Genomic DNA, 230,686 nt, shown 5'->3' with positions numbered 1-230,686 from the left:
AGCGCTGAAGGCAGAAACACTGCGCGAGCAACTGCAAGCCCGTCTGCCGGATTACATGGTGCCGGCGCAAATTGTCCTGCTGGAGCAATTGCCGCTGACCGCCAACGGAAAACTGGACAAGCGCGCCTTGCCGGTGCCGGGCGTGGTGACGCAGCGCTTCGTCGCGCCGGTGGGCGAGATCGAGGAAAAACTCGCGGCGATCTGGGCCGATGTGCTCAAGCTCGAGCGTGTGGGCAGCACCGACAACTTCTTCGAACTGGGCGGGGACTCGATCCTCAGCCTGCAAATCATTGCCCGGGCCAAACGTCAGGGCATCAAGCTGAGCCCCAAGCAATTGTTCGAGAAGCAGACCGTCGGCCAGTTGGCGGCGGTGGCCAAACTGATCGAAGCCAAACCCGTGGCGGCCGCGCCGCAGAAGGTCGGCGGGCAACTGGCACTGCTGCCGATTCAGGCGCGCTTTTTCGAAACGCCGATTGCCCGGCGTCAGCACTGGAACCAGTCAGTGATGCTGCAGCCGCAGGCGCCGCTTGATGCCGGTCATCTGCAAGCCGCGCTGGCGGCACTGATCGAACAGCATGATGCGCTGGCCTTGAACTTCCAGGCGTCGGGCGATGTGTGGCAGGCAACCTTCCAAAAGCAACGCGACCCGGAGCTGCTGTGGGTACGCGATCTGGACAACCTGGATCAACTGACGGCGCTGGCGGATCTGGCTCAGCGCAGTCTGGATCTGCAACAAGGGCGACTGCTGCGGGCGGTGCTGGCGAATCTGCCGGGCGGTGAACAGCGCCTGTTGCTGGTGATCCATCACCTGGTGGTCGATGGCGTGTCCTGGCGCGTCCTGCTGGAAGACTTGCAGCTCGGTTACACCGCACTGGCCTCGGGCAAGCCGCTGGTGTTGCCGGGCAAGAGCAGCACGCTGCAGAGTTGGGCCGAGCACCTGCACCGTTATGCCCAGAGCGAAACACTGAGCCGCGAGCGCGAGTATTGGCTGACGACCCTGAGCGCGGGTGACGTGGAGTTGCCACGGGACTTTGCCCAGGACGTGCAGACTCAGGAACAGGCACTACGCGTCAGTTCACGCCTGAGCCAGGCACTGACCCACAAGTTGCTCAAGGTCGCCCCGGCCGCGTATCGCACCCAGATCAACGATCTGCTGCTCACGGCGCTGGCGCGGGTGTTGTGTGACTGGAGCCGACAGCCGTCGGTGCTGATCCAGCTTGAAGGCCATGGTCGCGAAGACCTGTTCGACGAGCTCGACCTGAGCCGTACGGTGGGCTGGTTCAGCAGCCTGTTCCCGGTGCGTCTGACACCGCAGGCAGTGCCGGGCGAATCGTTGTGCGCGATCAAGGAGCAACTGCGCGCCGTGCCAGGCAAAGGCATCGGCTATGGCGTGCTGCGCTACCTGACCGGCGCCGCCGAGCTGCGGTCACTGGCCTCACCACGGGTGACCTTCAACTATCTGGGCCAGTTCGATGGCGACTTCGGTGCCGCCGACGGCGCACTGTTCGTGCCGTCCGGCGAAAGCACCGGGGCCAATCAGGACCCTGCGGCACCGTTGGGCAACTGGCTGAGCATCGACGGTCAGGTGTATGGCGGCGAGCTGGAACTGACCTGGACATTCGGTTCGGGCATGTACCGCGCCGAAACGGTGCAGGCACTGGCCGAGGCTTATCGCCTGGAGCTGGAACGGCTGATCGAGCACTGCTGCGACAGCGGCGAGGCCGGCGTGACGCCGTCGGATTTCGATCTGGTGACCCTGACGCAGGCGCAACTTTCGGCCCTGCCGATTCCGGCCCGGGAGATCACCGATCTGTACCCGCTGTCGCCGATGCAGCAAGGCATTCTGTTCCATAGCCTCAACGATCCCGACAGCCCGGCGTACACCAACCAGCTGCGGGTCGACGTGCAACATCTGGAGGTCGAGCGTTTCCGTCAGGCCTGGCAGCAGACCCTCGACGCCCACGACATTCTGCGTACCGCGTTTGTCTGGCCGAGCGACGCCGCAGCAGCGGTACAAGTGGTTCGCCAGAGCGTGCAAATGCCGTGGAGCGTGCAGGACTGGCGGGGTCGAACCGACCTCGACACTGCGCTGGAACAACTGGCCGGCGATGATCTGGCCAACGGTTTCGAGCTGACGGGTGCGCCGCTGTTGCGGGTTTCGCTGGTGCGTACCGATGATTCGACGCATCACCTGATCTACACCTGCCACCACATCCTGATGGATGGCTGGAGTACCTCGCAGTTGTTCGGCGAAGTGCTGCAGCGTTATGCGGGCCTGACCCCGACTGCTGCCCAGGGACGTTATCGCGACTACATCGAATGGCTGGGTCAGCGCGATCAGCCAGCCAGTCGGGCGTTCTGGAAGCAGGCGCTGGCCGAACTCGAAGAGCCGACGCGGCTGGCCAGTGCCGTGCCGACGCAGCCGTCCGGCGTCAGCGGTTATGCCGATCACCAGCATCTGTTCAGCGAACAACTGACGGCGGACCTGAACCGTTTCGCCCGGGAGCAGAAAGTCACTCTCAACACCCTGGTGCAAGCGGCGTGGCTGGTGCTGTTGCAGCGTTACACCGGTCAGGACAGCGTAGCCTTCGGCGCTACGGTGGCCGGACGCCCGACCGATCTGCCCGGCGTCGAGCAGCAGATCGGCCTGTTCATCAACACCTTGCCGGTCGTGGCGGCGCCGTCCGCCGAGATGCCGGTCGAGCGCTGGTTGCAACACGTGCAGGGCCTCAACCTGGCGCTGCGCGAGCACGAGCACACGCCGCTCTACGAGATTCAGCGCTGGGCCGGACTCGGTGCGGGAGCGCTGTTCGACAGCATTCTGGTGTTCGAGAACTACCCGATGGCCGAAGCCCTGCAACAGGGGCCGGATACCGGACTGGTGTTCTCGGCGATCCGCCGTCAGGAGCAGACCAACTACCCGCTGACGCTGGTGGCGGTTACCGGTCGCGAGCTGAGCCTGGGCGTCAGTTACGATCAGGCCCTGTTCGATGCTGCGACGATCGTCGGCCTGAGTCGTCAGCTCGAAAGCCTGTTGAGCCAGTTCCTCGGTAACGCCACGCAACCGTTGGGCACCTTGCAATTGCTCGACGAGCCGCAGCGCAAGCAAGCGATCGACTGGGGCAAGGCCGGTGTCACGGCCACCGATTCGCGCACGGTGCTCGAGTTCATCGAGGCCCGTGTTGCACAGCGACCGGATGCAGCAGCGGTAATCTACGCCGAACAGCAGATCGACTATCGCCACCTCGACCGGCGGGCCAATCGGCTGGCGCACAAGCTGCAAGCGCTGGGCGTGGGGCCGGAGGTGCGCGTCGGTGTGTGCATGCGCCGTACCCCGGACATGCTGGTCGCGCTGTTGGCAATTCTCAAGGCCGGTGGCGCCTATGTGCCGCTGGACCCGGACTACCCGCAGGAACGCCTGCTGCACATGCTCGACGACAGTCGTGCGGCGGTATTGCTGACCGAGCCGGCGGCGCAGGCGATGCTGCCTGACACGTTGAGCGCCCAAGTGGTGCTGGTCGAGGAAAGTGAGCAATCGTTGGCCGAGTATCCGTCCACCGCGCCAATGGCCGGGATCACCGGGCAAAACCTGGCTTACGTCATTTACACCTCGGGTTCCACCGGCAAACCCAAGGGTGTGGCCATCAGTCACGCCAACCTCACTGCGCTGATCCAGTGGTCGCAAGGGGTGTACCGCGAGGAGCTGTTACGCGGTGTGCTGGCGTCGACTTCGATCTGCTTCGACCTGTCGGTCTGGGAGGTCTTTGTCACCCTGGCCAGCGGTGGCTGCATGGTGCTGGCGGACAACGCGCTGGCCCTGGCGGAGTTGCCGGCCCGCGAGCGGGTCACGCTGATCAACACGGTGCCGTCGGCGATTGCCGCGCTGCAACGGGCCGGGCAGATTCCGGCGTCGGTCGCGACCATCAATCTGGCCGGCGAGCCGCTGAAGCAGAGCCTGGTGGACACGCTGTACGCGAGCACGTCAGTCAAGCAGGTCTACGACCTGTACGGTCCGTCGGAAGACACCACGTATTCGACATTCACCCTGCGCACCGCGCACGGTCAGGCCAACATCGGCCGGCCGCTGGACAACACCGTGGCGTACCTGCTCGACACGCAGCTCAATGGCTTGCCGGCCGGTGTGGCGGCCGAGTTGTACCTGGGCGGCGCCGGCGTGACCCGGGGCTATCTGATGCGCCCGGGGCTGACCGCCGAACGCTTCGTGCCCAACCCGTATGCCGGCAACGGCGAGCGGCTTTACCGCACCGGCGACCTGGTGCGCCAGGGCGCGGACGACAACATCGAGTACCTGGGACGCGCCGACCATCAGGTGAAGATCCGTGGCTTCCGTATCGAGCTGAGCGAGGTCGAAGCGCGCCTGCTGGAGCAGGACGAGGTGCGCGAAGCGGTGGTGCTGGCGCAGGACGGCGCGGCGGGCAAGCACCTGCATGGCTACGTCGTGGCGGCGCAACCGGTCACCGATCCGGCGGCGCTGACCGAGCGTCTGCGCGCAGCGTTGGCCAGTCGTTTGCCGGCGCACATGGTGCCGGGGCACCTGCATGTGATCGAGGCGGTGCCGCTGACCCCGAACGGCAAGCTCGACCGCAAGGCGCTGATGGCATTGGGCGACAGCCCGACGCAGCAGCAGTACGAAGCGCCGCAGACCGACTTGCAATGGGAGGTGGCGACGGTCTGGCAGGAAGTGCTGGAAGTCGAGCGCGTGGGCCTGGCGGACAACTTCTTCCAGCTCGGTGGCCATTCGTTGCTGGCGACGCTGGTGGTGACCCGGATCAAGGAGCGTCTGGGCGACAAGGTGCCGCTCAAGGAGCTGTTCGAAGCCGATACGCTGAAAGCGTTCTGCAACCGGATCGAGGCGCTGCGTGTCGAAATGTCGCCCGTTCAGGATGAATTGGCTAAATCCCTGGAGGCCCTCAAACGTCTATCCCTCGATGATCTGGAAAAACTGATTTCTTGAGAGGGAAAAACGCGTGCAAGAGTTAATCGAGTCGGTAGGACAACTTTCGGCTAAGCAAAGAAAGGCTCTGGCGGTTCTGCTCAAGCAGAAAGGCGTCAACCTCTTTGACATTGCCCCGGTTTTCAAGCGCACGGCCGAAGAGCCGCTGCTGCTGTCCTACGCCCAGCAGCGCCAGTGGTTTCTCTGGCAGTGGGCGCCGCACAGCGCGGCCTACAACATTCCGACGGCCTTGCGCTTGCAGGGTCCGCTGGATGAGTCGGCGCTGGAGCGCAGCCTTCAGGCGCTGATCGAACGACACGAAACCTTGCGCACGGTGTTCTCCCAGGAAACCGAACAACCGCTGCAAACGATCCTGCCGCCAGGACCGTTTGCACTGGAGACTTACCCGTTGAGCCCTGAGCTGGCGAGCGACCCGGAGGTCTCGATCCAGGCGTTCGTCCAGACCCAGAGCCAGAAGACTTTCGATCTGCAGCAAGGCCCGCTGTTGCGCGCGGCCCTGTTGCAGATCAACCCGAACGACCATGTGCTGGTGCTGACCTTGCACCACATCGTCTCTGACGGCTGGTCGCTGCAAGTGATGATCGAAGAACTGGTGCAGCTCTACGCCGGTTTCAGCCTTGGTCACGATGCCGGTCTGCCGGCCCTGCCGATTCAATACGCCGACTACGCCTTGTGGCAGCGCCAGTGGATGGAAGCCGGCGAGCAGGCGCGGCAACTGGCCTATTGGCAGGAAAAACTTGGCGGCGAACAACCGGTGCTGGAACTGCCGCTCGATCGCGCGCGCAGTGTCGATCAGAGCTTTGCCGGGGCCAGCCACAACCTGATTCTCGATGCGCAGCTGAGCCAAGGCCTGAAAGCCTTTGCGCGGCAGGAAAACGTCACGCTGTTCGTCTTGCTGCTGGCATCTTTCCAGGCGCTGTTGCACCGCTACAGCGGGCAGTCGGACATCCGTGTCGGCGTGCCGGTGGCCAACCGTGGCCGGGTGGAAATCGAGCGTCTGATCGGTTTTTTCGTCAACACGCAGGTGCTCAAGGCCGACGTTGACAGCCAGACCCCGTTTGTCGATTTGCTGCGTCAGGTCAAACAGACCGCACAGGAAGCCCAGGCCCATCAGGACTTGCCCTTCGAGCAACTGGTGGAAGCCCTGGAACCGGGTCGCAGCCTGAGCCACAGCCCGCTGTTCCAGGTCATGTTCAACCATCAGGCCGAACGCCGCAGCAGTGTCGAGACGCGCCTCAATGGCCTGAGCATCGAGCCGCTGGAATGGCAGAGCCAGACCGCCCAGTTCGACCTGACCCTGAACACCACCGAACAGGCCCGCGGCATCGAAGCGGTGCTCAAGTACGCCACCGATCTGTTCGACGCGGCGACCATCGAGCGTCTGGCGCAGCACTGGACCGCGCTGTTGCAGGCGATCGTCGCCGACCCGTCGCGCAGCATCGGGCAGTTGCCGATGCTTGATGACACCCGTCAGCAACAACTGTTGAGCCAATGGAATCCGACGCGGGTCGAGCACCCGGTCGAGCAGTGCATCCATCAGGTAATCGAGGCTCAGGCTGAGCGCCATCCCGATGCAGTCGCCGTGACCTTTGCCGGGCAACGCCTGACCTACGCCGAACTCAATCGCCGGGCCAACCAGTGGGCGCACCGGTTGATCGCGAACGGCGTCGGCCCGGATGTGCGGGTCGGTGTGGCGGTCGAGCGTTCGCTAGACATGATCGTCGCCATCGTCGCCGTGCTGAAGGCCGGCGGTGCCTACGTGCCGCTGGATCCGGGCTACCCGCAAGACCGCCTGAGCTACATGATCGAGGACAGTGGCATCGGTCTGCTGCTGACCCAAGGCCATTTGCAGGCACAGTTGCCGATTCCGCCGGGGCTCACCTGCCTGGACCTGAGCCAGGCACTGGAGCCGGGCAACAGCGAAAACCCGGCGTGCCTGGCCACGCCGGACAACCTGGCGTACGTCATCTACACCTCCGGTTCGACCGGCAAGCCCAAAGGCGCATTACTGCCGCACAGCAACGTCATCCGCCTGTTCAGCGCCACCGACCACTGGTTCGGTTTCGGCCCGGACGACAGCTGGACCCTGTTCCATTCCTACGCGTTCGACTTCTCGGTCTGGGAAATTTTCGGCGCGCTGCTGTACGGCGGAAAACTGGTGGTCGTACCCCACGACGTCACCCGTTCCCCGGAAGATTTCTACACCCTGCTGTGCGATGAACACGTCACGGTGCTGAACCAGACGCCATCGGCGTTCAAGCCGCTGATGCAACTGGCCAGTGAATCCTCGCGCGACCATTCGCTGCGTTACGTGGTGTTCGGTGGCGAAGCCCTGGAAGTGCAGAACCTGCGGCCATGGTTCGAGCGTTTCGGCGACCGTGCACCGATGCTGGTGAACATGTATGGCATCACTGAAACCACCGTGCACGTGACGTATCGTCCGTTGTCGATGGCCGACCTTGAGCAAAGCCACAGCAGCCCGATCGGCGAGCCGATCGTCGACCTGTCGTGGTACCTGCTCGACAGCGCGCTGAACCTGGTGCCGCAAGGTTGCATCGGCGAGCTGTACATCGCCGGTGCCGGTCTGGCCCGGGGTTACCTGAATCAGCCGGGCATGAGCGCTACGCGTTTTGTGCCCGACCCGTTCAACCCGCAGGCCGGCGAACGTCTGTACCGCACCGGCGACCTGGCGCGCCTGCGCGGCGACGGGGTGATCGAGTACATCGGTCGTATCGACCATCAAGTGAAGATCCGCGGTTTCCGCATCGAGCTGGGGGAAATCGAAACCCGGCTGCTAAAGCATCCGGCGGTGCGCGAGGCAGTGGTGCTGGCAGTCGAAGGCCCGAGCGGTCAGCAACTGGCGACCTGGATCGTGCCGAACGAGGCACTGCAAGCCGATACCGAGGCGGCGCTGCGCGATTCGATCAAGGCGCAACTGCGCGAAGCCTTGCCGGACTACATGGTGCCGGTCAGCTGGGCATTCCTCGAACGCCTGCCGTTGACCGCCAACGGCAAACTCGATCGCAAGCAACTGCCGCAGCCGCAGGTCGCTCAGGTGCAGGAAGCGTATGCCGCGCCGCGCAGTGAGCTGGAACAGCAACTGGCCGCCATCTGGCAGGACGTGCTGAAGGTCGAGCGCGTCGGCCTCAACGACAATTTCTTCGAGCTGGGCGGCGATTCGATCATTTCGATTCAGGTGGTCAGCCGCGCCCGTCAGGCGGGCATCCGTTTCACGCCCAAGGACATCTTCCAGCATCAGACGGTGCAGCGCCTGGCAACGGTCGCGCAGCAGAGTGACGCGGTGCTCGCGACCCAGGGCGATGTGCTCGGCGAGGCGGTGCTGACGCCGATCCAGCAGTACTTTTTCCACAGCGATATCCCGGCGCGTCATCACTGGAACCAGTCGATCCTGCTGACTCCGACCAAACCACTGGCGGCGGCTGCACTGGAGCAAGCGTTGCAGCACCTGCAACGACACCATGACGCCTTGCGTCTGCGTTACCGCGACCTTGAGGGTGGCTGGCAACAGACCCACGCGCCGGTTGAACAGAACCTGGAACTGCTGCGCACCGTGACCTTGCAGGAAAACGCGGCTTTGCCGGCGCTGTGCCAGGAACTGCAACGCAGCCTCGATCTGGACAGCGGTCCGCTGATCCGCGCGGTGCTGGTGGACTTGCCTGACGCCAGCCAGCGCCTGTTGCTGGTGATCCATCACCTGGTGGTCGACGGGGTGTCCTGGCGGATCGTGCTGGAAGACCTGCAAACCGTTTATCAACAGCTGACGGCGGGGCAGGTTGTGCGCCTGCCGGCCAAGACCACCGCGTTCAAGGACTGGGGCGCGCGCCTGCAAGGGCATGCGCGCAGTGCCGTGCTGGAAGCCGAGCTGGATTACTGGCGCGGGCAGTTGAGCGGCGCGGGCATCGAGCTGCCGCTGGACAACCCGCAGGGTCAGTTGAGCAACCGTTTCGAGCGCAGCGTCGATACGCGTCTGGATGCCGAGCGCACCCGGCAGTTGCTGCAACAGGCCCCGGCGGTCTACCGCACCCAGGTCAACGACCTGTTGCTGACTGCGCTGGCCAAGGTGCTGTGCGAATGGACCGGTGCCGAGAGCGCGCTGGTACAGCTCGAGGGCCATGGTCGTGAAGACCTGTTCGACGATGTCGACCTGAGCCGCACGGTGGGCTGGTTCACCAGCATGTTCCCGGTGCGTCTGACCCCCGGCGCCGGTGTCGAAACGTCGATCAAGGGCATCAAGGAGCAACTGCGGGCGATCCCCAACAAGGGCATCGGCTATGGCCTGTTGCGTTATCTGGGCAGCGCCGAGGCGCAGGCCGTCCTGGGCGGCGCGGCGCAGCCGAAGGTGACGTTCAACTACCTCGGCCAGTTCGACAACAACTTCGATGAAGACCCGTTGTGGGTGCCGGCTACCGAAGACAAGGGCGCCGGGCAGGACGAACGGGCGCCGATGGCCAACACGCTGACCATCGATGGCCGGGTTTATCAGGGGCAGTTGAGCCTGACCTGGACCTACAGCGGCGATGTGTTCGAAGACGCGACCATCCATGCGCTGGCACGTGCCTATGAAGAGGCGCTGGCCGAATTGATCGACCATTGCCTGAATCACCCGAGCGGTGGTCTGACACCGTCCGACGTGCCGCTGGCCGGGTTGTCCCAGACCCATCTGGACAACCTGCCGATCGTTGCCCAGCGGATCGAAGACATCTATCCGCTGGCGCCGATGCAGCAGGGCATTCTGTTCCACAGTCTCTATGACGCCGATGCCAGCGCTTATGTCTATCAGATGTTGCTGGACATCGAAGGTCTGGACGTCGCGCGCTTCCAGCAAGCCTGGCAGCGGGTGGTGGATCGCCATGAAGTGCTGCGCGCCGGTTTCATCTGGGGCCGCGACGGTCTCGACACGCCGCTGCAAGTCATTCATCGCCAACTGACCCTGGAAATGCCGGAAGTGGACATGCGCCACGAGCCGGACCTGGCCGTGGCCATGGAGGCGCGGGCACGGGCTGATCTGGAGCGCGGTTTCGATTTGCAGAACCCGCCGCTGCTGCGTCTGTGCCTGTTGCGCACGGCCGATGATCGCCATCGCCTGATCTTTACCTGCCACCACATCCTGATGGATGGCTGGAGCAACTCGCGGATGTTCGGTGAGGTGCTGCAGGATTACGCCGGTCATCCGGTGCCGGGTGCGCAGGGCCGTTACCGGGACTTCCTGGCCTGGCTGCAAGGCCAGGACAAACAGGCCGCGCAGGCTTTCTGGCGCGGGCAACTGGCCGAGCTCGACGAGCCGACCCGTCTGGCCTCGGCGTGCCCGGGCAACGTGCAGCCGGGGGCGGGCAAGGGCGTGCATCGCCTGACCTTCGACGCCGCTTTCACCCGTCGCCTGAACAGCTTCTCCCGGCAGCAGCAAGTCACCCTCAACAGTCTGGTGCAGGCAGCATGGCTGCTGATTCTGCAGCGTTACACCGGCCAGGCCACGGTCGCGTTCGGCGCCACGGTGTCCGGGCGTCCGGTGGATTTGCCGGGCATCGAGCAGCAACTGGGGCTGTTCATCAACACCTTGCCGGTGATCGCCAGCCCGCAACCGGGCGTCAGCGTGCGCGACTGGGTGCGCAGCGTGCAGGACAAGAACCTGCAGTTGCGCGACTTCGAGCAGACGCCGCTGCAAGACATTCAGCGTCTGGCCGAACTCAACGGCGAAGCGTTGTTCGACACCTTGCTGGTGTTTGAAAACTACCCGGTGTCGGAGACGCTGGAGGCCAATCCGGGCGGCCTGCGCTTCGGTGGTCTGGAACACCGCGAGCAGACCAACTACGGCCTGACCCTGATCGCCGGTGCCGGCGAGGTCCTGAGTCTGGACTTCAACTACCTGACCGAGCAGTTTTCCGAGCGCGGCGTAGTTGGGTTGGCCACGCACCTGGAAGTGGTGCTGCAACAGTTCCTTGAGTCGCCGCAACGCCTGTTGGGTGAAGTCGGGCTGCTGTCGGGTGCCGAGCACGACACCCTGGCGCAATGGAACGACAATCACGCCGCGTATCCGGCTGAGCGTCTGATTCATCAAGGCTTCGAAGCGCAGGTCCTGGCCCGTCCCCAGTCGGTGGCCCTGAGCCACGGCGGCGTAGCCCTGAGCTATGCCGAGCTCAACCGCCGGGCCAACCAGTTGGCCCGTCATCTGGTAACGCTGGGCGTCGGCGCCGAGGTTCGGGTGGGCGTGGCGATGCCGCGCTCGGCGGAACTGGTGATTGCCTTGATGGCGGTGCTCAAGGCCGGTGGCACCTACGTGCCGCTGGATCCGGACTACCCGGCCGACCGCGTGGCGTACATGTTGGAAGACAGCCAGGCGAAGGTCCTGCTGACGCAACAATCGCTGCTGGGGCAACTGCCGCAGACCGACGCACAGGTGGTGCTGGTGGAGGCGGGCGGCGAAGCCTTTGCCGACACGGCTGCCGAGAACCTCGACGTGCGTGGCGATTCGGCGAACCTGGCCTACGTCATCTACACCTCCGGCTCCACCGGCAAACCCAAAGGCGTGGCGATTGCCCACCGTAACGTCCAGGCGCTGATCCACTGGTCCGCCGACGTTTACAGCGAAGCCGAACTGCAAGGTGTGCTGGCATCGACCTCGGTCTGCTTCGACCTGTCGGTGTGGGAGATTTTTGTCACCCTCGCGCGTGGCGGTTCGATCGTCATGGCGCGCAATGCCCTGGAGCTGCCGGACCTGCCGGAGCGCGATCAGGTGCAACTGATCAACACCGTGCCGTCGGCGATCGCTGCCTTGCACCGTGCCGGGCATATTCCGAATGGCGTGCGGATCATCAATCTGGCTGGCGAGCCGCTCAAGCAAAACGTGGTCGACAGCCTGTATCGCGAGACGTCGGTGGAGCACGTCTACGACCTGTACGGGCCGTCGGAAGACACCACTTATTCGACCTGGACCCGCCGCGAAGCCGGCGGCCAGGCGAACATCGGTCGGCCGCTGGTCAACACCACCGCGTACCTGCTGGACGGGCAACTGCAACCGTCGCCGATCGGGGTGGCGGCCGAGCTGTATCTGGCCGGTGACGGCATCACCCGCGGTTACCTGTTCCGTCCGGGCCTGACCGCCGAGCGGTTCGTGCCGAACCCTGCGTCAACCAAGGGCGAGCGGATGTACCGCACCGGCGACCTGACGCGCCTGGGTGACGACGGTCTGATCGAATACGTGGGCCGCATCGACCATCAGGTCAAGGTGCGCGGTTTCCGTATCGAGCTGGGTGAAATCGAAGCGCGCCTGCTGGCCCAGGGCAGCGTGCACGAGGGCGTGGTGCTGGCGGTGGACGGCCTCAGCGGTCAACAACTGGTGGCGTATGTGGTGCCGACCCAATCCGGCCTCAGCCTTCAGGAACAGGATGAGCTGAGCGAATCGCTGCAATCCGCCCTCAAGGCGCACCTGCCGGATTACATGGTGCCTGCGCAGTGGCTGTACCTCGAGGCGCTGCCGCTGACCCCCAACGGCAAACTGGACCGCAAGGCCTTGCCGGCACCGGACGTCAATCAGTCGGCCCGGGACTATGTCGCCCCATCAACGGAGCTTGAGCAACAGCTGGTTGTGGTCTGGCAAGACATCCTGAAGATTGACCGGGTCGGTGTGACCGATAACTTCTTCAGCCTGGGCGGTGATTCGATCATCTCCATCCAGCTGGTCAGCCGTGCGCGCCAGCAGGGCATCCGCTTTACCCCCAAGGATCTGTTCCAGCAACAGACCGTGCAGAAACTGGCGACGGTGGCGTCGGTGGAGTCCGCGCAGCAGGCCGACGGCACGCCGGAAAACTACCCGCTGGCGCGTCTGGAACAGGCGCAGCTCGATGCGTTGCCGGTGCCGGCGGATCTGATCGAGGACGTTTATCCGCTGTCGCCGATGCAGGAGGGCATGCTGTTCCATACGCTCTCGGACAATGGCAGCAGCCTGTACGTCAACCAGGTCAGCTTGCCGATCCAGGGCCTGGATGTGGAGCGTTTCCGGGGCGCCTGGGAATTTGTGATCGATCGCCAGGCGATCCTGCGGACCAGTTTTCACTGGCAGGACGGGCTGGCCAAGCCGTTGCAAGTGGTCCATCGTCAGGCCCCGCTGCAAATGCAGGTGCTCGACTGGCGCGAGCGTGAGGTCAGCGATGAATTGATCGCCGGGTTCGCCAGCGATGATCGTGCCCTCGGCTTCGACTTGTCCCAGGCCCGTCTGCAGCGGGTGACGCTGTTGCGCCTGAGCGATGACCGCTATCAGATGATCTGGACCAGCCACCACATCCTGATGGACGGCTGGAGCAGCTCGCGCCTGTTCGGCGAAGTCTTGCAGTACTACTCCAAGGGCAAGGTCAGCGGTGAGAACGGTCGTTACCGCGACTTCATCGCCTGGTTGCAGGCACAGGATCAGGACGCGCAGGAGCTGTTCTGGAAAGCGCGTCTGGCGGCGGTCAACGAGCCGACGGCGTTGAGCCAGGCGATCCATCCGCGCCACTCGGCCGATGTCTCCGGCCACGATGCGATCTACTCGAACTGGGATCAGGCGCAAACCGCACGCCTGTTGCAGTTCTGCCGCGACCTGCGCATCACCCCCAACACATTGATTCAGGGCGCCTGGCTGCTGCTGTTGCAGCGTTACACCGGGCAGCGCACGGTCACGTTCGGTGCCACGGTTTCGGGGCGTCCCGAAGGGCTGGCGAATGTCGGCAACATGCTGGGTCTGTTCATCAACACCTTGCCGATCATCCAGACGCCGCAGGCCGATCAGCGCCTGGCGGACTGGCTGGGCGAAGTGCAGGCCTACAATCTGGACATTCGTGACTATTCCCAGGCGCCGCTGGCCGATGTGCAGCGCTGGTCCAACCTCGGTGGCCAGGCGCTGTTCGACAGCATCATCGTGTTCGAGAACTTCCCGATCGATGATCGCCTGCAAGAAGAAAACGACACCGACCTGACCTTCGGCAAATCCATCGGCCACGGCGTGACCAACGTACCGATGGACCTCGCGGTGATGCTGGGTGACGAGCTGTCGATCGAGTACCTGTACCTGCGCAGCCACTTCAGCGCCGAGGCCGTGGAAGGCATTCGCCTGACGCTGGAAAACACCCTCGAAGCGATGATGCGTGCGCCTTACGAGCGACTGGGCAATCTGCAGCGCCTGTCGAACGAGCAGTGGCAGGCGATCCAGGCCTGGAGTGCCGAACCAGTCTCCAGCCACGAACCGGTGCTGTTGCCGCAACTGATCAGCCGGCATGTACAGCATCAACCAGAGGCTATTGCCCTGCAGTGCGCCGGGTTGAGCCTGAGCTATGCCGAACTTGAACAACGGGCCAATCGTCTGGCCCACTGTCTGACCGAACACGGGGCGGGTCCGGAAGTGGTGATCGGCGTGGCGCTGCCGCGCTCGCTGGAAATGGTCGTCAGCTTCCTCGCCGTGCTCAAGAGCGGTGCGGCGTACGTGCCGCTGGACATCGATTATCCGCCTGAGCGACTGGCGTACATGATCGAGGATTCGGGCATGGCCCTGTTGCTGACCCAGAGCAGCCTGCGCGCCACCTTGCCGGCGCCCGAAGGACTGTTGCGCCTGGAAATCGATCACCTCGACGAGACCCGTTACCCCGATCACGCGCCGGTTTGCCGCGTGCAGGAGCAGGGGCTGGCGTATCTGGTCTATACCTCCGGTTCCACCGGTCGGCCGAAGGGCGTTGCGGTCACGCAAGGGCCGTTGAGCATGCACTGTCAGGCTATCGCCGAGCTGTATGAAATGGACGCCAGCAGCTGCGAGCTGCACTTCATGTCATTCGCTTTCGACGGTGCCCATGAGCGCTGGTTGAGTACGCTCTACAGCGGTGGCCGTCTGGTGATTCGCGACGGTTGCCTGTGGACCCCGGAGCAGACCTACGCCGCGTTGCACGAGTATGGCGTCACCATCGCCTGCTTCCCGCCGGCCTATCTCAAGCAGTTGGCGGAGTACGCGGCGGCCAGCGGCATCGCGCCACCACCGGTGCGCATTTACTGCTTCGGCGGCGATGCCGTGCCGGACCAGACCTTCGAACAGGTGAAGGCGGCCCTGCGCCCCGAGTACTTCACCAACGGTTATGGCCCGACGGAAACCGTGGTCACGCCGATGCTCTGGAAGGTCCCGGTGAGCCAGCAGTGTGAAGCGGCCTATGCACCGATCGGTCGTGCCGTCGGCGCACGTTCGCTGTACGTGCTGGACGAGGATCTGAACCCGCTGCCGCCAGGTTTTGCCGGTGAGCTGTACATCGGCGGTTATGGGGTTGCCCGTGGTTACCATGGCCGTGCGGATCTGACCTGCGAGCGCTTCGTACCCAATCCGTTCGCGGCCGGCGAGCGCCTGTATCGCAGCGGCGATCTGGTGCGTTTGCGTCAGGACGGCGTGGTCGATTACGTCGGGCGCATCGACCATCAGGTCAAGGTGCGCGGTTTCCGGATCGAGCTGGGTGAGGTCGAGGCCAGCCTGCGTCAACTGGAGGGAGTGACCGATGCGCTGGTGATTGCCCGGGACAATGCGTCCGGCAAGCAATTGATCGGTTATGTGGTGATGCCGACGGGCGAAGACGTGGGCGATGAACTGAAGGCCGGGCTGCGCGCCTCGCTGCCGGAGTACATGGTGCCGGCGCAGATTGTCTGCCTGAGTGCTTTCCCGGTCACGCCCAACGGCAAACTCGACCGCAAGGCGCTGCCGGAGCCGGACTTCAAGAGCGAGGAATATGTCGCCCCGCGCAACGAGCAGGAAACACTGCTGGCCGAGATCTGGACCCAGGTGCTGCAAGTCGAGCAGGTGGGCATCACGGACAACTTCTTCGAATTGGGCGGCGACTCGATCCTCAGCCTGCAGGTCATTTCCCGGGTCAGGAACCATCCGACGTTGCAGATGGATCTGAAGCTGCGCGATCTGATGCGCTATCAGACCATCGCCGGCATCGTCGAACAGAACGTGACGAAGGAAGGCGCCGGACAGCCGCTGGTGGACGTCACGCAGGTGGCGGGCGAGGGCTTGTTCAATCTGTTGCCGATCCAGGAGTGGTTCTTCGCCGAGGGCATGTCCGAAGCCCATCACTACAACCAATCACTGCTGTTGAGTGCGCGCCAGCCACTGGATCTGGATGCGCTCGAACAGGCCCTGGGCTGGATCGAGCAACACCACGACTCGCTGCGCCTGCGCTTCACTCAGGAGAACGGGCGCTGGCTGCAACGCTACTGCACCGCCACCGAACAGGGCGATGCGGTGCTCTGGCGCCGTGAGGCCGAGAACAGCGAGCAGGTCGAAGCGCTGGCCAACCTTGCCCAGCGCAGCCTCAAACTGGACGACGGGCCGGTCTGGCGGGTGATGCATGTCGCCTTGCCGGATGGTCAGGCGCGACTGCTGGTGGTGATTCATCACCTGGTGGTCGACACCGTGTCCTGGCGGATCCTGCTCGATGACCTGAAAACCGCTTATGAAGCGTGTGTGCAGGGGCTGGCGCCGCAACTGCCGATTCGTACCAGCAGCTATCGTTCGTTTGCCGAGGCCTTGCAGGCGAAGGCCCCGGCGATTGCCGAACAGGAACTGGCGTACTGGCTGGAACAACTGGATCAACCGGGCGTCGATCTGCCGTGCGACAACTACCGTGGCAAGAACCAGGTGCGGCAGCAGGCGCAGGCGCGGCTCAAGTTGTCCCGCGAGCACACCGAACAATTACTCAAGCAGGCGCCGGCGGTCTATCGCACGCAAATCAACGACCTGCTGCTGTCGGCACTCGGTCGGGCCCTGTGCCGCTGGAGCGGCCAGCCATCGGCGCTGATTCTGCTGGAAGGGCACGGCCGCGAGGATCTGTTCGAATCCATCGACCTGAGCCGCAGCCTTGGCTGGTTCACCAGCATGTTCCCGGTGCGGTTGCGTCCGGACAGCGACGATATCGGACGTTCGATCATCGACGTACAGGCGCAGCTGGCGGCGGTGCCGCAGAAGGGCATCGGTTACGGCGTGCTGCGTCATCTGGCGGGCGCCGAGGTGTCCCGGCAACTGGCGGATCTGCCGCAGGCGCGGGTGACGTTCAACTACCTGGGGCAGTTCGACCAGAGCTTCGACGAGCAGGCGCTGCTGGTGCCGGCGCTGGAAGAAACCGGTGACAACTACAGCCTGAAGGCGAACCTGGGCAACTGGTTGGAAATTGTCGGCCAGGTGTATGACGGCCAGTTGGCGTTGCGCTGCATCTACAGCAGCCAGCGTTACCGCGCCGGCACCATGGACGCACTGATGCAGGATTACCAGCGTGAACTTGAAGCGCTGATCGAGCATTGCATGGCGCGTGTGGGCTGATCGCTGCACGTCGGATCAATTTTGGGGGGCGTTGCCGAGGCGCGCCCCTTTTTTGCTGATACAAGGATCTTCGCGATGTCGTTACACCCTGATCTGGAAGCCTTTCTCGACCTGGCTCAAGACAGCCAGGATGCCGGTCTGCCGGCGCTGCACCAAATGACCCCGGCCCAGGCCCGGGACACCTTCGAACAGACCACTGCGCAGTTGCGCTGGACGGCGCCCGAAGACCTGGACGTGCAGGCCATCAGCGCGACCGCTCGGGACGGTGCGCCGCTGGCACTGCGTCTTTATCGCCCGCACGGTGTGTCGGCGCTAATGCCGGTGCTGGTGTATTTCCACGGTGGCGGGTTTGTGGTCGGAAGCCTCGATTCCCATGACGGCGTGTGTCGCGAGTTCTGCCGGCGCACGCCATGCGCGGTGCTCTCCGTGGGCTATCGACTGGCGCCGGAGCACCGTTTCCCGACGGCACTGGAAGACGGTGAGGACGCCTTGTCGTGGCTGGCCGAACACGCGGCTTCGTTGGGCCTGGACGCGGGCCGGGTCGCCTTCGGCGGTGACAGCGCCGGGGCCACGCTGGCCACCGTACTGGCGGTGCAAGCGGTGGTTCAGCCGCACACCGTGGCCATCGCGCCCAAGGCTCAGTTGTTGTGCTATCCGGTCACCGACGCTTCGCGTGCCCATGATTCGCGGGCCCTGTTCAGCGAAGGCTATCTGCTGGAAGACGAGACACTGGACTGGTTTTACGGGCATTACGCGCGCACCCCGGAAGATTATCAGGACTGGCGTTTCTCGCCGTTGCTGGCCGAAGATCTGCGTGGCGTCGCCCCGGCCATTGTCGTGCTGGCCGGGTTCGATCCGCTGCTCGATGAGGGCCAGGCGTATGTCGACAAGTTGCGTGAGCACGGTGTGAGCGTCGAGCTCGAGCACTGCCCGGGGTTGACCCACGATTTGCTCAGGCTGGCGTCGGTGATGCCCGATGTCCTGCAGGTACACGAAACCCTGAGCCGTGCGCTGAATCGCGCGTTGAACTGAACCCCAGACCAATTCGCAGACCAGAAAAAACCCCGCAATGCGGGGTTTTTTCATGGGCGCTGTAATCAGAAGTCGGCTTTGACCGACATCACGAAGTTGCGCGGATCGCCGTAGAAGTTACCGAAACTTTCGGTGCCCACCGTGGCGTAGTAGCGTTTGTCGAACAGGTTGTTGCCGTTGAGGGCGACGGACCAGGTGTCATCGATGCGGTAGCCGATGCGACCGTTCCAGACCGCATAACCCGACTGGGTGATGTTGTCACCGCCCAGTGGCGAGGTGCGGTAGTTGCCGCTCTGGGCGTTGACGCCGGCACCGATGGTGACGCGATCCAGAGGGCCGCTCAGGCTGTAGTCACCCCAGACGCGCAGCAGGTGGCGCGGTACGTAGGAGTTGTAGACCACGCCGTCCTGGGTGGCGTCGGCATCTTCCAGCACTTTGGTCTGGGTGTAGGTGTAGCCGGCCAGCAGTTGCAGGCGATCGATCACTTCACCGCTGACTTCCGCTTCGAAGCCCTGGGCGCGGACCTTGCCGGAGTTCAGCGAGCAGGAACTGTCTTCACAGCGCGGGTCATCCTGGGCCGCATCTTTCTGAATGGTGCGGAACAGGTTGAAGGAGCTGTTCAGACGACCGTCGAACCACTCGCCCTTGATCCCCAGCTCGTAGCTCTGGCCGATCAGGGGTTTGAGGGTGCTGCCGTCAATGGTCTTGTAGCCGCCTTGCGGGGTGAAGATATCGGTGTAGCTGGCGTACGCGGTCAGGTTGTCGTTGAGGTCGAACAACAGCCCGGCAAACGGGGTGACCTGTCCGGTTTCGGTGGACTTGGTGCTGACCGGGGTGCCTTCACCGCGGAAGTACTGCACGGAGTCGGTGTCGGACTTGTACCAGCTGACACGGCTGCCCAGCACGAAGGTCAGCGGGTCTGCCAGTTTCAGGCGGGCAGTGGAGTAAACGCCGTATTGCTTGATGCGCATGTCCACCGGACCGCCCCGGGAGGCGTTGGCCAGGTAGTAGCTTTCGTCAGGCTGGGGCAGGTGATGGTTCGGGTTCAGCACGTTCTGGCGCTGTGGCAAGGCCGCCACGGCGTAGAAGTCATCCTTGTGGGAACGGCTGGCGTTGGCGCCGACGGTGAGTTCGTGCTGCTGGCCGAACGCGTCGAATTTGCCGTCCACGTAGGCATCGAAGCCGTAGTCGGTCTGCTCGTAGTCGTAGATGCTCCCCAGCATCAGCGTGTTGGAGCTGGTGGCGCCTACCGGCACCGCGCCGCTCGGGAACGCGTATTCCATGTCCTGGGTGTTGCGCGAAAAGACCCCGGCCACTTTCAGGGACCAGTCGTCGTTGAACTGGTGTTTCACGTCGCCGAAGTAGGTGGCGCGTTTGCTGCGCTGGTTGTTCCATGAGGTGTTCAGGCAGGTGGAGCGCTTGAGGTGCAGGTCGGAGCCATCGGCATAGCGCGGCAGACCGCCCCAGCAAGGTGTGGCGTCGACGTCTTCATAGGCCATGCCCAGGCCCAGGGTGGTGTCGGGGCTGAGGTCGAAGTCCAGCGCACCGTAGTAGATCTGGTCCTTGCGGCTGGCCACGTCATAGAAGTACTGACGGGTCTGCTGGGTGACCACGGCGCGGCCACGGATGGTGCCGGCGTCGTTCAGCGGGCCGCCGGTGTCGACCTGACCTCGATAGTTGTCCCACGAGCCTGCCGAAAGCGACAGTTGGGTGTGCGGGGTGTCCTGGCCGCGCTTGCGCACGAAGTTGACGCCACCGGCCGTACCGCCTGCGCCTTTCATCATGCCGGCAGCACCGCGCAGCACTTCGACGCGGTCATAGATGGCCATGTCGCTGTTGAAGCTGTCGGCCTGTACGTAGCTGCTGCCAATGTCCAGCGGCACGCCGTCGTACTGGTACTGGCCGGTCATGCGGAAACCGCGCGAGTAGAAATACTTGCCGCCCATGGGCGAGTCGTAAACGGTGATGCCTGGAGTCTTTTCCATCACTTGTTCGATGGTGTTGAGGTTCTGGTCGTCCAGCATCTTGCGGGTCATGACCGTGACCGACTGCGGGGTTTCCTTCAGCGAGTGCACGCCCTTGCCGATGGTCACGCCACCGGTGGTGTAGGAGTTGCTGCCTTCGGTAGTGGCCGTCAGTCGTTGCCCATCGATGTTGGTCGGTGCCAGTTCCATCGCGCTGCCGGTGGCGGGTGCCAGCAGGGTCACGGTATTGCCGTCACGCTGGTGACGGATGCCGGTGCCCTTGAGCATGGCCGCGATTGCGCTGTCGTCCGCATACCGGCCGTTCAGGGCGGTGGAGCGCAGCCCTTGCAGGCTTTCCGGGCTGTAGATGATTTGCAGGCTGGTCTGCTGACCGAGCGATTGCAGGGCCTGGACCAAAGGTTGCGCCGGGATGTTCAGATTCCATTCCTGAGCCTGGACATACGGGGTGACGGCCAGCGTCATTGCCAGTCCCAGGCCGGTGGTGGCCAGACGGGAGCGGGTAGCACCGTGCATGAGCAGGGCTCGGGTCAGTGGGCGAAGCATGAAGCGGGATGCGGACATGAGGTTAAGACCTTGGCAGGTATAGTTGTTAATGGTTCTTATTCATCTCATTAAGACGAGAAAGCCGCGGTAAACCGGAAAATATTTTTCCGGTCTGGCCGCGGCTTCGTCGATCAAGCGGTTTGCAGTTCGCTTTTGACCTTTCCGGCCTCCATGCGCACTAGCTGATCGGCAACGTCGAAGTAACGGTCATCGTGGGAAATCACGATGATGGTCTTGCCCAGCCGTTTCAGGTCGGGCAGGAGTTCGGTGTAGAAAATCCGCCGGAATGTCGGGTCCTGATCGGCGGCCCACTCGTCGAACACCAGCACCGGGCGCTCTTCGAGCCAGGCGTTGACCAGTGCCAGACGCTTGCGCTGGCCGGTGGACAGATCGGTGGTGGTGAAGGCGCCATCGCGTACGCTGACTTTGTGCGCGATCTCCAGGCGTTCGAGGTAGCGGGTAGCGTCCTGCGGTACTTCGCGGTCTCCCTGAATCAGGTCGTCGAACAGGTAGTAGTCGGCAAAGATCGTGGTGAAGTTCTGGCGGTAGTCGTCACGGTTCAACGCGGTGATCGGCTGACCGTTGACCCGGATTTCGCCTTCGGTCGGCGCATACAGGCCCAGCAGCAGTTTGATCAGGGTGGTTTTGCCGCAGCCGTTTTCACCGACGATAAACACGATGTCGCCTTGCTCGATGCGCAGGTTGACCGGTCCGAGGCGGAACGGTTCGCTGCCTGCCACTGGCGGGAAGGCATAACGCACATTGTTCAATTCCAGACGGTTGACGACACCGGGCTTGTTGCCCTGGTCTTGCAGCAGCAGGTGCGGCTCGGGCGAGGAGAATTGCTCGCTCAGTTCGGCAATCCGGCGGAAGGCAATCTGCGCGCGGCTGATGATCGGCAGTGTGCTGACCAGATGTTCCAGCGGGCCCTTCATGTACAGCAGCACCAGCACGAAGCCGCTCATCACGGCCTTGTCACCGCTCGGCCAGAACGATTGCAGGGCCAGTGCCATGCCGATCACCACGAAGAACAGCATCGAACCGAAGGACTTGGCAATCACGAAGGTGTTGATCGATTTGATCTGGGTGTCGCAGATCTTTTCGGCAGTCTTCTGGATACCCGACACAAACATACGCTGGCGGCGCGGGCGATGGATGCGCAGCTCCTTGGCACCTTCGGCGATCGCGTTGTAGTGCTTTTGCAGTTCGTCTTCGGAGTCGCGCGCCGCATAAAAACCGCGCATGCCCTTGGCCCGGGCAATCGCCTGGATGGTGGTGCCGATGGCGATCGCCACCAGCATCATCAGGAACATCGGCCAGGACAGCATCGCCAGGTAGCCGAGGCAACCCAGGGTCACGGTCATGGAAATGGCCAGCGGTGCAAACGCGAAGGCGAAGTCGCTGATGGTGTCCACGTCGTGGGTCAGCACCGGAATCAGGCGGTGGCTGCGATAGCGTTCGATCTGGTCGATCGGCGCCGACAGCACTTTCTCCCCCAGCTCTTTGCGCAGGCGGGCAATGATGTGTTGGCCGACGTAGTTGGTGCCGATGTCGGACAGGATCGTGGTCAGCAAGGCCAGGGCGCACAGCCCGGCGAAAATCATGACCACGGTGCGGGTCAGTCCGTCGGCCGAGTGCAAGGCGTTGTTGATGGTCGCCAGCAGCACGGTGACGCTCAGGCCGCCGATCATGCCGAGCACGATGGATACGCAGACAATCAGGCGGAAGGGCTTGAGCAGGGCGAACAATTCGTTGATCGCCCCACGCGTTGGCTTGGTCATGGAGGATTCCTGCTTCGGTGCGGAGGGAGTGCCGGTATGTAAGGAAAACGAATGGTCACGGGGTTTCTTTAAACGACCGCAGACGGGCTGCGGTCGCTGACAGTCGGGCTCAGAGGTCGCGCACTACGCGAAAGCCCAGCCAGTCGCCCTTGCTGGTCGGCCAGCTGCTGTTGCGGTTGCCGGAACGGGAAAACACCGGTGCTTCGCCCCAGTCGTTGCCGCGCATGACCTGGCGTTCGCAGTTTTCCTGCACCCACGGACGGCCGTCGTTGGGTACGCCGGAGTAATCCTTGTGATAACAGTCAGCCGTCCATTCGTAGACGTTGCCGTGGGCGTCGTACACGCCAAAGGCGTTGGCCGGGAAGGTGCCGGCCGGTGACGTGAAGTTGTAACCGTCGGCGGCGCCGTAGGTGTTGGCGTGTTTGGAAATCTGGTAGTCGCTGCCTTCGTCGAACGGGAAGGGGAACGATCCGGTGCTGCCGCCACGGGCCGCGTATTCGCGGATCGACTCGCTCGGCAGGCGATAGCGGTGGCCGGACTTTTTCGACAGCCAGTCGATGTAGCCCTGGGCTTCGGCCACGTTCATGCAGACGGCCGGGTCGCGTTTGGTCTGTTTGAACTCGGGCTTGCCGGCAGTGCAGCGGCGACCCGGGCGATCATCGAAGTCGTAGGGTTTGGCGCCGGTCTCGCGGACATACGCGTCCCACTCGCCGACCAGCACCTGAAAGCGGCTGATGGCGAACGGTCGGGTGAAGGTCACTTCGTGTCGCGGGCCTTCGTCGGGTTCACGGCCGACTTCGTCGTCCGGTGTGCCCATGGTGTAACTGCCGGTCGGCAACACCACCATTTCCGGACAGTCCTTGCAGTCCTTGAACACTTTACCGGGTGCCGGCGGGGTGGCTGCCAGGGCAGTGCCCGGCAGCAGGCCCGCGCACAGGGCGGTCAGCGCCAGTGCGGACAATGCCTTGAAGGCGGTTGAGGCGTGAGGCTTTTTCATGAGTCGTCTCTGTTTAAAGGAAACCGGGGCGCAGGGCTCAGGCGCGCAGCGTCTTGCCCAACACATCGAGGAAACGGTCCACTTCGGCTTCAGTGTTGAGCAGACCGGGCGCGGTACGGATCACCGGGCCGACGTCGCGGCTGACGGCATCGCAGACCACACGGTTTTTCATCAGGCGGGCGGCGATGTCATCGCTGTCACGGCCCTTGACCCGGAAGAAGCTGAAACCGGCGGAGAACTTCGGCTCGACCGGGGTCACCAGCTCGACGCCCGGTTGCTCCTGCAAACGCTGTTTCAAATAGCTGTTGAGCTGGTGGATGCGGGCTTGCACGTCGGCCTTGCCCAGTTGCAGGTGCAGCTTGAACGCTTCGTCCACCGCCCAGCGATGCTCGAAGGCGTGATAGCCGCCGGGCGTCATGGTCTTGGCGAAGGTCGTGGCTTCGGAGAAGGTCGGCACGCTGGGGCTGACGTATTTCACCTCGTCGCTGCGACTGCAGACGATGCCGGTGCCGCGCGGGCCGAACATCCATTTGTGCGTGCCGGCGATGAAGAAGTCGCAGTTCATCTGCGGGAAGCTCAGGTCTTCGACACCGAAGCCGTGCACGCCGTCGACCATGTAAATGATCCGGTCCTTGTCGTCGCGGTTTCGGTTGTGTTCGTCGACGAGGCGGGCAATGTCGGCGATCGGCAGTTTCACGCCGCTGCCCGAATGCACCCAGGTCATGCCGAGGACGCGGGTTTCGGGGCGGATGTTGCGGTTGATGGTGTCGAGCACCTGATCCATCGAAACGTTGTGCGGGTTCTCGAACAGCGTGAGCTTGCGCACCCGGGTGCCGTCGCGGGCGGTGCGGAAGTCGAGGATGTTGCGGGTGGAGTAATGCTCGTGAACCGTGGTCAGGATTTCCTGGTCCGGGCGCACGTGCACACTGCCGTAGATCATCGCCAGACCTTCGGTGGTGCTGCCGGTGAGGGCGATCTGGCTCGGCCTGGCCTGCAAGTAGTGGCCGGCCCAGACCCGCACGTTTTCTTCGCGCTGTTCGGTGACGCCCAGATCCCAGTCCATCGCCAGGCCCGGATTGCGGTCGATGTCCGCACGATGGCGGGCAATGGCTTCGCGCACCGGCCTTGGGTGCGATGTCACCAGAAAGTTGGCGAAGTGGATCGCGTCCGGGTCCTGTTCGAACAGCCCGCGCAGTTTCACCCATTTGTCCTGCGGCGAAGCGGCGGCGCGGGCCGGCTCAGCCAGGCTCACACCCAGAGGCAGAGCGGCGGCCAGTACGCCGGCCTGTTTCAGAAAAGTACGGCGGTCAGTCATGGTCGGGTCGCGTCCTGACGGGAGAGCAGTGCGGGTTTGGCGGCTTTCTGCACCTGATCCCAGACCCGCAGGAAGTTGCCGCCCCACAGCTTGGCGATGTCGGCTTCGGAGTAACCGCGCTGGATCAGTTCGGCGGTGACGTTGCGGATTTCGCCGACGTTCTCCCAACCCTTGATTCCGCCGCCGTCATTGAAGTCCGAAGAGATGCCGACGTGATCGATGCCGATCTTGCGTACGGTGTAGTCGATGGCGTCGCCGAAGTCCTTCAGGGTGGCTTTCGGTTCTTCTTCGAGAATCCCGTACAGGCCGCTGGCGTACTGGCCGAGTTTCTGTTCCGACCAGGCGGTGATGATCGGGTCGCCCGGCATCAACGCCATGGCCAGGTTCGGCAGAGGCGGCAGATCGAAACGGGCGCGCAAGGCATTGAGTTTGTCCTGGGTGCCTTGGGTCAGCGGTTTGAGGTACTGCGAGAAACCGACCACCTGCACCACGCCGCCGCTGTTCTTGATCAGTTGCAGCTCCTTGTCGCTGAGGTTGCGCGGAATGTCCACCGCCGCCCTCGGCGCCGAGTGCGAAGCCACCAGCGGTGTACGGCTCAGTTGCGCGACCTGCTCCAGGCCCTTGGTCGACATCTGCGAGACGTCGATGATCACGCCCAGGTCGTTCAGGCGGTGCACGGCCTGTTTGCCGATATCCGACAGGCCGTCGAGCGCATCCGGGGAATCATTGAAAAACGGCAGCGGGCGCGAGGAGTCTGCCCAGCTGTTGTTGCCGATGTAGCTGAAGCCGAACATGCGCATGCCACGACCGGCCCACAGGTCCAGTTTGCTCAGGTCGTTGCCCAGCGGGTAGGCGTTGAGCATGCTGATGAAAATCGCAAACTTGCCTTCGCCGTGCAGGCGGCGGAAATCGTCGGGGGTGTAGGCGATGCCGACCTGATTGGGGAAGTCGCGCACCAGGCCCGAGATGATCTTGTAGCGCACTTCCTGTTGATTGCGGGCCTCTTCGACGAAACCGTCGGTAGGCCGGTGCGGGGCGTTCGGGCCGTTCCACATCTCCGGCCAGCCGAAGACCGTCAATGCGGCGCCGGACAGCCGTCCGCGGTTGGCCTTGATCAGGTCGAACTGCCCGGAGCCGTCCTTGTCGGCTTCATTGCCATGGGTGCCGAAACTCAAGGGCACGGTGATATGGCTGTCGAACGACAGGATCCGTTCCTGCAGTTCGGTGGCCTGTTTCATCACCTTGACCGGGTAGCCGGGGTTGTCCCTGAACCAGTAATCCCAGGCCAGGAAGCCTGCACCGGCGCTGATCGCCAAGGCCAGCGGCAGGCCGATGTATAGAGCCTTTTTCGAACGCGGTTTTGTCATTGCCATCTCATTCAGGTTCGCCGTCGAGGTACAGGCGCAGGGGCCTTTGCTATCTGGGAGGAACGACTGGGGAGGCAAACAATTTAGCGAGGCGGCAAAAGAACGCGCGAACGCGGTCCGGACCTTCGGAGGATCTTTTCGGGCAGGCGATAAATTTGTCGCACCAGCAAACGTTCTAGCTTGGATAAAGCCTGCTTCATGGCTGACACAGGTAGGGCAATGACGATCTCTCGACGCTGGTTCATGGCGGGCATGGCACTCACGGGCGCTGCGCTGCCTGCCGCTTTTTATGCACATCGTGAGCTGACCCGCGAGGAGGAGCCGGTCACGCCGGGCGAGGCCACGGTGGATCTGGCAGACACTGCCGGCCAGCAGTTGGCCGACAACCTGCGCGGTGTTTGGGACATCCGCTTCACGGGCGCCGATGCCGGGCTCGACGGCCTGCCCCGTGAGGGCCTGGAATTGTTTCTCGATATTGCCCAGCGCGGGCGCGGCTTGCGCGGCTGTCTCGACACCGGCGCGCGGTTGCGGAGCGACGGGTTGCCCCGCTATGACGTCATTGGCGATCTGGTCTCGGGTAATGGCGCGCAGCTGTACTGGCGTCTGATGCGCACGGACCAGCCACAGACGCCGGCGGTCTACGAGCTCGATGTCAAACTGGACGAAGTCTGGGCGGCCTTCGGCAATGCCGGCAGCGGCACGTTCACCGGGCAGGTGCTGCGCCTGGATCGGCCGTTGGGTCTGCCGGAGCTCGATAACCGTTTCATCGCCGTCAAACGCCGTTTCCCCGAGGCTCGTGAGCGAACCGGTCTGAACCCGACGTTGCTGGCGTGGCTGGTGTCGCCCGAGCATCGCCTGTTTCACCAGCTCTGGCATGCCTCGCGGGACAAGTGGCACAAACTGTCCGAGAAAAAACGCGATGCGTTGCGCGGCATCGGCTGGCAACCCGGCCCGCGTTACAAGGAGCGCGATGCGCGCGGTCCGCGCAAGGATCGCAACGGCTCGGGCATCGACTTCTTCTTCATGCACCGGCACATGCTGGGCACTGCACGTTCGATGCAGGACTTGCCGTCCTGGTTGAAATTCCCCGCGCCGCAACCGGAGCTCGAGCGCGATCGTCAGGGTTTTGCCCGCTACTTCGACAACCATGACGGCGACGCCTTGCCACCCACCTGGCTGACCGAAGGCGATGACGAATACACAAAGTGGGTCAGCGACATCAAGTCGGCCGAGACCTACCACAGCAACTTCCAGGTCTGGGAATCGCAGTACACCGATCCGCGCTATCTCTCGAAGCTGACGCTCGGCCAGTTCGGCTCGGAAGTCGAGCTGGGCCTGCACGACTGGCTGCACATGCGCTGGGCGTCGGTCGCCCGTGATCCGTCCAACGATATTCCAGTGCCGATGGCTCGGGATCAGGCTGACTTCGCTGCGCGCTGGTATGCCCCGGAAAACGATTTTCTCGGCGACCCGTTTTCCTCCCATGTGAACCCGGTGTTCTGGCGATTCCATGGCTGGATCGACGACCGCATCGAAGACTGGTATCGCGCTCACGAACGCTTTCATCCTGGTGAAGTGAGCCGTCTGCAAGTCAATGGCGTCCAATGGTTTGCACCGGGGCGCTGGGTCGAGGTCGATGATCCGTGGCTCGGCCCGGACACCCATGGTTGCAGCACCGTTCCGGGCCTTCAGGTGGGGCGTTCGGTGGAGATGGACCCGGAAACCATGAAGCTGGCATTGCGCATCACGTTCGGCGATGAAGACAACATGGCCGACCTGTTCCGCAAAGTGCCGCAGCGGCCGTGGTACGCCAGGCATCTGAAGGTCAAGGGGCGACAACTCTGAAGGCAAAAAAAATCGCAGCGTCGGGCTGCGATTTTTTTTGCCTTGAACAAGGCGCTGTTCAGATGACTTGCCAACCCCCGCCCAGCGCCTTGTACAGCGCAATGCTGGCCTGCAGGCGTGACAGCCGCAGTTGCACGTTCATGTCCTGGGCGGCATACAGCGTGCGTTGAGTCTGCAACACCGTCAGCAGATCCTCGGCTCCGGCCTGATAGCGGCTCTGGGCGATATCGAACGCGGTCTGTGCCTGGCGCAGTTCCTCGCCTTGCCATTGACGCTGTTCATCGAGGCCGCGGATGCTCGTCAGGGCTTTTTCCACGTCCGCAAAGCCATTGATGATTGCGCCGCGATAGGTCTCCAGCAATTCTTCCTGGCGCGCCGTGGCCTTGTCGCGTTCGGCACGCAGGCGGCCATTGTTGAAGATCGGTGCCACCAGACCTGAGGACAGGTTGTAGAAGGTCGTGCGCAGCAGATCCGATGCGAGGTCCGCGCCGGTGCCGAGGCTGGCGGTCAGCGTGACCTTGGGCAGCATGGCGGCGCGGGCGACGGTCACATCGGCCTGGGCGGCGGCCAGTCTGGCTTCGGCGCTGGCGATGTCCGGGCGCCGTTGCAGCAGATCGCTGGGCACACCACTGGCGATGTCCGGCCATTGCAGTTGGGCGAACGCCTGTCGGGGTGTCGGCAACTCCTGCACCGGATGGCCGAGCAGGGCGGCCAGGGTGATCAGTGCCTCGCGGGCCTGTTGTTGTACCAGCGGCAGTTTGCGTTGTTGTTCGGCGACCAGGCTTTTCTGCTGGGCCAGTTCCAGCGCGGTGGCGCTGCCGGCGTCGTGGCGGGTCTGCACCAGATGCAGAACGCTTTGCGCATTGGTCAGATTGAGTTCGGCGATCCGCGCCTGTTCGCGCAGCGCCAGGGCCTGGGTGTAGCTGTTGGCGACGGCACTTTGCAGGGTCAGTTCCACTGTTGAACGGTCGAATTCGCTGGCCTGCACGCCGAACACCGCGCTGTCCCGGGCGGCGCGTTTGCCGCCCCAGAAATCGATTTCGTAACTGGCGCTCAACTCGGCGTCGTAGTAATCCAGCGAGCGGTTGTCGGGGTTCACGTCGAGCTGGCTGTAGCCTTTGCCGTGCAAGAGTTTCTGGCGATTGGCATTCAGCCCGGCCTTGACTTCGGGCAGCAGCGGCGCGCCGGCGATGGTCGCGCTGGCCTGCGCCTGCCTCACCCGGGCGACTGCGGCGGCCAGGTCATGGCTGCCCAGCCGGGCCTGTTCGATCAGATGATCGAGTTCCGTGCTGCCGAAATGCGTCCACCATTGTCGATCGCTTTGGCTGGCGCCGGGATGTTCGGGCGATTGCCAGGCGGGCGGTGGTTGCAGGCCGCTGTCGGGGCGTGGCGCGCGGCTGTCGCACGCCGCCAGCAAAACGCTGGCGGCGAGAAGTGTCAGGTGGGCTTTCATAGGTCGATCATTCACTGGTGAGGGCCTTGACCGGATCGAGCCGGGCGGCCTTGCGGGCAGGCATGAAGCCGAAGATGACGCCGGTGGCCAGCGCGCAACCGAAGGCGCCGAACACCGCAATCCACTGGAACGCCATGGCGACGCCGCTGAGTTGCAGCGCACCGCCGACCAGCATCGCCAGGCTGATCCCGGCAACGCCGCCGACCACCGAGAGCATCACTGCCTCGGTCAGAAACTGGCGCAGGATGTCGCGCTGACGGGCGCCGGTGGCCATGCGGATGCCGATTTCCCGGGTGCGCTCGCGCACGGTCATGAGCATGATGTTCATCACGCCGATCCCGCCCACCAGCAAGGAAATGGCGGCGATCGCGCCGAGCATCAGCGACAGCGTGCCCTGGGTTCGTGCCTCGGCCTGAATCATGGCGGCGTTGTTGGTCAGCTCGAAATCCTTTTTGCCGTTGTGCCGGCGCAGCATCGATTGCTCGATGGCCTGCTCCGCCTCCTTGACCTTGCGGGCGTCCCGCGCGGCGATGACCACATATTCGGGGTTGCGGCTGCCGAACAGGCGCATGCTGGCGGCGGAGTAGGGCACGGCGATCCGGTTGTCACTGTCCGAGTCGCCGGAGCTGGAGCCTTTCTCAGCGAGGACTCCGAGCACCTGGAACGGTACGTTTTCGATCAGGATGTATTGACCGACAGGATCGGCGACATCCTTGAGCAGTTTGTCGCGAACCTTGGTGCCGATCACCGCCACGGCAGCGGCGCTGTCTTCGTCGGCTTGCGTGAAGTAGCTGCCCTGAACCACCGGCCAATTGAAAATGGTCGGGAAATTGGTGTCATTGCCGCCCACATAGCTGGTGTGGTCGGCATTGCCGAAGCGCACGCCGGCGGTCGAGCCGTTGACCGGCATGATGCGTTCCACCTGGGGCAGGACGGCCAGTTCGGCGACGTCATCGAGGGTGATGATGCCCGGTGGCGTGCGCGGGTTGGGGGCAGCGCCGCTGAGATAAATGATGTTGGAGCCGAAGGCGCCCATTTGCGCCATCACCTGGCGCTTGCTGCCTTCGCCCACCGCCAGCATCACCACCACAGACGCGACGCCGATGACGATGCCCAGCAGGGTCAGCGCGGTGCGGAAGCGGTTGACCCACATCACTCGCCACGCCGCTTGCACGGCGTCCACCAATTCGCCTTTCCAGGCGCCGGTCTGGGTGCTGCCGGTGTTCAGACGCTCGCGCAGATCCACGGCCTGCAATGCGCCGGAACCGACGGCGGGCAAGGGGGGCGATGACGGATCGGCGGTGTCGCTGATGATCAGGCCGTCGCGGATTTCGATGATGCGCTTGGCACGTTGCGCGACCTCGCGGTCGTGGGTGATGAGAATCACCACATGGCCCTGATCTGCCAGTTCATCGAGCAGGGTCATGACCTCGGCACCGCTGTGGCTGTCGAGCGCACCGGTGGGTTCGTCGGCGAGAATGATATGACCGCCATTCATCAGCGCACGGGCAATCGACACCCGCTGCTGCTGCCCGCCGGAGAGTTGGTGCGGGCGATTGGCAGTGCGGCCGGCAAGGCCCAGGCGAGTCAGCAACGCGTGGGCCCGGGCTTGGCGTTCGGCGGCCGGTGTGCCTGCGTAGATGGCCGGCATTTCGACGTTTTCCTGGGCCGAGCCGGACGGAATCAGGTGATAGCCCTGGAACACGAAGCCGAACGCCTCGCGTCGCAACCAGGCCAGAGCGTCGGTGTCCAGCCGCGCGACCTCTTCACCGGCAAACCGGTACTCGCCGCTGGTCGGTCGGTCGAGGCAGCCGAGGATGTTCATCAGTGTCGACTTGCCGGAACCGGAGGCGCCGACGATCGCCACGAATTCGCCGGCATGAATCGACAGATCAATGCCGCGCAGCACTTCCACCCGCGGACTGTCGCTACCGCCATAGGCTTTGCGGATCTGCCGCAGGTCAATCAGGGGCGTTTGCATTCAGCCTCCGTTGCCGGTGGCCGGGCTGCTCAGGACATGATCGCCTTCGACAAGCCCTTCAAGAATCTGCGTGCGCAAGCGGTCGCGGATGCCGGTGCGCACTTCCCGGGACTGAATGTCGCCATTGGCGGCGACCACCTGCGCCAGTTGCCAGTCCGCGCGAGCGCTGCGTTGCAGGGCGGCGGTGGGCACGGTCAGGGTGTTTTGTGCCTGTTGCGAAACGAAGAACACCTGGGCGGTCATGTCGGTCATCAGGGTGTTATCGGCGTTATCGACATCCAGCAATACCGTGTAAAGCACCACCCGTTCGCTGCCACTGCGACCGCTGGTGGGGCTGGCGCCCTGGCTCTGTTCCAGCGGACGCGGCGGCACCGGCAGGATCTGCCGTACGGTGCTGCTCCAGCGCCGGCTGCCACCGCTGAGGGTGGTGAAGTATGCGGTCATGCCCGGTTTGACGTGACCGATGTCGGCTTCGGAGACCTCGGCCCACACGGTCATCGGGGAGAGCCGCGCGATCCGCAGAATCAGCGGGGTCTGCTGTTGCGCGTTGAGTGTCTGGCCTTCCCGGGCGCCTACCGCCACCACCGTGCCGGACATCGGCGCATAGATGCGTGTGTAACCGAGCTCGGCTTCGTCGCTGCGCAAACTGGCCTGCGCCTGGCGGATCTGCGCCTGGAACATGTCGATGCGGGCCTGCGTGGCGCGTACTTCGGCCCGTGCGGTCTGGACGTCTTCCTCGCGGGTGGCGCCGCCAGCGGCGAGTTTTTGCTGGCGCTGGTACTTTTGCTGCGCCAGCTCATGCTGGGCTCGTTGCTCCTGCAACTGCGCCTTGAGGTTCTCGATGGAGAACCGGCCTGCGTCGAGCTTGGCCTTTTGCGTGGACGGGTCGATTTCCACCAGCAACTGGCCTTCCTTGACCGCATCGCCGGCCTCGACATGAATTTTCTGGATCTGCCCTGACGCCTGGGCGCCCACATCCACATAACGCCTTGGTTGCAGGGTGCCGAGTGCGGTCACGCTGTTTTCGATATCGCCGCGTGTCACTTGAACAGTGGCGAGGGTCTCACGGCCCGGCGGCAATACCTGCCACGCGGCAACGGCGATGACAGGGATCAGGCAGAGGGCAACGAACAGGGCGCGTCGGGCGGGGCGGGGACGTTTCATGCAGGGTTCCGGCCAGTGGAATTCGGCCCGTCGTTCAGCAGGTGAACAGGTTCGGTCGGTCGCTGAACGCTGTCGCAAGGCACGACAGACACGGGGAGCTGTCCTGTAAACGATGAATGCGCAAGGGAATTTAAGTGCTCACACACGAAGTTACAGGTTGCCCGGCAGGACTATTTGTCTGGTGAAGAGAATCACTACTTTAAATCTATATGAGAATTACTATAAATTACGCCCTTCAAGTTGCCACTATCATGCTACTGCCTCCAGTGCAGTCAGGATCGGGCTCAAGGACAGAAACCGCACCCCTTGCGGCCGGGAGTCATGTTGGAAAACTACTATCGCGAATTGGTGTGTTTCCTGAACGCCAAGCTCGGCAACCGCCAGGTCGCCGAAGATGTGGTGCATGACGCTTATGTACGGGTTCTGGAGCGTTCCAGCGACACGCCGATCGAGCAACCCCGGGCTTTCCTCTACCGCACCGCGCTCAATCTGGTAATCGACGACCATCGGCGCAATGCCCTGCGTCAGGTCGAATCGCTGGAAGTACTCGACAGCGAAGAGCGCTATTTCACGCCGTCCCCCCACAACACGTTCGATCACGGTCAGCGACTGGAGATGCTCCAGCGTGCCCTGGCAGAACTTTCGCCGCTGTGCCGCGAAAGTTTTCTGTTGCGCAAGATCGAAGGTCTGTCGCATCCCGAAATCGCGCAGCACCTCGGGATTTCCAAGGCTCTGGTGGAAAAGCACATCGTCAACGCCATGAAACATTGCCGCCTGCGCATCAAGCAATGGGATGTCCATTGAGCCACCGGCGTTAAATTTTTTTTCACTGTCCTCGTTCCTACTCAACAGACGATCTGCTGTCCTGCTCAAGGCCGGTCAGGTCACTCAGGCTTTTCGTCCCCGCTGGTTCGGGGTTCCTCCAGAGGACACTGGAAATGACACAGGCAATTGCATCGCCCATCGTTCACGACCTGATCGGCGTCGGTTTCGGCCCTTCGAACCTGGCGCTGGCCATCGCTCTGCAAGAGCGCGGCCCGACCCAGGGCGAGCTGGATGTGCTGTTCCTCGACAAACAACCCCACTACAGCTGGCACGGCAACACCCTGTCGACCCAGAGCGAGCTGCAGATTTCCTTCCTCAAGGATCTGGTCACCCTGCGCAATCCGACCAGCCCGTACTCGTTCGTCAACTACCTCAAGCACCACGGCCGTCTGGTGGACTTCATCAACCTCGGCACCTTCTATCCGTGCCGCATGGAGTACAACGACTACCTGCGCTGGGTGGCCGGGCAGTTCACCGAACAGAGCCGCTACGGTGAAGAAGTGCTGACCATCGAGCCGGTGCTGCACAACCATCAGGTCGAAGCCCTGCGGGTGATTTCCCGTGATACCGAAGGCCAGCAGTTTGTGCGTACTGCGCGTTCGGTGGTGGTCAGCGCCGGCGGCACGCCACGCATTCCCGAAGCGTTCAAGGCGTTGAAGGGCGACGGTCGGGTGTTCCATCACTCGCAATACCTGGCCGAGATGGCCAAGCAGCCGTGCATCAACAACCAGCCAATGAGCATTGCGATCATCGGTGGCGGCCAGAGCGCGGCGGAAGCCTTCATCGACCTGAACGATTCGTTCCCGTCGGTGCAGGTCGACATGATCCTGCGCGGCTCGGCCCTGAAACCGGCGGACGACAGCCCGTTCGTCAACGAAGTGTTCTCGCCGGAATTCACCGACCTGATCTTCCAGCAGAAGAGCAGCGAGCGTGAGCGTCTGGTCAACGAGTACCACAACACCAACTACTCGGTGGTCGACATCGACCTGATCGAGCGCATCTACGGCATCTTCTATCGTCAGAAAGTCTCCGGCGTCGCACGTCATGCGTTCCGCACTCTGACTACGGTCGAGAAAGCCACTGCCACCGAACACGGCATTGAACTGACCGTGCGCAACAATGCCACCGGCGAAGTCACCGTGCGTGCCTACGATGCAGTCGTGCTGGCCACCGGTTACGAGCGTCAGATGCACCGCAAACTGCTGGCGCCGCTGGAAGAATACCTGGGCGACTTCGAGGTCGATCGCAATTACCGGTTGATCACCGACGAGCGCTGCAAGGCCGGTCTGTACATGCAGGGCTTCTGCCAGGCCAGTCATGGTCTGAGCGATACGCTGCTGTCGATCCTGCCGATCCGCGCGGACGAGATTGCCGGCTCGCTGTATGAGCATGGCAAAAACCGCGGGCACAGCCGTTCGGTGATGGATCTGTTGCTGGCGACTGCCAGCTAAGTATCCTTTCAGCCTCCACACTGATCGTTCCCACGCAGAGCGTGGGAACGATCTCGGAGGAAGCGATCTCGGGGGCAATCCTGAACCCTTCCTGAACACCCGCCACATTCCCCGACACACTTCCTTTTGCGGGTTTACTCTCCTGAAATCGGGGCGTAAGCTTCGCGCGTTTTCATCAATAGCGGAGACCCACAGTGGGTACTTGTTCGAGTGACAGTTGTCGGCCGGTCCTTGTAACCGGCGGATTCTCGGCAAGATAACGCGCATTTCTTTGTGCCGTTGTCTCGCCGAACAGCGAGCAGCGGCATCCCGATCATGACCGGTCCCGGTCATGTCCCGACGTCCTTCTCATCGACACTGAAAAGCCTGTGAAGTCGACTTCATCGTCGTCATTGCAGCCCTATCGACACGCCTGTCTTTTCTGACCGGCGCGCCACGCCTTGCCGTGCCGGTTTTCCGGTGCCCAGGACGAGGACGTACCTGCTCGAAGGTTTCCCGGCTGACCATAGGGGCAACAGCCATGAAACTTACGCTCAAGGAATTTTTCGCAGGCTTCCTGCGGACCCGCCACATCGCCCGGCACTTCCGTCGCCTGGCCTTGCTGGAAACCCTCAGCGACACCACGGTCAGCCGTGAAGTGCCGCCCACCCTGGCCAATACACTGGTGGACGCCGCCCATTGCGACAGCGGCGTGCTGTTGTCGAACCTCGGCACCCACACCGATGGCCTCACCGATTTCGAAGTCGATGTGCTGCGTGCGCAGCACGGCCTCAACGAAGTCGAACACGAGCAACCGCTGCCGTGGTGGACCCACCTGTGGCACTGCTACAAAAACCCGTTCAACCTGCTGCTGACCCTGTTGGCGGTGATCTCGTGGCTGACCGAAGACCTCAAGGCCGCGATCGTGATTTTCTCGATGGTGGTGCTCTCGACGCTGCTGCGCTTCTGGCAGGAAAGCAAATCCAACCAGGCCGCCGACGCGCTCAAGGCGATGGTCAGCAACACCGCCACCGTGCTGCGCCGGGATGCGCCGCGTGCTGAATTGCCGATCAAGCAACTGGTGCCCGGCGATCTGATCGTGCTCTCGGCCGGCGACATGATTCCTGCCGATTGCCGGGTGCTCAGCGCCAAGGATCTGTTCGTCAGCCAGGCGGCAATGACCGGTGAATCGATGCCGGTGGAAAAATTCCCGCGTCAGGCCGATCGCGACACGCGCAATCCGCTGGAGCTCGACAACATCCTGTTCATGGGCACCAACGTGGTGTCCGGCACGGCGGTGGCGGTGATTCTCACTACCGGCAACAGCACCTATTTCGGTGCACTGGCGCAGCGGGTCGGGGCGACTGATCGCGCGGTGACTTCGTTCCAGCAAGGGGTGAACAAAGTCAGCTGGCTGCTGATCCGCTTCATGTTCGTCATGGCGCCGCTGGTGTTGTTCATCAACGGTTTCACCAAGGGCGACTGGACCGAAGCGCTGCTGTTCGCGCTGTCGATTGCCGTGGGCCTGACCCCGGAAATGCTGCCGATGATCGTCACCTCGACGCTGGCCAAGGGCGCGGTGTTCCTGTCGCGCAAGAAAGTCATCGTCAAACGCCTGGATGCGATCCAGAACTTCGGCGCCATGGACGTGCTGTGCACCGACAAGACCGGTACCCTGACCCAGGACAGGATCTTCCTGGCGCGCAATGTCGACGTCTGGGGCGAAGACTCCGATGACGTGCTGGAAATGGCTTACCTCAACAGCTACTACCAGACCGGCCTGAAAAACCTGCTCGACGTGGCGGTGCTGGAACACGTGGAAATCCACCGCGAGCTGAAGGTCGGCACGGCGTTTCGCAAGGTCGACGAGATCCCGTTCGATTTCAATCGCCGGCGGATGTCGGTGGTGGTGGAAGGGCGCGGCCAGCCGCATCAGCTGATCTGCAAGGGCGCGGTGGAAGAAGTATTGGCGGTGTGCAGCCGGGTTCGTCACGGTGAAGCCGACGAAGTCTTGAGCGATGAATTGCTGGCGAAAATCCGTCAGGTCACCGCAGCATTCAACGCTGAAGGCTTGCGTGTGGTCGCGGTGGCGGCACGGTCGATGCCGCAGGGGCGCGACACTTACAGCCTGAGCGACGAGCAGGAACTGACGCTGATCGGTTACGTGGCGTTTCTCGATCCGCCGAAGGAAAGCACCGCCCCGGCACTCAAGGCCCTGGCCGAACACGGCGTGGCCGTGAAAGTGCTGACCGGCGACAACGAGCTGGTGACCGCCAAGATCTGCCGCGAAGTGGGCCTGGCCCAGCAAGGCCTGTTGATGGGCAACGACATCGAGCGCATGAGCGACGCTGAACTGGCCGTGGCGGTGGAAACCACCAACGTGTTTGCCAAGCTGACGCCGTCGCACAAGGAACGCATCGTGCGCATCCTCAAGGGCAACGGTCACGTGGTCGGGTTCATGGGCGACGGTATCAACGACGCCCCGGCGCTACGCACCGCAGACATCGGGATTTCGGTGGACAGCGCGGTGGACATCGCCAAGGAAGCGGCCGACATCATCCTGCTGGAAAAGAGCCTGATGGTGCTGGAGGAGGGCGTGCTGGAAGGGCGTCGGACCTTCGCCAACATGCTCAAGTACATCAAGATGACCGCCAGTTCGAACTTCGGCAACGTGTTCTCGGTGCTGGTGGCCAGTGCGTTCATTCCGTTCCTGCCGATGCTGCCGATGCACCTGCTGGTGCAGAACCTGCTCTATGACATTTCGCAGATCGCGATCCCGTTCGACAACGTCGACGAAGAAATGCTGAAACAGCCACAACGCTGGCAGCCGGGGGATGTCGGGCGCTTCATGCTGTTCTTCGGTCCGATCAGTTCGATCTTCGACATCACAACGTTCGCCTTGATGTGGTACGTGTTCGATGCCAACACTCCGGATCACCAGACCCTGTTCCAGTCCGGCTGGTTCGTGGTGGGGCTGCTGACCCAGACGCTGATCGTGCACATGATCCGCACGCCGAAGATTCCGTTCCTGCAAAGCCGCGCGGCCATGCCGTTGCTGGTGATGACCGCAATCATCATGGCCGTGGGCATCTTCCTGCCGATGGGGCCGCTGGCGCACTACTTCAAATTGCAGGCGCTGCCGTCGATGTACTTCGTGTTCCTGCCGGTGATCCTGCTGGCGTACATGGCGCTGACTCAAGCCGTGAAAGGTTTCTACATCCGTCGGTTCGGCTGGCAGTAACAGGCAAGATTCCCCCCTTGTGGGAGCAAGGGGGGCGGTTTCAAGGAGTTCGACATGCAAGCGATCAACAATCTCAACCTCACCTCATTGCTCGACACTTTGGTCAGCCTCAGCGCGGCGTTCATCCTCGGCGGCCTGATCGGCTTCGAACGCCAGTACCGTCAGCGCACGGCGGGTTTGCGCACCAACGTGCTGGTGGCGGTGGGGGCGGCGATTTTCGTCGACATGGCCAACCGTCTCGCCGGTGCCGAGGGCGCGGTGCGGGTGGTCGCGTATGTGGTTTCCGGCATCGGCTTTCTCGGTGCCGGGGTGATCATGCGCGAAGAAGGCAACGTACGTGGGCTCAACACCGCCGCCACGCTCTGGACCTCGGCGGCGGTCGGCGCCTGCGCCGGTGCCGACCTGCTGGCCGAAGCGGTGCTGGGCACCTTGTTCGTGCTGGCCGCCAATACCTTGTTGCGGCCGATCGTCAACAACATCAACCGTCAGCCGCTGGACGTGGTTTCGGCGGAAGTCACCAACATTGTTTATGTGATCGCTCGGCGTTCGCAGCAGAAAGCCGTTTTCGCCTTGCTCGAGGCCGAGCTGGAACGCAGTAATTACCCGGCCAGCGATGTCGATGTACATGCCTTCGGTGCCGATGAAATCGAGATCGAAGCGACGCTGGCCACCACCTCGGTGGACGGTGATGAACTGGATGCGCTGGTGGCGCGAATCTCGACGTCGACGCTGGTGGTGCAGGCGTTCTGGAGTCCGAGCACCACGGAGTAACTTTTTCAATCCCGATGAGTGACCGTGTTTTTCGGAAAAGTCCTACAGAGTGTATCCCGATGCTTGGGTAGTCTTGCCGCCACTTGAAGCGACTACCCGGACTTCCACATTGACCGACAAAACCCTGCGCATCCTGATCGCCGACTTGCAGCATTTTCACCGGATGAGGATCGAGCGCCTGTTCAATGGCCTGAATTACCACCGCATCGCGCCGGTGCAAAGTCTTGCCGAACTGTTGACCCTGGTCGATTACGGCTGTCAGCCGTTCGATGTCCTGGTGGTCAATGCCGAAGTGGCGAGCGGGATCGCGGATCTGCCCGGTTTTCTGTTCGATCACCCACAAATCCGACGGGCCCTGGTCTATGGTGCGCCGGCGGATTCCACAGGGGTTCCCGGGCATTTCGAGGCAAAGATCATCACCTGCCCTGCAGCGCTGCCTTCATTCGACGAAATCGAACAGTTGATGACCTCGGTCGAGGCTTCGTTCGGGCGCCCATCGCGTGTTCGATCACAGATCGGTCTGGCGCACAACTGTCAGATCTGACAGGTGATTCAGCGCGCACACCGTGCAACAGTTGTAGCGCAGCTACCAATAGTCCCGTTCATGCTGGATCGGTGGCGTCATGTCAGGTATTCGCCCCGGGAGTGGTCATGGGTTCAGCATTGATCGTTGATGATCATCCGGTGGTGGTTGGAGCCCTGCGTCTGGTTCTGGAGTCTGCGGGCTACAAACCGATTTATGTAACTTCCAAAGGCGTCGATGTGGTGCCAATGCTCCGTGAGCACACGCCGGATCTGGTCGTGCTCGACCTGAAACTCGACGGCTTCGGCGGCCTGGAGGTATTGGAGCGCATCAGGGCCATCGGGCTGGTCTGCAAGGTGGTGATTTTCACCTCGGCCGAACCTGAACACTATATGGTGCGCTGTCGACGTGCGGGGGCGATGGCTTTTGTCGCCAAGTCCGCCTCGATGGAGCATTTGCAGAATGCTATCAAGGCAGTCCATGCGGGCTATAGCTACTTTCCTGAAATGCCTGTCAATGCCGTGCAATCCGAAGCGCACCGCGATGAGCGAGAGCTGATCGCACTTCTGTCCACCCGCGAAATGGAAATCATGCTGAAGCTGGCCAGAGGTGAGTCCAACAAGCACATCGCTCTGACGATGAACCTCAGTCACAAAACCGTCAGCACCTACAAGAGCCGTTTGATGCTGAAACTCGGAGTGAGCTCGCTGGTGGCGTTGGGAGCGTTTGTCAAACGCAACGGCCTGTCTTGATCGGTAGCCTCATGATATGTCCTCTGCGGGTCGTACTTCTGTCGATACTGATGCTTGCAAGCGCAGCGCACGCGACCGGGCCGGCGCAGCGGCTCGAAATCGTCTCCCGCACCCGCCTGGAAGGCGTACAGATTCAACTGGACAAGCAGGATCGGCAGTGGCTGAGCACGCACCCGGTATTGCGCATCGGTGCCTCCTGGCCGGATTACCCGCCCTTTGAACTGACTCGCAAGCGCCATGAGCTGGAAGGCCTTACGGCCGATTACGCTGATACGATTGCGAAGATTTTGAACATCGACGTCGAAGTCTGGTGCTATGCCGACCGCGCAAGCGCCATGGCCGCGCTCAAGGCCGGTGAGGTAGACCTGCTGGGCACGTCGAACAACTTCGAGATCGCTGATCCCGAACTGATGCTGTCTCGCGCCTACGCCGAGGATCAGCCGATGTGGGTGACCCGGCTTAACAATGCGTTGCCGGGCGATCTGGCCGGCAAGCGGATCGCCATGGTGGACGACTACCTGCCAGCCTCGACCATTGAGGAGGCGTACCCGCAAGCATCCCTGCAACGCTATCGATCGATTCTCGATGCACTCGGCGCCGTGGCGTTCGGTCGGGATGATCTGTACCTCGGCGACTTCATCAGCGCCAGCTATCTGATCAACACTCACTTTCACAACGACCTGCAACTGGCGGGGCCGTCGGGCCTTGACGCCAACCCGTTCGGCTTCGCCTTGGCCCGCAGCAACACACGCTTGAAACGTCTGGTCGACAAGGCCTTGCTGGCGATTCCCATGGAACAGCGCCTGGCAATGGAGCTGCGCTGGAGCGCCGGTCGCGCCGACATGGCAGCGCAGTCGAGGGTCAGCCTGAGCGACAGCGAGCAACAATGGCTGGATCAGCATCCGGTGGTGCGGGTCGGCGCCATCGATGATTTTGCGCCGCTGGCATTCTTTGATGCCGATGGCCGGTTCAGCGGCCTGACTGCACAACTGCTCAACCTGATCAGTCAGCGCAGTGGCCTGACATTCGAGGTGGTGCGCGGTCAGTCTCTGGATCGTCAGGTCGAGCAGCTCAGGAGCGGGGAGCTGGATCTGTTGCCGGTGCTGACACCGAGCCGCGAGCGTGAACTTGAAATGCGGTTCACCCGGTCGTACGCCAACAGCCCCTTCGTCTTGATCACCGATTCGAAGGCACAGGCGCCGCGCAGTCTCGAGGAGATGGCGGGTAAACGTCTGGCGCTCTATCGCGGTAATCCGCTGCGCGAATATCTGTTGGAGCACGTGCCGCAGATCAACCTGATCGAGTTGCCGAGTCCGGCGGACGGTACGCGGGCGCTGCTTGATGGTCGGGCTGATGCGACATTGAGCTCGTTGCTGGTGGCGCGTTATCAGATCGATCACCAGTACCGTGAGCGCTTGCGGATTGTCTCCACGCTGGGTGATCAACCGGCCCGGATTGCCATGGCCACGGCGCCCGATGCCCCGCAACTGCAATCGATTCTGAACAAGGCGCTGCTGGCCATTGCCCCCCAGGAAATTGATGGCCTGGTCGCGCGCTGGAGTCGTAACGTGGTGCTGCAGGACAGCTATTGGCAGCGTCATAGAGAGCAAATCCTGCGCGGCTTTGCCATTGCTGCCGGGTTGCTGTTGCTGGCGTTGGGCTGGATCGCCTTTCAGCGTCGGCAGATCCGTCAGCGTCAACAATGGTTAAGACAGTTGCAGGAGGCCAAGGAGGCGGCCGATGAAGCCAATCGTGCCAAGAGCACGTTTCTGGCGACCATGAGCCATGAAATCCGCACACCGATGAATGCCCTGATCGGCATGCTTGAACTGGCCCTCAAGCGTGCCGATGAAGGCGTGACCGATCGCCAGGCGATCGAGGTGGCGTCCAGTGCCGGGCAGCAATTGCTGGCATTGATCGGCGATATTCTCGACATCGCGCGCATTGAGGCTGGGCATTTGTCGCTGGTTCCCGAACGGGTCAATCTGCGCGAGGTGGTGGAGTCGGTGTGTCGGATTTTCGAAGGCCTGGCGCGGCAGAAGCCTTTATTGTGGAACGCAGAACTGGATAAGCGCAGCGACGTTGAGGTGATGCTCGACCCCCTACGCTTCAAGCAGATATTGTCGAATCTGTTGAGCAACGCGATCAAGTTCACCGACGATGGCGAGGTCAGCCTGCGCTTGCGCGTGTTCGGCGAACAGGGCGGGCTGATTGAAGTGGGCGTAGCCATTGAAGACAGTGGCCGGGGGATCAGCGCGGAAGATCAGCAGCGATTATTCAGACCGTTTGTGCAGGTCGGCAACCACTCATCAACGGCGCAGCGTGGCTCCGGCCTGGGGCTGGTGATCAGCCGCAACCTGTGCCGGTTGATGGGCGGCGATTTGTGGATGAACAGCGAGTTGAACCGCGGCACTCAGGTCATGCTGCGACTGGAGCTGCCGATGCTGGCGCCGCTTGTGCAAGAGGCTGTGCCGGCGCCAGTGGCGGCGACGGTCAAGTCGCTGAACGTGCTGGTGGTGGATGACCATCCGGTGAATCGCCTGCTGTTGTGCCGGCAGTTGAGTGAACTCGGGCATCGCGCTGTTGACGCCGGTGGCGGTGAGGAAGGGCTCGCGCTGTGGCGCGAGCAATCTTTCGATGCACTGATCACCGACTGCAACATGCCGGAATTCAACGGATATGAACTGACAGGGGCGGTGCGTCGGGAAGAGGCTGCCATGGGCAGGACGCCCTGTCTGATCCTCGGATTTACCGCCAATGCGCAGATGGAAGAAAAGGAGCGATGCCGCGCGGCCGGGATGGACGATTGCCTGTTCAAACCGGTTCTGCTGCGCGAATTGAGCCTGGCCTTGATGGCCGCCGTCTCCGGGGGCTCGCAGGCCGACAGCGCGGACGATCCGGCACCGGCCGAGTTCGATCTGAGCGCGCTGTTGCAACTGGCGGGCGCGGACAACCCGCTGATCGGGCAATTGCGTGAGGAGGTTTTGAGCAGCCTGCGCGTCGACCTGAAGCGTCTGGATGAATCGGGCCGCAAAAGTGATCGCGCAGATTTACGTGATCTGGCGCATCACGTCACGGGCGGGGCGCACATGATCGGTGCCGAGCGCGTGGTCTCGGCGTGTCGGTTACTCGAGCAAGCCTGTCGTGACGATGAGCCCGAAGCGGCATTGACGGCTGCCATCGATTCGCTGCGCGTGGCCATGCACGACCTCGCGCAGCAGCTTCAGGCCTGATCGGTCAGTCCCACTGCGGCGCGATGCCTTTGGGGCTGGTCAGGCGATGGCCGCGCTCCAGTGTGGCGATCAGCGCCATGTCGGCATCGCTCAGGGTCAGCGCCGTGGCGCCGAGGTTGCCTTGCAGGTTGGCGCGTTTGGTCGACGACGGAATCACCGCGTAACCCGACTGCATCGCCCACGCCAGAGTGACCTGCGCCGGGGTGGCTTGCAGACGCTCGGCGATCTGCACGATCAGCGGATCCTTCAGCACTTCGCCGTAGGCGAGGGTCATGTACGAGGTGATCTGAATGCCCTGACTCTGGGCGAATTCCACGACCTTACGGTTTTGCAGGTACGGGTGCAGCTCGATCTGGTTGGTGGCGATGTTTTGCGCACCGACCGCAGCAATCGCCTGTTTCATCAGGTCGATGGTGAAGTTGGACACGCCGATCTGCCGGGTCAGGCCCAGGCGTTTGGCTTCCAGCAACGCGCCCATGAACTCTTCGACCGGCACTTGATCTTCCGGCGATGGCCAGTGGATCAGCGTCAGGTCGAGGTAGTCGGTCTGCAGCTTTTGCAGGCTTTCCTTGAGGCTTTCGATCAGACGATCCTTGGCGAAGTTGGCGATCCAGATCTTGCTGGTGATGAACAGCTCTTCACGGGCAATGCCGCTGGCAGCGATGGCTGCGCCAACGTCGGCCTCGTTTTCGTAGATCTGTGCGGTGTCGATGACTCGGTAACCAAGTTCAAGGGCAGTGCTCACCGAATCGATGACCACCTGACCTTGCAGGCGAAACGTACCAAGACCGAAAGCGGGAACAGACATGCAGGACTCCAGGGTTGCAGTGGGAATGGGCAGGAGTATCCGCGTCTGATTCCTTGGGAAAAACCGCTGTCGGGGCAAAGTACTGTTGACTGAAAGTCACGAATCACCGCGATCGATATCGTTCCACCAGTAGAACGATGAGGACGGTTTTGGCTGACTAGTACTAAATACATGACGAATTTATGATCGCTCCATGATCAACCTGATGACGGAGTCCACCATGAAAAACCTTATCGGTCTCTACACCAGCCCTCGCGGCCACTGGGTCGGCGATGGGTTTCCGGTGCGCACCCTGTTTTCCTACGACAACCTGGGCCAGCACATCAGCCCGTTCCTGCTGTTGGATCACGCCGGGCCTGCGCATTTCACCCCGACTACTGAACGCCGCGGCGTGGGGCAGCATCCGCACCGTGGCTTCGAAACCGTGACCATCGTTTACGAAGGCGAAGTGCAGCACCGCGACTCCACCGGCAGTGGCGGCACCATCGGCCCGGGCGATGTGCAATGGATGACGGCGGCTTCCGGCATCCTGCATGAAGAGTTCCACTCGGAAAACTTCGCCAAAACCGGCGGCAATCTGGAAATGGTGCAACTCTGGGTGAATCTGCCGGCGAAGGACAAAATGGCCGCGCCGGGTTACCAGACCATTCTGGACAGTGATATCCCGCAAATCGCGCTCAAGGACGGTGCCGGCAGCCTGCGGCTGATCGCCGGTGAGTTCGACGGCCACAAAGGTCCATCCCGCACGTTCACGCCTATCGACGTGTGGGATCTGCGACTGAACACCGGCAAGTTGCTCTCGCTGGATCTGCACGAAGGCCGCAACACGGCGCTGGTGGTGTTGAAGGGTTCGGTTCAGATCAACGGTGGGGAGTCGATGCGCGAAGGCCAGTTGGCGCTGTTCGAGCGTGACGGTGATCGCATCACCCTCCAGGCCAGCCAGGACGCGGTGGTGCTGCTGCTCAGTGGCGAGCCGATCGACGAGCCGATTGTCGGCCACGGCCCGTTCGTGATGAACACCGAGCAGGAAATCCATCAGGCCTTCGCCGACTTCCAGTCCGGCCGCTTCGGCCAGATGCACGGCTGAAAATCCCGGCAGGCGCCACGTGCGCCTGCCGGTTTTTTTTGCGCACGCGCAGTAGCGCTCATCCCGCCAAATCAATTACTCCTACACTGAGCCCAATCTGTGCGATCTTCTCGCGATTGGCCCCTGTCGGAGTTGTTTGATGCTGTCTCTGCTCACCGATCATCCGTTGTTTTGCGCCTTGATTCTGATCCTGATCGATCTCGGTCTGTGGCGCCTGATCAGCGCCCACGGCAGCGCATGGAAACTGTTGGTGCGGGTGCTGATTTTTGCCCTGTTCAGCATCCTGCTGTTCAACGAAGGGCTCAACCCGATGGAGCCTGCGCCGTGGGCCGACAATGTGCCGTTGCACCTGGCGGCGACCGGGTTGCAGATCGGCTGGTGGCTGTTCGGCGCGCGCACTCTGACGGTGTTGATCGGTGCGGTGATGATGCAACGGGTCGGGCACACCGGGCGGTTGTTGCAGGATCTGCTCGGTGCGGTGATTTTCCTGATCGCAATCATCGCGGCACTGGCCTATGTGCTGGATCTGCCGGTCAAGGGCGTGCTGGCAACCTCCGGGGCGCTGGCGATCATCGTCGGTCTGGCGTTGCAGAGCACCTTGAGTGACGTGTTTTCCGGGATCGTGCTCAACACCACCAAGCCTTATCAACTGGATGACTGGATTTCCATCGACGGCACCGAAGGCCGGGTCACCGACATCGACTGGCGCGCCACGCGGCTGCAAACCAGTCAGGGCAGCATGGCGGTGATTCCCAACTCGCTGGCGGCCAAGGCCAAGATCATCAATTTCAGCCGGCCGAGCAATATGTTCGGGGTGGCCGTCAGCGTGCAGGTCAGCCCCCATGCGCGGCCCAGTTCGGTGATCGAGGCCCTGGAGCGGGCGATGCAGGGTTGTCGCCAGTTATTGGAGAGCCCTGCGCCGAGTGTCGCGCTGAAGAGCTCCAACAGTGCGGGTGCCGAATATGAAATCAGCGGGTTCGTCGCCTCGATGAGCGAAAAGCGCGTGGTGCGCAATCAGCTGTTCGACCTGGCGTACCGGCACCTGCAAGCGTCCGGGGTCAATCTGCTGTCGAGCGATGAGCCCGGCGTGCCGAGCAATCTCTCGCGCCCTCGGGCGTTGCTCGACAGCTCGCCGATTTTCTCCACCCTGCGTCAGGAGGAGAAAGAAACCTTCAGCCAGAACATGACCCTGCAAACCTTCCGCGCCGGCGAGACGATCCTCGCGGGCGGCGAGGTCAGCGATCATCTGTTCATCATCGAGTCCGGCGTGGTCTCGGTGACGCTCAAGCGCCATGGCGCGCCGTTCGAGTCAGGACGGATGGGGCCGGGTGAAGTGATCGGCGAGGCGGGGATTCTGTCCGATACGTCATTGCCGGCCGACTTCTCCGCCAAGACCTTCTGCGCGCTGTATCGCATTGAAAAGTCTTATCTCAAGCCGTGCCTGGACGCTCGTCACGACATCAACGACGCGATGCAGGCGCTGCTCGATTTCCGCCTGCACAAGGCGCAATCCCTGACGGAAGAAACGCCGGTGGCGCTGCCGAAGAAAGGTTTCCTGCAATGGCTGCGCAATCGCGTCTGACTGTTCAGCGCAGGCCGTAATCCGCCAGTTTGCGTTCCAGGTTCAGGCGCACCTGCGGCCATTCGTCATCGATGATGCTGAAGCGCACCGAGTTGCGCTTGCGGCCGTCCGGCATGATGCGTTCGTGGCGGACGATGCCTTCCTGTTGCGCGCCGAGCCGCAGAATCGCGTTACGCGACTTCTGGTTGTTTTCGTCGGTGGTGAACTGCACCCGCACGCAATCGAGCACCTCGAACGCGTGGCGCAGCATCAGGTACTTGGCCTCGGTGTTGACGAAGGTCTTCTGAAATCGTGCCGAAATCCAGCTGCTGCCGATCTCCAGCTTGCGGTTGAGCGGGTCGATCTTCCAGAACCGGGTCGAGCCGATCACCTCGCCGGTTTCCTTCAGTACGATGACAAACGGCATGACCGTTCCCGCCTCACGGCCGTCGAGGGCCTTCTTCAGGTAAGCGTCGACGGTGGTCGCCGACGGCACCACGGTGACCGTGAGGTTCCACAGTTCACCGTCGGCGGCAGCGCGGAGCAGGGCATCGGCGTCGGCGTATTGAAGCGGGCGCAGGATGATGCCCTGGCCTTGCAGCGTGGTTTGCATGTGGGGATTCTCGGCGATCGGGCGAGGGCTTATTACGCCGTACGGGAAGGATCCGACGCAACCGTCGCGGTGGGCGGATGTCAGAGTTTTTATCGGTCATTGGCAGGAACCCGGACGATGAAAAAAATGCGCATTGCCACGTTCAACGTCAACGGCCTGCGGGCCCGACTGCCAAACCTGCTGGAATGGCTCAGGCGCGAGCAGCCGGACATCGCCTGTTTGCAGGAGCTGAAACTGGTGGACAGCGCGTTTCCCGCCGCCGAGCTGGAGGCTGCCGGTTACGGCGCCATCTGGCACGGTCAGGCGTCATGGAACGGCGTGGCGATTCTTGCCCGCGATGCGCAACCGCTGGAGAGCCGGCGCGGTTTGCCCGGCGATCCCGACGATAAACACAGCCGCTACCTCGAAGCAGCGGTGCACGGGGTGTTGGTGGGATGCCTGTACCTGCCCAATGGCAACCCGCAACCGGGGCCGAAGTTCGACTACAAACTGGCCTGGTTCGAGCGTCTGATCAAATACGCCAAGGATCTGCAAAGCAGCGATCATCCGGTGGTGCTGGCTGGCGATTACAACGTGGTGCCTACCGATCTGGATATCTACAACACCCGTTCCTGGCTCAAGGACGCGCTGTTGCAACCGGAGAGCCGCGAGTGCTACCAGCGCCTGCTGGATCAGGGCTGGACGGATTCGTTGCGGCATCTGTATCCCGAAGATCGGCTGTACACCTTCTGGGACTATTTCCGTCAGCACTGGCAGAAGAACTCCGGGCTGCGGATCGACCATCTGCTGCTCAATCCGAAGCTGACGCCTTATTTGCACGAGGCGGGGGTGGATGCCTGGGTGCGTAATGAACCGCATGCCAGTGATCACGCGCCAACGTGGATTCGTATCGATTCGCGTAAAAGACGCTAGCCGGTGATTGGTTAATTCAATTGTCGATTCGAGGCCCGGATCCCGTATACATGGCGACCATCGGCGGAACGATCCGCGCCCCCATGCGAAAGGACCCAGCCATGAGCGAGCCACGCCTGACGAATCTGAAACAGTATCTGCAACGCCTGGGATTCGATGCGCCCCCGGCACCGACCCTTGAAACCTTGCGCCTGTTGCAACTGCGCCATACCGGCGCCTTTGCTTTCGAAAACCTGTCGACGCTGAGTGGCGAACCTGTGCTGATCGATCTGCCCTCCATTGAGCGCAAGGTCCTGAACGACGCCCGTGGCGGTTACTGCTACGAGCTGAACAACCTGTTTCTGGCCTTGTTGCTGGAGCTGGGGTTCGATGCGCGGGGCATCAGCGGGCGCGTGGTCATGAATCAGCCCGAGGGCAGCTGGACGGCGCGCACCCACCGCTTGAGCCTGGTGACCATCGATGGCGTGCGCTACATCACCGACGTCGGCTTCGGCGGCATGGTCCCGACCGCGCCGCTGGTGCTGGATACCGAAGCCGAGCAATCCACCCCGCACGAACCGTATCGCATCGAAGTGCAGGCCGATGGCTACATGTTGCGGGCCAAGGTTGCTGGCGAATGGCGGCCGATGTACCTGTTCGACCTGCAGCGCCAGGAAGACATCGATTACACCCTCGGCAACTGGTACGTCTCGACCCACCCGGACTCACCATTCGCCCAGCGCCTGATGGTGGCGCGTACCGGCGACGGCTGGCGGCGTACGCTGAACAACGGCAGTTTCGCCATTCACCGCATCGGCGCCGAGAGCGAGCGGCGCGAAGTGACAGATGTTGATGAACTGATCGAATTGCTGGAACGGGAATTTGGCCTGCGCTTGCCGCACCAGCCCGGTGCACGAGAGGCTTTGGCGCGCTTGATTCAGCCAAGTTGAATGCTACGGTTTGACGTCCGGTTCCAGTACCCGCCGGATCTCGTTCACGGCCGCCGACAGTTTTTTCTCAAGGCTTTTGAGGTCGGTGGCGGTGATGCCTTGCTTGAATTGCCCGCTGGAATGCTCGAGTTCCTCGGTTGCGCCACGGCTGTTAAGCAATGCGTGGCGCAGGGTGTTGTTGATGACCGTCTGATAGCCAAACCCCTCGCTTTCAGCGACCTCGCGCGCGGCTTCGATCACCGCGTCATCGAGCATGATGGTGATGCGGGTCTTGCCCTTGATCGGCGCGATGGCGCCGCGTTTACCCTGGCTGAAATCGTACTCATCCTTCATTGATCACCTCTGCGCAAAGTTGCCATCGTTCGCTGGGCTCGAATGCGTTGGCAGCATTCTTGCTTTTGTCGAACTGAATCTTGAATGACTTCATTATGCATACTTTATATGTATAAAAGAGTGCGGCCGCGCCGTCGGTCGCCATGAACACTTCAGCCTAGGCGGATAAAACGTGGACTCGATTGGGGATGTGTTGCCGGATTTGTGGGGGATGAAAGTAACGGGATAGAAGGTTGGGTGGCTAGCTAACCATTATGTGACTGACAAGTTGTATACAAGTCTATGGACATTTGTCCTGACTCTTGCATACAGTGTGTGCATAACAAAAACCAGGGAACTCCCCCACCATGAAAACGCCCCATGTTTCACACCAACGGCCCGAGGACGAGAATCTCGGGGTCGGCGCGAATATGGCTTACGGCCTGCAACACGTTCTGACCATGTATGGCGGTATCGTCGCGGTGCCACTGATCATCGGTCAGGCCGCCGGGCTTTCGCCGGCGGACATCGGTCTGTTGATTGCTGCTTCATTGTTTGCGGGGGGGCTGGCCACGTTGCTGCAAACCCTGGGTTTACCGTTTTTCGGCTGTCAGTTGCCGCTGGTGCAGGGCGTGTCGTTTTCCGGTGTCGCGACCATGGTGGCGATTGTCAGCAGCGGCGGGGAGGGCGGCTTCCAGTCGGTGCTCGGCGCAGTGATAGCCGCGTCGTTGATCGGTTTGCTGATCACGCCGGTGTTCTCGCGAATCACCAAGTTCTTCCCGCCGCTGGTAACCGGCATTGTGATCACCACCATCGGCCTGACGCTGATGCCGGTGGCCGCACGCTGGGCCATGGGCGGCAACAGTCACGCCCCTGATTTCGGCAGCATGCAGAACATCGGTCTGGCGGCGGTCACGCTGGTGCTGGTGTTGTTGCTGAGCAAGGTCGGCAGCTCGACCATCTCGCGTCTGTCGATCCTGTTGGCCATGGTGATCGGCACGGTGCTGGCGGTGTTCCTCGGCATGGCGGATTTCTCCAGCGTCACCCAGGGCCCGATGTTCGGCTTCCCGACGCCGTTCCATTTCGGCATGCCGACCTTCCACTTCGCCGCGATCCTGTCGATGTGCATCGTGGTCATGGTGACCCTGGTGGAAACCTCGGCGGACATTCTGGCGGTCGGTGAAATCATCGGCACCAAGGTCGACTCCAAACGCTTGGGCAACGGCCTGCGGGCGGACATGCTGTCGAGCATGTTTGCGCCGATCTTCGGCTCGTTCACCCAAAGTGCCTTCGCCCAGAACGTCGGGCTGGTGGCGGTGACCGGGATCAAGAGCCGCTATGTGGTGGCGACCGGCGGTATCTTCCTGGTGATCCTCGGCCTGCTGCCGTTCATGGGCCGGGTCATCGCAGCCGTGCCGACCTCGGTACTCGGCGGCGCCGGTATCGTGCTGTTCGGCACCGTGGCGGCGAGTGGTATCCGCACACTGTCCAAGGTCGATTACCGCAACAACGTCAACCTGATCATCGTCGCCACCTCGATCGGCTTCGGCATGATCCCGATTGCTGCGCCGAACTTCTACGATCACTTCCCGAGCTGGTTCGCGACCATTTTCCATTCGGGCATCAGCTCGTCGGCAATCATGGCGATCCTGCTGAACCTGGCATTCAACCACTTCACGGCGGGTAACTCGGATCAGCAGTCGGTGTTCGCGGCAGCAGAAGAGCGGACCCTGCGTTATCGCGATCTGGCAGCGTTGCGTGAAGGCGACTACTTCAGCGACGGCAAGCTGCATGACTGCGACGGCAACGAAGTACCGGTGATCGATCCGGATGCAGATCACGGTCATGGCGTACCGAAGGCACATGCCAAGAGCAGCGAGCACGTCTGACCGTTGTCGTTGAACGAAAAGGGCCGATCAGCTGGAAAACTGATCGGCCCTTTTTCTATGTCGCCTTTTTTTCAGCGCCCACAAAAAAGCCCCTGAATCTTTCGATTCAGGGGCTCTGTATTTGGCTCCACAACCTGGACTCGAACCAGGGACCCAGTGATTAACAGTCACTTGCTCTACCAACTGAGCTATTGCGGAATTGGTGCGTATGTTACTGATTTAAAAAGACTAGTCAAGCGCGAGATGTAAATTTGTTGGAAAGGTCAGGACGGGCGGCGGTTTATCGGCGATTGGCGGTTACCAGAACTCCACCAGAGGTCTACCATGGCCGCCCCGGAAGTGGTCACACGCGCTGCCGGCCATTCGCCGAAAAGGTACGCGCCATGAATAGTCCCATCCTAACCCGTCGTCCTGTCGAGGTGTTCGCATGAGCACCGCGCAAATCAGCCTGCCCAAAGGCGTTGGCCCACATGCCGAAAAGCTTTACGACGCGATCACTCAGGCCGGTACGGCTGAAGAGCTGAACCGCGCAGGCGGCAAGGCCGAAGGTTTTGTCCTCGGCCTGGAAAGCACCAAGGCCATCAAGAGCCAGATCGCCGAATCGCTCTACGTCGTTTATGACGATGCGGCGACTCAGCGTGCAGCGGAACTGGCTTAACCGCCGAAGGTGAAGGTGCCGAGCATCAGTTTGGCGTAGAGCATCGTCGCACCCAGTTGCACCAGCCACAGCGCCAGCCCGCCGAGAAACACCCCGGCCGCGACTTGCAGCACCAGGTTGTTGCCGCGTTTGGCCGGGGCGCGGGGGATGAAGTCATCCAGATCGTCGCGGTCGGCGCGCAGGTCATCGTTTTTCATGTCGTCTCTCTGAAATATCGTTTGGGTGCAGTCTAGAGGGTGTAGCGGTTTTTCTTCAGACAAATAAAAAACGGGAAGCCCGAAGACTTCCCGTTTTCAGTGCGGCGCCGGATCAGATGACCTGAACGATGGCGTCCGTCACGGCTTCGATGTTGCTCTGGTTCAGCGCGGCGACGCAGATGCGGCCGGTGTCCAGGGCGTAGATGCCGAACTCGTTGCGCAGGCGGTGAACCTGTTCGGTGGTCAGGCCGGAGTAGGAGAACATGCCGCGCTGACGACCGACGAAGCTGAAGTCACGCTGCGGGGCTTTCTTGGCCAGCAGAGCAACCATCTGCTCGCGCATGCCGCGAATGCGCAGGCGCATTTCAGCCAGTTCGGCTTCCCACTGGGCGCGCAGTTCCGGGCTGTTCAATACCGCAGCAACGATGCTTGCACCGTGGGTCGGCGGGTTGGAGTAGTTGGTGCGGATCACGCGTTTGACTTGCGACAGGACGCGGGCGCTTTCTTCTTTCGATTCGCTGATGATCGACAGCGCACCGACGCGCTCGCCGTACAGCGAGAACGACTTGGAGAACGAGCTCGATACGAAGAAGGTCAGGCCGGATTCGGCAAACAGACGCACGGCAGCGGCGTCTTCGGCGATGCCGTCACCGAAGCCCTGGTAAGCCATGTCGAGGAACGGCACGTGCCCTTTGGCCTTGACCGCTTCCAGCACGTTGTTCCAGTCCGCCGGGCTCAGGTCGACGCCGGTCGGGTTGTGGCAGCAGGCGTGCAGCACGACGATCGAGCCATTCGGCAGGGCGTTGAGGTCTTCGAGCAGGCCGGCACGGTTCACGTCGTGGGTGGCGGCGTCGTAGTAGCGGTAGTTCTGCACCGGGAAACCGGCGGTTTCGAACAGCGCGCGGTGGTTTTCCCAGCTCGGGTCGCTGATCGCCACTACGGCATTGGGCAGCAGTTGCTTGAGGAAGTCGGCACCGATTTTCAGTGCGCCGGTACCGCCGACGGCCTGAGTAGTGACAACGCGGCCAGCCGCCAGCAGTGGCGAATCATTGCCGAACAGCAGCTTTTGCACGGCCTGGTCGTAGGCCGCGATGCCGTCGATCGGCAGGTAGCCACGGGAGGCATGCTGAGCGGCGCGAAGGGTTTCGGCTTCGATGACGGCGCGCAGGAGTGGAATTCGCCCCTCTTCGTTGCAGTACACACCCACCCCGAGGTTGACCTTATTGGTCCGGGTATCGGCGTTGAATGCTTCGTTGAGGCCCAGGATTGGATCGCGGGGTGCCATTTCGACAGCGGAGAACAGGCTCATTTTTACGGCAGCTCTATTGGAGAGTGGAGGGACGTGTGGCGCTCCAGCCGAATGCACTAGAGCGGTGCACAAACGGGGAGCTAGTATAGAGGCCATCATCGATCAATGGCGACAGGCGAATCGGCTTTTAAGGTAAGTTTTTCCGATTATTTCTCGACCGTTAGTCGAATGGATCTGTCGGAGACTTTACCGGATGTAGGACGTTTGCCTTGAAAGGCGAGGCAATCGGCTCCACATTCAGCACAATCTTCGTTTTTTCTTGCGCGACATCGGTCGTTTGCGGTCATTCTCGTGGTGCTGCGGTTTGCCAGCAGCGTCGCGATTCCAGAGGTGTTTATGTCTGAATTCCAGCTCGTCACCCGATTCGACCCTGCCGGCGATCAGCCTGAAGCCATTCGCCTGATGGTCGAAGGCATCGAAGCCGGTTTGTCGCACCAGACGCTGCTCGGGGTGACCGGGTCGGGCAAGACCTTCAGCATCGCCAACGTCATCGCCCAGGTGCAGCGCCCGACCCTGGTGTTGGCGCCGAACAAGACCCTGGCCGCGCAGTTGTACGGCGAGTTCAAGTCGTTCTTTCCGAACAACGCCGTCGAGTACTTCGTTTCCTACTACGACTACTACCAGCCCGAAGCCTACGTGCCATCGTCCGACACCTTTATCGAGAAGGATGCGTCGATCAACGACCACATCGAGCAGATGCGCCTGTCAGCGACCAAGGCGTTGCTGGAGCGCAAGGATGCGATCATCGTCACCACGGTGTCGTGCATCTACGGTCTGGGCAGCCCGGAAACCTATTTGAAAATGGTCTTGCACGTCGATCGCGGCGACAAGCTCGACCAGCGTGCGCTGGTGCGGCGCCTGGCCGACCTGCAATACACCCGCAACGACATGGATTTCGCCCGAGCGACCTTCCGGGTGCGCGGCGATGTGATCGACATCTACCCGGCGGAATCCGACCTCGAAGCGATCCGCATCGAGTTGTTCGATGACGAAGTGGAGAGCATTTCCGCGTTCGACCCGCTGACCGGCGAGGTCATCCGCAAGCTGCCGCGCTTCACCTTCTATCCGAAAAGCCACTACGTGACGCCCCGGGAAACCTTGCTCGACGCCATCGAGGGGATCAAGGTCGAGTTGCAGGAGCGCCTGGAGTATCTGCGCAACAACAACAAACTGGTGGAAGCCCAGCGCCTGGAGCAGCGCACCCGATTCGACCTGGAGATGATCCTCGAACTCGGCTACTGCAACGGCATCGAAAACTACTCGCGCTACCTGTCCGGGCGTCCGGCCGGGGCACCGCCGCCGACGCTTTACGATTACCTGCCGGCCGACGCCTTGCTGGTGATCGACGAATCCCACGTCAGCGTGCCGCAGGTCGGCGCGATGTATAAGGGCGACCGCTCGCGTAAAGAGACCTTGGTGGAATACGGCTTCCGCCTGCCATCGGCGCTGGACAACCGGCCGATGCGCTTCGACGAGTGGGAAGGGGTCAGCCCGCAGACGATTTTCGTCTCGGCCACGCCCGGCAACTACGAAGCCGAACACGCCGGCCGGGTGATCGAACAGGTTGTGCGCCCGACCGGTCTGGTCGACCCGCAGGTTGAAGTGCGTCCGGCGCTGACCCAGGTCGACGATCTGCTCTCGGAAATCACCAAGCGCGTCGCGGTAGAGGAGCGAGTGCTGGTCACCACGCTGACCAAGCGCATGGCCGAAGATCTGACCGATTACCTGGCCGATCACGGCGTGCGTGTGCGTTATCTGCACTCGGACATCGACACCGTCGAGCGGGTCGAAATCATCCGCGACCTGCGCCTCGGCACGTTCGATGTGCTGGTGGGGATCAACTTGCTGCGTGAAGGCCTGGACATGCCGGAAGTGTCGCTGGTGGCGATTCTCGACGCGGACAAGGAAGGTTTCCTGCGTTCCGAGCGGTCGCTGATCCAGACCATCGGCCGGGCGGCGCGTAACCTCAATGGCCGGGCGATTCTCTACGCGGATCGCATCACCGGTTCGATGGAGCGGGCGATTGGCGAAACCGAGCGCCGTCGTGACAAGCAGATCGCCTTCAACCTGGCCAACGGCATCACGCCGAAGGGCGTGTTCAAGGACGTCGCCGACATCATGGAAGGCGCCACCGTGCCCGGTTCGCGCAGCAAGAAGCGCAAGGGCATGGCCAAGGCCGCCGAAGAAAACGCCAAGTACGAAGCCGAACTGCGCTCGCCGAGCGAGATCACCAAGCGCATTCGCCAACTGGAAGAGAAGATGTACCAGCTGGCCCGCGACCTGGAATTCGAAGCGGCCGCGCAGATGCGCGACGAAATCGCCAAGCTGCGTGAGCGGCTGTTGGCCGTTTAACGGATCATTCCCACGCTCTGCGTGGGAATGCAGCCCTGGACGCTCTGCGTCCGCTCAAGGTTAATGTGCCTCGCCGGCCTTCAGTCCGGCGGGCAATTTCTTGGTCAGCAAAATCGCCAACATGCTGATCCCCAGCGCAATCCCGACAAAATGAAACGCATCGTTGTAGGCCATGATCAGCGCCTGCTGATGAACGATCTCGCTCAACTTGCCCAACGCCGCCGTGTCACTGCCGAACCGATCGGTCATCGACGCCAGGCGTTCGGCAACCTGCGGATTGGTCGGCACCACCGCTTCACGCAGGTAATCGAAGTAGGTCTTGGTGCGCGCATCCAGCAGGGTGGCGAGCAGGGCGATGCCGATGGCACCGCCGAGGTTGCGCAGGATGTTGAACAGGCTCGATGCCGAACCCGCGTCCTGCGGCAGGATATATGCCGTGGCGATCAGCGAAATGGTCACCATGATCAGCGGCTGGCCCAGCGCCCGGATGATCTGAATCTGGTTGAACTGCGGCCCGGCGAAATCCGGGTTGAGCACCCCGGATGAAAAACTCGCCAGCCCGAACAGGCCGAATCCGATCGTGCACAGCCATTTCGGCGAGACGAATTTCATCAGTTTCGGCACCAGCGGAATCAGAAACAGCTGCGGCACGCCCATCCACATGATCACTTCGCCGATCTGCAGGGCGTTGTAGTTCTGAATCTGCGCCAGATACAGCGGCAGCAGATAGATCGAGCCGTACAGCCCAACGCCCATGCCGAGGCTGGAAATACTCGACAGCCCGAAATTGCGGTTGCGCAGGATGCCCAGGTTGATCAGCGGGTTGGGTTTGGAAATCTGCACGATGACGAAAGTGATCAAACTCAGCAGGGCGATGCTGCCCAACGTCACGATCAGGCTCGATTCCAGCCAGTCCTTGCGATGGCCTTCCTCAAGAAAAACCTGCAGGCAACCGAGGCCGATACCCAGGGTGAGAATGCCGGTGTAATCGGTGCTTTTCAGCAGCTCCCAATGCGCTTCTTTTTTCTCCAGGCCGTACATCAGCCCGGCGATCATGATCAGGCCCGGCGGGATGTTGATATAGAAGATGTATTCCCAGCCCCAGTTCTCCGTGAGCCAGCCGCCGAGGGTCGGTCCGATGGATGGGGCGAAGGTAGCGGTCATGGCGAACATCGCCATGCCTTTGGCCCGGTGGTGTTCGGGGAGTTTGATCAGGGTCAGGGTGAAGGCCAGCGGGATCAGCGCGCCACCGGTGAAGCCCTGCATGGCACGAAACACGATCATGCTCTCCAGGCTCCAGGCCATTGAGCACAGCAGCGACGAAATCAGAAACCCCAGCGACACCCACACTGCCAGCCGCCGTGCCGACAGCAACTGCACCAGCCAGGCGGTCAGCGGGATCATGATGATTTCCGCCACCAGATAAGACGTCGAAATCCACGAGCCTTCTTCCAGCGTCGCCGAGAGGGCGCCCTGAATATCCTTGAGCGAGGAGTTGGTGATCTGGATGTCGAGCACCGCCATGAAGGCGCCGAGCATCACGCTCATCACCGCAATCCAGTCCCGCCGGGTCGGTTCGCCGACCGGGCGGATCAGTGAATCACCGGCCATTGTCAGGGGCGTCTTTGATGTTCACGGTGGCGGTGACGGACATGCCCGGACGGATCTTGCCGTGCAGCGGGTTATCGGCCTTGAAGGTCAGCTTGACCGGAATCCGCTGCACGACCTTGGTGAAGTTGCCGGTGGCGTTGTCCGGCGGCAACAGGCTGAACTGCGCGCCGGAGGCGGCGAACAGGCTGTCGACCCGGGCCTCGATCGGCGTATCGCCGTAGGCATCGAAAAGCAGCTCGGCTTTCTGGCCCGGCTGCATGTGACCGATTTGGGTTTCCTTGAAATTGGCCTGCACCCAAATGTCTTCGTCCGGAACGATTGAAAGCAGATAGGCGCCGGCCTGCACCACCTGACCATTGCGCGCCGCGCGCTGGCCGATCAGGCCGCTGATCGGTGCGTGGATTTCACTGCGCGTCAGGTTCAGTTCGGCCTGGGCGAGGTCGGCGCGGGCGTTGGCGATCTGCGCGTCGAGGCGTTTGATTTCGGCCGTAAGTGCATTGACTTGCTGGCGCTGGCTCTGGGCATCGGCCTGGGCCTTGGCCACTTGCGAGCGAGCGATGTGGGCGTCGTCGGAAAGGGTGGTGACCCGCTCCTCGGAGACGTAGCCGGGTTTACGCAGGGTTTCTGCCCGCGACAAATCCATCTGCGAGCGCCCGAGGGTGGCTTGCGTGGTTGCCACTTGCGCATCGCTGGCGGCGATCAGGCTCGATTGCTGAGTCAATTTGCTCTGGGCCTGCAGGCGTTCGGCTTCGCGGGTGGCGAGGGCGGCATTGGCGCGATCGACAGCGAGGCGGAAATCATTCGGTTCGAGACGGATCAGCAACTGGCCTTTTTCCACATGCTGGTTGTCCTGCACCAGCACTTCCTCGATGCGTGCGCTCAACTGGCTCGACACGCGGGTGATTTCACCCTGGACATAGGCGTTGTCGGTGCTTTCATAAAAGCGTCCCTTGAAAAACCAATGGGCGAAAAAGCCCCCGGCAATCAGCAGGACCAGCAACAGGAAAATGAACAGGCGACGCTTGAGTTGGGCAGGCATGGGCAAACTGTAGTCGAGGAATTGTAAGGAAAGTTATCAGCAGGCGAATCTGGCACACAGCCGATGAGCGGTAAATGCCGTCTGTTGATATTCGGCCATTCACCACGGCCAACGGGCGTTCCAGACGCAACCTTGGCTTAAATGCCCTGCCCGCTGGAGCGGGGCGGGTGTCGCCTGTTACCATTCGCCGCTTGATCGTTCTTTGCTTTTCATTCTTTTCGAGACATGCCATGACCACCGTCCGCACTCGCATCGCGCCATCGCCTACCGGGGATCCCCACGTAGGTACCGCTTACATCGCACTGTTCAACTACTGCTTTGCCAAGCAGCACGGCGGTGAGTTCATCCTGCGGATCGAAGACACCGATCAGTTGCGTTCGACCCGCGAGTCCGAACAGCAGATCTTCGACGCCCTGCGCTGGCTGGGTATCGACTGGAGCGAAGGCCCGGACGTCGGCGGCCCGCACGGTCCTTACCGTCAGAGCGAGCGCGGCGATATCTACCAGAAGTACTGCCAGCAGCTGGTCGACATGGGCCACGCCTTCCCGTGCTTCTGCACCGCCGAAGAGCTGGACCAGATGCGCGCCGAGCAAATGGCTCGCGGCGAAACCCCGCGTTACGACGGCCGCGCGCTGCTGCTGTCCAAGGAAGAAGTCGCCCGTCGCCTGGCTGCCGGCGAGCCGCACGTGATCCGCATGAAGGTGCCGAGCGAAGGCGTCTGCGTGGTCCCGGACATGCTGCGTGGCGATGTCGAGATCCCGTGGGATCGCATGGACATGCAAGTGCTGATGAAGACCGACGGCCTGCCGACATATTTCCTGGCCAACGTAGTCGACGATCACCTGATGGGCATCACCCACGTGCTGCGTGGCGAAGAATGGCTGCCGTCGGCGCCGAAACTGATCCTGCTCTACGAGTACTTCGGCTGGGAACAACCGGAGCTGTGCTATATGCCGCTGCTGCGTAACCCGGACAAGAGCAAGTTGTCCAAGCGCAAGAACCCGACTTCGGTGACGTTCTACGAGCGCATGGGCTTCATGCCTGAGGCGATGCTCAACTACCTGGGCCGCATGGGCTGGTCGATGCCGGACGAGCGCGAGAAGTTCTCGCTGCAGGAAATGGTCGACAACTTCGATCTCAAGCGTGTGTCGCTGGGCGGGCCGATTTTCGATATCGAGAAGCTGTCGTGGCTCAACGGCCAGTGGTTGCGTGATCTGCCGGTGGAAGAGTTCGCCGCTCGCGTACAGAAGTGGGCGTTCAATTCCGAATACATGATGAAAATCGCGCCGCACGTTCAGGGCCGCGTCGAAACCTTCAGCCAGGTTGCACCGCTGGCCGGGTTCTTCTTCGCCGGTGGCGTGAACCCGGATGCCAAGCTGTTCGAATCGAAAAAGCTCTCGGGCGATCAGGTGCGTCAACTGATGCAGTTGATCCTGTGGAAGCTTGAGAGCCTGCGTCAGTGGGAGAAGGACAGCATCACCGCGACGATTCAGGCGGTGGTCGAATCCCTCGAGCTGAAGCTGCGTGATGCGATGCCGCTGATGTTTGCCGCGATTACCGGGCAGGCGAGTTCGGTGTCGGTGCTCGATGCAATGGAAATCCTCGGGCCGGACCTGACCCGTTTCCGTCTGCGCCAGGCGATTGACCTGCTGGGCGGCGTGTCGAAGAAAGAAAACAAAGAGTGGGAAAAGCTGTTGGGCGCCATCGCCTGATTGCGTTTGACTCTGCGGGACGCGCCGAAGGTCAGGATCTTTTGATCCTGTCCTTCGGTGTTTTCCCCCGAATTTACGGGGGGAGGGCGGTAAGTGATTGTAATGCCGACAAAAAATTTTGAATTTTTTCAAAAATAAGTTTGACAGCCTTTCGATACGCCCTTAAGATTCGCCCCGTCCTCAGCGATGACATCAACGATGAGGGGCTATAGCTCAGCTGGGAGAGCGCTTGCATGGCATGCAAGAGGTCGACGGTTCGATCCCGTCTAGCTCCACCAATTTACACTTCGGAGCCTGGCCACACCGGCTTCGAAGCGATCAACACTCAGCGTTGGTCAGTTGTATAGAAGGGTTTGCGTCCCCTTCGTCTAGTGGCCTAGGACACCGCCCTTTCACGGCGGTAACAGGGGTTCGAGTCCCCTAGGGGACGCCAGTTTTACAGAAGCGATGTTGCAAGATGTCGCTCCGCCGAGAGGCGAAAAATCCGGGGCTATAGCTCAGCTGGGAGAGCGCCTGCATGGCATGCAGGAGGTCAGCGGTTCGATCCCGCTTAGCTCCACCAATTTACAGTTCAAGGTCTGGCCACACCGGCCTTGAATCGATCAGTTCTCAGCGCTGATCAGTTGTATAGAAGGTTTGTGTCCCCTTCGTCTAGTGGCCTAGGACACCGCCCTTTCACGGCGGTAACAGGGGTTCGAGTCCCCTAGGGGACGCCACGATTACCCGCTCTGCGGGATTTTATAAGGGTCATTCAATTATTGAATGGCCCTTTTGTTTGTCTGGCGTTTGGCCAAATCCTCTTTTTCCTTAACACTGTGCTTCAGACCAGCGGTCACGCGTGTGACTTGCGGAATATTATTATGAGAATAATATTGCTATCGTAATATTCGGAGGCGACGATGAACGACAAGAAAGCTCAAACCCGCGAACGCATTCTCAAGGCCGCCAGTGCTGCACTGATCCAGCGCGGTCCGGCTGAACCGAGCGTGGGCGAAGTGATGGGTGCGGCCGGCCTGACCGTCGGCGGCTTCTATGCCCACTTCGAAAGCAAGGACGCCATGATGCTTGAGGCGTTCAAGCAATTGCTCGGTCGCCGTCGCGACCTGATTGCCGACATGGACAGCGAGCTGACCGGTGAAGAGCGCCGCGCCCTGGTGGCTGCGTTTTACCTGTCGCGCAAGCACCGCGATTCCAGCGATTCGGCCTGCCCGATTCCGGCCTCTATTGGCGAGTTGGGCCGTCTGCCGGAGGCCTTTCGGATTGCGTTGAACGAACACTTGGAATTGATGATTGCGCAGTTGGCCGCAGCGCCGGAAGACACCGACAAAGCGTTAGCCGACGTGGCCTTGATGGTGGGTGGCCTGGCGCTCGCGAGGGCGTTGGGTCCTGGGGATTTATCCGATCGATTGCTGCGCGCCGCCAAGTCGGCGGTGCGTTGACCTGAAGGCTGCAAGCCCGGGGAGAGAGCGATGAGCACGTTGAAGTGGGTTCGCGGCGTTAATGGCACCTTGGGCTGGTTCGCACCGAAACTGGTGGCGAGCAAAATGCGGTTGGCGTTCATGACGCCGCGCGTGAATAAACCGAGGGACTGGGAATTGCCGCTGCTGGCGAAATCCGAGCGCATTACCTTGCGTTTCGGTCTTTCGGCCCTGCGCTGGGGGCAAGGCCCGACTGTTTTGCTGATGCACGGCTGGGAAGGGCGGCCCACCCAGTTTGCCGCGTTGATCACGGCGCTGGTCGAAGCGGGCTACACCGTTGTCGCGCTGGATGGCCCGGCCCACGGTCGCTCGCCGGGGCGTGAAGCCAACGTGGTCCTGTTCGCTCGAGCGATGCTTGAAGCCGCTGCCGAATTGCCTCCGTTGCAGGCTGTCATCGGTCACTCCATGGGCGGCGCCAGCGCCATGCTGGCGGTGCAATTAGGATTGCGCACCGAAACCCTCGTGAGCATTGCCGCTCCGGCGCGAATTCTTGGTGTTTTGCGCGGGTTTGCCCGTTATGTCGGCATGCCGCCCAGAGCTCGCTCGGCGTTCATTCGGCAAGTTGAACAGGACGTCGGCATGCGCGCCGCCACCCTTGATGTCGCCCACTATCAACTGGATATGCCGGGCCTGATCGTGCATGCCGAGGACGACACCTTCGTCTCGGTCAAGGAATCCCAGCTGATCCACGAATCCTGGTTCGACAGTCGCTTGCTGCGCCTGGAAGCCGGCGGCCATCAACGCGTGCTGGCCGACCCTCGGGTGATTGATGGCGTGTTATCACTGCTGGCCGGGCGCAGCCTTCAGGCGCGGCAATCGGCGTAGTCATCCGTTACACTGCCCCGGTTGAATCATTTGACCGGGAGTAGGGCATGGGCTGGGATCGGGCAACGCCGTTTACCATTGATCTGCAAGTGGGCGCCGAGGACATCGACGGGTTGGGCCACGCCAACAACGCGGTCTATGTGACCTGGCTCGAGCGCTGCGCCTGGCGCCACTCACAGCGTCTGGGTCTGGATCTGGTCGAGTACCGGCGGCTGGATCGGGCGATGGCCGTGGTGCGACACGAAATCGATTACCTGGCCGCTGCCTACGAAGGCGATGAACTGCAACTGGCGACCTGGATCGTCGATTGGGATCAGCGCCTGAAAATGACCCGTCACTTCCAGCTGATCCGCCCCAGCGACAACGCCACGCTGCTGCGCGCCCAGACCACCTTCGTCTGCATCGAGCTGTCCACCGGCAGGCCCAAGCGCATGCCCGCCGAGTTCATCGAAGGCTACGGCCCGGCCATACAGACGGCGGACATGGGTTTAGCCCGCGAAACCCAGTAAACTGCCGCACGTTTTTCCTTGAGTGTGTGTTCCCCATGCAAATTGCTCTGGCGCCGATGGAAGGGTTGGTCGACGACATTCTGCGCGATGTCCTGACCCGTGTCGGCGGTATTGACTGGTGCGTGACCGAGTTCATTCGGGTCAACGACCAGTTGCTGACCCCGGCCTATTTCCACAAATTCGGCCCTGAACTGCTCAACGGTGCGCGCACCGCTTCCGGCGTGCCACTGCGCGTGCAGTTACTGGGTTCCGATCCGGTGTGCCTGGCGGAAAACGCGGCGCTGGCCTGCGAGCTGGGCTCTGAAGTGATCGACCTGAACTTCGGCTGCCCGGCCAAGACCGTCAACAAATCCCGTGGTGGCGCGGTACTGCTCAAGGAGCCGGAGCTGCTCAACCGGATCGTCGAGCACGTGCGTCGCGCCGTGCCCGCACATATTCCCGTTACCGCCAAGATGCGCCTGGGTTTTGACAGCCCGGACGGCTCGCTGGTGTGCGCCACGGCGCTGGCCGAGGGTGGCGCCGAGCACATCGTGGTTCACGCCCGCACCAAGGTCGACGGCTATAAGCCGCCGGCGCATTGGGAGTGGATTCCGCGCGTGCAGGACGTGGTCAAGGTGCCGGTGTTCGCCAACGGCGATATCTGGAGCGTCGAAGACTGGCGCCGCTGCCGGGAAATCAGCGGCGTCGAAGACATCATGCTCGGTCGTGGTCTGGTGTCGCGCCCGGATCTGGCCCGTCAGATCGCCGCTGCCCGTGCCGGTGAGGAGGTCGTCGAGATGACCTGGACCGAACTGATGCCACTGATCCAGGACTTCTGGCTGCAAGCCAAAGCGCAAATGACCGCTCGTCAATCACCGGGCCGTTTGAAACAGTGGCTGGCCATGCTGACCCGCAATTACCCCGAGGCCGTCGAGCTGTTTACCGTGCTGCGCCGGGAGACCGAGCCGGATCAGGTCTCGCGTTTACTGGGTTTGCCGGTCGCCGAAGCCGCCTGAAAAAAATCTTCAAACGATCTCTTGAAAACAAAACGCAGGTCCCTATCTAAGGGTTACGCGATGCCGAATTCGGGTCGCGGAGACAAAAAAACTTGCTGATTGTTTTCAGGAGATTTGAATCATGAGTACTGCATTTTCCCTCGCTCCACTGTTCCGTTCCTCGGTGGGTTTCGACCGTTTCAACGACCTGTTCGAAACTGCCCTGCGCAACGAGCCAGGCAGCACCTATCCGCCTTACAACGTGGAAAAACACGGTGACGATCAATACCGCATCGTCGTGGCGGCGGCCGGTTTCCAGGAAGAAGACCTGGAACTGCAAGTCGAAAAAGGCGTGCTGACCATCAGTGGCGGCAAGCGCGATGCCAACGAAGGCGTCACGTTCCTGCACCAGGGCATTGCCCAGCGTGCATTCAAGCTGTCCTTCCGTCTGGCCGATCACATCGAGATCAAGGCCGCCGGCCTGAGCAACGGTCTGTTGAGCATCGACCTGTTGCGCGTGATTCCGGAAGAGGCGAAAGCCAAGCGCATCCCGATCAACGGAGCGCAGCCGGCACTGCAGCACTGAGTCACTTGCAGAAACAAATCGTCTGAACGGGCGATAAGCCGCTGAATGAAGGCCCCGATACGTCGGGGCCTTTTTTTGTGGGCGCAGGAAAATGGCTGTTCGACTTTGCCGCCAGCGGCGGTTTCTCTACAATCCGCCGCAGTTTTGCCGACCCCATCCTTATCGGTCGGCCTGGAGCCTTTTTTCATGGACGATATTCAACAGCGCTGGCTGTGCGCCCTTTCTGCGCCAATGGCAGCGCTCAACACCGGCGCCGGGTATGACGACCCTGCCTTCTGCGACGACCGCTACATCGATCTGAAAGGCAGCTGGGGAATCGATGACCGGCGGCAATTGTTCGACATGCTCCAGTGGATGACGGACGACGGACATGCAAAGCACCTGAGTGGTGCCTATTTGGCATGGCAACGTTGTCTGCCGAGTGAATGGCAGCGCCTGCTCGAAGAGCTGAGCCCTCGCGAGCGGGTTCTGCATGAGTTTGCCAGTCGCACTTTCGGCGGTTGCGGTCCAGGAGGGATCTTGTCCTGGGATTACGGGCGAATGGGGTTTCTCTTGCGTTGCGCAGTGCGCAATCAGTGGATTGATCTGGCCGAAAGCAACTGGCTGCACAGCCGTTTAGCCGTCAGGGCGCAATTTCACTACGGTAGCTGGATGTCCTACTTCAATGGCTTTGTTGTGGGGCGTACGTTTTGGTGTTGCCTGGACACAAGCGACGACGAGCTGGCTTGCGAGCTGGAGCGGCAAGGGGACAGTGCTCATAACCTGCGGATCACCCGCGGCCTCGCCCAGAACATCCCGCACTTTCTGGCCGACCTGCCCTGGCACATGGAGATTGATCTGCTGCCCCGCCCTGCATCGCTCAAGGAGTTCGACTGGTCATGAGTTGCTGGATTCGACTGGGCATCGAGCCCACCTCCGACGAAACCCGGATTCGTGATGCCTACCGCGCATGTTTGCCGTCGCATCATCCGGAAACCGATCCTGAAGGATTTCAGGCGCTGCGCATGGCCTACGAAAACGCGTTGCGTCTGGCGCGTGAAGACGAGGAAGAAGCGCCCGAGGAAAAAACTGAAGAGTCAGGGCAGGAGGTTGTCGAGATCCCGCAGGCGTTCGCGGATTTCTGTGAGTTGCTTGACGATCCCGCGCGGCGTTTCAACTTCGAGGCGTGGCAGGCATTTGTCCGGGCGCTGGATGAGCTGTCGCTGGAACAGCTCGATGAACTCAGTTGGGGGCTCTACCACCGGATGGCCGATGCCGGCCCGCTGTCTTACCGCTGCGCGAATCTGTTGGCCAAGCGTATGGCGTGGCATCAGCAGTTACTGGATCTGGAGTTCAACGACGCGCATCGGGTGGAAGCCTTTTTGCAGCGAATCGAAACGCCTGACCCGTTCGATACCGATCTGATGAGCGCTTGGTCAGAGGCTGCGCAGACCGAAACACTCTGGTACGCACGCAGCCTCGACTTCATTTTCGCCAAGCGTCCACTCCATGAGTTTGCCGACTTCGCCGGTCAGCACACCTGTCTACCGTTGCCGGATGATGCTGCGTTCATCAAGCGTTTGCTGGTGCAGTTCACTCAGGCGGGCATCGGTGCATCGACATTTTTGCAGTGCTGCGTCGAAAAGCAGCTGGAAGCACCTGATGACGTGGACTGGCTTTACCTGTTGGCGTGTCAGAGCAGTCTGCTGGGGCGGGACGATCAGGCATTGCCGTGCTGGATCCGACTGTGGAACGAGTTCCGCCATCCGATGGCCGAAAGTCGTCTGCTGGAATTATGCGCCAAGCGGCAACCGACTTTTCTGCCTCTGCTGATTCAGGCGTTCGATTGTCTGGGCGATTTCTCCGAGTGGCCTGCGGATCTTGGGGATGACGCCCAGGTATACGGCAGTCCGTCACAACGCCCCGAGACGCTGAACCGTTGGTTGGGTGTTGGACGGTTGAAGCTCGATAGCCTGGCGCAAAGTTTTGTCGATTGGCGCATGACAGGCGATGAGCTCCCGTTGCTTGCCCAACTGCTGGGTGAGAATGCCGACAGCAGGCTGCTGCAACTGTACCGGCATGCCTGGGCGCTGCATCGCGGTGATGCGGTCTTGCTGCAGCGGATTCTGGATCAGCCGCTCCCGGTCGATGCGCTTGAATGCCTGGTGTTGAGCGGGTTCAAAGTTCAGGCCGGACAACATCTGCGCTGGTTGGAGAATGCGCCGATTGCGCAGGTGATGAGCGCCTTCCGCGAAGCGGATTCAACATCGGAGCAATTGCCGCAGGAACTGACAACAGGCGAGCTGCACAAGGTCTGTCGCCTGTGGCTGCGTCGCTTGCGGCCCTACAGTGACACCGCCCTGGAGCGCATCGCCGAAGCGTTCAGGTTGGGTGCCGTCAAAGACGACTGTGACCTGTCCGAACTCGATCTGCTTTTTCAGTTGAGCCGTCGCGGGATCGGGTTGCCGTCGGTCGGGCTGGGGGAGGCAGTGTGGGAGTGGCACGCTCAAACCATGTTTTTGCTGGCGTTGCTGGATCAGCCGGAACGTTGTCTGCAATTGATCGATGGGCAGTGCCTGGAGCGTCTGCCGTTCAGTCCGGCTCATCCCTTGAGCCGATTGCAGCCACTGTTGCGCCGTTTGCAACGCGAGCAAGGCAATTGCGACGGTTTACTGGGCTGGCTGCAAGGCAATGATCCGGTGCACGGCTTGTTGGTGCAGCAATTGTTCAGCGTTCAGCAGGCACTCGACAGCGCCCGATTGCCTGCCAACACCCTGCTTTACACCTGCATCGAAAGCGATCGCGCTGCATGTGGCGACGATCTGTTGGGGCTGTTGATGTTCTGGGGCGTGCTCTATCACGACCCGAGCCTGAGCGCCGAGCAGCATCGTGCCTTGCTGCAATCCATCGCGGCGGTCAGTTGCGAAGACGACTGGTTCGAAGGGTTTCGTGACGGCTTGATCAAAGGCGAGCCAGTGTGGCCGCCGCGCAAGGTGTTGACGGATTTCGGGGTCGACAAATTGTTGGCGTACGAGTCTCTCGATGCGCTCAAGGCCATGGTTCGCTATGGCGCTGCCGGAGTGCCGAAAACGCGAGTGCTGCGCCAATTGCAGCAGGGCAAGGATGACGTGAAGAACAGTATCGGCTTGCGCCTGGCGCTGTGTGCCTTGCTGTCCTGGTCGGAGCGTTTGATGCTGGCCAAAAGTGATATTCAGCCGGTGCCTGCTGGGGCGATCTGGCGCCTGGGGTCGCGGCTGGGGCGCAAGGCTTTTATCGCTCAGGTTCTGGGGTGTGTAGTGATTGCGCCGGTGGCAGCTCTGATCAGCGGTGCCACGTTCTTTGGCATTCTGATTCTGTTACTCAGTGTTCTGTTGTTATTCGGCGCCACTCTGCGTCGTTTGCACGACATGGGTCGAGGTTTGCCCACGTTGCTGATATTCATGGCCTTGTCGCCGATCTTGCCGTTCCTGCCGCTGCTGCTGTTCGGCTTTCCCGGTGACAAGTTGCCCAACCGATATGGCGTGCCACCGGACAGCGGCGCTGGCGAGATGCTGTCCGGTGGTCTGCAGGCTGCTCTGCGGCGACTCAACGGCTAGAGGCGCAGCTGGTCCAGAGCCTTGTTGAGCTCTGAGCGGTGGCTGGCGATCTCTGCCGGCTGCTGTCCGGCGAGTACCGTGGTGAAGTTGTGCAGCCACTCGGCAATGTGTTCGCGCTGCGTGCCCAGACTTTGCATCCATGCCCGCTCCAGACGGGCCAGCAGTGTGCGGTTGGGTAATGCATCGCGTGGATGGACCTTCAGCGTCGACAGTCGGTTATGGCTGTCTCTGCGCGCTTGTTCATCCAGCCCGGTGGGACTGCGATCGATGCTGTGGCTGTGGCGTTCGCCGGTCTCGAGCATCGTGACATCGACTTCGAGCAAGCCGTTGATGTCGTAACTGAAGCGTACGTCCAGCTCCTGAATGTTATCGGTGGGCGTCAAGGTGACATCGAAAGCGTCAATGAGGATGTTGTCACGTACCCACGGGCGCTCACCCTGATAAACGGCAATGCGCAGCAGCTCCTGTCGGGGGTGGGTTGTGTGGTAGCGCTCGACCCGTGACGTCGGAATGATGGTGTTGCGTTCGATGATCGGCGAAAAGGCGCCGTCGATGCCTTTGCCACGCATGGTTGCGATGCCCAGCGTGTAAGGGCAGACATCGGTCAGGATCAGCTCTTCGATCGCGCCATCGCGCGCCTTGCAGGCCGCTTGCGTGGCCGCACCCAGTGCAACGAGGGTGTCGGGATCAAGATGCCGGTAGGGCAGGCGTCCGAACAGGGTCGCGACCATCTGTTGTACCGCAGGCATCCGCGTTGCCCCACCCACCAGCACCAGACTGTCAAGATCCCGTGGTTTCAGGCGCGCATCGCGCAGGGCCTGTTCGATCGGCGCGCGCAGCCGCGCCAGCAATGGTTCCCAGATCTTCACGGCAGCGGGTTCGTCCAGCGACCACTCGTACAGTTTGTCGGCATGGCGCCAGCTCAAAGATTGAGGGCCTTCGCCGAGTTTGCATTTGAGTTGTTCCAGGGCATCGCCCAGGCTGGCCATGCCTTGCGGATCTATCATCGACGGGGTCAATTGCCAGTTTTTCAGACAGGCATTCAATAGTGCATCGGTAAAGTCTTCGCCCCCCAAAAAGTTGTCCCCGGTGGACGCATGCACTTCAATCAGCGGCAATGCATATTCCAGCACCGTGACATCGAACGTCCCGCCGCCCAGATCGAAGATCAGCGTGCGTTCGAATTTCTGCTCGTGCAGCCCATACGCCATCGCGGCGGCGGTCGGCTCGTTGATCAGTCGGGAAACCTTCAGGCCTGCCAGTTCGGCGGCAAACAGGGTGCGTTTGCGTTGTTCGTCACTGAAATACGCCGGCACGGAAATCACCGCTTCAGCCACCGGGTGGCCGAGAAAAGCCTCGGCGTCCTGCTTGAGTGAGCCAAGTACCAATGCCGATAACTCTTCCGGGCTGAAGGTTTGTGTGCCGAGGTCGATCTGCCTGTCGCTGCCCATGAAGCGCTTGAACGCGGCGGCTGTACGTTCCGGGTGGGTTGTCAGGCGTGCGCGTGCAGCCTTGCCGACCAGGATGGTCTCGTCTTCATCGAGGCTGACCACCGACGGGGTCAGTACGTCGCCGAGGGCGTTGGGAATCAATCGGGCCTGACCGTCCTGCCACACGGCGATCAAACTGTTGGTGGTGCCAAGGTCAATGCCCAGCAGGGCCGGGCGGGGGAGGGTTGCATCCTGCATGATCGATCTCGAAACAGCGCGAAAAAACGCGACCCTACAGGTTGCCGCCAACCCTGGCAATTACCGGCCTGGGTCAATACTTGCGACAAGCAATCGCAGGTGTCGGGTCATTCCAGCAATCCCTTCAATCCCTCCAGCGGCAACGGCCGACTGTGCAGATAACCCTGATACAAATGGCAGCCCAACCCTTGAAGGAAGGCCAGCTGTTCCGGGGTTTCCACGCCTTCGGCGATCACTTCCAGTTCCAGGCTGCGGGCCATGGCGACGATGGCGCGGATGATTTCGGCGTCGTTGGGGTCGGTGGTGGCGTCGCGGATGAATGACTGATCGATCTTCAGCGTGTCCACCGGCAGTCGTTTCAGGTACGTCAGCGATGAATAGCCGGTGCCGAAATCGTCCATGGCAAAACTCACGCCGAGTTTTTTCAGGCGGCGCATTTTGCTGATGGTGTCTTCCAGGTTCTGGATGACGATGCCTTCGGTGATTTCCAGTTTCAGCAGCGAGCAGGGCAGACCGTGGCTGCTCATGCTGTGTTCGATGCGCTCGACGAAGTCGTTCTGGCGGAACTGCCGGGGGCTGATGTTCACGCACAGGCTGAAGGCCAGAGGGTCGATCAGCTTTTCGGCGATCAATTGTTTGAAGGCTTCGCACGCCTCGTCGAGGATCCAGGTGCCGACTTCCAGAATCAGTCCGCTGTCCTCCAGCACCTTGATGAATTCGGTAGGCGATTGCGCGCCGAGTTCCGGGTGATTCCAGCGTACCAGGGCTTCGGCGCCGATGATGCGGTTGTCCTGGGCGTCGATTTGCGGTTGGTAATGCACGTCGAATTCGCCCCGGGCCAGCGCCAGACGCAGGTCGGTCTCCATGCGCAGCCGTTCGCTGGCCGCTTTCTGCATGGTGTTGTGATACATCTGCGTGGTGTTGCGCCCCGAATCCTTGGCGCGGTACAGCGCAATGTCGGCGCGCTTTAGCAGGTCGGTCGGGGTCGAACCGTGATCGGGAATCAGCGCCACGCCGATGCTCGGCGTCACTTGCAGGCGCTGGCCGTCGAGGAACATCGGCTCCGACAGCAACTCGCGAATGGTGTCGGCCAACTCGCGTACCTGAACGCTGACTTCGTTGCGCGTGCCCTCCAGGCCACTGAGCAGCACCACGAATTCATCGCCACCGAGCCGCGCCACGGTGTCTTCCATGCGCACGCTGGCTTCAAGCCGTGCGGTGATGATTTTCAGCACCGTGTCGCCGACCGGGTGCCCCAGCGAGTCGTTGATGTGCTTGAAGTGATCCAGGTCGAGAAACAGCAGCGCCCCGCGCAGGTTGTGGCGCTTGAGCAGGGCGATCTGCTGGCTCAGGCGATCCATCAGCAGTGCGCGGTTGGGCAGGTTGGTCAGCGGGTCGTGATAGGCCAGATGGCGGATCTGCGCTTCGGCGTTCTTCAGCAGGCTGACGTCCCGGGCGGTCAACAGCAGACAGGCGGTTTCGTTGAGAGTGATCGGTTCGACCGAGACTTCCACTGTCAGGATCTCGCCACGCTTGTTGCGCCCGAGCATTTCCTGATGGTGCACGCGGCCCTTGATCTGTAGCTCGGCGAGCAGTGCTGAACGCTGTTTTTCCTCGGCCCAGATGCCGACCTGATACACGGTTTTGCCCACCACTTCGTCCGCGCGGTAGCCGGTCAGGCGGCAGAAGCCGTCGTTGACCTCCAGATAGCGCCCGGTGTCGCGCTCGGTGATGGTGATCGCGTCGGGACTGGAGTGAAACGCCTTGGCGAACTTCTCTTCGCTGGCCTTGAGCGCCGCTTCCGAGCGCTGTTGCTGGGTGATGTCGCGCAGCGTGGTGACGATGCACGGCTGGTTGCCGACGCTGATCTGACGGCTGGAAATCACGCAGGTCAGCGACTGGCCGTCCTTGTGCTGGACGATGATCGCGACATTGCTCAGGCCCTGTTCGCGGATCACCCGTTCGATGCGTTGCAGGCTTTTCGCCGAGGCGTCCCACAAGCCGATTTCCTCGGCGGTGTGGCCGATCACATCGCTGGCGCTCCAGCCGAAGGTCTGGGAAAAGCTGGAGTTGATCTCGATGAATTCCCCGGTTTCCTGGCGCGTGACGCAGATCGGGTCGGGGCTGACCTGGAACAGCGTGGCGAATTTCTCTTCCGAAGCCACCAACCGTTGTTCGCGCTCGACCTGATCGGTGATGTCCAGCAGGGTGCCGGCCATCCGCAGCGGTACGCCGTTGTCGTCGCGATAGAGGCGGGCGCGGCTTTCCAGATAGCGCGAGCTGCCGTCCGGCAGTTGCACGCGGTAAGTCAGTTGATAATTGCCCGCCGGGCCTTCGCGCAGGCTGCGATAGGCGTCGCGCATGCTGTCGCGTTCTTCGCCGGGGACGCCCTCGAAAAACTCTTCAAAGGATTCATGGAACGGTTTCGGCTCCAGGCCGTGTAATTGCGCAGCGCGGGCCGAGCCGTAGAGCATGCCGCTGGGAATGTGCCAGTCCCAGGTGCCGAGTTGCGCCGAATCCAGCGCCAGGTCGAGGCGTTCCTGGCTGTCTTTCAGGGCATGTTCGGCGGCTTTGCGTTCGGTGGTGTCGAGAAAGGTGCTGAGCAGGTAAGGCTGGCCTTCGAGTTCGACCTTTTGCGCACTGAGGATGCCGTCGTGAATCTGGCCATTGCTGGCGCGGAACTGCACCTCCATGCTGACCAGTTCGCCCTTGGCCTTGGTCTTCTTGACCAGTTCCGCCCGCTGCTCGGGATGCACCCACAGGCCCAGTTCCAGGGTGGTGCGCCCGATGGCGCTCTGCACCGGCCAGCCGAACAGGCTTTCGAAATACTGGTTGGCCTCGCTGATCAGGCCGTCTTCCTGGCGGGTCAGCAGTACCATGTTCGGGCACAGATGAAACAGTGTCGCAAAACGTTTCTCCGAACTGCTGAGGGCCTGTTCCCGTTGCCGCTGGTGGGTGATTTCGCGGATCACCCCGATCATTCGGGGTCGACCGTGTTTGTCGGGGAGCAGGCTTCCGTTGATCTCCAGCCAGTGCAGGCTGCCGTCGGGCCAGCGGATGCGATGGTGCATTGCCTGTTCCAGTGGCGCGCCGGCAATCACCGCGTGGAAGGCGCGGATGGTTTTCGCCCGGTCTTCAGGTGGCAGCAGGTCGAGGTATTCCAGGTCTTCGGGCAGCGGTTGCCGAGGATCAAAGCCGAACAAGGCCTGAGTGCCGCGTGACCAGCTGATCTGCCCGCGCTCGATATCCCAGTACCAGGCGCCGAGCCGGGCACCGTTGAGCGCCGCGAGCAATTGCGGCGCGCTCTCCCAGCTCTGCTCGGATCGCCGTGGATCAATGGCCTGAATACGCGGCATCGGCGGAATACGGTCAACAGATTTCGGCATTGTTAAGGGGCCTTGAGCTGATTTGGGCGTTTGGCACAGGGGCGGCAGCTCTATAGGAGTAGCACAAGTTAGCCGAGAGTCCCTGGCAGATCGATTTGAGCGTCCAGCAGGGCCATAAACGCCCGTGCAGCATTCGACAGCGTCCTTTCAGTGTGCAGGATATAGCCTAGCTGGCGACTGAGCTGTATGCCCGGCAAAGGTATGCGCGCCACCTGTTCATCGAGCATGGTGCGCGGCAAAACGCTCCAGGCCAGGCCGATCGACACCATCATCTTGATGGTTTCCAGGTAATTGGTGCTCATGGCGATGTTCGGCGTCAGGCCCTGAGCCTCGAACAGACGTTGGACAATATGGTGAGTAAAGGTGTTGCCGCCGGGGAAAACCGCCGGATGGCCGGCAATGTCCGCCAACGTGACGGCGCCGTTGCTGATCAATGAATGTTCCGGGGCCACCACGAAATCCAGCGGGTCGTCCCAGACGGGCGTGGCCTTGACCAGCGTATGCGGCTCCGGCGCGAGGGTGATGACCGCCAGTTCCGCCCGGCCGTGGAGAATTTCCTCGTAGGCCACTTCCGAATCGAGAAACTGAATATCCAGCGCCACCTGTGGGTAGCGGCGGGTGTATTCCCTCAATAATGGCGGCAGACGGTGCAGACCGATGTGGTGACTGGTGGCCAGGGTCAGGCGGCCGGTGACTTCGCCGGTCAGGTTGGTCAGGGCGCGGCGCGTGTCGTCGAGCACGTTGAGAATCTGGTAAGCCCGTGGCAGCAGGGCCCGACCAGCCTCGGTCAGGCCCACTTCACGACCGAGCCGGTCGAACAGCCGCACATTCAATTGCTGCTCCAGGCCGGCGATGCGTTTGCTGATCGCCGGTTGCGTCAGGTGCAGCCGTTCGCCGGCACCGGAGAAGCTTCCGGTCTCGGCAATCGCGATAAAAGCATTGAGGTTGGCCAGGTCCATGTTCGTATTCCAGTTGGTTATCCAAAGCATAAAAAATATGAATTTGAGTTATTTAATCTAACCCCATAGGATCGGCCTCACAAGCCAAAGGGTTATTGATAAGCCCAGGGCATAGAAACAAGCTGATGAGGAACCGTCTGATGGCCGGCAAAACGCTCTACGACAAGCTCTGGGATTCGCATTTGGTCAAGCAGCGCGACGATGGCTCGGCGCTGATCTATATCGATCGTCACATCATCCACGAAGTGACCTCGCCGCAAGCCTTTGAAGGCCTGCGTCTGGCCGGACGCAAGCCGTGGCGCATCGATGCCAACATCGCCACCCCGGACCACAACGTACCGACCACCCCGGAGCGCAAGGGCGGCATCGAAGCCATTGCCGACCAGGTCTCGCGTTTGCAGGTTCAGACCCTCGACGACAACTGCGATGAATACGGCATCGTCGAATTCAAGATGAACGACGTGCGCCAGGGCATCGTTCATGTGATCAGCCCGGAGCAGGGCGCGACCTTGCCGGGCATGACCGTGGTCTGCGGCGACTCGCACACCTCGACCCACGGCGCGTTCGGCGCCCTGGCTCACGGGATCGGCACTTCAGAGGTCGAGCACGTGCTCGCCACCCAGTGCCTGGTCGCCAAGAAAATGAAGAACATGCTGGTGCGCGTCGAAGGCCAGTTGCCATTCGGCGTGACCGCCAAGGACATCGTCCTCGCGGTGATCGGCAAGATCGGCACCGCCGGCGGTAATGGCCATGCCATCGAATTCGCCGGCAGCGCGATTCGCGACCTGTCCATCGAAGGCCGCATGACCATCTGCAACATGTCCATCGAAGCCGGCGCCCGCGTGGGCCTGGTAGCGGCGGACCAGAAGACCGTGGATTACGTCAACGGTCGTCCGTTCGCACCGAAAGGCGCCGAGTGGGATCTGGCTGTCGAGTCCTGGAAAGACCTGGTGTCCGACGCCGACGCGCATTTCGACACCGTGGTCGAGCTCGACGCCGCGCAGATCAAGCCGCAGGTCAGCTGGGGCACTTCGCCGGAAATGGTCTTGGCCGTTGATCAGAACGTGCCGGACCCGGCTAAAGAGATGGATCTGGTCAAACGCGACTCGATCGTCCGCGCCTTGAAATACATGGGTTTGACCGCCAATCAGGCGATCACTGACATTCAGCTCGACCGCGTATTCATCGGCTCCTGCACCAACTCGCGGATCGAAGACTTGCGCGCTGCGGCGATGATCGCCAAGGGTCGCAAGGTTGCGTCGACCATCAAGCAGGCCATCGTCGTGCCGGGCTCGGGTCTGGTGAAGGCCCAGGCCGAGGCCGAAGGTCTGGACAAGATCTTCCTCGAAGCCGGTTTCGAATGGCGCGAGCCGGGTTGCTCGATGTGTCTGGCGATGAACCCGGACCGTTTGGAGTCCGGCGAACATTGCGCCTCGACCTCCAACCGTAACTTCGAAGGCCGTCAGGGCGCCGGTGGCCGTACCCACCTCGTCAGCCCGGCCATGGCCGCTGCGGCGGCGGTGAACGGTCGTTTCATCGACGTTCGTGAATTGATCTAAAGGAGCGCAGCATGAAAGCTTTTACCCAGCACACTGGTCTCGTCGCGCCTCTGGATCGTGCCAACGTCGACACCGACCAGATCATTCCGAAGCAGTTTCTGAAGTCGATCAAGCGCACCGGTTTCGGCCCGAACCTGTTCGACGAGTGGCGTTACCTCGATGTGGGTCAGCCGTATCAGGACAACTCCAAGCGTCCGCTGAACAAGGAGTTCGTGCTCAACGCCGAGCGTTATCAAGGCGCCAGCGTGTTGCTGGCCCGCGAGAACTTCGGCTGCGGCTCCAGCCGTGAACACGCGCCGTGGGCGCTGGAAGAATACGGTTTCCGCAGCATCATCGCGCCGAGCTATGCCGACATCTTCTTCAACAACAGCTTCAAGAACGGCTTGCTGCCGATCATCTTGAGCGATGCCGAAGTCGACGAGCTGTTCAAGCAGGTCGAAGCCGCGCCGGGCTATCAGTTGCAGATCGATCTGCACGAGCAGACCGTCACCAGCCCGAACGGCAAGGTCTACCGCTTCGAGATCGACGCTTTCCGCAAACACTGCCTGCTCAACGGCCTGGACGACATCGGCTTGACCTTGCAGGACGGCGATGCGATTGCCGCGTTCGAAGCCAAACATCGCGCTAGCCAGCCGTGGTTGTTCCGCGACGCGTGAATCTGAAAGGTTGAAACCCAGAAAAGGACGTACCCATGACCAGCACCGCCCAGCACAGTCAGGTTGTACAGAAGCAATTCGGTGAACAGGCCGCCGCCTACCTGAGCAGCGCCGTTCACGCTCAAGGCACTGAATTTGCGCTGCTGCAGGCTGAGTTGGCGGGGCAGGGCGAGGCGCGGGTGCTGGACCTGGGTTGCGGCGCCGGGCACGTGAGTTTTCACGTTGCCCCGTTGGTGAAAGAAGTGGTGGCCTACGACCTGTCGCAGCAGATGCTCGACGTGGTGGCCGCCGCTGCTGTTGATCGCGGTTTGAGCAATGTGTCCACGGTCAACGGCGCCGCCGAGCGTCTGCCGTTTGCCGATGGCGAATTCGACTTCGTGTTCAGCCGCTATTCGGCGCACCATTGGAGCGATCTCGGTGTGGCCTTGCGCGAAGTGCGTCGGGTGCTGAAGCCGGGTGGCGTGGCGGCGTTCATCGATGTGCTGTCGCCGGGCAGTCCGCTGTTCGACACCTATTTGCAGAGCGTCGAAGTGCTGCGCGATACCAGCCATGTACGCGATTATTCGGCCGGTGAGTGGTTGCGCCAGGTCAGCGAGGCCGGTCTGCACACCCGCAGCACCACGCGTCAGCGCCTGCGTCTGGAGTACAACAGCTGGGTCGAGCGCATGCGCACGCCAGAGGTGCTGCGCGCCGCGATCCGCCAGTTGCAGCAGTCGATGGGCAACGAAGTGCGCGAATATTTTGAGATTGAGGCCGATGGTTCGTTCAGTACAGACGTACTGGTGCTCTGGGCTGAAAAGTAATCCTGAAACGATAAGTATTTTTCCGGGCGCGCCCGTCGATGGCGCACCGACTGAAGACACGAGGAAAGCATGAGCAAGCAGATTCTGATTCTCCCAGGCGACGGTATTGGTCCGGAAATCATGGCCGAAGCGGTCAAGGTGCTGGAGCTGGCCAACGACAAGTACAGCCTGGGCTTCGAGCTGAGCCATGACGTGATCGGTGGCGCCGCCATCGACAAGCACGGCGTGCCGCTGGCCGACGAAACCCTCGATCGCGCCCGTGCCGCCGACGCCGTGCTGCTGGGTGCCGTCGGCGGCCCGAAATGGGACACCATCGAGCGTGACATCCGCCCTGAGCGCGGTCTGCTGAAAATCCGTGCGCAACTGGGCCTGTTCGGCAACCTGCGTCCGGCGATCCTGTACCCGCAACTGGCCGAGGCTTCGAGCTTGAAGCCGGAAATTGTTGCCGGCCTGGATATCCTGATCGTCCGTGAGCTGACCGGCGGCATCTACTTCGGCGCACCGCGCGGCACCCGCACCCTGGAAAACGGCGAGCGCCAGTCCTACGACACCCTGCCGTACAGCGAAAGCGAAATCCGCCGTATCGCCCGTGTCGGTTTCGACATGGCCCGCGTGCGTGGCAAGAAGCTGTGCTCGGTGGACAAGGCCAACGTGCTGGCGTCCAGCCAACTGTGGCGTGAAGTGGTCGAGCAGGTGGCCAAGGATTACCCGGACGTTGAACTGAGCCACATGTACGTCGACAACGCCGCCATGCAGCTGGTGCGTGCGCCGAAGCAGTTCGACGTGATCGTCACCGACAACATGTTCGGCGACATCCTGTCCGACGAAGCGTCGATGCTCACCGGCTCCATCGGCATGCTGCCGTCGGCCTCGCTGGATGCCAACAACAAGGGCATGTACGAGCCTTGCCACGGCTCGGCACCGGACATCGCCGGCAAAGGCATTGCCAACCCGCTGGCGACCATCCTGTCGGTCTCGATGATGCTGCGTTACAGCTTCAACCTGCACGAAGCCGCCGACGCCATCGAGAAAGCGGTCAGCGTGGTGCTGGATCAGGGTCTGCGCACCGGCGACATCTTTTCGACCGGTTGCACTAAAGTCGGTACGCAGGAAATGGGTGACGCAGTAGTCGCCGCGCTGCGGAATCTGTAATCTCTCGGGCCCGCTGCGAAATTCAATACAAAGCAGCGGCCCACTTTTCAAGAAGGTGTAGTTGCGATGAAACGTGTAGGTCTGATCGGTTGGCGCGGCATGGTCGGTTCCGTGCTCATGCAGCGGATGCTGGAAGAGCAGGATTTCGATCTTATCGAGCCGGTGTTTTTCACCACTTCCAATGTAGGTGGCCAAGGCCCGTCCGTGGGCAAGGACATTGCTCCGCTCAAGGACGCTTACAGCATTGAAGAGCTGAAGACCCTCGACGTGATCCTGACCTGCCAGGGCGGCGACTACACCAGCGAAGTATTCCCGAAGCTGCGCGAAGCCGGCTGGCAGGGTTACTGGATCGACGCGGCCTCGAGCCTGCGGATGAACGACGACGCCGTTATCATCCTCGATCCGGTCAACCGCAAGGTCATCGACCAGCAGCTCGATGCGGGCACCAAGAACTACATCGGCGGCAACTGCACCGTCAGCCTGATGCTGATGGGCCTGGGTGGTCTGTTCGAGGCCGGTCTGGTCGAGTGGATGAGCGCCATGACCTATCAGGCGGCGTCCGGTGCCGGCGCGCAGAACATGCGTGAACTGATCAAGCAGATGGGCGCGACCCACGCCGCTGTCGCCGATCAACTGGCCGATCCTGCCAGCGCGATCCTCGACATCGACCGCCGTGTGGCTGAAGCCATGCGCAGCGACGCCTACCCGACCGAAAACTTCGGCGTACCGCTGGCCGGCAGCCTGATCCCGTGGATCGACAAGGAACTGCCGAACGGCCAGAGCCGCGAAGAGTGGAAGGCCCAGGCCGAGACCAACAAGATCCTCGGTCGCTTCAAGAGCCCGATCCCGGTCGACGGCATCTGCGTGCGCATCGGCGCCATGCGTTGCCACAGCCAGGCGCTGACCATCAAGCTGAACAAAGACGTGCCGATCGCCGATATCGAAGGGCTGATCAGCCAGCACAATCCTTGGGTCAAGCTGGTGCCGAACAACCGTGAAATCAGCATGCAGGAGCTGAGCCCGACGAAAGTCACCGGCACCCTGAACGTACCGGTCGGTCGTCTGCGCAAGCTGAACATGGGTTCGCAGTTCGTCGGTGCCTTCACCGTCGGCGACCAACTGCTGTGGGGCGCGGCCGAACCGCTGCGTCGCATGCTGCGGATCCTGCTTGAGCGTTGATCGCTTGATGCAATGAAAGAACCCGCGCCTTGCACGAGGCGCGGGTTTTTTTGTACCTGTTGATCGTTCCCACGCTCTGCGTGGGAATGCAGCCATGGACGCTCCGCGTCCGCTCTTCGCGGCGGGCGCGAATTGCCTGCGTGCGACTCACCCGGTAAAGTGCCGCTCCCCCCGTTTCGCCAGAGGTAGCAACATGACCCAGACCCTTGATATTGCCGTGATCGGCGCCACCGGTACTGTCGGCGAAACCCTTGTGCAGATCCTCGAAGAACGCGACTTCCCGGTCGGCACGCTGCACCTGTTGGCCAGCAGCGAATCCGCCGGCAGTTCGGTGCTGTTTCGCAACAAGAACGTGCGCGTGCGTGAAGTCGACGAGTTCGATTTCAGCAAGGTCAAACTGGCGTTCTTCGCCGCTGGCCCGGCCATCACCCTGAGTTACGCCGCCCGCGCTCACGCGGCGGGTTGCTCGCTGGTCGATCTGTCCGGCGCCTTGCCGGCGGATCAGGCGCCGCAAGTGGTGCCGGAAGCCAATGCCGATGTGCTGGCCGGTTTGAAAGTGCCGTTCCAGGTCAGCAGTCCAAGCCCGTCGGCCACTACTTTGGCCGTGGTGTTGGCGCCGCTGCTCGATCTGATCGAACTGCAATACGTGCATGTCACCGCCAATCTAGCGGTTTCCGCCCAGGGCCGCGAAGCCGTGACCGAGCTGGCGCGCCAGACCGCCGAGCTGCTGAACATGCGTCCGCTGGAGCCGACATTCTTCGACCGGCAGATGGCTTTCAACCTGCTGGCCCAGGTCGGCACACCGGATGCGCAAGGTCATACGCTGCTGGAAAAACGCCTGGTGCGCGAGCTGCGTCAGGTGTTGGCCAAGCCTTTATTAAAGATTTCCGCAACTTGCGTTCAAGCCCCGGTGTTTTTTGGCGATAGCTTTAGCGTGACCTTGCAGTCAGCGAGCGCGGTCGACCTGGAAAAGGTCAATGCTGCGCTGGAAGATGCCGAGGGCATCGAGCTGGTCGAGGCCGGTGATTATCCGACCGCCGTCGGTGACGCGGTGGGGCAGGACGTGGTCTACGTCGGGCGGGTGCGTGCCGGTGTCGACGAACCGTCGGAACTTAATCTGTGGCTGACGTCAGATAACGTACGCAAAGGTGCGGCCCTCAACGCCGTGCAGGTCGCCGAGTTGTTGATAAAAGACCTGCTGTAAAAGATACTTGGCAACAATTTGTCGACTGATTCTAGCCGGGCGCTATGCTTGGCCGGAGCAGTTGGCAACGTGTCACCCTCCGGGACTTTCCGGGGCATCAAAGAAATGATCGCGCGCGGCATGCTGTCGTCGTCGCGCGCAATGCCTTACGGCAGCGACTATCAACATCTTCTCGCTGGCCGAGGAACGTTCAAACAAAGGAAGAGGCTATGGTTCAAGTTCGCAAACTGGTGTTAGCAATAGCGGCCGCCTCGGCGCTGTCCTCCGGTATGGCGCATGCCCTCGGGCTCGGGGAGCTGACCCTGAAGTCGACCCTGAACCAGCCGCTGGTAGCGGAAATCGAGCTGCTCGATGTCAAGGATCTGACCGCTGCCGAAGTGGTGCCGAGCCTGGCCTCGCCGGAAGATTTCGCCAAGGCCGGCGTCGATCGCCAGGCCTTCCTCAATGATCTGACGTTCACCCCGGTGCTCAACGCCAGCGGCAAAAGTGTGCTGCGCGTTACCTCGAGCAAACCGCTGTCGGAACCGATGGTGAAATTCCTCGTGCAGGTAATGTGGCCGAACGGCCGCCTGCTGCGTGACTACAGCGTGCTGCTGGATCCGTCGAAGTTTTCGCCGCAGACCGCCGATGCCGCCGCTCAACCCGCGCCAGCGCAAACCATCACCGCACCGACCACCGGCGCCACGCATTCGACCCACACCACCACGCCGCGCGACACCCTGTGGGAAATCGCCGCGAAGGCGCGCACCGGCGGTTCGGTGCAGCAGACCATGCTGGCGATCCAGGCCTTGAACCCGGACGCGTTCATCGGCGGCAACATCAACCGCCTGAAAACCGGTCAGGTGCTGCGTCTGCCGGACCAAGTGCAAAGCACCGCACTGCCGCAGTCCAAAGCGATTGCCGAAGTGGCCGCGCAGAACGAAGCCTGGCGTCAGGGCCGTCGTTATGTGGCCAAACCGGGTACCGGTCAGCAGCAACTCGATGCGACCAATCGTGGCCGCGCCAATACCGGTGCTGCGCAAAACGCCAAGGACAACCTGAGCCTGGTGTCCGCCGAAAGCGCCAAGGCGCGTGGTAAGGGGGCCGCCAGCGATGCCAAGGCCCTGAGCAACAAACTGGCGGTCACTCAGGAAAGTCTCGACACCACCCGTCGTGACAACGAAGAACTGAAAAGCCGCATGGCCGATCTGCAAAGCCAGCTGGACAAGCTGCAACGCCTGATCGAACTGAAAAACAATCAACTGGCGAAGATGCAGGCCGAAGGTTCGGGTGCTGCTCCCGCGACCGCCGCCACTGCGCCAGTAGTGCCGGCGATCACTGCGGAACTGGCGGCCACGCCGCCGGCCACTCCGGCAGAGGCTGCTCCGGGCGCACCTGCGCCTGAAGCCGCCGCTCCGGCACCAGTCGAGCCGGTTGTCGAGCCTGTGGTTGAAACCACGCCCGCCGCCAATGACGAGAAAACCTTCAACGAACTGCTGACCAATCCGATCCTGCTGGGTCTGGTCGGTGGCGGTGCGGTGGTTCTGCTGCTCCTGCTGTTGCTGCTGGCCCGCCGCCGCAAGGCGCAGCAGGAAGCCGAAAAACACCTGCGCATGGCCCGTGCGCTCGAGGAGCAATCGTTCTCCCAGGACCTCGATCTGCCGGAAAGCAGCTTCGAAGGTCTGGAAGTGCCAGCCGCCAGCGTCAAGCTGAACCCAGCCCCAGCCCCAGCCCCAGCCCCAGCCGCTGCTGCTGTAGTGGCGCCAGTCGTGATGGCCGAGCCGATCGCCGCGCCGTTGGTGGCGCCGGCCGCCGAGCGTTCCGACGACGTGCTGGACAAGGCGCAGTCGCACATCGACGGCGGTCGCCTGAATCAAGCGGCCGCGCTGCTGGAGGAGGGCGTGAGCCTGGAGCCGCAGCGCAGCGATCTGCGTCTGAAACTGATGGAAGTCTACGGTCGTCAGGGTGATCGCGATGCGTTCGTCGGCCAGGAGCGCCAACTGGTCGCCAATGGCGACAACTTCGCCAAGGTCGAAGAGCTGAAAAGCCGCTTCCCGGCCATGGCGGTCGTCGCGGCCAGCGGTCTGGCGGCTGCGGCCATGGCTGCCGAGCTGGACGCGGAATACGTCAAGGAGCTGCTGCTCGACGAGCCTGAAGCGCCTGCCGCGGCAGATGACGAACTCGACAGTGCTTTCGACCTGAGCCTCGACGATCTGGATAACATCACGCCAGTAGAGCCTGTGGCGACTGTCGAGCCGGAAGCGCCGGTCGAGCTGGATGCGTTCCCGACTGACGACGATCTGAGCTTCGAGTCGGTGCTGCAACAGCAGACCGATATCAAGGAAAACCTCGACGACCTGTCGGATTTCGACCTGGATATGGATCTCGGTGCCGATCCTGCGCCTGCGCCGGTCGAGCTGGCAGATGATGATTTCCTGCTGGATCTTGACGAGGGCGTGAAGGATCTGCCGCTGGTCGAAACCCCGGCCGTGGCCGACGTGCCGCAGGATGATCTGGAGCTGCCAGCCGATTTCGACCTGTCCCTGGCTGACGAAATGGACGCGACGCCAGCCGAGCCGGATGCGTTCGCCGCCGAACTGGACGACGTCAACGCCGAGCTGGATCGCCTGTCGAGCAGCATCAATGAGCCAAGCTTCACCGAGGCTGACGCAGCGTTGGGCAATGATCTGGGCGAGGATGACTTCGACTTCCTGTCCGGCACCGACGAAGCCGCGACCAAGCTCGATCTGGCTCAGGCCTACATCGACATGGGCGACAACGACGGCGCGCGCGACATCCTCAATGAGGTCATCAGTGAGGGGAACGACAAGCAGAAGAGCGAAGCGAGCGAAATGCTGTCGCATCTGGCCTGAGTCGGCATTCAGCGGTAAACAAAACGGCAGCCCATGAGGCTGCCGTTTTTGTTTGGGTCTGGTTTCCCCGTCCCGCCGCCTTATAATGCCCGCCTTTGTAGATCAGCAGGCTGTACCGACTTGGCAAACATAGATAACCCGGCCGCCGAAATGGCACCCGAAGGCTTTTTCCGCGTCGCGCTGGGCGTTGAATACAAGGGCTCGCGCTACAGCGGCTGGCAGCGCCAGTCCACCGGTGTACTCACCGTGCAGGAAACCCTGGAAAAAGCCCTGTCGAAGGTCGCCGACTCGCCGATCTCGCTGCAATGCGCGGGGCGCACCGACGCCGGTGTGCATGCCTGCGGGCAGGTGGTGCATTTCGATACCCAGGTCGACCGTTCGCTGAAAGCCTGGGTCATGGGCGCCAACATCAATCTGCCCCACGACATCAGCGTCAGTTGGGCGAAGGTCATGCCGGCGCATTTCCATGCGCGATTCAAGGCGATTGCCCGGCGCTATCGCTACGTGATCTACAACGATCAGATCCGCCCGGCGCATCTCAATGAAGAAATCACCTGGAATCACCGTCCGCTGGACGTCGAGCGCATGGCCGAGGCCGCGCAGTACCTGATCGGTACTCATGATTTCAGTGCCTTCCGTGCCGGCCAGTGCCAGGCCAAGTCGCCGATCAAGAAGATGCATCACCTGCGCGTGACCCGTCACGGCAAAATGATCGTTCTGGACATCCGCGCCAACGCGTTTCTGCATCACATGGTGCGCAACATCGCCGGCGTGCTGATGACCATCGGTGCCGGCGAGCGGCCGGTAGAGTGGATGAAAGAAGTGCTGGAGAGCCGCGAGCGGCGTTCCGGCGGAGTTACGGCGCATCCGTTCGGCCTGTATCTGGTGCAGGTCGAGTACCACGACGAGTTCCCGTTGCCGGAGCGTTTCATCGGGCCACATTTCCTTACGGGTTTCGCGGAACTTGACGGCTGACGCCCTCGAACGCATTTGTTACCATCCGGGACTTTCTCGGATTTGCCTTGGGGTTTTTATCGACATGTCAGCCGTTCGCAGCAAGATTTGCGGGATTACCCGCATAGAAGATGCGTTGGCAGCCGTGGAGGCCGGGGCCGATGCCATCGGTTTTGTGTTCTACGCTAAAAGTCCCCGGGCCGTGACCGTGCAGCAGGCGCGGGCGATCATCGCCGCATTGCCGCCGTTCGTGACCACGGTCGGGCTGTTCGTCAATGCCAGCCGTTGCGAGCTCGGGGAAATCCTCGATGCCGTGCCGCTGGATCTGCTGCAGTTCCACGGCGACGAAACCGCCGCCGAGTGTGAAGGCTGGCACCGGCCGTACATCAAGGCCTTGCGGGTCAAGGCGGGCGATGACATTGCCGCTGCCTGCGATGCCTACCCGAGCGCCAGCGGCGTGTTGCTCGACACTTATGTCGAAGGCGTGCCCGGTGGAACCGGCGAGGCGTTCGACTGGTCACTGATTCCGCAGGGTTTGAGCAAGCCGTTGATTCTGGCCGGCGGCCTGACGCCGGAGAACGTCGCCGATGCGGTCGCCCGGGTGCGGCCGTATGCCGTGGATGTCAGCGGCGGGGTAGAGGCGAGCAAGGGCATCAAGGATCACGCAAAGATTCGTGCATTCATCAACGCCGTACGCTGATGTGACGGCTGGCAGACTGCCGCCGTCCACAGCTCTGTAGAAAAGAGGCTGAGGGTCTTTTCGGGGTGTACGCAGGTCAGTTCCGCTGACCCGGCAGTCCGGCCGATCATCGCCACACATGAATTTAGCTGAAGGGCATACGCGGGGCCGCGAACCAGAGCGTTCGGGCCGCCGGTACTGGAGAAAGAAAGCATGAGCAACTGGTTGGTAGACAAGCTGATCCCTTCGATCATGCGTTCCGAGGTCAAGAAGAGCTCGGTCCCTGAAGGTCTGTGGCACAAATGCCCGTCCTGCGAGGCTGTGCTGTATCGTCCGGAGCTGGAAAAGACCCTGGACGTTTGCCCCAAGTGCAACCACCACATGCGCATCGGCGCACGTGCGCGCATCGACATCTTCCTGGACGCCGAAGGCCGTACTGAACTGGGCGCCGACCTGGAGCCGGTTGACCGTCTGAAATTCCGTGACGGCAAGAAGTACAAGGATCGTCTGGTCGCTGCCCAGAAGCAGACCGGCGAGAAAGACGCACTGGTTTCCATGAGCGGCACCCTGCTGGGCATGCCGGTCGTGGTTTCGGCGTTCGAATTCAGCTTCATGGGCGGTTCCATGGGCGCCATCGTCGGTGAGCGCTTCGTACGCGCCGCCAACTACGCGCTGGAAAACCGTTGCCCGATGGTGTGTTTCTCCGCTTCCGGTGGCGCGCGCATGCAGGAGGCCCTGATCTCTCTGATGCAGATGGCCAAGACCTCGGCCGTGCTGGCGCGCCTGCGCGAAGAAGGCATTCCGTTCATCTCCGTGCTGACCGACCCGGTTTACGGTGGCGTTTCCGCCAGTCTGGCGATGCTGGGCGACGTGATCGTCGGCGAGCCGAAAGCCCTGATCGGCTTCGCCGGCCCGCGCGTGATCGAGCAGACCGTGCGCGAAAAGCTGCCGGAAGGCTTCCAGCGCAGCGAGTTCCTCCTGGAGCACGGTGCGATCGACATGATCATCGACCGTCGCGAACTGCGTCCGCGTCTGGGTAACCTGCTGGCGCAACTGACCGGCAAACCGACGCCTAAATTCGTTGCTGCGCCGATCGAGCCGATCGTCGTTCCGCCGGTGCCTGCCAACGTATGACCGAGCGCACCCTTGGCGAGTGGCTCGCCTACCTTGAACAGTTGCATTCATCGGCCATCGACATGGGGCTGGAGCGTTCGCAACAGGTAGCGTCCCGCATGGGACTGGGCCAGCCGGCGCCACGGGTGATCACGGTTACCGGCACCAACGGCAAGGGTTCGACCTGCGCTTTCGTGGCTTCTTTGCTGCGGGCGCAGGGCCTGAACGTCGGTGTCTACAATTCTCCGCACCTGCTGCGTTACAACGAGCGGGTGCAGCTCAATGGCGTCGAAGCCACTGACGCGCAGTTGTGCGAAGCCTTCGCGGCGGTAGAAGCGGGGCGTGGCGACACTTCCCTGACTTACTTCGAAATGGGCACCCTGGCGGCGTTCTGGCTGTTTCAACAGGCCGGGCTCGATGCGGTGGTGCTGGAAGTCGGGCTGGGCGGGCGTCTGGACACTGTCAACGTGGTCGATGCCGATATCGCGCTGGTCACCAGCATTGGTGTCGATCATGCCGATTACCTGGGCAATACCCGCGAATCCGTGGCCTTCGAGAAGGCCGGGATTTTCCGTCAGGGCAAACCTGCACTGTGCGGCGATCTGAATCCTCCACAACCCCTGCTGGACAAGGCGCGCGAGCTTGCTTGCCCGTTCTTCCTGCGCGGGCGTGATTTCGATCTGGGTATCACGGATCAATTCTGGCAGTGGCGCGGTACCGATGCTGACGGTCAGGTCGTCGAACTGCGTGATTTGCCGCTGCTTGATCTGCCGATGGAAAACGCCGCGTTGGCGTTGCAGGCTTATCTGCTGCTCGGTTTGCCATGGGATGCCGAACAGATTGTTGCGGCGTTGCGGGCGACTCGTGTGGTCGGTCGTCTCGATCGTCGCTCGTTCGAATGGAACGGCAAACGTCTGAACCTGTTGCTGGACGTTGGACACAACCCGCATGCGGCGGAGTATCTGGCGCGGCGTCTGGCGGCTCGTCCGCCGGTCGGCAAGCGTCTGGCGGTGTTCGGCCTGCTGGCGGACAAGGATCTGGACGGCGTCATCGGTGAATTGAATGCCAGCGTCCAGCACTGGGCGGTGGCGCCGCTGGATTCGCCACGTGCGCGTCCGGTGGATGAATTGAATCAGGCATTGCAGAACCTTGGCGCCTCGGTCACGTCTTATGACAGTGTGGCGGCTGCGCTGGAAGGGCAGTGTGCAGTGGCCACCAGCGACGACGAGATCTTGCTGTTCGGATCATTTTATTGTGTCGCCGAGGCCCTCGAATGGCTGTCTCGGCGCTCCACGGAGGAAGCGGCAAATGGCTTTGCTGGATAAAGCGTACAAGCAGCGCATGGTCGGTGCCCTGGTGCTGGTGGCGCTGGCGGTGATTTTCCTGCCGATGCTGTTTTCCCGTCAGGATGAACAGCGTCAGGTGACTGTCGAAGCGCCGGCTGCGCCGCAAGCGCCCGCCGTGGCGCAGATCCAGATGGAAACCGTGGCCGTACCTGAGCCGCAGGTTCTCCCGCAAGAGCCAGTGCCAAGCGATGACGAAGTCGCCGAGCAGGCTGTGCCAACGGCACCTATTGCTTCCGCCGCGCCAGCCCCGGCTCCGGCGCCGGTAGCCAAACCGGTTGCGCCGGCTCCCGCTCCCGCTCCTGTGGTCAAGCCAACCACAGCCCCGGCCCAGCCGATCGCTGCGCTGTCTGCCAAGCCGGACACCACTCAAAGCCGCGTCGATGCCAATGGTCTGTCGGTGAGCTGGTCGGTGCAACTGGCCAGTCTATCGAGCCGCGCCAGCGCTGAAAGCCTGCAGAAAACCCTGCGCAGTCAGGGCTACAACGCTTACATCCGTTCTGCCGATGGCAAGAACCGGGTGTTCGTCGGTCCGTTGATTGAGCGCGCCGAAGCCGATCGTCTGCGCGATCTGTTGAGCCGCCAGCAGAACCTCAAGGGGTTTGTGGTGCGCTTCCAGCCTGAGCGTGGCTGATATCTATCACTTCGATAGAAATGCACTGAAAATCGCAGCTTACCGACAGCCATGCGCTCTGCTAAAATGCGCCGCCTTATCCGTCTGTAGGCTGCACTGTGCCATTTACCTGGGTTGACTGGGCGATCGTTGCAATCATCGCCATCTCCGCTTTGATCAGTTTGAGCCGCGGCTTCGTCAAAGAAGCATTGTCGCTGGTGACCTGGATCATCGCAGGAGCTGTTGCCTGGATGTTCGGTGGCTCACTGTCCGAGTACCTCGCCGGATACATCGAAACACCGTCGGCTCGTGTGATCACGGGCTGTGCCATCATGTTTGTCGCCACACTGATCGTGGGCGCAATGATCAATTATCTTATCGGCGAGTTGGTTCGCGTCACCGGGTTGTCCGGGACCGATCGATTCCTCGGCATGGCCTTCGGCGCTGCGCGTGGCGTGTTGCTGGTGGTCGTGGCGGTCGGGCTGTTGAGCCTGGGGCCGGTACAGCAGGACGGGTGGTGGAAAGAATCACAGCTCGTGCCAAAGTTTCTATTGGTCGCAGACTGGTCCAAGAACCTGATTCTCGGGTGGGGCAGTCAGTGGCTTGCCAGCGGAATCAGCGTACCCGCTGATATTCCGTTCAAGGAGCAACTCTTGCCGTCGGCCAAAACGCCTCAGTGAGTGTTGTTCAGTTCAGATCCATTAAGTAGGGGTTGCGTCGCATGTGTGGCATCGTCGGTATCGTCGGTAAGTCGAACGTCAATCAGGCGCTGTATGACGCGCTAACCGTGCTCCAGCACCGCGGCCAGGACGCTGCCGGTATCGTGACCAGCCATGATGGCCGGTTGTTCTTGCGCAAGGACAATGGCTTGGTGCGTGACGTGTTTCAACAGCGTCACATGCAGCGCCTGGTCGGCCACATGGGTATCGGCCACGTCCGTTACCCGACTGCCGGCAGCTCGACGTCGGCCGAGGCTCAGCCGTTCTACGTCAACTCGCCTTACGGCATCACCCTGGCGCACAACGGTAACCTGACCAACGTTGAACAGTTGGCCAAAGAGATCTACGAATCCGATCTGCGTCACGTCAACACCAGCTCCGACTCGGAAGTGCTGCTCAACGTGTTCGCCCACGAGCTGGCCCAGCGCGGCAAGCTGCAACCGACCGAAGAAGACGTGTTTGCCGCCGTGACCGACGTGCATAACCGTTGCGTCGGTGGCTACGCTGTCGTGGCGATGGTGACCGGTTACGGCATCGTCGGTTTCCGTGACCCGCACGGCATCCGCCCGATCGTGTTCGGTCAGCGTCACACCGACGAAGGCGTCGAGTACATGATCGCCTCCGAAAGTGTTTCGCTGGATGTGCTCGGCTTCACCCTGATCCGCGACCTGGCACCAGGCGAAGCGGTCTACATCACTGAAGACGGCAAGCTGCACACTCGTCAGTGTGCGACCAATCCGTCCCTGACCCCGTGCATCTTCGAACACGTCTACCTGGCGCGCCCGGATTCGATCATCGACGGCGTGTCGGTCTACAAGGCCCGTCTGCGCATGGGTGAGAAGCTGGCGGAGAAGATCCTGCGCGAGCGTCCAGAGCACGACATCGACGTGGTCATCCCGATTCCGGACACCAGCCGCACTGCCGCGCTGGAACTGGCCAACCATCTGGGCGTGAAATTCCGCGAAGGTTTCGTCAAGAACCGCTACATCGGTCGTACCTTCATCATGCCCGGCCAGGCCGCGCGCAAGAAATCGGTACGTCAGAAGCTCAACGCCATTGAGCTGGAATTCCGCGGCAAGAACGTGATGCTCGTCGACGACTCGATCGTTCGTGGCACTACCTGCAAGCAGATCATCCAGATGGCCCGCGAAGCCGGCGCGAAAAACGTCTACTTCTGCTCGGCGGCTCCGGCTGTTCGCTTCCCGAACGTTTACGGCATCGACATGCCGAGCGCTCACGAGCTGATCGCGCACAACCGTTCGACCCAGGACGTGGCTGATCTGATCGGTGCTGACTGGCTGATCTATCAGGATCTGCCTGACTTGATCGAAGCGGTCGGTGGCGGCAAGATCAAGATCGAAAACTTCGATTGCGCAGTGTTCGACGGCAAGTACGTCACTGGCGATGTCGACGAGGCTTACTTGAACAAGATCGAACAGGCACGTAACGATGCCTCGAAGGTCAAGACCCAGGCGGTCAGTGCGATCATCGATCTGTACAACAACTGAGTTTCAACCGGCCCCTAGGGGCCGGTTTTGTATCTGGCAAAAGACTTTTATTTACCGAGAACAGGGCAAGGAGTGACAGCATGAGTCAGGAATGGGATGCCGGTCGGCTGGACAGCGACCTCGAAGGCGTAGCGTTCGATACCCTGGCCGTACGTGCCGGTCAGCACCGTACGCCGGAAGGCGAGCACGGTGATCCGATGTTCTTCACTTCCAGCTACGTGTTCCGTACCGCCGCTGACGCCGCCGCACGGTTTGCCGGGGAAGTGCCGGGCAACGTCTACTCGCGTTACACCAACCCGACCGTGCGCGCGTTCGAAGAGCGCATCGCCGCGCTGGAAAGCGCCGAGCAGGCGGTGGCTACGGCGACGGGCATGGCCGCGATCATGGCAGTGGTGATGAGCCTGTGCAGTGCCGGCGATCATGTGCTGGTGTCGCGCAGCGTGTTCGGTTCGACCATCAGCCTGTTCGAGAAGTACTTCAAGCGTTTCGGTGTGGAAGTCGATTACGTGCCGCTGGCCGATCTGTCGGCCTGGGATGCAGCGATCAAATCCAACACCAAATTGCTGTTTGTCGAGTCGCCGTCCAATCCGTTGGCTGAGCTGGTGGATATCACCGCGCTGTCGGAAATCGCGCACGCCAAGGGTGCGATGCTGGTGGTCGACAACTGCTTCTGCACGCCTGCCTTGCAGCAGCCGCTAAAGCTCGGCGCAGACATCGTTGTGCATTCGGCCACCAAGTTCATCGATGGCCAGGGCCGTTGCATGGGCGGTGTGGTTGCCGGTCGCAGCGAGCAGATGAAAGAAGTCGTCGGTTTCCTGCGTACCGCCGGGCCGACCCTGAGCCCGTTCAACGCCTGGATCTTCCTCAAAGGTCTGGAAACCCTGAACCTGCGGATGAAGGCACACTGCGCCAACGCCCAGCAACTGGCCGAATGGCTGGAGCAGCAGGACGGTATCGAGAAGGTGCATTACGCCGGCCTCAAGAGCCATCCGCAGCACGAGCTGGCTCAGCGTCAGCAGAAAGGCTTCGGCGCGGTGGTGAGCTTTGAGGTGAAGGGCGGCAAAGAGGGCGCCTGGCGCTTCATCGATGCGACCCGTTTGATCTCGATCACCGCCAACCTGGGTGACAGCAAAACCACCATCACCCACCCGAGCACTACGTCCCACGGCCGTCTGGCGCCGCAGGAGCGTGAGGCTGCCGGCATTCGTGACAGCCTGATCCGCATCGCGGTCGGTCTGGAAGATGTCGCTGACCTGCAAGCCGACCTGTCGCGCGGTTTGGCGGCGTTGTGATCGAGTTGTCTACGCCAAAGATCGGCACCCGTGGCCGCGTTGCATTGGTCACGGGTGCCGCGCGGGGGATCGGTCTGGGCATCGCGGCATGGCTGATCAGCGAAGGCTGGCAGGTGGTGTTGACGGATCTGGATCGTGCGCGGGGTTCGAAAGTGGCGAAGGTGCTCGGCGAGAACGCCTGGTTCATCGCCATGGACGTCGCGGACGAAAGTCAGGTGGCGTTGGGTGTCGCTGAGGTGCTGGGGCAGTTTGGTCGTCTGGATGCGCTGGTGTGTAACGCTGCAGTGGCCGATCCACACAACATCACGCTGGAAAGTCTCGATCTGGCGTACTGGAATCGGGTGCTGGCGGTGAACCTCGGTGGGCCGATGTTGCTGGCCAAGCACTGTGCGCCGTATCTGCGTGCGCACAACGGGGCGATCGTCAATCTGGCCTCGACCCGTGCGGCGCAGTCGGAACCTGATACGGAGGCGTACGCGGCGAGCAAGGGTGGCTTGCTGGCGTTGACTCACGCGCTGGCGATCAGCCTCGGGCCGGAGATTCGCGTCAATGCGGTCAGTCCGGGCTGGATCGATGCGCGGGATCCATCTGCCCGGCGCGCGGAGCCGCTGACCGACACCGATCATGCCCAGCATCCTGCGGGCAGGGTAGGGACGGTCGAGGATGTGGCGGCGATGGTGGCGTGGTTGCTGTCGAAGAATGCGGGGTTTGTGACCGGGCAGGAATTCGTGGTCGATGGCGGCATGACCAAGAAGATGATTTATACGGAATGAAGCAATTTCGTCTTTTTTAGAAAAACTTCAATCCTGCTATTGACTTAGGTTCGCTACCTGCGTAAATTTCGCGGCCTCGGAGATGCAAACGGGTGATTAGCTCAGCTGGGAGAGCGTCTGCCTTACAAGCAGAATGTCGGCGGTTCGATCCCGTCATCACCCACCACTCCCGAGAGACTTGCGCAAGCAAGAGCGTAGGCTGAAAGTGCCTGCACCGACGCGCAGCGGTAGTTCAGTCGGTTAGAATACCGGCCTGTCACGCCGGGGGTCGCGGGTTCGAGTCCCGTCCGCTGCGCCATATTTAACGAGTCAGGCACTGTCTGGTTCGCGATTGAAAAGCACCGAAGCTTTCAGTCAAACGAGTTACTTGAGCGTCAGCTCAAAGCGATACGCAGCGGTAGTTCAGTCGGTTAGAATACCGGCCTGTCACGCCGGGGGTCGCGGGTTCGAGTCCCGTCCGCTGCGCCATATCTGTTTCAAGGACCACTGAACGCCTTGAAACACCGAAAGCAACCTCTGGTTGATTCGGAATCGATAGCAAAGACCCTGGTCGAAAGACCGGGGTTTTTTGTGTCTGAAATTTGACCTCTCCCAAATTCCTCCCTTGTAGCCGGCGACGAACCCTGGCCGTGGCTCGTTCGATGCTGCCGGGCAATCTACCTGCGTCTCCGAGTCGCTGCGATGCAATGCCGCATTGATTTTTTGACTCTTTAGTCAAATTTTTGTAACTGGTTGTTTGCTGCGAGCTCAGAAACCTATAAAGTTAACCTTTCGGTCAGCTTTGCACTGTCATCACGCTCTTTGCTTCGTCAAAAAGGGCTTCTGCAAGACTCGAGATTCCCAGTAGATAACCAGAAGGGCGGATCCATAACCGTCCAGAGGATGATCCATGTCCAACCGTGAAATATCCCGGCGCTCGTTCCTTCAGGGCGGGCTGGTGGCGGGTGTGAGTGTCACGCTCACGCCGCTCAGCAGTCAGGCGCTGGCTGCCTTGATGGAAAACAGCGTGACTGTGCCGTCCGAGCAATGGCTCGGCAGCAACGGCAAGGCACGCCAGCGTAACGATGCATTGTCCAAGGTCTGCGGCAGCAAAGTGTTTGCTCGCGACATCCGTTCCAAGGACATGCCGGGTTGGCCCCAGCAGCAAGGCCACGCCATGTTGTTGAAAACCATCAAGGCTGACCGTATCTACGAAGGCTATGACCTGTCGTGGCTCGGCGCCGATCTGCAGCCTGATCGGATCGTTACCGCCGCCGACCTGGACAAGGACGGCATCGTGTTCCCTGAAGAGCACGCACCGGATCCGCTGCTGCCGGAAGGCAAGGTGCCGATGTTCATCGGTCACCCGGTCGCGATCCTGATCTGGAACGACTTCGAGCGGTTCCGTCAGGCCAAGAACAAACTCAAATTCAATGACAAAGCGATTCGTTACGGCGCAAAAGTGCCGTTCTACGAAGGCGATCCCTATGGCAGTTTCCGCTATGTGCGCGTCGGTGGCCCGACGTCGGCGGACGAAGACGAGTTCGCCAGCCTCAAGGACTCGATCCTGTTCCCGATGCTGAAGAACCGTCGTCCGGTGTGGAATTCCCAACCGAACCTGCACGGCAACCTGACCGAACGCGGCCTGTTCTACGCCGACCGCATGAAGAAAGAGATCGACACTCCGCCGGACAACTGGCTGGTGTTCGACGAGCGCTACAAAACTCCGTCGATCGAACCTGCTGCGATGGAGCCGGACAACGGCAACGGCTGGTACGACCCGGCGACCAAGACCCTGCATTTCGTCGTCGCCACCCAGTGCCCGCTGGAAACCGCCACCGAGACCGCGAAGATGATCGGGCCGTCGCGTTTCGGCCTGGCGAACCTGAACATGCACCCGGGTTACACCGTCGGTTACGGTTCCAAGGACCACAACATTTTCGTCTACTACGCGGCCCTGGCGGCGTTGTACGGCGCGGGTGTACCGATTCGCCTGGCCAACGACCGCTACGAGCAATTCCAGAGCGGCATCAAGCGTCACCCGTTCGACATCCGCTACCAGTTGGCAGTGGACAAGACCGATCACAGTTTCAAAATTTTCCGCGCCGAGATGAGCGTCGATGGTGGCGGTCGGATCAACTACAGCCCGTCGGTGGCTGCCGTTGGTGCCACTGCCGCGCAGTCGATCTACTACATGCCGCAGAACGACCTGCAGGTCACCGCTTACCATTCCCGCGCCGTTGAAGCAGGTTCGATGCGCGGCTACGGCACCCTGCAGAGCATGGCTTCCACCGAGATGATGGTCGACGAAATCGCCGATCGCCTTGGTGTCGATGCCATCGATCTGCGCCGCAAGAACGCGCTGCGCTCGGGGATGAAAAACACCCAGGGCGCGATCCCGGCCGGTGCGTTGCGCCTGCACGAGATTCTCGACAAGGCTTCGTTGCACGAAGTCTGGAAAAACCGCGACGCGATCAAGAAACAGCGCGAAGCGGCAGACCCGGACAACTGGTATGGCGTGGGTTTTGCCATTTGCCAGAAAGACTTCGGCACCGGTTCCGAAGCACCGATGGCCAGCATCGAGTTCACCGCTGAGGGGCGCATTTCCCTGCGTCACATCGGTATCGAGATCGGCACTGGCATGTCCACCTCGCAAGCGTTGGTGGTGGCTGACTTCCTCGGCAGTGCGGCTCACGACGTGAAGACCGGCGAAACCGAGTGGGATGAGATGCAGCTGGTCACCGCCGGCAACCCTTACATCATGAGCCAGGCCGAGCAGGACAACTTCCTGCGCAATCCGCGCTGGGTCGGCAAGCTGGCATCGGCTTCGTCCGCGACCAACTCCGCCTACTACTTCAGCCACGCCACCCGTGAAGCGGCACGCGTGCTGTTCAACCACGGTCTGTGGCCGGCGGCGCTGGAGATCTGGCGTCAGGGCCCGTACGGCGGCCAGGCCAACCCTTACGTGGTGCGTCGCGAAGATGCGCATTGGGTCGACGGCAAACTCACCGCCAACGGCATGCAGCCGCTGACCTTCGAAGAGCTGGCCAAGCGTGCTCACGAGCGCGGTCTGGTCACTGGCGCCACGGTTCACGGTTTCAACCGCTGGAGCTGGGCCGAGGCCGAATACAGCATCGATGGCGTGCGCGAGCGACTGCCGCTCGACGGTCTGGCGGTGAAGTACGGCGACGGCGCCCCGAAAGCGAAAAAGGCGCAGATGACCAGCGCCGGCTTCCATCTGCTGGATCGGCAGAACATCGCCTATCCGGTGGTTCAACTGAACAACGCCGCCGTGACCTACTACAGCCCGGTCGCAACGCTGGTCGAGTTGAAGGTCAACAAAGGTTCGGCGGAAGTCGAAGTGCTCAACCATCACTCGTGGCTGGAGTGCGGCCGGGTGCTGGTCGAAGAACTGGTTCGTGGCCAGCTCGAAGGCGGGATCGCCATGGGTATCGGTCACGCCTTGATGGAAGAGATGCCGCTGTACGAAGGCGGGCCGGGGGAGGGTGACTGGAACTTCAACCGTTATCGCCTGCCGATGGCGCGCCATGTGGCGGTGTGGAAGCAGACGTCGGAAATCCTGCCGCCGCTGTCCCCAAGCGACCCGTCCAAAGGCATCGCCGAAGTGGTGATGATTCCGGTGGTCGGTGCCATCGGTAACGCCGTGGCCCACGCCATCGGTAAACGTGTTCGCGATCTGCCAATCACTGCTGCGCGCATCAAGGAGGCCCTCAATGGCTAACCGTCCGCTTCAACTGACCCTCAACGGTCAATCCGTCGGCCCGGTGGACATCCCTGATGACCTGCCGATGATCGATTACCTGCACGAATACAAGAACCTCACCGGTTCGCGCCTGGGCTGCGGCCAGGGCATCTGCCACGCCTGCGTGGTGATCGTCGACAACCCGGATGGCACCAGCGAAGAAGTGCGCACCTGCATCACCGGCGCGCATTATTTCGAGGGCAAGAAAGTCCGCACCATCGAAGGCCACGCCAAGCGTGACGAGCAAGGCCAGGTCACCGAGCTGAACCCGATCCAGCAGCGTTTCGTCGACGAATTCGCCTTCCAGTGCAGCTACTGCGCGCCGGGGTTCGTCAACGCCGCGACCGTGCTGGTGGAAAAGCTGCAACGCCAGCCAATCGTCAAAAGCAAACTGGAGCAAGTTATCGAGGACAGCCTCGGCCATCACATCTGTCGTTGCACCGGGTACGTGCGTTATTACAACGCCACCCGCAACGTGCTGACCGATCTCGGCCTGGTCAAGGAGGGTTAAGCATGAAGCAACTACTGACCCGCCTGACCCTGGCGGTCGGGCTGGCTGCGCCTGTGTTGGCGGTGCACGCGGATGATCAGGTCAAGCGCGGCGAATACCTCGCCCGCGCCGCTGACTGCATGGCCTGCCACACGGCGCCGGGTGGTGCGCCGTATGCCGGCGGGCTGCCGATCGTGTCGCCGTTCGGCACGATCTACGGTACCAACATCACGCCGAGCAAGGAGCACGGCATCGGTCTCTACACCGATGAAGAGTTCTTCGCCGCGCTTACCGAAGGCAAGCGGCGTGACGGCGCCAACTTGTACCCGGCGATGCCGTACACCTCGTATCACTTGATGCCGCGTGCGGATTCGGATGCGATTCACGCGTATCTGAAAACCATCGAGCCAATCGAGCGTGCCGCGCCGGTGACGAGCCTTAGCTTTCCGTTCAACGTGCGTCCGGGCTTGATCGGCTGGAACATGATGTACGGCAACGCCTTGAAGCTGGAGCCTGCCGAAGGCAAAAGCGACGCCTGGAAACGCGGCCAGTACATGGTCGAAGTGTTAGGCCATTGCGGCGAATGCCATACGCCACGCGGCCTGCCGGGCGCGATGCAGTTGGATAAGCGCCTGACCGGCGGCATCCTTAACGGCTATCTGGCGCCGAGCCTGCTGGCAACCGACTTGGCGGCACGCGGCTGGAACCATCAGGACCTGAGCACGTTCCTCAAGCACGGCATGAGCGCCCAGGGCACGATGTTCAACGAGATGTTCCCGGTGTTCCACAACAGCACCCAGGGCCTGAATGATCCGGATCTGGCGGCGATGGCGACTTTCCTGCTGGGCGATAAGCCTCCGGCGGCGAAAGAACTGACCGAAGTGCCGGTGGAAAAACTCAGTGTCAGCGCCCAGCGCGGCCGTCAGGAATACTTGAACGTCTGCGCCGGCTGTCACGCGGCCGGTGGCGAGGGCAAACCGCACATCGCGGTGGCCATGCGCGGCAACACCACGTTGCGTCTGGAAGACCCGCGCAACCTGTTGCGCGTGATCGAGGATGGCATCGGCGAACAGAAATTCGCCGGGTTCGAGCACATGCAGTCGATGCCGGGTTTTGCCGACAAGCTCAGTGCCGAACAACTGACCGATCTGCTGAACTACCTGCGTCAGGGTTGGGGTGGTCAGTCGGCCGAGCTGGCGGTTGGTGATGTGCAGAAGCTGCAGGCTGATGCGCCGTCCGTTGAGCACAAGGCGCACTGATCATGCAGCATCTCGATCTGCAAGTGGTTCGACGGGCGCTGGAGTGGTCGACGGCGGGGCAACGCATCTGGCTCTGCACCGTGCTGACCACCTACGGCTCGGCACCTCGCGCGCCAGGTTCGCTGCTGGCGGTGAACGACGGCGGGCAGTGGATCGGGTCGCTGTCCGGTGGTTGCGTCGAGGACGATTTTCTCGAGCGCGTCGCCGAAGGTGCGTTTCTCGATGCGATCAACGTCGTGCGTTATGGCGAAGGTGACGATCCGCGTTCGCGGGTCAGCCTGCCGTGCGGAGGCATTCTCGATGTGCTGGTAGAGAAATTTGACGCCAGTTGCGATGTGCAGGCGCACCTGCGCGAACTCGAATCGGCGTTGCTGGGGCAGCGCCGGTTGATTCGCGAGGTCGATCTGACTACTGGTGCGCGCAGCCTGTTTGCCGATCGCGAACAGGGTGCGCGGATCGAACGTGAGATCGACCGGGTACGGATCCGCATCGGTGCCGCTCAGCGTTTGCTGTTGGCGGGATATTCCAGCGTGGCGCAGGCCTGTGCGGAGTTCGCGGTTGGTCTCGGCTTCGAAGTGATTCTCTGCGACCCGCGTGAAGAAGTGCTGAAAGACGTGGTGCTCAATGGCGTGGAGATTCGCCGGCAATTGCCGTCGATGTTTATTGCCGATGGCGGTTGCCACCGTGATACCGCGGTGGTGGCCTTGACCCATGATCCGCGCATCGATGATCTGGCGATGATGGAAGCTGTGCGCACCGAGGCGTTTTACATCGGCGTGATGGGTTCGTTGCAGACTTCACAGAAGCGCTTCGAGCGTTTGCGTAGGGTTGGCGGTCTGGGGGAGAGCGAGCTGGCGCGAATTCATGCGCCGATCGGCCTCAACCTGGGCAGCAAGACGCCGGCGGAAATTGCTCTGGCGGTGCTCGCAGACATTCTGCGGATTCGCAGCGGGATTGCGCGGGATCAGTTGTGATTGATGCTGGATGTAAAAAGGGCCGCTATTCAGCGGCCCTTTTTTTCGCGCGTCAGAAACCGAGCTTGTCGCGCAGTCCGTAGTACCACGCGCCCAATGCGGCAAACGGTGTGCGCAGCAGTTGCCCGCCGGGGAAAGGGTAGTGCGGCAGATCAGCAAAGGCATCGAAACGCTCGGCTTGTCCGCGCAGTGCCTCGGCCAATACCTTGCCGGCCAGGTGCGTGTAGGTCACGCCGTGGCCACTACAGCCCTGGGAGTAATAGATGTTGTCGCCCAGGCGTCCGACCTGAGGCAGGCGCGACAGGGTCAGCAGGAAATTGCCGGTCCAGGCATAGTCGATTTTCACATCCTTGAGCTGCGGGAAGGCCTTGAGCATTTTCGGGCGGATGATCGCTTCGATGTTCGCCGGATCCCGCGCGCCATACACCACACCGCCGCCGAAGATCAGACGCTTGTCGCCGGTGAGGCGGTAGTAGTCGAGCAGGTAGTTGCAGTCCTCGACGCAGTAGTCCTGCGGCAGCAGGGATTTCGCCAGCTCATCGCCCAGTGGCTCGGTGGTGATGACCTGAGTGCCGCATGGCATCGATTTGGCCGCCAGCTCCGGCACCAGATTGCCGAGGTAGGCGTTGCCGGCAACGATGATGAATTTGGCCCTGACTTTGCCCTGCGGCGTGTGCACGACCGGATTGGCGCCGCGTTCGATGCGCACCGCCGGTGACTGTTCGTAGATGGTGCCGCCAAGGGATTCCACGGCAGCAGCTTCGCCCAGCGCCAGGTTAAGCGGGTGGATGTGGCCGCCGCTCATGTCGAGCATACCGCCGACGTACTGATCGCAGGCAACCACTTCGCGGATGCGGCGCTGATCGAGCAGTTCCAGTTGGGTATGGCCGAAGCGTTCCCACAAGCGTTTCTGCGATTCCAGGTGGCCCATCTGCTTGGCGGTGAGGGCGGCGAATACGCCGCCGTCCTTCAGGTCGCACTGGATGTTGTATTTGCTGACACGCTCACGAATGATCCGGCCGCCTTCGAAGGCCATCTGCCCGAGCAGTTGCGCCTGTTTCGGGCCGACGCTGCGTTCGATCACATCAATGTCACGGCTGTAGCTATTGACGATTTGCCCGCCATTGCGCCCCGAGGCGCCGAAACCGACCTTGGCGGCTTCCAGAACGGTCACGCGAAAACCGTTCTCCAGCAGGAACAGCGCCGAGGAAAGTCCCGTATAACCAGCGCCGATCACACAGACATCCGTCTCCACGTCATCCTGCAGGGCAGGACGTGGTGGTGCGGCGTTGGCCGATGCAGCGTAATAAGACTCTGGGTAAGGGGTGTTCGCCATCCTGCAGCCTCTGTTTAATATATTTTACGAGTGCGGCGATCCTACCCCAGTTGAAAAACCTCCGCCAGCCACCAGGAAATCTTCTCGCGGCGGGTCGAAATTAAATATTTTGCATATTCATAGGGTTAGGTGAAAAAAAGGTGTTGACACCCCTCCGGAATTCCGTAGAATGCCGCCTCACAGCAGGCACGTAGCTCAGTTGGTTAGAGCACCACCTTGACATGGTGGGGGTCGTTGGTTCGAGTCCAATCGCGCCTACCAAACAAAATCCGCTCTGCTGGGCGGTCTGAAAGGGCTCACCGAAAGGTGGGCCCTTTTTTGTTGTCTGCGATTTTCAGAACCTTTGCAAATTTCCGTTTGGTCGACCGCAGCTACACTTCGGCACATTTGCAGGGGGGGTATTCATGAGTCGCCAATTCAGGCGCGCCTGTCCAGGCGACATCGAAAGCCTGTTGAAGATTGATCCTGTCGCTGAAAAAGATAGCTGCCGTCGAGCGTGTATCGCGAGGTCGGTTGGGGCGCATGAGTGCTGGGTTGTCTGTGAGACTGACAATCCTGGCGTTCTTCTCGGCTACGGCTGTTTGGATCGAAGCTTTTTCGGTGAGTGGTTCATATCCCTCGTGGTCGTCTCCAGTGCGAGCAGGCGTTCCGGCGTGGGTCGGCAAATCGTGAGTGGTCTGGAGCATCACGCTGTTGCAGGCAAGATCTTCACGTCGACCAATGCGTCCAACTTGCCGATGCGGCAGCTGCTGATAAATCTTGAATATCAGCATAGCGGAATGGTGGAGAACCTTGCCCCGGGGGATCCTGAACTCATTTTTGTAAAATTCTTGAGCCATGCGCGTATTGACTGCGAAGGATTTTGATCCATTCGTCGCCGACTTTCGTGAGCATCCTTTTAAATAGTGTGGATATTTAAGGGGTTACGGATTTTATTAACCATTCGGTTATCAAAAATACGTTGTTACAAGACGAATAAATCAGTAATATCCGCCCCGCGTTCACCACCACGGTTTATGCATTTTTAAATCCCAAGCTTCCATCAGCTGCTTGGGATTTTTTTTGCCCGCGATTTGCCTTTCCCGCGCCTCTGCCAGTCTCTCGTCTCGCCCGCTTCCGTTTTTCCGGGAGGGGGTGACAGGCAAGTCCACACTTTTTCGACTACTACTGTCAGGCTGATTTCGCCTCTGCCGGACAGGAGTTCATCAATGCTGGTTCACTGGTTTCTTGCAGCGATTCATCTATTGGCATTTGCCATGGGCTTCTGGGCGGTGTTGACGCGTGGGACGGCCTTCAGTCGCCTGGCGTCCGGCTCGGGTGAAGTCGGGCGCGTATTGCTTGCCGACAATCTCTGGGGGCTCTCGGCGCTGGTGCTGCTCATCACCGGCGGCATGCGCGCCTTTGCCGGTTATGAGAAGGGAGCCGACTACTACCTGCATCAGCCGCTGTTCCATCTGAAGATGACGTTGTTTGTGCTGATTCTGCTTCTGGAACTGGTGCCGATGATCACTCTGATCAAGTGGCGCGTGGCCAAGGCGCGCGGCGCTATCCCTGACACGGAGCGTGCCAGGGTGTTTGCGCGGATCAGTCATGCCGAAGCGCTGCTATTGATATTGATGGTCGTGGCGGCTACCGGAATGGCGCGTGGCGTTACATTCGGCTAGGCGGGCGAGATTCCCATTCGCTATTCGGAAATATCCGACAGCCAACCCTTTGAATGACGGTTAGTATCGGTCGCGAGAAGGGTGAGGCGGGAAGGGGCGTGGCACGCGCCGTCACCAGGGAGGTGGGGGAATGGCAATACGGCGCTTGAATCTTTAGCCAGTCATTGCGCGCAGGCAAACGAACTGGCTACTGACTGCGGTAGGGCTCAGGGCGTTTGTGGCTTGTCCGGAGCGGTCAGGCCAGCCTGGATGCGCTGGTAGATTTCTTCCCGGTGCACTGCAACGTTCTTCGGAGCATTGATGCCGATTCGAACTTGCTGGCCGCTGACGCCGAGAATGGTGATCGTGATGTCATCACCAATGTTTATGCTTTCACCGACTTTGCGGGTGAGTATCAGCATGGTCTTCTCCTTGATTGCTTTGTAGGGCACCTGATTCAGACAGTGCAGAGGTCGGTGGTACGTATAGATTAGTGCGAAGTCTTAAAGTCTGGGTGCCTCTTTCTGACGCGCAGCAGCGGCATTAATTCCCAGCGCGTAACTATACAGGGGCTGTCAGCATCAATCTCGTCCTTTTGTGCCCATTTTGCGGGGCTCCGAAAGTATTCTCGAATGTTAAGATCGCCGCTTTGAAAAATCAGAGGGAAGCGTTGTGCGCAAATTGGTCTGGGTAGTCGCGGCACTGGCATTGGCAGGATGTGGCGAAGGCAAGAGTGTGGATGCGCAAAAAGCGAAACCGGCGGTGGTAGCGGCGCCTGCTGCGGTGGGCCCGCAGTGGGATCTCGAAGTGCGCGGTGAAACCCCTCAGGCGGTCAGCGACCTCAGCGGCTGGCTGATCGAGCATGCCTTTGTGGCCAGTGTCGTCAAGGACGCCAGCGGCAAGACCCGGATCCTCCTCGGCCCTTTCAATTCGAAGGCTGACGCCGAGGCGCGTCAGGCAGATGTGAATGCAGCGCTGGTCAAGGCGAAGAAGCAGAACATCGAAACGCTGGTGATCGAGCGCCCGGCGGCGCAATAAGGATCCATTCGGCGGAGCTGACTAAAGGGTGTCCGGCGTGATTCGTTTTTCAAGGAGTCACTGAAGATACCCAGAAGGAGCTCCGCATGGCCTCCGCCAATCCTTACAAATTGTTCGACGTCGTTTTGCGTCACAAGCAGCAGTTGAGCCCGCATCTCATGCGGATCACGCTCGCAAGCCCCACGGTCACCGAGATGGCGACCTGGGCGCCGGATCAGCGAGTGAAGCTGTTTTTCCCGGCAGTCGACGGTTCACCCGCCAGGCTTTCTCAGGGCGAGGGGTGGTACGCCCGTTTCCGCTCGATGCTGATCGATCGTCGCCCGGCGATGCGCACCTACACCATCCGCCACTTGCGTGCCGAAGCAGGCGAAGTGGATATCGATTTCGTACTGCACGGCGAGACCGGTCCAGCCTCCCGTTGGGCCTTGCGATCCCAGCCCGGCGAGTCGATGCAGATTCTGGCCCCCGACAGCCGATTCTCGGCACAAGAGGCAGGGGGATTTGAATGGAAGCCTCCGCAAACGCTCAAGCAACTTTTGCTGGTCGCCGATGCCACCGCCTTGCCGGCCGCCATGGGGATTCTGGAAGAACTGGCGACACTGGCTGAACCGCCGCAGACCCAGGCGTTTTTTGAGGTCGACAGTCGTGAAGACATGTTGGCGGTTCCTGACTGGCCCGGGCTTTTGGTGCAATGGCTGATTCGCGATCAGGCAGTTGCAGGTACGTTGATGGTGGAAGCCGTGCGGCAGGCGACGTTGCCTGTCGATGCATCGCCGGTTGGGCAAGCGGTCGAACTGGCGGATGTCGACATCGAAGAAGAAATTCTTTGGGAGATCGCCGATACGGCCAGCGAGGGATTCTATGGCTGGATCGCCGGCGAATCCGCTGCGGTCATGAGTCTGCGCAAATACCTGATCAAGGAGCGCGGCATCCCTCGCGAGTCGCTCAATCTGATGGGCTACTGGCGTTTCAACAAGTCCGGCGGTTGAGCACAAAAAAGGCCTTGAGTTTATCGCTCAAGGCCTTTTCTTTTGATCAGGCAATCAACCGCAGGCTTTCAGGTTCACCGGGCCGACAAATTCGTTACCGCGTCCCATCACGCACGCCACGCTCTGATTGCGTTGGCGTTCCCAGTCTTGCACTGGATAAGTCTTGTCCCAAGCTTCGTACAATTGCCGATCCTGCTTCGACAAGCGCAAACCATATTGTTTGCTCATGTAAAAGTAGGTGCGGGCGATCATGCCGCGGATCGAAGGGCGGGGCATGACCTTCTTCGCCTTGAAGTCGACCTGAGTCAGGCATGAGCCGTACTGACCCTTTTCGACCGGCAACCAACCGTAGCTGAAATTGCTGCGGTCGCCATTCACCTCGCCGATGCTCGGCACCAGGTTGTGCAGGTCGGCTTCGGCTTTCTGATAGCTCGGGTCATAGCGGGTGCAATTCTTGCGACCGCCTTCCTGCCAGCATTGACGTTGATGGCCGAACTGCCACGCGGGAACGATGTGCTCCCATTCGATGCGGGATGCACGTTTGGCGTTCTTGCGTGGGACATAGCCGCAGGCGGCCAGATCGACCTTGTTGCCGGTGTATTTGCACCCGCAATAGAACTCGGTGGATTGTGGGGCGTACAGTTTCCAGGCGACCTTCTTGGCTTCGGTGAATGTACGCGGTGCGCCAGCGTGCGCGCCCAGGGAAATGAACAGCAACAGCACAGCAGCAAAACGCAGAATCATTGAATCAATCTTCCTTCGGCACAACCCAGAAAATCTGTACACCGCCATCGTCGCGGTAGGCGAGGGTGACGTTGTCGTTCTCGTCGATCTCTTCCAGCAAGCGCTCCCATTCATCCGCCGGCTCGTCTGGAAGGCGGAAGATCAGCGCGGCTTTGGCTTTTTGTGCGGTAGGGGAGTTGATGATTTTTTGAACGCGCATGCCCATGCGTTCGTAAGCGTCAGGAGCATCAGGGGAAGTGGCCACGAGGTTATCCTTATTAAGCTGTACGTGCATACAGTATTTAACTGTAGGCATTTTCGCAACTGCTTAAAATTCAAGAAAATCCTCTGACAGCGGTTTTCCGGTTTTGGTGTCGCGCAGGTGTAATTTTTCTTTGGCGAAGGCGGGAGCTTCACCCTCCGTCAGGTTGACGGAGGGTGAAGCCAGTGCCCGATCAGCAATGGATCGGTCGAAGGCAGATCAGTATTCCCAGAACATCCGTTGCAGCTCTTTGCTGTCGTTGGTCTTGGTCAAGGCAACCATGGCCAGGATGCGGGCTTTCTGTGGGTTCAGGTCGTGAGCAACCACCCAGTCGTATTTGTCGTCAGGCTGTTCGGCGTTGCGCAGAACGAAACCACCAGCATTGACGTGGGACGAGCGAATGATTTGCACGCCGTCCTTGCGCAGCGCTTGCAGGGTCGGAACCACGCGGGAGGAAACCGAGCCGTTGCCGGTACCGGCATGGATGATCGCCTTGGCGCCGGACTGGGCGAGGGCCTTGTAGGCTGTGTCGCTGACATTGCCGTAGGAATAGGCGATTTCTACATCAGGAAGGCTCTTGATGTTTTTGATATCGAATTCCGAGTCCATGGTGTGGCGCTTGGCCGGCAGACGGAACCAGTAGGATTTGCCTTCAACTACCATGCCGAGTGGGCCCCAGGCGCTTTTGAAGGCTTCGGTCTTGATGTTGATCATTTTGCTGACATCGCGACCCGACTGGATTTCATCGTTCAGGGTCACCAGTACGCCTTTGCCGCGAGCCTCTTTGCTGCTGGCGACGGCCACGGCGTTGTACAGGTTCAGCATGCCGTCTGCCGACATGGCGGTGCCCGGGCGCATGGAGCCGACGACGATGATCGGCTTGTCGGTTTTTTCCACCAGGTTCAGGAAGTACGCGGTCTCTTCCAGGGTGTCGGTGCCGTGGGTGATGACGATGCCATCGACGTCTTTGCTGTCGGCCAGTTCGGAAACGCGACGACCCAGTTGCAGGAGGTTTTCGTTGGTGATGCTTTCCGAGGCGATTTGCATGACCTGCTCGCCACGCACATTGGCCAGCGTGCTCAGCTCGGGAATGCCGGCGATCAATTGTTCGATGCCCACTTTCGCAGCCTGATAGGTCGCGCTGTTGGCAGCGCTGGCGCCCGCGCCGGCAATGGTGCCGCCGGTAGCCAGTACCACTACGTTGGCCAGTTTGGCCTGGGTTTCAGCTTCTTTTGCCTGGAGGGCGGTTGGCAGGAGCAGGAGGAGGGCCAAAGCGCCCGGAACGAAACTCTTCAAAGCAGATGTCATTATTTTTCTCTCTAGTAGTGAGACGGTGCTGATGCAGGTTCATCTAGATGCGCCCCGGGCCGATCTGAATGCCAGGGGTGCAGGAAGGGAGCAGGATCTGTACCAGTCGTACTGTGCGTGAGAAAAATGTTTAACCTTATGATTTAAATCAAGATTTATTCGATGCGTGGTTGTGAAGTTCCCTCGCTCATCCGGGTTTCCGAACGCGGGATGTTTTCTCGTTCGGCTCACCGAAAAGGATTACGAGCTCCGTCCACAGGGGGGGCTGGCCAGTTTTCGGATCTGTGCTAAAGAAAGCGGCGCACTGGCCGATGCGCCTTGATAGGGATCCAATTTTTCAGGAGTTCAAATGTCATTGACTATCGGTTTGCCAAATCCCGGCGCGGTTACCATCGGCGGAAAAACAGCCGCTACGATCAATGCCCTGAGCGAGGCCAACGAGCAAGCAGCGGCCGAAGCGCTGGGCAAAGACGCTGGCGATACGAAGCAAGTCAGAACCGGTGGCGGACCCGTGCAGGAAGAGGCGCCGGCCGAGAGCAGTGGCAATCAAAGCATCACGATAAAAATACTGCTCAAACGCATGAAGGAATTGCAACAGCAATTGCAGGAGCAGCAACAGCAATTGGCTGCCGCGCAGGCAGCGAGTTATCCGACCGAAGAAGCCAAGACAACTGTGGTGATGTCGATTCAGGGGCAGATCGCAGACACCAACGCTGCACTCATGGAAGTGGCCGGCAATCTGGTTCGCGAGATGGCCAAGGGGTCTGGCAGTGGCGGTGTGATCAACACGACTGCGTAGGAAAAGGGGCGATGACTATGATTCGCCCTACAAAAAAAGCAGATTTTCAGTCGTTGACAAATGTCGACAGGATTCGCATAGTTCGGTCTACGCAAACGTTTGCGCGGTCTTCGCGGTGAATTGATTTCGTCGTGGGGTGCAGCGAGCTTACGCCAGCGCAAGCGTTGCTCACAATAATCATAAGATCGGAGTGAACCCATGAAGCTGCCATTCGCTGGACGTCTTCTTGCTGTCGCCATGCTGGCTGCCGCATCCGCCGCACTGCCTGTCTCTTCGGCTTTCGCCGAGTCCCCTGAAAAACCCAAAGTCGCCCTGGTCATGAAATCCCTGGCCAACGAATTCTTCCTGACCATGGAAGACGGCGCCAAGGCCTACCAGAAAGAACATTCCGCCGATTTCGACCTGATCTCCAACGGCATCAAGGACGAAACCGATACGGCGGGGCAGACGCGCATTGTCGAGCAGATGATTCTGGCGAAGGTCAACGCGCTGGTTATCGCACCGTCTGATTCCAAGGCGATGGTGCCGGTGATCAAAAAGGCCGTCGATGCCGGTATCACTGTGATCAACATCGATAACCAGCTCGATCCGGCTGTGATCAAGAGCAAGAACATCAGCGTTCCGTTCGTAGGCCCGGATAACCGTAAAGGCGCGCGTCTGGTGGGCGAGTACCTGGCCAAACAACTGAAGGCCGGTGACGAAGTCGGCATCATTGAAGGCGTCTCCACGACGACCAACGCCCAGCAGCGTACCGCTGGCTTCAAGGATGCGATGGAGGCTGCACAGATCAAGGTTGTTTCCCTGCAGTCCGGCGACTGGGAAATCGACAAGGGCAACAAGGTGGCCGCTTCGATTCTCAGCGAGTACCCGGACGTCAAGGCGCTGCTGGCCGGCAACGACAGCATGGCTGTGGGCGCCGTTTCCGCCGTGCGCGCTGCCGGCAAGGCCGGTCAGGTGCAGGTTGTCGGTTACGACAATATCAATGCCATCAAGCCCATGCTGAAGGACGGTCGCGTTCTGGCGACCGCCGACCAGTACGCTGCGAAGCAAGCGGTGTTCGGTATCGAGACCGCGCTGAAAATCATCAAGGGCGAGAAAGTCGACAGCGGTGCGAATGGCGTGATCGAAACGCCTGTCGAGCTGGTCACCAAGTAAGTCCTTTGGCGACACAATGGCGCTCGTCCGTCCGGGCGAGCGCATGGAGATTTTTATGTCAGTTTCCGCTCCGATCGCTGTCCTCTCGGTCAGCGGTATCGGCAAGACCTATGCGCAACCGGTACTGACCGGCATCGATCTGACGTTGATGCGCGGTGAAGTGCTGGCACTGACCGGTGAGAACGGTGCAGGTAAAAGCACCCTGTCGAAGATCATCGGTGGCCTGGTCACCCCTACCACCGGCCAGATGCAGTTCCAGGGCAAGGATTATCGCCCCGGCAGTCGCACGCAGGCTGAAGAACTGGGTGTGCGCATGGTCATGCAAGAGCTCAATCTGCTGCCGACGCTTTCGGTGGCGGAGAACCTTTTTCTCGACAACCTGCCGAGCAATGGTGGCTGGATCAGTCGCAAGCAACTGCGCAAAGCCGCTATCGAAGCCATGGCTCAAGTCGGTCTCGATGCCATCGACCCGGACACACTGGTCGGCGAGCTGGGCATCGGTCACCAACAAATGGTCGAGATCGCCCGAAACCTGATCGGCGATTGTCATGTGCTGATCCTCGACGAACCGACCGCGATGCTGACCGCCCGTGAAGTTGAGATGCTCTTCGAGCAGATCAGCCGGTTGCAGGCGCGTGGCGTCTCGATCATCTACATCTCCCACCGCCTCGAAGAACTGGCCAGGGTCGCTCAGCGCATTGCTGTGTTGCGTGACGGCAACCTGGTTTGCGTCGAACCGATGGCCAATTACAACAGCGAGCAACTGGTCACCCTGATGGTCGGTCGCGAGCTGGGCGAGCATATCGATCTGGGGGCTCGCAATATCGGCCCGCCGGCCCTGACGGTCAAAGGCCTGACCCGCTCCGACAAGGTTCGCGACGTTTCCTTTGAGGTTCGCGCCGGCGAGATTTTTGGCATTTCGGGGCTGATCGGAGCTGGGCGCACCGAACTTTTGCGGTTGATCTTCGGCGCCGACGTCGCGGACAGCGGCACGGTGGCGCTCGGTTCGCCGGCAAAAACGGTAAGCATTCGTTCGCCTGTGGATGCGGTGCGCAATGGCATCGCCTTGATCACGGAGGATCGCAAGGGCGAAGGCCTGCTGCTGAGCCAATCGATCAGCGCCAACATTGCCTTGGGCAACATGCCGGAAATTTCCAGCGGCGGGTTCGTCAACAATGGCGATGAAACGAAGCTCGCGCAACGGCAGATCGACGCCATGCGCATCCGCAGTTCCAGTCCGACGCAGCTGGTGTCCGAGCTGTCCGGCGGCAATCAGCAAAAGGTGGTGATTGGGCGCTGGCTCGAACGCGACTGTTCGGTGCTGCTGTTCGACGAGCCGACTCGCGGTATCGACGTCGGTGCCAAATTCGATATCTATGCCTTGCTCGGCGAACTGACCCGGCAGGGCAAGGCCTTGGTCGTGGTGTCCAGCGATTTGCGCGAGTTGATGCTGATCTGCGACCGCATCGGTGTGTTGTCGGCGGGGCGTCTGATCGATACGTTCGAACGCGACAGCTGGACCCAGGATGACTTGCTTGCCGCCGCATTCGCCGGCTACCAGAAACGTGATGCGTTGCTCAACGAAGCAGCGCCTAGGGATCTCCCATGAAAACTGCATCTTCCGCCGGCAAATCCAGTGGCAATTTCTACGGCCTCGGGACTTATCTGGGGCTCGCCGGTGCGTTGCTGGCAATGATTGCGCTGTTCTCGGTCATGAGCAGCCATTTCCTGTCATACAACACCTTCAGCACCCTGGCCAACCAGATTCCTGACCTGATGGTTCTGGCGGTGGGCATGACGTTCGTCCTGATCATCGGCGGGATCGACCTGTCGGTGGGCTCGGTACTGGCACTTGCGGCCTCCACTGTCAGCGTGGCGATTCTTGGCTGGGGCTGGAGCGTATTGCCGGCTGCCTTGTTGGGTATGGCCGTCGCAGCGTTGGCCGGCACGGTTACCGGCTCAATTACCGTGGCGTGGCGAATTCCGTCATTTATCGTGTCGCTGGGTGTGCTGGAGATGGCCCGTGGCCTGGCCTATCAGATGACCGGTTCGCGCACGGCCTACATCGGTGACTCCTTTGCGTGGCTGTCGAACCCGATCGCCTTTGGCATTTCACCCTCGTTCATCATTGCCTTGCTGGTCATTTTCGTTGCCCAGGCCGTTCTGACCCGTACCGTGTTCGGTCGCTATCTGATCGGCATTGGCACCAACGAGGAAGCAGTGCGTCTGGCGGGGATCAATCCCAAGCCCTACAAGATCCTGGTGTTCAGTCTGATGGGCCTGCTCGCCGGTATTGCGGCGCTGTTCCAGATTTCCCGGCTGGAAGCGGCCGACCCGAACGCCGGTTCCGGCCTTGAGTTGCAAGTCATCGCTGCGGTGGTGATCGGCGGTACCAGCCTGATGGGTGGGCGTGGTTCTGTGATCAGCACCTTTTTCGGCGTGTTGATCATTTCCGTGCTGGCGGCCGGCCTGGCGCAGATTGGCGCGACCGAACCGACCAAGCGCATCATCACCGGTGCGGTGATCGTGATCGCCGTGGTGCTCGACACCTATCGCAGTCAACGCGCAAGTCGACGGGGCTGATAAATGGCAACGATCAAGGATGTGGCGGCACTTGCAGGAATTTCCTACACGACCGTGTCCCACGTAGTAAACAAGACCCGACCGGTGAGCGAAGAGGTGCGGCTCAAGGTCGAGGCGGCGATCAAGAGTCTCGACTATGTGCCGAGCGCCGTGGCCCGATCGCTGAAAGCGAAAACCACCGCCACCATCGGTTTGCTGGTGCCCAACAGCCTCAACCCGTACTTCGCCGAACTGGCGCGCGGAATCGAGGATTACTGCGAGCGTAACGGCTACTGCGTAATTCTCTGCAACTCCGACGACAACCCGGACAAGCAGCGCAGCTACCTGCGGGTGCTGCTCGAAAAGCGCATCGACGGCTTGATCGTCGCGTCTGCGGGTGGCGACAGCGGTCTGGCGCAAGGACTGGCGGGCGTGAAGACACCGATGGTGATTGTCGACCGTGGTCTCGAAGGCGTGGACGCCGACCTGGTGCGCATCGATCACGAATATGGCGCCTACCTTGCGACGCGGCATCTGCTTGAACTTGGTCATCGCGATATCGCCACGATCGGTGGTCCGGCCAGTACCAGTGTTGCGCAAATGCGTCAGGCCGGTTTTAGTCGCGCGTTGAAAGAGGCCGGTGTTGAAGTGTCCCCGTCGCGCATGCTGGAAAGCGACTTCACCAGCACTGGCGGTTACAACGCGGCTTCCGTCCTGCTTGAGCGCAATCCGCCGAGCGCGATTTTTGCCGGTAACGACATGATCGGCATCGGTGTGCTGCGAGCGGCGGCGGAGCGCAACGTGCGCGTGCCTGCCGAACTGTCGGTGATCGGTTTCGACGATATCCAGATGAGCCGTTACGTGTATCCCGCGCTGACGACTGTGGGCCAGTCGATCCTTCAGTTGGGGGAAATGGCGGCGGAAGTTTTGTTGCGAAGAATTGCCACCCCGGGTCTGGCGACGGATCAGCGGATCGTGACCCCGAGTATTGTCCTGCGCGAATCGACTGCACCGCTGTCCGGCGTGTTCACCGAATACCGCTGAAACGAATTGAAGAGTAGTGATGTATGTCCGCAAATGTAGTGGTAATAGGCAGCCTGAACATGGACTTGGTCACCCGGGCGCCACGCTTGCCCCGGGGCGGTGAGACGCTGATCGGTCATTCCTTCACTACCGTGTCCGGGGGCAAGGGCGCCAATCAGGCCGTAGCTGCCGCGCGACTGGGTGCGCGGGTGTCGATGGTCGGCTGTGTCGGCAACGATGACTATGGCGTGCAATTGCGCGACGCGTTGCTGGCCGAGCAGATCGATTGCCAGGCGGTCAGCGTGGTGGAGGATTCCAGTGGCGTGGCGCTGATCGTGGTCGATGACAACAGTCAAAACGCGATTGTCATCGTGGCCGGCGCCAATGGTTCGATGACTCCGGCGGTTGTCGACCGGTTTGACGCCGTGCTGCAGGCTGCCGACGTGATCATTTGCCAGCTGGAAATCCCCGATGCCACGGTAGGCCATGCGCTGAAGCGCGGACGTGAACTGGGCAAGACGGTCATCCTTAACCCGGCGCCGGCCAGTCGCCCGCTGCCAACGGACTGGTTTGCTGCAATCGATTACCTTATTCCCAACGAGAGCGAGGCCGCCGCCCTCAGCGGTTTGCCGGTGGACTCATTGGAGACCGCTGAAAAAGCAGCAGCGCACCTGATGTCACTGGGCGCCGGCAAGGTCATCATCACGCTTGGGGCTCAAGGCTCATTGTTCGCCAACGGCACGGGTTACCGGCATTTTCCTGCACCCAAAGTGAAGGCTGTCGATACCACTGCCGCCGGGGATACGTTTGTCGGCGGATTTGCGGCTGCGCTGGCGACCGGCAAAACCGAGGACGAGGCCATTCGCTTCGGGCAGGTCGCTGCGGCCCTGTCGGTCACCCGGGCAGGTGCCCAGCCCTCCATTCCTACCACCTCCGACGTACAGGCATTCAAACCCGCATGAAAAAGACTCCTTTGCTCAATGTCGCCCTTTCGCGGCTGATTGCTTCCCTCGGCCACGGCGACATGGTCGTGATCGGCGATGCCGGCCTGCCGGTACCGCCGGGTGTCGAGTTGATCGACCTGGCGTTGACGCACGGCGTGCCGGATTTCGTCAGCACCCTGAAAGTCGTGCTCAGCGAGATGCAGGTGGAAAGCCACGCACTGGCCAAGGAGATTTTCGACAAGCAACCGACTGCGCTGCCCACGCTGGACGAGCTGAATGACGAAGGCTCGCTCGGGCGTCGCGATTTGCTCAGTCACGAGCAATTCAAGGTACTCAGCCGACAGGCACGAGCGATTGTTCGTACGGGTGAATGTCAGCCGTACTGCAACATCGTGCTGGTGGCCGGTGTTACGTTCTAAACAGGGTTCGCCCCTTTTGATTTCATCTGCACAAGGAATGCGCCATGCACCGCTATGCTCAAAAAATGCATCAATTGATTCGGAGTCTGCTGCTTTTGTCCGTGATAACCGCGACCGGCGCCCAGGCGGCGGAAAAGATCGACCTGATCATCGACACCGACCCTGGCGCCGATGACGTGGTCGCCCTGTTGTTTGCCCTGGCCTCCCCGGAGGATTTGAACATTCGTGCGTTGACCACCGTCGCTGGCAACGTGCGTCTGGACAAGACTTCGCGCAATGCGCGGTTGGCCCGTGAGTGGGCAGGGCGGGAAGAGATTCCGGTGTACGCCGGCGCGCCAAAACCGTTGATGCGCACGCCGATCTACGCCGAAAACATCCATGGCAAGGAAGGCCTGTCGGGTGTCACCGTGCACGAACCGAAAAAAGGCCTGGCCGAGGGCAATGCTGTCAACTACCTGATCGACACCCTGAAAAAAGCCAAGCCACACAGTATCACTATTGCGATGCTCGGCCCGCAGACCAACCTGGCCCTGGCGCTGATCCAGGAGCCGGAGATTGTTCAGGGAATCAAGGAAGTAGTGATCATGGGGGGCGCCCACTTCAATGGCGGCAATATCACGCCAGTGGCCGAGTTCAATCTGTACGCCGACCCGCAAGCCGCGGAGGTGGTGCTCAAAAGCGGCGTGAAACTGACTTACCTGCCGCTGGACGTGACCCACAAGATCCTGACCAGTGACGCGCGCCTGAAGCAGATCGCGGCGCTGAACAACAATGCGAGCAAGATTGTTGGCGACATCCTCAACGAGTACATCAAAGGGGATATGGAGCACTACGGCATTCCGGGTGGCCCGGTGCATGACGCCACTGTCGTGGCTTACCTGCTCAAGCCTGAGCTGTTCACGGGGCGTTCGGTGAATGTGGTGGTCGACAGCCGTGAAGGCCCGACCTTCGGCCAGACCATTGTCGACTGGTATGACGGCCTGAAGGCGCCGAAGAACGCTTTCTGGGTGGAGAGCGGTGACGCCCAGGGCTTCTTCGACCTGCTGACCGAGCGTCTCAAGCGTCTGAAGTAAGCGATACGCCCGCAGGTGCCAGCTTGCGGGCTTTTACTCCCTCCCGGTGTCCGATGCCCCTTTGATGTCATCGGGATATTTCTCGAACAGCTGGGCAATGAATGACTGCGCGCCCTGCGTTCCCAGCGACTTCACCAGCAAATCGATAGTGATCAATGCCAATTCCTCCGGACTGCCCGGACTATAGGAACTGTGCCCTTGTGGCCAGGTGGCCTTGATGTCGGCGGTAATGCTTACGGTGGTCATGGCAAGGCTCGGTCGCGAGATCGGATTTTTGAGTTAACCATTTTGTCGAGCGTTTGGCACTGCGACTTAGGCATGAGCGCAGGGCTATGCGACACTTGGTCGTTTCCGCAGAAAACAAGGATTGCGCTGTGCAGATCGATCTGAATAGCCCCGATGGCCTGACCCTTGATGCTGTCCGCCGGATGCTGGCGTCGGCCAGTGATGACGAACATACCCAACTGCGCGTGACCAAGGGCGGGATTGCCTATATCTCTTCGGGTGTCACTGGCGGCCAGGACATCGATGGCCTGCTGTTTCGCTTGGAGACCTGGGCAAAAGGCTCGGGGTATGTGGGAAATGTCGCGGCCAGCGACGAAGTCTGGGTCATGCAGATTTTCAATGCGCTCAAAGACAATTGGCCGAATCCGCCTTACGACTACATTGATGTCTATTGAGCCTTATTAATATTCAGTGACGTTTTACGGGGTGAGATTTCAGGCGTTGCTCAGGCACACTCGGCGTTTTTCCGATCGTGGGGCAGGGGGATGGCTCTCACCGTGAAACCAAACGCCGTATTGGCGGTCGCACGATCTCTGCTCAAAATTGAAATAAGGAGGCTTCATGCCTTGGAAATTCGCGTCACTGGGTGCACTGATGACCGTTGCTGTGTTGGCGGGTTGCAGCACAACCTCCAGTGAGTCGCAAAAGGATCCAGTGACGACTGAGGCCGGCCTTGGTCGTTGTGAGGCGTCGGCAGCGGAATTCGCTCTCGGCAAGAAAGCTTCGCCGGAGCTGTTGGAGCAGGCACGCCAAAAAGCCGGTGCGCAGAACGCCCGGTTCCTCAAGCCCAATGACATGATTACTTTGGAGTACCGCTCTGATCGCCTCAACCTGAATACCGATCAGAACCTGGTGGTCACCCGCGTCAACTGCGGCTGAATCTGTCGAGCTTTTGTATCACCCATAAAAAACCCCGTCACCTGGACGGGGTTTTTTTAGTGCGCCGGGAAATTACTCTGGGCGAACTTGTGCAGCTTGCATACCCTTTTGGCCTTTCTCAGCCACGAAGGAGACGGTTTGGCCTTCTTTCAGGCTTTTGAAACCGTCAGTTTCGATAGCTTTGAAGTGTACGAACAGGTCGTCACCGCCACCTTGAGGAGTGATGAAGCCGAAGCCTTTTTCATCGTTGAACCATTTAACGGTGCCGGTTTGGCGATTAGACATGGTGTATCTCCAAGAAACATATATTTTCAGTAGTACTGTGCTGCTCAGGCCAACTGGGCACACCGGGGTATCATAGTCGAAATGTTCGCTTTGGTAGCCCCCCGGACGTGCTGTTTGCCAATCAGTCGTGTTTTCTTTACTGCCTGTTTCGGCTGGAGGCCCCGGTTTAAAAGGCTTTTCGCGAAAAGTAAAGACAATAAAAAAACCTGTAAAACCTGCATAAATCGTACGAAAAGGCCTGAATCAGATGCCTTTCAGCGGGGCTGGGGGCAGTGAAAAGGCCTGTTTCATCATTTTTTCGCCGGGACGTTGGCCTTGCATTTGGCAATTTGCCCCAGAGCTTTTTGTTGCAGCTCAGGCGTGGCCTTGTTGTCCATCAATGACTGAATGTCGCTGGCCGGATAAGACTTGATGGCATCGGCACCGCACGCGCAGTGGGATTTTGCGGCAGCGGCACCGATTTGCGGAGTGGCCGCCTGGGTGCACTGAGCCATGTATTTCTCACGCTCGCCCTTTGGCCAGTCGGCGTGGGCGCTCAGCGGCAGCAGCAAAACGAGGGGGGCGACTGCAGCAAGCAGGGTATTAAGACGCATGCGAGGATGCTCCTTGTGGGTCAATGTCTTGTTATCTGAGGGCCCAAAGGCCGATCAAGTTCAGCACTCTGGCATAAAACAGACGATTTGCCTCTTGGTAAAAACCAGAGTGCATCGGTGACCGTTCATCTGTGCTAGCATGCCTGGCTCGGGCGTTCGCAGGCTCCGGATGACCTTCAGTCCCGGTTGCGGCCGCGCACGAATTTTCTGATTTGAATCCCAGTCACTCTGGTTCGGTTTTCCGGTTGGCCGCAAGGCTCCTGCCGCTGTAAGGCAGGCGTTCGTCATTGAATGGCCTGGACCGGATCTTGTACTGGCTCATCCCAACCCACGTGACCTTTGGTAGGGGTCACCACTAGGAGAGGAGGCGCCATGCCAACTATTACTCTTCCCGACGGCAGTCAACGTTCATTCGATCACCCGGTTTCCGTAGCCGAGGTCGCCGCATCCATCGGTGCAGGCCTGGCCAAGGCCACCCTGGCCGGCAAGGTGAACGGCAAGCTGGTTGACGCTAGCGACATCATCGACAGCGACGCAACGCTGCAAATCATCACGCCAAAGGATGAAGAGGGGCTGGAGATCATTCGCCACTCTTGCGCCCACCTGGTCGGCCATGCGGTCAAGCAGCTGTATCCGACTGCAAAAATGGTCATCGGGCCGGTCATCGACGAAGGTTTCTATTACGACATCGCCTTCGAGCGTCCTTTTACTCCGGACGACATGGCGGCCATCGAACAGCGCATGCAGCAGCTTATCGATACAGAATATGACGTGATCAAGAAAGTCACTCCGCGTGCCGAAGTGATCGAAGTGTTCAAGGCCCGTGGCGAAGACTACAAGCTGCGCCTGGTCGAAGACATGCCGAACGAGCAGGCCATGGGCCTGTACTACCACGAAGAATACGTCGACATGTGCCGCGGTCCGCACGTGCCGAACACACGCTTCCTGAAATCCTTCAAGCTGACCAAGCTGTCCGGCGCCTACTGGCGCGGTGATGCCAAGAACGAGCAATTGCAGCGCGTTTATGGCACCGCGTGGGCAGACAAGAAGCAACTGGCTGCTTACATCCAGCGTATCGAAGAAGCTGAAAAGCGCGATCACCGCAAGATCGGCAAGCGCCTGGGCCTGTTCCATACACAGGAAGAAGCGCCGGGCATGGTGTTCTGGCACCCGAATGGCTGGACGTTGTACCAGGTACTCGAGCAGTACATGCGCAAGGTGCAGCGCGACAATGGCTATCTTGAAATCAAGACGCCGCAAGTCGTTGACCGTAGCCTGTGGGAAAAGTCCGGGCACTGGGCCAACTACGCCGACAACATGTTCACTACCGAGTCGGAAAGCCGCGACTACGCCATCAAACCGATGAACTGCCCGTGCCACGTGCAGGTGTTCAATCAGGGCCTGAAGAGCTACCGCGAGTTGCCGATGCGCTTGGCCGAATTCGGTGCCTGCCACCGTAACGAGCCATCGGGTGCGCTGCACGGCATCATGCGTGTGCGTGCGTTTACCCAGGATGACGCCCACATCTTCTGCACCGAAGAGCAGATGCAGGCTGAATCCGCTGCGTTCATCAAGCTGACCATGGATGTTTACCGTGACTTCGGCTTCACCGATGTCGAGATGAAGCTGTCCACTCGTCCGGAAAAGCGCGTTGGTTCCGACGAGCTGTGGGATCGCGCCGAAGCAGCCCTCGCTGCAGCCCTTGATAGCGCTGGCCTGCCATACGATCTGCAGCCGGGTGAGGGTGCGTTCTACGGTCCGAAGATTGAATTCTCGCTGAAAGATTGCCTCGGCCGCGTGTGGCAGTGTGGTACCTTGCAGCTCGATTTCAACCTGCCTGTGCGTCTGGGAGCCGAATACGTCTCCGAAGACAATAGCCGCAAGCACCCGGTGATGTTGCACCGTGCGATCCTCGGTTCGTTCGAGCGTTTCGTCGGGATTCTGATCGAGCACTACGAAGGTGCATTCCCTGCGTGGCTGGCGCCAACCCAGGCAGTGATCATGAATATCACTGATAAACAGGCAGATTTCGTCGCTCAGGTCGAAAAAACTCTCAACGAAAGCGGGTTTCGTGCCAAGTCCGACTTGAGAAATGAAAAGATCGGCTTTAAAATCCGCGAGCATACTTTGCTCAAGGTTCCATATCTCTTGGTTATTGGGGATAAGGAAGTCGAGATGCAGACTGTCGCTGTGCGTACTCGTGAAGGTGCTGACCTGGGCTCGATGCCCGTCGCCCAGTTCGCTGAGTTTCTCGCGCAAGCGGTTTCCCGGCGTGGTCGCCCAGATTCGGAGTAATTATTATTAAGCGTGAAATGAGACAAGATAAACGAGCTGCACCGAAAGCCCCGATCAACGAGAATATCTCGGCACGCGAGGTTCGGTTAATTGGCGCTGATGGCGAGCAGATTGGCATCGTCTCGATTGATGAAGCGCTTCGTATTGCTGAAGAAGCCAAGCTTGATCTGGTAGAAATCTCTGCCGACGCAGTCCCACCGGTTTGCCGGGTGATGGACTACGGCAAATCGATCTTCGAAAAGAAGAAGCAGATTGCTGCGGCGAAGAAGAACCAGAAGCAGATTCAGGTAAAAGAAATCAAGTTTCGTCCAGGGACGGAGGAAGGGGATTACCAGGTAAAACTGCGCAACCTGGTACGTTTCCTGAGTGACGGGGACAGGGCCAAGGTATCCTTGCGATTCCGCGGCCGTGAGATGGCCCACCAGGAGCTGGGGATGGAACTCCTCAAGCGGGTTGAACAAGACCTGCTCGAGTACGGTTCGGTCGAACAGCATCCTAAGATGGAAGGACGCCAGCTGATCATGGTCATCGCCCCGAAAAAGAAGAAGTAATCAACAGGGCACGGCAGGCCTTCTGATTATGTTTATCAACTGAATGCGGAGTATCCGAACATGCCAAAGATGAAAACCAAAAGTGGTGCTGCTAAGCGGTTTCTGAAAACTGCTAACGGTATCAAGCACAAGCACGCTTTCAAGAGCCACATCCTGACCAAAATGTCGACCAAGCGTAAGCGTCAACTGCGCGGTAGCAGCTTGCTGCATCCGTCTGACGTGGCAAAAGTCGAGCGCATGCTGCGCCTTCGTTAATTTTTGGATCAAGAATAGAGGAAGTAACTCATGGCTCGTGTAAAGCGTGGCGTCATTGCCCGTAAACGTCACAAAAAAATTCTGAAACTTGCTAAAGGCTACTACGGCGCACGCTCCCGCGTATTCCGTGTTGCCAAGCAAGCGGTAATCAAGGCAGGCCAATACGCCTACCGTGACCGTCGTCAGAAAAAACGTCAGTTCCGCGCTCTGTGGATCGCTCGTATCAACGCTGGTGCTCGTGTTAACGGTCTGTCCTACAGCCGATTCATCGCCGGCCTGAAAAAAGCGTCCATCGAGATCGACCGTAAGGTTCTGGCTGATCTGGCAGTGAACGAAAAAGCGGCGTTTGCTGCGATTGTCGAGAAAGCTAAAGCCACCTTGGCTTAAGTACCCCCGACAGTCACCCGGCCTCACCTCTGTGGGGTCAGGTGTTAAACGTCATAAATAGGGGAAGAGCCTTCAAGCTCTTCCCCTATTTTGTATCTGGAGTCTGTACATGGAAAACCTGGATGCGCTGGTCTCTCAAGCACTAGAGGCTGTGCAAAGCGCTGAAGATATCAATGCCCTGGAGCAAATCCGGGTTCAATACCTTGGCAAAAAAGGTGAATTGACTCAGGTGATGAAGACCCTGGGGAATTTGCCGGCAGAAGAGCGTCCGCAAGTCGGCGCCCTGATCAACGTTGCCAAGGAGCGTGTTACAGGCGTTCTCAATGCGCGCATGGCTTTGTTTGAGGAAGCCGAACTGGCTGCCAAACTGTCTGCCGAATCCATTGACGTGACCCTGCCGGGCCGTGGTCAGACCTCCGGTGGTCTGCATCCGGTAACCCGGACTCTGGAACGTATCGAACAGTTCTTCACCCATATCGGCTACGGCATCGCCGAAGGCCCTGAGGTCGAAGACGACTATCACAACTTCGAGGCGCTCAACATCCCAGGCCACCACCCGGCCCGGTCGATGCATGACACCTTCTATTTCAACGCCAACATGTTGCTGCGCACCCATACCTCGCCGGTACAGGTCCGCACCATGGAATCGAAAAAGCCGCCGATCCGCATCGTCTGCCCAGGTCGTGTGTACCGCAGCGACTCCGATATCACCCACTCGCCGATGTTCCACCAGGTCGAAGGCCTGCTGGTCGATCGCGATATCAACTTCGCCGACCTCAAAGGCACGATCGAAGAGTTCCTGCGGGTGTTCTTCGAAAAAGAACTGGCCGTGCGTTTCCGTCCTTCGTACTTCCCGTTCACCGAGCCTTCCGCCGAAGTCGACATGGAATGCGTGATGTGCAGCGGTAAAGGCTGCCGCGTCTGCAAACAGACCGGCTGGCTGGAAGTGATGGGCTGCGGAATGGTTCACCCGAACGTGTTGCGCATGTCCGGGATCGATCCGGAAGAGTTCTCGGGCTTTGCCTTCGGCATGGGCGTTGAGCGTCTGGCCATGCTGCGTTACGGCGTGAACGACTTGCGTCTGTTCTTCGACAACGACTTGCGGTTCCTCGCGCAATTTCGCTAGTCGTAACGAATTCTTAGGAGAGCAGGATGAAATTCAGTGAACAATGGCTGCGTGGCTGGGTCAGCCCGCAGGTAGATCGCGACGCGCTGGTTGCCCGTCTGTCGATGGCCGGTCTTGAGGTCGATAGCGTTACGCCGGCCGCCGGTGTTTTCAGTGGCGTGGTGGTGGGCGAGGTGCTGAGCACCGAGCAGCACCCCGATGCCGACAAATTGCGCGTTTGCCAGGTCAGCAATGGCGCGGAAACTTTCCAGGTCGTGTGCGGTGCGCCAAACGTGCGTCCGGGCCTGAAGATTCCGTTCGCGATGATCGGTGCCGAACTGCCGGGCGACTTCAAGATCAAGAAGGCCAAGCTGCGCGGCGTCGAGTCCAACGGCATGCTGTGCTCGCAAGCCGAACTTCAGATCGGCGAAGGCAATGACGGTCTGATGGAGCTGCCGGCTGATGCGCCGGTGGGCGAAGATTTCCGTGTTTATCTGGACCTGGAAGACGCCAGCATCGAAGTCGACCTGACTCCGAACCGTGGCGACTGTCTGTCTCTGGCTGGTCTGGCTCGTGAAGTCGGCGCGCTGTACGACGCTCCGGTCACTCGCCCGGTGGTGATGACCGTTCCTGCGGTGCACGACGAAGTGCGCTCGGTAGAGGTTCTGGCACCTGCCGCGTGCCCGCGTTATCTGGGTCGTGTCATTCGCAACGTTGATCTGTCCAAGCCGACGCCGCTGTGGATGGTTGAGCGTCTGCGTCGCGCTGAAGTGCGCAGCATCGATGCCGCAGTCGACATCACCAACTACGTAATGCTCGAACTGGGTCAGCCGCTGCACGCTTTCGATCTCGCCGAAATCAATGGCGGCATCCGGGTGCGCATGGCGGAAGAGGGTGAGAAGCTCGTGCTGCTCGACGGTCAGGAAGTCAGCCTGCGTAGCGATACGCTGGTGATCGCCGACCACAGTCGCGCTCTGGCGATTGCCGGCGTGATGGGTGGCGAGCACAGCGGTGTATCCGCGACCACTCGCGATGTATTCCTTGAGAGTGCGTTCTTCGACCAGATCGCTGTGGCGGGCAAGGCTCGTTCCTACGGTCTGCACACCGATGCTTCGCACCGCTACGAGCGCGGTGTGGACTGGCAACTGGCCCGTGAAGCCATGGAGCGCGCCACTGGCCTGCTGCTGGAAATCACCGGTGGCGAAGCTGGCCCGATCATCGAGACCGTCAGCGAGCAGCACCTGCCGTCGATCGCGCCGATCACTCTGCGTGCGCAGCGCATTACCCAGATGCTGGGCATGGAAATGGATTTCGCCGAAGTCGAGCGTCTGCTCAGCGCTTTGGGTCTGAAGGTTTCCGCCGACGGAGCAGGGCAGTGGCGCGTAGAAGTGCCGAGCCATCGCTTCGATATCAGCCTGGAAGTCGATCTGATCGAAGAGCTGGCACGTCTGTACGGTTACAACCGCCTGCCGGTTCGTTACCCGCAAGCTCGTCTGGCGCCACAGGCCAAGGCCGAAGCGCGCAGCGATCTGCCGGAACTGCGTCGTCTGCTGGTCGCTCGTGGTTATCAGGAAGCAATCACTTACAGTTTCATCGATCCGAAGCAGTTCGAGCTGTTCAACCCGGGCGTTGAGCCGCTGCTGTTGGCGAACCCGATCTCCAATGACATGGCCGCCATGCGTTCGTCGCTGTGGCCGGGTCTGGTCAAGGCGCTGCAGCACAACCTCAACCGTCAGCAGGATCGCGTTCGTCTGTTCGAGAGCGGTCTGCGCTTTGTAGGTCAGCTGGAAGGTCTGAAACAAGAGCCGATGATCGCCGGTGTGGTGTGCGGCAGCCGTCTGCCGGAAGGCTGGGCGCAAGGTCGCGACACCGTTGACTTCTTCGACGTCAAGGCTGACGTAGAAGCGGTGCTGGGCTTTGCTGGTGCGCTGGACCAGTTCACTTTTGCACCGGGTAAACATCCTGCACTGCATCCTGGTCAGACCGCACGCATCGAGCGGGAAGGGCGTGAAGTCGGCTTTATCGGCGCGATTCATCCTGAGTTGTCGAAATCCCTGGGTCTCGACCGTCCGGTCTTCGTCTTCGAGCTGATTCTGGCTGAAGTCGCTTTGGGTAAAATGCCGAAATTCCATGAGTTGTCGCGCTTTCCTGAAGTGCGTCGTGACCTGGCACTGATTGCGCACAAAGACGTCGCAGCCTCGGCTGTACTGGACGTAATCCGTGAAAATGCAGGCGAATGGCTGACAGACCTCAGGCTATTTGACGTGTATCAGGGTAAAGGCATTGATCCTGATAGAAAAAGCCTTGCAGTCGGCTTGACCTGGCAGCATCCATCGCGCACTCTTAATGACGATGAGGTGAATTCGACGACGCAAAATATCCTCACCTCGCTCGAACAAAGGTTGAACGCCACGTTAAGGAAGTGACGTATGGGGGCTTTGACGAAAGCTGAGATGGCGGAACGTCTGTATGAAGAGCTGGGCCTGAACAAGCGGGAAGCCAAGGAATTGGTGGAGCTGTTTTTCGAGGAAATCAGGCACGCTCTCGAAGACAACGAGCAGGTCAAATTGTCGGGTTTCGGCAATTTCGACCTTCGGGACAAACGCCAGCGGCCTGGCCGCAACCCGAAAACGGGGGAAGAAATCCCGATCACGGCTCGCCGTGTGGTCACCTTTCGTCCAGGGCAGAAGTTGAAGGCCCGAGTTGAGGCTTATGCTGGAACCAAGTCATAACGACGAACTACCCGTCATCCCGGGCAAACGCTACTTCACCATCGGTGAAGTCAGCGAGCTGTGTGCGGTAAAACCACACGTGCTGCGCTATTGGGAGCAGGAGTTTCCTCAGCTCAACCCCGTCAAACGCCGCGGAAACCGCCGGTATTATCAGCGACAGGACGTGCTGATGATCCGGCAGATCCGCGCGCTCCTTTACGATCAGGGGTTCACCATCGGCGGCGCACGTCTGCGTCTGTCCGGCGATGAAGCCAAAGACGACACCACCCAATACAAGCAAATGATCCGCCAGATGATCGCCGAGCTCGAAGACGTTCTGGTGGTTCTCAAGAAATAATTTCCTGCTTTTAAATACTTCCAGTTTTCAAAAGCTTGCGATATATTCTTGAGCGTTCTTCGAGACGAAGAGCGAGTTTCACGCCTAGTCGGGGCGTAGCGCAGTCCGGTAGCGCACTAGCATGGGGTGCTAGGGGTCGAGTGTTCGAATCACTCCGTCCCGACCATTATTCCTGAGTAAAATCAGACATTTAAGCCGATCACCTGGATCGGCTTTTTTGTGCCCGCGAAAAATTGCTGTTGCAGCAAAACCGTTCAAGGTTTCTTTTGTTCAACTCCATCCTTCGACCCGCTGGATGTTTGTGCATCCTTCTCTGTCTCGTGGGACTCTGCACCGGAGTTCGACCCCGAGGCTTCTTCACCCTTTTTATCGGCCTTGTCTTCCTTGGATTCGGTGCCTCCCTGATTGACCCCTGGAATTCCGGTAGGCGGTACGCTGCTTCCCGCCATCGCCAGCGGTGCGGTGGCAGATAAAAGACTTCCAAGCATGAGGGCTGCAATGGTTCTGTTCATCGTCGGGGCTTCCGCGTCAGGTGAATAGAGTTTGGAAGTTCTGACTCGGGGTAAAGTGCCGGTCAACTGACGGGCGGGAACTCATAGCTATTCTTCACGCACGCCCGCTATAGATGTGGTTCAGCAAGAACAGCTCGATGATCGCCACAAAGACGCAGGTCACGACAAATCCGCGGGTGAAGACTCTGCGAGGCTTTTGGCCGGACGTCTGGAAGCCGTCAAGAATCGATAGCAGGTTTGAAAAAAAATCCAGTAAGTCCATCCGTTTTTGTCCTTCGTTCGGTGCCGGTATCGCGGTGCGGCGCAGTTTATCTCATCGACTCAATTGGTCACGGTCATGTTTCACTGCTCACGCAACTGGCTCCATTCAATGCCGAACCGTCCGAGGTACTTCCTCAATCGGTCCGCATCATTGGGCTGCGCCTTCGCCTGTCGCGACACACCGAACAGTCGCCTGCCAGCATCCGACAAGCTGTCTGCCTGTCTACAAACCTCAAGCACTGCTTTCAATTGCAATCGATCAAACAGATCCAGCGTCTCGGCATCGCCCGGCAAGTCATTCGTCATCCCGGCCGGTTGCGCCAGGCCCCACGCATACCGCAGCCGATCAATTTCCTCCTCGACCTGCGCTTCATCGATTCGCCCGCTGTCGGCCAGCGTCGCCATGCGCGTGATCGAGGCCGAAAGCTCGCGGAAGTTGCCCAGCCACGCAGCTTCCCTTGAGCTGGCGAAACTCAGGTAGCGCCGTCGGGCTTCAAGGTTGAAGCGCACCAGTTGGCCGTGTTCGCGAGCATGGCGTTCGAGCTCGAAATCGATGTTGGGTTCGATGTCTTCGCGGCGACCCGCCAGGCCCGGCAGGTCGAACGTCCAGAGGTTGATCCGTGCGTAGAGATCTTCCCTGAACAGACCTTCGGCGACGCGACTGCGCAGGTCGCGGTGGGTGCCGGCGATGATCAGGAAGTCGCTGTCGACCTCCTTGTCCGAGCCCAGCGGGAAGAAGCGCTTCTCTTCTATGGCCTTGAGCAGCATGGCTTGTTCGTCCGCGCCCAGCTCGCCGATCTCGTCGAGAAACAACATGCCGCCGTCAGCGGCCCGCAGCAGACCATCGCGGGCGTTTTGCGCGCCGGTAAAGGCGCCTTTGACGTGGCCGAACAGCGCGGACATTGCCCCATCGCCACGCAGGGTAGCGCAGTTCACTTCAACGAAACGCCCCTGCATTTGATGGCGACTGCGTTTGAGCTCGTAGATACGTCGGGCGAGAAAGGACTTGCCGGCGCCGGTCGGGCCGATCAGCAGCATCGGCGCTTTCGAGCGCACGGCCACGCGTTCGATCTGCTCGATCGAGCGGTTGAATGCGGTGTTGCGGGTGGCGATGCCGGACTTGAGAAACTCCAGGCCTTCCAGACGTCTGTGGGTGAAGCGTGAAGCAATCCGGTCGTAGCGCGACAGATCCAGGTCGATCAGGGCGTGGGTGCCGGTGGCCGGTTCTTCTTCGCTCTTGCGGCGGGCGGGGGAGGTCTGGATCAGGCGCGCGGGCAGGTAGCGCGCCTCGGTCAGCAAGAACCAGCAGATCTGCGCGACGTGGGTCCCCGTGGTGATGTGCACCAGATAGTCCTCACGCTCGGTATCGAAGGTGTACTCGGAGGTGAAGTCGTGGAGTGCGCCGTAGACCTCTTCGAAATCCCAGGGGTTGCGCAACGCCATCGGGTGCAGGCGCACTTCCGTGCCCGGAGACACCTGACGGATGTCCTCGCGAATGCGTTCGGCCAGGCTCGCGTCCCGTGCATCTGTGCCGTGTATCAGTTCCAGGCGATGGATCAATACGTCCGGTTGCTGGCACAGGCCCACGCTAGGCCGCCAATGGTTCCAGCGGTTGGCGCCTTTGCCTACTCGATCGAGGGTGGCGCCGATGAAACCGATGGCGACGGTGCGCTTGCTGGACATTGATTATCCTGAAAGATAAATGACGATATCGAATGATAGTGTTCTAGGGCTTTATTTGTCGTGATGAAAATCAGGTCACGCTCGTTAAAAAAATAAAAACGTTATAAATCAAATAGATAACAATATTTCACGATGGTCGTCAAAAATTGGCACAGCGGCTGCAATACCTCTCGCAACGAACAGGACAACACAGCGAGACGCCACGATGGCCAACTTCAACCTCTTCAATACGCAATCGAAAAACCTGCCGGCGTGCGACACCTTGAATGCTTCCCGAGCCGCGTCTTATGCCTATACGCCCAAGCATCAACTGGCCCAGTTGGCAGTCACCGGTTGCCTGAATTCGACCTTTTACGCATCCGCGCAAAGTCAGTTGGATCAGGTTTTGAAGCTGGTGGCGGAGCTGGACAGCCGTTTCGTGGCAAATGCCGCTCTTTACGCCCGTCAAAAGGGTCATATGAAAGACATGCCGGCGTTGTTGCTGGCAGCGCTGACGGCTCAGCGTTCGGCGCTGGTGCCGGAGGTGTTCGGGCAGGTCGTGGACAGCGGCAAGATGCTGCGCAACTTCGTGCAGATCCTGCGCAGTGGCGCCACCGGTCGCCGCTCCCTCGGTTCTCAACCCAAGCGTCTGGTGCAGAACTGGCTGAACAGCGCGACCGAGCGACAGCTGTTGCAGGCATCGATCGGCAATCAGCCTTCGCTGGCGGATGTGGTGAAGATGGTTCACCCAAAACCGTCCGAGGCTTGGCGCGAAGCATTTTTTGCCTGGGTGATCGGCAAGCCGGTGGATGCACAGGCGTTGCCCGCACTGACTCGCGATTTGCTGGCCTTTCGCAGCGGTGCGAGTGATCAAGTGCCTGAAGTGCCGTTTCAATTGCTCGGTAACGAAACATTGAGCAAGGAGCAATGGGCGGCTCAGGCACGAAACATGGGCTGGCATGGCCTGCGTATCAACCTTAATACGCTGGCGCGCCACGGTGCTTTTGAAGTACCGGGTTGCACCGAATACGTGGCCGTGCGGTTGGCGGATCCTGAAGCGGTCGCTAAAGCGCGGGTGTATCCGTACCAGTTGCTGGCGGCGTACAGGATGGTCGGCGATGACGTGCCGGCGCTGATTCGCGAGGCTTTGCAGGATGCGCTGGAGCTGTCGTTGACCAATGTGCCGAAGCTTCCGGGTGCGGTGGTGGTTTGCCCGGATGTTTCCGGCTCGATGGGCAGCCCGCTGACCGGTTACCGTCAGGGCGCGACCACGGCGGTGCGCTGCATCGATGTGGCGGCGTTGATTACGGCGGCGGTGTTGCGCAAACAACCGACGGCGCGGGTGATGCCGTTCGAATGGAAGGTGGTGGATATCACTCTCAACCCGCGCGACAGTGTGATCAGTAATGCCGAAAAGCTTGCGGGCATTTTCGGCGGCGGAACCTGCTGCTCGGCGCCGTTGAAGAAGCTGGCGGACAGCAAGGCCAGGGTCGATACGCTGATCATGGTGTCGGACAACGAATCCTGGATCGATGCGCGACGCCAGGGCGCCAGCGAGACGATGCTGCAATGGGAACGGATAAAGCGCATCAACCCCCAGGCACGCCTGATTTGCATTGACCTGCAACCGGGTTGGGCGACACCGGCGGCGGATCGTGAAGACATCCTGAATGTCGGCGGTTTCAGTGATGCGGTGTTCGATGTGATCGACCAGTTCACCACCGGCCGATACGGACCACAGCATTGGGTCGAAGCGATTGAACGCATGGGGTGAGGCAATGAGCCGCCCAAAGAATTGATTTGTCACGGGCACTGAATGCCGGTGGGACTACATCCAAGACGTCCCACCAAACCCTTGTCAGTGCGCGTGACGGCACGAATGCCGATGGCTGTACATTTGAGGCCGGCTAACCCCGGTGCGCGGCAACGCGCAACAGTCATCAACCTTTGTCGTGCCACCTTTTTTTGAATCTGCCGGCGACTGCCGGTGGGACTACTTGAAGAATCGAGATGATGAAAGAACACACTTACCAACTGCTGGAAGTCGCCAACGGCAAACCGATCAAGCTCTGGACCGAAGGCGTCCCGGTGGAAAACGAAGCGCGCGAGCAGTTGATGAACACGGCGAAGATGCCCTTCATCTTCAAGCACCTGGCGGTCATGCCGGACGTCCATCTGGGCAAGGGCTCGACCATCGGCAGCGTGATTCCAACGGTCGGCGCGATCATCCCGGCAGCGGTCGGGGTGGACATCGGTTGCGGCATGATTGCCGCGCGAACCTCGCTGACTGCGGCCGATCTGCCGGACAATCTGCATGGCCTGCGCAGTGCCATCGAGCAAGCGGTGCCTCATGGCCGCAGTTCGACCCGGTCGCGCCGTGACAAAGGCGCCTGGGACGAAGTCCCGCAACAGGCCGATCAGGCCTGGGCGGCGTTGAATCCACGGTTCAAGGCGATCACCGACAAGTACCCGAAACTGGCCAACACCAACAACCGCGGACACCTCGGAACATTGGGCAGCGGTAACCACTTCATCGAAGTGTGCCTGGATGAGGCCAACCGGGTCTGGTTCATGTTGCACAGCGGCTCGCGCGGTGTCGGCAACGCCATCGGCAACCTGTTCATCCAGATGGCCCAGGCGGATATGCGTCAGCACATCGCCAACCTGCCGGATCGTGACCTGGCGTACTTCGAAGAAGGCAGCCGGCATTTTGATGACTACGTGGAAGCCGTGGGCTGGGCCCAGGATTTCGCCAAGCAGAACCGTGCGCTGATGATGCAAGCGGTGATTCAGGCCACGCGGCAGATCATCCGCAAGCCATTCGACGTCGCGCTGGAAGCGGTGAACTGCCACCACAATTACGTGCAGAAAGAGCGGCATTTCGGCGAGGACATTCTGGTCACCCGCAAAGGCGCGGTGTCAGCGAAGAAGGGCGAGTTGGGGATCATTCCCGGTTCGATGGGCGCCAAGAGTTTCATCGTGCGCGGTCTGGGCAACGAAGAATCGTTTTGCTCCTGCAGCCACGGTGCCGGTCGAACCATGAGCCGAACCAAGGCCAAAAACACCTTCACCGTCGAAGACCAGATCCGCGCCACCGCGCACGTTGAATGCCGCAAGGACGCTGCGGTGATCGATGAAATTCCGATGGCCTACAAGGACATCGACAAAGTCATGCACGCCCAGCGTGAGCTGGTTGAAGTGCTGCACACCCTGCGTCAGGTGGTGTGCGTCAAGGGATAACGCGTGCCGCAAGGCACGCCGGAACAAGGATTGAAGGACATGAAATTCGAAGAACGTCACCCGCTGTGCAGCGCCATGCGCGCCCGGGTGCTGGAAGAACTGGCGCGCATAGAACGCGAACGCAATGTCACGGTGCTGTATGCCTGCGAATCGGGCAGCCGGGCCTGGGGTTTTGCCTCGCCGGACAGTGATTACGATGTGCGCTTCGTTTATGTGGAGAAACCGGAGTGGTTCGTCCAGGTCGATACGCCAAGTGATGTGATCGAGCGGCCGCTGGATGACGAGCTGGATGTCAGTGGCTGGGAGCTGCGCAAAACCCTCGGGCTGTTGCGCAAATCCAACCCGACCTTGCTCGAATGGCTCGACTCACCGCTGGTTTATCGCAGCGAGACCGCAGCGGTTTCTCAGCTGCGGGCACTGGCCGAGGCGTTCTACAGTCCGCCGGCCGCGCGCAATCATTATCTGTCGATGGCGAAGAAGAACTTCCGTGGTTATCTGCAGGGCGAAAGCGTGCGGTTCAAGAAGTATTTCTACGTCCTGCGGCCGTTGTTGGCGGTGCGCTGGATCGATCAGGGGCGGGGTCGGCCGCCGATGACGTTCAGCGATCTGCTGAGCACCGTCGATGACCGGGCATTGCTCAATGAGGTCGACGAACTGCTCGCGCTCAAGCGCAATGCCGATGAGAGCGCCTACGGTCCTCGTCGTCCGGCGCTGCATGCGTTCATCGAGGCGGAACTTGAGCGAGCGGTACCGGCACTGCCCCGAACCCGGGAGGATTCGCGCCAGCTCGATCAATACCTGCGGGAAACCGTTGGTTTGTACGCATAAGGAAAAAAATGAAACAGGACGTTATTGAACTGGACGGCGCCATCGGCGGTGGCCAGGTGTTGCGCAGTGCGCTGAGTCTGTCGATGGTGACGGGCCAGGCGTTTCGAATAGAGCGGATTCGGGCCCGTCGCAGTCGTCCGGGCCTGTTGCGCCAGCATCTGACTGCCGTGATGGCGGCAGCGCAGGTCTGCGGTGCAAAGATCCAGGGGGCGGAACTGGGCTCGCAGACATTGAGCTTCGAGCCGGGACCGATTCGCGGCGGCGATTATCGCTTTGCCATTGGCACCGCCGGCAGTAGCACGCTGGTGTTGCAGACCTTGCTGCCCGCCTTGTTACTGGCGCCGCAAGCCAGCCGCGTGCGGATCAGCGGCGGCACGCATAATCCGCTGGCACCCCCGACCGATTTTCTCAGCCGCAGCTGGCTGCCGCTGCTGCGACGCATGGGCGCGGAGGTTGAACTGACGTTGCTGCGCCACGGGTTTGTACCGGCGGGTGGCGGTGAAATCGACGTCAGGGTGCAACCATCGAAACTGTCTGCACTGCACTTGTGTGAGCGCGGCTTGCCGCTTTCGCAACAGGCGTTTGCGCTGACGGCGGGACTGGCGCCGAGTGTCGGTGTCCGCGAGCTCGAAAGGGTGGCCCAGCGATTGAACATGGTGTCAGCAGAATTGAACACCGTCATCCTTGATCCGGCATGTGGACCGGGCAATGTGCTGCTGCTGGAATATGCGTTTGAACACGTCACCGAGGTTTTCAGCGCTTTCGGTCAAGCCTCACTGCGTTCGGAGAAGGTGGCGGACGCCGCGATCGATCAAGCGACCGATTGGTTGCACAGCGGTGCGGCAGTAGCGGAGCATCTGGCTGATCAACTGCTGTTGCCGATGGTGCTCGCCGGAGGTGGATCGTTTACCACGCCCAGGATGACCGAGCATTTGCACAGCAACATCTCGGTGATCGAGCGGTTTGTACCGGTCCACATCCAGTGCCAGGAAGAAGGCGCAGACCGGTTAAAGGTTGAAGTTCGCGCTCGGGAACAATAGGCGGCAAATTGCTGGCCCCCGAAAGCTTTCAGTCCCGGCAAACTCGCCTTTTTTCAAAAGGTTAGGTGGGCTATATGCGGACGATTGTCATCACCGTAGCAACGCTTTCCCTCGCTCTGTTCGCGTTGGAGGCCCAGGCCAGGGAACTGAGCAAGAGCCATCGTTTTGCGTGTGCCTGGGGCTCGGACATCGCGGCCGGCGCGCAACAATCGAAGTTGTCAGGGATTTCCCTGTATGGCGCGCGCAAGCGCTTGCAGGCACGCAAGTTTCAGCAACCGTGGATGCGCATGACCGCCATGGGCATTACCGAGCAGACCTATGACAGCGCGTCGCGCCTCAAGCCGGCGGCCGTCAAGCAAACCTACTACGAGCAGTGCGTTCGCCATGAACTGGCCCAGCGTTGAACGAAAAAGCCCGACCTGAAGAGGTCGGGCTTTTTCATGTCCGCTGCAATGACAGCGTCACTTGTCACTTTCGCAATTGACCATCCACGACACGCCAAAACGATCCACCAACATGCCAAAGCGCGCGGCCCAGAAGGTGGCTTCCAGCGGCATGTCGACACGACCGTCCCTGGCCAGGGCGTTAAACACCCGTTCGGCCTCGGCAATGCTGTCGACATTCAGGGAAATCGAACAACCGCTCATGCCTTGGGTCGGGCGATCGGGGGTGGTGTCCGAAGCCATGAGCATTTGATCGCCGACTTTCAGGCAGGTGTGGATGATCAGGTTGTGATGCTCTTTCGGTACATGTTCGGCGGCCGGGGTTTCGCCGAAGGTCATCATCGCTTCGAGCTTGCCTTGCAGGCATTGCTCGTAAAACGTGAAGGCAGCGCGGCAGTCGCCGTTGAAGATCAGGTACGGGTTGATTTTCATGGGTGTGCTCCCGAATAGGCAGTGGAACGCTGCGCGGCCGGGTGTGCCGAAGCAGCGTCATGGATGGACTCCATCCAGCAAAGCGTTAGAACGCCGGATTGCCAGCCGATGCTGCAAGAATTTCCTTTCGGGGTGACCGATGGTCTGCGGGGGAGGGACGTCAGGAATCGCGCGGATTCTTTTGCACCGCAGCGCCTGCCACTCGGGCAGCAGGTCGGGTTTGCATCAGCGCATCGATCGCCTTGCGATAGTTCTGTCCGCCCAGCGCCATGCTGTTGTTGTGGGTTGCGCCGGGCACCAGCAGCAGGCGTTTCGGCTGCCGGGCGGCGGCGAACAGCTGTTCGCTGAAGCGTGACGGCACGAAGGCGTCGGCCAGACCGTGCACCACCAGCAACGGCATGTGGATTTCGGCGATCTTGTCGATGGAGTCGAATTTCTGCGACAACAGCCAGCGTACCGGAAGGGAGGTGTTGGCCACGGCTGCCGCAACATCCGCCAGGGAGGTAAACGTGGATTCGATGACCAGCCCGCGCACCGGCAGTGGGGTGTGATTTCTGGCGGCATCGCGACCGAGTTCGGCAGCCAGATCGATGGCGACCGCGCCGCCCAGCGAGTGCCCGTAGATCAGGCGTTTGTTCGGGTCAGGTTGCAACAGCTGGAAGCGTTCCCAGGCCACCCGCGCATCCTCGTACACCGTGCTTTCCGACGGCAGGTCGCCGTGGCTCTGGCCGAAGCCGCGATAGTCGATGGCCAGTACCGAATAACCTGCCGCGCGCAATTGTTCGATACGAAACAGCTGCCCGGTGAGGTTCCAGCGCACGCCATGCAGATAGAGGATGGCCGGTGCATCGGCGCGCTCCGCCGGCCACCACCAGGCGTGAATGTTTTGTCCGGCCTTGAAGCTTTTCGGTTGCAGGTCGAGTTCCTGCACGCTGCCGGGCAAGCCGTGATACCAGCCGGCGGTGCCCGGCTCGATGCGAAACAGCAGTTTGCGCTCGGTGTGTTCCAGGACGGCACAACTCGCCGGCACGCCGATGATCAGGGCGGCCATGCAGGCGAACGCCAGACGGCGGCGTCGAAGTCGGGTCATGAAGGCAAGGAACATTAAACGTTTCACCAAGGCGCGGACAAAGAACGCTTTTTACCAGATGCCTTGACCCGCGCGTGACATTTTCGACCACCGCAAGCCTGCAACGATTACAAAATGCTGCAACGACTCAATCGATCTTCAGCACGATCTTGCCGATGTGGTCGCCCGCTTCCATGTGCGCATGGGCCTTGGCTGCGTCGGCGAGCGGGTAGACCTTGTCGATGATCGGCAGGCAACGCCCGGCAGCCAGCGCCGGCCAGACGTGTTCGCGCAATTGATCGGCGATGGCGGCTTTTTCCGCCGAGGTACGGGCACGCAGGAGGGAACCGGTGACCACCGCACGCTTGCCGAGGATCGCCAGCAGATCGATGTCGTTGGCCCGCGCGCCGCCGAGGAAGCCGATCATTACCAACCGCCCATCCATCCCCAAGGCGCTGATGTTCCCGTTGAGGTACGAGCCGCCCATGATGTCGAGGATCACATTGACGCCCTGGCCGGCGGTTTTCTCGGCGATGACCGCGGCGAACTCCTGTTCCCGGTAGTTGATCGCTTCCCCGCCAAGGTTACGGATCGCCGCGCATTTGTCGGGGCTGCCTGCGGTGGCGAAAGCTTCGATGCCAAACTCGCGGCACAGCATCAACGCGGTGGTGCCGATGCCGCTGGTGCCGCCGTGAATCAAGGCGCGCTCGCCACGGCTGGCGCCGCCAAGGCCGAACAGGTTGGCCCATACCGTGAAAAAGGTTTCCGGAATGGCCGCAGCCTGGATCCAGTCCAGCCCATCGGGGATCGGCAGGGCTTGGCCAGCCGGGACTGTGCAGTATTCGGCGTAACCTCCGCCATTGGTCAGCGCGCAGACCCGGTCACCGACCACGAATGCGCTGACACCGCTGCCAACTGCTACGACCTCGCCGGCCACTTCAAGGCCCGGGATCGGGTTCATGCCGGGTTTCATCGGGTACTTGCCGGCGCGTTGCAGGGCGTCCGGGCGATTGACGCCGGCGGCGTGCACACGGATCAGCACTTCGCCTTCTGCGGCGACCGGCAGCGGTACGCGTCGGGATTGCAGAACCTCGGGCCCACCCGGTTCGGTGATTTCGATTCGGGTCATTTCAGTGGGCAACGTCATTTTCGATTCCTCTTGAAAAAGTGGTCAGTAGATGGGAACGCAGTCAGGGCGCAATGATTCCCGTCATTCGGCGCAGCAGCGTTGTTCGACGGAGGAGGGCAGCCATTTCATGGCGTGCTCAAGTATCAGCGCGATCACGATGGCACCGCCGGCAATCACGAAGAGCAGCGCATGTTGTCCGCCCGTGGCGTTGAACAGCGCCGAATAGGCGAAGCCCGCCAGCGCCTGAAACGTGGCGAACGACACCGTGGCCCGGCTCCACGCCACCTGTTGGCGATGGTGATCCGGCACCAGCTCATGCACCCGGGCCAGTGCTAGCGGCACAATGCCCGGCGGAAATGAACCAAGGATCACCGCCAGCAGCGCCAACGCCAGGAACGAATGTGAAACCGCCAGCAAACCCAGGGTGATCGCCTGCACCACCAGCACCAGACGAATGCCGGTCCGCGCGCCAAGGTGATCGGCGAGGAAGCCATAACTCACCGGGCCGACGATGGCGCCCAGGCCGTACATGACCCAGATCAGCGCGCCGACGTGCGCCCCGGCGCCCAGGCCACGGGCGACGTAATCCACCAGGAAAACCATGGCCGGCACCAGCCCGGCGGCCATGAATGCGTATTGGGCAAACAGCAGATAAACAGCAGGCGGTGTCGGAGCGACCGGTTCCACTTCAGCGGTGGTGGTGATTGCATGGGGCAGCTGCGAGGGCCAGCCGAACCAGCTCAATGCCGTCAGTGCCAGCGACAAAGCGCCCAATCCCAGCCAGGTCGCCTGCAGGCCAAGGCTCAACAGCAGCGGAACAATCGTGCCCGAACCGGCGATGCCCAGACCGATGCCGAGGAAAATCGCCCCACTGGCCAGGCCCTTGCGCGCGGCGGGTACATGGGGCAGTACGGTCGCAGCCACCAGCACCATGATCGCGCCGCCTGCGATCCCGGACAGCAGGCGCCAGCCGAAATACCAGCTCACCGACACGGGATACGCACAGGCAAAAAACGCCACGGTCACCGCCAGCATCATCAGTCGCAAGGCATTTCTCTGGGTGAGACGACGTGCCAGCGGTCGGCCGAGGAGGGCGCCGATCAGGTAACCGACCAGGTTGGCCGCGCCGAGATAGACCACATCATGGGCGGAAAACCATTGGGCCTGAATCAGCGAAGGGATCAGCGGCGTGTAGGCGAAACGCGCCAGACCGATGCTGACCAGGCTGGCGCAAAGTCCGGCGAAGATCGCCAGCCAGACACTTGTGTCCGGACGTTCGGGCGAAACAGTTGAAGTGTGCATGACGGCAATCCTTTGAAAGGTTTATGGCGCCCAGCATATCGGCTATCGTTGCTGCGTTAATGCAGCGAGTTTGCGTGATTGTGATGCGTTTATGCATCAATGGAGAACGGTATGAACTGGGATGATGCACGGGTGTTTCTTGCGGTCTGCCGCGAGTCGACATTGCGCGGCGCCGCGCGCGTGCTGGGCGTGGATCAGGCAACGGTCGGGCGCCGCATCACGGCACTGGAAAAGTCGCTGGGCGCGACCTTGTTTCTGCGCACCTCCGAGGGCTATGCACTGACGGCCGTCGGCGAAGCGGCGCTCAAGTCGGTGGAAAAAATGGAGCATTCGGCGCTGGAGCTGGAACGGCGTATCCAGGGCCTGGACGATCGCCTGACCGGCAGTGTGCGAGTCAGCACCACCGATTCGCTGGCCATCGACTTCCTGATCCCGGCCATCGCGCAGTTGCACGAACGGCATCCGGACGTGCGTGTGCAACTGGACGCCTCCACGCAAATCCTCAGCCTGGCCAAACGTGAAGCGGACATCGCCGTGCGCAACACCCGTCCGGACAATCCGGACCTGATCGCTCGGCGCATCGCGCGTTGGCCGGTGGGGCTGTTTGCCTCGCAGGCCTATGTCGACAGCCATGGCGTGCCGGCGCCGGGCAGTGCGTTCGAGGGCCATGATCTGGTGGTGTACCAGCCGTATCTGCAGGGCAACAAGGATCTGACCCTCGTGTCGGAACCCATGACTCGCGGGCGGATCGTCGCCGGTCTGAGCTCCAGCCTGTTGGTCCGCCGCTCGATTGCCGCCGGGTTGGGGGTAGGAGAAATCCCGGTCTACATGGGCGAGCGTGATGGTCTGGTCAGGTTGTGGCCGGAGCGCACGCGTCCGTTGCCTTATGAAGTGTGGCTGGTGACCCATGCGGATTTACGTCACACCGCGCGGGTCAGAGCGGTGATCGAACACATTGTCGAAGCGTTTGTGCTGGAAAACGAATAGTTGTTCTGCGAAAAAAAACGGCCTTCACTGAAGGCCGTTTTTTGGGAGCGTCGAAACCGCTGCCTCATGGCATTTCCGGCAGTTCCTGCGGGCGCAGATCAAACACCAGGACTTCGGCATTCTGGCCATTGCTCAGGGTCAGCGCCTGTTCTTCACGAACCCGCACGCCGTCGCCTTCCTTCAACTGCACGCCGTTCAGTTCAACGCTGCCGCGAGCAACATGCACATAGGCGTAGCGATTGGCGGGCAGCTTGAGGGTGGCGCTTTCCTGGCCATCGAACAGCCCGGCATACACCCGTGCATCCTGGCGCACTTTCAGCGAGCCGTGGCTGCCTTCGGGCGAAATGATCAGTTGCAGGCGACCGCGTTTTTTCTGTTCGCTGAAGTGTTCTTGCTGGTAGCGCGGTTTGGCGCCGCTGACATCCGGCACGATCCAGATCTGCAGGAAGTGCACAGGCTTGCTCGCCGAGTGGTTGAACTCGCTGTGGGCCACGCCGCTGCCGGCGCTCATCAGTTGCACATCGCCGGGGCGGATCACCGAGCCGGTGCCGAGGGTGTCCTTGTGTTCAAGGGCGCCTTCGAGCACATAGGAGAAAATCTCCATGTCACGGTGCGGGTGCTGGCCAAAGCCCTTGCCGGCGGCGACGCGGTCATCGTTGATCACCAGCAGGTCGGAGAAACCCTGTTCACGCGGGTCACGGTAGCTGGCGAAGGAAAAGGTGTGGAACGACTTCAACCAGCCATGATTGGCCAGACCACGGTCGGAAGCTTTACGAAGGGTCAGCATGATGAAATCTCCTTTCAGGACGTTGATTCGTCCGAGTGAGGAGAAGGTTACTGGTTACCCTGCGATGCAATAAGTAGATGAAAATTGAAATACTGTCCTGTTTTGGTTGACAGTTGTGTGCACTGGATCACGCATTCTTTTCCAACGTTTTCACCGTATCTGGCCATAATGCGCAGACTTATGACTTTGCTTGGATTTTGGTGATGCCCACATGAAGACCGTGGCAATGGTGCTGTTTCCGGATTTTCTGCTGCTCGACATGGCCGGACCTCTGGAAGTCTTTTCGGTTGCCAACCGCTACCTGAAACCGCAAGACCACTATCACCTGACCACCCTGGGCACCGAGCGCGGGCCGTTGCGTGCGTCCAATGGCGTCCTCGTGCACACCGATCGGCATATGGACGAAGCCGATGAACGCTACGACTTGCTGCTGGTGCCGGGCGGCCCCGGCGCCTACAACGAAAAACACCCGCCGCTGCTCGCCTGGCTGCAAGGCGCGGTCACGCGCGCCGGGCAATATGGCTCGATCTGTACCGGCGCTTTCGTGCTGGGCCATGCCGGACTGCTCGACGGCTATCGTGTGACCACCCACTGGAATTACACCGAACGCTTGATCAAGGGCTTTCCGAAGGCAAACGTCGCGACCGACCAGATTTTTATTGAGGATCGCAACCTGATCACCTCCGGAGGTGTCACGGCCGGCATCGATATGGCGTTGGCGGTGGTCGCTCGCGATCATGGCAAAAAGATTGCCCAGGACGTGGCCAAGGTGCTGCTGGTCGTCATGAAGCGCCAGGGCGGGCAAGCGCAGTTCAGCCCGTTGATGGCAGCGGTGGCGCCCCAGGAAACGCCGATTACCCGGGTGCAGAACCATGTGCTGGAACATCTGGAGGAAGCCTTCACCGTCGAGCGCATGGCAAGTCTTGCGAACATGAGTGCACGACACTTCGCTCGGGTATTCGCCCGCGAGGTCAACATGACACCCATGGAATTCCTGCAAAGTGCACGTATCGATTGCGCGCGAAATCTGCTGGAAACCAGCGATCTGCCGCTGAAAACCGTGGCCTACAAAAGCGGTTTCGGCAGTGTGCGGCACATGCGGTTTCTGTTCGGCGAAAAGCTCGGGCTGACCCCCACGCAATATCGCGAACAGTTCAGCTAGAGCGGTTCTGTCCGTTCCGGGCATCCGGATGTCCGTGCTGGACCCCGCGTGGTGGTTGTACCGTCATCGAGGCCTGCGAAGATAGCGGACATGAACAGCCTCAACGAATTGAACTCGGCGTCGGTCCTGCGCTTCGGGCCGTACGCGTTCCATTTGCGCCAGCGGCTGATCCTCGAAGGGGATCGGCAATTGCGCATGGGCGGGCGTGCGCTGGACATTCTGCAAGTGCTGGTCGAGCGCGCCGGCCAGGTGGTCAGCAAAGAGCAATTGATCGCGCTGGTGTGGCCGACCTCGGTGGTCGAGGAGATCAACCTGCGGGTGCACATCGCCGCGCTGCGCCGGGCCCTCGGCGACGGCGAAAAAGGCCAGCGCTATATCGTCAATGTGCCGCAACGCGGGTACAGCTTCGTGGCACCAGTGCAGGGCGACAGCGCCGCCCACGTGGTGTTCGAAAACCTGCAAGCGCCCCAACACAATTTGCCCGCACGACTGACGCCGGTCACCGGGCGCGATTCACTGGTCGGTGGTCTGGTCCGGCAATTACCGCTGTCCCGGCTCCTGACGGTGACGGGGCCTGCCGGCGTTGGCAAAAGCACCGTGGCACTGCGCGCAGCGGAACTGCTGCTGCAGCATTTTCGTGACGGCGTGTGGCAGGTGGATCTGTCGCTGGTCGGCGATGACATCCCGCTCCTCGATCACCTGCTGAAAACCCTCGACACTGATTTCCCCACCCTCGCAGCGCGTCACGCCTTGCTGGTGCTGGACAACTGCGAGCATCTGCACGAAGCCTGCCGGAACCTGGTGCAAAAACTCCTCGACGCCGCGCCCCGTCTGTCGATCCTGGCCACCAGCCGCGAACCGTTGCGTCTCGGTCTGGAAGTCCTCCAGCCGCTGCCGCCCCTGACCCTTCCCAAAGCCTCGGCGCTCAACAGTGTCGCCGAGGTCATGAGCTATTCGGCGGTGCAGCTGTTTGTCAGTCGTGCTCGCGCGCGTCAACACGGCTTCAGTCTGCGTGGACAGGATCTGGAAACGCTGCGCGATATCTGTCGGCGGCTCGATGGTCTGCCGTTGGCGATCGAACTGGCAGCGGCACAGATCGATGCCTTGGCGCTGGTCGGCCTTCAGACGCAACTGGATCAAGGTCTGCAAGTGCTGAGTCACGGTCGCCGCACCGCCGTGCCACGCCATCAGTCGATGAAGGCCGCGCTGGACTGGAGCTATCAGCGCTTGAGCGAGCAGGAACAACGCGTGCTGCAACGCTTGTCGGTGTTCAAGATGGCATTCACCCTGGACGCCGCTATCGGCGTGATCAGTTGCGCGCAACTGCCACCCTCGAGGCTGGTGGCCGTGGTTGAGCAGTTGGCGGTCAAATCGTTACTGACAACGGACCGATCCAGCGGAACGCTGCGCTATCGAATGCTCAACACCACGCGCCGCTATGCCCGTGAACGGCTGGAGCAGTGCGGCGAGCTGAATGATGTCGAGCGTCGACACACGCGTTACCTGGGCCGCACCCGGCCGGCCTCAAGCGGCCGACTGAGCGCGCAGTTCGTCGAGCAGTAGACGTACCTTGCGCAAGTCCGGGGTGGCATAACCTTCGGTGAAGCGCTGGTAGATCGGAGTCAGCAATTCTAGCGCCTCGTGATAACGCGACTGGCGCTGCCACAACTGAGCCAGCGACGTTGCGCTGCGCAGTTCCCAGGCCAGGGCTCCTTGTGTCCGTGCTATCTCAAGGGATTGCTGCAAGGCGCTTTCGGCCGTGTGATGACAGGGCGAATCAGCCGCCAGCAACCGCTCGGCCCGGGCCCGCAAAATCTCCGCAGTACTCCAGCCGGCCGCGCCGCTTTGTGCTCGTTCGAGCAACGCATCATCAACGAAACCCGGATCCAGCGTGACCATGATTTCCCTGACCAGACCGCTGTCGGCGGGCGGGATGGCGGGGGCCTTGTCAGCATCGATCACCTGCGCATAGTGTCGCGCCCACGTATAGAACAGCAGCACCGAATGCTTCTGCGCCTGTTCGAGCAGCAGTTGCAGCAACGCGCGGGCGTTTTGTACGTCGCCGTTGTAATGGGCGATCAGGCACGAGGCGAGTGCCAGGGTGTAGCAGATCGAAGTGCCGTGGTTGATCTGCACCGCGATGTCCAGTGCCTGCCGCGCCGTGCGCCAGGCCTGCTCGGGAAAACCTTGCAACCACAACACCCGGGCGAGGACGGTCAGCGAGGCGACGCTCTGGTCGTATTGCACGCCGAAACCGTGAGTGAAGCGGTTGAGGTGGCCGCTGTGGGCCATGCGCTGAATGACCTGTTCGGCGTGGATTCGCGCCTGATGCTGATCGCCGGCGTAATGCAGCGCGAGCACCCGCAAGCGATGGGTACTCAAGGACAACTGCGCATCGCCGTGCACGCCGAGACTTTCGAATTGCTCGCTCTGCTCCAGCGCCATCTGGTAATGCCCGCAACTGAGATTGACCGCCATGTGCCCCGACACCGCGCGCAACTGGCCGGCCATGTCGTCGTGCCGTTGCGCCAGCAGCCGGGCGCTGACGAAGGCCTCGATGGTTTCCGGCGTGCCGCCCCAGGTGTGGTAGCAGGCGCTGCCGAGGGCCAGTTTCAAGGCGATTTCCAGTCGCGGGCAGGGCTCGTCGGATGACGCCAGCAACGCCAGTGCCCGGCGCACATGAACGCCGTACTCCTTGAGCAGGGACAGTTCCTGCCACAACGGTGCCGAGGTCGCCGTCAGGCTTACGCCGAGCGCGCGCGAGCCTTGGTCATTCAGCGTCCACTCAAGCGCCGCGCGCAGGTCTTCAAGGCCCCGGGCGTAACGCTCGATCCAGACTTCGGTCGCCGTGTTCTCCCAATCGGCCTGGGCCTGATGCATCAGCGCCAGGCTGCGTTCGGCATGGCGCTCGCGGGTTTCGCCGAGTTCGGCGGCCTGGTCGAGCTTTTCCAATGCATAGCGACGAGTGGTGTCGAGCAGGCGATAGAACACCTCTTCATCGCCGACCTCGACGTTGAGCAGCGACTTGGCGACCAGTTGTGTGATCGAGGCAAACACTTCGTTCGATTCGATGTGCTGACCGACGATGACCGCCGCCGCAGATTCCAGCGTGAACGCGCCACGAAACACACCCAGTCGGCGCAGGCCGGTCTGTTCGCAGGCGTTGAGCAGATTGAAGCTCCAGTCCAGCGTAGCGCGCAGGGTTTCATGCCGGCCGAGACGAGTCTGATTGCCCGCCGGCAAACGCCCCTGGAGCTGACTCAGCAAACCCTCCAGCCCAAGACCCGCCACCTGCGCGGCGGCCAGTTCCAGTGCCAGCGGGATGCCGTCCAGCCGCCGACAGATGTCGATGATCAAGGGCAGGTCGGCGTTGCCCGGCTCAAAGTGTTCATGAGCCGCCATCGCCCGTTCGACGAACAACTGCAGCGCAGAAAACCCCATCGCCTGATCGCGGTCGAGCACTGCAATCGGTGGCGGGCAATCGAGAGATTCCAGCCGCTGCACATACTCGCCCTCGGCGCGCAGACTTTCGCGGCTGGTGGCCAGAATGTGCACCTGCGGCGCGCCACGCAGAATGCTTTCACTCAGCAACGCCACAGCGTCGATCAAGTGCTCGCAGTTATCGATCACCAGCAGCATCTGCCGCTCGCGCAGGCTGTTGATCAGGCACGCCATCGGCTCGCTGTCATGCAGCGAAAGGTCCAGCAGGGCGGCGAGGTGCGAGCAGATCGAGCCCGGATCGTTGAGCGGTGCCAGGTCCAGCAGCCGAATACCATCGCGATAACGGCCGATCAATTGTTCGGCGACACGCAGGGCCACGGTGGTCTTGCCGATGCCGCCGGGGCCGACCAGAGTGATGCAGCGCTGGCGCGGCAGTTGCGTCATCAGGCTGTCGATCACCGACTGGCGCCCGATCATCCGCGTGCGCCGCAATGGCAGGTTATGTCGACCGAGGTGGGCGGCGGCGGGGCGTTGTTCGATGGATTGCAACACGACCGGCGCGACGAAACTGTAACCACGCTGCGCGACGGTGACGATGTAGCGCTGCCCGGCCTGACCGTCACCGAGGGCCTTGCGCAGTGCGGCCATGTGCACCCGCAGGTTGATGTCTTCCACCACGCTGTCCGGCCAGACCCCGGCGATCAACTGCTGCTTGCTCACCACCTCGCCGGCGTTGGCCAGCAGGATCAGCAAAATGTCCATGGCGCGACGGCCCAGGCGCAAAGGCTGGTCGCCTTCAAGCACCAGCCGCTGGCCGGGGTGGATCCGATAGGGGCCGAAACCGATGGCCTGATTCGGGGAAAAACTCAACCGCTCACTCCTTCGACGTTTTTTATGATCCTGGTCCGCCTCGGTGAAGAGTCCGTGACGGGCAGGGCGGATGGCGACTTGAGGGGCACGCAAGCCGTCTGAACCGCAGTATCCGGGCATATTCCTCAGGATTTGGCGCCAGCGCAATGTGCACGTTGGGCGCGCGTCCGGGAATCGCTCGGCCTCCAGTGCCGTCACCACTGTATTTAAAGGGTGGAAACCGTGCCCGCTGACCCGACAGTCGGGGAGAATTAACAACGATTAACTCGTCCGTGCCGGCTTCAGAGCCAAAACTGCGGGGCAATGGAATGCATACGTCCGGAGGACGCTGCGATGAGCAAGGTGGTGGTGGTCTATCACAGTGGCTACGGGCATACCCGCGTCATTGCCCAGGCTGTGGCCCAAGGTGTGGAACGCCACCTGGGCAGCACCTGCCTGTTGCTGGCCGTGGAAGACGTGGAAGCCCACTGGGATGACCTGCACCGCGCCGACGCCATCATTTTCGGCGCGCCGACCTACATGGGCAGCGCGTCGGCGGCGTTCAAGCAATTCATGGAGGCCACGGCTTCGTTCTATCTCGCCCGGCCGTGGCGCGACAAGCTCGCGGCGGGCTTCACCAATTCCGGCAGCCTGTGCGGCGACAAGCTCAATACCCTGCTGCAAATGGCGGTGTTTGCGGCCCAGCATTCGATGATCTGGGTCGGGCTCGATCTGTTGCCGGCGCGTGCGTGCCAAGGTGTTTTCGACGGTCAATTGAATCGCCTCGGCAGCTCCCTCGGCGCCATGTCCCAATCCAGTGTCGAACAACCGCCCGAACACGCACCGCCGCTGGAAGACCAACAAACCGCCGCGCACCTGGGCGAGCGGGTGGCGCGACTGGCGCAGCGGATGGCTCGCGGATGAAACCGCCTCAGCGGTTTTTCATGACCTGACAACGCCACGCAAACGGATTGATCCCTTCGCTGCGGGTGAAGATGTGGCAGAAGTGCGCCTGATCGCAGAAGCCGCATTCCAGGCTGATCTGCGTGAGGCTGTGGTTGGTCTGCTGGATCAACAGCTTGGCACGGGCAATGCGCTGGGTTCGGATCCAGTCTTGCGGCGAGTACCCGGTACTGCATTTGAACGCCCGGGAAAAATGACTGCGTGACAGTGAGCAGGCGCTGGCCAGTTCGGTGACTTCAAGGCTGTCGCCGAGGCGTTCGAGGATCAGTTGTTTCACCAGCCGCTCGCGCTGCGGGCTGAGGCCGCCGGTGCTGGATTTGCGGTGTTCGCTGGCAGGGGCGAGGGCGACGGTTTGCTGTAAGTGAGCCATGGCCTAGGTCCGTGTCGGGGGGGAACGCACGGTCAGCGCTTTCCCTCAGGTCAAAAAAACAACGCTGCGCAGAGGGATTCATTGTTTGGTGAAGGGCGAGTGCTGACGAGTTAAACGTTGTTAATTCCACCGTCGGCTGCAACTCAGCACACCGTTGCAAGTCGCCATGAGGGGAACCGGGCAGGATGGCGAAGATTGGGGGCGGGCCATAAGGGGCCGCAGAATCGGGCTCGGGCGAGAGGATGCATATGAAAGGTTTGTTCAACGGCGTAATCGGCATGGCGGTGGTCGGTGTGATGTCCAGCGCCATGGCGCAGGCACCGCAGGTCGGCACGCAGGCGCCGGGTTATTTCCGGCTGGCGCTGGGCGATTACGAGGTGACGGCGCTGTTCGACGGCTACAACGATTTGTCGCCGAAGCTGCTGCAGGGCATGAGTCAGGGCCAGATTCGCGCGCTGCTGGCCCGTCGCTCGATTGAAACGCCGGGCGTGCAGACTGCGTTCAATGCGTTCCTGGTCAACACCGGCAAACAATTGATTCTGGTGGATACCGGCGCGGGCCAGTGCATCGGCGCCACTGCCGGCCAGCTCTCGGCGAACATGCAGGCAGCGGGTTACAAGCCTGAGCAGGTCGACGCGATTCTGCTGACGCACCTGCACCTTGATCACGTCTGTGGGCTGGTCGACGGCCAGCAACGGCCGATCTTTGCCAATGCCACGGTTTACACCGCCAAGGCCGAAGCCGATTACTGGCTCGATCCGCAGGCCGAGGCCAAGGCGCCGGCCGGTGCCCGGGAGTTCTTCAAGATCGCCCAGGACTCCACTGCGCCTTACGTGGCGGCCGGGCGCTTCAAGACGTTCGCAGAGGGTCAGTCGCCTTTGCCGGGTGTGGTCGAAGCCACACTGGAAGCCGGGCACACGCCGGGCAGCACCACCTACCGCTTCACTTCGCAGAACCAGAGCATCGTGTTCATGGGCGATCTGGTGCATAACCTGGCGGTGCAGTTTGATCATCCAGAGGTGTCGATCCGCTTCGACGTCAACGGTCAGCAAGCGATCAAGAGTCGCAACGCCGTGTTCAGTGCAGCGGCGGCCAGCAAGACCTGGGTCACGGCTGCGCACTTACCGTTCCCGGGCATCGGCCACATCACGGCAGTCGACAAGCACTTCCAGTGGGTACCGGTTGAATACGGCCCCTACAAACGCGCGGCCAAAGTGCCGCTTATCGAGTAAAGTGCGCAGCTCCCACGTCAGGCTCAAACAAGGAAAACGTGCCCCATGAACCGTAACGATCTGCGCCGCGTCGACATGAACCTGCTGGTGATTTTCGAAGCGCTGATGTTCGAAAAGAACCTGACCCGCGTCGCCGAAAAACTGTTCATGGGGCAGCCTGCGGTGAGCGCCGCGCTGGGGCGTCTGCGCGATCTGTTCGATGATCCGCTGTTGCTGCGCAATGGCCGGGGCATGGAGCCGACGGCGCGGGCGCTGGCGATTCTCCAGGAACTGCAACCGGCGATGGACGTGATTTCCGGCGCGGTCAGCCGGGCCAAGGAGTTCGATCCGGCGACCAGTTGCGACGTGTTTCGCATCGGCTTGTCGGACGATGCCGAATTCGGTCTGTTCCCGCCGCTGCTGCGCCAGTTGCAGGAAGAAGCGCCGGGGATTGTCGTGGTGGTACGTCGCGCCAATTACCTGCTGATGCCGGGGTTGCTGGCGTCCGGGGAAATCTCCGTCGGCGTGAGCTACACCACCGATCTGCCGGCCAACGCCAAGCGCAAGAAACTGCGCGATATTCCCTGCAAGGTCCTGCGCGGCGACAACCGTCCGGGCCCGCTGACGCTTGACGAGTATTGCGAGCGCCCGCACGCGATGGTCTCGTTCTCCGGAGACCTGAGCGGCAACATCGACATGGACCTGGCCAAGGTCGGTCGCAGCCGCCGGGTGGTGCTCGGTGTGCCGCAGTTCAGCGGCCTGCGCGCGCTGCTGGCCGGCACCGAGATGATCGCGACCGTGCCGGATTACGCGGCGTGTGCATTGGTCGAAGGGTGTGCGTTGCGGGCTGAAGATCCGCCGTTTCCGATTGATGCGGCGCAACTGTCGATGGCGTGGAGCGGGGTGCATGACAACGACCCGGCAGAGAAATGGCTGCGTTCGCGGATCAGTCAGTTCATGTCGGTGACGCTGGATATTCCGGCGGTTTAGCGCGTTGTTGAAAGGTGTTTAGCGTTACTTCCGGTAAGCCACAACGCCTTGCGCCTTTGCCTACGTGTACGCCAGAATCCGCCGGCTTGTGCGCCTCTGGGACGGGTTCTATTGTTTGCCGGTCGCTGAAAAACAGCGATCGGGTTTAGCAGCCCGGATCTACTCTAGACGCACAATGCCCTTCGTTCGTGATCAGGCTTACGCCTGACCGTCCACGTTATGGCGGCTTTGCGTGGGGCACTTCGGTGCGCCGGGTTCTAGAGTCCTGGTCTGCTAACCCGCGTACGGCCGCCACCTCTTTCGTTTAGCAGCGAAGCGTGGCGCCTCCACTACTCTAGAGGCTTTATCCATGATCAAACCCACGCCAAACCCGCCTGAAACCGACACTACCTCGCCCTACGAAACCCTCGACTCCAAGAAATTCCACGAAGCCGCCGAACGCGCGCTCGATCATTACCTCAATCCGCTGCTCCCCCGCAAACCGCTGCTCAAACCCAACACCCGCTACCTCATCGCTCCCGGCATCGACAGCGAAGAACTGCTGGCCGACGCCTGCGAAACCCTGACCTCGGCCAAGGTCATGGCCAATGACTTCGCCGGGCTGGTGGACGGCCCGCAGCGGCATGTGTTGCTGGGGATTGCGCAGTTGATCATGTTGGGGGAGCTGGCGGTGAATCGAGTGCTGGATAATCTGGAACTGAAGGCTGAGGCGCCCGCTGTAGCTTGATCGACTGCTCACCTGATCGTTCCCACGCTCCGCGTGGGAATGCAGCCCGGGACGCTCCGCGTCCCAAAGAGCGGACGCAGAGCGTCCATTGAGGCATTCCCACGCAGAGCGTGGGAACGACCGACGGTGCTCTCAAAAAAGAGAGCACACCCATCCAATTTCCCCCCGGTCAATCGTTGCACCATTGCCTGCAATGATTGATCAAGGGTGGGCCCATGAACGCTGTACAACGCAATGACCAGGCGCAAGATCTCGGCCTGCTGTTTCTGCGGGTCGCCGGCGGATTGTTTCTGCTGTTCGTCCACGGCTTGCCCAAGCTGCTGGACTTCACCGCGCAGCTGCAACAGATCGAAGATCCGTTTCACCTCGGGGCCCATCTCACTTTGATTCTGGCGATCTTCGCCGAAGTCCTCTGTCCGCTGCTGATCGTCGCCGGGGTGCTGGCGCGTCTGGCGTGCTTGCCTATTCTCTTTGTGCTGCTGGTGGCGCTGCTGCTTGTGCATCCGCAATGGAGTGTGGCCGAAGGGCAGTTCGGCTGGTTGCTGTTGATCCTCTTCACCACTGTTCTGATCGCCGGGCCCGGACGGCTGGCGCTCAATGTTCGTTTGCCCGGAGTACTCCGTTATGCCTGATGCCCAGACCCTGAAAAAACCGGGACCCGAAGAAACCGTGACGCTGATCGTCAAGCACCGGGTCAAGGCCGGTTTCGAGCAGCCTTACGAAGCCTGGCTGCGCAACATCGTCAGCGTGGCGGGGCGCGAAGAAGGGCACTTGGGCGTGGACGTGATGCGCAGCCAGCAGGGCGGGCTCGCACTGTTCACCTGCGTGCTGCGTTATTGCTCGACCGAGGCGATGCAGCGCTGGCTCGACTCACCGCAGCGTCAGAAACTGATCGACGAAGCTGCACCGATGCTCGCCGACGGCGACCAGACCGAAGTCAATGCGGCCAACGAATTCTGGTTCACGCCGCTGGCCGAGGCTGGCTCACCGCCACCGCGCTGGAAGCAGGCTGTAGTGACGCTGCTGGTGATCCTGCCGCACACCTTGCTGGTGCCGCTGATCTGGGGGCCACTGCTGCAACTCAATGCCTTCCTGTCCAACTACGTGGTCGCCACGTTCCTGATCACCCTGACCATCGTGGTGTCGGTGGTCTACGTGTTCATGCCGCCCGTGACCCGTCTGTTCGCGCCGTGGCTGGAAGCCGGTCAGTCACACAAATACCTCGAATCCAATGCCAATCCGCCGCGCTGAAGCGGCGGGTCCGGGCTCCGTTTCACTTATCTCGAAGGAACTGCGATGAACGCCGATCTGATTCTGTTCAATGGCCAATTTCATACGGTAGACCGCGAAAAACCCCTCGCCAGTGCCGTGGCGATCAAGGACGGTCGTTTCGTCGCCGTCGGTAACGATGCCGAGGCGATGGCCCTCAAGGGCGCCGGCACTCAAGTGGTCGACCTCAAGGGCCGCTGCGTGATTCCCGGTCTCAACGACTCGCACTTGCACCTGATCCGTGGCGGCTTGAACTACAACCTCGAACTGCGCTGGGAAGGCGTGCCGTCGCTCGCCGATGCGCTGCGCATGCTCAAGGATCAGGCCGACCGCACGCCGACTCCGCAATGGGTGCGCGTGGTCGGTGGCTGGAACGAATTCCAGTTCGCCGAAAAACGCATGCCGACCCTCGAAGAAATCAACCAGGCGGCGCCGGACACCCCGGTGTTCATCCTGCACCTGTATGACCGTGCGTTGCTCAACCGCGCCGCGTTGCGCGTGGCCGGCTACACCCGCGACACGCCGAACCCGCCGGGCGGCGAGATCGTGCGCGATGCCAACGGCAACCCGACCGGCATGCTGGTGGCGCGGCCGAACGCGATGATTCTGTACTCGACGCTGGCCAAGGGGCCGAAGCTGCCGCTGGAATATCAGGTCAACTCGACCCGCCAATTCATGCGCGAACTCAATCGCCTCGGCCTGACCAGCGCCATCGATGCCGGCGGCGGTTTCCAGAACTATCCGGACGATTATCAGGTAATCGAACAACTGGCCAAAGACGACCAGTTGACCGTGCGCATCGCCTACAACCTGTTCACCCAGAAGCCGAAAGAAGAGCTGACCGACTTCCAGAACTGGACCGGCAGCGTCAAGTTGCATCAGGGCGATGACTTCCTGCGCCACAACGGCGCCGGGGAAATGCTGGTGTTCTCGGCAGCGGACTTCGAAGACTTCCTCGAACCGCGCCCGGACCTGCCGCAGACCATGGAACAGGAATTGGAGCCGGTGGTGCGCCACCTGGTCGAGCAGCGCTGGCCGTTCCGTCTGCACGCCACTTACAACGAATCGATCAGCCGCATGCTGGATGTGTTCGAGAAGGTCAACCGCGACATTCCGTTCAACGGCCTGCCGTGGTTCTTCGATCACGCCGAAACCATCACCCCGCAGAACATCGAGCGGGTGAGGGCACTGGGCGGCGGCATCGCGATTCAGGATCGCATGGCGTTCCAGGGCGAATACTTCGTTGACCGTTACGGCAAACAAGCCGCCGAAGCCACCCCACCGATCAAGCGCATGCTCGCCGAAGGCGTACCGGTCGGCGCGGGCACCGATGCCACCCGGGTGTCGAGCTACAACCCGTGGACTTCGCTGTACTGGATGGTCAGCGGTCGCACCGTTGGCGGTCTGGCGCTGTACGAAGAAGGGTTGCCACGCAGCACCGCGCTGGAACTGTTCACCCATGGCAGCGCCTGGTTCTCGTCCGAGCAGGGCAAGAAAGGCCAGATCAAGGTCGGGCAACTGGCGGACCTGGCAGCGCTGAGCGCGGACTTCTTCAGTGTCGAAGAAGAAGCGATCAAGTGGATCGAGTCGGTCATGACGGTGGTTGGCGGCAAGATCGTGTACGCCGCCGGCGACTTCGAAGACCTTGGCCCACGTTCGCTGCCGGTGCTGCCGGAGTGGTCGCCGGTGGTGAAAGTCCCGGGCCACTGGCGCCCGAATTCGCCCTTGCAGGCCCAGGTGCACCAGTGCAGCGGCCCGTGCGCAGTGCATACCCACAGCCACGAAAAAGCGCGGATGTCGAATGCGCCGGTCAGCGATTTCGCCGGTTTCTGGGGCGCGTTCGGCTGCTCCTGCTTCGCGTTCTGATCCTATTGAAAAAAGCGTCGCTCTGTGTGAGCGGCGCTCCCCGCAATAACCATCCATCGAGGAGTTTCACATGAGCAACGTTCCTTACAGCCGCCTGAACAAAGACGATGCCGTTGTGCTGTTGGTCGACCACCAGACCGGTCTGATCTCGCTGGTACAGGATTTCTCGCCGAACGAGTTCAAGAACAACGTGCTGGCACTGGGCGACATCGCCAAATTCTTCAACCTGCCGACCATCCTCACCACCAGCTTCGATTCCGGCCCGAACGGCCCGATCGTGCCTGAGCTGAAAGAGCAATTCCCGGACGCGCCGTTCATTGCCCGCCCTGGCCAGATCAACGCCTGGGACAACGAAGACTTCGTCAAGGCCATCAAGGCTACCGGCCGCAAGCAACTGATCATCGCCGGTGTGGTGACTGACGTGTGCGTGGCGTTCCCGACCCTGTCGGCCATCGCTGAAGGTTTTGAAGTGTTCGTGGTCACCGACGCTTCCGGCACCTTCAACACCACCGTGCAACAAGCGGCGTGGGCGCGCATGTCGGCTGCCGGTGCACACCTGCTGAACTGGTTCGCTGTGGCTTGTGAGCTGCAAGTCGACTGGCGCAACGACATGGAAGGCCTGGCGAATCTGCTGTCGCAGCGTCTGCCTAACTACCGCAACCTGATCAACAGCTATACCAAGTTCACTGCCCAGTAATTGGTAGAAAGAGAGATGCCCGCTGAAGAGCGGGCATTTTTTCGTCTGTAGCAAAGGGCTCAGCGCTTTTGCAACCACCCCAAAAACCCACCCTTACGAACCGGCACAGGCTTGGCCATCAACGCCAACCGACTGTTCTGCTGCCGTACCGCCTGCAACTTGTTCAATGCCTGGCCCACTTCACTGCGCTGTTCCATGCACTGGCGAGTCAGGTTCTTGTCGAGGCGATAAATGATCGACGACGTCAGCGCGGTGAACGTCGCTTGCGAAGGCGTATCCGCCAGAATGCTCTGCTCACCCATGACCTCGCTCGGCCCCATGCGCCCGGCCTCGGTGAAGCCATTGCCGTCCGGCACGCTAGCGCTGACCACGCCGGTGGCGATGACGAACAGGCTGTCCGGGACTTCCTCCAGATTGAGCACTACCTGCCCGGCGCTGTACTGCTGCGCGACCATCGACTCGGCGAGGCGATCGCGTTCTTCATGGCTCAGCGAGCGGAAGATCTTCACCTCATCGAGCAACGCGCGGGCGCGGGTCGACGGTTCGATCACGCCGTCCGGGTGCCGCGAAATACCGGCTGCTTCAAGATGGCGGTGGGCGAGGTCGAACAGTTGATTGCGCACGTCGCTTTTCTTGCCCAGTTCGGCGATGAAACCGCTGGCCACGTATTCCGACATTTCTTCGCCGGCCTCTTTCAGTACCGCTTTCGGCGCAGGCGACAACAACAAACTGCTGCTGCCTTGCAGCGTGCGGTCGAGGGCGTCGAGCACCCGGCGCGGGCGGATGTGGTTCGGCACCTTGATGCTGATCGACACGCCGTGCAGGTTGTTCGGCCGGCTGAGGTTGACGATCTTGGCCTTGGCCGCCACCGAGTTCGGTACCACGGCCAGGGTGCCGCTGCTGGACAGCAGGTGCGTGGCGCGCCAGTTGATGTCGAGCACCTTGCCTTCGACGCCGTCGATGACCACCAGATCATCCACCTGATACGGCTTGGTGGTGTTGAGCACGATGCCGGAAAACACATCGGCCAAGGTGCTTTGCAGCGCCAGACCGATGACGATAGCCACCACGCCGGAGGTCGCGAGCAGGCCTTTGACCGGCAGATCCAGCACATAACCGGCCGCTGCGACGATGGCCGCCAGAAACACCAGCGCACCGATCACGTCCTGCAGCAGGCGGCCGCTGTGACCGATGCGGCGCATCAGGATCAGACCGATGACTTCGGTCAGCACCCGCGCGGCGTACAGCCACCAGAGAATCCCCAGCGCCGTCGCCCCGAGTTGCGCCACCGGGTCATCGGCAAACAATGGTGCCTGCAACGGGCTGACGCCGGCGTTGATGGCCAGCGCGCTGAATGCCAGAAACAGCACCAGCCGCACACCGACCCGCGGGGCACGGTGTTTGAACGGCGCCAGATGCCAGAGCAAGGCGTCGAGCGCCAGCAGCAGGGCGCTCCAGGACAGCAGATGGGCAGAAAAAAGGCTCATGAGTCGAACTCCGGCGGGCACAAAAGAAAACGCCACACCCGAAGGTGTGGCGAGGGGTTGCACTCAGTTCAGGTGGGTCTTGAGTTCTGCCGCGGCCTGGCGCACGGCGGCTTTGACTTCAGGAATCCCGTTCAGCGGGTTGAGCAGGCCGAAGTCGTGAATCATCCCGTTGTAACGTACCGAGGTCACCGCTACACCGGCCGCGTCGAGGTGGCGGGCGTAGCCTTCGCCTTCGTCACGCAGCACGTCGAACTCGGCGGTCTGTACCAGTGCGGCGGGCAGGCCCTTGAGCTGTTCGGCGCTGGCGTTGAGCGGCGAGGCATGGATCTGCGCACGCTCGGCCGGGTTGGTGGTGTAGTTGTCCCAGAACCACTGCATCATGCCTTTGGTCAGGAAGTGGCCCTCGGCGAATTGCTGGTACGAGCCGTTATCGAACCCGGCGTTGGTCACCGGCCACATCAGCAACTGGAAGCGCAGCGCCGGGGTTTTCTGTTCCTTGGCCATCAACGCCACGACCGCCGCCATGTTGCCGCCGACGCTGTTGCCAGCCACCGCCAGACGCTTGCCGTCGACGCCAATTTGCTTGCCGTGTTCCGCTACCCATTTCGTCGCGGCGTAAGCCTGATTGATCGCGGTCGGGTACTGCGCTTCCGGCGACGGCGTGTAATCGACGTACACCGCGACCGCGCCAGAACCCACCACCAGATCACGAATCAAGCGTTGGTGCGTCGGGAAGTCGCCCAGCACCCAGCCGCCACCGTGGAAGAACATGAACACCGGCAACTCGCCTTTGACCTTGGCCGGACGCACCACTTTCAGGTTGATCGTCTGGCCGTCGACCTTGATCGCCTTGTCGCTGACTTCAACGCCGGACAGGTCAACCTTCACCGAAGCCTGGGCGCCGGTCAGCACCGCACGGGCGTCTTTCGGGCTCAGTTGCTCAAGGGGTTTGCCACCGCCGGCGGCGAGGGCGTCGAGGAAGGCCTGAGTGTTGTGTTCGACGCCAGTGCTTTCGGCGGCGAAGGCGTTGCCGATGGACAGGGCGAGGAGGGAAGCGGCGAGGGTTTTCTTGATGTTCATGTGCAATTCCTTTTTAAGTCGTTTGAGTTTTTGTATGCCTTGGGATCGGGCTGCTGTGGCGCTGGGCTTCAGGCCTCAGCAACACCGTGAGCACAGATTAATGAGGTGCCGGAAAGTGAAAAAGCGGCTATAAAGCGTTTAACTGTCCACCAGAGAGTGACAATGAACCCGTTCGAAGACATGCGTATTTTTTGCCAGGTCATGGACTCCGGCAGCTTCACGGCGGCGGCCGATCAGTTGGGCCTGTCCAAGCAGTTCGTCAGCCGTCGGTTGATGCAGTTGGAGGAACGCCTCGGCGTGCGATTGCTCAACCGCTCGACCCGGCGCCTGGACGTGACGCCGCTGGGCCAGAGCTATTACGAATCGGCGCTGCGCTTGCTCGGTGAAGTGGAGTCGGTGGAGCAGGGCATCGCCGGGCAGACCGCCGAGCCGCGCGGGGCGATTCGCGTGAGTGCGCCGCTGTCGTTTGCGTTGGCCCATCTGGGCTGTCTGCTGCCGCCGTTTCTGCAGCGTTATCGCGAGGTCACGGTGGAGGTGGACCTGAGCGACCGGCCGGTGGATCTGCTGGGCGAGGGTTACGACCTGGCGCTGCGCATCGGTGTGCTGGAGGACTCGACCCTGATCGCCCGACGCATCGCGTCAGTCGAGCGGGTGTACTGCGCCAGTCCTGCTTATCTGGCCGAGCGCGGTACGCCGGTCAAACCGGAAGATCTGCTTGGCCACGACTGTCTGCCTTACGGCCACGGGCGTTCGGTGCAGTGGCGGTTCAATGCGGGGCAGGGCAAGCCGCTGCTGGTGAATGTCACCGGGCGGATGCGCGTCAACAACGGTGAGTTGCTGCGGGATGCGGCGGTGGCGGGGATGGGGATTACCTATCTGCCGACGTTCATTGTCGGCGCGGCGCTGAAGGATGGGCGGCTGGTGCCGGTGCTGGACGAGTTTCGGCCGGAACCGCTGACGCTGTCGGCGGTGTACCCGCAGCATCGTCAGGCATCACGGCCGGTGCAGGCGTTGATCGAGTTTTTGCGTGAGCGGCTGGATCAGAATCATGTCGCTCTCTAGGTTTTGCGGTGAACTGGTGGGCGCCGATGAGCCCTGTGGGAGTCGGGCTTGCCCGCGATAGCGGTGGGTCAGTTAGTAATGCTTTAACTGACCAGGCCTCATCGCTGGCAAGCCAGCTCCCACAGGGATTGCGGTGCTTTCAGTTCGGGTCAGTTGGCGCGCTTGTCATCGCCAGGCTCGCCGCCGACGTGAACACCGCGATCATCACCGGGTTCGCCCGCGGCATGCAGGCCTCGGTCATCACCGATTTCGCCGGCACGATGTACGCCATGGTCGTCACCGATTTCACCAGCGCGATGTACACCGTGGTCATCGCCGACCTCTCCGGACCGATGCACACCGTGGTCGTCGCCGGGTTCAGAATGCGTGCCGCTGCGACCGGATGACGCCGTGTTGCCGGAGTGGCCCGAGCCGTGGTCACTGCCGCTGTGGCCACTGTTGCCACCGCCGCCACTGCCACTGTTGCCGCCACTGCCGCTGCCGCCGTGACCACCACCATTGCCACCGCCACCACCGCCTCCGCTGCCGCCACCTCCATTACCGCCACCACCGCCTCCATTGCCGCCACCGCCGCCTCCGCTGCCACCCCCGCCGTTACCGCCTCCGCCTCCGCCACTACCTCCACCACCGCCGCCACCACCACTTCCCCCATCCTTGGCCTGAACACTCGACACCCCGGACAGGCTGTCCGGAATCAGTACGGTAGACGCCGACAGGACTGCGCCGATGGCCATTGCGAGCACGAGCTTTTGAATGTGCATATCGTTCTCCGTCTTTGTTGTCTTGATTGGGAACGTGGATGTGGCTTGTTGCGTGTGATCCGACCCGTTCCCGAGGTCAGTGGATACTCGAAGCCAGTTCGAAGATCGGGATGTACATCAGGATCACGATCACCCCGATCAACAGGCCGATGAAGGTCATGAGCAGCGGTTCGAACAACCGCACGAACCACTCGATCCAGCGGCTGATTTCCTCGTCGTAGAAGTCGGCGCTGCGTTCCATCATTTGTCCGAGGTTGCCGGACTGCTCGCCAGCGCGCAGCAGGCGCAGGGACACGGGCGTCACCAGACGGTTGAGCTCCAGCGCAGTGGACAACGACTGCCCCTCGCGCACCCGTTCGCAGGCCTGATCCAGGCGTGCTCGCGAGGCCACGGTGAGCAGGCCCCGCACCATGCCCATGGCCGTCACCAGCGGAATCCCGCCTTGCAGCAGAATCCCCAGTGACCGGTAAAACCGCGCCAGCTCATACATGAAAATCCGCTGGTGCACGGCGGGCAGTTTCTCCACCAGCCGATCCAGCCCACGGCGAAACGCCGGTTGTTTCTGCAGCACGGCGAGGGCGATGACGATCGTCGCCAACAGGCCGAAAAACTCACCCTGATGGGCGTGCAGAAACATGCCGCTGCTCATCAGGATCTGCGACAGCCACGGCAGGTTCGAGCCCAGCCCTTCGAACACCAGGCTGAAGCGCGGCACCACGTAGCCCATCAAAAACAGCACCACGCCACCGCCGACCACCAACAACAAAAGCGGGTAGATCGAGGCGCTGACGATCTTCTGCCGCACTTCGTCCATGCGCTGGCGATAGCTCACGTAACGGCCCAGCGCATCGCCGACCGCGCCGGTCTTCTCGCTGGACTGTACCAGCGCCACGTACAACGGCGGGAACACCGCCGACAACTGGCCGAGCGCCTGGGAGAAGGATTTGCCCTCGTACAGCAGCCGCACCAGCTCGCTCAAGGTTTTGCGGGCGGCGGGGGCGGTTTCTTTTTCGGCCAGGCTTTCCAGCGCATCGATCAGCGGCAGGCCGGCGTTGAGCAGGGTGGTCAGTTCCTGGCTGAACAGCACCAGGTTGAAAGTTTCACGCTTGCTCAGGCGCAACGAACGCCAGTGCCTCTCGGCGTGCAGGCTGACCACGCGCAAGCCCTGATCCTCGGCAATGCGCCGCGCCTCGCTCTGACCCGGCGCCTCGACGCTCAGCGACACCACCCCGGCCTTGCCCACTGCTTTGAGTTGAAATCGCATGCCGTGTGCTCCGCTTATTGCCAGTTGGTGACTTCGGCGTTTTCGCCATCGCCGCCGGGCTGGCCGTCCTTGCCCATTGAGAGCAGGTCGTACTCGCTGTTTTCGCCGGGATAGCGGTAGGTGTAGTTACGCCCCCACGGATCCTGCGGCAGTTTTTTCTGCAAGTACGGGCCGGTCCATTTGGCTTCGTCGCTCGGTGCGGTCACCAGCGCCTGCAAGCCTTGTTCGGTGGACGGGTAGTGGCCGACCTCCAGCCGGTACAGATCCAGCGCCTTGCTCAGGCCTTCGATCTGCGCCTTGGCGACCTTCACTTCGGAACGCCCCAGCTGGGCGAAATATTTGGGCGCGACGATCCCGGCCAACAGGCCGAGCACCACCAGCACCACGAGCAATTCGAGCAGGGTGAAACCGCGTTGGGCACGCGGACGAAATTGCAGCTTCATGATGACCTCCCGTGAGTGGCAGCCGTGTCGCCGAAAGGGCTTATGCAATTGCCATGCTCAGCCCCCGATAATTTCGGCTGTCGGGCTGATGCCCTTGTATTACGGGCTTCTCAAGAGTCGGCACAGTGCTTGCGTACGGCTGATCAACGACGGGTCAGTGGGGCATTTCCCCCAATTTTTCGGGGCCTGTCAGGGGAGGCCCAATGATCCATTCATTCACTGCAGGACTGCTCGGCTGCGTGCTGTCGGTCGGTGCCGCGCAAGCCGATGTCTTCGTTTCCATGGACGCCAAGGGCAGCTACGTGCTGTCGAACGTCCACCGTCCCGGACGCACTTACGAGCGGGTGATTCGCGAGTCCGATGCGCCACTGGTCAGCCTTGACCGGCAACCGCAATTGATCGCCAACCAGCCCTACGCGGAGCTGGTGTCAGCGGCGGCCAGCGCCAATCACCTGCCCGAAGCCTTGCTGCACGCGGTGATCAAGTCCGAATCCAATTACAACCCCGGTGCCACCTCGCCCAAGGGCGCCGGCGGACTGATGCAATTGATGCCCGACACCGCCCGCGAGCTGGGGGTGAAAGACGTCTACGACCCCAAGGCCAACATCCAGGGCGGGGCCAAGTACCTCAAGCGCCTGATGACCCTGTTCGACAACGACATCGCCCTGGCCGTGGCGGCTTACAACGCCGGGCCTGACGCGGTGCTCAGCCGGGGCCGGGTAATCCCGCCGTTCGCCGAAACCCAGCGCTATGTCCCGAGCGTGCTGCGTCAGTACCGGCGCCTGCAGGGGCTGGCGGTGGATGCGCCGTTGTAAAGCTTTTTTTGAAAATCCAGCCCCGGCTTTCCCCACTATCGGGGCAAACCCAAGGGGCCCGGAAAAGTGGGGAAACGGGTGGGGAATATCCCCCGCATTCTCAAGTGACCTGTGTAACTGATTGAGATGGAAGGCAATTTTTTGTGGCATGCGGATTGCTCTCAGGGCTTTAACGAGAATCGTTCCCTGTGAGCACCCACTACGAGGTTTCCGATCATGGTTGGCATTCACCACGCTCCGCCCCTGTTGAACTGGCTGCTGTTGCTGGTCTCGATGCTCAGCGTCGAACTGGCCAGCGCCGCCGTGCGCTGCGAGCGCAATCTGGTGGCCAATGTGGTCGCCTTCGATCAACCGCTGATGTTCAACCGCCTCGGTGCGCAAAACGCCAACGGCATGATGTACGCCCTGCGCCGCGATGTCGTCGATGAGCATGACGTTTCGCTGGCCTACGGCGGCAGCGCGGTGCCGGGCAAGGTATCGCTGCGTGCGGACAAGCGTCCACGGCCGCTGGTGCTGCGGGTGGCCGCCGGTGATTGCCTGACGATCAACCTGCAGAACCTGCTCGATTATCAGGCCAACCCGAACAAGCATTTCGAAGGGCCTGAAGGCGAGGAGGGCACCGAGAACGTCAGTGGCGCCGATGCTTTCAAGGTCGACGAGCAGGTCGCCGACCGGCATGTCGGTTTCCAGGTCAACGGCCTGCAAGCGGTGAACAGCATCGACGACATTTCCTCCTACACCGGGCGTAACGCCAACACCCTGGTGCCGCCGGGCGCGAGCCGTTCGTACGTGCTGTACGCCGAGCGCGAAGGGGCGTTTGCCGTCAGCAGCCGTGGCGCGACATTCGGTGGGGAAGGCGCGGCCGGCAACACCGCCAATGGCCTGTTCGGCCAGGTCGTGGTGGTGCCGAAGTCGGGACGCACCTATCGCAACACCCTCACCGAAGAAGAAATGCGTCTGGCCACCACCGGCCGTACACCGGCCGGTCACCCCATCGTCGATTACCAGGCCCGCTACCCGCAGCGCGAACCGTGGCTGCGTGAAGGCAAGGCCGGCACGCCGATCATCAGCATGGTCGACGGCAACGAAATCATCTCCAGCGAAAGCGACGCCATCGTCATGGGCAGCAATGCCGATGGCAGTTTCGCGCCCAGCACCTATCCGCTGGAATCGGTGGGCAAACGCAACCCGGCGATCCCCAATCGCCTCGAGCCGTTTCGCGATTTCGCCTCGCAGTTCCAGGACGAAACCGCCGCCACCCAGGCATTCCCCGCCTACTGGGCCGACCCGGTCATGGCCCATGTGCTGGAGCCGACCCGCGACTCGTTCATGATCAACTACGGTTCCGGCGGCATGGGCGCCGAAGTGGTCGCCAACCGCCTCGGCGTAGGGCCGATGCACGATTGCCTGTCGTGCGCCTACGAAGAATTCTTCCTCAGCTCGCACACCGTCGGTGATGTGGCGATGCTGGTGGACGTGCCGGCCAACACCGGGCTTGAGAACATCGCCCCCGGCCAGACACCGAGCGCCGATCAGGTTGGCGTCAAGGCCACCATGGCCCTGTATCCGTCGGAGCCGTCGAACGTCAACCACAGCTACATCGGTGACTTCGTCAAATTCCGCAACACCCACAACGGGCATGAGCAGCACATCTTCCACCTGCACGGTCATCAGTGGCTGTTCAACCCCAACGACGACAACTCCGATTACGTCGATGCCCAAGGCATCGGTCCGGGCGCCGGCTATACCTACGAAATCGCCAACGGTGGCTCCGGCAACCGCAACCGGGTGGCCGGTGATGCGATCTATCACTGCCACTTCTACCCGCATTTCGCCCAGGGCATGTGGTCGATGTGGCGGGTGCACGATGTGTTCGAGGAAGGCACCCGGCTGGAAGTCTCGCAACAGGGCGCCGATGGTTATCACAGCGAACCTTACGCCCTGCGCAGCGGTAAACCGGCTGCCGGTGCCCGCGCCTTGCCGGATGGCGAGATCATCGCCGGCACGCCGATTCCTGCCGTGGTGCCGCTGCCCGGCAAAGCCATGGCCCCGATGCCGGGCAAAGTGGTGGTGGTGCCGAAAATCGGCGAAACCCTGGTCGCCGGCCACGATGACGACGATGAAGAAGAGGACGACGGCGAACACCATGGCGGCAATGGTGGTTCGCAAGCGATTGGTTCCCTGGCGTTGGTCGATCGCAGCGAAGCCAACCGCAACGCCGACGGCAGCCTGAAAAGCCCTGGCTATCCGTTCTGGATCGGCGGCATGGAAAGTTCGGTCGGCCAACGTCCGCCCACTCCACCGCTGGACATGCTCGACGCCGCCACCGCGCAATCGTTGAAAGCCAGCGGCAAAGCGCTGTGGGCCAACCTCGATCCGAATCAGTCCGGCGGCTGGGACGGCGGCTTGCAGCGTCACACCCTCGACGGGGTGGCGGCCGGAGGCGAGGCGCACACCGTGACCACCTCGCTGGACTTCTCCAAGGAAGTCACCCGCGCCAAACCGATTTACCTGCCCGAAGAGGGCACCGAAGTGGAACAGGCCGCGATGGCGTTCCACGCGAAAAAGGATCACCCAAGCTTTGCCTTGCTGCCCGGCAACCAGATCGTGGCCAAGGCCTTCCGCACCAACGGCGCCTTGCCGATTGCCGGCGCGCCGTACTACGAACCGTGCATGGACGACCGGCAAAAACGCCTGACCAGCAGCGCCGGCAGCGGTGAATTCGCCAGCGGCGATCGGCTGGACGGTATGTCCTTCGTCGGCGCCTCGACCTTCACCGCCGACCGGCCACGGATCTACAAGGCCGCCAACATTCAGTTCGACGCGGTCTACAACAAGGTCGGCTATCACTTCCCGCAGGCGCGGATTCTGGCGCTGTGGGAAGACGCCTGGCCGGTGATCACCAAGCAGCGTCCGCCAGAGCCGCTGGTGATGCGCATGAACACCTTCGACTGCGTGCAATACCAGCAAACCAACCTGGTGCCCGCCACCTACGAGATGGACGACTATCAGGTGCGCACGCCGACCGACGTGATCGGCCAGCACATTCACCTGCCGAAGTGGGACCTGACGTCCGCCGACGGTTCCTCCAACGGCTGGAACTACGAGGACGGCGTGCTCTCCCCGGGTGCCGTTCAGGAACGCATTCACGCGATCCGCGAATTCAACCAGTGCGAAGGCACCGACCCGCGCGACGGCACCCAGGCGTGCCCGAAAGCCAAGGCGCATCCGTTCTTCGGTCAGTTCGGGCGCAGTGACTGGATGGGCGCACGCACGGCCATGCAACGCTGGTTCGTCGACCCGGTGGTCAACGCCAAGGGCGTGGATCGCGGGCTGGGCACCATCTTCACCCACGACCACCTCGGCCCATCGACTCACCAGCAGATCGGGCTGTATGCCACGGTGCTGGCGGAGCCGGCCGGTTCCACCTGGTTCCACGCCGAAACCGGGGAGCCTCTGTACAGCGGCGCGCGCCAGGACGGCGGGCCGACCTCTTGGCAGGCGGTGATCAACACCGGCGACCTCGACGGCGACGGCAAGAACGACAGCTTCCGTGAGTTCTTCCTCGAATACAGCGACTTCCAGCATGCCTATGAAGCCGGTGTGTACGTGGGCGCCGGCCCCAACGGTGTGCCCAATCCGCAAGCGTTCCCGGCCACCGCCGACAGCTTCCGCTACGCGATCAACCCGCCGGTGCGCAACAACGCCAGCACCCTGCTCGAAGGCGTGCTGGAAGTGCAGGGCGGTCAGGTGCCGGGTTGCCCGAGCCGGCCTTGCCCGCAAGCAATCTCCGTGGATGATCCGGGCATGTTCGTCGTCAACTATCGCAACGAGCCGCTGGCCCTGCGGGTCTACGACCCGAACAAGGTCGGCCCGGACGGCAAGCGCGGCATGCAGGCCGACGGCCTCGGAGGCGATCTGGCCTATGCCATGCAAAGCCGTACCGACCGGGCGATCCCGGCGATGAACCTGGCGCCGAATCTGGTGACGGCCGCCACCGGCCCGACCGGCGGCACCACCCTGTTCCCGCCGCACATCAACAAGGGCGGCAGCGAGCCGGGCGATCCGTTCACCCCGATGCTGCGTACCTACACCGGTGACAACGTGCGCCTGCGGGTACATGCCGGCGGCCACGAGGAAGAGCACAACGTCACCCTGCACGGCGTGAAGTGGCTGCAGAGCGGTTCCGGTTTCGGCAACAGCTCCAACTCGGGCTGGCGCGCCTCGCAGATGATCGGCATCTCCGAACAGATGGGCTTCATCGCACCGGTGTCGATGCTGTCCAGCTCTGCGGCGACTACCGGTGACTATCTGTACTCGATGGACGCTTCGATCGAAGGCTACTGGAGCGGGATCTGGGGCGTGATGCGCAACTACACGGCCAAACGCAATGACCTGTTCGCCATCCCCAACAACCCGAGTCCGGCCGGCATGCGCAACACCGTGGCCTTCGAAGGCAGTTGCCCACGGATCAGCGCCAACCCCAACGGCATCGGCACCCGGCCGACGGTGCAGCGCAACTATGAAGTGGTGGCGGCGCTGGCCAACGACATCCTCGGCAATTCGCTGGGCCTGAGCATCGGCGATTCGGCCGGGCTCGGTCAGCATGTCGGCGGGCCGCTGAATCCGGCGGGCGGCACCCTGGTGCTGAACTCGCGCACGGTGAGCATCCCGCAGGTCACGGTGACCGATCCGGAGGACGGCGAGACCATCACCATTGGTGGCCAGAGCGGGCCGCTGCATGATCCGACGGCGATCCTGTATGTGCGCAAATCCGACCTCGATCCGGTCAGCGGCAAGCTCAAACCCGGCATTCCGGTCGAACCGCTGGTGCTGCGCGCAGCGGCCGGGGACTGCATCAATATCACCCTGGAAAACCGTCTGCCGAGCGTGATGCCCGACCTGACCCAGACTGCCGTGATGCAGGGCATCGTCAAACGTGATCGCAACAGCGGCCTGGGCTCGACCACTTTCAGCAACAACCTGATGCGGCCGTCCAGCCATGTGGGGCTGCACGCGCAACTGCTGGCCTATGACATCACCAAATCCGACGGTGCCAACGTCGGCGCCAACCCGATCCAGACCGTACCGCCGCGGGTGGGCAGCAGCGGCGCCTACCCGACCCGGACCTATCAGTACTACGCCGGGCACCTGGAACGTGAAGGCAAACCGGTCACGCAACTGGGGCGCAGTGTCGACAACATCAACGCCACTGCCGTGGAGTTCGGTGGCCTGAACTTCACCCCGGCGGACGTGATCAAGCAACCGCAAAAAGGTCTGGGTGGGGCGATGAGCATCCTGCCGATCGGCGCGACCTGGGTCGACGATGCACGCAAGGTCAACGCTACGGTCACCGCACCGGGGCAGACGACTTACCGCGACTTCGCGATGGTCTGGCACAAGGCGCTGAACACTCGCTGGGCCAATGGCCGGCCGGTGGAAGGCATCGCTGCCGAGGGCTTCGGTGTGCCGACCGATCCGCAGGACAACTCGAGCATGGCGATCAACTACAAGACCGAACCTTTGTGGTATCGCTTCGGCCTCGCCCCGGATGCGCCGTTCGGTCGTGCCGATGGCGCGGGTTACGGCGACATGACCAACGCGCACATGGCCTACAGCAATGCGCTGGTGGGCGGCGATCCGCAGACGCCGGTGCTGTATGCCAAACCGGGTCAGCCGTTCCGCACGCACATCCTGATGCCGAGCGGCGGCAGTCGCGGCACGACGTTCCAGCTCGACGGACACGTCTGGTCGCTCAACCCGTTCCAGGCCGAGAAGAGCGACACCGGCGGCTACCCGATGGGCACGCCGGGCGTGGGTTCGGTGCGCTTCGGTTACAACCCGATGTCGATGTACATCGGCGCTCACGAAAGCATCCTGCCGGCGGCGCACTTCAGCTTCATGATCCCGAGCGCCGGGGGCAGCAACGCGATACCGGGGGACTACCTGTTCCGCGATTACGGCGCCTATGGCAACACCTCGGGGCTGTGGGGATTGCTGCGGGTGACCAATGAGCCGGAGCCGGCGCCGCCTGCTCAGTAAGTGCCAATGCGCGACCTGTGGGAACCGGTGAACCCGCTCCCACAGGTGGGGACAGGATTTGTAGGGGAGAGCGACATGAACAGGATCATCAACATCATCGGCGTCTGCCTGCTGGCGATGGCCGGCGCGCTGCTCACGCTGAGCGAGATTGCCCTGGCGCAAACCGGCGCAGGCCAGGTGCTGACCCGCGACGGCGTGTCGATCGCCTTCGATCTGAAGCCGCTGGCCAGCGACGGCCAGCTGCGTGAGGGCGAGTTTGCCGACGTGCAGTTTCGCGTCACCGACGGTGCGTCCGGCCAGCCGTTGTCCGGTGTGGCGCCGGGGGCGTGGATTGATCCGCAAGTCCTTGCCGCTGACCAGGCCCAGGGCCGTGACCAGAGCTGCAAGTCGCGGGTCGGCACGTTCCTCAAGTCCAATATCGGCGCGCGGCCGCTGCTCGACCTCAACAGCTATTTCCTGCTGGTGATGAACCGCGATGCCAGCGTTTCGGTGGTGGATCCGTCAGTCTCGGTCGGCGGTATCACCAGCACTTTGGCGCGGATCGAACTCAAGCAATCGCCGATGGACTGGGTCACGCCCAAGGACAACAAAAAGGTCTTCGTGTCGATGCCGACGGCGGGGGAAGTGGCGGTGATCGACAGCGAGCAATTCAAGGTCATCGACTCGGTGGCCGCCGGCAGCCAACCGGTGCGGGTTGCGCTGCAACCGGACGAGCGTCTGCTGTGGGTCGGCAACAACGCGAGCAAGGCTGAAGAGTCCGGGGTCACGGTGATCGACACCCAGAGCCTCAAACCGCTGAAACACCTGGCGACCGGTCGCGGCCACCACGAAATAAGTTTCAGCAAGGACAGCCGTTTCGCCTTCGTCAGCAACCGCGACGACGGCACCCTCAGCGTTATCGACATTGCCAGCCTGAGCCTGCTGCAACAGGTCAAGACCGGCTCCAGCCCGTTGTCGGTGGCGTACTCGCCGCTGTCCGGCGCGGTGTACGTGGCCGATGGCAAGGACGGCACCGTCACCGTGATCGACAGCAACAGCCGCGCCGTCCGCCGGGTGATCAAGCTGCAACAGGGCCTCGGCCCGATGGGCTTCAGCGCCGACGGCCGTTTTGGCGTGGTGCTGAACACGGTGGAGAATCGTGCCACGGTGATCGACGCGGCCAACGATTCGGCGATCCATGATCTGGAAGTCTCGGCCGAACCCTATCAAGTGGTGTTCACCCAGGCCTATGCCTACGTGCGTGGACTGGCCTCGCCGAAAGTCACCATGATCAACCTGTCTTCGCTGGGCGAAGGGCGTCAGCCGATTACCCAGGGTTTCGAGGCCGGGCCGCAGCCGCCACGGCTGGCCGGGGACCTGCCGCTGGCGTCGAGCCTCGCGGTATCGCGCGATGACAACGCGGTGTTTGTGGTCAACCCGGTCGACAACACCACCTATTTCTACGCCGAAGGCATGAACGCGCCGATGTCCGGTTACCCCAATCGGGGGCAAATCGCCCGCGCGGCGCTGGTGATCGACCGCAGCCTGCGCGAAGTCTCGCCGGGGCTCTACAGCGCCCGGGTCAAGCTGCCGGCGGCGGGGCGCTTCGACGTGGCGTTCCTGCTCAACCAGCCGAACATCATTCATTGCTTCAGCGCCCAGGTGGCGTCCGACGGCGCTCCGGAAAAACACCTGGGCGCGGCAAAAGTCGAGTTCCTGCTGGACAAGACCGCCGTGGCCCTCAACGACCCCTACGTGGTGCGCTTTCGCATCGTCCAGGGCAAACAGAAAATCCAGCGCAGCGGCGTGACCGACGTGCAGTTGCGCTACTTCCTCGCCCCGACTTCCCGGCCCCGCGAAGTGGCGGCGCTGGAAGTCGCCGACGGCGTATACGAAGCGCCGGTGACCCTCGATCGCAGCGGCGCCTGGTACCTGCACGTGCGCGCGGCATCGCTGGGCGCCGGTTTCGACGACAAGACCTTTGCCAGTGTCCGGGTGCTGCCCGGCCAGACTCAGTGACGAGGAAACGACCATGAACCGATTTGCATCCCGTGGCCTGCTGACCCTGTGCCTGTTGGCCGTCGGTATCCAGCAGGCCAGCGCCCACTCGGCGGACGAGCATGCCGGCCACACCGCACCGGCCGCCAACAGCCAGGAACACGCCCAGGTCAAGTTCGCCGACGTGCCGCTGCTCGACCAGAACGGCAAGACCGTGCACCTGGAGCAGGATCTGGTGCACAACAAGATCGTGGTCATGAGTTTCATCTACACCAGTTGCACCACGGTCTGCCCGGTGGTCTCGTCGATCATGGGCAAGGTGCAGAAACAGCTCGGTGCCCGGGTCGGCGCGGAAGTACAACTGGTGTCGATCAGCATCGACCCGCAGCGCGACGACCCGAAACGTCTGCAGGATTACGCCCGCACCTTCCAGAAAGGCCCGGGCTGGAGCTGGCTCACCGGTTCGCCGCAATCGATCACCGCCACCCTCAAGGGCCTCGGCAGTTTCAGCGGCGACTTCAAGAATCACCAGCCGCTGATCCTCGTCGGTGACGGCAACAGTCGCCACTGGACGCGCTATTACGGCTTCACCGACCCGGCACTGCTGGCCAGGGAAGTCGAGAAACTCAGCGGCCTGCGCACCCACGCCAAACACACCGCGATTGCCATGGAGCAACAGCCATGAGAACCCTGGACTGGATCACCCTGACGGTGTGTTTCTGGATTTTCAGCGCCATGGCCCTGGCTCACGAAGGCCACGAGCAACCGGCACCGGCACCAGCAACGACAACGACCAGCGCTGCGCCCGCACCGGCCAAAGGCACCCATGATGCGAAAACCTGGTTCACCGACACCCCGTTGCTGGATCAGAACGGCGACGTCCAGCGTTTCTACAGCGATGCGCTGCACAACCGCGTGGTGCTGCTCAACGTGATTTTCACCAGCTGCAATGACGCCTGCCCGCTGATCACCCGCAAGCTCAAGGAAGTCCGCCAGCTGCTGGGCGACAAGGCCGACGGCATCACCTTTATTTCCCTTACCAGTGATCCGCTGCGCGACACGCCGGCGGTGCTCAAGGCTTACACCTTGAAGCAGGGCGCCGATGACCCTCACTGGCTTTTCCTCACCGGCGACAAGGCGCAGATGGAGCTGGTGCTGGGCCGCATCGGCCAGATCGTGCCGACGCCCGAGCAGCACTCGACCCAGTTGATCGTCGGCGATGTGGCCAACAAACGCTGGAGCAAAATCCGTCCCGACGCCCCGGCCGCCGCCATTGCCCAGCGCTTGCAGTTGCTGACAATGCCCGTGGCCGGCCGCTGAGTCCGCGCCATGAGCCTCGGCCGCGTCCTCGCCCTGATCCTGCTCGCTGGCGTCAGCCTCGGCGCGGCCGCGTTACCGCTGACCGATGAAGAAAGCGCCGGCAAGCGCCTGTACCGCGAAGGCCTGTCCGCCAGCGGCGAGCCGATCATGGCGCGGGTCGGCGCGGCGGATGTGTTGCTGCCGGCCACCAGCCTGCCGTGTGCCAACTGCCACGGTGCCGACGGCCTCGGCCGGCCCGAGGGAGGGGTGCGTCCGCCGGAACTCAACTGGTCGCGGCTGACCAGCATTCATGGCCAGCAACAGATCAACGGCCGCAACTACCCGGCCTACACCGACAGCAGTCTGGCGCGGGTGATCCAGCAGGGTCGCGACCCCGGCAACAATCGCCTCGACCCGAGCATGCCGCGCTTCCTGCTGTCGATGAAGGATCAGCGCAACCTCACCGCGTACCTCAAGCGTCTGGCCGATGACCGCGATCCGGGGCTCGATGACCAGACCTTGCACTTGGGCACCTTGCTGCCCAGCCAGGGGCCGCTGGCCGAGGAGGGCGCAACCATCGCGGCGGTGCTCAACGGAAGCGTGGCGCGGATCAATCAGGCCGGTGGCATTCACGGCCGGCAGTTGCGCCTGACCGTGGCCGATCCCGGCCCGGATCGCGCCAGCGCCGAACAGGCCCTGCAACGGCTGATCGAGGAAGAGCAAGTCTTTGCCCTGATCGCGCCGCTGGCCCCGGCGCTGGACAGCGAACTGGCGCCGCGTCTGGAACAGTCCGGCGTGCCGCTGATCGGGGCGATGTCGCTGCTCGGCCCGGTGCAGGCCAGCCCACAGATTTTCGAGCCGCTGCCGGGCCTGCGTGAGCAACTGATCGCATTGGCCGATTACGCCACCGCCAGTTTGCGAGTGCTGCAAGGGCCGACGCTGATTGCCTATCCCGATGACCCGGCCCAGGTACTGGCGGCACAGGTTCTCGGCCAATATCTACAGGATCACGGCTGGGAAAAAGTCCATCTGCAGGCCTACGACCCGGCGGCGGACAGCTTGCCGCTGGGCTCGCGCTCAGTGTTCTACCTCGGTAGCGGCGGAGGTTTCAGTCGGCTGGCGGCCGGATTGCAGAATGCCGGGCAGGTGCCGTACCTGTTTGCTGCGTCGAGCCAGGTGGCGGGGGATCTGCTGCAAGTGCCGGAGGGTTTTTCCCGGCGGGTGTTTCTGGCGTATCCGTTCGTGCCCAGCGACTGGACCCAGGCCGGGCGCATGGCCCTGACGCTGTTGCGCGAGCATCAAGGCCTCGGCGCCCAGCATGCGGTGCTGCAAGTCGGCGCCTACGCCTCGATGCTGTTGTTCAGCGAAGGCATGAAGCAGGCCGGCCGCGACGCCAGCCGCGAAAAACTGGTGGCGGCGCTCGAAGGCCTGCATGACTTCGACACCGGCCTGACCCCGCGCCTGAGCTTCGGCCCCGGGCGACGATTGGGCCTGAGCGGCGCGCACGTGGTCACCGTTGACTTGCCCGACCAGCGTTTTTATCTGGTCGCTCCCTACAAACCGATTATTGCCACGCCCTGACCGGAGGCCCTGATCATGAAGCTCAAAACCCTGTGTTGGCTGCTGACAGGCTGGTTGTCGGTGGGAATGGCGAACAATGAACCGGTGGCCGCCCGGGTCAACGGCGAGGCGATTTCCGAGTTTCGCCTGGAGCGTTTTTTCGCCGAGTACCTGGAAGATCAGGGCCGCGCCGTGGCGAGCATCCGAAACCCCAAGGCCTACAAACAACTGCGTCAGGCCGCACTGGATACGCTGATCGACAAGGAATTGCTCTGGCAGGAGTCGCGCAAGCGCGGGGTGAAGATCGATGAGCAAACCGTGCGCGACCAGGTCGAACGGACTCGTACCGCCATCGGTGGCACCGACAAATTCCTCCAGCGTTTGCAGGACGCCGGTTTCGACGAAGCCTCGTTCACCGAGTACACCCATCGTGAGCTGGCGGCGCAGCGGATGTTTGCCGAGCTGACCCAAGTCCAGGCCCCGGATGAACAGACCGTGCGGGCGTTTTTTGCAGAACACCGCGCTGAAATGGGCGCGCCGGAGCAGGTGCAGGCCCGGCACATTCTGATCAAGGTTGCTGGCGATGCCGATGCCGCCACGGTTGAAGCGGCACGACTACGCTTGATGCAGATGCATGCCGCTATCGCAGGGGGGCAAACCTTTGCTAGCGTCGCGCAATCGGGATCGGAAGATGTCACCGCCAGCCAGGGCGGGGACCTGGGGTATTTCGCCCGTGGGCAGATGGTGCCGGCCTTCGAAACGGCAGCGTTTGCCCTCAAGCCTGGTGAAGTCAGCGAAGCGGTGCGCACACCGTTCGGCTGGCATTTGATCTTTGTCGAGAACCACAAGGAGGCGGCCGATGTCCCAGAGGAGCAAGGGCTGGAAACAGTCAGGGCGTACCTCGCCCGACAGCAACAGACCCAGGCTCGTCGTCAGGTGCTCGCGCAGTTACGGGCAGAGAACAGGATCGAACGAATTGACGACGACTGAAGGTTCCCCCCCAATAGTGGGGAATGGCTTCGATGCCCATTCAGGTGCTTCCCCGTTTCTGGGGAACGGGGTACCGGGACGAGCGGGCATTTCCATTCAATTCAAGGACATGAAGACAAAAAATTACCGGCATTCAGCCTGGCATGAAGTGTGCGTTACCTCTTGTGAGGCGCACTCCAGCAGGTTCGGGTCATTGAATTTCAATTGCCGGCACTTGAGGTTTCAGGGAGTCCACCTTGGTTAACAAAGTACTGGTTGTCGAAGACGAACAGCTGCTTGCACAGAACCTTCAGGATTATCTGTCGGCGCAAGGGCTGGAAGTCCGGATTGCACATGACGGCGCAGAGGGAATCGGCCTGGCCGAGACTTTCGCCCCCGACGTGCTGGTGTTCGATTACCGCTTGCCCGATATGGAAGGGTTCGAGGTGCTCGACGCGGTCCGCCAGAACAGGACGTGTCATTTCGTGCTGATAACGGGTCACCCGACCGCTGAAGTCTGTGAGCGGGCGCGGCAACTGGGGGTCAGCCACATCCTGTTCAAACCGTTTCCCTTGGCGGAACTGGCCCGAGCTGTCTGCGACCTTCTGGGGATCCAGCGCGAAGCGAAACCCGGTGCGAGCCCATCCGAAGGCTTTGTCGAACGACGCCAGAGCAGGACCGAGAGCTTCCCGTTGCAGTTGTACGATGGCAGTTGGGTGCTGGCGGACCGCCGACGAAACAGGTCGGAGGTCATGGCACCGGACGACGATCAAATGCTCACCGGGGAGTAATGGCGCGATAGACGTTCCGGTACTCGCCGAATTCGCCTCCCGCGCCGTCAGGGCCTCAAGCCCCGGGTGTTGGAGAGCAAGCCATGGATCGTCTGTCCGTTGTCGTCGAACCGCTGTCGGTCAATCCTCCACAGGAGGCACAGACCCCGCCACGCTTTTCCAGTGAGCAACTGGCCCAGGCCCGGGCACGGGCTACCACTTCCGGGGAACGGGTGCTCGATGCACTGGCCGTGCTCTGCGAACTGGCGCCGATGCCGTTCATTGCCAGCCTCGGCGCCACCCTGCATTACCCGGTGCTCGACACCGACACGCTGTTTCTGGCGACCCCGGTGTTCGACCGGGTCACCCTCGCGCAATGCCTCAAACGTGAATTTATCCTGCTGCGCCACAACGACGAAGTCATTGGCGTGTTCGCCGACCCCTTCGACACCTCGCGTCTGGCCTGGATCGACGAATGCCTGCACGGCGCGCCGCTGTACCTGGTGCATGCCGACGACCTCAAGGCATATCTGGCCCGCCACGAAGAAAGCTTCCACGCCGTCGAATCGCTCAACGCCCAGGCCGACGCCGGCAGCGAGACCGACACCCTGCAAAGCCTGTCGCTGACCAGCATCAGCGAAGACTCGAGCGTGGTGGTGAAACTGGTCAACTCGACCCTGTACGACGCGCTGAAAATGCACGCCAGCGATATCCACCTCGGCACCACCGGCCAGGGCCTGGTGATCAAGTACCGGATCGACGGCGTGCTGAACAACATCGGCAAGATCCAGGGCAGCGAGTTCGCCGAGCAGGTGATCTCGCGGGTCAAGGTCATGGCCGAACTGGACATCGGCGAAAAACGCGTGCCTCAGGACGGTCGCTTCAAGATCGGCATCAGCGGCCGGCAGATCGACTTCCGGGTGTCGATCATGCCGAGCATCTTCGGCGAAGACGCGGTGCTGCGGGTGCTGGACAAACAGGACCTGGCCGACAAGGTCTGCGGCGTGCAACTGCAAGCGCTGGGCTTTGAAGACGAAACCCTGCGCCAACTGCGCCGCCTGGCTGCCGAACCCTACGGCATGGTGCTGGTGACCGGCCCCACCGGCAGCGGCAAGACCACCACGCTGTACGCGATGATCACCGAGATCAACCACGGCGTGGACAAGATCATCACCATCGAAGACCCGGTGGAATATCAGCTGCCGGGCGTGCTGCAAATTCCGGTCAACGAGAAAAAAGGCCTGACCTTCGCCCGTGGCCTGCGCTCGATCCTGCGTCACGACCCGGACAAGATCATGGTCGGCGAGATCCGCGACCCGGACACCGCGCAGATCGCCGTGCAATCGGCGCTCACCGGTCACCTCGTATTCACCACCATCCACGCCAACAACGTGTTCGACGTGATCGGTCGTTTTACCCAAATGGAAATCGACCCCTACAGCCTGGTCTCGGCGCTCAACGCGATTCTTGCCCAACGTCTGATCCGGCTGGTGTGCAGCAGTTGCAGCACGCCGGTCAACCCGAGCGATGAAGAGCTGCGCGCTTCGGGCCTCGACCCACAGAAAGTCGATCACTACCACTTCGTCCACGGCAAGGGCTGCGGTCACTGCCGGGGCAGCGGCTATCGCGGCCGCACGGCGATTGCCGAGCTGCTGCACCTGGACGACGAACTGCGCCAGATGATCGTCGAGCGCCAACCCATCACTCAGATCAAAGCCCTGGCCTGCGCCCGTGGTTTGCGCCTCTTGCGCGAATCGGCGCTGGAGCTGGTGGAGCACGGTCGGACCACGCTGGAGGAGATCAATCGTGTCACTTTTATCGCGTGATCAATTTATCGCCGTGCTCGGCGCCAGCGGTGTCGGCCTCGGCCAGCGCCGGGGCAGCGACACCCTGTGGCTGGGCAGCGTCGGCTACATCGACGAAGGCTTCCAGAGCTACGCGGTGGCGCTGGACACCCTCGACCGTCTGCTCGGCGAACACACCCGTGCCGGCGCCGAGCTGAGCGTGGTCATCTCCGGCCACTTCAGCCGTTTCTGCCTGGTGCCGTGGAGCGAGCAGATCAGCAGCCCTGACGAACTGCGCGGCTTCGCCCAACTGTGCTTCGAAGACCTGTTCGGCGCACCGACCCAACCGTGGAGCCTGGTGCTGTCGGCTGAGCCGGCAGGGTATGACCGCATCGCCAGTGCCTTGCCGCAGGATTTGCTGGAACGCCTGCGCACGCTGGTAAGCGGTCGCGGCCTGCGTCTGCGTTCGGTGCAGCCGTACCTGATGACCGCGTTCAACCGTTTCGACAAAAGCCTCGACGCCGGTGACTTCCTGTTCATCGTCGCCGAGCCGCAACGCAGCGTGTTGCTGCTGGCAAGGGAAGGGCGCTGGTCGTCGGTGCGTTCGGTGGGCGGCAGCGACAGCGACGCGGCACTCAGCGCGCTGATCGGTCGCGAACGGCAACTGCAAGCCTCCACCAGCGAACGCGCCTTCAACGTTTATCTGCACGCTCCGGCGCGCCTCGATGCGCAACCGGAGGTGGCGGGGGTGCACCTGCGCACCCTCGAAGACAACTCGATGACCGTGCGTGACGCCTTGTACGTCATGTCCCGGGCGGTGGCCTGACATGCGCGCCTTGAACCTCGACTTCCAGCCTCGTCCGCGTTCCGGCCCGTTGGGCTGGAGCCTGCTCGGCGGCGGTGTATTGCTCGCGCTGGTGTGCTTCGGCGTGCAGCAGCACCTCGGCGATCAGGCCGAGCAACAACAAGGTCACTTGCAACACACCCAGCGCCAGCTCACCGGCGACAGCGGCAGCAAGACAACGCTGAGCCCGGCGGAAACCCGCGAGCAGGCGCAGAACCTTGCTGAAATGCGCAAGGTCTCGCAGCAACTGCGCCGCCCCTGGGAACGCCTGTTCGCCATGCTCGAAGCCATGCCGCGCGACGACATTGCCTTGCTGACCCTGACCCCGGATGCCCGCAAGGGCCAGGTGCGGATCAGCGCCGAAGCACGGGATCTGCAAGCGATGCTGGATTTCCACAAACGGCTGGAGGCCAGTGACGAGCTGTCCGACGTGTCGCTGCTGAGCCATGAAATCGTCGTCAAATCGCCGGAGCAACCGGTGCAATTCAACCTGTCGGCGACCTGGGAGATAGGCGATGCGAATCCCTAGACTGATCGTTCACGAATACCTGCAAGGCCTCGGCGTTCCGGGCCTGGCCGGTCTGGCACTGCTGCTGGTCACGCTGGCTTGGGCACTCGGCGGTTTGCTGCCGGGCTGGCAATCGCTGCAACAACTCAGCCAGCAAACCCGGGAAGCCACCGAATACCTGGCCAAGGTCGAGGACGGCAGCATCGCGCCGCCGGTGGTGCCGCAACGTCAGCTGGATGATTTTCGCAACAAGCTGCCGGCCCAGCCGCAAGCCACTGTCGCCATCGACCGCATCTACGCCCTGGCCGCGCAGGAACACATCACTTTGGCGCGCGGCGAATACGCTCTCGGCGTCGATCCCAAGACCCATCTGGCGCGCTACCAGATCCTGTTGCCGGTGCGCGGCAGCTACCCGCAACTGCGCCGTTTCCTGCACGCCTTGCTCGGCCAGTTGCCGGCGGTGGTGGTGGAAGACGTCGAGTTTCAACGCAAGAAGATTGCCGACACCGACCTCAGCGGCCGGATCCGTATGACCCTCTACCTGTCGAGGTCGTGATGGACAGCAAACGCATAACCGGCTGGGTGGCGTTCTTCGGCGTGGCGGCGGCGCTGGCCTGGTTGCCGGAATATTTCTTGCCGAGCGACGAAGCGGATTCGACCGAAGTCGCCGTGGCCAGCCCGGCCAAAGCCAGCGCCCGTGGCGCCTTGCCCGCCAGCAGCGCCAAGGCGAATGCGGCGCCGATCAAGGACCTGAGCCCGGCCGGCGACCTGTTTGCGAGCAAATCCTGGAAGGCCGCGCCGACCCTGGCGACGGTCACCGAACAAGCGATCAACCCGACCCCGGTGGTGCAAGCCCCGAGCCTGCCACCGGTGCCGTTTCAGTTCGTCGGCAGGCTGCATGACCGCAGCGACCTGCAGGTGTTCTTGCAGGACGGCGAGAAAATCTACGTCGTGCGCAGCGGGGATGTGATCGACGACACCTGGAAGATTGCGGCGATTTCCGATGTGGAACTGAGCCTGGTCTACCTGCCTTTGCATTTGTCGCAGACCTTGTCTGTGGGGAGTACGCAATGAACAGATCCCGTTTGCTGATGAGCCTCGGCCTGTGTGCCGGGCTGGCCGCGTGCAGTTCCGCGCAGGTCGCCAACAAGGAAGCCGCCGACCTGATCGATCAGGGGCAGTACGAGGCGGGCCTGGCCCGGATCGAGGAAGGCTTGCGGGAAAATCCGCGCGACACCGAGCTGCACCTGCTGCTCAACAGCGGTCGGGCCAAGGCCATCACCGCGCTGCTGACCTCCGGCGACACCGACCGCGCCCGCCGCGATTTCGCCTCGGCCCGCACCGCCTACAGCCGGGTGCTGACCATCGAGCCGAACAACCGCCGCGCCCAGGATGCCCTGCGCCAGCTCGACTACCTGCGCAGCATGGATGAGAAACTGGAGCTGGCCCGTGGCGACCTGCGCCGGGGCGACATCTACGGCGCCGACCGCCAAGTCAAACAGATCCTCGAACTCGACCCGAAAAACGACGGCGCGCTGGAGCTGCAAGGCAACATCCGTCTGGTGCAGAGCCGCAACGTCATCCAGTACCCGCAACTGCGCACCCGGCTTGATCGCCCGGTGACCCTGGAGTTTCGCGACGCCAACCTCAAGACCATTTTCGAAGTGCTGTCGCAGGTTGCCGGCCTGAATTTCATCTTCGACAAGGACCTGCGTCCGGACATGAAAGCCACGATCTTCGTGCGTGACGTGCGCATCGAAGACGCCGTGCAACTGCTGCTGCAACAGAACCAGCTACACCAGAAAGTGGTGAACGAAAACACCTTGCTGATCTTTCCGGACTCGCCGCAGAAGCTGAAGGATTACCAAGAACTGGTGATGCGCACCTTCTACCTGACCAGCATCGACGCCAACACCGCGCTGAACATGATCAAGACCATGCTCAAGACCCGCGACGTGTTCGTCGACGAGCGCCTGAACACCCTGACCATGCGCGACACCGAAGACGCCGTGCGCATGGCCGAAAAACTCCTGCAATCGCAAGACCAGTCCAACCCCGAAGTGGTGCTGGAAGTGGAAGTGATGGAAGTCGCCACCCAGCGCATTCTCGACCTCGGCCTGCAATGGCCGAACACTTTCGGCGTGGTCAACAGCGACGGTTCGGCGGTGACCATTCTTGATCAACTGAAGGGCATCAACTCCAGCCGGATTTCGATCTCGCCGTCGCCGCAAGCCAAGATCAATGCCCAGGACAACGACATCAACACCCTGGCCAGCCCGGTGATCCGCGTCAGCAACCGCGAACAGGCGCGCATCCACATCGGTCAGCGGGTGCCGATCATCAGCGCCACCTCGGTGCCGTCGACTCAGGGCCCGGTGATCACCGAAAGCGTCACCTACCTCGACGTCGGTCTGAAGCTCGAAGTGCAACCGACCGTGCACCTGAACAACGAAGTGGCGATCAAGATTGCTCTGGAAGTGAGTAACGCCACGCCGCTGGAGCCGACCCGCCAGGGGACGATTCCGGTGCAGGTCGACACCCGCAACGCCCAGACTTCGCTGCGTCTGCATGACGGCGAAACCCAGATCCTTGCCGGCCTGATGCGCAACGACCACGGCGCCACCGGCAACAAGATTCCGGGCCTCGGCGACATCCCCGGTCTGGGCCGGCTGTTCGGCAGCAACAAGGACACCATCGGCAAATCGGAACTGGTGCTCTCGATCACCCCACGGATCGTGCGCAACCTGCCGTACCAGAGCCCGTCGGACATGGAATTCCCCACCGGCACCGAAACCAGCATGCACATCCAGGCGCCGGACCGTTCGCAGAACTACACCATGCCAGCGCCTGCCGCGCAGCCTCGTGCAGTCGGTGAAGCGGCCGTGGCCACCACCCGTGTAACCGTCGAGAAGCCTTGATCATGAACGCCTCCCAACGCGGTTTTACCTTGATCGAAGTCGTGGTGACGCTGGCCCTGATCGGCCTGCTGGCCGGCATGGCCGCACCGCTGACCGAGACTCTGGTGCGGCGTGGCAAGGAGCAGGAACTGCGGACCGCGCTGTATCAGATTCGCGATGGCATCGACGCCTACAAGCGTGCCTTCGATGCCGGCTACATCGAGAAATCCCTGAACAGCAGCGGCTATCCGCCGAACCTGAAAGTGCTGGTCGAAGGCGTGCGCGACGTGCGCAGTGCCAAGGGTGCGAAGTTCTACTTTCTGCGCCGGATACCGCGGGATCCGCTGGTGCCGGCCAAACGTGACGACAACGGCGGTTGGGGCCTGCGGGCCTACAACAGTTCGGCCCAGAACCCGCGCGATGGCGAAGACGTGTTCGACGTCTACTCCCTCGCCCGGGGCCATGGCCTCAACGGCATCGCTTACCGCGAGTGGTGATTCTCATGCGCCGGGAAAAGGGGTTTACCTTGCTCGAGCTGATGGTGGTGATGGCGATCATCGCGACCCTGATGACCATCGCCTTGCCGCGCTACTTCAACAGCCTCGAGGCCTCGAAAGAGACCACGTTGCACCAGAGCCTGTCGGCCATGCGCGAGGCGCTGGATCACTACTACGGCGACACCGGGCGCTATCCCGATTCCATCGAGCAACTGGTGGAGATGCGTTACCTGCGCAACGCGCCGCTGGACCCGATCACCGAACGCAATGACCAATGGGTGCTGATCGCACCGCCGGACGGTGTGGCGGGCGGCGTCGCCGACATCAAGAGCGGAGCTACCGGGAGGGCGCGTGATGGCAGCCAGTATTCCGAGTGGTAAGCACGTGGAGCAGGGTGGGTTCACCTACCTGGGCGTGCTGTTCCTGATCGTGATCATGGGCATGGGCCTGGCGAGTGCCGGCGAGTTGTGGTCGACCGTGTCGCGCCGCGACCGCGAGAAGCAACTGCTATGGGTCGGCACCCAGTACGCCCAGGCGCTGCGCAGCTACTACCGCAGTTCGCCGGGTCTGGCGCAGTACCCGAAAGAACTGGCCGACCTGCTGCAGGACGAACGTTTTCCGGAAGCCCGCCACCATCTGCGCCAGCTCTATCCGGACCCGATCGGCGGCGGCGAATGGGCACTGCAACGGGGTTTCGACGGACGCATCACCGGCATCAACAGTGCCTCCACCGAGGTGCCGTTGAAGCAGGCGGACTTCCCGTCGCAGTGGTCGGATTTCGAAGGCATGCAGCGTTATTCGGACTGGCAGTTTGTGGCCGAGAAAGCCTTCCTCGACGGCACCGGCTCTGGCAACGGGGCCCCGGTCAAAGGCCAGTCGGCCCTGCCGCAGGCGTTGCAACCATGAGCCGCCACGTGTGGTGCGCGTTGATCCTCGCGGCCGTGGCGTCTTTCGCCAGCGCCAGCGAAGAAGACGAAATGATGGGCTTCATCGTCGACGACACGATCTCGCACATCGGCCACGACTTTTACTACTCGTTCAGCGAGCGCCTGCGCGACACCAGCCGGATGGATTTCAACCTGGTGGTGCGCGAGCGCCCCGACGCGCGCTGGGGCAGCCTGGTGACCGTCGAATATCAACAACGCCTGGTGTATCGGCGCTTCCTGCCGCCGAACACCGTGGAACTGAAGGACGAGGCCTACGCGGCCGCCGACTCGGTTCGACTGGAGGTGGTCCGGCGCAAGCTGGAAGCCTTGTTGCAGGACACCACCGACCTTGAGAAGGACGAACTATGAACACGACAACGTTCTCACGGCGCAGCGGATTCTGGATCTCGGGGTTGTTGATCGGGCTTGCCAGCGCCGCTGCCGTCCAGGCCACCGAACTGGTCTACACGCCGGTCAACCCGTCGTTCGGCGGCAACCCGCTCAACGGCACCTGGCTGCTCAACAACGCCCAGGCGCAAAACGACCACGACGATCCGGATCTCAAGAAGCGTTCGACGGTGGCCGGCACTTCGGCACTCGAGCGCTTCACCAGTCAATTGCAGTCGCGGTTGCTGGGGCAACTGCTGGACAACATCTCCACCGGCAACACGGGGAGCCTGTCCACCGACGCTTTTATCGTCAACGTCGTTGATGACTCGGGGGCACTGACGATTGAAGTGACCGACCGGGCGAGCGGCGAAGTTTCCGAAATTCAGGTGAACGGCCTCAACCCATGACGGGATGACGGTTCCGGGGAGCGATGGACATGAAAAAAATAATTGCGCTAGGGCTGATGTTGGCAGCATTACAAGGGTGCAGTCTGCGCGAGCCGATGCCGGCCGAGCAGGACACCGATACCCCGACCCTGACCCCCAGGGCCTCGACCTACTACGACTTGCTGAAAATGCCGCGACCCAAGGGCCGGCTGATGGCGGTGGTGTACGGCTTCCGTGACCAGACCGGGCAGTACAAACCGACGCCGGCCAGCTCCTTTTCCACCAGCGTCACCCAGGGCGCGGCGTCGATGTTGATGGACGCCATGCAGGCCAGCGGCTGGTTTGTGGTGCTTGAGCGTGAAGGGCTGCAGAACCTGCTGACTGAACGCAAGATCATTCGCGCGTCGCAGAAGAAGCCGAATACGCCGGTGAACATTCAGGGTGAGCTGCCACCGTTGCAGGCGGCGAACATGATGCTTGAGGGCGGGATCATCGCTTACGACACCAACGTGCGCAGCGGTGGGGAAGGGGCGCGGTATCTGGGGATTGATCTGTCCCGTGAGTATCGGGTTGACCAGGTGACCGTGAACCTGCGGGCGGTGGATGTGCGTAGCGGGCAGGTGTTGGCGAATGTGATGACCAGCAAGACGATTTATTCGGTGGCGCGCAGTGCGGGGATTTTCAAGTTTATCGAGTTCAAGAAGTTGCTTGAGGCTGAGGTCGGGTATACGACCAATGAGCCGGCGCAGTTGTGTGTGCTTTCGGCGATTGAGGCGGCGGTGGGGCATATGGTGGCGCAGGGGATTGAGCGGCGGTTGTGGCAGGTGGCGGGGGATGCTTCTACTCCTTCGCAGGATGATGTTTTGAATCGGTACCTGACTCAGAACAAGATTGATCCGGAGGCCGAGTGAACTTGGCGGCCTTTGGGCCGACCAGGTTCTTGTTGGGTTGGGTGAATATCCGTTTCTTCGGGTGTTGCCGCTGGCGGTTCCGCTCTTACAGCGGCTCACTTTTTCAAACGCCAAAAAGTAAGCAAAAGGCTTGGCCCCGGCGTTCGGCCCCTCGCTGGGGCTCGGGGTTCCTTCGCTCCGGGATTCATCCGGGGGCATCGCCTCCGGTTTGCTTCGCTGCACCTCCTCTCGATGTGTTTGGCTTCGCCAAACGGTCGCTGCGCTCCCACCCCCGGATAAATCCCTCCACTCAGCCTTCCGAAGGGGCCGGCACGTCAAGAGCGGTACTCGAGCTAACGCTCATTGTGTTGAGTGGTGAGAAGCGGAAAGCGGAAAGCGGAAAGCAGAAAGCAGAAAGCAGAAAGCAGAAAGCAGAAAGCGGACTGCTTTTGCTTTGATCGTTCCCACGCTCCGCGTGGGAATGCAGCCCGGGACGCTCCGCGTTCCATTCTCGAATGTTTAAAAGTTGTGTCTGTTTCAGCGATCCTTCCCACAAGGTTTTCAGGTTGTCCGTCGGAAGCGCGGGCTCTAGCCTGTTTCGGTCGCTGCCAATTCAGCGATCGGGCCTGGAAACCCGCGGGAAAACAGAAACAAACGGCGGCATTCATGACGTATGCTGCGCACCTTCTCTGGTGTGCTCCTTGTTATGGCGGCTGTACGTGGGGACCTTCGGGTCGTCCGGGTTTCTCTGTTCCCCGGGTTTCCAGCCTGCGTACAGCTGCCACCCCTTCGTCCGGAAACCGAATGGGCCAGCTTCATTACTCAAACAGAGAAAAACATCATGTTCAAACCAACACCCAACCCACCCGAAACCCAAGCCAACCCCGAAACCGACCCAACCTCCCCATACACCTCCACCACCTCCAGAAAACTCCACGAAGCCGCCGAACGCGCGCTCGATCATTACCTCTGCCCCGGCGCCCACATCATGGGCAGCGTCAACGAACCCGCCCCGATGTACCTCGCCAACCCGGCCTACAACACCGAATCCCTGCTCGCCAACGCCAGCGAATCCCTGGGCTCGGCCAGCGAAATGCTCAACAACTTCGCCGCCACCCTCGACCCCACCCACCGCAAGACCGCCCTGGGCATCGCGCAGATTCTCATGTTGGGTGAACTGGCCGTAAATCAGGCCTTGGATCACGTCGAACTGAAGGACTGATCCAGCACATCCCCAATAAAAAAACGCGACCCAAAAACGGGTCGCGTTTTTCACTTTCAATCCGGAGCCACCATGGATCCCCTGATCTCCACAATCGTTTCAGACTTCGAAAGCGAAGAGCAGGCCGCCAGCTACGACCGCTGGTTGATTGCCAAAATACAGGCTTCAATCGATGACCCACGACCCAGCATTCCGAATGAGCAGGTGATGGCTGAAATGTCGGCCCTGATGGAGGACAAACGAAGAAAGCATGAGGCTAGGTAAGTGCTTTGCGTTGCAGACGGCAAGAAGGCTCGAGCCGCTATAAATCGCATGTTTCATCTCAATTAGCTGAGTACTGAGATACAAAAAAACCGTACCTCCATGGGAAGCACGGTTTTGGGTGTTGAGACGAGGACGGGATCTTAACTGGGGTCGCGTCGAGGGTATTCCTGACGCGCATGCAAGATGCTCACAATCTCAATTCGGTCCGCCACTTGATAAACGACGAGATAGTTCGGGCTTACCACAATCTCCCGAGTGCCGGGAGAGCGACCTTTGCGATATAGGTGTGGATGCCAAGGAAGCGCAGATGTAGTTTTTACGACTGACTTGTGAAGTGCTGTCGCCGCTACAAAATTTCGCTCGCCAATGTACTTCAGTATTTTCGAGAGTTCGACCCGAGCCTTGGGTCGCCACTTAATCTGCATCAGCGCTTTTGCGCATTGATTCCATCAAGGCGTTTATTTCCGCCATCACTTGCTCATGGGGAATACTCGGACGCGGATCATCGAGAGAGGCCTGTACTTCGGCCCGAAACCAACGGTCATAACTCGCAGCCTGTTCCTCGGGAGCAAGATCCGAAACAACCGGGCACAGTGGGTCGATCAAAGACGGGTCAATCATGGAACCTCCGGGTTGGGTGCCTGGAAGTCTATTCGGTAACGGTATCGCTGTCGTCGCTGTCTGGATGAATTGCATGTAGGCCAAGCTCCATGGGGATCAAGTTGTCCCGGCAAATCCTAGAGCCTGCACTTCCGACGGCCAACCGCCAGAATTCGTCAGAAAACTCCTCGAATTTCTGAAAACGTTCCGTTTTCCGTAGGACGCCACTCAAGCGTCAGCGCAAAAAAACCGCGACCCTCAACAGGTCGCGGTTTTCCAACACCCAACCCTTACTGCTGCAAAACCGTCGCCTGGTTAGCCGACCCAAACTGCTGAATGGTCGCGGTCTGCGTCATCCCGCTCTGATCCACATTGGCAATGTTCCCGGTCCCGCCCTGGGTCACGTACGCCACGTTCATGGTGTCAGCCTGTTTGACGGTGATCATGTTGTCGCTGCCATACAGCTGCGCGGTGTAGGCCTGGTTGCCGGTGCCGGACTGGTCGAACTCGGCGCTGTTGCCCGAGCCGTTCGACGAGCCCTGAATCAGGTTGGTGGTGCCGCGTTGGTCGGCGATGAGGATGTTGTCGCTGCCGTTCTGATCGAAGTACAGCTCGTTGTAGGAATCAGCCTGGCTGACCGTGGTCTTGTTGCCGGTGCCGGTCTGGTGGGTGGTCATGATCTGGCCGATGCCGTCCTGTTTGAAGCTGGCGATGTTGCCGTTGCCGGCCTGGGTGACGGTGGCGCGCTGGCTGCTGCCGAACTGGCCGCCATGTTGCGGGCCTTTCCAGTTGCTGGCGTAGACCTTGTTGTCGTTACCCACCGAGGTGGCGTTGAGGGTGTGGCTGTCGCCGTTCTGGTAGGTGAAGTGCACGTTGCCGTTGCCGACCTGGTACAGCGCCAGCGTCGAGTTGACCGATTCGAACTGGTCGGCATAGATGGCGTTGGTGTTGCCGACCTGGGTGACGGCGGCGGTGTTGTTTTCGCCGAAGCTTTGGTCGACCACGGTTTCGTTGCTGTCGCCGTACTGGTTGACGGTGGCCTGGCTGGCCAGTTGCGAGTCTTGCCAGATTTCGGTGCCGTTGAGGTTGCCGAACTGGTTGATGGTGATGTTGCCGCCGGTGCCGTTGCGCTGGTCGCCGTAGGCGTAGTTGCCTTCGCCGGCCTGGTTGATGCCGATCTGGCCACCGTTGTGCAGCACTTGTTCGGCGGTGCCGTAGTTGGCGGTGCCGTACTGGGTGATCACTGAGCTGTTGCCGGTGCCTTCGTACAATTGCTCGATGTTGGCTTCGTTGCTGTCGCCGAACTGGAAGGTCTTGCCTTCGCTGCCGTTCTGCGAGTCCTGGTAGACGAACGAGAAATTGCCGGTGCCTTGCTGTTGTTGCAGGGCCTGGTTGCCGGCGCCGAAACCGAGGGACTGGCTGGCGTGGGCGGTGTTGAAGGCACCGGTCTGTTGTTGGGTGATGGTGCTGTTGTCTTCGAACAGCTGCTCGGCGTAACCGGCGTTGTAATCGCCGACCGCGTCCTGGGTGATGACGCTGGTGGCGGTGTCCTGCACGGCGGCGGCGTTGTTGCCCTGGCCGAGTTGGGTCTGGGTCGCGGTGCTGAACGGGGCCTGGGTCTGCTTCACATCAGCGATGTTGGCCGTACCGAACTGGCTCTGGGTGGAAAGGCTGTCGTCGGCCATGGCCTGGGCACTGATCATGACCAGGATGGCGGCGGTGAGGGGCGTCAGTTTGAACATGATGAACTCTCCGATGATTGCAGTGCTTAGCGATATTGCTTGACCGAAACGCTCATGCCGTTGCCCGACTGGGTCACGGCGCTTTGCAGCCCCGTGCCGGCCTGCTCGATGCTGGCGTCGTTGTTGTTGCCGTTTTGCGAAATCTGCGCGCGGTTGTGGCTGCCGGTTTGTGTGATGGACGCGGCGTTGCCGGAGCCGTTTTGCGTGATCAGGGCCATCAGGTCGCTGCCTTGTTGCAGGATGTACGCCTCCTGATTGCTGCCCGACTGCACGATCTTGCCCAGCAGCGACTGACCGTTCTGCGAGAGCAGGGCGAGGTTGACCTGGCCGTTCTGGTCGATCAGGGCTTGCTGGCCCACGGGAGGCGGTAGTTCGCCGAGGTCGGCGCTGTTGGGCGCCAGGTCATCGTTTTCCATCAGGTCGTCGGCGCGCACGCCCGCACTGACGCACAGGGCGAGCAGGCAAAGCAGGGCGGCGGTCGGCGTGTTCATGGCCAATATCCTGTGGGGCGTTAACCGTTGAGCGTTCCCCGCCGGCCCGAAAGCAGGCGGGGCGTTGACTCACAGCGTGTTCACCGAGATGGTGCGAACGGTGCCCTGGGACGAGCGGATGGTGGCGGTCGGGTTGGCTGATGGCACGACCAGCGTGTTGTTCAGCGTCAGCCGCCAGCGTCCGGTCACCGGTACCGTGGTGGTGCCCAGCGTTACCAGCCCGGTCGGGGTGGTGACCTGCACGGTGATGGTGTTGCCGGTGGTCACCGACGAGGTGCCGGCGAAGTCCCAGTTGAAGCGGCCGCCGGAACGGGCCTGCACGGTCGAGGTGGTGACCGTGAAGGTTTCCGCCGCTGGCCGTGGCGACACTTGCACCGTGACGGTCGCCGGCGTCGACTGGGCGTTGAAGCTGTCCCGGGCGATGTAGGTGAAGGTCGTGGTGAAGGCCGTGGTCACGGTGGCCGGTGGGGTGTAGGTGATCACCGTGCCGTCGGTGCTGACCGTGCCACGTCCTGCCGGCGGTTGGGTCAGGCTGGCGACGCCCAGCGGCGTGTTGCCTTCCGGATCGGTGTCGTTGGCCAGGACGTTGATCGGGATCGCGACACCCAGCGTGGCGACGCTGTCAGCGACGGCGGTCGGTGGCCGGTTAGGCGCGACGCTGATCGTTACCGTGGCCGGGCTCACCGAGGCCAGGCCTTTGTTGTCCTGGGCCTTGTAGGTGAAGGTGGTGGTCAGCGGAGTATTGACCACGGCTGGCGGGGTGTAGACCACCGACGTGGTGCCGTTCAGGGCCACGGTGCCCTGGCCGGCGGCCGGTTGAGTCAACGCGGTGATCGTCAGCGGCACGTTGTTGTCCGGGTCGCTGTCGTTGGTCAACAGGCTGAGGGTGATCGGCACGCCGAAGCTGGTGCTGCCGGTGTCGGCGTTGGCCAGTGGTGCCTGGTTTTCACCGGTGTCCGGTGCTGCACCGACCACTACGACTGGCTCGGTATCGCTGCCGCCGGCGGCGGATTTGACCGTGACGGTGGCTGGAGGCTGAGTCAGGTCGGCGACGGTGATTTTTTGCAGCGTGCCGGTTTTCGACAGGCGTCCGTAGCCTTGGGCAACCATGTCCGGCACCGCGACTTCATCGGTCGAAGTGGCTTCGATCAACAGGCTGTGGTTGGCCCAGCTGTAGCGGGCGGTCTGGATTTTCACCACGTCGGTCAGCTTGGCCGAGACAGCGGTCGGACGGGTGGTGCCGGCCGGGTTGGTCGCGGTCACGACCACCACCGACGGCAGGGTGCCGTTGCCCAGGCGCTGGCCGAAGAACAGCCCGTTGTTGTCACCCAGCAGACTGGTCTGGCACGGCGTCGGCGGTGGGCCGGGCAGCAACGCCACGGTTTCGCGGAAGCACAGGGTCGAGCTGCTGTCAGCCTTGGCGAACACCTCGGCGCGCACACCGGCCGAAGTCCGGCGATAGGTGGCGCGGTCGATGGTGACCTGGGTCTGCTGCCGGTTGTCGAGGACCTTGCCGGCGACGGTGAACAGGTTGGTCTGAATCGAGCCGGCACCCGACGGACCATCGATCCGCAGGAAGTTGGTATTGAACGGGCTGCCGGTCACCGCTTCGGTGAGGTTCGGATCGCCGACGAAGGTTTCGATGCCGCCGGTGTCCGGGTTCACTTCGGTATACGGGCCGTTGATGCTGCGCAGGAACGGGCCGATGGCGCCGTTGAGCGCACCGCTGAAGTTGCCCGGCGCGCCGATGCCGATGTCTCTGGTGATGTTGATCGCCCGCCGCCCCGGTGTGGTGACGTTGACGGTTTCAACACCATACGGGTGGGTGATGGTGTAGGTGCCGGCCACCGGGACGTTCACCCGGATACGGATCCGCGCGAAGCTTTGCTGATCGCCATCGACCGGATTCTCCGAGGCGAACGCCGCTTCGATGCCGGCGACGTAGGCGTCCACGCCGAAACCGGCGCCGTTGTCGGGGATCGCGGTTTCAGCCAGGAACCAGAAAGCTTCCGGCGGCCAGTTGTCGGGGAACACCATCGGCAGGCTGTCATCGAACACGCCCGGTTCCGGCAGCAGGGTGCACATGTATGCGGGTGGAGTGCTGGCCGGCACCCGGGAACTGGCGGCGCGCGACTGGCAGAGCTCCATCGACAGCTGATTGTTGTCCTGGTACCACATCGGGAATTTCCCGGTGGCGAAGGTGTAGGGGCCGGGATCGACGGCGGCCAGTTGCGCGAACGCACTGCCGGTCAGCGAGATTGTCAGCCCGAGCGCGTTGAGCGCGAAGCGTGGCCACTTGTTCATGATGCCTCCTGATGCGGATCTGGGCATGTGAGCGTTCATTGCACGATGACCACTTCTTCGGTATCGCTGCCGCCGTTGGACGACGTCACCCGAACCTTGGCCGGTGGAATCGGCGTGATCCCGGTGGCCAGGGTTTTCACCGCGCCATCACCGCCCAGCGCACCGATGGTGGCGCCGGTGCCGGAGGTGGCGGTGAGCACCGGTGGCGAGGTTTCGTCACTGGTCGAGGCCACCACGGTCAATTGCCCGGAAGTAAGGCTGTACTCGGCGCGCTGGATCACCACCAGGTCGGTCAGGTTCATGGGCAGGGTGGTCGGCGAACTGGTGGCGATCGCCAGGTGGTTGTCGGCGGTCACTTGCAGCACGGCCGGCAAGGTCGGGTTGACCGCCGATTGCGCGTACCAGCTGCCGGTGCTGTCGGCTTCTGTCATGTTCACCACGGGCGTGCTGCTGGTGATGGCGGCGGTGCCCGGCGCGGGCGGGGCTTTGACGAACACGTCTTGTTGGGCCACTGGTGCGCTTTCGCCGGGCTTGCGCGAGTAGGTGCTGCGCTCGGTGATCAGAGGCGTTGGCCGCACCACTGTCGACAACTTGCCGGACACGGCGAAGGTTGTGCTGCGCAGGTCGATGCCGCCCGGGCCTTCGATGCGTACGTAGTTGGTGTTGAACGGGCTGCCGGTCACGGCTTCGTTGAGGTTCGGATCGCCAACAAACTGTTCGGCCGCGCCGGTCAGCGGATTGGTCTCGGTGTACGGCCCGTTGACGCTGCGCAGGAACGGCCCGATGTCACCCTTGAGCGCGCCGTCGTAGGTTTGCGGGGTACCGATGCCGATGTCGCGGGTCATGTTGATCGCGCGCCGGCCGGGGGTATCGACGGTGAACACATCGACGCCGTACGGGTGAGTGATGACGTAGGTGCCGGCGGTGGGCACGTCGACCCGGATGCGGATCCGCGCGAAGCTGACCTGATCGCCTTCCACCGGTTCTTCGGCGGCGAACGCGGCTTCGATGGCGCTGACGTAAGTCAGGTCGATTCCGCGTGCTGCATCGACGACGGTGGTTTCGCCGGTGAACCAGAACGCTTCATCGGGGAAGTTGGTGGGGAACACGATCGGCTGCGCGTCATCGAACACGCCGGGGGTCGGCAGCAGCGAGCACATGTACGACGGGGCGCCGGGTGTGCTCGGTACGCGGGAGCTGAGTGCTTTGGACAGGCACAGATCCAGGGTGCGACCGTGGCTGTCCTGATACCAGCTGGCGAAACCGCCATTGGCCGGTGTGTAGGGACCCGGATCGACGGCGAACAGAGCGGCCTGGGCAATGCCCTGGGCCAAGGCGCTCACGACCAGGACGGTCGCGGTTTTGGACAGTAAAGGGTGCATGAGTTAATCCCTCTATCGAAGTACCTGCCCCGTGGGGTTGGGTCAGTTGCTGAGGGCTTTACAACTTCCATACCAACGATTGGCCAACCGGCCGCAAACGCCCGTGGCGCAAGGCTTGGCGGCTTGTCGTGGGGAAAAGGACGCAAGCCCGGATAGGGCGACTGTCCCCAGCATTGGGGATTGTGGGGGCATGAACGGCTGGCGGTTTTTGCCTGACCGGGAAATCGGCCGAGCGTGGGGCCGTTCACCCCCCGCATCCGGGCAAACACCCAACCGTGGGCTATAACCCTATAGGGACGTTTCGGGAAGTCGCCGCCATGAACATGCAGTCACAATCGCTACCGGTCGAGGAGGGCAGCCAGCGGCTGAACTCGCGCAAGCAGCCGTTCAACCTGTTGCGCTGGTTTTCATTGATCAGCATGGCGGTGATCGGCACCGTGGCCGTGGCGCTCGGGGCGGTGTCGACACGGTTCGTGATCGAAGAAAGCGTGCAGCGCGATGCCTTGCTCACTGCGCAGTTCATTCAGGCGATTGCGTCGGCGGAAGTGCGCCACGTCTCGATCCCCAATATCCGCACCATGGGGGAGTTGCTCGACCCTCGTCAGGACAACGATTTTCCCGATGTAGACCCGGAAGCCCGAGCCAGCGCCAGAGGCGAGTTTCTTGATCACATCGAGCACTTGCCGGACGTGATCCTCGCCAACATTTATGCGCCGGACCGTACCGTGATCTGGTCGACCAACCCGGCGCTGATCAACACCCGGATTCATGCCGACGAAGACCTCGACCGGGCCTTCGATGAAAAGATCCCGGTCTCGGCCAGCTATCACGACGTCGACAAGGCCCGTGAAGAACAAAAGTTCGTGGTGCCGCCGGAATACATCTTCATCGAAAACTACATCCCGCTGTTCGACGCCGAGGGCAAGAATGTCACGGCGATGGTTGAAATCTATAAAGAGCCCAAGGACCTGATCGCCCGCATGGAACGCGGCCTGACGCTGATCTGGCTGGCCACTGCGCTGGGCGGCGGGCTGATTTACCTGGGGCTGTACTGGATCGTGCGGCGGGCGGCGATTCTGCTGGCGGCCCAGCAAAAACAACTGATCGCCAACGAAACCTTTGTCGCGCTGGGCGAGATGTCCTCGGCGGTAGCCCACAGTCTGCGTAACCCGCTGGCGACCATCCGCTCCAGCGCCGAGCTGGCGCTGGAGTTCGACGCCGGCCCGGCGCAAAAGAACATCAAGGACATCATCGGCCAGGTCGACCGCATGTCGAAGTGGGTGCGAGAACTGCTGCAATCGTTGCGACCGCTCAATGACGACCCGGAACCGGTGAACCTGGTGGCGGCGCTGCACGACAGCCTGATGGCGTTCGAGCAGCAGATCGCCAGGGCCGGCGTGCAGGTGGTGTTTCAACCCCAGCAGACGCCGATGGTGCTGAGCCAGCCGGTACAACTCACGCAAATCCTCAACAGCCTGCTGGCCAATGCGCTGGAGGCGATGGACAAGGGCGGCACGCTGACCATCACCCTCGAACCGAGCGACAGCCGTGGCGTGAGCGTCATGCTCAGCGACACCGGCAAAGGCATGAACGAGGAACAGCGCAGCATGGCGTTCCGGCCGTTCTTCACCACCAAGCAGGGCGGCCTCGGCGTGGGGCTGGTGCTGGTCAAACGGATCATGGAGCGCTTCGGCGGCGGGGTGAGCCTGGACAGCCGCGAAGGCGAGGGCACCACCGTTCGTCTGGCGTTTCAGCTCATTCAGTAAATTGGGGTGAACTTTCCCCCAGCAGTGGGTGTCAGGCCCCGGTCACCGGGGAGTGGGGAATGCAACAGCGCGCCCAAGTCCCTGTTACAACTGGAAATGATTTTTTGGCGAGGTAATTGCAAAACACCATCACCCCTTCCTTAGATGAGGCGGCTGGTGATGGACAGAGCAACGCATGACCCCAAAAAACTCTTCCTGTTGACGCCACTGAGCGTCTTTCTGATGTTGACCCTCGGCCAGATGACCGGGGTTCGAGCGAGCCCGATCGACGACGAGAATCAGCCGGAAGCGTCCGACCCGTCGGCGTATTACGACGAGCCCGCAGACCGCGCCGGCGCCCTTAACGCCATCCTGACGATGCCCGAGGCCAACCAGGACTCCTTCGATCTGCCCGACGGGGTCAAAGGCACGCGGGACACGACGCGCACGGAAAACATCCTGCCGCCCACCGTCCAGACCAGTTTCAATTACCCCACCAACGGCAAGCCGAGCCCGCTGTACGGTGCCCAGCCGTTCACTCAGCAACTGGTGCTGTTCGAAGAGTTCGGCCCGGAAAAACTCGACCCGACCACACCGGCCGCGCCGTTGAGTTTTCCGCCGGCCGCCATCGGCCCGGCGCCGGCGCAAGACCCGAACAACATCGCCCGCAGCGCGCCTCCCGGCACGGCGCTGGATGCGTTCCTGCGTCAACCGGGGCTCACGCCATTTCCGAGCCAGTATGCCAACACGGTTGACCGCAACCCTTGGCAGGCGCAGATCGAACTGTTTCTCAACCGTCACATCGGTTCCTCCGCCGAAGGCCGGCCACCGGGAAAAGGCTGGGCTCATCAGCGCTGGAACGAGTTCTACCCGCAAGTGGCCTACAAGACCGTGCAGACCGGCGCGCGTCTGAACGGTGGCCTGCGTGACAGTCGGCAGATGCACGGTTATGCGGTGGGCGAGTTCGGCCCCGGCGGTCTGTACCACAACGTCGCGGGCGTGCCGGCGACCGATGGCACGGCCAAGGGTGTCGACCCACGGTTCCACCCGGCGATGCCGGTGCAGGATCACAACTCGGTGTGGACTTTCGACGGCACGCTGCCGCCGAAACTGTTGATGGTGCGCTACGGCCAACCGGTGCTGATGCGGCACTACAACGGTTTGCCGATTGATCCTTCCGCCAACCGCGGTTTCGGTCTGCACACCATCACCACCCATGAGCACAACGGCCACGCGCCAGCGGAAAGCGACGGTTATGCCAACGCGTTCTTCTTCCCCGGCCAGTTTTACGACTATCGCTGGCCGATCCAGCTCGCCGGTTACGACAGCATCAACACCAAGGCTGAAGATCCACGCGCCGCATTCCCGTGCGCACCGGGGGAAACCCTGTGGGTCAACGACCTGCAGCCTGCGAAAAAGACCTGCGATCACGGCACCATCAAGATTCGTGGCGACTGGCGCGAAACCATGAGCACCCACTGGTTCCACGACCACATGCTCGATTTCACCGCGCAGAACGTCTACAAGGGCAACGCGGCGATGATGAACTACTACAGCGCCCTGGACCGTGGCAACGAATCGGTGAACGACGGCGTCAACCTGCGTTTCCCCAGCGGCAGCGCCTTGCCGTGGGGCAACCGCGACTACGACGTCAACCTGGTGTTCGCCGACAAGGCCTGGGATCAGCAGGGCCAGTTGTGGTTCAACCCGTTCAACACCGACGGCTTCATCGGCGATCAGGTGCTGGTCAACTGGCAGTGGAAACCGACCCTCGACGTGCGGGCCCGCAGTTATCGCTTCCGCCTCCTCAACGGTTCGGTGTCGCGCTACTTCAAGCTCGCGCTGGTGCGGGAAGTCAAAGGCACCGGCGGCGAATTCCAAGGGCCGAGAAACTCCGGTGTGTCCTACAGCCGGGTGCCGTTCCACATGATCGCCAACGACGGCAACATCATGGAACACAGCGTGCCGTTCGACGGCTCGATGGACCTGGATGCCGACGGCGACAAACAGAACCACAACGCGATTCTGCCGACCCAAGGCATCGCCGAGCGGTTCGACATCATCGTCAACTTCGCGAAAAACGGCATCAAGCCGGGCGACAAGCTGTTCTTCGTCAACCTGCAAGCCCAGGACGATGGCAAGGGCCCGAAAGAAGTGATCCCGCTGGCCGACGTGCTTTCGGAGAAATACCTGGCGGTCATCAAGCAAACCAGCAAGGGCCCGCAATGGGACCGGGGCGACCCGGTGGTAGGCAAGGTCCTGCAACTCAACGTCAAGGCTTATACCGGCCAGGATCTGTCGATGAACCCGGCCGCTTATGAGCCAGCCAAACCGGGCAAGGCCGAAGGCATGGTGATGATTCCGCTGAAGATCCACCGTGACAACGCTGCCGACAAGGCGCTGCTGGCCAAGGCCTTGCACCGGACCTTCATCTTCGGCCGCTCCGACGGCACCGATGAAGCGCCGTGGACGATCAAGACCGATGGCGGTTTCGGCTTCCATATGGACCCGCGCCGGTTGAATGCCTCGACCAAACTGGCCAGCGGCCCGACCGACGCCGGAGTCAGCGGCATCGGCACCCTGGAAGTGTGGAACATCAAGGCCGGTGGCACGGGCTGGAGCCATCCGGTACACGTGCACTTCGAGGAGGGGATCATCCTCAGCCGTGGCGGCAAGGCCCCGCCTGAGTGGGAAAAATGGGCGCGCAAGGACGTCTATCGCATCGGCTCCGAAGCCGACGGGCTGGACAACGTCGAGATGGCGATCAACTTCCGCGAGTTTGCCGGGACCTACATGGAGCACTGTCACAACACCCAGCATGAGGACAACTCGATGCTGCTGCGTTGGGACCTGGAAAAACCCGGGCAACTGCAGTTGATGCCGACACCGCTGCCGAGCTGGGATGGCGTGCGTTACGTCAACTCCGCCGCGCTGCCAACCTTCCGCACCGGCGACGGCTTCGGCCCGCAAGTGACCGTGAAACCATGAAAAGGGAGGGAGCCGACATGACCCAGCCAACGCCGCGCTCCCGCGCCCTGGGCATGCACCTGATTCTGGTGCTGGTCACCTGCCTGCTCGGCAGCCAGGTGCTCATCGCCCATCAGGCACAGCCCGACGGCGCCAGTGAATCCGCCACCCCGTGGGGTGGCGACTATTTCCCCAACATCCTGCTGACCGACCAGGACGGTCGGCAGGTGCGGTTTTTCGATGACCTGATCAAAGACAAGGTGGTGGTGATCAACTTCATCTTCACCTCGTGCAGCGACTCCTGCCCGCTGGAAACCGCGCGCCTGCGCCAGGTGCAGAAACTGCTGGGGGACCGGGTCGGGAAAGACATCTTTTTCTACTCGATCACCATCGATCCGCTGAGCGACACCCCCGAAGTGCTCAAGGCCTATGCGCAACGCTTCAAGGTCGGCCCTGGCTGGAAATTCCTCACCGGCGAGTTCGAAGACGTCACCGAGCTGCGCAAGAAGCTCGGGCTGTTCATCGAAGGCGTCGACAACGGCCGGACCAAGGATCACAACCTGAGCCTGATCGTCGGTAACCAGAGCACCGGGCGCTGGATGAAAGCCTCGCCGTTCGAGAACCCTTGGATCCTCGCCGACCAGCTCGCCAACACCTTGCAGAACTGGAAGCAGGCCAGCAGCGAAGAAAGCTATGCCGATGCCCCGCAGATTCGTCCGCCGAGCAATGGCGAAGAGCTGTTCCGCACCCGCTGCGCTTCGTGCCACAGCCTCGGCCCGCAGGACGGCGAAGGCATCGGCATGCGCAACATCGGCCCGGACCTGATCGGCGTGACCCGCCAGCGTGACCCGGCCTGGCTCAATCGCTGGATCCGCGAACCGGATCGTGTACTGGCGGAGAAAGATCCGATCGCGCTGCAACTGTTCGAGCAATACGAGCGCATCCCGATGCCCAATCTGCGCCTGGACGAGGCCTCGGCGCAGTCGATCATCGACTTTTTGAGTGCCGAAACCGAGCGTCAGCATCCGTCCGTGCAACCCTTGGCCGACGGGGCCTTGACGCCAGTAAAACCGGCTTCTGCCAGCGAAACGGTGAGTCGTATGCAGTAGCGGCTAAATAGCATCATTGAACCGTGTGTCACGGTCATTGCCACCTACACTCATTCGAGAGGGCGGCTGTAACCGGCTCGATACCAGAACGCCAGGGCATCCCCATGCAACGACTGGAAGAACAGAAAACATCGGCACCGAACCTCGCGCTGGCGGCCATCAAGAGCTGGGGCGGGCAGTTCAATCTGCTGCGCTGGTTTTCGCTGGCGAGTTTTTTCATCATCGCGGCCGTGGCGCTGGGGCTGGGCTATATCTCCACGCGCTTCGTGGTCACCGAAAGCGTGGAGCGCGATGCGCTGCTCACCGCGCAATTCGTGCAGGCCATCGGCGATGCGGAAATGCGCCATGCCAACATCACGCCGCAGCGGACCATGGGCGAGATGCTCGACCCGCGCCAGGATCACAGCTACCCCGACGTTGATCTGCTGGCTCATGCAATGGCCCGTGCCGAGTTTCTCGATCATGTCGAACACCTGCCCGACGTTTTGCTGGCCACGGTGTATGCCCTGGATCGCACGATTATCTGGTCGACCAACCCCGAGCTGATCAACGTCAGGATCGAAGATGACGACGAGCTGGACGAGTCGTTCGAAATGAAAGTGCCGGTGTCTTCCAGCTACCACAAGATCGACGATGAAAAACCCGAACAGCGGCTGTCCCGCGAACCCAAATACCTGTTCATCGAAAACTACATCCCGATGTTCAACGCCGACAAAAGCAAAGTCGTCGCCATGGTCGAGATTTATAAGGAGCCGGCCGATCTGGTCGACCGCATCGACCGTGGATTCGCCTCGATCTGGGCCGCGACCATCCTCGGCGGCGCGGTAATTTACCTCGGGTTGTTCTGGATCGTGCGGCGCGCCTCGAGCCTGTTGCAGAGCCAGCAACAGCAACTGATCAGCAACGAGACCTTCGTCGCTTTGGGCGAGATGTCCTCGGCGGTGGCCCACAGCCTGCGCAACCCGCTGGCGACCATTCGTTCCAGTGCCGAACTGGCCCAGGAAATCGCCAGCCCCGGTGCGCAGCGCAACATCGGCGACATCATCAGCCAGGTCGACCGCATGTCGCGCTGGGTGCGCGAGCTGCTGGTGTCATTGCGCCCGATGAGTGATGACGGCGAGGCGGTGGACCTGCTCGCGGCGGTCGAGGACACCCTGGGAGCATTTGACGCGCTGATCCGGCGCAATGGCGTCGAAGTGCGATTCACGCCACAAGATTGCCCGCCGGTGGTCAGTCAACAGGTGCTGCTCACGCAAATTCTCAATAGCCTGTTTGCCAATGCCCTGGAAGCGATGCCCAGAGGCGGCGTGCTCAGTGTCGAGATTGAAACGACGCAGTCCGGTCAGGTGCGCATGACCCTGAGCGACACCGGCAAAGGCATGAGCGCGCAGCAGCAACAACAGGTGTTCAAACCGTTTTTCACCACCAAACAGGGCGGCCTCGGGGTCGGCCTGGCGCTGGTCAAGCGAATCATGGAGCGGTTTCAGGGTTCGGTCGTGCTGACCAGCCGCGAGCAGGAAGGAACCCGCGTCAGTCTCAACTTTAGAGTGGCATCGGGAGGGGAATATGGAACACAGCATTCTGCTGGTCGAGGATGACGAACTGTTGGCCGAGAATATTCAGACCTACCTGGAGCGCAAAGACTTCGAGGTGACAGTCTGCCACTCGGCCGAGGACGCGCTGGGGCAACTGGAAAGCTTCATGCCGGACATCGTCCTGACCGACAACTCGCTGCCGGGCATGAGCGGTCACGATCTGATCCAGAAGCTGCGCATCAGCGCGCCGGACCTGAAAGTGATCATGATGACCGGTTACGGCAACGTCGAAGACGCGGTGGTCGCGATGAAGGAGGGCGCCTTTCATTACGTCACCAAACCGGTCGCGCTGCCGGAACTCAAACTGCTGCTGGACAAGGCCCTGGCCACCGAACGGATGGAGCGCACGCTGTCGTTCTACCAGGAGCGCGAGGCGCAGAAATCCGGGGTGCAGGCGCTGATCGGCGAGTCAGCGCCGATGCTGCATCTGAAGAACACCATCGGCCAGTTGCTCGACGCCGAGCGGCGCATGGCCAACGGCGATCTGCCGCCGGTGCTGGTGGAGGGCGAAACCGGTACCGGCAAGGAACTGGTCGCCCGCGCGCTGCATTTCGACGGCGCGCGCAGCAAAGGCCCGTTCATTGAATTCAACTGCGCGTCGATTCCGGCCAATCTGGTGGAATCGGAATTGTTCGGCCACGAGAAAGGTGCGTTCACCGATGCCAAGGACCGCCGGGTCGGGCTGGTGGAAGCCGCTGATGGCGGCACGCTGTTTCTCGACGAGATCGGCGAAATGGATCTGGTGCTCCAGGCCAAACTGCTGAAACTGCTGGAGGATCGCACCATTCGCCGGGTCGGTTCGGTGAAGGAGCGCAAGGTCAACCTGCGGGTGATCAGCGCCACCAATTGCAACCTTGAGCAGATGGTCCAGCAGGGCAAGTTCCGCCGTGATCTGTTTTTCCGGCTGCGGATCATCTCGATCAAGGTCCCGCGTCTGTACGCCCGGGGCGAAGACATCCTGCTGCTGGCCCGGCACTTCCTCGCCAGCCACGGCAAGCGCTATGGCAAACCGAACCTGCATTTCAGCGATCAGGCCGAAGAGCTGCTGCTCAGTTACACCTGGCCGGGCAACGTGCGCGAGCTGCGCAACATGCTTGAACAGACCGTGCTGCTGGCGCCAAACGACACCATCGCCGCGCATCAACTGAACGTGTGCATGAGCCTGTGCGATGAGTTGCCGCCGCAACATCAGCACGAGGTGCAGCACCCGCACTTCGAACCTCGCCCGGCGAGCAACACCGAATCGATGAACCTGCCGGAAGTCGAGCGCGACATGGTGCGCAAGATGCTCGACAAGACCGACTGGAACGTCACCAAATCGGCGCGCCTGCTGGGCCTGAGCCGCGACATGCTGCGCTACCGCATCGAAAAGCTCGGCCTGGCGCGCCCGGACAAGCGTCAGTGGTAAACGGCGTTGCTGCGTGGATTCGGCGGGCTCAGGCATTCGAGCACGCACGTCGGGTCCAGCACTTCGTCGTTGACGTAAATGCCGCGCTCGGCATCGTAGGTGCGGATAAACACCCGCACCGTCGCATCGGCTACGGTCGGCAGTTGCGAGTCCTGGAATACATGGCGATCCGGGATAACGATGAAATCCTGTGGCGGCGTGTCATCGAACGGCCGGGGCGGCTGGGCCGACAGCGACGGTGGAGCAGGGTGGGCAAAGGGCTGGTCCGCCCCGTAGTAGTTGAAATTGCTGTCCAGCGCCTGCGCCTGGGCGGCGGCGAGCAGACAGGCGGACAACAGCAGTCGATTGAACATTCCCATGGCAGCACCTGTGGAAGCGGATTTCCCCAAGGCTATTAACTATAGCTGTCCGTGGTGCACGGCGTTGGTGCAGGCGTGGTCGGCTTACAAGTTCGCAACAACCTGTAGCGCGAGGCTGAACTAGACTCGGGCCGCTCAATTGTGAGCATCCCCCGGAGTGCGCCATGGAAGTGCCAAACAATAAAAACGCCGTCGAGAGCAATCGTCAGGCGTGGAATGATTCCGCCCGTCATCACCAGGACTCACCCGATTGGCAGGCCTTGCTGACCGAGGTTACGCAGGCGGATTTTTCCTGCCTCGACGACACCCTGCGCGGTTTGCTCGAGCAGGTCGGTGTCGATGGCAAAGACGTCGTGCAACCGGGTTGCAACAACGGCCGCGAAAGCCTGTCACTGTTCGCCCTCGGCGCGCGGAATGTGGTCGGCATCGATCAGTCCAGCGCGTTTCTCGAACAGGCCCGCGAACTGAACAAGCGTTCGCCGCACAACGCCGAATTCATCGAAGCCGATATTCATCATTTGCCTGAATCGCTGCGCGGCCGTTTTGACGTTGCACTGATCACCATCGGCGTCCTCAACTGGATGCCCGACATCGGCGAATTCTTCCGCCACGTCGCCTCGACCCTCAAACCGGGCGGACAACTGGTGATCTACGAAACCCACCCGTTCCTGGAAATGGTCGATCCCGAGGCCGAAGACCCGTTTCGTCTTGTCAGCTCGTATTTCCGCGAAGAACCGTTCGTGCAGGAAGAGCCGATCGTCTACGTCGGCAAGGTCGAACAGCCGGCGGCGAAGTCTTACTGGTTCGCGCATACCCTCGGCGCGATCTTCACCGCCGCCCTCGAGGCCGGCCTGAACATCACGCACTTCAAGGAATACCCGCACTCGAACCGGGAAGAAGTGTATGACCAGTACCAGAACCGCGAGGCGCAGATGCCGATGTGTTTTACGTGGGTGGGGGTGAAGCGCTGAGGCAGCTACAAGAGGGGGAGGTGAGAGGTGCTGTCTCTTTTTCGGTGAGTCGGATACGGGCTTGCGTCACGTATCCGATTGCTCGAAACAACTCTTCGTCGTCACCTTCTGCCAGTACCTGAGAGAGGTACTCACGGATGGCATTCAGATCAACCAGCAATGTCGTCATTTCAAAGTCGGATGTGTTTTGTTCCATCGGTTTGTCTCTGCGTTTCTGCATGAATGTATTCATTCACATGATTGCGAGCAGCCAGATGGAGCTGAAACTGAATGACGCTGGTTCCTGTACGAGAGTAGGAAGATTCTGCGACGCCGTCCCGGCCGTCGCAGGTTAAACCCGTCAAGCCTGCGCAGCCGCCGTCACCACCGGCCGTCCCGGTTTGCGCAGCGGGTCCAGGCGTGAGCCTTCGTAGCGCGTTTCTCGGAAGAACCGCCATTTGCCGAACAGGCAATAGACGTGGGTGACGCGGCCCTGTTCGTGGTAGCCCATGCGGATGTGCAGTTTCAGCGCCGGGATGTTGTGGGTTTCGCAGACGTCCACCACCTTGTTGCAACCCTGGGCGGCCATGGCTTCCCAGAGGGCGACCTGCACGTCCACCGACAGGCTGCTGCCGAAGTAGGCGCGGATCATTTCACCGCCGAACTCGAAGAACTCGCCGGGTTTGACCGGGAAGGTGCAGCCGTAATAGTGGCGGTCGTGGTAGTCGCGAATACTGCCCCAGATGAACCCGACCGCATGGCCGTCGGCATCCAGGTACATGTGCCCGGTGTGGCCCTCGTTGGCCAGTTCGGCCATGGTCTGCACCCGGTCACCGAAGTGTTTGGCGAACGCGCCGGCATTCTGTGCGGTGATGTCGACCTTGCGCAGGCCGTCGTAGGGGCGCAGCTTGTGCGGCGGTACCGGGCTGACCAGGTCGCGCTCCATCCACAACAGCTCCCAATGGAAGAACACGTAGCGTTTCCACAACGTGCCGAAGGTGCGGCCCAGGCCTTTTTGCTTGATACGTTCACGCAGCTTTTCAATGACGCTCATGATGCCCTCCGAGGCCGGAGCCCGGGTGTTGTGGATGACGCTGTTGTGGGTATAGATCAAGCCGGCAAATGCATGTCAAAGCGCCGGCTTTGAAAATATTGCAAGTTGTGTAACGGCTCAGATCGCCTCGGCACCCCGCAAAAAATCCTTGTTCAGATCGGCATAGGAAACCCGTGGAACCCCCGTCAGCCGCTGCTCTAGCAAGCGGCTCAGGGACTCTCCGGGTTGCAGATACGCGTCACCGAAATCCGCCCCGAGCTGGTTTGGATGAGCGACGATTTCCAGCACGCCGTCGGTCGGCGCGGGGGCGTTGCGCAGGTCGACCGGGGTGCAGACGTAATCGGCCGTGACCCCGGCCAATCCCTGCAATCGGCGGTTGAGCAACCCCTTGAACAGGCGCTTGGGCAGGCTGAGGTTTTGCCCCTGGTTGCGCGCCAGGCGCACGGGCACCCCTTGATGGGCGGCGAAGCGCGCGACGATCTCGCCGATCGGCCAGATGTTGTGCACGTGCTGATGCGAATCGAGGTGGCTGGGACGCACGCCGTGATCGACGCAGCGCTGCCACTGCGCCTGCAATTCTTCCTGCACCGCCTCGCGGTCTTCGCGGCTCAGCCACAGGCTGTGGCGAGGCAGGTTGAGGTCGAACACGCCGTGGCTGTCGCAGAAGGTGCGGCGCTCGACAATGGCCCGGCTCAAGGGCCGGCCGTAGGTCAGGTTGAAATGCAGGCCGATCCGGCCCTCCAGCAGCGGCAGCCGGGCCATGGCGCAGGCCGCTTCGAACGCCGGCATGTTGGCCATGGCGGTAGCGGAACTGATGACCCCGGCCTGGAACGCACCGAGGATCACCGCGTTTTCGTTCGGGCTCAGGCCGAAATCGTCAGCGTTGACTATGACTTGGCGTGGCATGTTCGCCCTCCTTGCCGGGGTTGATCACAGGTGTCGCAATGGCAGCCGCTTTGGCCGCCGCACGCTTCGCCCGCCATTGTTGCAACGCAGGTTTGAGCCGGTGCCAGGCGCGCAGCCCGAGCCCCAGCAACAGGCCGCTCGGGCGCCACGAGTAGAAACTCCAGCGCCAGTGCTCCAGTTGCCCGGTCATGCGTTCGTGCAGTTGATGGCTGGAATTTTCCAGGCTGACCCGCGAGGCATCGATCCAGCGCCAGTTGTCGTCCAGCCCCCAGCGAATCCATTCCTCCAGCAACACCCGGCCGCTGCCCAGATCGGCGTACTGCGGCAGGAAGGCGAGGTTGTAATCGTAGAGCCGGCCTTGTTCGAACAGACCGAGTCGATAGCTGATGCAACGTTCGTTGAGTTCCAGCATAACCACGCGCACCCGGCCGGAAGCGGCGAGGGCGGTGAAGGCGTTTTCCATGTAGCGGCGGCTGCGGTCGCTGGCAAAGATCCCGACGCCTTCGTCGCCTTTCCAACTGACCGCTTCGACTTCGCTGATGGCCTGCAGCAACGGGCCCATGCTGGTCGCGTCGGGAATGATCCGCCGGACTTCGGCGCCGCACGCGGCAATCCGCTTGCGCGCCCGGCGCAGTTTGTAGCGCGGATCGCCCGAGACTTCCTGGCGGTCGGCGTCGCTGATCAGGTGCACCGGCACCCGGCAGCTCAAGCGACGTTCGCCGGTGGAGCTGTGGGCCATCCATTCGGTGAGCACGCTTTCGGCGCCGACCGGTTCGGCGATTTCGTTGAGTTGCAACAGGGCGTGGGGCACGCGCTGGCGAATCAGCCGCAGCGCCTGGCGCATGTCTTCGGCGTTCAGCAGTGATAACAGCGCCAGGCGATCGGCCAGGGGATAACCGAGGTGATGCACCACCCGAAAAGGCAATCCGAAAAACCGCTCACGGCTCGCCACCAGCGGCAGGCACAGGCGCAATTCGTCCGCTTCCCAACCCAGCAATACGTGCAGCCGCTCGTGCGTGTCGAGCGCTTGCTCTGCCGCACACAGCCAGTCGAGGCTGTTGAACGGCGTGTGATCCGTCACCCGCAGGCGCAGCGCTTCATAGGCCGCCGCCGGGAAGTCAGGTGCGCACAACGAGGTGCGCCATTCGAATCGCGCCATAGATTCAGGTCACCGTTGCTGTGACAGGTGGACGGGAAGGTTTGCGCAGTGCCTCCAGGCGCGAGCCGCTGTAGCGGGTTTCGCGGTAGAAGCGCCAGCGGCCGAACAGTTTGTAGATGTTCATGATCCGGCCCTGTTCGGTATAGCCCATGCGCAGGTGCAGCTTGAGCGCCGGGATGTTGTGGAATTCGCAGACGTCGACCACCTTGTCGCAGCCCTGGGCGGCCATGGCTTTCCAAAGTTCCAGTTGCAGATCCACCGACAGCTCTGTGCCCCAATACGAGCGGGTCAGTTCGCCGCCGAACTCGAAGAACTCGCCGGCTTTCACCGGAAACAGGCAGCCGTAGTAGTGACGGTCGAAGTAGTCCCGGGCGCTGCCCCAGATGAACGCCACCGCATTGCCCTGATCGTCCAGGTGCATGTGCCCGGTGTGATTTTCCCGGGCCAGTTCCGCCATGGTGCCGACGCGGTCGCCGAAGTGGCGGGCGAAGGCGCTGACGTTGCCCGGGGTGATTTTCACCACCCGCAGCGGCGGGTAAGGCTTGAGGCTGTGGGGCGGTACCGGACTGACCAGATCGCGCTCCATCCACAGCAGTTCCTGATGAGAAAAGACGTAGTGTTTCCAGACCTTTTTCACGGTGGCAGTGAGTCCTTTCTGCCGTAGGTTTTCAGTCAGTTTGCGCAGCATGTTCATGGTCGTTGCTCCTGATGACGAGTCATCGCGCGGCCAAGGGCCAGCGCGGCCGGACATCAACAGGGCGGTCATGAGGCGCTCCAGCTCAGGGCAAACAGGGTCTGTCCCGGCAGCTCGAAGCGCACGCGGCCGTCCTGACAGCGAAACGGCGCGTCGCGGCTGCGGTTGTCGGCGCCGAAGTAGCGCAGCGCGCCGTTGTTCAATGGGCATTTCGCGCCCGCGAGGTCGACATGCTGCAAGCGCGTGCCTTTGTTTACACCGAGCAGCCCGCGCTGATCGTCGCCGGCCATCGCCAGCACATCGACTTCGAACGCGTCGTTCTCCAGCCGCAGCACTTGATGCAGCCAGTGTTGCTGGATGAACTGCTGGGCCAGGCCCACCGGTTTCAACTCGAAGCGGTCATCGCCCAGCACCCGCAACATGCCTTTGGGGTATTGCGGCTCATCGGCGGCCTGAAACCAGTTGAGCATGGTCAGCAAACCGTCCTGGGAGGCGTTGATCACCACCGAGGCCCACCACAGCGAGGTGAAATGGGTTTCCTGATCGTAGGGGCTCAGGCTCGAACCGCTGGACAGGTTGGTCTGGTCCAGCAACAAGGCCTTGCGCGGCTGGCCCTTGGTATCGAGGCCAACCAGATCCGCCGCGCGGCGCACGCTGTCGCGGTACACGCGGGTGGCGAGCAGGTCGCGAATCATCCATTCGTGCCAGGCCAGCGCATCGACCTGATCGGCGGATTCACCGAGCAGGCGCCGGGCCCAGTCGATGCCACGCTTGTTCGCCGCGTTATCGGCGAACGGGCCGTTGATCAGCCGTGAACTGGCCGGCATCGCGATGCGCACGCCGGCCCTGGCATTGGCCGGATCGCTGCGCACTTGCCGGGCCATGCTGGTGAAGATCGAACGGTATTGCTCGTAGCTCGAGTAATTCAGGTTGGGCTCGTCGGCGAACCCGATGTAGTGCGTGCCTTTGCCGCCCAGCGCCCGGGTGCCGGCGAGCCAGGCGTCGAGGCCGCTGTTGCTTTGCACGTCGGCGCGCAGATCGGCCTGGCGCTGACTGCCGGCAAGCAAGGTGATGTCCTGACGAATGCCGAAACGATCCTGATAGACCTGGCGAAACGCATCTTCGAAGTGCGGATTTTTTGCCGTCACGTCGACGAACGTGTAGTAACTGGCGGCCGTCGGTTTCAGTGCATCGAGCACCGGATGGCTGGCGGGCGGCGGCATCACATAGGGCAGGGCGATGCCCAGATCAGGTGTGCGCCCCAGGACTTTGTCGTGCAGGGTCAGGCGCGTCTGGCCGTCGTCCAAGCGCAGCGGTTTGAGCTGTTGCGGGGTCTGTGCGAACAGATTGGCCGTGCCGTCGAGCCAGAACGCCGCTTTGCCGCTGCCTTGCAGACGCAGGCGCCAGATCTGCTCGCGCTGACTGACGGGCAGCGCGAGTTGATCGAACTGCCAATAGGCGCGATAGGGTTTGAGCGACAGTGTCAGGGGCTGCCCGTCGCCGACCCGCTGCGCTTGCAGGGCGCTGACCCCGCCGTGAAACTTGCCCGCCAATATCGCGTGCTCACCGGCGGCGACCTTGAAATACAGCTCATCGCCGTTACGGGTTTCCGCACTGAAATGCACCTTGGCCGGGGCAAACAGCGCCACGGTGGTTTCGTCGTGTTCGACTCGGTAACTGCGGAAGCTGTAGCCGGGGATTTCCAGCTGATAACTCGCGGCACCCGGCGCCAATGGCCAGCTCTGACTGCCACGGGTTTCACTGGCCTTGATGAAACGATCGCCCTGCAGTTGGCCCCGGCCGTCGAGCAGGAAAATGTGCTCTTCGTTGGCCTCTGCCTGCCACGCCGGCGCCCAGCGCACGGTCACCGTGTCAGGGCGATCGGCTTGCAGGTACAGGCTGCCGTCGCGAATGTCGCCCCAACGCATAGACGCCGCGAAGGCGTCCAGCGACAGGCCGAGACCGAGCAGCAGGGCCAGGCCTTTCATGCCGATTTCCGTTGTAAGAAGCGACGCTGCAACATCAGCCACATCGGAGTGAGGTCGCTGGGCAGAATGATCAGGGTTTGCCAGAACGCCACGCCGCTCAGCCGGCAGTACAACACCAGCATCGCCACGGTCACCGCCAGATAAGCAATCGACGAAGCCGCCGCCGCGCCGACGATGCCGTAGGCCGGAATCAGCAGCAGATTCAGCGCAAGGTTGAGCAGCGCGCCAAGCCCCATCATCAACGACACCGTGCCGGGACGGTTCTTGCCGATCAGGTCCAGGCGCAGGATGCTCGCGTAGCACAGGCCCAGCAGTCCCGGCAGCAAGGCCAGCAGCGCCGGATATGCCGGTTGGTAGGCGACGCCGAACAGGGTGACGATCAGCCATTCGCCGATCACGGCCATGGTCAGGCAGGCGCCGAGCATCACCGTGGCGGTCAGACGCAGCGCGAGCGGGGTGACCTTGTCCATGCCTTCGTCCTGTTGCAGCAGGCGTTTCATCAGCGGCGTGGTCACCGCTTCCGGGACGATCAGCAGCAACTCGGCGGCGGCGCTGGCCATCGCGTAATGCCCGAGGGCGGTGCTGCCGAGCAGGGCGCCGATGAACAGGTAATCGGAACGCAGGATCACCTGCTGGAACAGCAGATCCGGATGGCTGCGCGCACTGAAGCGCAGCAGTTCGTTCTGGCTGGCGCGGTCCCATTGCAGCTGCAACGGCTGCGCGCGTTTGAGCCACAACCAACCGACGAGTACCACCAGACTGATGCCGGCCAGCCAACTGATCAGCGCGGCTTCGAGGGCCGCTTCTTTCCACATCCAGAACAGCGCGAGAAACAGCAACAGCGGCGCCAAAGATTCCACCAGTCGCAAGGCATTGAACGCGACCACGCCGCCGGACGCATTGTGCAAGGTCAGCAGACCGCTTTTCAGTACGGTCAACGGCACCGCCAGCAGCAACAACCACGCCAGCAGACCCAGTTGCATGGTCACGTCCAGTTCACTGCCGAACTCGCGCACCAGCGCCACTACCAGCAAGGTCAACAGACCCGCGAGCAAACAACCGAACACCAGCACTTGAGCCAGTAGCAAACCCATCGGCCGCTGCTTGGCCGCCTGATAACCGACCGCCGAATTCAAGCCGCCGCTGGTGGCCGCGCTGATCAGATCCGGCAGGGTGCTGAGCAGGGCGAACAGGCCCCGTTCGCTGGGGCCGAGAATTCGCGCCAGCAGCACATTCCTCAGCAGGCGCAGGGCGATCATCGCCAGTTTGGTGCCCATGCTCAGCGCCAGGTGCTTGAGGTAACTGCCTCGACTCATGGCCGCGCCCCGCGATAGATCCGCCACGACAGCAGTTGCGGATTGCGCGCGGTGCGCTGGCTGACACCGAAGCGCGGCAGGTTCAGCGGATCGCCGGTACCGCGATAGATGCCACTGCCGGTGCCCAGCGCAAACGGGAAATCGTGATTGGCGATCTGTTCGCGCACCCGCTCATCGTTGTCTCCGTTGGGGTAGCAATACACCGGCAGCGGCCGGTTGCAGCCATTGAGCATGGCATTGCGGCTGCGGCTGATTTCTTCGCCCAGGCGCACATCGTCAAGGCCGGTGAGGATGGCGTGACTGGCGCCGTGGGGGCCGAACCGCACCAGCCCCGACGCTTCCATCGCCCGCACCTGATGCCAGTCCAGCGCTTGTGGCAACGACTCCTGCGGACACTCGTCGGTCAGACGTTCGAGTATCTTCGGATCGAGCGCCTTGAGGCTTTGCAGATAATGCAACAGGGTCAGACTGCGGCGATCCACATCGATGTCGTCCAGCAGCACTGGCAACGGCTGGCCGGCGGCACGCAGGCATTCGATCAGGTGCGTGCGGGCTTTTTCACCATGGCTGCCCCACAGGGTTTCGCCGATGCTTTCCCACCAGAAGCGCTGGCGGCTGCCGATGAAATCGGTGGAGAGAAAAATGCTCGCCGGCACCTGATGTTTCTGCAGCAACGGGAAGGCGTTGGCGGCGTTATCGCGCCAGCCGTCGTCGAAGGTCAATGCCACTTGCGGACGCTCGGTGCGCAAGGCGTTGGGCTGCAGGATTTCCATCAGCGGCACGCAATCGAAATGCTTGCGCAGCCACACCAGCAAGTGTTCGAAGGCCTTGGGCCCGACGCACAGTTCGTTGCGGTGCGGCAGGTCGGCGGCGCGGTCGTTGGACAGCACCCGGTGGAGCATCAGGATCACGCCGGCGCCGTGCAGCTGGTTGCGACCCACCGACGAGTTGAGATAAAGCCAGCCGCTGGTGCGTTTAATCAGTTGCTTGATCGCCATGGCTCGATCCCTCTCAACGGTTTTGGTCAGGGTTCCACTGGGCATAACGCTGGCCGCGCAGGAACTGCCACAGGCCGATGCTCATGCCCGCCAGTGTCACCAGCAGGAACGCCGCAAGGCGGAACGGCTTGGGCAAGCGGTGTTGCGAATCCAGCAGGCCGGCAATCGCGATGGCATAGCCGACCACTTGCGCGATCAGGCTCAGGCGATAGAAACCGTGGTCTTCCCACAGCCAGAAATTGCTCAGCAGCAGCGGCAGCAACAGGATCGGCGCCAGGCGCCGGATCAACTTGTGGCTGATCAGCGCAATCGAATACAGCCCGTGCTTGAACGGATTGAGCAGCTCGCTGCGTTGCGCCAGGCTTTGCAGGCCGCCGACGGTGACCCGCTGGCGCCGGCGGAATTGCTTGTCGGCTTCGTCCACGCCGTGGTCGATCACTTGCGCTTCGGGCACGTAGACGATGCGTTTGAATTTGACCGGTGCGCAGGTGCTGATGAAGAAGTCGTCGTTGACCTCCGCCGGCACGTTCTCGAACAGTTCCCGGCGCAAGGCCAGCAGGGCGCCGTCGGCGGAGACCATGCAGCCGGTACGGTTCTCGACCCGACGCAACCAGCCCTCGTAGTGCCGATAAAGGCTGTCGCCGATGCTCAGTCCGCCGCCGGTTACCGGAATCACCATGTGCCCGGCGCAGGCGCCGACCTGCGGATCGCTCAGGGGCGCCAGCAGGTAGCCGAGGGTTTCCCGCGACCATTGGTTGTCAGCGTCGGTGAACACCAGAATGTCGCCCGTGGCCAGCGCCGCACCGGCATTCAGCGTGGCGGCCTTGCCCTGGCGGGGCAGGTCGAGCACGGTGATTCGCGGGTCGACGACCTTGTGCGCGCAGGCCACGGTGTCGTCGGTGGAACCGTCGCTGGCCAGGATGATTTGCAGGGTCGCCGGCTGATAATCCTGGGACAGCAACGAGCGCAGCTTGTGTTCGATATGCCGCGCCTCGTTGTGGGCGGCGATCACGATGCTGACGTTCAGCGGCGGTGCCGGGCTGTGGCGCCACGCCGGGAACAGCGGCGCGAGCAGCGTCAGCAGCAGCGGGTAGCCGACATAGGCGTAGGCCGGCAGCAGCAGGCACATCCAGAAAATGAATTCAGCCACGGGCAGGCCTCCTGGCGTTCCAATGACACAGACTGAGAATGAACGCGGCGCCCGCCAGGTGCAGGCGCAGCCAGTGCAGGCCCCACAGTTGCAGGGTCAGGCAGACGTTGTGGTGCTTGGCGCTCTGACGCACGCTGAGCACCAGCCCCGGCACCAGCGTCAGCATCACCATGATCACGGCGTGGTGGGGAAAGCCGTCGAGCAGCGCGGATATCGCCAGGAAATCCAGAATCCAGACGAAGATCGACAGCATCGGAAACCGCAACAGGCGCAGGCTGAAACCATGACTGCGCAGCAGTTGCAGGTGGCTGCCCTGACGCCACAGTTCCTTGCCCATCCACTCGCGCCAGTTCATTTCGTAACCCCAGTGCAGCGCGACGTTCTCATTGATCGACAGCAGTCGGGCGCCGTGTTCGCGCAGGCGCAGGGTGAATTCCTTGTCTTCGCCGGTGCGCAGGGTTTCGTTGAAACCGCCGACCTTGTCGAACCAGCTTCTGCGCATCAGCAGGTTGGAACTGGGCAGCCAGTCGACGACGTGGCTGGTGTGGGTGCTCGGGCGCAAGGTCCGGCGCTGCCAGGCAGTGGCGTACCACGGCGCGGCGGCGGGGGTATGCAGGTCGAGACCGAAGACATCGGCCTGGCCACTGGCTTCGATGTCGAACAATGGGCGCAGCCAGTCTTCCGGCATTTCGATGTCGGCATCGATGAACGCCAGCCATTCCCCGGTGGCGATGGCGGTGCCACGATTGCGCAACGCGCCGATCAGCAGGCCTGGCATCATCAGTACGTGGGCGCCGAACTGCCGGGCGATCTGCGGCCCTTCGTCACTCGATCCGTTGTCGACGACGATCAGTTCGCATTCGACATCCGCCGCGTGCGCCGCTTTTTGCGCGGCCAGCAAGGTGCGGCCAATGTGCCGGGCCTCGTTGTACATCGGAATGACGATACTGATCCGGCTCATGTCCTGCTCTCCGTCAGCGGCGCTTGTTCGGCTTTGAGGCGCAGAACGCTGGTCATGGCGAGCATGATCCACACGTATTTCTGGTTCGGCGCGCTGAGGAACATCAGGAACAGCGTCAGCGACAGAAAACTCACCCCCAGATGGGTCATCAGATCCGCCTGTTGCCAGTCACGTCGCAGCATCCACGCCTTGCGCGCCTGCATCAGGTTGTACAGACCCAGCGCGAGCATGCCGACGAACATCAATCCGGCGGGCACCCCCAGTTCGCTGAAGATTTCCAGGTAGGTGTTATGCGCCCGGCGATACAGGTCCCCGATCTTGCGGTTGGCGGAAAACGCCTTGGCGTAACCGGTGGTGGCGTAGTGCAGCGGGAAAGTGCCGGGGCCGGAGCCGAGCAGCGGGTTCTCGCGGATCATCTGGCCACCGACCACGATGTATGAGGCGCGGCGACCGAGGGATTCGTCGTTGTGGCCCTTGGCGCCGGCGCTCAACACGCTGAGGGACTGGATGCGCGCGATGTAACCGGCGGGCATCGCGTAGATCGCCAGCGGAATCACGATCGCCGCACCGAGCATGGCAAAGCCGAGGTGACGCGGACGAATCCGTGCCAGTTGCGCGCGGTAGTGCCAGCAACCGATCACCAGACTCAAGGCCAGCACCACCAGCCCGGAGCGCGATTCGGTCTTGGTCATGCCGCCGAGCAACAGCAGGCAGCAACCGCCCCAGAACAGACGATGCAACAGGTTCGGGCTGCGGATGACAAGCAATAGCCCCAGCGGAATGGCGAAGGCGATGAGCAGGGCGAAGGCGTTGGGGTCTTCGAGCAGGCCGGCGGCGCGGCCCTGATCCTGGAATTTGCTGGAGAACATGGCCATGGCGCAGGTCGTGCTGACGGCCAGGGTCACCAGCCGGGCGAACAGGTCGAGGTTCAGCTCGCGGCCGATCAGCAGGGTGATGACAAACAGAATCAGGCCGACGCTGATTTCCCGCAGATGACCCAGCGACATGCCCATGTCATCGGTGTTGAGCAGGCTCAGAAAGTACAGAACCATGAAGGCGATCAGAAAACGCCAGATATTGCTGCGCAGGCGATCCGAGGGAATCTGGTGCATCGCCAGTTGCAGCATCAGGATCACCGCCAGCGAAGCGCCGATCAGTTTGCTGCCCGACAGTGAACTGTCCTTGAAGAAACCCTCGAACGGCACCAGGGCGACGATGCCGAGCAGGCCCCAGGTCGGTTTGCGGTAAAGCACTGCGAATCCGACCAGGCCGATGACTGCGCCCGGCGCCAGATAGGGCCAGGGGCTGGCCAGCAGAGCGATGCAGGCCAGACCCAGCAGACTGACGATCGAGAGTGGGAAAATCATGCGCGTGCCTCCCGTGCCGTGCGGATGTACAGCTGCGACCAGCGTTCGGCCAGGGCCTTGAGGTCGTAGCGGTCCTGTTGCGTGCGTTTTGCGTTGTCGCGCAGTTGCCGCGCGAGGCCAGGCTCGGACAGCAACGTGTCGAGCTGGCGGGCGAGGGCGGCGCTGTCGGTGGGGGCCGCAAGCAAACCGTTGTGGCGATGCTCCAGCACGTCGGGAATCCCGCCGACGCCGAACGCCACCACCGGCACCCCGGCCTGCATCGCTTCCAGCAGAATCATCGGCGTGCCTTCGGTGCGCGAGCTGATCACCAGCGCATCGAGTTGTTGCCACCAGGGGCGCATGTCGGTCTGGTAACCCGGCAGGCGGATGCACTGCTGCAATCCGGCGGCGTCGATCCTTGCCTGCAAGTCTTCGCGTTCCGGGCCGTCGCCGAGCATCACCGCGTCGAGTTGCGGGTGCTGGTGACACAGCGGGATCAGCGCGTCGAGAAACAGATCCGGGCCTTTCTCACTGCTCAAGCGCCCGACGTAACCGGCGAGCCAGCGTGGTCCTGGCGCATCGCAAGGCAGGGCGGCCGCTGCCGGCAATCCGTTGGGAATCACCTGCAACTTCTCAGCGCTCACGCTGGCCTGACGGTGCAACACCGCGATGCTTTCGGCGACACACACCACCCGATCCACCGACGCCGTGCGGCACAGTTGCAGGCTCAGCCAGGTGTAGAACTTCTGCTTGCGGCTGCGCGGGGTGAAGCCGTGTTGGGTGATGACCAGCGGCAGGCGCAACAGTGTGGCGCCGACCCAACCGAACAACAGCCCTTTGAAATTGTGAGTGTTGATCAACGGACGTTCACTGCGCCGCTGACGCAAGTGCCGCAGCAGGGCACCCAGCCCCGCGCAGCCTTGCGCATCAACGCCAGCCTCGCGAAAGCGCGCGATCAGTTCCGGCGGCGCATCGAGGAACAGCACCTGGTGCTGCCCCGGCGTCGCCAGGCAATGATCGAGCAACATCCGCTCGGCACCATAGAACCCGCCGCTGCTGAGCAAATGCATGATCGGCAGCGCGGCGTTCTGGGTAGAGGACATGTTCAATTGCGCACCCAGTGTACGAAGCTCGGCACGGTCCAGTTCTTGTGCGGGTTGCTCGGTTGCGCGTTCTGATCGTTGATCACCAACAGCACCGGCAGGCCCAGCTCGTGGCTGATTTGCGCCGGGTGTTTGAAGCGGTGGTCGAAGAACTCACGCACGTAGACCAGTGCAATCGCCAGCAACAGACCGGTGAACAACCCGAACGGAATGATCAGCATCGGTTTGGGAAACGCCGCTTCGGTCGGCTCGAACGGCGGGCTCAACACCCGGGCGTTGGACAGGTCATCGCTCAGCGAGCGGGTGGTGCTGCTTTCGGCAAAACGCTGGGCGTAGGTCGAGAACGCGGCGTGCAGGGCATCGATCTCGGTATCCATCTGCCGCAGCTTGCTCTGGGTTTGCTGCAGCTCGCGGATACGGTTCTTGAACTCAGCGATGCGCGCGGTTTTCTGATCGATCACCTGCTGGACCACCGCCAGATCGTTGGTGCGTTCCTGGATACGGTTGCTCACCACCTTGAGGAACTGCTGGCGAGTGCGGGCAATCTGCTCGCGGGTCAGCAACATCGGTTCACTGCTGGGCTGGAACACCGCCAGATCGTTCATGTAGCGGCTGACCTGGGTGGTCAGTTGCTCGCCCATCTGTTTGATTTCCCGGTCCTCGAACGCCACGTTGTCGACCGTGGTGGTGAAGGTGTAGGGGAAGGTGTAGTCGTTAAGTTTGCTGTTACTGGCGGCGGCCAGCGCGGTCTTCAGGTACTCGAGCCAGCGCTGGCTTTGCAGCAGGCGGTCGCGATACAGGTTCAGCGCCTGCTCTTCGGTGTTGATCGCGTTGAGGCGGAAGGTGATTTCCTCCTTCGGATCCGACGCACCGACACTTTCCAGCAACGCCTGGCGATTGCCTTCCAATCCATCGAGACTCACCTGATACAGGTGTTTCTTGGTTTCGTAGAACGATTGCGGCAGGTCGATCGATTGCAGCGCCTGACGGCTCACCAGATAGTTCTGCAACAGGGCAGAGACGAAGGTCGTGCCTTGATGCGGATCGGGGAAGCTGTAGATGATCGAGATCACGTTGGAGCCAGGCAGGGTCTCGATTTTCAGGCTGTCTATCGCATCCTGGGTCAGCGCATCGAGCGCGGTGTCACGCACCGGATCGGTCTCAAGCCCCAGGGTGTTGCGCACGGGGTTGATCACGTACTGGCGCAGCGGCGAACTGATGTAGCGCTTGAACGGCTCGCTCACCAACTTGTTGAACATCCCGGGCGACGGGGTGTATTCGCCCTTGTCGCGCAGTTCGCTGATGGTCTGACGGATCAGCGCCGGCGAACGCAGGATGTTGCTCTCGGTTTCCATGTCCGCCAGCGACGGCGGGATGAAGGTGGCGTTGTCCACAGTGAGCGACGTGGTGGCGTCGCCCTGTGAAAGTTTTTTCGACTGCACGATCACCTGAGCGGTGATATCGAAGGTCTGCTTGAGCAGCAGCGGCAGCACCAGCGCGATCACTGCAAAGATCAGGAAGACCCGTTTCACCAGTTGCTTGTTGGCGAAGAAGATCCTGAAGAACTCATGCAGGTAATTTTCCTTTGGATTCATGATCGGTCACCTGAGAGTCAGTTGTTGTTGCTGTCTTTGTTGTCGACGCGGTAGCCGAAGCTGAAGCCCACACCCTGGAACAGCACCACGTCGGCCAGTTGCCGGGCGAGTTCGCCGGCGCTGGCCAGTTTGGTTTTCGGCACGTACAGCATGTCATCCGGTTGCAGGTAGGCGATTTGCGGCGCCTCGCCCGACAACGCTTTCTCGACGTCGTAGCGCACGGCCTGCACCTGATTGCCGTTGCGGCGCATGATCACCACCGAATCGAGCCGCGCTTTGACGTTGGTGCCGCGCGCCAGGGTCAGCGCCTCAAGCACCGACACCGGCCGGCGAATCGGATAGGAACCCGGCTGGCCGACCTCACCCAGCACGTAGATTTCGTTGCCGGCGGTGGACTTGAGCAGTACGTCCACGGTCATCCGGCCCGGCAGTTGCGCGTACTTCTTGTTGAGGAAGGCTTCGAGCTGGTTGACGGTCATGCCTTGCAGCGGCACCGCGCCGATTTCCGGGAAGCTCGCGTAGCCGTCGGTGCCGACGGTGATCTCGCGGCTCATGCCGGTGGCCGGGTGGTTGAGGGCGCTTTTCAGGTTCTGCTCGTTGGTCAGCGGGCTGATGATCTGCACTGTCAACTGATTGCGGTTGGGCTGGAACAACTGTTTGCGTTGATAGGCGCGCTGGATTTCCTGGCGCGCTTCTTCACTGGTCAGCCCGGCGATTTTCACCGAGGTGTTGGCGCCCGGCAGTTCGATGGTGCCGTCCGGCAGCACCAACTGGTTGCCATTGAGCTGGCTGGCAGCGGTGAAGTTAAGGCCGATCTGGTCCCCCGACTGCACGCGATAAGCGTCCGAGCCGCTGGTGCTGATGTGGAAGATCACGTCCAGCACATCCTGCGGGCGCAGGGTCTGCTCGACCTTCGGCATGTCGGTGGCCTGGGCGTTGGCCGGGGTAGCGGTGAGAATATTCACCGGCATGTTCTGGGTTTCGGAGGTGCTCGAGCAGCCTGCAAGCGGCAGCATCAGCAGCACAAGAATCCTGGCGTTCATGGCGTCATCCTTTGCGGTTGCTTACAGGTTTTTGTAGAGCCATTTAGGCATGTAGTACTTGCGTCGGTTGAACACGCTGCCGACCACTTTCGCCCCGGCCTGGGTCAAGCGCTGGACCGCCGCCTGGGCAACTTCCCAGCGAGTGTCTTCGGCGCGTACCACGAACACCACGCCGTCGACCTGGGTGCTGATGACCAGCGTGTCGGCCGCCGAATACACCGCGTCGCCGTCGATCACCACAAAGCGGTACTGGCTGCCCAGTTGATCGAGCAACGGGCTCAGACGCTCGGCGGTCAGGTGTTCCAGGGTGCGGATCGGCCGGCCGTTGGGCAGCACGTGGAATGGCAGGCTCGACACCTGCACCACGCAGTCCTGCAACAGCGGCGGGTTGTCCGGGTTGAACAACAGGTCGCGCAGGCCGCGCTCCTTGCTCAGGTTCAGTTGCTGGGTCAGGTTGCTCGCCGACTGGCTGGCGTCGACGTACAGCACCTGGCCGCTGCTCATCTGCGCCAGTTGACTGGCCATGGCCAGGGCGCTGGTGGTGGTGCCGGCGCCGGGGTTGGCGGCGGTCAGGAACAGGATCCGCAGATCCAGGTCCAGCACGGTCGAGGTCAGGTTCGACTCGCTGGGGCTGGCGATGCTCAGGCTTTTGTTGGTTGAACCGTCCATTAGCTTGCTCCGTGGCCGCTGAATACTTTGAAGGGGGTTTTCAACAGAATCTTCAGATCAAGCAGTAGGCTCTGCTCGGCGATATAGCTGAGGTCCAACTCAACGCGCTGGTCGAAGTCGATATTGCTGCGTCCGGAGATCTGCCACAGGCCGGTCATGCCGGGGTAGATCGCCAGACGAGCGAGGTGACTGTCCTTGTAGCGGTAGGTGTTGAACGAGGTCGGACGAGGGCCGACCAGGCGCATGTCGCCGGTCACTACATTGATGAGGTTGGGAAGCTCGTCGAGGCTGGTGCGCCGCAGGAAGCCGCCGATCCCGGTGATGCGCGGGTCCTGGTCGATCTTGAAGTCGATGGCGTCGGCACCGTGCTTGTTCAGGTGGCGCAGCGACTCCTTGAGCTCTTCGGCGTTGGCGACCATGGTCCGGAACTTGTACATGCCGAACTTGCGGCCGCGATAGCCGGTGCGTTTCTGCACGAACATTACCGGGCCTTTGCTGGTGAACTTGATGGCCAGCGCCAGACCGATCAGCAGCGGCGAAATCATCAGCAGAATCATCAGGGCGCCGAGACAGGCGACCACCCGATTGGTGCGCGACAGTTGCCACGGCCGGCCACCTTCTCGACCGGTCATCCAGCCCTGGCCCTGGCGGTGGATTGCCGCGTCGAGGCGCATTCGCTGTTCCGGATCCATGCGTTTGTCACGCACCAGTTGTTGGATCGGTATACCTTTCTCAAGTCCAGTCATGGAGTCCTCCGCTGATGTTCAGCCGCGAACGGCGCGTGGGCGATAGGCAGTGGGGTAGTAATCGCGGAACCAGGCGACAAACCGCCCCAGTCCCTCATCCAGCTCTATCCGGGGCTGAAACCCGGTGGCCTGGGCCAGGTCGCTGGCCTCGGCGCAGGTATTGAGTACGTCGCCCGGTTGCAGCGGCAGCAGATCGACCACGGCTTTCTGGCCGAGGTGTTTTTCCAGCAGGGCGAGGTAGGTTTTCAGCGCCACCGGGTGCTGGCCGCCGATGTTGAACAAGCGCCACGGCGCCATGCTGCTGGCCGGGTCGGGTTGTTCGCGGTTCCACTCGGGATTGGCCCGGGGTGCCCGCTCGATCAGGCGTGCGATGCTTTCGATGATGTCGTCGATGTAGGTGAAATCGCGCTGATGCTCGCCGTAGTTGAACAGCTTCAGCGGCGAGCCTTCGCTGATGGCCTTGGCGAACTGGATCGGCGACATGTCCGGCCGGCCCCACGGCCCGTAGACCGTGAAAAAGCGCAGCCCGGTGCAAGCGATGCCGAACAGATGGCTGTAGCTGTGGGCCATCAATTCATTGGCTTTCTTGGTCGCGGCGTACAGCGACAGCGGGTGATTGACGCCGTCCTGCACCGAATACGGTGTGCGCTGGTTGGCGCCGTACACCGAACTGGACGAGGCGTAGATAAGGTGCTCGACCGGGTACTGGCGGCAGCATTCCAGGATGTTGAGGAAACCATCGAGGTTGCTGTGCAGATAGGCCCGTGGATTTTCCAGCGAATAGCGCACCCCGGCCTGCGCCGCGAGGTGCACCACCACTTGTGGTCGTTCACTGCTGAACAGTGCTTGCAGCGCCGACGCGTCGGCCAGATCAATCGTGGCAAGCTGGAAATCTCCAATTTGCTTGCGCACCCAGTCCACCCGATCGTGCTTGAGCTGGGGATCGTAGTAGCCGTTGAAATTGTCCAGGCCGATCACCTGATGCCCGTCGCGCACCAGCCGCAGCACGCAATGAGCACCAATGAACCCGGCCGCACCGGTGACGAGGATTTTCATGGCCGCAACCCGTCAGGCGCGATGTGGCGCAGACCGATGCCGCTGTAGTGCAGGCCGGCGGCCGCCACTTGTTCCGGGTTGTAGAGGTTGCGTCCGTCGATGATGACTTTGGAACGCAGCTTGCTGGCCAGCAGCTCGAAATCCACCACGCGGAAATTCTTCCATTCGGTGCAGATCACCAGTGCGTCGGCATCCTCGAGGGTGTCGTCGCGGGTGGCGCACAGGTGCAGGTCATTGCGGTAACCGTAAATGCGCCGGCACTCGGACATCGCTTCCGGATCGTAGGCCTGCACGCTGGCGCCTTCGGCCCACAGCGCCTCCATCAGATAACGGCTCGGGGCTTCGCGCATGTCATCGGTGTTCGGCTTGAACGCCAGGCCCCAGATCGCGATCGACTTGCCGGCCAGGCCTTGAGGGAATTGCGCCCTGAGTTTGCTGAACAGAATGTGCCGTTGCGCGTCATTGACGTCGGTGACGCTGCGCAGAAGTTTCAATGGCATGCCGTTGTGTTCGGCGGTGTGCAGCAGGGCGCGCAGGTCCTTGGGAAAGCACGAGCCACCGAAGCCGCAGCCCGGGTAGATGAAGTGATAGCCGATGCGCGGGTCGGAGCCGATGCCCTTGCGCACCGCTTCGATGTCGGCGCCGAGCAGTTCGGTGAGGTTGGCCAGCTCGTTCATGAAGCTGATGCGGGTGGCGAGCATGGCGTTGGCCGCGTACTTGGTCAGCTCGGCGCTGCGGTTGTCCATGAACATCAGTTTTTCGTGGTTGCGGCAGAACGGCGCGTACAGCTCGCTCATCTGCTCGCGGGCCAGGTCGTCGCGAGTGCCGACGATGATCCGGTCCGGCCGCATGCAGTCGGCGAGGGCGCTGCCTTCCTTGAGAAATTCCGGGTTGGACACCACCCGCACTGCCAGAGCGCTTTTGCCGCGCCGTTGCAGTTCTTCTTCGGCGGTGTGCAGCACCTGATCGGCCGTGCCGACCGGCACCGTGGATTTGATGATCAACGTGCGATCGTCTTCCATGAAGCTTGCGATCTGCCGCGCCACGTTGAGCACATGGCTGAGGTCGGCGGAGCCGTCTTCGTCGGCCGGCGTACCCACGGCGATGAAGATCAGTTCGGCGTGTTCCACCGCATCGCTGGCCTGGGTGCTGAACAATAAACGCCCGGCCTTGATGTTTTCTTCCAAAGTTGCCGAAAGACCCGGTTCGCTAATAGGCGGTACCGCCTGTTGCAGTTGTTTAATCTTGTTCGGGTCAATATCGACGCACAATACGCGATGTCCGACATCGGCAAGTGCGGCTGCTTGTATCAGGCCAACATAGCCCGTACCAAATACGCTCACGTCCATATTGGCGTGCCTCGTAAGACGGTGATGGAAGATTGAAAATGGAACTGTCAAAAGGGGTATAGCGCAGCGTGGGAAAAGCGTGTCAGCAAAATGACATGTTGCAAGGGTATAACACCCCCATTTTTGGGGGCGAAAGGCCATCAAGTGCTTGCTGTAGCTGGATTTGTCCCGTTCTTGACGTGTTCGAAGAAAACGATAAACGGTCGTAGGCCACGTATTACAAGGGTTTTAACGACTTGGGTGTGTCAGATTTGAGTCAACGTTTTTTTGACGCTTTTTGATTATGTCCGACATTTCTTGCGCTTTAATGGCCCGGTGCTAGTGTCAGATTTTGACCGACAAACCCTTGACAACCTCTCGTCGGACGCACTCCGGAATTGCCATGTTTCGATATCTGAAAGAACTGCTTTTAATTATTTATCTATTGCTTTATTCCGAATATTACCTTGACCGTTTAAATGCGATGGGTATTGGTTTGGCAGTACTTCTTTTTGGCGCGATGTTTTTGACGCTGACTTTCGCATTATTACTGACAGCCTATATACGTCAGACTTTCATTCGGCATTTGTTCGCATTAACCCTGTTTGTTTCGGCGGTGTTCTTCGATGTTTACACGAGGGTCACCGCCGATTACCTGACCTACAGCAGTTTTGTCTCACTGGTGTACTCCGGCGGCTTCATCCAGGAAGCGGCGTATCAGTACCGGGGGGCGATCATCCACGGGCTGCTCAACGGGTTGTTGCTGTTGTTCGGGATCGGTCTCAAGCCCCGGCACACGATCCCGGTGCCCAACGCCTTGCGGATCGCTGCGCCGTTGTGCGGTGTGTTGCTGCTCAGCGCCGTACTGTTCGTGCGCGCCGGGGAGGGCGCGCGCGGGTTGCCGATCATGTACACGCCGCTGGCCTATCTGAACCTGTTCGGCTACGAAGCGCTGCACAACACCGTCGGTCCGCGTGAGCCGGTGACCCTGGCGCGCAATGGCCCGGCGGTCGGCCACGACATCGTGCTGATCATCGACGAGAGCATTTCCGGCAATTACCTGGACATCAACGCGCCGTTCGGCGTGCACAGCAACCTCAAGCAGGCCCGTCCGGGCGTCGAGATCTTCAATTACGGCTACGCGGCGTCTATCGCCAATTGCAGCGCCGACACCAACATCACCCTGCGCTACGGTGGCACCCGCGCCGACTACATGCGGATCAACAGCACGCTGCCGTCGATCTGGCAGTACGCGAAAAAGGCCGGCCTGCGCACGGTCTACATCGACGCTCAGCGCACCGGCGGCAACCTGCAGAACCTGATGAACGATGCCGAGAAAAAGGACATCGACGAATTCGTGCAATTCGACCAGACCAGCGTGCGCGACCGCGACATGGCTGCCGCCGCCAAGCTGATCGAACTGCTCAACGACGGTAAACCGCAGCTGGTGCTGATCAACAAGGTCGGCGCGCATTTCCCGGTACACGACAAATACCCGGACGCCTTCATGGCCTACCGCCCGACCTTGCCCCGCGGGCAGTTCACAGAAGTGGCCGACACCGGTGAACGCACCGGCTTCAACGGCCAGCCGGATGACTGGGTGCTGTATCGCAATGCCTACAAAAACACGGTGCTGTGGAATGTCGGCGAGTTCTTTTCGCGGGTGTTTGCCCAGGCCAATCTGAACAACGCGCTGCTGATCTACACCTCCGACCACGGCCAGGATCTGCACGAACGCGGCAATCCCGGGCTCAACACTCACTGCGGCGGCGACCCGGTGGAGGAAGAAGGGCTGGTGCCGCTGGTAGTGATTCAGGGCGATCAGTTGCAGACTCTCGACTGGTCGGCGCAACTGGCGGCGAACAAGGATCGCTCCAGTCACTACAACATCTTCCCGACCCTGTTGCAGTTGATGGGCTACGACCTGCCGGGAATCGAAGCGGTGTACGGCAAACCGCTGAGCGTGGCGACGGCGGATGAATTCACCTTCAACTACCGCTTCAACGCGCGGCTGGGGGCCAAACCCGAGTGGAAGCACATCGACCTGAACAGCATCGTCACGCCGGGTGAAGCGCCGACGAGTGTGGCGGTGGGTCAGTAACGCGTCGGTATCCGCTATCCTTGGCCGACACGGATCGATCGGATGGCGGCATGCTCCAGGTTCAAAACGTCTTCAAAAGCTACCTCACCCCGCAAGGCCCGTTGCCGGTGCTGCAAGGCATCGACCTGACGCTCAGGCCCGGCAGCAGTCTGGCACTGATGGGCGAGTCGGGCAGCGGCAAGAGCACGCTGCTGCACCTGATCGCCGGGCTCGACAAAGTCGACAGCGGCAGCATCCGCAGCGGCGAACATCGGCTGGACCGCATGAACGAGGCGCAACTGGCCAACTGGCGGCGCACCGAAATCGGTCTGGTGTTCCAGCAGTACAACCTGATCGGCAGCCTGCGGATCGAGGACAACCTGGCGTTTCAGGCGCGGCTGGCCGGGCGGCATGATCCGCGCTGGCAACAGCATCTGGTGCAGCGCCTGGGGCTGGGCGAATTGCTCAAACGCTATCCCGAACAACTCTCCGGCGGCCAGCAACAGCGGGTCGCGCTCGGTCGTGCGCTCGCTGCGCAACCGAAACTGCTGCTGGCCGACGAGCCCACCGGCAGCCTCGACGAAGCCACCAGCGACGAAGTGCTGCGACTGTTGCTGGAATTGCTCGATGACACTCCGACTACCTTGCTGATGGTCACCCACAGTCAACGCGTGGCAGCGCGGCTGGCGGAGCGCGTGGTGCTGTCCAGCGGTCGTTTGACGTGAAGGTTTTTCGTCACGCGATGATGGCGCTGCTCAGTCACTGGCGGCGCCATCCGGTGCAGTTTTTCAGCGTGCTGACCGGGTTGTGGCTGGCCACCAGTCTGTTGACCGGAGTCGAAGCCCTCAACAGTCAGGCGCGGGACAGTTATGCCCGGGCCAGCCAGTTGATTGGCGGCGAACCCCAGGCCAGCCTCAGTACGCCGAACGGCGCAATGTTCCCGCAACAATGGTTCGTCGACCTGCGGCGCCTTGGCTGGCCGGTGTCGCCGGTGCTGCAAGGGCGCCTGATCCTCAAGGGCCACGAAAACCAGCGTCTGCAATTGATGGGCATCGAACCGGTGTCGTTGCCCGGTGACAGCGCGGTAGCCGGGCAGGCGATGCCGATCGAGCGCATCGTCGAGTTCTTCAGCCCGCCGGGTAGCACCTGGATTTCTCCCGAAACCTTGCGGGCGCTGAACCTCGCCGAGGGCGCGACCCCGGCCACCGAAACCGGCCAGACGCTGCCGCCGCTGCGGGCGCAAACCGACATGGCCCCCGGCGTGCTGCTGGTGGACATTGGCGTCGCTCAGCGCGTGCTCGAACAGCCTGATCAACTGTCGCGTCTGCTGCTGCCGAAGGATTTTCATATCGAGGTGCCGGCCGCGTTCAAAGGCCAGTTGCAGCTCAAGAGCAGTGGCGAGGAAAACAACCTTGCGCGATTGACCGAAAGCTTCCACCTCAACCTCGATGCGCTCGGGTTTCTCTCGTTCATTGTCGGTTTGTTCATCGTCCATGCGGCCATCGGTCTGGCGCTGGAGCAGCGCCGGGGATTGCTGCGTACTCTGAGGGCCTGTGGTGTCAGCGCGCGAATGTTGATCGCTTGCCTGATCGTCGAGCTCGGCGCGTTGGCGTTGATCGGCGGGCTGTTCGGCGTGGTCAGCGGTTACTGGCTGGCGAGCGTGCTGTTGCCGGATGTCGCCGCCAGCCTGCGCGGTCTGTACGGCGCGGAAGTGGCGGGGCAGTTGCGTCTGAGTCCGTGGTGGTGGTTCAGCGGCATCGGCTTGAGTCTGCTCGGCGCGCTGCTGGCCGGGGCCAACAGCCTGCTGCGGGCGGCGCGTCTGCCGTTGCTGGCGGTGGCGGATCCGCAGGCCTGGCATCAGCAACATGCGCGCTGGTTGCGGCGTCAGGGTTGGGTGGCCGGCGTGTGTGCGGCGATTGCCTTGGCGGCGCTGGTGTGGGGCAACAGTCTCGCCAGCGGTTTTGTGTTGATGGCGGGGCTGTTGCTCGGCGCCGCGCTGGCGTTGCCGGTGTTGCTCAGTGCGCTGCTCAACGGGTTGCTCGGGCGCAGCCGCTCGGTGCTCGGGCAATGGTTTCTCGCCGACTGCCGCCAACAATTGCCGGCGTTGAGTCTGGCCTTGATGGCGCTGCTGCTGGCGATGGCGGCGAACATCGGCGCCGGCAGCATGACCGCGGGTTTCCGCCAGACCTTCAACGACTGGCTCGAACAACGGCTCACCGCCGAGCTCTATCTGAATCCGAGCAACCCGGCGCAGGCACGAGAGCTGTCCACCTGGCTCAAACAGCAACCGAGCGTCACCGCGATCATGCCCAACTGGCAGGTTTCGGTGACGCTGCGAGGCTGGCCGGCGGACGTGTTCGGCATCATCGATCATCCGCACTATCGCCAGCACTGGCCGTTGCTCGAGTCTCGAGGAGACGACCCGTGGGCGGCGCTGGCCAAGGACGATGCGGTGATGCTCAGCGAACAATTGGCGCGTCGCTTGAAAGTGACGCCGGGCGATCACCTGACGATTCCCACGCCGGGCGGGTCGTGGTCGCCGCGCATCGTCGGCATTTACGCCGACTACGGCAATCCCAAGGGCCATGTGCTGGTCAACAGCAATCACCTGTTGCGCGGCTGGCCGCAACTGACGCCGAACCGCTTCAACCTGCGCATCGACCCGCTGAACATCCCGGCGCTGCTCAGGGCCTTGCAGGCGCGCTTCCAGCTCGATGACAGCCGGATTGTCGATCAGGCGCGACTCAAGGGCTGGTCGGTGCAAGTCTTCGAACGCACCTTCGCCGCGACCGCCGCGCTGAATAGCCTGACGTTGGCCGTCGCCGGCGTGGCGCTGTTCATCAGCCTGCTGACCCAGAGTCAGAGCCGCCTCGGCCAGCTCGCACCGTTGTGGGCGCTGGGTGTGACGCGGCGGCAATTGATGCTGCTCAACCTCGGGCAAACGTGGCTGTTGGCGCTGCTGACGCTGGTGCTGGCCTTGCCGTTGGGCATCGGTCTGGCGTGGTGTCTGGACGCGGTGATCAACGTGCAGGCCTTTGGCTGGCGTCTGCCGCTGCGGGTGTTTCCATGGCAGTTGCTGCAACTGATGGGGCTGGCGCTGCTGGCGACGTTGCTGGCCTCGGCGTGGCCGCTGTATTCGCTGTACCGCACGCAACCGGCGGACTTGCTGAGGACGTTTGCCCATGAGGACTAGGTTTGCGCTGGTGTTTTTGGCGTTGTTGCTCGGTGGTTGCGACAACCCCACAGCGGAGCAGAAGGGTTTCGCCGGCATGGGCGCTCAGGCGCAGGCGTTTACGCCGGTGGTGCCGGGTCGGGTGTTCAGCTTCCCGGCGGATCACGGCGCCCATGACGGTTTTCGTATCGAATGGTGGTACGTGACGGCCAATCTCAAGGATGCGCAGGGCAACGATTTCGGCGTGCAGTGGACGTTATTCCGCAGCGCCCTGAACGCCTCGCCGCAGCAACCGGGCTGGGCCAACCAGACGATCTGGCTCGGGCACGCGGCAGTGACCTCGGCCAGCGTCCACCATGCCGCCGAGCGTTATGCCCGTGGCGGCGTCGGGCAGGCCGGGGTGCGTGCGGCGCCTTTCGAGGCGTGGATCGATGACTGGCGTTTCGTCAGTCAGGCGAGCGATCCGCTGGCCGACCTGCAACTCAGCGCCCGGGACAAGAACTTCAGCTACCAGCTGCGCCTGACCTCCAGCCGCCCGCTGGTGTTGCAGGGCGACAAGGGCTTCAGCCAGAAATCCGAACAGGGCCAGGCGTCGTATTACTACAGCCAGCCGTTTTTCCAGGCCAGCGGCACCCTGCAGATCGGCGGTCAGACCTACACCGTCAACGGCCCGGCCTGGCTAGACCGCGAATGGAGCAGCCAGCCGCTGACCGCCAATCAGACGGGCTGGGACTGGTTCTCCTTGCATCTGGACAGCGGCGAACACGTCATGCTGTACCGCATGCGCCAGAAGGAAGGGGCGCCGTACCTGACCGGCACGTGGATTGCCGCTGATGGCCAGACCGAAACCCTGCACGCCGAGCAGATCAAGCTGACCCCGCAAGGCACTGCGAAGGTCGCCGGCCGTTCGATGCCGGTGCGTTGGTCGATTGAGATCCCGACGAGGAATCTGCAGATCACCCTCGATGCAATCAACCCCGACGCCTGGATGAACCTGCGCATTCCGTATTGGGAAGGGCCGGTGCGCCTGAGCGGCAATCGGGGCGGGGAAGGTTATCTGGAGATGACCGGGTACTGATTCCGCGCACCGTACCTGCGAAAAAATTGATTGGAACTCTGTCCAGGGTGCCCCCTCTACCGAGGAACATGGCCGAGGATCCGATCCATGAGCGAGGAACTGAAATCTCCAGACCTGACGACCTGGCAGCAAATGTTTGACGATCAGACGTACTGGCAACAATCCCCGGATGCCCATTACTTCGATCTGCAGCGCATTGCTGACGATTTGCTCGGCCAAGGTGCCATCGATCTTGAGCAGTGGCAGATTCTCAGAGCCAAGGCCGATGACCTGCACAAGGACTCGCCCGCCATGAACGTCGCGCGGGAACTCGACGACCCCGAAGCCTGAGGAGGCCCGACATGAACACTGTCCCTGATAACGAGCACCCCGACGAACCTCGTCCGCCGGGTGAAACCGAGCGCGACAACGACGCACTGCGTCCCACCGATCCCAAACAGCGGCAGAGCTCCGGGAAAGGCACCGCCAGTGGCGAGTCCACTGCGCAGGACACCGCGCAACGATCGCGGAACAAACCCTGAAGGGCGTCTATGCTCAGTGGCACATCCGTCGCTGACCACGTTGGCGATGGGTGCTGCCATCCATCACAGGGAATGTATCGCTTATGAAGCTCCAAGCACTGACGCACGCCATAGCACTTGCCACCGTCCTTTCTACGGCCAGCCTTTCGGCGATGGCTGCCGATATCCCGCTGTCGGCCGCTGTCGAGGCCGACCGGGTCACCACCAAGGTGCTGGCGGTTGACCCGGCCAATCATCAAGTGGTCCTGGAAGGCGCGGAAGGTCGCCAGGTGCACATTCAGCTCAGCGACAAGGCGAAAAACCTCGGAAATCTCAAGGTGGGGGATCTGGTCCAGATCGAGGTGACACGTTCGGTCGCCGCTTATCTGGACACCGACGTGGATAAAGGTCTGCCAGGCTCTACCGAGCGCACCGGTGAACTGCGCAACGCCGTGGGCAGCAGCAACCCCGGTGGCGAGGCTTTCCGCCAGGTTCAGGTCCAGTTGAAAATCACCAAAATTGATTTGGCGACAAACCAGGTGACCCTGGAAAACCCGTCGGGCCAGTCGAAAACCCTCAACGTCGAAAAGCCTGAGATTCAGGCCAAACTGAAAGATTTGAAAGTCGGGCAAAGCGTCGTGGTCACTTACACCGATGTATTAAAAGTGACCAGTCAGCATGAAAGTTGAGTATTGACTCTACAGAATGGCCGTTCTTGTACAAGTAATTGTATGAGAACAGTCATATGAAGTATTCGAGGTGGTGATGTCAGAAAGTTTGTCGGGAAATATCGACGAATATTTTCTTTAACTTTTCAGTACATAAATTTCATGTTGAAGCAGGACGACATATCCGCCAATTTCCATTAAAATCCTTCGCGTTCGCCCAGTGTCAGGGCTCTTTACCGGTGCATGGATTGCCAGGCCATTACACTGGGCGAACACCTCCTCGGAGTGGAGGCCAAAGAATTCAGATGCAAAAAGTGCGACTTTGAAGTCGCCCTTTTTTATTGTCTTACGATTTGGCGGGTCGCATACCCTGTTGTAACTGAAGGCGCTTGAGCGTTTCCTGATACATGGTGGTGCGGCGGTGCTGTTTGCCGTATCCACCGATCGCGGCCACGGTGCCGGCCTGGATGTGATCCAGGTAGCGGAAGATCGTCCGCGGCGAGAGGCATTTGATGCCGTAGCCAAGGCTGCTTAAACGATCCTGCAGCGTGTATCCCGGGACCCGGTCGTCCATCGAAAAATGCAGCCCGTGAGCCTTGATCAGCCGTGCATTCCACAAGGTGCAGAAGCTTTTCAGGTGAGTTTCCCGGTAGGGTTTTGGATCTCGGGACGGCAACCCGAAATGCTGTTTTGCCCGGCGGAAATAGTGTTTGAAATAACGCGAAGACAAACGCCAGGTGTCTCTAAGGACGCCGCGATCCAATTGCTCGACGCAACCGACCGCCGCGGTATCCAAAGATTGCATGCACTCATTCATCATCATCGAAAAGACAGTACTGTCAAAAACGAAAGTGTCGGTGTGCAGCAAAAACAGGTAATCGGTTTCAACTTTCGCAAGTGCCAGATCAAGTGCCTTGCCATGAGCAATATGCCCCGCTTCCTTGCCGGGAGAAGGGCGCTCGATCAAGTTGATCCAGTCCAGAGACCGCAAGTAAATCAGGCTTTCATCGGCGGAATCGTTGTCCACCACCCACACCGGAATTTGATGCTCCTTGACATACTGCTGGAGAAACTCCAGGCACATCCGGGTTATTTCCGGCGTCTTGTAATTGACCAATACAAGACTGAAGACGGGCAGTTGTTTAGAGGTGGAATCGATCGCACTCATGGTCCGGGCTCACTTCAAGTTGAAGGGTTCTGCTGACGGCAATCAGCACACAGAACCGCTGCTTTGTGGCCCGGATGGTAGGGACGCAACCTTAGTTGAAGCTTAATTTCCGAGCGCCCTGGCCGGGCGACTTGTTACCGCTTGCGACACTGGCGAGGCGCTTGGCGATCAAGCGCGGTTCCACGGTAAGATGCGCCGCCCTTTAAAGCTCAAGGAAGACAACGGCCCGCGCCGTTCGCCAAGGATGAAACCACTTTCCCTCTACCACCCGGCCCTTTACTGGCTGCGCGTGTGGCAAAAAAGACTGTTCCGCCACATTGCCTGGCACTGCTCGAGCAAACGCTACGCGCGGCCTGCCACGACGTCCGAGCGCTTGCCTTACCGCTACCTCAAACACACCTCAAAACTGATCCGCAAACTCGGCGACTCCGACCTCGCGCTGCAACACAACAAAGTCATCAACCTCAAACTCGCCGTCGCCGCCATCGACGGCGTCACCATCGCCCCCGGCGAATATTTCTCCTTCTGCCGCCTCGTCGGCCGCCCGACCCGCCAACGCGGCTACGTCGAAGGCATGGAACTCTCATTCGGCGAAGCCCGCACCGGCATCGGCGGCGGCATCTGCCAACTCAGCAACCTCATCCACTGGATGGCCATTCACTCACCCCTGGTCGTCATCGAACGCGCCAACCACAGCTTCGACCCCTTCCCGGACGACGGCCGCGTCCTGCCATTCGGCTCCGGCGCGGCGATTTTCTACAACTACATCGACCTGGTACTGCACAACCCGACGGATCGCAGCTTTCAACTGAAGCTGAAGGTGGGGGAGACGCAGTTGGAGGGGGAATTGTTGTGTGATCGGGAGCGGGCTTATCGGTATCACGTGTTTGAAGTGGGGCATCGGTTTGTGCGGGAGGGGGAGCGGGTGTATCGGGAGAATGAGATTTGGCGGGAGGTGAGGGAGAAGGGGCAGGTGGGGGCGTTGGTGGAGAGGGAGCGGTTGTATGGGAATCGGGTGGTGGTTAAGTATGAGGTTTTGGACGCGTTGATCGATACGAAGTAATCATGGTTCTGGAATTGCTATTCTTCTGCATCCATGAGTTTTCTGTATTTGGAAAATATAGCAATGGCTTGTTTGTCGCCATTAATCAGGTTTTCATAAAAATTAATATCTGAAGCCCACTCAGCGAAAACTAACTTGCTTTCTGGCTTTGATTTTAAGGCGAGAAAACAAAGTTTCCAATGGCGCGAAAGTCTGCTATCGACAATTTCGAAAAAGTCAGCTGCGACAGGGATGGGGTATTCATCATGGGTTTCTGAGCACAGATAGTACCAAGGTTGGTTATCCCGAAATTCTATTCCGTAGGCAATGTATTCTTTTCCTATTTGCAGGTCTAATTCGCCATCAGGAAGTGATATGTGTTTTTTTAATCTTGATACGGTTTCTGGATTTGGTGCTTGGTTGAGGTTGTTGAATTTACATACGACCTTCATTTAGTGGAATCTCCAAGCTCTGAGGAAGGTGGTGGTGTTGTCTTCAAGAACATAATGTATGAAAGGGGTTGAAAAAGGGGGGTAGATTTATTTTCTTCAGCGAAAAATAAATTTTGGTTTGTTATGCTTCAAGCATAAAGTCTTCGATTTTTTTTATAAATAGTTTCGGGGGTGAGATCAACCTCATAAAGGTTGTTGATTGTGATTGTCCATCCACTTGGTACTCGGAGGGGGTGGAGTTCGTATTTAAGTTTTGTTCTCATATTATTTTGTTTTTTCATGTATAAAAGTGGAGATGTATAAAAAGGGACGGTTTTATTTTTTTTCAACGAGAAATAGATCTGTCCCCTTTGACTTTGGGTTTGAAAAGGAGACAGATTTGTCAATTTTTGTTGAGTTCAGTCTAGCGGGTACTCGCAGGTCCATGGGGGCGTAAATAGCTCGGGGTTTATGTTATTTTCATAAAGAAAAGAGTTTATTTCTTCCTCTGTTTCCATGGTTTTGCACTTTGTGATTGTTGTGTCGTTGGCGCCAATGCTGTCTCTTGTTTCGAGAAAGTGGATTGGGAGAGTGAATTCTATAATGACGTATCTAGAATTTTTTGCATCCTCTAGAAACTTGTAGTAAATCTCTCCAGGGTATCTATTTTCAAAGTTTAAATGATAAACAGCATGGATTGCGATCCACTTTCTAAGTGACTCATCCTGCGAAGGTAGTTCCTGCGCAATCTCTGTATATGATTTTGCCTCCAAACCCCACCAAACTTTTCTAGGGATAGTCTTCTGGGTGCTCATTTTTGTCCTTCAAATTTGGAGGGGAATGGGACAGATTTATTTTTAGACAAAAAATGAATCTGCTCCCCGTTGTGATCGCGTCGTAATTATTTATTGTAAATTCGATAGCCAGCGTCAAAGTTGCTAACTGTATGAGTGTTGCTATATATGGGGTCGAAAAGGCCTGTGAGAGGTGGTTGAGTAGGTTTTTCTCTTGAATTTAGTTTTTCTAAAGATTTTTGAAGCTCGGGGTAGCTTTCTATGTATGTGTAGTCTGATGAGTTAAATTCAAGTGTTATAGTGCTGGGTGAAATGAATGCGAAGTTAATTAAAAGCTCCGGGTTCGAAAAGAGTCTTCCGCTGATGTCGTAGATCTTGTCTCCGGTGTTCAATTTTTGGCCGTAGCGTTCGTGGGTCAAATATCCGTACTCTTGGTTTAATAGTCGTAATAATTTTTCGTAGCCTTTTATTGCCTCAAAAGAAATACTGGCTTGTCTTATTACAAGGAAGCCGTCTTCGGTCATGTTCTCCAAAAAATTTGAGTTCTGCCTGTTGATCGAGGCGATGACGGGCTCGTCGATTAAGTTAAGTACGAAGTTTGATAGATTAAGGTGAAGTTTTTCCCGAGGGTTTTCGATGGGGGGGATATTGATATAGCTTATGATCCCGCCTGCGTTATCGGAGTCGATCGCGCCGAAGCACTCTGTGATATCAATTGAGAAAATCATTGCGCTCTCCAGCGAGAACTGAATACACCGGTTTGGAGAAGATGTTGGAGATGGAAGTTTTTAATCTTCTTCATTCCATTCCGTATGGGTCTCAATTGCTATTTTTAGCCATGCGCTAAAGTCAGGATGTTCTCCGTGAAGCTCCCACCCCTCTGAAGCATATGCATGTATTATTAGTACTTTTGGATTGCCGGATAAATCATCGCCGTCAAAGCAAGCAATATCATCATTGGCGTTGAACTTTGCGAAAGGAACTAACGTGCGGTTGGGATACAGATTTTTTAGCGTGTTGTGCCAGTAATTTATTGTTCCCTCTTGATATATTAGTAACCACCAAGGTTCAATGTTCGTTTCAGGTTCCGTAGTCGCGAATTCTATGAATGTACTAGGGAAGTTATAGTTTTTCAGGTGTTCAATGTTGAGAAAAATTTTCATTTTGTTTGTTCGAAAAGGGGATGGATAGTCCCTTTGATTCTGTCTTTTAGTTAAGACCATTCTATGGAAAGGTTGTCTGGCCGATCAGTGGGTACTATTGCTAATGTGCCGCTTGATGATTGAACATGGATGCTGCTGTTGTGAATGATGATTTTTTCAAATGGATTGGTTCCGCTCAATACGATCAGCCAGACTAGTTCGCCGGTGTCTTTTTTGGAAAGTGCAATGAAGCCATCTTCCCCGGAGGCTAGGCATTCGCCGCAAGTAAAAGAATTGTTATTAGACCCTTCTGCTGCATAAATGGTCGATAGGCCCTCGCATGTATCAGTATGGTTTAGCAAGAAATCATTTGCCGGAATCCATATTTTTTTTGTTAATTTTTCTTCTTTTGCTGAGTGCTCGAAGAAGCAATAGAATCCATTGTTGAACGTAATTGAGTTTTGTCGAGGGTATATTTCTTCAAGCCAATATTCTTGAATTTTATTTTTGTCGGTGGTGAACATTTTTGCTTGCCAATTCGTTTATCTTTGGTTGATCTTTCAAGCCTGTTAGCTGAAAGGGGATAGATTTATTCTCTTCAGTGAAAAATAAATCTATACCCTGTGTTTTGTAATTTTGATAGCCCGTTTTAGCTTTCTAGTGGTTACTCTAGATAATAGTTAAATTTTTCCTCCCATCCGAAATTCACATCCTGTTGCTTTGTGCGTTCAAAAATATTTATTATTTTATTGTACGAATCTCCCATGTTTTTTTGAGAGTATTCAGAATTTTTCCATATTAAATCTACGGGGCGTTCCACGTCGGTGCTGAGTAGGTCCCATAAGGCGTTGAGATTGTTTCCATAAAAATCTGTCACCGCAAAAGCAATGGCTATTTTTTTATGAAACTCTTGCTCTGATGAAATGGTTAAGCCATCAAGTACAATTATCATTTTTAAAACTCACTTCCAGGTTCCAATAGAGCTGACGGTGTCGTAGTGGTCGCTAGTTATATAAAGAAGTCCATCGTCTGAATAAAGTAGTCTTGTTCCTGGTTGGTTGCTGCGAGACATTGTATTGTTAAGGCCTACATCAGCTTCATACCAAGTT

Annotated in this window: 194 protein-coding genes and 10 tRNA genes (1 of these 204 only partly in view); 130 read left to right on the top strand and 74 right to left on the bottom strand. The window is 61.3% G+C overall.

Annotation, left to right across the window (positions count from 1 at the left end):
- The 3 genes from CAF80_RS21370 to CAF80_RS21360 all read left to right on the top strand — a co-directional run.
- Nucleotides 1-4,975, top strand: the 3' portion of a protein-coding gene (locus CAF80_RS21370; protein ID WP_085667892.1) for a non-ribosomal peptide synthetase. It extends 2,861 nt beyond the left edge of the window; the window shows 4,975 of its 7,836 coding nt (coding positions 2,862-7,836); its start codon lies beyond the left edge, outside the window; it ends in the stop codon at nt 4,973-4,975.
- A 13-nt stretch (nt 4,976-4,988) separates the two neighbouring features.
- Nucleotides 4,989-17,315 (top strand): non-ribosomal peptide synthetase, encoded by a 12,327-nt coding sequence (locus CAF80_RS21365; RefSeq protein ID WP_085667891.1) that lies wholly within the window; start codon nt 4,989-4,991, stop codon nt 17,313-17,315.
- Between the two features lie 75 nt (nt 17,316-17,390).
- Nucleotides 17,391-18,347: an alpha/beta hydrolase gene (locus CAF80_RS21360; RefSeq protein WP_085667890.1), complete on the top strand. Its 957-nt coding sequence runs from the start codon at nt 17,391-17,393 to the stop codon at nt 18,345-18,347.
- Between the two features lie 65 nt (nt 18,348-18,412).
- Here the strand turns inward: CAF80_RS21360 and CAF80_RS21355 are convergent, their stop codons facing one another.
- The 5 genes from CAF80_RS21355 to pvdM all read right to left on the bottom strand — a co-directional run bounded on the left by CAF80_RS21355 (nt 18,413) and on the right by pvdM (nt 26,335).
- The gene (locus CAF80_RS21355; protein WP_134334395.1) at nt 18,413-20,893 is read right to left on the bottom strand and encodes a TonB-dependent receptor; all 2,481 of its coding nucleotides are present in this window, start codon (nt 20,891-20,893) and stop codon (nt 18,413-18,415) included.
- Nucleotides 20,894-21,006: 113 nt separating this feature from the next.
- Nucleotides 21,007-22,656 carry a cyclic peptide export ABC transporter gene (locus tag CAF80_RS21350; protein WP_085667888.1) on the bottom strand — a complete coding sequence of 550 codons (1,650 nt, stop codon included), beginning with the start codon at nt 22,654-22,656 and terminating at the stop codon, nt 21,007-21,009.
- A 109-nt stretch (nt 22,657-22,765) separates the two neighbouring features.
- On the bottom strand, nt 22,766-23,653 hold the full coding sequence (locus tag CAF80_RS21345) for a formylglycine-generating enzyme family protein (RefSeq protein ID WP_085667887.1): 888 nt from the start codon (nt 23,651-23,653) through the stop codon (nt 22,766-22,768).
- Nucleotides 23,654-23,690: 37 nt separating this feature from the next.
- The gene (locus CAF80_RS21340) at nt 23,691-24,968 is read right to left on the bottom strand and encodes an aminotransferase class V-fold PLP-dependent enzyme (protein WP_085667886.1); all 1,278 of its coding nucleotides are present in this window, start codon (nt 24,966-24,968) and stop codon (nt 23,691-23,693) included.
- Nucleotides 24,965-26,335 carry a pyoverdine-tailoring dipeptidase-like protein PvdM gene (gene pvdM / locus CAF80_RS21335; RefSeq protein WP_039770100.1) on the bottom strand — a complete coding sequence of 457 codons (1,371 nt, stop codon included), beginning with the start codon at nt 26,333-26,335 and terminating at the stop codon, nt 24,965-24,967. Before pvdM ends, CAF80_RS21340 begins: the two co-directional genes overlap by 4 nt.
- Nucleotides 26,336-26,554: 219 nt before the next feature.
- Here pvdM and CAF80_RS21330 point away from each other — a divergent pair, with 219 nt between their 5' ends.
- A complete protein-coding gene (locus tag CAF80_RS21330) occupies nt 26,555-28,180 on the top strand; it encodes a PvdJ/PvdD/PvdP-like protein (RefSeq protein WP_085667885.1) in 1,626 nt (541 codons plus the stop codon).
- Between the two features lie 58 nt (nt 28,181-28,238).
- On the opposite strand, the gene CAF80_RS21325 is transcribed toward CAF80_RS21330, so the two are convergent.
- From CAF80_RS21325 to CAF80_RS21315, 3 genes are read right to left on the bottom strand one after another with little or no spacing between them, the layout of a single operon-like run.
- Nucleotides 28,239-29,633, bottom strand: a complete 1,395-nt coding sequence (locus tag CAF80_RS21325) for an efflux transporter outer membrane subunit (RefSeq protein WP_085667884.1) — start codon at nt 29,631-29,633, stop codon at nt 28,239-28,241.
- A gap of 7 nt (nt 29,634-29,640) precedes the next feature.
- Nucleotides 29,641-31,614: a MacB family efflux pump subunit gene (locus CAF80_RS21320; protein WP_085667883.1), complete on the bottom strand. Its 1,974-nt coding sequence runs from the start codon at nt 31,612-31,614 to the stop codon at nt 29,641-29,643.
- On the bottom strand, nt 31,615-32,778 hold the full coding sequence (locus tag CAF80_RS21315) for an efflux RND transporter periplasmic adaptor subunit (protein WP_074687669.1): 1,164 nt from the start codon (nt 32,776-32,778) through the stop codon (nt 31,615-31,617).
- A gap of 321 nt (nt 32,779-33,099) precedes the next feature.
- Between CAF80_RS21315 and CAF80_RS21310 the strand changes: the two genes are divergently transcribed.
- The 7 genes from CAF80_RS21310 to CAF80_RS21280 all read left to right on the top strand — a co-directional run bounded on the left by CAF80_RS21310 (nt 33,100) and on the right by CAF80_RS21280 (nt 43,553).
- Complete coding sequence (locus tag CAF80_RS21310) at nt 33,100-33,582, top strand: sigma-70 family RNA polymerase sigma factor (RefSeq protein ID WP_039770110.1); 483 nt, start codon at nt 33,100-33,102, stop codon at nt 33,580-33,582.
- Between the two features lie 134 nt (nt 33,583-33,716).
- The gene (locus CAF80_RS21305; RefSeq protein ID WP_074687670.1) at nt 33,717-35,054 is read left to right on the top strand and encodes a lysine N(6)-hydroxylase/L-ornithine N(5)-oxygenase family protein; all 1,338 of its coding nucleotides are present in this window, start codon (nt 33,717-33,719) and stop codon (nt 35,052-35,054) included.
- Between the two features lie 520 nt (nt 35,055-35,574).
- Nucleotides 35,575-38,274, top strand: coding sequence for a magnesium-translocating P-type ATPase (mgtA, locus tag CAF80_RS21300; protein WP_085667882.1), 2,700 nt, complete (start codon nt 35,575-35,577; stop codon nt 38,272-38,274).
- A 54-nt stretch (nt 38,275-38,328) separates the two neighbouring features.
- Nucleotides 38,329-39,045 carry an MgtC/SapB family protein gene (locus CAF80_RS21295; protein ID WP_074687672.1) on the top strand — a complete coding sequence of 239 codons (717 nt, stop codon included), beginning with the start codon at nt 38,329-38,331 and terminating at the stop codon, nt 39,043-39,045.
- A gap of 109 nt (nt 39,046-39,154) precedes the next feature.
- Complete coding sequence (locus CAF80_RS21290; RefSeq protein ID WP_085667881.1) at nt 39,155-39,589, top strand: chemotaxis protein CheY; 435 nt, start codon at nt 39,155-39,157, stop codon at nt 39,587-39,589.
- Nucleotides 39,590-39,696: 107 nt separating this feature from the next.
- Entirely contained in the window at nt 39,697-40,320 is a 624-nt protein-coding gene (locus CAF80_RS21285; protein ID WP_085667880.1) for a response regulator transcription factor, read from the top strand.
- A gap of 11 nt (nt 40,321-40,331) precedes the next feature.
- A complete protein-coding gene (locus CAF80_RS21280) occupies nt 40,332-43,553 on the top strand; it encodes an ATP-binding protein (protein WP_085667879.1) in 3,222 nt (1,073 codons plus the stop codon).
- A gap of 4 nt (nt 43,554-43,557) precedes the next feature.
- Here the strand turns inward: CAF80_RS21280 and dkgB are convergent, their stop codons facing one another.
- Complete coding sequence (gene dkgB, locus CAF80_RS21275; protein WP_074687676.1) at nt 43,558-44,361, bottom strand: 2,5-didehydrogluconate reductase DkgB; 804 nt, start codon at nt 44,359-44,361, stop codon at nt 43,558-43,560.
- 220 nt (nt 44,362-44,581) lie between these two features.
- On the opposite strand from dkgB, the gene CAF80_RS21270 reads away from it, so the two are divergent.
- Nucleotides 44,582-45,448, top strand: a complete 867-nt coding sequence (locus tag CAF80_RS21270; RefSeq protein WP_085667917.1) for a pirin family protein — start codon at nt 44,582-44,584, stop codon at nt 45,446-45,448.
- 139 nt (nt 45,449-45,587) lie between these two features.
- Nucleotides 45,588-47,030, top strand: a complete 1,443-nt coding sequence (locus CAF80_RS21265) for a mechanosensitive ion channel family protein (protein WP_085667878.1) — start codon at nt 45,588-45,590, stop codon at nt 47,028-47,030.
- A 4-nt stretch (nt 47,031-47,034) separates the two neighbouring features.
- On the opposite strand, the gene CAF80_RS21260 is transcribed toward CAF80_RS21265, so the two are convergent.
- Complete coding sequence (locus tag CAF80_RS21260; protein WP_074687678.1) at nt 47,035-47,622, bottom strand: GNAT family N-acetyltransferase; 588 nt, start codon at nt 47,620-47,622, stop codon at nt 47,035-47,037.
- 117 nt (nt 47,623-47,739) lie between these two features.
- On the opposite strand from CAF80_RS21260, the gene xth reads away from it, so the two are divergent.
- Both xth and CAF80_RS21250 read left to right on the top strand, forming a co-directional pair.
- Nucleotides 47,740-48,534, top strand: coding sequence for an exodeoxyribonuclease III (gene xth / locus CAF80_RS21255; protein ID WP_039770129.1), 795 nt, complete (start codon nt 47,740-47,742; stop codon nt 48,532-48,534).
- Between the two features lie 101 nt (nt 48,535-48,635).
- Entirely contained in the window at nt 48,636-49,463 is an 828-nt protein-coding gene (locus CAF80_RS21250) for an arylamine N-acetyltransferase (RefSeq protein ID WP_039770131.1), read from the top strand.
- Nucleotides 49,464-49,466: 3 nt separating this feature from the next.
- Here CAF80_RS21250 and CAF80_RS21245 read toward each other — a convergent pair whose 3' ends face one another.
- Nucleotides 49,467-49,796 (bottom strand): BrnA antitoxin family protein, encoded by a 330-nt coding sequence (locus tag CAF80_RS21245; RefSeq protein ID WP_039770133.1) that lies wholly within the window; start codon nt 49,794-49,796, stop codon nt 49,467-49,469.
- 347 nt (nt 49,797-50,143) lie between these two features.
- Here CAF80_RS21245 and CAF80_RS21240 point away from each other — a divergent pair, with 347 nt between their 5' ends.
- On the top strand, nt 50,144-51,664 hold the full coding sequence (locus CAF80_RS21240) for a nucleobase:cation symporter-2 family protein (RefSeq protein WP_039770135.1): 1,521 nt from the start codon (nt 50,144-50,146) through the stop codon (nt 51,662-51,664).
- A 122-nt stretch (nt 51,665-51,786) separates the two neighbouring features.
- Here the strand turns inward: CAF80_RS21240 and CAF80_RS21235 are convergent.
- Nucleotides 51,787-51,862, bottom strand: a tRNA-Asn gene (locus tag CAF80_RS21235).
- 229 nt (nt 51,863-52,091) lie between these two features.
- On the opposite strand from CAF80_RS21235, the gene CAF80_RS21230 reads away from it, so the two are divergent.
- Nucleotides 52,092-52,322: a hypothetical protein gene (locus tag CAF80_RS21230; RefSeq protein ID WP_039770137.1), complete on the top strand. Its 231-nt coding sequence runs from the start codon at nt 52,092-52,094 to the stop codon at nt 52,320-52,322.
- Here CAF80_RS21230 and CAF80_RS21225 read toward each other — a convergent pair.
- Both CAF80_RS21225 and CAF80_RS21220 read right to left on the bottom strand, forming a co-directional pair.
- Complete coding sequence (locus CAF80_RS21225; protein ID WP_007956421.1) at nt 52,319-52,519, bottom strand: hypothetical protein; 201 nt, start codon at nt 52,517-52,519, stop codon at nt 52,319-52,321. The two genes, CAF80_RS21230 and CAF80_RS21225, sit on opposite strands and share 4 nt — an antisense overlap.
- Nucleotides 52,520-52,631: 112 nt before the next feature.
- The gene (locus tag CAF80_RS21220) at nt 52,632-53,828 is read right to left on the bottom strand and encodes an amino acid aminotransferase (RefSeq protein ID WP_039770139.1); all 1,197 of its coding nucleotides are present in this window, start codon (nt 53,826-53,828) and stop codon (nt 52,632-52,634) included.
- Nucleotides 53,829-54,164: 336 nt separating this feature from the next.
- Between CAF80_RS21220 and uvrB the strand changes: the two genes are divergently transcribed.
- A complete protein-coding gene (uvrB, locus tag CAF80_RS21215) occupies nt 54,165-56,180 on the top strand; it encodes an excinuclease ABC subunit UvrB (protein ID WP_039770141.1) in 2,016 nt (671 codons plus the stop codon).
- Between the two features lie 60 nt (nt 56,181-56,240).
- On the opposite strand, the gene CAF80_RS21210 is transcribed toward uvrB, so the two are convergent.
- Entirely contained in the window at nt 56,241-57,731 is a 1,491-nt protein-coding gene (locus CAF80_RS21210) for an MDR family MFS transporter (RefSeq protein WP_170844900.1), read from the bottom strand.
- A 49-nt stretch (nt 57,732-57,780) separates the two neighbouring features.
- Entirely contained in the window at nt 57,781-58,830 is a 1,050-nt protein-coding gene (locus tag CAF80_RS21205) for an HlyD family secretion protein (protein ID WP_085667877.1), read from the bottom strand.
- A gap of 230 nt (nt 58,831-59,060) precedes the next feature.
- Here CAF80_RS21205 and gltX point away from each other — a divergent pair, with 230 nt between their 5' ends.
- From gltX to CAF80_RS21145, 12 genes are all read left to right on the top strand, one after another.
- The gene (gene gltX / locus CAF80_RS21200) at nt 59,061-60,542 is read left to right on the top strand and encodes a glutamate--tRNA ligase (protein WP_007956429.1); all 1,482 of its coding nucleotides are present in this window, start codon (nt 59,061-59,063) and stop codon (nt 60,540-60,542) included.
- A gap of 202 nt (nt 60,543-60,744) precedes the next feature.
- Nucleotides 60,745-60,820: transfer RNA gene (locus tag CAF80_RS21195), tRNA-Ala, on the top strand.
- A gap of 79 nt (nt 60,821-60,899) precedes the next feature.
- A tRNA-Glu gene (locus tag CAF80_RS21190) sits at nt 60,900-60,975 on the top strand.
- A 53-nt stretch (nt 60,976-61,028) separates the two neighbouring features.
- Nucleotides 61,029-61,104 (top strand) — tRNA-Ala (locus CAF80_RS21185).
- A gap of 78 nt (nt 61,105-61,182) precedes the next feature.
- Nucleotides 61,183-61,258 (top strand) — tRNA-Glu (locus CAF80_RS21180).
- A 183-nt stretch (nt 61,259-61,441) separates the two neighbouring features.
- Nucleotides 61,442-61,981: a TetR/AcrR family transcriptional regulator gene (locus tag CAF80_RS21175; protein ID WP_039770145.1), complete on the top strand. Its 540-nt coding sequence runs from the start codon at nt 61,442-61,444 to the stop codon at nt 61,979-61,981.
- A gap of 30 nt (nt 61,982-62,011) precedes the next feature.
- Nucleotides 62,012-62,845, top strand: coding sequence for an alpha/beta fold hydrolase (locus tag CAF80_RS21170; protein WP_085612829.1), 834 nt, complete (start codon nt 62,012-62,014; stop codon nt 62,843-62,845).
- 47 nt (nt 62,846-62,892) lie between these two features.
- A complete protein-coding gene (locus CAF80_RS21165) occupies nt 62,893-63,354 on the top strand; it encodes a thioesterase family protein (protein ID WP_039770148.1) in 462 nt (153 codons plus the stop codon).
- Between the two features lie 35 nt (nt 63,355-63,389).
- Nucleotides 63,390-64,349 carry a tRNA-dihydrouridine synthase gene (locus tag CAF80_RS21160; protein WP_085667876.1) on the top strand — a complete coding sequence of 320 codons (960 nt, stop codon included), beginning with the start codon at nt 63,390-63,392 and terminating at the stop codon, nt 64,347-64,349.
- Between the two features lie 121 nt (nt 64,350-64,470).
- The gene (locus CAF80_RS21155; RefSeq protein ID WP_011333344.1) at nt 64,471-64,914 is read left to right on the top strand and encodes an Hsp20 family protein; all 444 of its coding nucleotides are present in this window, start codon (nt 64,471-64,473) and stop codon (nt 64,912-64,914) included.
- Nucleotides 64,915-65,100: 186 nt separating this feature from the next.
- Nucleotides 65,101-65,796, top strand: a complete 696-nt coding sequence (locus CAF80_RS21150; protein ID WP_039770152.1) for a DUF1266 domain-containing protein — start codon at nt 65,101-65,103, stop codon at nt 65,794-65,796.
- The gene (locus CAF80_RS21145; protein WP_074687684.1) at nt 65,793-68,489 is read left to right on the top strand and encodes a J domain-containing protein; all 2,697 of its coding nucleotides are present in this window, start codon (nt 65,793-65,795) and stop codon (nt 68,487-68,489) included. Before CAF80_RS21150 ends, CAF80_RS21145 begins: the two co-directional genes overlap by 4 nt.
- Here the strand turns inward: CAF80_RS21145 and CAF80_RS21140 are convergent.
- The 3 genes from CAF80_RS21140 to CAF80_RS21130 form a co-directional block, all read right to left on the bottom strand.
- Complete coding sequence (locus CAF80_RS21140) at nt 68,486-70,177, bottom strand: molecular chaperone HscC (RefSeq protein ID WP_085667875.1); 1,692 nt, start codon at nt 70,175-70,177, stop codon at nt 68,486-68,488. The two genes, CAF80_RS21145 and CAF80_RS21140, sit on opposite strands and share 4 nt — an antisense overlap.
- Before the next feature lie 107 nt (nt 70,178-70,284).
- Nucleotides 70,285-73,563, bottom strand: coding sequence for a bifunctional diguanylate cyclase/phosphodiesterase (locus CAF80_RS21135; protein WP_085667874.1), 3,279 nt, complete (start codon nt 73,561-73,563; stop codon nt 70,285-70,287).
- A gap of 68 nt (nt 73,564-73,631) precedes the next feature.
- The gene (locus CAF80_RS21130) at nt 73,632-74,522 is read right to left on the bottom strand and encodes a LysR family transcriptional regulator (protein WP_007956444.1); all 891 of its coding nucleotides are present in this window, start codon (nt 74,520-74,522) and stop codon (nt 73,632-73,634) included.
- A 140-nt stretch (nt 74,523-74,662) separates the two neighbouring features.
- On the opposite strand from CAF80_RS21130, the gene leuC reads away from it, so the two are divergent.
- The 23 genes from leuC (at nt 74,663) to CAF80_RS21015 (ending at nt 99,386) form a co-directional block, all read left to right on the top strand.
- On the top strand, nt 74,663-76,081 hold the full coding sequence (gene leuC, locus CAF80_RS21125) for a 3-isopropylmalate dehydratase large subunit (RefSeq protein ID WP_085667873.1): 1,419 nt from the start codon (nt 74,663-74,665) through the stop codon (nt 76,079-76,081).
- A gap of 11 nt (nt 76,082-76,092) precedes the next feature.
- The gene (gene leuD / locus CAF80_RS21120) at nt 76,093-76,737 is read left to right on the top strand and encodes a 3-isopropylmalate dehydratase small subunit (protein WP_007956446.1); all 645 of its coding nucleotides are present in this window, start codon (nt 76,093-76,095) and stop codon (nt 76,735-76,737) included.
- 35 nt (nt 76,738-76,772) lie between these two features.
- A complete protein-coding gene (locus CAF80_RS21115; RefSeq protein ID WP_074687687.1) occupies nt 76,773-77,540 on the top strand; it encodes a class I SAM-dependent methyltransferase in 768 nt (255 codons plus the stop codon).
- Between the two features lie 69 nt (nt 77,541-77,609).
- Complete coding sequence (leuB, locus tag CAF80_RS21110) at nt 77,610-78,692, top strand: 3-isopropylmalate dehydrogenase (protein WP_039770158.1); 1,083 nt, start codon at nt 77,610-77,612, stop codon at nt 78,690-78,692.
- Between the two features lie 66 nt (nt 78,693-78,758).
- Nucleotides 78,759-79,871 carry an aspartate-semialdehyde dehydrogenase gene (asd, locus tag CAF80_RS21105; RefSeq protein WP_011333354.1) on the top strand — a complete coding sequence of 371 codons (1,113 nt, stop codon included), beginning with the start codon at nt 78,759-78,761 and terminating at the stop codon, nt 79,869-79,871.
- A 193-nt stretch (nt 79,872-80,064) separates the two neighbouring features.
- A complete protein-coding gene (locus CAF80_RS21100; protein WP_074687688.1) occupies nt 80,065-81,075 on the top strand; it encodes an aspartate-semialdehyde dehydrogenase in 1,011 nt (336 codons plus the stop codon).
- Nucleotides 81,076-81,284: 209 nt separating this feature from the next.
- Nucleotides 81,285-83,927, top strand: a complete 2,643-nt coding sequence (locus CAF80_RS21095; protein WP_085667872.1) for a FimV/HubP family polar landmark protein — start codon at nt 81,285-81,287, stop codon at nt 83,925-83,927.
- 150 nt (nt 83,928-84,077) lie between these two features.
- Nucleotides 84,078-84,902: a tRNA pseudouridine(38-40) synthase TruA gene (truA, locus tag CAF80_RS21090; protein ID WP_039771597.1), complete on the top strand. Its 825-nt coding sequence runs from the start codon at nt 84,078-84,080 to the stop codon at nt 84,900-84,902.
- A 64-nt stretch (nt 84,903-84,966) separates the two neighbouring features.
- Nucleotides 84,967-85,581, top strand: a complete 615-nt coding sequence (locus CAF80_RS21085; protein WP_039771595.1) for a phosphoribosylanthranilate isomerase — start codon at nt 84,967-84,969, stop codon at nt 85,579-85,581.
- A 192-nt stretch (nt 85,582-85,773) separates the two neighbouring features.
- The gene (gene accD, locus CAF80_RS21080) at nt 85,774-86,694 is read left to right on the top strand and encodes an acetyl-CoA carboxylase, carboxyltransferase subunit beta (protein WP_039771593.1); all 921 of its coding nucleotides are present in this window, start codon (nt 85,774-85,776) and stop codon (nt 86,692-86,694) included.
- Nucleotides 86,691-87,998, top strand: a complete 1,308-nt coding sequence (folC, locus tag CAF80_RS21075; RefSeq protein ID WP_085667871.1) for a bifunctional tetrahydrofolate synthase/dihydrofolate synthase — start codon at nt 86,691-86,693, stop codon at nt 87,996-87,998. The genes accD and folC overlap by 4 nt, the downstream gene beginning before the upstream one ends.
- Nucleotides 87,982-88,650: an SPOR domain-containing protein gene (locus CAF80_RS21070; protein ID WP_039771591.1), complete on the top strand. Its 669-nt coding sequence runs from the start codon at nt 87,982-87,984 to the stop codon at nt 88,648-88,650. The genes folC and CAF80_RS21070 overlap by 17 nt, the downstream gene beginning before the upstream one ends.
- 98 nt (nt 88,651-88,748) lie before the next feature.
- Nucleotides 88,749-89,309: a CvpA family protein gene (locus CAF80_RS21065; protein ID WP_085667870.1), complete on the top strand. Its 561-nt coding sequence runs from the start codon at nt 88,749-88,751 to the stop codon at nt 89,307-89,309.
- 41 nt (nt 89,310-89,350) lie between these two features.
- Complete coding sequence (gene purF / locus CAF80_RS21060; RefSeq protein WP_007956466.1) at nt 89,351-90,856, top strand: amidophosphoribosyltransferase; 1,506 nt, start codon at nt 89,351-89,353, stop codon at nt 90,854-90,856.
- 80 nt (nt 90,857-90,936) lie between these two features.
- Complete coding sequence (locus tag CAF80_RS21055; protein ID WP_085667869.1) at nt 90,937-92,148, top strand: O-succinylhomoserine sulfhydrylase; 1,212 nt, start codon at nt 90,937-90,939, stop codon at nt 92,146-92,148.
- Nucleotides 92,145-92,921, top strand: coding sequence for an SDR family oxidoreductase (locus tag CAF80_RS21050; RefSeq protein WP_085667868.1), 777 nt, complete (start codon nt 92,145-92,147; stop codon nt 92,919-92,921). Before CAF80_RS21055 ends, CAF80_RS21050 begins: the two co-directional genes overlap by 4 nt.
- A gap of 90 nt (nt 92,922-93,011) precedes the next feature.
- Nucleotides 93,012-93,087 (top strand) — tRNA-Val (locus tag CAF80_RS21045).
- A gap of 55 nt (nt 93,088-93,142) precedes the next feature.
- Nucleotides 93,143-93,219, top strand: a tRNA-Asp gene (locus CAF80_RS21040).
- A gap of 93 nt (nt 93,220-93,312) precedes the next feature.
- A tRNA-Asp gene (locus tag CAF80_RS21035) sits at nt 93,313-93,389 on the top strand.
- A 421-nt stretch (nt 93,390-93,810) separates the two neighbouring features.
- Nucleotides 93,811-96,642: a xanthine dehydrogenase family protein molybdopterin-binding subunit gene (locus CAF80_RS21030; protein ID WP_074687692.1), complete on the top strand. Its 2,832-nt coding sequence runs from the start codon at nt 93,811-93,813 to the stop codon at nt 96,640-96,642.
- On the top strand, nt 96,635-97,174 hold the full coding sequence (locus tag CAF80_RS21025) for a (2Fe-2S)-binding protein (protein ID WP_039771584.1): 540 nt from the start codon (nt 96,635-96,637) through the stop codon (nt 97,172-97,174). Before CAF80_RS21030 ends, CAF80_RS21025 begins: the two co-directional genes overlap by 8 nt.
- 2 nt (nt 97,175-97,176) lie before the next feature.
- Nucleotides 97,177-98,412 carry a cytochrome c gene (locus tag CAF80_RS21020; protein WP_039771582.1) on the top strand — a complete coding sequence of 412 codons (1,236 nt, stop codon included), beginning with the start codon at nt 97,177-97,179 and terminating at the stop codon, nt 98,410-98,412.
- 2 nt (nt 98,413-98,414) lie between these two features.
- Nucleotides 98,415-99,386 carry an XdhC family protein gene (locus CAF80_RS21015; protein WP_074687694.1) on the top strand — a complete coding sequence of 324 codons (972 nt, stop codon included), beginning with the start codon at nt 98,415-98,417 and terminating at the stop codon, nt 99,384-99,386.
- A 52-nt stretch (nt 99,387-99,438) separates the two neighbouring features.
- On the opposite strand, the gene CAF80_RS21010 is transcribed toward CAF80_RS21015, so the two are convergent.
- Nucleotides 99,439-100,722, bottom strand: coding sequence for an FAD-binding oxidoreductase (locus CAF80_RS21010; RefSeq protein WP_085667867.1), 1,284 nt, complete (start codon nt 100,720-100,722; stop codon nt 99,439-99,441).
- Nucleotides 100,723-100,906: 184 nt separating this feature from the next.
- On the opposite strand from CAF80_RS21010, the gene CAF80_RS21005 reads away from it, so the two are divergent.
- From CAF80_RS21005 to CAF80_RS20995, 3 genes are all read left to right on the top strand, one after another.
- Nucleotides 100,907-100,983: transfer RNA gene (locus tag CAF80_RS21005), tRNA-Val, on the top strand.
- Between the two features lie 143 nt (nt 100,984-101,126).
- Entirely contained in the window at nt 101,127-101,588 is a 462-nt protein-coding gene (locus tag CAF80_RS21000) for a GNAT family N-acetyltransferase (RefSeq protein ID WP_085667866.1), read from the top strand.
- Nucleotides 101,589-101,930: 342 nt separating this feature from the next.
- Nucleotides 101,931-102,386, top strand: coding sequence for a DUF2214 family protein (locus CAF80_RS20995; RefSeq protein ID WP_039771575.1), 456 nt, complete (start codon nt 101,931-101,933; stop codon nt 102,384-102,386).
- Nucleotides 102,387-102,592: 206 nt separating this feature from the next.
- Here the strand turns inward: CAF80_RS20995 and csrA are convergent, their stop codons facing one another.
- On the bottom strand, nt 102,593-102,787 hold the full coding sequence (csrA, locus tag CAF80_RS20990) for a carbon storage regulator CsrA (RefSeq protein WP_003179932.1): 195 nt from the start codon (nt 102,785-102,787) through the stop codon (nt 102,593-102,595).
- A gap of 250 nt (nt 102,788-103,037) precedes the next feature.
- Between csrA and CAF80_RS20985 the strand changes: the two genes are divergently transcribed.
- Both CAF80_RS20985 and CAF80_RS20980 read left to right on the top strand, forming a co-directional pair.
- Nucleotides 103,038-103,403, top strand: a complete 366-nt coding sequence (locus CAF80_RS20985; RefSeq protein ID WP_039771573.1) for a hypothetical protein — start codon at nt 103,038-103,040, stop codon at nt 103,401-103,403.
- 86 nt (nt 103,404-103,489) lie between these two features.
- Nucleotides 103,490-104,392, top strand: coding sequence for a siderophore-interacting protein (locus CAF80_RS20980; protein ID WP_039771571.1), 903 nt, complete (start codon nt 103,490-103,492; stop codon nt 104,390-104,392).
- Nucleotides 104,393-104,446: 54 nt separating this feature from the next.
- On the opposite strand, the gene CAF80_RS20975 is transcribed toward CAF80_RS20980, so the two are convergent.
- The 3 genes from CAF80_RS20975 to CAF80_RS20965 all read right to left on the bottom strand — a co-directional run bounded on the left by CAF80_RS20975 (nt 104,447) and on the right by CAF80_RS20965 (nt 106,685).
- Nucleotides 104,447-105,136 carry an endonuclease gene (locus tag CAF80_RS20975; RefSeq protein WP_007956001.1) on the bottom strand — a complete coding sequence of 230 codons (690 nt, stop codon included), beginning with the start codon at nt 105,134-105,136 and terminating at the stop codon, nt 104,447-104,449.
- 4 nt (nt 105,137-105,140) lie between these two features.
- Nucleotides 105,141-105,410, bottom strand: a complete 270-nt coding sequence (locus tag CAF80_RS20970; protein WP_371855269.1) for a DUF1654 domain-containing protein — start codon at nt 105,408-105,410, stop codon at nt 105,141-105,143.
- 186 nt (nt 105,411-105,596) lie between these two features.
- Nucleotides 105,597-106,685 (bottom strand): asparaginase, encoded by a 1,089-nt coding sequence (locus CAF80_RS20965; RefSeq protein ID WP_007956004.1) that lies wholly within the window; start codon nt 106,683-106,685, stop codon nt 105,597-105,599.
- A gap of 349 nt (nt 106,686-107,034) precedes the next feature.
- Between CAF80_RS20965 and CAF80_RS20960 the strand changes: the two genes are divergently transcribed.
- From CAF80_RS20960 to CAF80_RS20925, 8 genes are all read left to right on the top strand, one after another.
- Entirely contained in the window at nt 107,035-107,484 is a 450-nt protein-coding gene (locus CAF80_RS20960; protein ID WP_039771565.1) for a hypothetical protein, read from the top strand.
- 198 nt (nt 107,485-107,682) lie between these two features.
- The gene (locus tag CAF80_RS20955) at nt 107,683-108,639 is read left to right on the top strand and encodes a sugar ABC transporter substrate-binding protein (RefSeq protein WP_007956008.1); all 957 of its coding nucleotides are present in this window, start codon (nt 107,683-107,685) and stop codon (nt 108,637-108,639) included.
- Between the two features lie 55 nt (nt 108,640-108,694).
- Nucleotides 108,695-110,248 (top strand): sugar ABC transporter ATP-binding protein, encoded by a 1,554-nt coding sequence (locus CAF80_RS20950; protein WP_085667865.1) that lies wholly within the window; start codon nt 108,695-108,697, stop codon nt 110,246-110,248.
- Nucleotides 110,245-111,222 carry an ABC transporter permease gene (locus CAF80_RS20945; RefSeq protein ID WP_064594871.1) on the top strand — a complete coding sequence of 326 codons (978 nt, stop codon included), beginning with the start codon at nt 110,245-110,247 and terminating at the stop codon, nt 111,220-111,222. The genes CAF80_RS20950 and CAF80_RS20945 overlap by 4 nt, the downstream gene beginning before the upstream one ends.
- Nucleotides 111,223-111,225: 3 nt before the next feature.
- The gene (locus CAF80_RS20940) at nt 111,226-112,245 is read left to right on the top strand and encodes a LacI family DNA-binding transcriptional regulator (RefSeq protein ID WP_074687701.1); all 1,020 of its coding nucleotides are present in this window, start codon (nt 111,226-111,228) and stop codon (nt 112,243-112,245) included.
- 23 nt (nt 112,246-112,268) lie between these two features.
- Nucleotides 112,269-113,186 carry a ribokinase gene (gene rbsK / locus CAF80_RS20935; protein WP_085667864.1) on the top strand — a complete coding sequence of 306 codons (918 nt, stop codon included), beginning with the start codon at nt 112,269-112,271 and terminating at the stop codon, nt 113,184-113,186.
- Nucleotides 113,183-113,587, top strand: coding sequence for a D-ribose pyranase (gene rbsD / locus CAF80_RS20930; protein ID WP_039771558.1), 405 nt, complete (start codon nt 113,183-113,185; stop codon nt 113,585-113,587). The genes rbsK and rbsD overlap by 4 nt, the downstream gene beginning before the upstream one ends.
- 44 nt (nt 113,588-113,631) lie before the next feature.
- On the top strand, nt 113,632-114,660 hold the full coding sequence (locus CAF80_RS20925) for a nucleoside hydrolase (RefSeq protein ID WP_039771556.1): 1,029 nt from the start codon (nt 113,632-113,634) through the stop codon (nt 114,658-114,660).
- 33 nt (nt 114,661-114,693) lie between these two features.
- On the opposite strand, the gene CAF80_RS20920 is transcribed toward CAF80_RS20925, so the two are convergent.
- The gene (locus tag CAF80_RS20920) at nt 114,694-114,906 is read right to left on the bottom strand and encodes a hypothetical protein (RefSeq protein WP_085667863.1); all 213 of its coding nucleotides are present in this window, start codon (nt 114,904-114,906) and stop codon (nt 114,694-114,696) included.
- A 128-nt stretch (nt 114,907-115,034) separates the two neighbouring features.
- Here CAF80_RS20920 and CAF80_RS20915 point away from each other — a divergent pair, with 128 nt between their 5' ends.
- On the top strand, nt 115,035-115,340 hold the full coding sequence (locus tag CAF80_RS20915; RefSeq protein ID WP_007956024.1) for a hypothetical protein: 306 nt from the start codon (nt 115,035-115,037) through the stop codon (nt 115,338-115,340).
- A gap of 166 nt (nt 115,341-115,506) precedes the next feature.
- A complete protein-coding gene (locus tag CAF80_RS20910) occupies nt 115,507-115,824 on the top strand; it encodes an I78 family peptidase inhibitor (protein WP_085667862.1) in 318 nt (105 codons plus the stop codon).
- Between the two features lie 72 nt (nt 115,825-115,896).
- Here CAF80_RS20910 and CAF80_RS20905 read toward each other — a convergent pair whose 3' ends face one another.
- Nucleotides 115,897-116,109: a cold-shock protein gene (locus CAF80_RS20905; RefSeq protein WP_007956027.1), complete on the bottom strand. Its 213-nt coding sequence runs from the start codon at nt 116,107-116,109 to the stop codon at nt 115,897-115,899.
- A gap of 290 nt (nt 116,110-116,399) precedes the next feature.
- Entirely contained in the window at nt 116,400-116,702 is a 303-nt protein-coding gene (locus tag CAF80_RS20900; RefSeq protein WP_039771551.1) for a hypothetical protein, read from the bottom strand.
- A 372-nt stretch (nt 116,703-117,074) separates the two neighbouring features.
- Between CAF80_RS20900 and thrS the strand changes: the two genes are divergently transcribed.
- The 9 genes from thrS to CAF80_RS20855 all read left to right on the top strand — a co-directional run bounded on the left by thrS (nt 117,075) and on the right by CAF80_RS20855 (nt 124,530).
- Nucleotides 117,075-118,997 carry a threonine--tRNA ligase gene (gene thrS, locus CAF80_RS20895; protein WP_039771550.1) on the top strand — a complete coding sequence of 641 codons (1,923 nt, stop codon included), beginning with the start codon at nt 117,075-117,077 and terminating at the stop codon, nt 118,995-118,997.
- Nucleotides 118,997-119,548 (top strand): translation initiation factor IF-3, encoded by a 552-nt coding sequence (infC, locus tag CAF80_RS20890; protein WP_169432615.1) that lies wholly within the window; start codon nt 118,997-118,999, stop codon nt 119,546-119,548. The genes thrS and infC overlap by 1 nt, the downstream gene beginning before the upstream one ends.
- A 60-nt stretch (nt 119,549-119,608) precedes the next feature.
- On the top strand, nt 119,609-119,803 hold the full coding sequence (gene rpmI / locus CAF80_RS20885) for a 50S ribosomal protein L35 (protein ID WP_002553160.1): 195 nt from the start codon (nt 119,609-119,611) through the stop codon (nt 119,801-119,803).
- Nucleotides 119,804-119,833: 30 nt separating this feature from the next.
- Nucleotides 119,834-120,190, top strand: coding sequence for a 50S ribosomal protein L20 (gene rplT / locus CAF80_RS20880; protein ID WP_002553161.1), 357 nt, complete (start codon nt 119,834-119,836; stop codon nt 120,188-120,190).
- A gap of 109 nt (nt 120,191-120,299) precedes the next feature.
- Nucleotides 120,300-121,316: a phenylalanine--tRNA ligase subunit alpha gene (gene pheS, locus CAF80_RS20875; RefSeq protein WP_011333387.1), complete on the top strand. Its 1,017-nt coding sequence runs from the start codon at nt 120,300-120,302 to the stop codon at nt 121,314-121,316.
- A 26-nt stretch (nt 121,317-121,342) separates the two neighbouring features.
- Nucleotides 121,343-123,721, top strand: a complete 2,379-nt coding sequence (gene pheT / locus CAF80_RS20870; RefSeq protein WP_074687702.1) for a phenylalanine--tRNA ligase subunit beta — start codon at nt 121,343-121,345, stop codon at nt 123,719-123,721.
- Between the two features lie 3 nt (nt 123,722-123,724).
- Entirely contained in the window at nt 123,725-124,027 is a 303-nt protein-coding gene (ihfA, locus tag CAF80_RS20865; RefSeq protein WP_002553164.1) for an integration host factor subunit alpha, read from the top strand.
- The gene (locus tag CAF80_RS20860; protein ID WP_003179985.1) at nt 124,008-124,364 is read left to right on the top strand and encodes a MerR family transcriptional regulator; all 357 of its coding nucleotides are present in this window, start codon (nt 124,008-124,010) and stop codon (nt 124,362-124,364) included. The genes ihfA and CAF80_RS20860 overlap by 20 nt, the downstream gene beginning before the upstream one ends.
- An 89-nt stretch (nt 124,365-124,453) precedes the next feature.
- Nucleotides 124,454-124,530 (top strand) — tRNA-Pro (locus CAF80_RS20855).
- Between the two features lie 88 nt (nt 124,531-124,618).
- On the opposite strand, the gene CAF80_RS20850 is transcribed toward CAF80_RS20855, so the two are convergent.
- The 3 genes from CAF80_RS20850 to rtcR all read right to left on the bottom strand — a co-directional run bounded on the left by CAF80_RS20850 (nt 124,619) and on the right by rtcR (nt 126,820).
- Complete coding sequence (locus tag CAF80_RS20850; protein WP_074687703.1) at nt 124,619-124,876, bottom strand: hypothetical protein; 258 nt, start codon at nt 124,874-124,876, stop codon at nt 124,619-124,621.
- 94 nt (nt 124,877-124,970) lie between these two features.
- On the bottom strand, nt 124,971-125,138 hold the full coding sequence (locus tag CAF80_RS28910; protein ID WP_166742349.1) for a hypothetical protein: 168 nt from the start codon (nt 125,136-125,138) through the stop codon (nt 124,971-124,973).
- 80 nt (nt 125,139-125,218) lie between these two features.
- Nucleotides 125,219-126,820 carry an RNA repair transcriptional activator RtcR gene (gene rtcR, locus CAF80_RS20845; RefSeq protein WP_074687704.1) on the bottom strand — a complete coding sequence of 534 codons (1,602 nt, stop codon included), beginning with the start codon at nt 126,818-126,820 and terminating at the stop codon, nt 125,219-125,221.
- Between the two features lie 205 nt (nt 126,821-127,025).
- Between rtcR and CAF80_RS20840 the strand changes: the two genes are divergently transcribed.
- The 5 genes from CAF80_RS20840 (at nt 127,026) to CAF80_RS20820 (ending at nt 132,311) form a co-directional block, all read left to right on the top strand.
- Nucleotides 127,026-128,573, top strand: coding sequence for a TROVE domain-containing protein (locus tag CAF80_RS20840; protein WP_074687705.1), 1,548 nt, complete (start codon nt 127,026-127,028; stop codon nt 128,571-128,573).
- A gap of 239 nt (nt 128,574-128,812) precedes the next feature.
- Nucleotides 128,813-130,039 carry an RtcB family protein gene (locus CAF80_RS20835; RefSeq protein ID WP_074687890.1) on the top strand — a complete coding sequence of 409 codons (1,227 nt, stop codon included), beginning with the start codon at nt 128,813-128,815 and terminating at the stop codon, nt 130,037-130,039.
- Nucleotides 130,040-130,078: 39 nt separating this feature from the next.
- The gene (locus CAF80_RS20830; protein WP_085667861.1) at nt 130,079-130,867 is read left to right on the top strand and encodes a nucleotidyltransferase domain-containing protein; all 789 of its coding nucleotides are present in this window, start codon (nt 130,079-130,081) and stop codon (nt 130,865-130,867) included.
- Between the two features lie 8 nt (nt 130,868-130,875).
- Complete coding sequence (gene rtcA / locus CAF80_RS20825; RefSeq protein WP_085667860.1) at nt 130,876-131,907, top strand: RNA 3'-terminal phosphate cyclase; 1,032 nt, start codon at nt 130,876-130,878, stop codon at nt 131,905-131,907.
- A gap of 74 nt (nt 131,908-131,981) precedes the next feature.
- Nucleotides 131,982-132,311 carry a hypothetical protein gene (locus CAF80_RS20820; protein ID WP_039771542.1) on the top strand — a complete coding sequence of 110 codons (330 nt, stop codon included), beginning with the start codon at nt 131,982-131,984 and terminating at the stop codon, nt 132,309-132,311.
- A 57-nt stretch (nt 132,312-132,368) separates the two neighbouring features.
- Here the strand turns inward: CAF80_RS20820 and CAF80_RS20815 are convergent, their stop codons facing one another.
- The 4 genes from CAF80_RS20815 to CAF80_RS20800 all read right to left on the bottom strand — a co-directional run bounded on the left by CAF80_RS20815 (nt 132,369) and on the right by CAF80_RS20800 (nt 136,282).
- Complete coding sequence (locus CAF80_RS20815; RefSeq protein ID WP_074687707.1) at nt 132,369-132,782, bottom strand: VOC family protein; 414 nt, start codon at nt 132,780-132,782, stop codon at nt 132,369-132,371.
- A gap of 160 nt (nt 132,783-132,942) precedes the next feature.
- The gene (locus CAF80_RS20810; protein ID WP_039771538.1) at nt 132,943-133,887 is read right to left on the bottom strand and encodes an alpha/beta hydrolase; all 945 of its coding nucleotides are present in this window, start codon (nt 133,885-133,887) and stop codon (nt 132,943-132,945) included.
- Nucleotides 133,888-133,999: 112 nt separating this feature from the next.
- A complete protein-coding gene (locus tag CAF80_RS20805) occupies nt 134,000-134,998 on the bottom strand; it encodes an NAD(P)H-quinone oxidoreductase (protein ID WP_085667859.1) in 999 nt (332 codons plus the stop codon).
- 63 nt (nt 134,999-135,061) lie between these two features.
- Complete coding sequence (locus CAF80_RS20800; RefSeq protein WP_085667858.1) at nt 135,062-136,282, bottom strand: YbfB/YjiJ family MFS transporter; 1,221 nt, start codon at nt 136,280-136,282, stop codon at nt 135,062-135,064.
- Nucleotides 136,283-136,393: 111 nt separating this feature from the next.
- Here CAF80_RS20800 and CAF80_RS20795 point away from each other — a divergent pair, with 111 nt between their 5' ends.
- Entirely contained in the window at nt 136,394-137,269 is an 876-nt protein-coding gene (locus tag CAF80_RS20795; protein WP_085667857.1) for a LysR family transcriptional regulator, read from the top strand.
- A 64-nt stretch (nt 137,270-137,333) separates the two neighbouring features.
- Here CAF80_RS20795 and CAF80_RS20790 read toward each other — a convergent pair whose 3' ends face one another.
- Entirely contained in the window at nt 137,334-138,056 is a 723-nt protein-coding gene (locus CAF80_RS20790) for a pirin family protein (RefSeq protein WP_085667856.1), read from the bottom strand.
- A 211-nt stretch (nt 138,057-138,267) separates the two neighbouring features.
- On the opposite strand from CAF80_RS20790, the gene CAF80_RS20785 reads away from it, so the two are divergent.
- Together CAF80_RS20785 and CAF80_RS20780 are read left to right on the top strand one after the other, a co-directional pair.
- The gene (locus CAF80_RS20785) at nt 138,268-139,218 is read left to right on the top strand and encodes a GlxA family transcriptional regulator (RefSeq protein ID WP_085667855.1); all 951 of its coding nucleotides are present in this window, start codon (nt 138,268-138,270) and stop codon (nt 139,216-139,218) included.
- Nucleotides 139,219-139,308: 90 nt separating this feature from the next.
- Nucleotides 139,309-140,781, top strand: a complete 1,473-nt coding sequence (locus CAF80_RS20780) for a winged helix-turn-helix domain-containing protein (RefSeq protein ID WP_085667854.1) — start codon at nt 139,309-139,311, stop codon at nt 140,779-140,781.
- On the opposite strand, the gene CAF80_RS20775 is transcribed toward CAF80_RS20780, so the two are convergent.
- The gene (locus CAF80_RS20775; RefSeq protein ID WP_074687714.1) at nt 140,743-143,529 is read right to left on the bottom strand and encodes a winged helix-turn-helix domain-containing protein; all 2,787 of its coding nucleotides are present in this window, start codon (nt 143,527-143,529) and stop codon (nt 140,743-140,745) included. The two genes, CAF80_RS20780 and CAF80_RS20775, sit on opposite strands and share 39 nt — an antisense overlap.
- 333 nt (nt 143,530-143,862) lie before the next feature.
- On the opposite strand from CAF80_RS20775, the gene CAF80_RS20770 reads away from it, so the two are divergent.
- The gene (locus tag CAF80_RS20770; protein ID WP_074687715.1) at nt 143,863-144,432 is read left to right on the top strand and encodes a flavodoxin family protein; all 570 of its coding nucleotides are present in this window, start codon (nt 143,863-143,865) and stop codon (nt 144,430-144,432) included.
- A gap of 7 nt (nt 144,433-144,439) precedes the next feature.
- Here the strand turns inward: CAF80_RS20770 and CAF80_RS20765 are convergent, their stop codons facing one another.
- Complete coding sequence (locus tag CAF80_RS20765) at nt 144,440-144,841, bottom strand: helix-turn-helix domain-containing protein (RefSeq protein WP_039771519.1); 402 nt, start codon at nt 144,839-144,841, stop codon at nt 144,440-144,442.
- A 248-nt stretch (nt 144,842-145,089) separates the two neighbouring features.
- Here CAF80_RS20765 and CAF80_RS20760 point away from each other — a divergent pair, with 248 nt between their 5' ends.
- The 7 genes from CAF80_RS20760 (at nt 145,090) to ycaC (ending at nt 151,601) form a co-directional block, all read left to right on the top strand.
- Nucleotides 145,090-146,073: an MBL fold metallo-hydrolase gene (locus CAF80_RS20760; protein ID WP_085667853.1), complete on the top strand. Its 984-nt coding sequence runs from the start codon at nt 145,090-145,092 to the stop codon at nt 146,071-146,073.
- 45 nt (nt 146,074-146,118) lie between these two features.
- The gene (locus CAF80_RS20755; protein WP_011333412.1) at nt 146,119-147,042 is read left to right on the top strand and encodes a LysR family transcriptional regulator; all 924 of its coding nucleotides are present in this window, start codon (nt 146,119-146,121) and stop codon (nt 147,040-147,042) included.
- A gap of 349 nt (nt 147,043-147,391) precedes the next feature.
- Nucleotides 147,392-147,769, top strand: a complete 378-nt coding sequence (locus tag CAF80_RS20750) for a DUF6124 family protein (protein ID WP_085667852.1) — start codon at nt 147,392-147,394, stop codon at nt 147,767-147,769.
- A gap of 215 nt (nt 147,770-147,984) precedes the next feature.
- Nucleotides 147,985-148,401 carry a DoxX family protein gene (locus CAF80_RS20745; RefSeq protein WP_085667851.1) on the top strand — a complete coding sequence of 139 codons (417 nt, stop codon included), beginning with the start codon at nt 147,985-147,987 and terminating at the stop codon, nt 148,399-148,401.
- On the top strand, nt 148,394-149,020 hold the full coding sequence (locus CAF80_RS20740; protein WP_074687719.1) for an antibiotic biosynthesis monooxygenase: 627 nt from the start codon (nt 148,394-148,396) through the stop codon (nt 149,018-149,020). Before CAF80_RS20745 ends, CAF80_RS20740 begins: the two co-directional genes overlap by 8 nt.
- A 45-nt stretch (nt 149,021-149,065) precedes the next feature.
- Nucleotides 149,066-150,904, top strand: coding sequence for an amidohydrolase (locus CAF80_RS20735; RefSeq protein WP_085667850.1), 1,839 nt, complete (start codon nt 149,066-149,068; stop codon nt 150,902-150,904).
- A 70-nt stretch (nt 150,905-150,974) separates the two neighbouring features.
- Nucleotides 150,975-151,601, top strand: a complete 627-nt coding sequence (ycaC, locus tag CAF80_RS20730) for an isochorismate family cysteine hydrolase YcaC (protein WP_039771508.1) — start codon at nt 150,975-150,977, stop codon at nt 151,599-151,601.
- Between the two features lie 59 nt (nt 151,602-151,660).
- On the opposite strand, the gene CAF80_RS20725 is transcribed toward ycaC, so the two are convergent.
- Nucleotides 151,661-153,088 carry a mechanosensitive ion channel domain-containing protein gene (locus CAF80_RS20725; RefSeq protein ID WP_074687720.1) on the bottom strand — a complete coding sequence of 476 codons (1,428 nt, stop codon included), beginning with the start codon at nt 153,086-153,088 and terminating at the stop codon, nt 151,661-151,663.
- A 63-nt stretch (nt 153,089-153,151) separates the two neighbouring features.
- The gene (locus tag CAF80_RS20720) at nt 153,152-154,168 is read right to left on the bottom strand and encodes an alpha/beta hydrolase (protein ID WP_074687721.1); all 1,017 of its coding nucleotides are present in this window, start codon (nt 154,166-154,168) and stop codon (nt 153,152-153,154) included.
- Between the two features lie 162 nt (nt 154,169-154,330).
- Here CAF80_RS20720 and CAF80_RS20715 point away from each other — a divergent pair, with 162 nt between their 5' ends.
- Nucleotides 154,331-155,230 (top strand): LysR family transcriptional regulator, encoded by a 900-nt coding sequence (locus CAF80_RS20715; RefSeq protein ID WP_074687722.1) that lies wholly within the window; start codon nt 154,331-154,333, stop codon nt 155,228-155,230.
- Between the two features lie 149 nt (nt 155,231-155,379).
- On the opposite strand, the gene CAF80_RS29155 is transcribed toward CAF80_RS20715, so the two are convergent.
- From CAF80_RS29155 to gspG, 3 genes are all read right to left on the bottom strand, one after another.
- Nucleotides 155,380-155,991 carry a hypothetical protein gene (locus CAF80_RS29155; RefSeq protein ID WP_074687723.1) on the bottom strand — a complete coding sequence of 204 codons (612 nt, stop codon included), beginning with the start codon at nt 155,989-155,991 and terminating at the stop codon, nt 155,380-155,382.
- Between the two features lie 76 nt (nt 155,992-156,067).
- Entirely contained in the window at nt 156,068-157,255 is a 1,188-nt protein-coding gene (locus CAF80_RS20705) for a type II secretion system F family protein (RefSeq protein WP_007956102.1), read from the bottom strand.
- 14 nt (nt 157,256-157,269) lie between these two features.
- A complete protein-coding gene (gspG, locus tag CAF80_RS20700) occupies nt 157,270-157,698 on the bottom strand; it encodes a type II secretion system major pseudopilin GspG (protein ID WP_074687724.1) in 429 nt (142 codons plus the stop codon).
- A gap of 203 nt (nt 157,699-157,901) precedes the next feature.
- Here gspG and CAF80_RS20695 point away from each other — a divergent pair, with 203 nt between their 5' ends.
- The 22 genes from CAF80_RS20695 to CAF80_RS20590 all read left to right on the top strand — a co-directional run bounded on the left by CAF80_RS20695 (nt 157,902) and on the right by CAF80_RS20590 (nt 181,738).
- Complete coding sequence (locus CAF80_RS20695) at nt 157,902-158,513, top strand: lytic transglycosylase domain-containing protein (RefSeq protein ID WP_074687725.1); 612 nt, start codon at nt 157,902-157,904, stop codon at nt 158,511-158,513.
- A 216-nt stretch (nt 158,514-158,729) separates the two neighbouring features.
- Nucleotides 158,730-164,555 carry a manganese-oxidizing multicopper oxidase MnxG gene (mnxG, locus tag CAF80_RS20690; protein WP_074687726.1) on the top strand — a complete coding sequence of 1,942 codons (5,826 nt, stop codon included), beginning with the start codon at nt 158,730-158,732 and terminating at the stop codon, nt 164,553-164,555.
- Between the two features lie 75 nt (nt 164,556-164,630).
- The gene (locus tag CAF80_RS20685) at nt 164,631-166,553 is read left to right on the top strand and encodes a YncE family protein (protein WP_074687727.1); all 1,923 of its coding nucleotides are present in this window, start codon (nt 164,631-164,633) and stop codon (nt 166,551-166,553) included.
- Between the two features lie 13 nt (nt 166,554-166,566).
- Complete coding sequence (locus CAF80_RS20680; protein WP_074687728.1) at nt 166,567-167,217, top strand: SCO family protein; 651 nt, start codon at nt 166,567-166,569, stop codon at nt 167,215-167,217.
- On the top strand, nt 167,214-167,852 hold the full coding sequence (locus CAF80_RS20675) for an SCO family protein (protein WP_074687729.1): 639 nt from the start codon (nt 167,214-167,216) through the stop codon (nt 167,850-167,852). Before CAF80_RS20680 ends, CAF80_RS20675 begins: the two co-directional genes overlap by 4 nt.
- Nucleotides 167,853-167,861: 9 nt before the next feature.
- Nucleotides 167,862-169,412: an ABC transporter substrate-binding protein gene (locus tag CAF80_RS20670; RefSeq protein WP_074687730.1), complete on the top strand. Its 1,551-nt coding sequence runs from the start codon at nt 167,862-167,864 to the stop codon at nt 169,410-169,412.
- A gap of 15 nt (nt 169,413-169,427) precedes the next feature.
- Nucleotides 169,428-170,381: a peptidylprolyl isomerase gene (locus CAF80_RS20665; protein ID WP_074687731.1), complete on the top strand. Its 954-nt coding sequence runs from the start codon at nt 169,428-169,430 to the stop codon at nt 170,379-170,381.
- A 236-nt stretch (nt 170,382-170,617) separates the two neighbouring features.
- On the top strand, nt 170,618-171,151 hold the full coding sequence (locus CAF80_RS20660) for a response regulator (protein WP_039769033.1): 534 nt from the start codon (nt 170,618-170,620) through the stop codon (nt 171,149-171,151).
- 83 nt (nt 171,152-171,234) lie between these two features.
- Nucleotides 171,235-172,956: a GspE/PulE family protein gene (locus CAF80_RS20655; protein WP_011333429.1), complete on the top strand. Its 1,722-nt coding sequence runs from the start codon at nt 171,235-171,237 to the stop codon at nt 172,954-172,956.
- Nucleotides 172,937-173,740 carry a hypothetical protein gene (locus CAF80_RS20650; RefSeq protein ID WP_074687732.1) on the top strand — a complete coding sequence of 268 codons (804 nt, stop codon included), beginning with the start codon at nt 172,937-172,939 and terminating at the stop codon, nt 173,738-173,740. The genes CAF80_RS20655 and CAF80_RS20650 overlap by 20 nt, the downstream gene beginning before the upstream one ends.
- Before the next feature lies 1 nt (nt 173,741).
- Nucleotides 173,742-174,287: a PilN domain-containing protein gene (locus tag CAF80_RS20645; protein ID WP_007956129.1), complete on the top strand. Its 546-nt coding sequence runs from the start codon at nt 173,742-173,744 to the stop codon at nt 174,285-174,287.
- Complete coding sequence (locus CAF80_RS20640; protein ID WP_074687733.1) at nt 174,274-174,822, top strand: GspMb/PilO family protein; 549 nt, start codon at nt 174,274-174,276, stop codon at nt 174,820-174,822. The genes CAF80_RS20645 and CAF80_RS20640 overlap by 14 nt, the downstream gene beginning before the upstream one ends.
- On the top strand, nt 174,822-175,340 hold the full coding sequence (locus CAF80_RS20635; protein ID WP_074687734.1) for a hypothetical protein: 519 nt from the start codon (nt 174,822-174,824) through the stop codon (nt 175,338-175,340). The genes CAF80_RS20640 and CAF80_RS20635 overlap by 1 nt, the downstream gene beginning before the upstream one ends.
- Nucleotides 175,337-177,184, top strand: coding sequence for a secretin N-terminal domain-containing protein (locus CAF80_RS20630; protein ID WP_039769039.1), 1,848 nt, complete (start codon nt 175,337-175,339; stop codon nt 177,182-177,184). Before CAF80_RS20635 ends, CAF80_RS20630 begins: the two co-directional genes overlap by 4 nt.
- Before the next feature lie 2 nt (nt 177,185-177,186).
- Nucleotides 177,187-177,660, top strand: coding sequence for a type II secretion system protein (locus tag CAF80_RS20625; protein ID WP_039769040.1), 474 nt, complete (start codon nt 177,187-177,189; stop codon nt 177,658-177,660).
- 5 nt (nt 177,661-177,665) lie between these two features.
- Nucleotides 177,666-178,040: a type II secretion system protein gene (locus tag CAF80_RS20620; protein ID WP_011333435.1), complete on the top strand. Its 375-nt coding sequence runs from the start codon at nt 177,666-177,668 to the stop codon at nt 178,038-178,040.
- Nucleotides 178,015-178,566 carry a type II secretion system protein gene (locus CAF80_RS20615; RefSeq protein WP_039769041.1) on the top strand — a complete coding sequence of 184 codons (552 nt, stop codon included), beginning with the start codon at nt 178,015-178,017 and terminating at the stop codon, nt 178,564-178,566. The genes CAF80_RS20620 and CAF80_RS20615 overlap by 26 nt, the downstream gene beginning before the upstream one ends.
- Entirely contained in the window at nt 178,563-178,955 is a 393-nt protein-coding gene (csgE, locus tag CAF80_RS20610) for a curli production assembly/transport protein CsgE (protein ID WP_064378911.1), read from the top strand. Before CAF80_RS20615 ends, csgE begins: the two co-directional genes overlap by 4 nt.
- Nucleotides 178,952-179,383: a curli assembly protein CsgF gene (locus CAF80_RS20605; protein ID WP_007956141.1), complete on the top strand. Its 432-nt coding sequence runs from the start codon at nt 178,952-178,954 to the stop codon at nt 179,381-179,383. The genes csgE and CAF80_RS20605 overlap by 4 nt, the downstream gene beginning before the upstream one ends.
- Before the next feature lie 29 nt (nt 179,384-179,412).
- A complete protein-coding gene (locus tag CAF80_RS20600) occupies nt 179,413-180,273 on the top strand; it encodes a CsgG/HfaB family protein (RefSeq protein ID WP_039769045.1) in 861 nt (286 codons plus the stop codon).
- Between the two features lie 820 nt (nt 180,274-181,093).
- Nucleotides 181,094-181,474 (top strand): DUF6124 family protein, encoded by a 381-nt coding sequence (locus CAF80_RS20595; protein WP_074687736.1) that lies wholly within the window; start codon nt 181,094-181,096, stop codon nt 181,472-181,474.
- A gap of 72 nt (nt 181,475-181,546) precedes the next feature.
- Nucleotides 181,547-181,738 carry an antitoxin gene (locus tag CAF80_RS20590; RefSeq protein WP_085667849.1) on the top strand — a complete coding sequence of 64 codons (192 nt, stop codon included), beginning with the start codon at nt 181,547-181,549 and terminating at the stop codon, nt 181,736-181,738.
- A gap of 140 nt (nt 181,739-181,878) precedes the next feature.
- Here the strand turns inward: CAF80_RS20590 and CAF80_RS20585 are convergent, their stop codons facing one another.
- From CAF80_RS20585 to CAF80_RS20560, 6 genes are all read right to left on the bottom strand, one after another.
- Nucleotides 181,879-182,163, bottom strand: a complete 285-nt coding sequence (locus tag CAF80_RS20585; protein ID WP_080770598.1) for a type II toxin-antitoxin system RelE/ParE family toxin — start codon at nt 182,161-182,163, stop codon at nt 181,879-181,881.
- A complete protein-coding gene (locus CAF80_RS20580; protein ID WP_039767856.1) occupies nt 182,153-182,359 on the bottom strand; it encodes a hypothetical protein in 207 nt (68 codons plus the stop codon). The genes CAF80_RS20585 and CAF80_RS20580 overlap by 11 nt, the downstream gene beginning before the upstream one ends.
- Nucleotides 182,360-182,628: 269 nt before the next feature.
- Complete coding sequence (locus CAF80_RS20575) at nt 182,629-184,080, bottom strand: curlin (protein WP_085667848.1); 1,452 nt, start codon at nt 184,078-184,080, stop codon at nt 182,629-182,631.
- 26 nt (nt 184,081-184,106) lie between these two features.
- Nucleotides 184,107-184,571 (bottom strand): curlin, encoded by a 465-nt coding sequence (locus CAF80_RS20570; protein ID WP_007956150.1) that lies wholly within the window; start codon nt 184,569-184,571, stop codon nt 184,107-184,109.
- A gap of 69 nt (nt 184,572-184,640) precedes the next feature.
- Nucleotides 184,641-186,875, bottom strand: coding sequence for an Ig-like domain-containing protein (locus tag CAF80_RS20565; protein WP_085667847.1), 2,235 nt, complete (start codon nt 186,873-186,875; stop codon nt 184,641-184,643).
- Between the two features lie 35 nt (nt 186,876-186,910).
- Nucleotides 186,911-188,257 (bottom strand): hypothetical protein, encoded by a 1,347-nt coding sequence (locus tag CAF80_RS20560; RefSeq protein ID WP_064595181.1) that lies wholly within the window; start codon nt 188,255-188,257, stop codon nt 186,911-186,913.
- Nucleotides 188,258-188,574: 317 nt separating this feature from the next.
- Between CAF80_RS20560 and CAF80_RS20555 the strand changes: the two genes are divergently transcribed.
- The 5 genes from CAF80_RS20555 (at nt 188,575) to CAF80_RS20535 (ending at nt 197,081) form a co-directional block, all read left to right on the top strand.
- Nucleotides 188,575-190,023, top strand: a complete 1,449-nt coding sequence (locus tag CAF80_RS20555; RefSeq protein WP_085667846.1) for an ATP-binding protein — start codon at nt 188,575-188,577, stop codon at nt 190,021-190,023.
- Between the two features lie 159 nt (nt 190,024-190,182).
- Nucleotides 190,183-192,990: a multicopper oxidase domain-containing protein gene (locus tag CAF80_RS20550; protein WP_085667845.1), complete on the top strand. Its 2,808-nt coding sequence runs from the start codon at nt 190,183-190,185 to the stop codon at nt 192,988-192,990.
- A gap of 17 nt (nt 192,991-193,007) precedes the next feature.
- Nucleotides 193,008-194,078: an SCO family protein gene (locus CAF80_RS20545; RefSeq protein WP_235375876.1), complete on the top strand. Its 1,071-nt coding sequence runs from the start codon at nt 193,008-193,010 to the stop codon at nt 194,076-194,078.
- A gap of 104 nt (nt 194,079-194,182) precedes the next feature.
- On the top strand, nt 194,183-195,676 hold the full coding sequence (locus CAF80_RS20540; protein ID WP_074687743.1) for a HAMP domain-containing sensor histidine kinase: 1,494 nt from the start codon (nt 194,183-194,185) through the stop codon (nt 195,674-195,676).
- Nucleotides 195,645-197,081, top strand: a complete 1,437-nt coding sequence (locus CAF80_RS20535) for a sigma-54 dependent transcriptional regulator (RefSeq protein WP_039767735.1) — start codon at nt 195,645-195,647, stop codon at nt 197,079-197,081. Before CAF80_RS20540 ends, CAF80_RS20535 begins: the two co-directional genes overlap by 32 nt.
- Here CAF80_RS20535 and CAF80_RS20530 read toward each other — a convergent pair.
- Complete coding sequence (locus CAF80_RS20530) at nt 197,072-197,440, bottom strand: hypothetical protein (protein ID WP_039767737.1); 369 nt, start codon at nt 197,438-197,440, stop codon at nt 197,072-197,074. The genes CAF80_RS20535 and CAF80_RS20530 overlap by 10 nt on opposite strands.
- Before the next feature lie 164 nt (nt 197,441-197,604).
- Between CAF80_RS20530 and CAF80_RS20525 the strand changes: the two genes are divergently transcribed.
- Nucleotides 197,605-198,411, top strand: coding sequence for a bifunctional 2-polyprenyl-6-hydroxyphenol methylase/3-demethylubiquinol 3-O-methyltransferase UbiG (locus CAF80_RS20525; RefSeq protein WP_074687744.1), 807 nt, complete (start codon nt 197,605-197,607; stop codon nt 198,409-198,411).
- Here the strand turns inward: CAF80_RS20525 and CAF80_RS29280 are convergent.
- From CAF80_RS29280 to CAF80_RS20440, 18 genes are all read right to left on the bottom strand, one after another.
- Entirely contained in the window at nt 198,386-198,607 is a 222-nt protein-coding gene (locus CAF80_RS29280; RefSeq protein WP_371855267.1) for a hypothetical protein, read from the bottom strand. The genes CAF80_RS20525 and CAF80_RS29280 overlap by 26 nt on opposite strands.
- Before the next feature lie 144 nt (nt 198,608-198,751).
- The gene (locus CAF80_RS20520) at nt 198,752-199,444 is read right to left on the bottom strand and encodes a GNAT family N-acetyltransferase (protein WP_074687891.1); all 693 of its coding nucleotides are present in this window, start codon (nt 199,442-199,444) and stop codon (nt 198,752-198,754) included.
- Nucleotides 199,445-199,561: 117 nt separating this feature from the next.
- Nucleotides 199,562-200,350, bottom strand: a complete 789-nt coding sequence (locus CAF80_RS20515) for a ChbG/HpnK family deacetylase (RefSeq protein WP_085667916.1) — start codon at nt 200,348-200,350, stop codon at nt 199,562-199,564.
- Nucleotides 200,322-201,509, bottom strand: a complete 1,188-nt coding sequence (locus CAF80_RS20510) for a GNAT family N-acetyltransferase (RefSeq protein ID WP_039767745.1) — start codon at nt 201,507-201,509, stop codon at nt 200,322-200,324. Before CAF80_RS20510 ends, CAF80_RS20515 begins: the two co-directional genes overlap by 29 nt.
- Before the next feature lie 4 nt (nt 201,510-201,513).
- Nucleotides 201,514-202,203: a GNAT family N-acetyltransferase gene (locus CAF80_RS20505; RefSeq protein WP_074687746.1), complete on the bottom strand. Its 690-nt coding sequence runs from the start codon at nt 202,201-202,203 to the stop codon at nt 201,514-201,516.
- A 68-nt stretch (nt 202,204-202,271) separates the two neighbouring features.
- On the bottom strand, nt 202,272-204,191 hold the full coding sequence (locus tag CAF80_RS20500; RefSeq protein ID WP_074687747.1) for a hypothetical protein: 1,920 nt from the start codon (nt 204,189-204,191) through the stop codon (nt 202,272-202,274).
- The gene (locus tag CAF80_RS20495; RefSeq protein WP_074687748.1) at nt 204,188-205,507 is read right to left on the bottom strand and encodes a lipopolysaccharide biosynthesis protein; all 1,320 of its coding nucleotides are present in this window, start codon (nt 205,505-205,507) and stop codon (nt 204,188-204,190) included. The genes CAF80_RS20500 and CAF80_RS20495 overlap by 4 nt, the downstream gene beginning before the upstream one ends.
- A complete protein-coding gene (locus tag CAF80_RS20490) occupies nt 205,504-206,505 on the bottom strand; it encodes a polysaccharide deacetylase family protein (RefSeq protein ID WP_085667844.1) in 1,002 nt (333 codons plus the stop codon). The genes CAF80_RS20495 and CAF80_RS20490 overlap by 4 nt, the downstream gene beginning before the upstream one ends.
- 13 nt (nt 206,506-206,518) lie before the next feature.
- Entirely contained in the window at nt 206,519-207,655 is a 1,137-nt protein-coding gene (locus tag CAF80_RS20485; RefSeq protein ID WP_074687750.1) for a glycosyltransferase, read from the bottom strand.
- Nucleotides 207,648-208,616 carry a glycosyltransferase gene (locus CAF80_RS20480; protein ID WP_074687751.1) on the bottom strand — a complete coding sequence of 323 codons (969 nt, stop codon included), beginning with the start codon at nt 208,614-208,616 and terminating at the stop codon, nt 207,648-207,650. The genes CAF80_RS20485 and CAF80_RS20480 overlap by 8 nt, the downstream gene beginning before the upstream one ends.
- Entirely contained in the window at nt 208,613-209,983 is a 1,371-nt protein-coding gene (locus tag CAF80_RS20475) for an O-antigen ligase (RefSeq protein WP_074687752.1), read from the bottom strand. Before CAF80_RS20475 ends, CAF80_RS20480 begins: the two co-directional genes overlap by 4 nt.
- Complete coding sequence (locus tag CAF80_RS20470) at nt 209,980-211,065, bottom strand: glycosyltransferase family 4 protein (RefSeq protein WP_170844898.1); 1,086 nt, start codon at nt 211,063-211,065, stop codon at nt 209,980-209,982. Before CAF80_RS20470 ends, CAF80_RS20475 begins: the two co-directional genes overlap by 4 nt.
- Nucleotides 211,066-211,067: 2 nt before the next feature.
- Nucleotides 211,068-212,660: a Wzz/FepE/Etk N-terminal domain-containing protein gene (locus CAF80_RS20465; RefSeq protein ID WP_074687754.1), complete on the bottom strand. Its 1,593-nt coding sequence runs from the start codon at nt 212,658-212,660 to the stop codon at nt 211,068-211,070.
- Nucleotides 212,661-212,677: 17 nt separating this feature from the next.
- Nucleotides 212,678-213,703: a polysaccharide biosynthesis/export family protein gene (locus tag CAF80_RS20460; RefSeq protein ID WP_064378938.1), complete on the bottom strand. Its 1,026-nt coding sequence runs from the start codon at nt 213,701-213,703 to the stop codon at nt 212,678-212,680.
- Between the two features lie 21 nt (nt 213,704-213,724).
- A complete protein-coding gene (locus CAF80_RS20455; RefSeq protein WP_039767764.1) occupies nt 213,725-214,372 on the bottom strand; it encodes a CpsD/CapB family tyrosine-protein kinase in 648 nt (215 codons plus the stop codon).
- The gene (locus tag CAF80_RS20450; RefSeq protein ID WP_039767766.1) at nt 214,372-215,118 is read right to left on the bottom strand and encodes a sugar transferase; all 747 of its coding nucleotides are present in this window, start codon (nt 215,116-215,118) and stop codon (nt 214,372-214,374) included. Before CAF80_RS20450 ends, CAF80_RS20455 begins: the two co-directional genes overlap by 1 nt.
- An 18-nt stretch (nt 215,119-215,136) precedes the next feature.
- Nucleotides 215,137-216,174: an NAD-dependent epimerase gene (locus CAF80_RS20445; protein WP_074687755.1), complete on the bottom strand. Its 1,038-nt coding sequence runs from the start codon at nt 216,172-216,174 to the stop codon at nt 215,137-215,139.
- A complete protein-coding gene (locus CAF80_RS20440; protein WP_074687756.1) occupies nt 216,171-217,523 on the bottom strand; it encodes a UDP-glucose/GDP-mannose dehydrogenase family protein in 1,353 nt (450 codons plus the stop codon). The genes CAF80_RS20445 and CAF80_RS20440 overlap by 4 nt, the downstream gene beginning before the upstream one ends.
- Nucleotides 217,524-217,905: 382 nt before the next feature.
- On the opposite strand from CAF80_RS20440, the gene CAF80_RS20435 reads away from it, so the two are divergent.
- From CAF80_RS20435 to CAF80_RS20405, 7 genes are all read left to right on the top strand, one after another.
- A complete protein-coding gene (locus CAF80_RS20435) occupies nt 217,906-219,603 on the top strand; it encodes a sulfatase-like hydrolase/transferase (RefSeq protein WP_039767772.1) in 1,698 nt (565 codons plus the stop codon).
- A gap of 50 nt (nt 219,604-219,653) precedes the next feature.
- A complete protein-coding gene (locus tag CAF80_RS20430) occupies nt 219,654-220,307 on the top strand; it encodes an ABC transporter ATP-binding protein (protein WP_085667843.1) in 654 nt (217 codons plus the stop codon).
- On the top strand, nt 220,304-222,775 hold the full coding sequence (locus tag CAF80_RS20425; protein WP_085667842.1) for an ABC transporter permease: 2,472 nt from the start codon (nt 220,304-220,306) through the stop codon (nt 222,773-222,775). Before CAF80_RS20430 ends, CAF80_RS20425 begins: the two co-directional genes overlap by 4 nt.
- Nucleotides 222,765-223,832, top strand: coding sequence for a lipocalin-like domain-containing protein (locus tag CAF80_RS20420; RefSeq protein ID WP_085667841.1), 1,068 nt, complete (start codon nt 222,765-222,767; stop codon nt 223,830-223,832). The genes CAF80_RS20425 and CAF80_RS20420 overlap by 11 nt, the downstream gene beginning before the upstream one ends.
- A gap of 87 nt (nt 223,833-223,919) precedes the next feature.
- Entirely contained in the window at nt 223,920-224,162 is a 243-nt protein-coding gene (locus tag CAF80_RS20415; protein ID WP_074687761.1) for a hypothetical protein, read from the top strand.
- A gap of 11 nt (nt 224,163-224,173) precedes the next feature.
- Complete coding sequence (locus tag CAF80_RS20410; RefSeq protein WP_039767781.1) at nt 224,174-224,353, top strand: hypothetical protein; 180 nt, start codon at nt 224,174-224,176, stop codon at nt 224,351-224,353.
- Between the two features lie 83 nt (nt 224,354-224,436).
- Nucleotides 224,437-225,021 carry a hypothetical protein gene (locus CAF80_RS20405; RefSeq protein ID WP_039767783.1) on the top strand — a complete coding sequence of 195 codons (585 nt, stop codon included), beginning with the start codon at nt 224,437-224,439 and terminating at the stop codon, nt 225,019-225,021.
- A gap of 325 nt (nt 225,022-225,346) precedes the next feature.
- Here the strand turns inward: CAF80_RS20405 and CAF80_RS20400 are convergent, their stop codons facing one another.
- Nucleotides 225,347-226,168 (bottom strand): glycosyltransferase family 2 protein, encoded by an 822-nt coding sequence (locus CAF80_RS20400; RefSeq protein ID WP_085667840.1) that lies wholly within the window; start codon nt 226,166-226,168, stop codon nt 225,347-225,349.
- 244 nt (nt 226,169-226,412) lie between these two features.
- Between CAF80_RS20400 and CAF80_RS20395 the strand changes: the two genes are divergently transcribed.
- Nucleotides 226,413-227,231 carry a VanW family protein gene (locus CAF80_RS20395; protein WP_074687762.1) on the top strand — a complete coding sequence of 273 codons (819 nt, stop codon included), beginning with the start codon at nt 226,413-226,415 and terminating at the stop codon, nt 227,229-227,231.
- 17 nt (nt 227,232-227,248) lie between these two features.
- Here CAF80_RS20395 and CAF80_RS20390 read toward each other — a convergent pair whose 3' ends face one another.
- The 6 genes from CAF80_RS20390 to CAF80_RS20370 form a co-directional block, all read right to left on the bottom strand.
- Nucleotides 227,249-227,662 carry a hypothetical protein gene (locus CAF80_RS20390; RefSeq protein WP_074687763.1) on the bottom strand — a complete coding sequence of 138 codons (414 nt, stop codon included), beginning with the start codon at nt 227,660-227,662 and terminating at the stop codon, nt 227,249-227,251.
- A 398-nt stretch (nt 227,663-228,060) separates the two neighbouring features.
- Nucleotides 228,061-228,456, bottom strand: a complete 396-nt coding sequence (locus tag CAF80_RS20385; RefSeq protein ID WP_074687764.1) for a hypothetical protein — start codon at nt 228,454-228,456, stop codon at nt 228,061-228,063.
- Nucleotides 228,457-228,542: 86 nt separating this feature from the next.
- The gene (locus CAF80_RS20380) at nt 228,543-229,163 is read right to left on the bottom strand and encodes a hypothetical protein (protein WP_074687765.1); all 621 of its coding nucleotides are present in this window, start codon (nt 229,161-229,163) and stop codon (nt 228,543-228,545) included.
- A gap of 60 nt (nt 229,164-229,223) precedes the next feature.
- Nucleotides 229,224-229,598: a hypothetical protein gene (locus tag CAF80_RS20375; RefSeq protein ID WP_074687766.1), complete on the bottom strand. Its 375-nt coding sequence runs from the start codon at nt 229,596-229,598 to the stop codon at nt 229,224-229,226.
- 50 nt (nt 229,599-229,648) lie between these two features.
- Nucleotides 229,649-230,101: a hypothetical protein gene (locus CAF80_RS28695; protein WP_074687767.1), complete on the bottom strand. Its 453-nt coding sequence runs from the start codon at nt 230,099-230,101 to the stop codon at nt 229,649-229,651.
- Between the two features lie 140 nt (nt 230,102-230,241).
- Nucleotides 230,242-230,529, bottom strand: a complete 288-nt coding sequence (locus tag CAF80_RS20370) for a barstar family protein (protein WP_074687768.1) — start codon at nt 230,527-230,529, stop codon at nt 230,242-230,244.
- Nucleotides 230,530-230,686 lie beyond the last annotated feature (157 nt).

This window comes from Pseudomonas sp. B34(2017), from assembly GCF_002112915.1.
GTDB lineage: Bacteria > Pseudomonadota > Gammaproteobacteria > Pseudomonadales > Pseudomonadaceae > Aquipseudomonas > Aquipseudomonas pharyngis.
The sequence above is the reverse complement of the archived record's forward strand: the minus strand, read 5'-3'. Positions and strand labels throughout refer to the sequence as shown.

What these genes read in the sequence shown, in the direction of transcription:
- CAF80_RS21360 (WP_085667890.1), top strand. Translation starts at nt 17,391, where the DNA reads ATGTCGTTACACCCTGATCTGGAAGCCTTTCTCGACCTGGCTCAAGAC.
- CAF80_RS21355 (WP_134334395.1), bottom strand. Translation starts at nt 20,893, where the DNA reads ATGTCCGCATCCCGCTTCATGCTTCGCCCACTGACCCGAGCCCTGCTC.
- CAF80_RS21350 (WP_085667888.1), bottom strand. Translation starts at nt 22,656, where the DNA reads ATGACCAAGCCAACGCGTGGGGCGATCAACGAATTGTTCGCCCTGCTC.
- CAF80_RS21345 (WP_085667887.1), bottom strand. Translation starts at nt 23,653, where the DNA reads ATGAAAAAGCCTCACGCCTCAACCGCCTTCAAGGCATTGTCCGCACTG.
- CAF80_RS21340 (WP_085667886.1), bottom strand. Translation starts at nt 24,968, where the DNA reads ATGACTGACCGCCGTACTTTTCTGAAACAGGCCGGCGTACTGGCCGCC.
- pvdM (WP_039770100.1), bottom strand. Translation starts at nt 26,335, where the DNA reads ATGACAAAACCGCGTTCGAAAAAGGCTCTATACATCGGCCTGCCGCTG.
- CAF80_RS21330 (WP_085667885.1), top strand. Translation starts at nt 26,555, where the DNA reads ATGACGATCTCTCGACGCTGGTTCATGGCGGGCATGGCACTCACGGGC.
- CAF80_RS21325 (WP_085667884.1), bottom strand. Translation starts at nt 29,633, where the DNA reads ATGAAAGCCCACCTGACACTTCTCGCCGCCAGCGTTTTGCTGGCGGCG.
- CAF80_RS21320 (WP_085667883.1), bottom strand. Translation starts at nt 31,614, where the DNA reads ATGCAAACGCCCCTGATTGACCTGCGGCAGATCCGCAAAGCCTATGGC.
- CAF80_RS21315 (WP_074687669.1), bottom strand. Translation starts at nt 32,778, where the DNA reads ATGAAACGTCCCCGCCCCGCCCGACGCGCCCTGTTCGTTGCCCTCTGC.
- CAF80_RS21310 (WP_039770110.1), top strand. Translation starts at nt 33,100, where the DNA reads ATGTTGGAAAACTACTATCGCGAATTGGTGTGTTTCCTGAACGCCAAG.
- CAF80_RS21305 (WP_074687670.1), top strand. Translation starts at nt 33,717, where the DNA reads ATGACACAGGCAATTGCATCGCCCATCGTTCACGACCTGATCGGCGTC.
- mgtA (WP_085667882.1), top strand. Translation starts at nt 35,575, where the DNA reads ATGAAACTTACGCTCAAGGAATTTTTCGCAGGCTTCCTGCGGACCCGC.
- CAF80_RS21295 (WP_074687672.1), top strand. Translation starts at nt 38,329, where the DNA reads ATGCAAGCGATCAACAATCTCAACCTCACCTCATTGCTCGACACTTTG.
- CAF80_RS21285 (WP_085667880.1), top strand. Translation starts at nt 39,697, where the DNA reads ATGGGTTCAGCATTGATCGTTGATGATCATCCGGTGGTGGTTGGAGCC.
- CAF80_RS21280 (WP_085667879.1), top strand. Translation starts at nt 40,332, where the DNA reads ATGATATGTCCTCTGCGGGTCGTACTTCTGTCGATACTGATGCTTGCA.
- dkgB (WP_074687676.1), bottom strand. Translation starts at nt 44,361, where the DNA reads ATGTCTGTTCCCGCTTTCGGTCTTGGTACGTTTCGCCTGCAAGGTCAG.
- CAF80_RS21270 (WP_085667917.1), top strand. Translation starts at nt 44,582, where the DNA reads ATGAAAAACCTTATCGGTCTCTACACCAGCCCTCGCGGCCACTGGGTC.
- CAF80_RS21265 (WP_085667878.1), top strand. Translation starts at nt 45,588, where the DNA reads ATGCTGTCTCTGCTCACCGATCATCCGTTGTTTTGCGCCTTGATTCTG.
- CAF80_RS21260 (WP_074687678.1), bottom strand. Translation starts at nt 47,622, where the DNA reads ATGCAAACCACGCTGCAAGGCCAGGGCATCATCCTGCGCCCGCTTCAA.
- xth (WP_039770129.1), top strand. Translation starts at nt 47,740, where the DNA reads ATGAAAAAAATGCGCATTGCCACGTTCAACGTCAACGGCCTGCGGGCC.
- CAF80_RS21250 (WP_039770131.1), top strand. Translation starts at nt 48,636, where the DNA reads ATGAGCGAGCCACGCCTGACGAATCTGAAACAGTATCTGCAACGCCTG.
- CAF80_RS21245 (WP_039770133.1), bottom strand. Translation starts at nt 49,796, where the DNA reads ATGAAGGATGAGTACGATTTCAGCCAGGGTAAACGCGGCGCCATCGCG.
- CAF80_RS21240 (WP_039770135.1), top strand. Translation starts at nt 50,144, where the DNA reads ATGAAAACGCCCCATGTTTCACACCAACGGCCCGAGGACGAGAATCTC.
- CAF80_RS21230 (WP_039770137.1), top strand. Translation starts at nt 52,092, where the DNA reads ATGAGCACCGCGCAAATCAGCCTGCCCAAAGGCGTTGGCCCACATGCC.
- CAF80_RS21225 (WP_007956421.1), bottom strand. Translation starts at nt 52,519, where the DNA reads ATGAAAAACGATGACCTGCGCGCCGACCGCGACGATCTGGATGACTTC.
- CAF80_RS21220 (WP_039770139.1), bottom strand. Translation starts at nt 53,828, where the DNA reads ATGAGCCTGTTCTCCGCTGTCGAAATGGCACCCCGCGATCCAATCCTG.
- uvrB (WP_039770141.1), top strand. Translation starts at nt 54,165, where the DNA reads ATGTCTGAATTCCAGCTCGTCACCCGATTCGACCCTGCCGGCGATCAG.
- CAF80_RS21205 (WP_085667877.1), bottom strand. Translation starts at nt 58,830, where the DNA reads ATGCCTGCCCAACTCAAGCGTCGCCTGTTCATTTTCCTGTTGCTGGTC.
- gltX (WP_007956429.1), top strand. Translation starts at nt 59,061, where the DNA reads ATGACCACCGTCCGCACTCGCATCGCGCCATCGCCTACCGGGGATCCC.
- CAF80_RS21175 (WP_039770145.1), top strand. Translation starts at nt 61,442, where the DNA reads ATGAACGACAAGAAAGCTCAAACCCGCGAACGCATTCTCAAGGCCGCC.
- CAF80_RS21170 (WP_085612829.1), top strand. Translation starts at nt 62,012, where the DNA reads ATGAGCACGTTGAAGTGGGTTCGCGGCGTTAATGGCACCTTGGGCTGG.
- CAF80_RS21165 (WP_039770148.1), top strand. Translation starts at nt 62,893, where the DNA reads ATGGGCTGGGATCGGGCAACGCCGTTTACCATTGATCTGCAAGTGGGC.
- CAF80_RS21160 (WP_085667876.1), top strand. Translation starts at nt 63,390, where the DNA reads ATGCAAATTGCTCTGGCGCCGATGGAAGGGTTGGTCGACGACATTCTG.
- CAF80_RS21155 (WP_011333344.1), top strand. Translation starts at nt 64,471, where the DNA reads ATGAGTACTGCATTTTCCCTCGCTCCACTGTTCCGTTCCTCGGTGGGT.
- CAF80_RS21150 (WP_039770152.1), top strand. Translation starts at nt 65,101, where the DNA reads ATGGACGATATTCAACAGCGCTGGCTGTGCGCCCTTTCTGCGCCAATG.
- CAF80_RS21145 (WP_074687684.1), top strand. Translation starts at nt 65,793, where the DNA reads ATGAGTTGCTGGATTCGACTGGGCATCGAGCCCACCTCCGACGAAACC.
- CAF80_RS21140 (WP_085667875.1), bottom strand. Translation starts at nt 70,177, where the DNA reads ATGCAGGATGCAACCCTCCCCCGCCCGGCCCTGCTGGGCATTGACCTT.
- CAF80_RS21135 (WP_085667874.1), bottom strand. Translation starts at nt 73,563, where the DNA reads ATGCCGAAATCTGTTGACCGTATTCCGCCGATGCCGCGTATTCAGGCC.
- CAF80_RS21130 (WP_007956444.1), bottom strand. Translation starts at nt 74,522, where the DNA reads ATGGACCTGGCCAACCTCAATGCTTTTATCGCGATTGCCGAGACCGGA.
- leuC (WP_085667873.1), top strand. Translation starts at nt 74,663, where the DNA reads ATGGCCGGCAAAACGCTCTACGACAAGCTCTGGGATTCGCATTTGGTC.
- leuD (WP_007956446.1), top strand. Translation starts at nt 76,093, where the DNA reads ATGAAAGCTTTTACCCAGCACACTGGTCTCGTCGCGCCTCTGGATCGT.
- CAF80_RS21115 (WP_074687687.1), top strand. Translation starts at nt 76,773, where the DNA reads ATGACCAGCACCGCCCAGCACAGTCAGGTTGTACAGAAGCAATTCGGT.
- leuB (WP_039770158.1), top strand. Translation starts at nt 77,610, where the DNA reads ATGAGCAAGCAGATTCTGATTCTCCCAGGCGACGGTATTGGTCCGGAA.
- asd (WP_011333354.1), top strand. Translation starts at nt 78,759, where the DNA reads ATGAAACGTGTAGGTCTGATCGGTTGGCGCGGCATGGTCGGTTCCGTG.
- CAF80_RS21100 (WP_074687688.1), top strand. Translation starts at nt 80,065, where the DNA reads ATGACCCAGACCCTTGATATTGCCGTGATCGGCGCCACCGGTACTGTC.
- CAF80_RS21095 (WP_085667872.1), top strand. Translation starts at nt 81,285, where the DNA reads ATGGTTCAAGTTCGCAAACTGGTGTTAGCAATAGCGGCCGCCTCGGCG.
- truA (WP_039771597.1), top strand. Translation starts at nt 84,078, where the DNA reads ATGGCACCCGAAGGCTTTTTCCGCGTCGCGCTGGGCGTTGAATACAAG.
- CAF80_RS21085 (WP_039771595.1), top strand. Translation starts at nt 84,967, where the DNA reads ATGTCAGCCGTTCGCAGCAAGATTTGCGGGATTACCCGCATAGAAGAT.
- accD (WP_039771593.1), top strand. Translation starts at nt 85,774, where the DNA reads ATGAGCAACTGGTTGGTAGACAAGCTGATCCCTTCGATCATGCGTTCC.
- folC (WP_085667871.1), top strand. Translation starts at nt 86,691, where the DNA reads ATGACCGAGCGCACCCTTGGCGAGTGGCTCGCCTACCTTGAACAGTTG.
- CAF80_RS21070 (WP_039771591.1), top strand. Translation starts at nt 87,982, where the DNA reads ATGGCTTTGCTGGATAAAGCGTACAAGCAGCGCATGGTCGGTGCCCTG.
- purF (WP_007956466.1), top strand. Translation starts at nt 89,351, where the DNA reads ATGTGTGGCATCGTCGGTATCGTCGGTAAGTCGAACGTCAATCAGGCG.
- CAF80_RS21055 (WP_085667869.1), top strand. Translation starts at nt 90,937, where the DNA reads ATGAGTCAGGAATGGGATGCCGGTCGGCTGGACAGCGACCTCGAAGGC.
- CAF80_RS21030 (WP_074687692.1), top strand. Translation starts at nt 93,811, where the DNA reads ATGTCCAACCGTGAAATATCCCGGCGCTCGTTCCTTCAGGGCGGGCTG.
- CAF80_RS21025 (WP_039771584.1), top strand. Translation starts at nt 96,635, where the DNA reads ATGGCTAACCGTCCGCTTCAACTGACCCTCAACGGTCAATCCGTCGGC.
- CAF80_RS21020 (WP_039771582.1), top strand. Translation starts at nt 97,177, where the DNA reads ATGAAGCAACTACTGACCCGCCTGACCCTGGCGGTCGGGCTGGCTGCG.
- CAF80_RS21015 (WP_074687694.1), top strand. Translation starts at nt 98,415, where the DNA reads ATGCAGCATCTCGATCTGCAAGTGGTTCGACGGGCGCTGGAGTGGTCG.
- CAF80_RS21010 (WP_085667867.1), bottom strand. Translation starts at nt 100,722, where the DNA reads ATGGCGAACACCCCTTACCCAGAGTCTTATTACGCTGCATCGGCCAAC.
- CAF80_RS21000 (WP_085667866.1), top strand. Translation starts at nt 101,127, where the DNA reads ATGAGTCGCCAATTCAGGCGCGCCTGTCCAGGCGACATCGAAAGCCTG.
- CAF80_RS20995 (WP_039771575.1), top strand. Translation starts at nt 101,931, where the DNA reads ATGCTGGTTCACTGGTTTCTTGCAGCGATTCATCTATTGGCATTTGCC.
- csrA (WP_003179932.1), bottom strand. Translation starts at nt 102,787, where the DNA reads ATGCTGATACTCACCCGCAAAGTCGGTGAAAGCATAAACATTGGTGAT.
- CAF80_RS20980 (WP_039771571.1), top strand. Translation starts at nt 103,490, where the DNA reads ATGGCCTCCGCCAATCCTTACAAATTGTTCGACGTCGTTTTGCGTCAC.
- CAF80_RS20975 (WP_007956001.1), bottom strand. Translation starts at nt 105,136, where the DNA reads ATGATTCTGCGTTTTGCTGCTGTGCTGTTGCTGTTCATTTCCCTGGGC.
- CAF80_RS20970 (WP_371855269.1), bottom strand. Translation starts at nt 105,410, where the DNA reads ATGCACGTACAGCTTAATAAGGATAACCTCGTGGCCACTTCCCCTGAT.
- CAF80_RS20965 (WP_007956004.1), bottom strand. Translation starts at nt 106,685, where the DNA reads ATGACATCTGCTTTGAAGAGTTTCGTTCCGGGCGCTTTGGCCCTCCTC.
- CAF80_RS20960 (WP_039771565.1), top strand. Translation starts at nt 107,035, where the DNA reads ATGTCATTGACTATCGGTTTGCCAAATCCCGGCGCGGTTACCATCGGC.
- CAF80_RS20955 (WP_007956008.1), top strand. Translation starts at nt 107,683, where the DNA reads ATGAAGCTGCCATTCGCTGGACGTCTTCTTGCTGTCGCCATGCTGGCT.
- CAF80_RS20950 (WP_085667865.1), top strand. Translation starts at nt 108,695, where the DNA reads ATGTCAGTTTCCGCTCCGATCGCTGTCCTCTCGGTCAGCGGTATCGGC.
- CAF80_RS20945 (WP_064594871.1), top strand. Translation starts at nt 110,245, where the DNA reads ATGAAAACTGCATCTTCCGCCGGCAAATCCAGTGGCAATTTCTACGGC.
- CAF80_RS20940 (WP_074687701.1), top strand. Translation starts at nt 111,226, where the DNA reads ATGGCAACGATCAAGGATGTGGCGGCACTTGCAGGAATTTCCTACACG.
- rbsK (WP_085667864.1), top strand. Translation starts at nt 112,269, where the DNA reads ATGTCCGCAAATGTAGTGGTAATAGGCAGCCTGAACATGGACTTGGTC.
- rbsD (WP_039771558.1), top strand. Translation starts at nt 113,183, where the DNA reads ATGAAAAAGACTCCTTTGCTCAATGTCGCCCTTTCGCGGCTGATTGCT.
- CAF80_RS20925 (WP_039771556.1), top strand. Translation starts at nt 113,632, where the DNA reads ATGCACCGCTATGCTCAAAAAATGCATCAATTGATTCGGAGTCTGCTG.
- CAF80_RS20920 (WP_085667863.1), bottom strand. Translation starts at nt 114,906, where the DNA reads ATGACCACCGTAAGCATTACCGCCGACATCAAGGCCACCTGGCCACAA.
- CAF80_RS20910 (WP_085667862.1), top strand. Translation starts at nt 115,507, where the DNA reads ATGCCTTGGAAATTCGCGTCACTGGGTGCACTGATGACCGTTGCTGTG.
- CAF80_RS20905 (WP_007956027.1), bottom strand. Translation starts at nt 116,109, where the DNA reads ATGTCTAATCGCCAAACCGGCACCGTTAAATGGTTCAACGATGAAAAA.
- CAF80_RS20900 (WP_039771551.1), bottom strand. Translation starts at nt 116,702, where the DNA reads ATGCGTCTTAATACCCTGCTTGCTGCAGTCGCCCCCCTCGTTTTGCTG.
- thrS (WP_039771550.1), top strand. Translation starts at nt 117,075, where the DNA reads ATGCCAACTATTACTCTTCCCGACGGCAGTCAACGTTCATTCGATCAC.
- rpmI (WP_002553160.1), top strand. Translation starts at nt 119,609, where the DNA reads ATGCCAAAGATGAAAACCAAAAGTGGTGCTGCTAAGCGGTTTCTGAAA.
- rplT (WP_002553161.1), top strand. Translation starts at nt 119,834, where the DNA reads ATGGCTCGTGTAAAGCGTGGCGTCATTGCCCGTAAACGTCACAAAAAA.
- pheS (WP_011333387.1), top strand. Translation starts at nt 120,300, where the DNA reads ATGGAAAACCTGGATGCGCTGGTCTCTCAAGCACTAGAGGCTGTGCAA.
- pheT (WP_074687702.1), top strand. Translation starts at nt 121,343, where the DNA reads ATGAAATTCAGTGAACAATGGCTGCGTGGCTGGGTCAGCCCGCAGGTA.
- ihfA (WP_002553164.1), top strand. Translation starts at nt 123,725, where the DNA reads ATGGGGGCTTTGACGAAAGCTGAGATGGCGGAACGTCTGTATGAAGAG.
- CAF80_RS20860 (WP_003179985.1), top strand. Translation starts at nt 124,008, where the DNA reads ATGCTGGAACCAAGTCATAACGACGAACTACCCGTCATCCCGGGCAAA.
- CAF80_RS20850 (WP_074687703.1), bottom strand. Translation starts at nt 124,876, where the DNA reads ATGAACAGAACCATTGCAGCCCTCATGCTTGGAAGTCTTTTATCTGCC.
- CAF80_RS28910 (WP_166742349.1), bottom strand. Translation starts at nt 125,138, where the DNA reads ATGGACTTACTGGATTTTTTTTCAAACCTGCTATCGATTCTTGACGGC.
- rtcR (WP_074687704.1), bottom strand. Translation starts at nt 126,820, where the DNA reads ATGTCCAGCAAGCGCACCGTCGCCATCGGTTTCATCGGCGCCACCCTC.
- CAF80_RS20840 (WP_074687705.1), top strand. Translation starts at nt 127,026, where the DNA reads ATGGCCAACTTCAACCTCTTCAATACGCAATCGAAAAACCTGCCGGCG.
- CAF80_RS20835 (WP_074687890.1), top strand. Translation starts at nt 128,813, where the DNA reads ATGAAAGAACACACTTACCAACTGCTGGAAGTCGCCAACGGCAAACCG.
- CAF80_RS20830 (WP_085667861.1), top strand. Translation starts at nt 130,079, where the DNA reads ATGAAATTCGAAGAACGTCACCCGCTGTGCAGCGCCATGCGCGCCCGG.
- rtcA (WP_085667860.1), top strand. Translation starts at nt 130,876, where the DNA reads ATGAAACAGGACGTTATTGAACTGGACGGCGCCATCGGCGGTGGCCAG.
- CAF80_RS20820 (WP_039771542.1), top strand. Translation starts at nt 131,982, where the DNA reads ATGCGGACGATTGTCATCACCGTAGCAACGCTTTCCCTCGCTCTGTTC.
- CAF80_RS20815 (WP_074687707.1), bottom strand. Translation starts at nt 132,782, where the DNA reads ATGAAAATCAACCCGTACCTGATCTTCAACGGCGACTGCCGCGCTGCC.
- CAF80_RS20810 (WP_039771538.1), bottom strand. Translation starts at nt 133,887, where the DNA reads ATGTTCCTTGCCTTCATGACCCGACTTCGACGCCGCCGTCTGGCGTTC.
- CAF80_RS20805 (WP_085667859.1), bottom strand. Translation starts at nt 134,998, where the DNA reads ATGACGTTGCCCACTGAAATGACCCGAATCGAAATCACCGAACCGGGT.
- CAF80_RS20800 (WP_085667858.1), bottom strand. Translation starts at nt 136,282, where the DNA reads ATGCACACTTCAACTGTTTCGCCCGAACGTCCGGACACAAGTGTCTGG.
- CAF80_RS20795 (WP_085667857.1), top strand. Translation starts at nt 136,394, where the DNA reads ATGAACTGGGATGATGCACGGGTGTTTCTTGCGGTCTGCCGCGAGTCG.
- CAF80_RS20790 (WP_085667856.1), bottom strand. Translation starts at nt 138,056, where the DNA reads ATGCTGACCCTTCGTAAAGCTTCCGACCGTGGTCTGGCCAATCATGGC.
- CAF80_RS20785 (WP_085667855.1), top strand. Translation starts at nt 138,268, where the DNA reads ATGAAGACCGTGGCAATGGTGCTGTTTCCGGATTTTCTGCTGCTCGAC.
- CAF80_RS20780 (WP_085667854.1), top strand. Translation starts at nt 139,309, where the DNA reads ATGAACAGCCTCAACGAATTGAACTCGGCGTCGGTCCTGCGCTTCGGG.
- CAF80_RS20770 (WP_074687715.1), top strand. Translation starts at nt 143,863, where the DNA reads ATGAGCAAGGTGGTGGTGGTCTATCACAGTGGCTACGGGCATACCCGC.
- CAF80_RS20765 (WP_039771519.1), bottom strand. Translation starts at nt 144,841, where the DNA reads ATGGCTCACTTACAGCAAACCGTCGCCCTCGCCCCTGCCAGCGAACAC.
- CAF80_RS20760 (WP_085667853.1), top strand. Translation starts at nt 145,090, where the DNA reads ATGAAAGGTTTGTTCAACGGCGTAATCGGCATGGCGGTGGTCGGTGTG.
- CAF80_RS20755 (WP_011333412.1), top strand. Translation starts at nt 146,119, where the DNA reads ATGAACCGTAACGATCTGCGCCGCGTCGACATGAACCTGCTGGTGATT.
- CAF80_RS20750 (WP_085667852.1), top strand. Translation starts at nt 147,392, where the DNA reads ATGATCAAACCCACGCCAAACCCGCCTGAAACCGACACTACCTCGCCC.
- CAF80_RS20745 (WP_085667851.1), top strand. Translation starts at nt 147,985, where the DNA reads ATGAACGCTGTACAACGCAATGACCAGGCGCAAGATCTCGGCCTGCTG.
- CAF80_RS20740 (WP_074687719.1), top strand. Translation starts at nt 148,394, where the DNA reads ATGCCTGATGCCCAGACCCTGAAAAAACCGGGACCCGAAGAAACCGTG.
- CAF80_RS20735 (WP_085667850.1), top strand. Translation starts at nt 149,066, where the DNA reads ATGAACGCCGATCTGATTCTGTTCAATGGCCAATTTCATACGGTAGAC.
- ycaC (WP_039771508.1), top strand. Translation starts at nt 150,975, where the DNA reads ATGAGCAACGTTCCTTACAGCCGCCTGAACAAAGACGATGCCGTTGTG.
- CAF80_RS20725 (WP_074687720.1), bottom strand. Translation starts at nt 153,088, where the DNA reads ATGAGCCTTTTTTCTGCCCATCTGCTGTCCTGGAGCGCCCTGCTGCTG.
- CAF80_RS20720 (WP_074687721.1), bottom strand. Translation starts at nt 154,168, where the DNA reads ATGAACATCAAGAAAACCCTCGCCGCTTCCCTCCTCGCCCTGTCCATC.
- CAF80_RS20715 (WP_074687722.1), top strand. Translation starts at nt 154,331, where the DNA reads ATGAACCCGTTCGAAGACATGCGTATTTTTTGCCAGGTCATGGACTCC.
- CAF80_RS29155 (WP_074687723.1), bottom strand. Translation starts at nt 155,991, where the DNA reads ATGCACATTCAAAAGCTCGTGCTCGCAATGGCCATCGGCGCAGTCCTG.
- CAF80_RS20705 (WP_007956102.1), bottom strand. Translation starts at nt 157,255, where the DNA reads ATGCGATTTCAACTCAAAGCAGTGGGCAAGGCCGGGGTGGTGTCGCTG.
- gspG (WP_074687724.1), bottom strand. Translation starts at nt 157,698, where the DNA reads ATGAAGCTGCAATTTCGTCCGCGTGCCCAACGCGGTTTCACCCTGCTC.
- CAF80_RS20695 (WP_074687725.1), top strand. Translation starts at nt 157,902, where the DNA reads ATGATCCATTCATTCACTGCAGGACTGCTCGGCTGCGTGCTGTCGGTC.
- mnxG (WP_074687726.1), top strand. Translation starts at nt 158,730, where the DNA reads ATGGTTGGCATTCACCACGCTCCGCCCCTGTTGAACTGGCTGCTGTTG.
- CAF80_RS20685 (WP_074687727.1), top strand. Translation starts at nt 164,631, where the DNA reads ATGAACAGGATCATCAACATCATCGGCGTCTGCCTGCTGGCGATGGCC.
- CAF80_RS20680 (WP_074687728.1), top strand. Translation starts at nt 166,567, where the DNA reads ATGAACCGATTTGCATCCCGTGGCCTGCTGACCCTGTGCCTGTTGGCC.
- CAF80_RS20675 (WP_074687729.1), top strand. Translation starts at nt 167,214, where the DNA reads ATGAGAACCCTGGACTGGATCACCCTGACGGTGTGTTTCTGGATTTTC.
- CAF80_RS20670 (WP_074687730.1), top strand. Translation starts at nt 167,862, where the DNA reads ATGAGCCTCGGCCGCGTCCTCGCCCTGATCCTGCTCGCTGGCGTCAGC.
- CAF80_RS20665 (WP_074687731.1), top strand. Translation starts at nt 169,428, where the DNA reads ATGAAGCTCAAAACCCTGTGTTGGCTGCTGACAGGCTGGTTGTCGGTG.
- CAF80_RS20655 (WP_011333429.1), top strand. Translation starts at nt 171,235, where the DNA reads ATGGATCGTCTGTCCGTTGTCGTCGAACCGCTGTCGGTCAATCCTCCA.
- CAF80_RS20645 (WP_007956129.1), top strand. Translation starts at nt 173,742, where the DNA reads ATGCGCGCCTTGAACCTCGACTTCCAGCCTCGTCCGCGTTCCGGCCCG.
- CAF80_RS20640 (WP_074687733.1), top strand. Translation starts at nt 174,274, where the DNA reads ATGCGAATCCCTAGACTGATCGTTCACGAATACCTGCAAGGCCTCGGC.
- CAF80_RS20635 (WP_074687734.1), top strand. Translation starts at nt 174,822, where the DNA reads ATGGACAGCAAACGCATAACCGGCTGGGTGGCGTTCTTCGGCGTGGCG.
- CAF80_RS20630 (WP_039769039.1), top strand. Translation starts at nt 175,337, where the DNA reads ATGAACAGATCCCGTTTGCTGATGAGCCTCGGCCTGTGTGCCGGGCTG.
- CAF80_RS20625 (WP_039769040.1), top strand. Translation starts at nt 177,187, where the DNA reads ATGAACGCCTCCCAACGCGGTTTTACCTTGATCGAAGTCGTGGTGACG.
- CAF80_RS20620 (WP_011333435.1), top strand. Translation starts at nt 177,666, where the DNA reads ATGCGCCGGGAAAAGGGGTTTACCTTGCTCGAGCTGATGGTGGTGATG.
- CAF80_RS20615 (WP_039769041.1), top strand. Translation starts at nt 178,015, where the DNA reads ATGGCAGCCAGTATTCCGAGTGGTAAGCACGTGGAGCAGGGTGGGTTC.
- csgE (WP_064378911.1), top strand. Translation starts at nt 178,563, where the DNA reads ATGAGCCGCCACGTGTGGTGCGCGTTGATCCTCGCGGCCGTGGCGTCT.
- CAF80_RS20605 (WP_007956141.1), top strand. Translation starts at nt 178,952, where the DNA reads ATGAACACGACAACGTTCTCACGGCGCAGCGGATTCTGGATCTCGGGG.
- CAF80_RS20600 (WP_039769045.1), top strand. Translation starts at nt 179,413, where the DNA reads ATGAAAAAAATAATTGCGCTAGGGCTGATGTTGGCAGCATTACAAGGG.
- CAF80_RS20595 (WP_074687736.1), top strand. Translation starts at nt 181,094, where the DNA reads ATGTTCAAACCAACACCCAACCCACCCGAAACCCAAGCCAACCCCGAA.
- CAF80_RS20590 (WP_085667849.1), top strand. Translation starts at nt 181,547, where the DNA reads ATGGATCCCCTGATCTCCACAATCGTTTCAGACTTCGAAAGCGAAGAG.
- CAF80_RS20585 (WP_080770598.1), bottom strand. Translation starts at nt 182,163, where the DNA reads ATGCAGATTAAGTGGCGACCCAAGGCTCGGGTCGAACTCTCGAAAATA.
- CAF80_RS20580 (WP_039767856.1), bottom strand. Translation starts at nt 182,359, where the DNA reads ATGATTGACCCGTCTTTGATCGACCCACTGTGCCCGGTTGTTTCGGAT.
- CAF80_RS20575 (WP_085667848.1), bottom strand. Translation starts at nt 184,080, where the DNA reads ATGTTCAAACTGACGCCCCTCACCGCCGCCATCCTGGTCATGATCAGT.
- CAF80_RS20570 (WP_007956150.1), bottom strand. Translation starts at nt 184,571, where the DNA reads ATGAACACGCCGACCGCCGCCCTGCTTTGCCTGCTCGCCCTGTGCGTC.
- CAF80_RS20565 (WP_085667847.1), bottom strand. Translation starts at nt 186,875, where the DNA reads ATGAACAAGTGGCCACGCTTCGCGCTCAACGCGCTCGGGCTGACAATC.
- CAF80_RS20560 (WP_064595181.1), bottom strand. Translation starts at nt 188,257, where the DNA reads ATGCACCCTTTACTGTCCAAAACCGCGACCGTCCTGGTCGTGAGCGCC.
- CAF80_RS20555 (WP_085667846.1), top strand. Translation starts at nt 188,575, where the DNA reads ATGAACATGCAGTCACAATCGCTACCGGTCGAGGAGGGCAGCCAGCGG.
- CAF80_RS20550 (WP_085667845.1), top strand. Translation starts at nt 190,183, where the DNA reads ATGGACAGAGCAACGCATGACCCCAAAAAACTCTTCCTGTTGACGCCA.
- CAF80_RS20545 (WP_235375876.1), top strand. Translation starts at nt 193,008, where the DNA reads ATGACCCAGCCAACGCCGCGCTCCCGCGCCCTGGGCATGCACCTGATT.
- CAF80_RS20540 (WP_074687743.1), top strand. Translation starts at nt 194,183, where the DNA reads ATGCAACGACTGGAAGAACAGAAAACATCGGCACCGAACCTCGCGCTG.
- CAF80_RS20535 (WP_039767735.1), top strand. Translation starts at nt 195,645, where the DNA reads ATGGAACACAGCATTCTGCTGGTCGAGGATGACGAACTGTTGGCCGAG.
- CAF80_RS20530 (WP_039767737.1), bottom strand. Translation starts at nt 197,440, where the DNA reads ATGGGAATGTTCAATCGACTGCTGTTGTCCGCCTGTCTGCTCGCCGCC.
- CAF80_RS20525 (WP_074687744.1), top strand. Translation starts at nt 197,605, where the DNA reads ATGGAAGTGCCAAACAATAAAAACGCCGTCGAGAGCAATCGTCAGGCG.
- CAF80_RS29280 (WP_371855267.1), bottom strand. Translation starts at nt 198,607, where the DNA reads ATGGAACAAAACACATCCGACTTTGAAATGACGACATTGCTGGTTGAT.
- CAF80_RS20520 (WP_074687891.1), bottom strand. Translation starts at nt 199,444, where the DNA reads ATGAGCGTCATTGAAAAGCTGCGTGAACGTATCAAGCAAAAAGGCCTG.
- CAF80_RS20515 (WP_085667916.1), bottom strand. Translation starts at nt 200,350, where the DNA reads ATGCCACGCCAAGTCATAGTCAACGCTGACGATTTCGGCCTGAGCCCG.
- CAF80_RS20510 (WP_039767745.1), bottom strand. Translation starts at nt 201,509, where the DNA reads ATGGCGCGATTCGAATGGCGCACCTCGTTGTGCGCACCTGACTTCCCG.
- CAF80_RS20505 (WP_074687746.1), bottom strand. Translation starts at nt 202,203, where the DNA reads ATGAACATGCTGCGCAAACTGACTGAAAACCTACGGCAGAAAGGACTC.
- CAF80_RS20500 (WP_074687747.1), bottom strand. Translation starts at nt 204,191, where the DNA reads ATGAAAGGCCTGGCCCTGCTGCTCGGTCTCGGCCTGTCGCTGGACGCC.
- CAF80_RS20495 (WP_074687748.1), bottom strand. Translation starts at nt 205,507, where the DNA reads ATGAGTCGAGGCAGTTACCTCAAGCACCTGGCGCTGAGCATGGGCACC.
- CAF80_RS20490 (WP_085667844.1), bottom strand. Translation starts at nt 206,505, where the DNA reads ATGGCGATCAAGCAACTGATTAAACGCACCAGCGGCTGGCTTTATCTC.
- CAF80_RS20480 (WP_074687751.1), bottom strand. Translation starts at nt 208,616, where the DNA reads ATGAGCCGGATCAGTATCGTCATTCCGATGTACAACGAGGCCCGGCAC.
- CAF80_RS20475 (WP_074687752.1), bottom strand. Translation starts at nt 209,983, where the DNA reads ATGATTTTCCCACTCTCGATCGTCAGTCTGCTGGGTCTGGCCTGCATC.
- CAF80_RS20470 (WP_170844898.1), bottom strand. Translation starts at nt 211,065, where the DNA reads ATGTCCTCTACCCAGAACGCCGCGCTGCCGATCATGCATTTGCTCAGC.
- CAF80_RS20465 (WP_074687754.1), bottom strand. Translation starts at nt 212,660, where the DNA reads ATGAATCCAAAGGAAAATTACCTGCATGAGTTCTTCAGGATCTTCTTC.
- CAF80_RS20460 (WP_064378938.1), bottom strand. Translation starts at nt 213,703, where the DNA reads ATGAACGCCAGGATTCTTGTGCTGCTGATGCTGCCGCTTGCAGGCTGC.
- CAF80_RS20455 (WP_039767764.1), bottom strand. Translation starts at nt 214,372, where the DNA reads ATGGACGGTTCAACCAACAAAAGCCTGAGCATCGCCAGCCCCAGCGAG.
- CAF80_RS20450 (WP_039767766.1), bottom strand. Translation starts at nt 215,118, where the DNA reads ATGACTGGACTTGAGAAAGGTATACCGATCCAACAACTGGTGCGTGAC.
- CAF80_RS20445 (WP_074687755.1), bottom strand. Translation starts at nt 216,174, where the DNA reads ATGAAAATCCTCGTCACCGGTGCGGCCGGGTTCATTGGTGCTCATTGC.
- CAF80_RS20440 (WP_074687756.1), bottom strand. Translation starts at nt 217,523, where the DNA reads ATGGACGTGAGCGTATTTGGTACGGGCTATGTTGGCCTGATACAAGCA.
- CAF80_RS20435 (WP_039767772.1), top strand. Translation starts at nt 217,906, where the DNA reads ATGTTTCGATATCTGAAAGAACTGCTTTTAATTATTTATCTATTGCTT.
- CAF80_RS20430 (WP_085667843.1), top strand. Translation starts at nt 219,654, where the DNA reads ATGCTCCAGGTTCAAAACGTCTTCAAAAGCTACCTCACCCCGCAAGGC.
- CAF80_RS20420 (WP_085667841.1), top strand. Translation starts at nt 222,765, where the DNA reads ATGAGGACTAGGTTTGCGCTGGTGTTTTTGGCGTTGTTGCTCGGTGGT.
- CAF80_RS20415 (WP_074687761.1), top strand. Translation starts at nt 223,920, where the DNA reads ATGAGCGAGGAACTGAAATCTCCAGACCTGACGACCTGGCAGCAAATG.
- CAF80_RS20410 (WP_039767781.1), top strand. Translation starts at nt 224,174, where the DNA reads ATGAACACTGTCCCTGATAACGAGCACCCCGACGAACCTCGTCCGCCG.
- CAF80_RS20405 (WP_039767783.1), top strand. Translation starts at nt 224,437, where the DNA reads ATGAAGCTCCAAGCACTGACGCACGCCATAGCACTTGCCACCGTCCTT.
- CAF80_RS20400 (WP_085667840.1), bottom strand. Translation starts at nt 226,168, where the DNA reads ATGAGTGCGATCGATTCCACCTCTAAACAACTGCCCGTCTTCAGTCTT.
- CAF80_RS20395 (WP_074687762.1), top strand. Translation starts at nt 226,413, where the DNA reads ATGAAACCACTTTCCCTCTACCACCCGGCCCTTTACTGGCTGCGCGTG.
- CAF80_RS20390 (WP_074687763.1), bottom strand. Translation starts at nt 227,662, where the DNA reads ATGAAGGTCGTATGTAAATTCAACAACCTCAACCAAGCACCAAATCCA.
- CAF80_RS20385 (WP_074687764.1), bottom strand. Translation starts at nt 228,456, where the DNA reads ATGAGCACCCAGAAGACTATCCCTAGAAAAGTTTGGTGGGGTTTGGAG.
- CAF80_RS20380 (WP_074687765.1), bottom strand. Translation starts at nt 229,163, where the DNA reads ATGATTTTCTCAATTGATATCACAGAGTGCTTCGGCGCGATCGACTCC.
- CAF80_RS20375 (WP_074687766.1), bottom strand. Translation starts at nt 229,598, where the DNA reads ATGAAAATTTTTCTCAACATTGAACACCTGAAAAACTATAACTTCCCT.
- CAF80_RS28695 (WP_074687767.1), bottom strand. Translation starts at nt 230,101, where the DNA reads ATGTTCACCACCGACAAAAATAAAATTCAAGAATATTGGCTTGAAGAA.
- CAF80_RS20370 (WP_074687768.1), bottom strand. Translation starts at nt 230,529, where the DNA reads ATGATAATTGTACTTGATGGCTTAACCATTTCATCAGAGCAAGAGTTT.